Below are 230,686 nucleotides of genomic sequence, written 5' to 3' on the forward strand. Positions count from 1 at the left end.
CGCCCCCGGTTAATCCTAAACCCCGTTACTCAATGAGTGACGGGGTTTTTTTATGTGGATCGCCAGGCGGCGTGCGCGCCCCCGGTTAATCCTAAACCCCGTTACTCGATGAGTGACGGGGTTTTTTACGCACATCGCCAGGCGGCGTGCGCGACGTCTGTCGGTGGCTGGCGATTAGTCTGTGAGCAGTGTCTCAAATAAACGATAAAGCTCGGCAAGTAACGTAGGTGCAAGTGAAATACGCACCGTAATCGCCTACTATTGAGGCAACAATAACCGGCAGACCCTAAAATAATAGCTCTAATTATGATGATAACTTCAGCCGAAACCCGCGACCTTATAGGCGACATCCTCAATACCTGTCAGGATGCGGTTATCTGGATTGATACCAACAGTCACATAGTACAATGGAACAATAAGGCAGAAGCCTTATTCGGCTTCCGTCGTGAGTCGGTTTTGAAGCACAGCATAACCAGCACAATTATCCCCGATGAACACCGTGTTGGTCATCTCAAGGGGATGGCAAAGTATATGGATACGGGTCACGGTAACGTGTTCGGAGTGAAAACGACGATAAATGCAGTAACCTGGTCGGGCGAGGAGATAATGGTGACTCTGGCCATCGACAAAATAAGCGTAAGTGGAACGCAGTATTTCACCGCGCAAATCGCACCATTTGTCGAGCAGAATGAACGTTAAAGGCCCTCTAGTAAAAATCATCCCCTAGAGACTGGGAGCTAAGCGTCTGTTGGGCACTGTCGCATTAGCATATCCGCACTGCTCAATCGTGGTCGGCCGTCGAAGGGCGGGAAATCAAACTCAGGTAGAGCGCGTAGATAGCCATTGGTATAGCCACGCTTGCAAAAGCTAGTAAGCCTTCGGCCATGCTGACCCCTGCAAATAGCTCCGGTGTATAGCCGCAAAGATTGCGTACCTCGAACATGAACGGAAGCCACTGGTCTAAGGCGAACCAATCTGGAAAGCCCAGGAAGAACTGGCAACTGCCCGCGCCAATACCATTTTCTAATTGGTACAGGTACCAGGAACGCTCCCAGAGACCAAAGCCTGCGCCAATCAGCAATAAATGGCCCGTGATATATAGGTACCTGCGCTTGGGTAGGACGCACATGATGAGCGCAAGCAGTGTAAACGCCGCAACCCAGATACGTACGTGAATACATATCTGACAAGGCTCATCGCCTATTTGGTATTGGAAATAGAGCGCCACTGTTTCGAGAGCGATCCCCAATAATGCAACACTGACCCAATACCACTTAGTGGTTAGGAAGGTGTGTACAAACCCCATGCGCTAGCCTCCACTCATCAAGCGCTCAGTTTACCTGAGTTGCGTGGTGTCGACACCTGAACCAAGCCTCATTGCGGAGCATGGTTCCCTCGTCCATTTTATTGCGTAAGCCGTCGGCGATTATATTCTCCCAGTAGGGCCTGGATTGGTAGATCGCCGGTGTATTTTCGGAGGCTCCCTAAAGCTCAGCAAGCTATCAAACACACCGCTCAAATCTGGCATAATATACGCTCAACTTGTTGACCGCTGCGGCGTCACTGATAAGACAGGAAAGATTGTTATGACACAGATCGGTACCCCATTATCCAAAACTGCTACCAGGGTCTTACTGTGCGGCTCCGGTGAATTGGGCAAGGAAGTGGCTATTGAACTGCAACGCCTTGGGGTCGAGGTTATCGCCCTGGATCGTTACGACAATGCGCCCGCGATGCAGGTAGCACATCGTTCCTATACGGTCTCGATGACTGATGGTGAGGCTCTGCGTAAGATCATTGAAACCGAGAAGCCTCATTACATCGTCCCGGAAATTGAAGCCATCGCGACGGATACGTTGGTTGAACTGGAAGAAGAGGGCTACACCGTTATTCCTACAGCGCGTGCGGCCCAACTTACTATGAATCGTGAGGGTATTCGCCGCTTGGCAGCAGAGGAGCTTGGCGTTCCGACTTCACCGTTTCGCTTCGCGGACGATAAGCAAGCATACCTGGATGCCATTGATGAAATTGGGATGCCGTGCGTTGTAAAACCGATCATGAGCTCATCAGGTAAGGGGCAGAGTCTGGTCCGCAGTATGGACGATGTGGACCATGCCTGGGACTACTCTCAACAGGGGGGGCGTACCGGCGCCGGCCGCATCATTGTAGAGGGTTTTGTAGATTTCGATTATGAGATAACCCTGCTCACTATTCGCCATCGTGATGGCACGAGCTATTGCGAGCCTATTGGACATCGACAGGAGGAGGGCGACTACCGTGAGTCCTGGCAACCGCAGGCGATGTCTGATGCCGCGTTGAGTAAAAGCCGCGAGGTAGCCAATAAGATTACAGAAGCCCTGGGCGGTTGGGGCTTGTTTGGCGTCGAGCTATTTATCAAAGGCGATGAAGTTTATTTCAGCGAAGTGTCGCCGCGCCCCCACGATACTGGAATGGTCACTCTGATATCGCAGGACTTGTCCGAGTTTGCGCTGCATGCGCGTGCCATCCTGGGTCTGCCTATTCCCGCGATTCGTCAGCATGGAGCGGCGGCATCCAGTGTCGTATTGGTGAGCGGCGACTCCACGAGCATGGTATACAAAGGTTTGGACTCGGCGCTCACAGAGCCAGACACCGATCTCCGGTTGTTTGGCAAGCCAGAGGTATCGGGCCAACGCAGGCTGGGCGTGGGGTTGGCGCTGGGCGCTGATGTTGAGGACGCGAGAGCCAGAGCCGTGCGTGTCAGCAACAGTATTAGCGTAGAGCTTTAGTCGTTACGCGCAACTGCACGACACAGCCATAGGCTCTGCTCGGTACCATAATAGCGAGCGCGATGGCGGTTTTGGATCGGCGCTGATACCTTCTATATCCGCCAGATCTGACTATACTGCAGGTCACCATTTCACTCATACATGCACAGTTTGTATCGCCTCAGGAGTTACATCATGTCACAGGACTTTTTGGTCAATCGTAGCAATCTCGCAGAAGCGAAGATGGCTTCCGCCGTAACCCCGGTCGCCGCGTCTGGGGAAGCCGTTCTGCGGGTCGACAAGTTTGCACTGACTGCCAACAATATTACCTATGGTGTGGCAGGCGATATTATCGGCTATTGGAATTTCTTCCCTGCCGAAGCGGGTTGGGGGCGTATCCCGGTTTGGGGTATTGCCACTGTGCAGTCCAGCGAGCACCCGGGTATGAAGGTCGGTGATCGGTTTTACGGTTACTTTCCTATGTCTACAGAGCTGCTGGTTAAACCAGAGAGAGTAACCGAACGAGGTTTTTTTGATGCCGCGGAGCACCGCGCTGAACTACCTATCGTTTATAACCAGTACTCGAAGATGACAGTAGACAATGGTTTTGACCCGGCGCTGGATAATCACGCAATGCTGTATCGCCCGCTTTTCACAACCTCTTTTGTACTGGATGACTATCTGGCAGACAATGACTTCTTTGGTGCTGACTCAGTCATTCTTGGTAGTGCCTCCAGTAAAACCGCTTTTGGTCTGGCGTTTATGCTGCAGCGGCGCGGTGGTAAAAAAGTGATCGGTCTGACTTCGGCGGGTAATGTCGATTTCTGCAAAGGCCTGGGTTTGTATAATGAAGTACTGACCTACGCTGAAGTCGAAAGCCTGCCACAGGCCGCCAGTGCTTATGTAGATATGTCTGGTAATGGTGACGTGTTGCGGCGCTTGCATCATCATCTGGCGGATAATTTGCTATGTAGCTGTGGAGTGGGCGTAACCCACCATGAGTCGGGTCTTGGTCAGGGCAGCGATGATATGCCAGGAGCCAAGCCACAAATGTTTTTTGCTCCCAGCCAGATTGTTAAGCGTAACGAGGAGCTAGGCCCAGAGATTTACCAGCAGCAAATTGGCGAAGCCACACAGGCCTTTCTGGCCGAAGTCGATAATTGGGTCAGTATTGAGGAACACGCGTTCAGCGATGTAGATGCCGTATTCCATACGATTCTGGACGGCGCATCCCCAACCCGTGGTTACGTGATCACAGCCGGGTAGTCACCCGCTGGCTACAGAGACGCCTGGCGTGCGTGTCTGTAGCCAGTTGCATAGTCGCTTGATACCTTCCTCCATGTTGCTGTGGTACTGATTGCCATTAGCCAGTGCTTGGCTGCCGTCAAAATCAACATAAGCGAGTCTGGCGGTCAGACTGCTCTCAGGCATGCCAAAAGCTGAGCCGGGCAAGAGGGTGACACCGGTATCTTCAAGAATTGTTTGGGTTAGTTCCGCGCCACTGGTGATACCACAGGCAGCAAGTTTGTCACGATAGGCAGAGAAATCCGGGAACAGATAAAAGCCTCCCTCGGGATCATGTACCGCCACACCCGCTTGGCGCAGTGACTGGGCGCACGATTGGCCGGTGTCGGCCAGAATGGAGCGTTGCTGCTGCAGAAATTGGTGCAAGCGTTCATCTTCAGTGTAGGCCACGACCGCGGCATGTTGAATGGGCGCCGGCGCGCACGAAAAGGTTTCCGAGCACACCCCGATAACGCGCTGCATATAGTCAGCACCCAGTTGCACAGGGATATGCGCAATACCCAGCCGCCAGCCGCCAGCTCCGCACCACTTTGATAGCCCACTGGTAATCATCGTACCTTCTGGATAATAGTCGGCAATCGACACATGTTGGCCACGGTGGTGCAACAGTCCATAGATCTCGTCCGATATAACCATGACACCATGTTTGCGCAGGACGTTGGCTAATGCAGCAAGCTGTTCACCCGAGTAGGTCAGGCCATCGGGATTACCGGGATAGTTCAGTATTAGAAACAACGGACGTTCTAGATCACGGCGTTGACTGCAAAACTGCTCCAGCATTTCTGGCGTCACACGCCAGTGCTGCTCCAACTCGGTTTGCAAATGATACACACGATGACCTGCCAGGCGAGCCTGTGGTTCGTACGATACCCAGCCTGGCGCGACGAGGGCGACATCCGCGTTCTGCACAGCAGCCAGCAGGCAGAAAAGCAGGATCTTACTGCCAGCCCCGATTACAACCTGTTCGGAACTCCACTGCTGTGTCTGCCGCGCCGAATGGAATTTGGCGACGGTTGAGCGCAATTCCGGGAGGCCTTGTACATCAAGATACTCTTTGCGGTGAGCCGCCACCCGCAGAGCGGCTACCACGTGCTCGGGCACGGGGAAGGGGCTCTGACCAAAACCAAAGCGGAAAATGGGTTTATCCTCGGCGGCGCGCTGGTTGGCTATCTGATTCACCAACAAAGTTTCGGAGTGTTGGGTGTCGCGCAGATTCTGCTGCAGGCGCTGAAGCATTGGGTTCACTGGCGGTACTCCCCTAACGGGAAAAATCGAACTATGCGCTGCGGGCAGCCTTATTTCCACATAAACACTATAATGAAAATATATTTACATAAAAGCTGGTCGCGCACGTAGCTGAGCCTGCACCTGTGAACGCACCTAACTAAGGTAAAGCATTATGAAAACGCCTCACTATACTTTTCCACCCGAGTCCTTTGCGGCCTTGCGCCAACTACCGGTCCTGATTGGACGTGGCGATGTCGATCTGCCGATGGGGAAGCAGAGCTACCGTGCGCTGTGTCAGATGATGGATACCCCTGAAATAGTGGCCATGGGCAATATCTCTACACTGGCGGTTGATTTGGGTGTTAGTGCGCCAACGTTAAGTCGCTTGGCCAAGCTGTTGGGCTTCGCCGGATTTCCCGAGTTTCAGGTTTTGTTCAGGAATCATCTGATAGAGCCCGATCGGTTTTACAGCTCGCAGGTAGAGAGACTCGTCCAGGGAAAGAAGATGGTGGCGTTGGATCTGTTGCAGGAGCTTGCTGAAGAGTCAGGTAACAATATTACGCGGGCACTGGAGCAGGTCGCGCCGGCAGACCTGCAACAGATTGTCGAGTGGATGGCGACCAGTCCGCGGGTGTTTCTGTTTGGCTACCGCCAATCTGCTGCGCTGGCAACGTTAATGAGCTACGGGCTGAATATGATCCGTGCCCAGGTACAGCAATTGGGTGCCCAGGGGCAGGGCTTGTCGCTGGGACTCTCGCAATTACGAAAGAGTGATTTGATCATTTTGTTCAGTAGTTCCCCTTACAGTCGCGAGACCGTGCTGGCGGGGAGGCTAGCCCGTGAGCAGCAAGCACGTGTTGTTGCGATTACCGACTCACATCTGTCGCCGTTATCGCAATGGGCCGATCTCAGCTTGATGTTGCCTACGGAGTCGCAGTTCTATAGTAATAGCTTCGGTGCCACGGTCTTTATGATGGAAGCGTTGATGACTTTGGTCGCTAGAGTCCTGGGCCCAAAGGCTGTGACCAGCCTTGAGTCCAGAGAGCATATGATTAGTGCATTGAACGATCAGTACTGAGTTGCCCATGGTCGGCATAAACACTCATTGCGGTGTGACGGCTGGCCGGTATATTTTGGCTGTCAGCTTTTTTTACACATGAAATCAGCGCTGCAGGCTTATCTATCCAGCACCGGTGCTTGGTTTAGATTTTACGGTTTGGCGGTAAATTCGATAAGGCGGATCACTCATCGGATGAAATTTACACAATGACCCAATCTGGTGCGTTTCTTGGAACTTTATTACAAGTAATCCACACACCGGTGGCTCCAGCGGTGCAATCTGAGTGTTTTGGCCCAGCCTGAAAGCAGTATTTTGCGTCAGCTTAGTTTACAAAGGCCTACCACTGAAGGTTCTGGAATTAGCTAATAAAGCTATAAAATACAGTAGCTTAAAAACATTGGCATGAAGTGTGCAGAACAGACTGTGTAAAGTGCGAATTAAGTAACATTGGCAGATTAGAGTGGGTGTTCTGCATTCCGCGTTCGGTCTGGACTACGCGCTCTAATGCAGTTCTGCCTTCGGGTGGTTAACCTAAAGTAATCGTAAGAGAACAGGTGATACATGATGACAAATAAATATGGAACCAAGTTACTCGCGGCCGTAGGATTTTCATTGGCGGCGGGCGTAGCACAAGCGGCAATGCAGGATGTTGCAATTAATGGTGGGTTTGAAACCGGCGCCTTTAACGACGGCACTGAGAATGCCAGTTGGCAAGTATTCCCCAATAATGGCGTGGTAGAAATCACTACCGATAACCCGGCTTCCGGCACTTACGCTGCTAACCTTATCGTCCCTACCCGTGGAGTAGGTGATCCGGCTGTTGATGCCCTGATCAAGAACGCTAACCTGGGTGCTGGTTTTCTTACGCCTGGCGCACCCGTTACTATCACCTGGGACATGCGCGGTTCATTAGAAGGCGCCGGTGGCGTGATTTTTGTCGAGTTGTTTTCCGAGTTGGACGGCGGTGGCACATCCCAGGCAGAGATTTATACTGGTGGCCCAATTTTCCCGACTGCCGGTTGGTCCCCTTACAGCTGGACCACCACTCTTGGACCTGATGTCGACGGTGGCGTGACGCTGCAGTTGAAAGCCAGTTGTGGGCCTGTTGTAGGCTGTGGTGTAGATTCTTACTTCGACAACATAACGATTACCACCGATGTAGCTGCTGTTCCTCTTCCCGCAGCAGCTTGGCTGTTCGGTTCAGCGCTGATGGGCCTGGTTGGCATGTCACGTCGCCGCAAGAGCTAGGACGCAACAAGAAAAAGCTCGGATAGAGCCGGCCCTCGCTTAGAGCGGGGGCCGGTTTTTTTATGTCTAATGCATCCTTCGGGTAACCGCTAGCCTTCGACGAAACCGCCCCAGGTCGACATATAGTTGACGAAGGCCTCTCCCAAACCCTGCTCACGCAAGTAGTCAGCAGTGACCGGGTTACGGACCGGCTCGAAGCTGGCGTTGGCCGCCAACATGCTGGAGGGGTTGATGACATTAGTGGCCAAAGCGCTGGGACAGAAAGCTGTCGCGAGCCTTGAGTCCAGAGAGCATATGATCAGTGCGCTGAACGATCAGTACTGAGATAGTGCCCGCACGTGCATGCAGTCTCTGCTCCGCAAAGGCAGGAATATGCAATACGCGGGCAGATGTTGGCTGTCAGCTTTCTTTACACATAAATTTCTCCCTCCAGGCACCTTGGCGAGGGTGAAAAGTTTCCCTTAGTTCTGCGCTGTGACGCCGAATTCGATAAGGCGGACTTGATATCCGACGAAAATTACATGATGACCCATTCTGGTGCGTTTGGTGGAATTATCTTGCAACTAATTAAAGTTTCGAAGACTTTTAGAGTCACATCTGTTTGTTTTGAGTCAGGCTTGTAGGTAGATTGGCCGTCAGCTTTGTTTACAGAAGCGTAGTATTGATAATTAACGGACTAGCCGATAAAGCCTTTAATTTCAATAACATAGGAATACTGGCATGAAGTGTGCAACAGATCACATGCAAAATGTTATTCGGGCAACATTGTTTAACTCGAGCTTTTTTTTAAAAGCCCTCGCAGTCGGTTTGAACATGATGCCCCAATACAGTTCTGCCTTTGGGCGGTTAACCTACAGCAATATTAGACAGGTAAATAATTATGAAAAACATGTTTGGTAAAAAAATAGTTGCAGCATTTGGCTTTTCACTAGTTGCCGCTGCATCGCAAGCAGCGACTACGGTTAATATTGCTGCTGATGGTGGTTTTGAGTCCGGTAACTTTGATGGCTGGACCGTTTTTGAAATTAACGGTGGCGTAGCTGGCGTTAGCACCGACAACCCTTCATCAGGTACGTACTCCGGTGTTGCTACCTGTGATACAGGCGGCGTTCCTTGCGACGTACTGCTTAAGAATGCCAATCGTGGCATCGGTGTGGTTCAGGCAGGTAGCGAGATTGTAATCAAGTTTGATTATCGCGGTACTCAAGCGGATGGTGGTGTTATTTTTGCAGAGCTGTTTTCCGAGCTTGACGGTGGCGGTGTGTCGAAAGCTGAGATTCTGAGTGGCGGACCCCTGTTCGGCACGTCACAGTGGCAAACTGCAATGTTTACCACGACTCTCGGAACTGACGTTGCCGGCGGTGTAACTCTGCAGCTGAAGTCTGGTTGCGGCGGTGCTGCAACATGTCTGTCTGTAGCTTACTTTGACAATGTAGAAATGCTGGTACCGGCACCTGTACCCCTTCCTGCAGCGGCCTGGTTGTTCGGTTCTGCACTGATGGGTTTGGTTGGACTGTCACGTCGTCGCAACAGCTAAGACGTAACAAGAAAAAGCTCGGATAGAGCCGGCCCTCGCTTAGAGCGGGGGCCGGTTTTTTTATGTCTAATGCATCCTTCGGGTAACCGCTAGCCTTCGACGAAACCGCCCCAGGTCGACATATAGTTGACGAAGGCCTCTCCCAAACCCTGCTCACGCAAGTAGTCAGCAGTGACCGGGTTACGGACCGGCTCGAAGCTGGCGTTGGCCGCCAACTGGTTAGGAAAGTCGTGGTGCAGTATGGCGGCGCGTCCCAGCATCACAAAATCGGCCCCGGATTCAATGCAGCGAATCGCATCTGCCGGGTTGCGTATCTTACCTGCCGTACCCAGTCGAACATTGCCTCGCTCAAGCTCAGCGAAATAAGACCACAGCGAGCGCCCTTGAAATTCCTCTTCGGTGGGCTCCTTGAAGGAGTCCCATAGTGACATGTCGAGAAAGTCGATTTTGCCTTCGCTCATCAGCCTTTGTGACAGTTGCAGAATTTCACCTAGCTTGATATCAAAGCGCTCCGGTGACAGGCGCACACCCATTATAAAGTCAGGGCTACAGCGTTCACGAATAGCATCAATGATATCGAATAGGATGCGTGTCCTGTTCACCAGTGAGCCGCCGTAGCGATCATCACGCTGATTGATGGTGTCACTGAAGAACTGGCACAGCAGGTAGCCGTGGGCTCCATGCAGTTCCACACCGTCGAAACCTGCCTGCTCGCAGCGCACTGCGGCGGCTATAAAATCCTCGGCTACCTGCTCCACTTCAGGCAGAGTAAGGGCACGCGCTCCGGTTTCCTCGTTGTCGCTAGGGCAGACCGCCCGCTCGCCAATTTCCTCTTCAGGCGAGCGCATACCGGCATGGTGTAATTGCGCGATGGCGAGACTGCCGTTGGCCTTAATACCGTCAGCGAGGCGGGTGAGGCCGGGCAAGTGGTGGTCTGAGAAGCAGCCCAATTGGCCTGGAAAACCTTTGCCAATCGCCTGCACATGCGCCGCGCAGGTCATGGTCAGTCCAAAGCCGCCTTCGGCACGCATGGTCAACCAGCGGTATTCGTCATCCGACAATACGCCATCGGCATGGCTTTGCAGATTGGTCAGTGGCGCCAGCATAAAACGATTTTTCATAGACTTGCCGCTGGCGAAACTCAGCGCTTGGAAAAGGTCAGACATGGTGGGTCCTTGTGGTGTTGTGAGAGTCGTGTCGATGAGGGTGTAGTGGGTTTGTGTATAACGGGCGAGAGATTAGCACAATCAGGGTTGGCGCTACGAGTGCTTGATGATGACGCTGGAAGTGCTTGTGCTGCGCGAGTCTAGCGATTCGCAGAAGGACCGATAATTGTGCTGTGTCAGAGTGCTGTGATGCTGAGGCTAGCCAAACTGTAGGCAAAAAAAGACCGGCTTCTATTGCTAGAAAGCCGGCGCTTTATTTTACGTTGAAACGTGTTGCAGAAGCTTAGCTCTTGCGACGACGTGACATTCCAACCAGACCCATCAGTGCAGAACCGAACAACCATGCGGCTGCAGGAAGTGGTACTTCAGAAACGCTCACATCATCCCAGAACAAAGAACCGCCTGCACAGCAGGGCTCGCCAGTTTGAATGTGCAACAGAAATACTTCAAGTTGAGTGGTGCCTACCGGCGCAGTGCCTTGAACCAGCAACTGGGTCCAGTCGCTCACATCGGCTCCATCCTGAACGATGCTCAGATCTACATCCGCTGTACCAAACGGATCAACGGTAACCTGTGAACCACCAATGTTGTTGTTGCCTGCGTCAAGGAAGTTGAGTTGCAGGATACCGAGATTTTTAAACGAATCGCCGACCCAATTCATGACCCACGCTTCTAAAGCATAAGCCTGACCTGCATCAGCAGCCATGCTTTGGAATGCACCAGCTGCTGCCCCCGGACTGAACGGACCGTACATCTTCAGCGATTGAGTGCCCCCAACGTCGTGTGAAACCGGGCCAAAATTGGGGCCGTCGGTAGCGTTAGTGAATACGGTTTCGAAACTAGTCCAGCCGCTTGCTCCGCCTAAATCGCCGTTGGAAGCGTCGCCATCCTCAAATCCGCCATTTTGCAGAGCCGCACTACTGAGCGCTGAGAATGACATCCCTGCGGTCATGGCTACTACTGCCAGTCCTGTTTTAACAAATTTATTCTTCAACATATCCGTTACCTTTTATGTTTTCGCCACCCAACGGTGGAGTCTATATTCATACGCATCGTATGGCCAATTGCCAAGAATTCATTCTGGAACCCCTGAAGCCACTTGATAACGCTTCCAAACTTTCTAGTTACAAGTCTAACTAATGCATACTTTGTGCCAAAAAATATAAACTATTGATATATATAGCTTAATTATATTCTAGATTTTTTCCCCTCGCGCTACTGTCAACTTAATTGACAGCAATATAGTCGTTCACGTGTTACCGGCTTCGCTGTTATTCGTCGTTAGAGGCCCGAAAGTGACGATTTTCTACGTTTTGATGGCTTCAGTTAGTGAATTTCTCAAAACGTGTAATTTTCATCCGATCCACAGTCCGTTTCACCGTATCGTGGTTGCGAAAGACTACACGCCTGCTCAGGGATGTGCCGAAGAGTGCAAAACAGCCAAATGGAAAAGTGTAAAGAATCCTGACACTTGTTCTCAAAAGCCGAGACAAAGGGTTATTGGATAGCCATATGTCGCCTTGGAAGTAGGGCAATGGCAGAGACAAACAGCATACTCAGACAGGGCGCGGAAAAGCCGCCCCGGGTTACGGGTGCTAACTATTCGCCACCCGCCAGATGGATATCGTCAAAGTACAGCCTGCCAAATTGCAGCTGTCCGCCGGCAGAAATGGGGTTCCAGAAGCCGAGATAGATGATGCTGGTAAGCGACAGCAAAGCAGTCTGTCCCTCAAAATCCTGCAGCGGAATATCGTAATAGGCCCAGTTACCGCTGATGCTGACCGGTGTATAGTCTGCCAGTTGAATCCTGGGAGCAGGCTGGCCCCCGGCCGGACTCTCCAGCTGGACGCGCATGTCTGCAAAGGCTGGCATAGCAGACGTGTTGATCGCAAAGCGCAGGGACTGGTAGGCAGACATATCGCTGCCGGAGCCAAAGTTCAGTATGAAACCGCCATAGCTTCTGCCTGTGTTCACGTAGTCCGCAGCTAGCGCGACGTTGCCATCTGCCGGTGCCACAGCGGTGCTGTTTTCGCTAGTATTGGTAAGATTGCCACCGAAGTCGGCCCCGTTAATGATGTTAGCGTACCGCAGGACTCCATCGGTGTGCGTTTCTGAGTAGATGCCCAGCTCGGGAGTTGTAGGCCCGGCGCCAAGCGTATAGGTTCCCTCGCCATCATCGGCCTGATACACGCGCACGTAATCTACCAGCATGGTTTGGGGCCACTGGGTCGTTTCGTCAGGAGCGCCGCCCAGGGTTCCGCCCACCGCCACATTCAAAATGGTGAAGAACTCTTCCAGAAACTCGGTCATATAGCCGGGGTCTATCGCGCGATAGAAGTAGGTCTGTCCGTCTATCTTGCCGGTGATGCCGTTGGCGTCCCACTCGGCTGAAAAGATGTGGTAGTCATCGCCTAGAGAATAGGGAAAGCTTTTGAACTGCGAGTCGTATTGCCAGCCTGGGTCAAATTGGCAGGGTGCCGGACTGCGGCGGTCGTCGCAATAGTGCACCGTGAAATGTGTGGTCTTCTCATCGGAGTAGTTATTGTTCATCTCCACAATGTCTATTTCGCCCGTGCGGGGCCAGCCGACAGAGGGGAAATTCGAGCCTAACATCCAGAATGCCGGCCACATCCCTGTGCTGACCGGGGGTTTCAGTCGCGCCTCGATTTTCCCGTATTTAAAGGCGAACTTACCCAGCGTGTTGATACGTGCTGAGGTGATAGTGCCGTTGCGCTTGCCGCAGTTTGGCGGTTGCGCGCAGCGCGCCACGATGTTCAGATTGCCATCTTGCACAAACAGGTTGGCTGAAGAGTTGGTGTATAACTGCCATTCATCGTTGCCCCAGCCAAAACTTCCGTAGCCAGTTTCCGCAACCCAGTTGTCGCTGGATAAAGCGGTGCCGTCAAACTCGTCACTCCATATCAGTGAAAATATAGCTGGCTCGGGTTTTGTTTTGACTTGTGCGCTGCAGGCGTCAGGTTCGTTGCAGGCTTGGCTGACAAAAATATTGTCGAGATCGAAACTTGCATCGCCGCCGGTCACCTCGATCACAAAAGCGTTGCCAACGTCGCTCAGGTCGAGTCCTTCGCCGGGTCCCGGGTTCGCCAGCAGGTCGGCGAAGCTGACGGACACACGGCGCCACTCTCCCAGTTGATACTGACTGGGCGATAGCACTTTCTGGCCCAGCGCAGGGTAGCCGCTGTCCATTTTCACGGTTAGCGCTGCATTGGCTGACAAACTGTTGACCCTGATATCGAAAACCAGCTGGCCTTGCCCGTTGCCAGAAAAGTCGAAGCCGGTATCGAATAGCGGGTCGGTGGAGAGGTTGCCGGTATTCAGGTACACATTGGCAACGCCGCCGCTGACAGATACCTGCCAGACGATGTTGTCCGGGTCGTCAGAATCAATGGCATACGGGTTGTTCACGACAGTCGCGCCTGGTGCTTTAAAGCCCCCGTTTCTAAGCGTAACGCTAGCACTGCGATCAAGCGGGCTAGAGATTTCCGCCGGTCCGTCCAGAAAAAGGTCTATGGTCTTTACGAAAGCAAGCGCAGTCGAGCCCGAGAGCAGCTGGTTTTGCAGGTGTAATACGTCTTGGATATTAATCTTGCCGTCTGGCGCGGCTGGCGGGAACACATCTCCGTGGGCCAGTTGCAGAGGCGATGGCGTATCGGCGCTGAGGACAATGTCTTGGGCTATTTGATAGTCGCCCAGGTTAATGATTCCGTCTGGAGCCCCAGCAGGCGCCAGGTCACCGTCGGCATAAATGGGGCCGCTTGCCTGTACTCCGTTGGTGCTGAGTAAAACGGTCGCTAGCAGTGCCAGCGCGCGGGCGTGCGCGCCCAAACTTCCGCCTTTCCGGCCTTGGGGAAGGCCAGCGTGTATTAGATTCATGGGTCTTTAGCTCAGTGCCGCCGGAGTTTGGATAAAGTTACTATCACAAGTCGCTGGCGTGGGTGAGAACTGGTGTCAGCCCTTCGATGATTGCGCCGCTGGTATCTATGTAATAGCTGGCAGATGTATCCAGAGCGAACTGGGTTTTAGCGACAGCGGGAAGGGCGCTAGAGCCCAAAGCGAAGTAAACCAACGTCACCGCCAAATCATTCACTGAGGAGGAGTTATTGGTGCCCGTGTTAGCGGGGACGAAACCCTGAGGGTTGAGAATGATAATATTGATGACGCCAGTATTATTGCCATTATCAACTACGTTGTAGCTCAGCTGGACATAGGGGTTGTGGCTGGAAGGCAAAATTATCGGCTCTATGCCATTGTTGAAATAACTATCGTCGTAATATTCTACAGACAGAAAAGCACCACCGATGTTGGCAAAGTCCGCGGGAGTATCCGGGGCTAGTAAAAATCTGTTTTTGGTGGGCGCATAACTCGCAAACTGCTGGAGATACTGACCGTCCACGTTGGACTGACCTGGGAGGATCTCTAGTGGCAAGCTGGACAGATCCCCTTCACCCAGGAAAGCGGTATTTTCAAGTTTTGTGGATGAGACATTAACCGTCGCTGGACCCGTTGCCAGCGGCAGCGGTGTGCCGCTTCCCACTTCAGTGAGTAAGACGGCCGCGAACCAACCGCCATCAAACGGCACCAGCCCCAACGCGTTACCCTTAATAGCTTCAGCGTTCACGACTGCGGCGGGGTCGGGGTAGGACTTGAAGACCTGCAGTGCGTCCAACTCAAAAACCGAATTTTCTGAGTCGGTGATAGTAATATCGAGTTCGCTTGGGTTAAGCACCTTGGCCCCGTTGGAGTTTCGTTCAACTCCACCTAATCCAACAATAACGATGTCGCCTGCGCGGGCGTAACTCGGCACTGGTTTGGTTTGCACGCAGCCTACCACCAGTATCATGGCGCCCAGCGCAATCAGACTTCTAAAATATTTGGTCGACATAGTCACTCTCCGATAATTTTTCCCTGTTTTTTCCAGCACTTGTGAGCGGCGCTGAATTTGCGGCTCACATAAGTGCAGAGAAACTCGCTTTCATAACAGGGTGTGCTTGAGCAAAACTCTCTGTAGTCCTCTGTATACCGGACTGAAGTGATATTTACAACTTCGCTACGACAAAGTGGTAGTTGGTTAAGTCAAACTGTGAAGCAATTCCAGATTCATTCAGAGCTCACGCTGGCGCTGGAGTTTTGGGTCTCTGGTCATCAAGTTATTTCTGACCGAGACTTTCACCATACCCGGCGACGCTGTTTTTTTTGTCCGCTAGCGGGCGCCGGAAGATGAGAATCACTGTGCTATTCTGTGTTTCAACAAGCAAGAGGAGCGCGATATGTTGGGTTTGAAGCTGGCTTGGATAGTTGCCATTGGAGGCCTACTGGCCGCGCTAGGTGCGCGTGATGCCGGTGCCAGTGGACTGGTGTTGCCGGCGCCAGCAGCTCCCGCCGCGCAGGCGCGCGGGCTCACCGTGGGCGAAGTGCCGCGAGATGGATTTTCCAGCCGCAGTGCACCTGCAGGTGCTCCCAATGTGTTGGTGGTGCTGTTAGACGACGTCGGCTTTGCTGCCGCGTCCACCTTTGGCGGGTTGGTGCCCACACCCTATCTGACGCAACTCGCTGAAGGCGGGCTCAGCTATAATCGCTTTCACACCACCGCCATATGTTCACCAACCAGGGCCTCGCTGATGACTGGGCGTAATCCGCATGCGGTGGGGGTTGGTAGTGTCATTAATAGCGTCCAACCCTGGCGCGGAAGGTCGGGCCTGTTGCAGTCCGACACGGCTACGATAGCCGAAATCTTGCGCCTGAATGGCTATGCGACCGGGATGTTTGGTAAATGGCACCTGACGCCAGATCATGAGGCGTCACCTATGGGGCCGTTTGATCGCTGGCCTACCCAGCAGGGTTTCGAAACGTTCTACGGATTTTTGGGCGGTGAGACGCATCAGTTTGAACCCACGCTGTTTGCCGGTACTCAACTGGTACAACGCCCCGCGGGGGACAACTACCACGTCACCTCGGACCTGACTGAGCGGTCCATTGATTGGATCAAGTTACAGCAGAGTCTGCGTCCAGAGCAGCCTTTCTTTTTATACCTGGCTCCGGGTGCAACGCATGCACCCCTGCATGCGCCCAAGGCGTGGATCGATAAATTTGCCGGTCAATTTGACCGCGGCTGGGATGTTGCCCGTGAAAAAATCTTTGCGCGGCAGCTAGAGCTGGGTGTTATACCGCCGGGCACAGAGCTGACTCCGCGGCCGCCTGAATTGCGCGCCTGGGATACGCTCGATAGTGAAGAACAACAAGTGGCGGCCCGACTGATGGAGGTGTATGCAGGGTTTCTGGCCCATACCGACGCCGAGGTCGGGCGGGTGCTAGAGTCACTGCGGGAGCAGGGTTTGTTCGACAATACGCTGGTGTTTTACATTGTCGGGGACAACGGCGCGAGTGGTGAGGGCGGCGGCGACTACGGCACCTGGAATGAGATGGGGCGTATACAGGGAATAGTGCAGTCGCCTGCAGAACTGCTTAAGCGTTACGATGAAATAGGCGGTACCGATTCATATCCACACTATTCCGCGGGCTGGGCCTGGGCTACCAATACGCCTTTTCGCTGGGTTAAACAGGTGGCGTCTCACTTGGGCGGTACGCGCAATCCGCTGGTGGTTAGTTGGCCCGACGGGATCGCGGCGAAGGATGAGTTGCGCACACAATTCAGCCACGTCAACGATATTTTCCCAACCGTACTGGAAGCCGCCAAGCTGCCGGCGCCGGCGCTGGTTAACGGCATCGGCCAGAAGCCGCTGGATGGCTTTAGTCTGCTGTATAGCTTTGATGACGCGGTAGCTCCAGAAGTCCATGCCACACAGTATTTTGAAGTCCGTGCTAATCGTGCGCTCTATCACAAGGGTTGGATGGTTTCTTCGCGCAACGAAAACAGCGTTCCATGGCACGGATTAATCGCCACAGATGACCAGCTTCCAGAAGATAAATGGGAGCTTTACGATTTGCGCAGTGACTTTAGTCAGGCAAAAGATGTGGCGCGGGAGAACCCCCGTCAGCTGCAAAAGCTGGTGAATCTGTTCTGGGCTGAGGCCGGGCGTAACCAAGTGCTGCCATTGAGTGGTCGGCCCAGTGGGGAGCCGCCATTTGCGCCGCTGGGTGCGGGTAGGAGTGCGGTCAGCTATTACCCTGGCGCGGTTGGTTTACATGAGACAGCGATACCCAGCCTCAAGAATCGAAGTCACTCGATTACTGCCCGTATCGCTGTTCCTGAGATCGGTGCTTCCGGTGTTATAGCAACCCAGGGCGGCGTTGTGGCTGGTTGGGCGCTATATGTGAACGAGGAGGGGCACGCCTCTTACGTCTACAACCTGGCCGGCAAGTCAATCACCACGATCAGTGCCGATCAGCCATTGAAGCCTGGGCCGGCGCAGCTGGCGCTAGAGTTTGACTATGACGGGGGCGGTTATGGGCGCGGCGCAGATTTAGTGCTCAAGGTCGACGGCAAGCGGGTGGCACGCGGCCGTATCGAACGCAGTATTCCCGCCATATTTTCTATCGATGAAACCTTTGACGTCGGCACAGATACCGGCTCACCGGCCGGGCATTACCCAGCCAATTTTGCGTTTACCGGTACAATTGAGGAAGTACGTATTGCTGTCGATGGGTAGTAATCGACGGCGGACGACTACTTTTTCTGCCAACCGCTGCCGGTGTTGATGTACTGTCCTGACGGCGTCTTTTCAATAGCCTTGAGGCCAGCACGGGCCTCCACAGCCTGCAGACTGATGCGATTCTGTGTCGCTATCGCCTGATAGTGCTGTTTGCGTTTGGCGTTGATATCGCTGACCAGGCTGTTGACCTTGGCCGCAGGTTCGACGGCAGCGATGTAGCCGGTATGGGTTTCACCTACCATGCCTTGGGTTTTGGCCTCGCTGAGGTCGAGAGCCCAAGCGGGGTTAGATAGCAAAGTGAGCAGCGCAATAGCGCGCAAGACATGCTGCAGGTTGTGGCGAATCAGATTCATGGTGTTCTCCTAGAACAGGTCACTGTCTTCTGAAAAAATATCATCCAGTTCTTTGTCGACCTTAACGCGAATCTCATGTTCAATTTTTACATTGAGATTAATGGTAATAGGTTCTTCTGGCGCCCGGACTTGCACCGTCGGCGTGCACGCAACCACAGTCATTGCTAGTAGACACGACAAGATCAGTTTTGGCATGGTTGTCTCTCCAAAGGCGTTCTTCGACGAGGGTTATAGGCCTATACAAGCTTACCGCAAACCGTCTTCGAGCTTCTGCAGTAAACTATCACTTAGGCGCAGACTTTGTAACAGTGGATCGAGGTTTTGTTCCAGGTTGATATTGAAGTTAACTTGACGGCCATTCTCATAGGAGGGGTTGCTGCCTGTCAGCGAAAGCCCCAGGCGCAGTTGACCATTCTGATCCAGGTCGACGGTACTGGCCAACACCTGGTAGTGGAAATCATTCAGTAAATCCAGCGCCAGTCGCAGTTGCTCACTGGTCTCTGCCAAGGCCTTACTGGATTCATCCAGTGCGTAACGAATACTGCCACCGGGAGCCAGCGCCTGCAGGTAGCCGTTGCCTATCGTGAAACGCCCGGCACTGAACTGCAGTGGTATTTCGCCCTCCAGCACACCACCGGCGCTGATGTCTTGATTCTGTTGCAGCGCGACGATTTCTGATAGTTGTAAGTTTTCTGCTCGCAGGCGCAGCGCGTTGCGCTCGGCCCCCAGGTTCCACTCGCTGGGTTCCGGCATTATCACTCGTCCGCTAAAAACATCAGCGGAAAACGACTCTAGCCGGATCCGGGTCAGTGCCAGCTCTGGGTTGCCCGGTAGGGACAGCTGTGCGGTAACCTGGTTAAGTTCGATGCCCAGATTCAATCGGTCTATAGCAAGCCTGACCGGTGCGTTTGTTTTTGGATTTTCCCAACCCGACCATGCCGCGCTTAGTGTGCCGTTCTCAAAAAGATAGTCGTCCCAAGTGCCGGTGAGGTTGGCAATTTCAAGCGTAGACTGATGCTGCCACTGCGGCGCACTAAAGCCCTCGCTCAGTAAGTCACTGTGCAGTGACAGAGCACCTTCTGCCAGAACCAGGCGAGGGGCGCTGCCCATCAGTTCCCGCCATATTGGCAGCATCATTGAGGTCAGCCAGGGGAGGTCTGGACTGGTCACGTTCAACTGGTATTGTCCAACGCCCGTTTCAATCTCCAGCAGCCCAGCTAATTCCAGACGCAGGCTTTCAGTGATGTCGGCTATTCTCAGGTGAAACGCCTGACTTGAACGCTTGCTCTGTTGCGAAAGCTCAAGCGAGAGCAGTGGCAACTTTTGTTGTCGCAAGCTAAGCATCAGACCGGCGCGGAGTTCAGAATTTGCGGCTGTTGCATCAGCCACATTCAGCAGCGATTGCAGTTCAATGTTGTTCAGTCGCAACTCGCTGCTGCCAGTGCCAATGCGCAGGTTGCTCTCCGGGCTGCTGAGCTGCCAACGGTGAGTGCCAAGCTGGCTTAGACTAATAGCCTGCAGACTTTGCCAGCGCAGGGGAATCTCGCCACTCCATTGCAGCCACTCTAACTGTGCTGGTGACAGACCCAATTCAGCCACCGGCAGTGCAGCCTGGAAATCAAAGGCCGATAGCACTAGCTGCGAGATGTCGGCCGCATAGTTTAGCGACCAATCGAGTTCAGCTGTGGCGCCGCTGATCGTTTCCCCCAGCGTTATATGGCTAATGGCACTGTGTCCCTGTCCGGTTGCGACCACGCGTGATGTGCCTCCCTGAAGGGGAAAATCAGGGGACTGTAATAGGTCCGGGTGGCGGATATCAAATTCAAAACCACTGCTGCCACCAACCGCGAATTGTGATGTCGGGACCAGCTCAGGCGGCAGTAATTCTGCCTCTGTGAGTCGCGCTACCCAAGACAGCATCGCTGGGTGGTTGATTATGCCTTTTATATTCCACTGCCAAAGCTCAGACTGATCTGATGTTAGCTCCATTGTGGTTTCTGCAACTGTCAGATCCGCCGCTGTTATTGCCAATGTTGCGCTGAGCGGCAATCCACTGGGCGGCGCGCTCACTGCCAAAGATGTTGTGGCACCGTGTAAGCTTGTCTCAAGCTTGAATCGCAACTCCTCGGCGCTGAATAGCTGGCCAGTGAGGACCAGTGTTTGATCCTCGCTCAGTGGGTAGTTCAGTTGCCATGAGCCAACCTCAATCTTGTTCACCGGCAATTGTTGTAAAAGTGAAGAGGGGAGTAACTCACTGATGCGCAGTGCAGTCTCTTCGGTGCCATCTCCAGCCGTGGCAGGCGCCAGGCTTATCTGCGCCCGGTCGATAAAGGCACTATCCAGGCGCGCTTGCAGTAGTGATCGCCAGCTGAAGTCCAGACTAGTCGTCTCCAGCTCAAGACTGATTTTTTGGCCGTTGCGGTTCGCCGCAACTCGCAGGTCATAGAGCTCCAGGCGACTACCATTTCGTGTTATTTCTGCGACAGAGAAGCTTTGAACACCGTGCGGTGACAGCAGTGTACTGAGGTGGGTAGTGAGCAATGCGGGCAGCTGAAACCAGGCATAGACTCCTGCGCCAAGCAGGCTTAGCAACAGGAGCAGAATGACAGCGAGGAATATGCGCACGGGTTTCATGGTGCGCAGTGTAAATCACTGCCGGTCAAGCCGGTATAGGCAAGTCCGGCGGAATGGAACTAGTAACCGTCGGGCACCCAGTTGCCGTGAAAGCCTGCAGGGACCCTGACTGGCAGATGAATCGTCGCAACGGGCTCCTGATCAAAATGGCGTGAATCAACGATGACCACGTCACTTTGGTTGGTTTCAGGCCTATATACATAGCTCAATACCCAACCGTCGTCCTCAGAGCTGCCCGCTGGATCTTTGACAAAGACCGCTTCGCTTCCTTGGCCACCCTTGAGGTCGTGGTAGCTCGAACTACTACTGTCCAGATCGTACTTTATGAGGCCGGCCGCCACGGGCAGATTAGGCGCAAAGGCTGCGGCATAGCCATAGCGATTCTTGAGGCCAACCACGGTGTCGCAGACCCGCGGGAAATCCACCACGCGGTCGTCCAGTTGGGTCTCAGAGACCGTCCCTTTATCCTGATCAATGACCCAGCGATAGAGCATGGGCGGTGCTTCGGAACCGGGCTTCATAGCGTCCTCCATGCGGCACACATCGAGGATGATCTTGTTGCCGTCCTCGTAGGCATTGAGGGGGTGAAAGACATAACAGGGGTTGATTTCGTACCAGGTCACATCCTTGTCAGAGCCATTGCGCGGCATCACGCCCAGACGCGCGCCGTAGCTCTCGTCCCAGACAATGGGCAGGCCGCTGTCGGCTATGCCTTCCAGGTTCCAGAGTGCTGGCAGATCCATGAAAACAACGTTGTTACGGGTAATGTTAAAGTCGTGAATCATGGTGCCAGCGCCCACGGTTATGGGCTCTACCTGCAGCAGTTCGCCGCTGGCTGAAATGCGGTAGTAGGTCAGATAAGGCTCCATCATGCTGTAGGCAAAGGCCAGCATTTCACCGGTAGCAGCGCAGGTTTTGGGGTGCGCCGTCATGGGTCCTGTCAGCTTGCCGGCATAGTTATTGGGGCCGACGGTCTCCAGTTGGTCGTCAACGACGAAGGGCCAATGGCCTTCCTCCAATGCCATGATTTTCCCGGCATGGTGAATCACATTGGTGTTGGCGGTCGACATATTCATATCGCCCAAAGATTCCATAACATCCGCATCAGGCTTGAGGAAAAACGGGGTTTTGACGTAGCGGTTGCGATACCAGTTGGCCTTGCCGTCTCGTATCTCAACACCGTGCAACATACCGTTGCCCAGAAACCAGTGGTCAGACCAGCCGGACTGCGGATTGGCGCCGTTACGCAGTAATCTGCCGCTCAGCGCCGAGGGTATAGTGCCGGTGACCTTTAGATCGGTAGCGGTTACTTCCTCGTGCACCGGGGCGAAATTCTCTGTCAGCCAGAAGGGGGTGGCTTCAGCGGTTTGTTCGGTCATGTTGCGTACTCCTGATATTATTGTTTATGTCAGTAATCACGCTCCAGATAATAGCTGAGTTTTCGAAAAGTATGTTTACAGCTGTCAGCGCTCGCTAAAATAATGACGGCACAATAGCGTCGATCAGCCGTGGGCCGCGCTCCGACATAGCCTGCTCCAGCAGCGCGCAAAATGCCTCCGCGCTATCAGCGCGTTCTGCCGATACGCCCATGCCTGTTGCTAGCGCTACGAAATCCATGTCGGGTGAGCCGATACCTAATGTACTGGCAGCTTTTACACCGGGGCTACCACCGCGGGCGCCAGTTCGCGCGAACTCCATTTCCAGCACGCTGTATTTGCGATTGTTGAAAATAATCACCAATACATCCAAATCCTCCCGGGCCATAGTCCACAAGGCTTGAATGGTATACATGGCGCTGCCGTCACCCTCCAGGCAAATAACTTTACGCCGCGGGCAGGCTATTGCCGCGCCAACTGATGCGGGTAGGCCCCAGCCGATGCTGCCACCACTCAGATGCAGCCAATCATGCGCACGTGCCTTCATTGTTTGCGGGAATATGGCCATACCAGCGGTGATTGATTCATCGACCACTACCGCCTCTTCAGGTAAATAGTACGCTAGTGCTTGAGCAGCGCTGTTGACATCAAGAGCGCCCACCGGGGCCGGGGGTAATTGCAGTGGATACACCTCCGGTTCGATATCTATAGCGCCGACTCTGCGAGCTATTTCCGCCAGTAGTCTGTCAATATCGTTATCCGGCGTGGCTAACTGCAGTTGCTCACAGGCGTCCGGTGCAATAGCGCTGGGCACGCCTGGATAGGCAAAGAAGGACACTGGCGCCGCAGCGCCAATCAGAATCAGTTGCTGTATGTCCTTAAGGTGATCAATGGCGAGTTCGGCAAGATAGGGAAGCCGTTCGATGACTGCGGTACCAGCGCCGCGTGCCACCCTGGTTGGAAACACGTCACTGCAAACGCGGGCGCCGGTCGCTTTGGCAATCTGGTTGATCAGCAAACCGCGCGATTTGTCGATTTCGCGGCCACCTATCATCAACATGCAATTGGCGCCGCTTTGCAACCTGCTGACAGCGTCTTCGATCAGAGCCTCGGCAACCGCCGTAGGAGGTTCAATCGCGACCTTTGCTACCGCGCCATTGGGATTATCACCCCAGGAAACATCGGCCGGCAGGATCAGCGTGGCGACACTGCCGAAGCCGGCCTGGCGCACGGCCTCAGCGGCGTCACTGGCAATCTCTGCCGAACTGTTGGCAGTATGCGTCCAGTCAGATACGGCGCCGGCAATGGCGGTGATATCTGAGGTTAACGGGGCGTTATATTGCAAGTGATAGCTGGCATGATCGCCAACAATATTAACGACGGGCACGTGGCCTTTGCCGGCATTGTGCAGGTTGGCTAACGCGTTGCCCAAACCCGGGCCCAGGTGGAGCAGGGTAGAGGCCGGTTTGCGTGCCATACGGGCGTAGCCGTCGGCGGCGCCGCTGAGCACACCCTCGAACAGGCAGAGTACGCAGCGCATGCCATCTACCTCGTCTAAAGCCGCGACAAAATGCATCTCCGAGGTGCCGGGGTTGGTAAAACAAACTTCAATCTCGTTGTTGACCAATGTGCTGAGTAAGCTTTCGGCGCCGTTCATGGACTGTTACTCCTTTAGAAGGTGGACTGATTCTTTGATTCGCGAGTGTAACCGATTGCGCGAGCATTTTGCCCATCAGCCAACTCAGTGCACTATGCATTGCGGGCTATGCATTGCGGGCTATGCATGGCAGGCTATCCTTGGTTGGCAACATTTGCATATAATGGCAGTCTTTATGCTAATTCATGGGTGTCTTCGTCCACTCGCTGATTCATTTCTAACAGGAAAAAAACATGACTTCATCTGCGTTGCCTCCGCCTATTTCAAACCGCGTTACCGCTATGACCGGAACCGACTATCCTATTATCCAGGCGCCAATGGGCTGGATCGCTCGCGCGCAGTTAGCTTCCGCCGTGAGTAATGCCGGTGGCCTGGGTATTATTGAAACCTCCTCCGGAGAGTTTGAGAACATAAAACGTGAGGTCGCTTTAATGCGTGAGCTCACCGATAAACCGTTTGGTATGAACGTGGCCCTGTCCTATGTCAAAGGCACCAATGTGATCGATTTTGTGATCGAACAGGGCATTCGTTTTGTGACAACGTCCTCGGGCAGTCCCGCGGTGTGTACCCGGGATTTTCAAGAGGCGGGAATCAAAGTCTTTCACGTGGTGCCCACATTAGACATGGCGCTTAAGGCCATCGATGCGGGCGTGGATGGTCTGGTAGTAGAGGGCGGTGAAGGGGGTGGCTTCAAGAACCCCAGTCCAGTGTCGACTATGGTGCTGCTGCCGCTGATTCGATCGCGGGTTGAGGTGCCTATTATAGCCGCCGGGGGTATCTCTGACGGAGTGTCTATGGCCGGCGCATTTGCGATGGGCGCAGAAGGTGTGCAAATGGGTACGCGCATGCTGTCATGCGCAGAGTCACCCGTGCACGATAACTGGAAGCAGGCAGTAGTCGCTTCGCGCGAGACCGATACGGTGTTTCTCAATCAGGAGTCGCGACCTGCGCTCAGGGCCCTGCGCACCGAGCGCACGGCGAGTCTGGCGCCGTTGGGTAAGTTCAATATCGGCGAGCATATGGCCGATCTGCAGGAGCTGTATTTTGGCGGTAATATGGAAGCCGCGATTCCGCTGTCAGGTCAGGTGTGCGGTCGTATTGACGAGATCAAGAGTGCGAGTGAAGTAGTGCAAGGTACCATGCAGGAGTTCAATATTGTCATGGGAGATTTGTCAGAACGTTACGCATAGCTTTAGGAGTGCATTATGAGCGATACCGGAATACAGCCGCTGACGGTTTACGGATCCAATATTTCCTACTTTACCGGTAAGATGGAGAACTATCTGCGGGTGAAGGGCATCGCTTATACACTTGAGCCGATGACAATGCCTGAGGGTTTCAAGCAGATGCAGGAGAAGGTAGGCGTAAGCCAAATGCCTGGGGTACTGCTGGGTGATGGTCGCTGGATGACTGATACAACCGCCATGATTGAGTGGTTAGAGCCACATTATCCTGATAATCCGATATTGCCGTCAAACCCTGTGCAGGCACTCGTATGTCAGTTGCTGGAAGACTATGCCGATGAATGGTTGTGGCGGCCTGCCATGCACTATCGTTGGTTTTATCCGGAAGGCGCGCATTTGCAGAGTCGCCACCTGACGGATGAGTTAATGGCAGCTGTGCCTAGTCCCGGCTTTTTTAAACGCTGGTTAGTGCGCCGCCGGCAGCGCAGTGGCTATACCATGGGCGACGGTGTAACCCCGCAGAATGTAGCCGGAGTTGAGCAAATTTACCTTGATACACTGCAGCGTCTGCAGGCGATCTTTGAACAGCGCCCGTTCTTGCTGGGCTCGCGACCTAGTCTCGCTGATATTGGTTTTTCCGGCCCCTTCTTTCGCCATTTTGGGCTGGATCCAATTCCTCTGGAAATTATGCGTCAACGGGCACCGGCTGTGCTGGAATGGATGGCGCGGCTTTGGAATACACGTTTGAGCAGCAGCGGAGAATGGCTGGATGGCGTGCCTGGGGACCTGGAACCATTGTTGCAGGATATCGGCCGCAGCTATTTGCCGTACTTGTGTGCCAATGCTGAGGCCGTAGCGGCCGACCAGCGGCGCTTTGATGTAGAGGTAGCTGGCGTTTCCTATCGCCAGGCGCGCTATTCCCGCTACCGGGTATGGTGTTTGCAGGAATTGCGCAATCGTTTTGAAAAGCTGTCCGGCACGGATCAGGAGCAAGCGCGCGCCTTATTGGAGCGCACTGGCTGCTGGGAACCTCTGTGGCGCATCAAGGATTTACCACTGTTGCCTGGTCAAGAACAGGAATTGCCATTTCGTGGCAGCAGCAAGATGGTCGCTGCCAATGATTGATGGCTCTGGCTCGCCAACATTGTTCCGTTGTTTGTATCAGTGAAGCCGGGCTTGACGCCAGACACTAACCCGATCCGCACCGCAATATACCTGTCACTGCTGATGGTGTTGATTAGCAGTGTCTCGGTAGCGACGACCCGTTACGCCTCGGATTACACCAGTACTGCGGCCATCGTAACACTGCAATACCTGGTGTGTTGCGTGCTATGTATTCCGCGTACCGTGCGTCATGGCCTGGCTCCGCTGGCCACACAACGGCTGCCGCTACATCTGTTTCGGGGTGTGGTCGGCGTGCTGGGGTTTTATCTCTTTTATGCATCTGTTCAACACATCGCGTTGGTTGATGCCATGTTGTTGCGGCAAAGTGCGCCGCTGACGCTGCCATTGGTGATGTGGGCGTGGAATCGTGAGCGGGTTCCTTGGCGTAGCTTGATCCCGCTGGTGATTGGCTTTATGGGTATTGCGGTCATTCTCAGGCCCAGCCCCGAGGGTCTCAGTTGGTGGCATGCGGCTGGAGTGGCTTCTGCATTTACGCTGTCTATATCGATGGTCGCTACCGGTGAGCTGGCACGCACCGAGCCGGCTTCGCGCATTCTGTTTTACTATTTTTTCCTGTCACTGGTCTGTGTAGCGCCGTTCAGTCTGGGAGATTTTTCTGGACTACCCTGGCAGGTTTGGCTGGCGATGTTGTTCATCGGCGTCAGTATGTACTTTGCTTTGGGACTCTACACACGTGCTTACGCTCTAGCACCAGCCTGGGCGATAGCGCCGGTTAATTACCTGGCGGTAGTGCTAACCGGGGTCTGGGGCTGGCTGATATGGGGGCAGGTCCCTGATACCTGGACATTGTTGGGCAGCGCACTCGTCATCGGCGGCGGGCTATTCACTATAGCGCTAGGCCGGCGTATCGATCGGTCAAGTGGCTGAGGCCACGTTTTCAGGCATTGGAGTTCGATGCGCTAATGCCAGCATGGCGCAGCAGTGCTTCCGCACTCGGCTCGCGGCCGCGAAAACGCTTAAAGGCATCCAGCGGTTCGCGGGCTCCGCCCTGTTGCAATATTTCTTCCAGAAATCGCTGTCCGGTAGCGGGATTAAAAATGCCCTCTTCCTCGAAGCTGGAAAAAGCGTCGGCGGATAGCACCTCGGCCCACTTGTAGCTGTAGTATCCGGCGGCGTAGCCACCGGCAAAAATATGGCTGAATCCATGCTGAAAACGATTCCATGCCGGTACTGGACTGACCGCTACCCCGGCGCGTACCTCATCCAGAATCGACTGCACCGCGCTGGGCTGATCCGGTTGGTACTCGCTATGAATACGCAGATCAAAAAGTGCGAATTCCAACTGCCTTACAATTTGCATGCCAGATTGAAAATTGCGCGCCGCCAGCATTTTGTCGAGCAATGCTGTTGGCAAGGGTTCTCCGGTCTCATAGTGGGCGGAAATCAGCGGGATAACCTGCTTCTCCCAACACCAATTTTCCAGAAATTGGCTGGGTAGTTCGACAGCATCCCAGGGTACGCCGTTAATACCAGAAACAGCGGCGCAATCTATCTGCGTCAGCATATGGTGTAAGCCGTGACCAAATTCGTGAAATAGCGTGGTCACCTCATTGTGATTCAGCAGCGATGGCGTCGTCGCGGTGGGCGGTGTGAAATTGCAGACCAAAAAGGCTACCGGGAGCTGCAGGCTGCCGTCATCGCGGTTGCGGCGGACATGGCAATCTGCCATCCAGGCGCCGCCTCGTTTGTTCGCGCGCGCGAACAGGTCCAGATAAAAGCGCGCAATAACCTTGCCGTCACGGCTTATCTCATAGAAGCGCACATCTTCATGCCATACCTCGGCGCTGGAGGCGCTGACGTTGATACCGAACAGGCGCCCGGCCACTTCAAATAGACCTTTTATAACGGTTTCAATAGGGAAGTACGGCCGCAGCTGTTCCTGTGAAAGGTCAAACTGGGCCAGCCGCAGCTTCTCACTGTAGTAGGGTACATCCCAGGCCGACAGGGTCTCGCAGCCCTGTTCTGCAGCGAACTCCGCCAGTTGGCGAAAATCGTTCTGAGCTACGGCGCGACTGCGTGTCGCCATATCCATTAAGAAGTCGACAACGCTGGCAGGAGCCTCCGCCATTTTGGTTTCCAGACTGTACTGTGCGTAGTCTGCAAAGCCCAGTAGCTGTGCCAACTCGTGGCGCAAATCCAGGATTTCGTCAATCAGCTTCGAGTTATCCCACTTGCCAGCGTCGGGGCCTTGGTCCGACGCTCGGGTTGAATAGGCCTGGTACATCTCCTGGCGCAATTGAGCATCATCGCAGTATTGCATCAGTGGAAGATAAGCAGGTATATCCAGAGTGATAACGTAGCCCTCTAGCCCTTTTTCCTGTGCGGCTTCGCGATAGGAGTCCAATGTGTTGGCAGGCAACCCCGGCAGTTGCTCAGCGGTGGTTAAGTGCTTGTGCCAGCCCTGGGTGGCATCGAGTACGTGGTTGGAAAAGTTGGTAGTGACCTCTGCTAGCCTGGCTTTGATGGTGGCATAGCGCTGTTGCGCAGCAGTTTCCAGTGCGATGCCCGACAGCCGGAAATCGCGCAGCTGGTGCTCTATGGCCTTGCGCTGGGATGCTTTGAGCTCCGCAAACTCTGCGGAATCGGCGATCTCGCTGTAGCGCTGGTAGAGTCCGGCGTGTTGTCCCAGTTCGGTATAGTAAGCCGTTAACTTGGGAAGGCAGCTACTATAAGTCTCACGCATGGACTCTGAGTTCATAACGCCATGCAGATGGCTGGCCTGACTCCAAAGCCGGTTCAAATCGTCGTCCAGAGATTCCAGCTGTTGCAGAAAACTTGAGGCCGCAACGGGAGGTTGTTCCAGCAGCGCACTGATTTTATGGCGGTTCATGGCCAGTATTTCATCGAGAGCGGGTTCTACGTGTTCTGGCTTGATAGAGCAAAAACGCGGCAGTGAGGCGTCGCTGAGCAAAGGGTTAAGTGACACAATCGGTAACCTGAAAGTTGTGGGTGCCAGCGGGCTGGGTACCGTCTTGGCTGGAGCGCAGATTCTAGACTGAATTGTGTTGAATCCAAAGCCGCTTTTTGCCAACTGCAGCCACCAAAGTGCGGAAGAGGTGCGGATACCGGCAAGTTTGTTCGGCTAAGTCCAGCCAAGTCCAGCTAAAGGCTAAATGTTTCAGTGCCACTGAGCATTCGTTGGTGGAAACCTAGTTACCTGAAAGCACAGGCCGCTTAGCGGCTTTCATTGAGGCAGTTGCGGCCTAGCCGGAGACTGTTGCGGATGGTGAACTCTGCCAAGGAATGTGTGACACTACCCGCCGCGAATTAACCTGCTGCGGAGGTCATGGATTGTCCAGTACTGCCAACACCAGAAACTTGGTAGTTCTGGGTATGCGCCGTTCCGAAACCTCTATGGTGGCGGGCGCATTGGTACTGGTGCGAGCGTGTCGGCTTTGCAATTATTTGGCTGGACCGGATGACTAATTCGCTGAGGCAATCGGCTGATTCGGAGTCCGGTAACAACGGTCTGCAGCGACTGTCGGTCGCTATAGTCTGCTTTCACTCTGATCTGGTTATGCTTGCCAATACCATCGATAGTCTGGAACGCAGCCTGGCTGAGTTAGTTGCTAGTGCGGACATAGATGCCACGTTAACGGTGGTCGATAACTCCTGCAATAAGGACTACGGGCAAAGCCTTCAAGGCCTGTTGGAGTCGCGCAGCGGCCCAGAATTGTCCAGCTGCAGCTATATTGGAGCAACCGTAAACAGCGGTTTTGGGGTAGCTCACAATCAGGCGCTGGAACAGGTGGGCAGTGACTACCATTTGATCTTGAACCCGGACGTAGAGTTGGCAGCAGATGCTATAGGTGCCGCTGTCGCGCACTTGCGTGAGCATCCTGAAGTGGTGCTGGCGAGTCCCAGTGGTACCAATGATCAGGGCGATAATCAATATTTGTGCAAGCGCTATCCCAGTGTGCTGGTGTTGGCATTGCGAGCCTTTGCGCCGCAGTTTTTGCGGAAGTGGTTTGCGGGACGGATGTACGAATATGAGATGCGAGACATGGTGGCGGCCGACGTCGTCGCCCAAGTGCCGTTGGTCAGTGGCTGCTGCATGTTTGTCAAAACAGATGCTATGCGGCGTGCAGGAGGTTTCTGTGCAGACTATTTCATGTATTTTGAAGACTATGATCTGTCTTTGCGGCTGGCGACTCAGGGCCCGGTTCACTTTCTGCCGCAAGTCCATATTATTCATCACGGTGGCTACAGTGCCCGCAAGGGCTGGAAACATATCGTTATGTTTGCGCGCTCTGGCAGGCGTTTTTTCCAGACTCATGGCTGGCGTTGGATTTAACACTTGGCAGCCGTGCCGGTGCACCGTAACATTCGCAGCGTGAAAGAAAATTCCAGACTGACTTATCTCGACGCCATGGGCATCGACAACTGGGTGTCACGGGCAGCGTTGCCCGGGGCCGCTGCCAGTCGCCGCCGCCGTATGGTGCGTCGGGTTGTGCCGAAAACCGCTGCCGATCCAGTTATGATCAAGCAGACAGAGGCTCAGGCGCCTTTGGCGCAGCAGGTCAAGCAATCACCTGAGGGCCCGGAACTGTTGCGTTCTGCGATGGCACCGGCGTCTGCAGGTGCTTCGCGAAGTACTCCCGAGCCTGCCAGTGTGCATGGGATAGCGGAGATAACCCCCGCAACAAGTCCCGCAATGACCCCCGAAAAAATACCGTCGGCTGACAATGCAGCCAGCAGTGCCCCGGCGGTTATGTTTTCCGCAGCGGTGGTTTTTCTGGGTGGTTGGTATTGGATCGATGCAGTGCCCCGCGGCCGGGAAACCGGAGCTGACTACAGTCAACTGCTACAGGCCATAGGCACTGCACTTAATTTGCCGCTGGCGACGCCGACGGTGGAGCGCTTTGACTGGCCCTTGCCTGGTACCAATCGACTGGATCCAGGCCTCGAAACAGCACGCCACAGCTTTGAAGGTTTTATGCGCGGACGGCTGGAACGGCAACCGGTAGAGGGTGTTATTCTCCTGGGTAGCGCAGCCTGTGATTGGTTGAATCTGGATATGTTTGCCGGTCTGCGTCAGTTACAGACAGTGAGTGCCTGGTCCATGCTGCGGCAGCAGGCAAGTAAGGCGCAGGCCTGGCAGGACTTACGCGTGCTGCGGAGCAGTGCCTGAGTTCATGTCAATCAGAACGGCGCTGCCTACCGACGCGATGCACATGGTGGAGATAGAACGGGCTGTTGCGACCAGTCCGTGGAGCCTGGCGCAGTTTTTGTCCAGCTGCCATAGTGCCAGCGAAGACTGTTGGGTCAGTTACGAAGAGCACACAGGAGTGGTGGGGTTTGCTATTAGCCAACGCATTGTTGATGAAACTACCTTGCTGAATGTGGGCGTGGCACCGGATCAGCAGGGTCTTGGACGCGGGGGGCTATTGCTGGCAGCGGTGTTAGACAAAGCGCGTGCTGACGGTTCGCAGCGCTGTTTGTTAGAGGTGCGTGCCAGCAATAGTGCCGCCCGTCACTTATATGAGCGTGCCGGCTTTGTCCAAGATGGCGTGCGTAAAGCCTATTATCCTGCCGTTGCTGGCAGGGAAGATGCGATTCTGATGTCGCTGGATATGAAATTATGGAACTGAATGTACTGCAAACCGAATTCTGGTCAATTTTTGTGCCCCCTGAGTGGTGGGCTGAACGCGAAGAAGACAGCATTGTTATCGGCGATCGCGATGAAGTCGGTACCATCGAAATTAGTACGCTGGTGCGCGATGCCGGGGTATTTGAAGAGGCAGAAGTCGCTGGTATTGCAGCGGAGAACGCCGAGCAGGACTATCAGTTCAAGCCCGCAGCGGCCGGTCAGTTTAAGGGTGTTACTGCGCAGTGGCGAGATAGCGAGAGTGCGGTTCGCGAGTGGTATCTCGCCAGCGGCGGACTGCTGTTATTCGTTACTTACTGCTGCGATCTGGACAATGCTGGAATGGATGATGCCGCAGTGGATGAAATTCTCGACACGCTGGAACTTGAGCAGGCGCCGGTCGCGGAAGGCGCTAGCTAATATTGCCAGTGACCCGCACCCGTTTGGCACCTTTGACGGGCTTTTCCTTGAGTGCATCAGCACGCGCTTTTAAACCGCTGTCGATGCGGTTTTTCAGCGCGATAATGAGGCCGGTGAAGATAAAAGCCCCGGGCGGCAGGATAGCCAGCAAGAAGTTTTTGTAGTCATCCACGAGCACCAGCTCCCAGCTGGCTGCGCCAGGGCCGAACAGCAAATCCATGTTGGCAAACAGTGCACCAGTGCCGACGAGCTCGCGCAAGCCACCCAGTAGCACCAGAATGACCATAAAACCCAGGCCCATAATGAAGCCGTCGTAGAAAGACGGGAGTAGGGCATTTTTACTGGCAAAGGCATCGGCTCGGCCGAGTATCACGCAGTTGGTTGTGATCAGTGGCAGGAAAATACCCAATATCTGATATAACTCGTAGGTGTAGGCCTGCATCAGCAGTTCAATGCAGGTGACAGAGGCCGCGATGATCATAACAAAGGCGGGCAGGCGCACAGCGTCGGTAACCACATTGCGAATCAGGGATACCGCGGTATTGGAGCATATCAGTACCATGGTGGTGGCAAGACCGAGGCCAATGGCGTTAACGACAGATCCGGTGACCGCGAGTAATGGACACAGGCCCAGCAATTGGACAATAGCCGGGTTATTCTTCCACAGCCCGTTGATCGACAATTCTTTGTAGCTGGTTTCAGCCATCGCTGTTTTCCTCACCAATCGGTGTTGTCTGTAACGGCGCCAGCAGGCTTTGCTGGTTGGCCTGGAAGTACTCCAGGCTGCGTTTGATGGCAGCAGTCACCGCCCGTGGCGTGATCGTGGCACCCGTAAACTGGTCGAAGTAGCCTTTGTCTTTCTTGACCTTCCATTGCGCCGGCATTGGATTGCGCAGTGACGTGCCATTGAAGGAGAGGATCCAGTCTGACTTATTCAGGTCCACTTTGTCACCCAGTCCCGGCGTTTCTTTGTGCGTGAGTACGCGCACTCCGGCAATACTGCCATCACTGTTAATGCCGACGATCAGGTCTATCGCGCCGCTGTAACCATCAGGCGCGGTGACCGGCAGGATGACCGCCACGGCCTTTTCCTGCTGCCTGGCGATAAAGATCTGCTGTGATGATGACAGCCTGAGCCCATCAGCTTCCGGTCCGATGATCAGAGTGTCATCCAACATGGAGTTGTCGTGGCGCTCGCCAGGAATAATTTCCAGTAGCGCTTTTTCCTGCGCTTTGCGCTGGGCTTCCACAATCATGTCGCGTGTGCCCAAATAAGTACCTGCAATGAGCGCGGTGGTCATGATAGCGAACAGGCCCAGCATAATACTGTTGCGACTAATGGAACTTCCCATCATGAGCTGCGTCCTCCACCTTTACTGTGGCCGTAGGTTCGAGGCTGGGTGTAGTGATCGATGAATGGCGCAACAAAATTCATCAGCAGAACTGCAAAGGCCACGGCATCTGGATAATTACCCCAGACGCGAATGATATAAATCAGAGCGCCTATAGCGGCGCCGTAGATCAGTTTGCCGCGGTTGGAGACTGCAGAACTGACCGGGTCGGTGATAATAAAAAACGCCGCAAACATAGTGCCGCCGCTGAGCAGATGGAACGCCGGTGAGCCACCGCTGGCAGAGCTGCCGCTGTCATAGAATATGGCCGCTAGCAGCGTCAGGCTGGCCAGCATGGTGACAGGTGCGTGCCAGGTAAAAATGCGCTTGTAGAGCAGCCAGGCGCCACCCGCAAGAAAGCCGATATTGACCCATTCCCAGCCCAGCCCGGCCCAGCGTCCGAATACCGGTTGCTGAGTCCACAAGTTGGCGATCAGCAGACTATCGTTTTGCTTCAAAAGGTCCAGTGGTGTTGCCATTGTCGCGATATCGACGCTAGCGGGCATAAAGCACGCCTGCAAGGCGGTCAGTAACCCCGGCGCCCCGACTTGATTGATACCCAAGGGCGCGCCCCAAGTGGTCATCTCCAGAGGAAACGAGATCAGCAGTACGACATAGCCCAGCATCGCTGGATTAAAAGGGTTATAGCCCATGCCACCATAGAGGTGTTTGCCAATGATTATCGCAAAAGATACGCCCACGGCAATCAGCCACCAGGGTGCATAAGGGGGTAGTGCGATGCCGAGTAAAGTGGCGGTGACCAGAGCACTGGCGTCATTCAGGTAGAAACCCAGTGGTCGTTTGCGCAGTTTAAGCACCAATGCCTCGCAGCCAACCGCGACCAGGCAGGCCCAGAGGATATTGACCACTACACCAAAACCAAAGAAGTGCACCAGAGCAACGATGCCGGGCAAGGTCGCCAGCAATACGGTGCGCATAACCATGGCGGTACTTAGCGGGCCATGAGCGTGGGGTGAGGTGATGCGCATTAGTGCCATATCAGGTCAGTCTTCCAGTGCCGTCAGTTCAGCTTGAACCTGACTTTGCTTGGTGGTCAGTTTTTGCACGGATTGTTGTAACACTTCAACCTTGTCAGAGTTCTCCTGCTCGGCTTCGGCCAGCTTGGCAGTAGCTTTTTGCAGACTCTTTTCCACGGACTGCAGATTTTTCTGCAACTGTTCGCGAGGGCTGAGCGCTGGCGCTGCTGCCTGTGCTGCCCGTTTGGCAAGCGCACGCTCGATAGCGGCCTGAGCGGGGTCTGCCGGTGCCTGCTGTGGGTTTTCGCTCCAGCCCTGGTCTGCCATAGCAGCGACTGCCGTGGCGATTTTTTCATCGAGCTTTAATACCGATGCATCAAGCGCTTCAATCACTTTGTCCTGGGCCCCTGCCTCCCGACTCTCTGTGAGTCTGGCGCGTGATTTTTCGGCCCGCTCGCGCAGTTTCTGCAGGTCTTGCCGCGCCTTGTCCTCGGGAGCCAGATCCGCGCTCGCAGCACGGGTAGCCTTGGCTTTCTCAATCGCCGCCTGTGCAGGATCGGCGCTAGCTGCCGGCTCCGCCTGACCCGCTTTCTTGGCCTTGGCGCGAGCTATAGCTGCCTGGACTGGATCTTCCACGCCGTCACCGGCGGCCGCGTCACGAGCACGCTGTTCGGCCGCGGCTTTGCGGGTCGCGCGCTGCGCTTCCTTTTCGGCGGCCTCTCTGTCCAGTCGTTCCTGACGAGCCTCAAAGCGGGTGCGCGAATGCTCGGACTTGGCGTGGTCGTTGCGCATTTGCACAATCTCTGCCTTGGCCGCCCGATAGTATTGCACCAGCGGTATGTTGCTGGGGCAGACATAGGAGCAGGCGCCGCATTCGATACAGTCGAATAGATTGTGCGCCTCCAGTTTCTCGAACTCTTTACCCTGGGCGAACCAGTACATCTGTTGCGGTAGCAGCGAAGCCGGACAGGCTTCAGCGCACATGCCACAGCGGATGCAGGCCTGTGCCGGGTCCGGCGCGGGTAATTCTTCTACCGTGGGGGCCAGTAGGCAGTTGGTGGTTTTCACCACCGGCACGCTGGGGTCGGTGATAGTGAAGCCCATCATGGGACCACCCATCATCAGGCGTTGATTGCGCTTGGCATCGTAGCCAGCCAGGTCTAGTAGCCAGCTCATTGGTGTGCCCAGCAATACTTCGTAATTACGCGGATGCGCTGCTGCATTACCGGTAACGGTGGTCATGCGCGAAATCAGCGGTTCGCCATAAGTCACGGCGCGGTAGATCGCATAAATGGTACCCACGTTCTGGCAGACAATACCGATATCAGCCGGTAAGCCGCCGCTGGGGACTTGCTTGCCGGTCACAATCTCGATCAGCTGCTTCTCTCCGCCGGAGGGGTACTTGGTAGGAAATACCACTATATCAATAGCGGTGCCGGCTGCCGCCGCGCGCAAAGCCGCGATAGCTTCCGGCTTATTGTCTTCAATACCCAGCAGTATCTCAGTCGGTTCAACCAGGTGTGTGAGGATGTGAATGCCGGCAATGATCGCCTCGGCCTGCTCGCGCATCAATATGTCGTCGGCAGTGATATAGGGTTCGCACTCGGTGCCGTTGATTAGCAAGGTATTAATGCGGCCACGTTCGGGGTTTACGCCCAGCTTGACCGCGGCAGGAAAGCCAGCGCCGCCCATACCAGCAATACCCGAGTCACGGATCAATTGCAGCAGAGCGGAGCGTTCCAACTGCGTATAGTCCTCAACGCCAGAATGTTCAATCCAGGTATCCAGGCCATCGCTATCGAGCACAATGCAGGGCGCTGGCATAGCACTGGGGTGCGGCACGGGGCGTGGTTCAATGGCGGTAATGACGCCGCTGGTGGAGGCGTGTATTGGGACGCTGATGAAGCCGTCGGCGGCCGCGAGTAGCTCACCTTTGAGTACCTTCTGGCCAACGCTGACTACCGCTTTGGCGGGGGCGCCAATGTGTTGAGATAGCGGGTAAAACAGCTGTGGTGGTATGCCCGCGGGCGTGCTGGATACTTGCAGTGACTGATGTTTGTTTTCCAGCGGGTGGATGCCGCCGTGAATATCATAGATCTTTCTCACGCCGCTCGTTCCTTGTCACTGCTCATGTCATCGCGATCGCTGGCTATGATCAGCGGGTCGGTGGGCGAGGGCAGCTCCCAATGCCAGGTCTGTAGTGTGACTTCTTCGCTAATCATATCGATGCAATCAACCGGACAGGGTTCCACGCACAGGTCACAACCGGTGCACTCGCTGGCAATCACTGTATGCATCTGTTTGGCGGCCCCGAGTATGGCGTCTACCGGGCAGGCCTGAATGCATTTGGTGCAGCCGATGCACTCGTCTTCTCGAATGAAGGCGACGCTGGCTGCGGCCTTTTCTTCGCCATGCTCCGCATCCAGCGGTATCGCTTCGACATCTAACAGGTCAGCCAATTGCGCGATAGTGCCCTCACCACCCGGTGGGCAGCGGTTGATGGCTTCGCCGTCGGCAATAGCCTCGGCATAGGGTCTACAGCCCGGATATCCGCACTGCCCGCATTGGGTCTGCGGTAAAATAGCGTTGATCTGCTCGGAGATTGGGTTGCCTTCGGTGCGAAACTTGACGGCGGCATAGCCCAGCAGTGCTCCAAACACCAGGCCCAGGCCGACCAGTGCCAGCAGCGCTGCGATAAACGGGTTTTGAGCTACGAGTTCTAACATCGCTGTCATACCAGGCCGGCAAAGCCCATGAAGGCGAGAGACATTAGGCCAGCTGTAATCATGCCGATGGCCGGGCCCTGGAAGGGTTCCGGTACGTCTGCTACGGCCAGTCGTTCGCGCATTGCAGCAAACAGCACTAGCACCATGGAAAAGCCCACGGCGGCACCAAAACCGTAGAACAGGGACTGCAGAAAGTCATGTTCGCGGTTGATGTTGAGCAGTGCCACACCCAGCACCGCGCAGTTGGTGGTAATCAAAGGCAGGTAGACTCCCAGTACCCGGTGCAGCAGGGGGCTGGACTTGCGTACTACCATTTCAGTGAACTGCACCACGACCGCAATCACCAGAATAAAGGAGATCGTCTTCAGGTAATCCAGGCCCAGTGGTTGCAGCAGGTAAGTGTGCGTCAAATAGCTGCAAGCGGACGCCAGAGTCAAAACGAAGGTGGTGGCCATGGACATGCCCATGGCGGTCTCCAGTTTATTAGAGACACCCATGAAGGGACACAGGCCCAGAAACTGCACCAGCACGAAATTATTGACCAGGATCGCGCCGATCAGCAGGATCGAGTAGTCGGCTAACATATGAGCGTTCCTTGTCCCATAAAACTAATAGCTATTAGTCTACCGTTGTCGCCGACGACTCTCAATGTGGGAGCTTGCCTCAACATCACTTGACGAGCATTCCCGGGGTGGCGCCGGCATGGGGTTCCAGCAAGTAAATGTTCTCACCGCCGGGCCCGGCTGCCAGCACCATGCCCTCCGATACGCCAAAGCGCATCTTGCGCGCCGCGAGATTAGCAACGCAAACGGTCATTTTACCGACCAGAGTTTGTGGCTGCGGATAAGCCTGTCGAATACCGGCAAAGACCTGCCGCTGGCTGTCGCCCAGATTGAGCGTCAGGCACAGCAATTTGTCAGCCCCTTCGACAGTCTCAGCGGCCACTATTTCGGCGATCCGTAGTTCAACTTTGGCGAAATCGTCGTATGTAATGGTGTTGTCGGCGGCCTCTGTCTCAGTGGCGGTTTCTGTTGCTACTGGCACTGCTGCAGCCTGGCTGGCGGCGTTTTGCTGCTCCGCACTGGCAGCAACGACGGCTTCAACCTGTGCCGCTTCGATGCGGGTCATCAGCGGGATGAAATCATTGATCTGGTGGCCCACCAGTGGCTGCGGGTTGGTGTTCCAGTCCAATGAAACCTGCAGAAATGTTTCGCTGCGCTCGGCCATAGCGGGTAATACGGGTTTCAGATAAACCAACAACATTCTGAACAGATTAATGCCGACAGAACAAACTTCGTGAACTTCTGCCTCTTTGCCTTCTTCGCGCGCCAGCACCCAGGGTTTTTTCTCATCGATATATTGGTTGGCACGATCAGCCAGCGCGATAATCTCGCGGATAGCTTTATTGAACTCGCGCGCTTCGTAAAGCTGAGCAATATCATCTCCGGCGGCTATGAAGGATTGGACCATATCCGGTTCGGCGCAGTGTTCTGATAACTGGTTGTCAAATCGCTTGCGCAGAAAGCCGGCGCAGCGACTGGCGATATTGACTACTTTGCCGACCACATCCGAGTTAACCCGTTGCACGAAGTCTTCCAGATTCAGGTCTATGTCATCGACGGCACCGCTGAGCTTGGCAGCAAAGTAATAGCGCAGGTATTCGGGGTCAAGATGATCCAGGTAGGTACGTGCTTTGATGAAAGTGCCCCGCGATTTGGACATCTTGGTACCGTTCACGGTTAAAAAGCCGTGTACGAAAATGGCCGATGGTGTGCGGTAATCGGCGGACGTCAGCATCGCTGGCCAGAACAATCCATGAAAGTTGATGATGTCCTTACCAATGAAGTGGTACAGCTCAGCGCTGGAGTCTTTATTCCAGTAACTGTCAAAGTCATCCCCCGTGCGGTTGCACAAGTTCTGATGACTGGCCATGTAGCCAATAGGGGCATCAAGCCAGACATAAAAGTATTTCCCCGGAGCGTCGGGTATTTCAAAGCCGAAATAGGGGGCATCGCGACTGATATCCCATTCCTGTAGCCCGGCTTCTAGCCACTCTCCCAGTTTATTGGCAATCTGCGGCTGCAGCGTGCCACTCGCGGTCCATTCTTTCAGCATGTCGGCGAAGGCTGGCAAGGTGAAAAAATAGTGTTCGCTGTCTTTGTCAATCGGCGTTGCTCCGGACAGGGCTGAAACAGCATCAATAAGCTCTGCTGGACTGTAGGTGGCACCGCAGGATTCACAGTTGTCACCGTACTGATCGGCGGTTTTACAGCGCGGACAGGTACCCTTGATGTAGCGGTCGCTGAGGAACAGCTGTCGCTCGGGGTCGAAGGCCTGGGTGATTTCACGCACGGCGATGTGCCCGTTGTCACGTAATCGGGTATAGATTTGATTGCTGAACGCCCGATTTTCGTCGGAATGAGTGGTATAAAAGTTGTCAAAACCAATCAAAAAATCGGCGCTGTCGCGGGAGTGCTCGGCGTGCATGTTGTCGATCTGCTGTTGGGCGGTAATGCCCTGTTGCTCAGCCGTCAGCATAATGGCGGTACCATGCGCGTCATCGGCGCAGACATAGGTACACTGATGACCGCGTGACTTCTGGAAACGCACCCAGATATCGGTTTGCACTTGCTCCAGCAGGTGGCCCAAATGCAGCGATCCGTTGGCATAGGGCAGGGCGCTGGTAACCAGAATTTTGCGAGCCGAGGCTGCGGGCATTTGCCGGATACTCCAGTGAGTAAAAAAGGGGCGCTACTATAGCGGTTTTAGCTGTTGATTTCATCCCACCAGGATGTGGCCGCCGTCCGCGTCACGGCGCATAGTATTTGTGGCATTCGGGCGCAGTCCCTATACTAGCGCCCCCTGTCCCGCACTGAGATTTATCGATGGATAAGATCAAACATATTATTGCTGTCGCTTCCGGAAAAGGTGGAGTCGGCAAGTCGACAACAGCCGTCAACCTGGCACTGGCACTGCAGGCCAACGGCGCCAGCGTAGGACTGCTGGATGCCGATATCTATGGCCCTAGCCAGCAGATAATGCTGGGCGTGGCGGACGGCGTGCGTCCAGACCAAAAAGATGGCAAATGGTTGGTGCCCGTGGAGGCCCATGGTCTCAAAACGATGTCGATGGGCTATCTTGTGACCGACAAGACGCCGATGGTATGGCGCGGTCCCATGGCAGGTGGAGCGTTGCAGCAGATGCTGGAACAGACACTCTGGGAAGCATTGGACTACTTGATTATTGATATGCCACCTGGCACTGGTGATATCCAGTTAACCTTGTCGCAGAAAGCGGCGGTGGCCGGTGCGGTGATTGTCACCACGCCTCAGGACATCGCGTTGCTGGATGCACGCAAGGGCATAGAAATGTTTTCCAAAGTGGATATTCCGGTACTCGGCGTGGTGGAGAATATGGCGGTGCATGTGTGCAGTGAATGCGGGCATGCGGAGCATATTTTTGGTGCAGAGGGCGGCGAGCGACTGGCGGCGGAGTACGGGGTCGAGGTACTGGGATCGCTGCCGTTGGCACTGTCTATTCGTGAGCAGACCGATGCTGGCACCCCGGCCGTGGTGGCGGAGCCCGGTTCTGATGTTACTGCGGTTTATCTGCAGATAGCAGAGCGCGTAGCAGCGGCGCTGACGGGTACCGGTGAGCAGCGCAGTGGGCCAGAAATTGTAATCAGTAATGACTAGCTAGCGAGATAGCACTATGAGTATTAAATCCGACAAATGGATACGCCGCATGGCAGCGGATCACGGCATGATTGAACCATTCCAGCCAGACCAGGTGCGCTACTCCGGGGAGGAGCGGCTGATCTCTTATGGCACTTCAAGCTATGGCTACGATGTGCGCTGCTCTGACCAATTCAAAGTGTTTACCAATATTCATTCAGCGACGGTCGACCCCAAAAATTTCGATGAAAAGAGTTTCGTCGATATAACCGGCGACTACTGCATCATCCCGCCTAATTCCTTTGCGCTGGCATCAACGGTGGAGTACTTCCGAATTCCGCGCAGCGTGCTGACGATTTGTCTGGGTAAATCGACCTATGCCCGCTGTGGCATTATCGTTAACGTGACGCCGTTGGAACCAGAATGGGAGGGGCACGTGACGCTGGAATTTTCCAACACAACGACCTTGCCGGCCAAAATATACGCCAACGAGGGCGTAGCTCAGATGCTATTTTTTGAATCGGACGAAGTCTGCGAAACCAGCTACGCGGATCGCGGTGGCAAATATCAGGGCCAGACCGGAGTGACGCTGCCCAAAGCCTGATTTAGGGCTTGATGGGTGTGATTAGCCGCTGAAATCAATGCCACTGGCAGGCACTACCTGCTCATCCAATAGCGCTTGGTTGCCTACCAGGCGCAGCCTTCCCTGGACAAACCAACTAACCGCCAAAGGATAAATACTGTGTTCGCAGGCCAGTACTCTGGCCGCGAGGCTGGTTTCGTCATCTTCAGGCATTACCGGCACGCGTGCCTGTAATACTGGTGGCCCGCCATCCAGCTCCGGAGTGACAAAATGTACTGTAGAGCCGGCTTCCGCATCACCAGCGTCCAGGGCACGGGCATGGGTGTGCAGACCCGGATACAGCGGCAACAGCGACGGATGAATGTTGAGCAGTCGGCCGCGATAGCGATCCAGAAACACGGGGGTCAGGATGCGCATAAAGCCCGCCAGTACCACCAGTTCGACCGCTGCGGGTTGCAGTGCGGCGACCAGAGCAGCGTCAAAATCTTCACGCGATGCAAAGTCCTGGTGTTTGAGCGTTGCAGTAGCAATGCCGGCCTGCGCTGCTCGCTCCAGGCCATAGGCATCGTCGCGATTACTAATCACCATAACAATATTAGCCGCAAGTTGGCCGCTATTGCAGGCATCCATGAGCCCCTGCAGATTGGAGCCATTGCCTGAAATCAGTACCGCGATGTTCATGGGCGCGCGAGTCAGTCCTGCAATATGACGAGGGGTTCTGCCTGAGTGCCGGCACGCACGGTTCCTATGCGCCAGGCGGTTTCTCCGGTAGCACCGAGTTGCGCCAGGGCTGCTTCCGCATGCTCTTCAGCCACGCATATGACCATACCAACGCCGCAATTGAAGGTGCGATGCATCTCGTCACGTTCGACATTGCCCTGTTGCTGAAGCCAGTCGAAAACAGGGGGTCGCTGCCAGCTAGCCAGATCGATAACTGCCTCTGTATGCTCTGGCAGTACTCGCGGCAGATTTTCCAGCAATCCACCACCGGTGATGTGGCTGAGGGCTTTTACCGGCACCTGCTTAAACAGTTCCAGGAGTGATTTGACGTAGATTCTCGTGGGTGTGAGTAGTGCCTCACCCAAGCTGCAATCACCCATGCTTTGTGCCAGATCGGCTTGTGAGACTTCGAGAATCTTGCGGATCAGGGAGTAACCGTTGGAGTGTGGACCGCTGGAGGCCAGCCCAATCAGGCAGTCTCCTGTGGCGACCTGACTGCCATCGATAATCTCTGATTTCTCGACCACGCCGACGCAAAATCCGGCCAGATCGTAATCTTCCCCTTCATACATACCAGGCATTTCTGCGGTTTCGCCGCCTACCAGCGCGCAGCCGGCCAGCTCGCAGCCGGCGCCGATGCCTTCTACTACTTGCACGGCGGTATCAATCGACAGTGAGCCGGTGGCGTAATAATCGAGGAAAAACAAGGGTTCCGCGCCTGCAACTATCAGGTCGTTGACGCACATGGCAACCAGGTCGATGCCGATAGTGTCATGCTTGCCCATGGTCATAGCGAGGCTGAGTTTAGTGCCGACGCCGTCGGTACCCGATACCAGCACCGGCTGACGATAACCAGAGGGCAGCTCGCAGAGCGCGCCAAAACCGCCCAGTCCACCCAGAATCTCGGGACGTCGGGTGCGCTTGGCAACACCTTTGATGCGTTCCACCAGTTGATTACCGGCATCAATGTTGACCCCGGCATCCCGGTAGCTGAGCGACGGTTGATCAGGAGAAGTGGGCATGGTGGAATCCGCAGTCTGGAAAAGCGGCTATTCTATATGGTCCGTCGGCTAATTTCAGCAGTGTTCATTGGTGTTGAGGGTGGGTGCTGTTAAAATGTTGTTTGTTTCCGCTTTCTGGTTCCTTATTCAATGCGTTGTTTCTTGTTATCGCTAATGATTTATTTGTTCAGCTTGCCTGCACTGGCGGCTGAGGTTGTCAGCAATCTATATCAGGCAGAGGTTGTCGTCGAGAACCACGGCCGGCCGGCGCTGCAGTCTGGTATGCAAGAAGCTTTAGCGCTGGTATTGGTAAAAGTCTCAGGGCGGCGAGAAGTCCTCGAGGAAGAAGCCTTAGCGTCTATGTTGGCAGCGGCCCAAGACTACGTTCAACAATACCAATATGTGCGTGGGGACAATGACCAGCTGCGGCTGCAGGTGGAGTTTTCTGCCGCTCTGGTGAACGACAATTTGACTACCGCTCGACTGCCGTTGTGGAGCGCGACCAGGCCCGCAGTGCTGGTCTGGGTTGTGGTTAACGATAACGGTGGCCGTCGATTTGCCAGCGCCGAGACTGATTCAGAGCTGCTGGCACAGATTGATAAGGCCTTTGACCAGCGCGGTGTGCCGCTGGTTTTGCCGTTGCTGGATATTGAAGATGCGTTGGCGATAGCGGTAGATGACGTGTGGGAGTTTGACTCTGCGAAGATCAGCACAGCATCCGAGCGTTACTCCGTCAATAATATTCTGGTGGGGCAGCTGCACCAAATTCCTGGCGATCGCTGGATGGGGGAGTGGCAGTATCTGTGGCAAGAAAATAGTTATTCCAGTAGTGATTACGGGGTTTCGTTGACTACTATAGCCGGGGCCGGTGCGGCGCTCAGCGCAGAAAAAATGGCCCAGCGCTACGCGGTTGAGGCAACCAGCGAAAGCGCCGCTCAGGTTCGGGTGCAGGTGCAGGGGCTGGCAAATTATGCGGACTACCGTGGCGCCCTTAGTTATCTGGCGGCCATTGATCTAGTAGACGCGGCGCTGGTGGAGTTTGTGACTGAGGATGTGGTTGTTTTCAGCGTGCAGGCCCCTCTTCAATTGACGCAACTGAGTCGCCTTATCGAGCTGGGCGGTCGCATGCAGCCGCTGCTGATGGCGCAGTCACTGCCAGAAGACATAGCGCCCGCGACCCTGGTTTATCAATGGCAACCCTAACCTCTTGTGTCGCTCACAGTTGTCTGCTGTGACGATTCCTGCGCAGCTGACGTTGGGAGTGGGGTTGCGCGATGACGCGACCCTGAATAATTTTCTATTTCGCGAAGAATTATCCCCCCTAAGCGGTGTGTTGCGGGCGCTGAGTACTGCTGTTGGTGAGCCGCTGGTATACCTGCATGGTATGCCCGGAAGTGGCCGTAGTCATTTATTGCAAGCGGTATGCCGTGAATTCGCCGCTGGACAAGCGCTGTATCTCCCCCTCAATCAATTTGTGGAGGCTGATGCTGAGTCGATTCTTCAGGATGTAGAGCAGATGGCGCTATTGTGTCTTGACGACTTTGAGGCGATTGGTGGCGACAGCCAATGGGAGGAAGCGCTATTCCACGCGTTTAATCGAATGCGTGAGCAAAACTGCAGCCTGCTGATCAGTGCGCAGTGCCCGCCGCGAGGTTTGCCGCTGGTGTTGGAAGATTTGCGTTCACGACTGGGGTGGGGCGTCACCCTGCACCTGCCCCAGCCCGATGACGCCGAAAAACTGGCGATACTCCAATTTCGAGCCCAGCGCCGCGGGCTGCAACTGAGCGCTGACGTGGCCCAATATGTGATGGCTCGGGCGCCACGCTCATTGGATTCGTTGATTCAGGTGCTGGATCAGCTGGATCACGCTTCGCTGGCCCAACAGCGGGCGCTCTCGATTCCTTTCGTTAAGCAGACTTTGGGTTGGTAAGACGATGGCAGTAGCCCCCGCAGAACCATTGTCCAGCGCGCAGATGCAGTTGCTGGAGCAGACATTACGGCGCATCCACAGAGAATTAATGGAACAACTGCAGGGTACGGACGCCGCTGCAGCGCCCGTGTCGCTTGATCAGCAGTCGGTAGGGCGGCTGTCGCGCATGGACGCGATTGCACAGCAACAGATGGCATTGGCCAATCAGGGACATGTGCGAGCTCACTTGAGCCGTGTGGAGCGGGCGCTGGCGGCACTGGCTGAGGGTGAGTATGGCTATTGTGACGATTGTGACCAGCCGATTGCCTGGGCTCGACTGCAAATTCGCCCTGATTCGCCCCTCTGTGTAGCCTGTCAGGAGCGCAATGAAACCGGCAATAGTTCATAGAACTGATAGTGAACGGCTGGTATGCTTGCCGCGAAATATTAAAGCTCCGTGAAATAGGGAGCTATGACCATTCCATCAACGCACAAGGATAATGACATGAACGTAAGATTAATCGCTGTTCTGGCGGCTGTATTAGGGGTTTTCTCCGGTATGGCACAGGCGGCCAACGAAGCTCCACTGACGATCACTTTGGGCGGCACTCAGCACTATTTTGATAGCAACCGTGACGTGGATAATGAAATCCTCCCTTCAGGTGCTCTTGAGTGGCGCTTGAGCGACGACTGGGCAGCTGAGTTTACCTACTCTGGTGGGGATAGTGAGTCTGCAATTGATGGCAGTGATGTCAATATCGATCAGTGGCATCTGGGCGGTGTTTACTACACGGAGCCGCAGGGCAACCTTTATCCTTACTTGGCACTGGGCGCTGGTGAACTGAGCCGTGGCTTTAAGACAGGCAAGGAGTCGGATATCCAGGCCAACCTTGGCGCCGGATTACGCTACTACTTCACCGATCACTGGAGCTGGCGTGCAGATGCGCGTTGGTTGCACTCGTTTGACGATAGCGACAACGACCTTGCACTGACGTTTGGTATTGCTTATAGCTTTGCGCCGCCTAAGGGCAAGCGTGCGGCGCCTGTAGTGGCTGCGGCAGCGGTTGTAGCGGCCCCGATTGACAGCGACGGCGACGGCGTATTCGACGATGATGACCTTTGCCCCGGCACTCCAGCCGGTGCAGAAGTAGACAGCCGCGGCTGTGAAGTTGTTCAGGAAGTGGTAGAGACCGCTTCGGTTGAATTGCAGGTTAACTTCGGTTTCAACTCTGATGAAGTGACTGAGCAGTATATGCAAGATCTTGGCGGCTTGGCCGAATTCTTGGGTCAGTTTGAAGAACTACAGCTGGAAATTGAAGGCCATACCGACAGCGTCGGTGATGCTGGTTATAACCAGGTACTGTCAGAGCGCCGTGCTAATGCCGTTAAAGCGGTACTGGCTAACAAGTTTGGCATTGCAGAAAGTCGTATGACTGCGATTGGATATGGTGAGGCTGAGCCGGTAGAGACTAACGATACCGAAGAAGGCCGCGCGGAAAACCGTCGCGTTATGGCTACATTGAGCGATACAGCAGGTAACTAAACCTACTGCGCTCTGAAAGGGCCGGCTCCGCTGAATGCGGAGCCGGTTTTTTTTTGCTACAACGAAAAGTTGTCTGCGTCCTCGTGACAGGGAAACTTGCTACGATAACGTTGCAGAGCAGAAGCGCTTAAGCGACTACTGAATAGCCCTTCTGCGTCTGCACAATCTACTAGCATTTCACCGTCGGCCGCCAGTATCAGGCTGTCACCACTATAAGCGATGGCGTTACCATCAGTGCCTATTCGATTGACCCCAATACAGTACGCCTGATTTTCTATGGCGCGCGCGATCAGCAATTGCCGCCAATGGTACTGACGTTTGGCAGGCCAGTTAGCAACGTATAGCAGCAGATCATAGTCACCGGTATTGCGGCTCCACACTGGAAATCGCAGGTCGTAGCAAATCATCGGACAAATACGCCAGTCGCGCCACTGCACCACCAGACGTGAGTCGCCAGCTGCATAATGCAGGTGCTCTCCTGACATCCGGAACAAGTGTTTTTTGTCATAGTGCTGAACGCGGCCATCGGGGGTGACAAACAGTAGTCGGTTGTATACCTGATCGTCACTGGCGACCGCCAGCGAGCCGGTGATGGCCAGATCATAACGCTCTGCCAATTGTTGCAGCCATGGCAGGGTAGCCCCGGCACTGGTCTCAGCATTCTCTTTAGAGCGCATCGAAAAACCGGTGGTGAACATTTCCGGAAGAATGAGTAAATCGGTATCAGCACTTAGCTGAGAAATCATTTCCTCGACATAGGCTCGATTGGCTGCCGGGGCCTCCCAGTGCAGTGGGCACTGCAGCAAACTGACGTTCAGATCTCGCATAGCAATTTTGCCGCCTGTGTCAGTGTTCCCGCTTGCTTGGCGAAGCAAAAGCGCAGGTAATATGCAGGCAGTGACTGCTCACAAAAAACCGATATCGGTATCGAGGCAATGCCCACATCTCGTGTCAGTCGGACTGCAATCTCCGTATCCAATTCATCTGAGATAGCTGAATAATCCAGTAGTTGGAAGTAGGTGCCGGGGCTGGGCACCAGGCTAAACCGAGATGGCTCAAGTTCGCGACAGAACTGGTCGCGCTTGGCCTGATAAAAATTTGCCAGCGTGCTTGGGTAGTCTGGTTCTGCCGCCATAAAATCTGCCAGCGCTTGCTGCACCGGTGTTACAGCGACAAACGTGACGAACTGATGCACTTTACGCAGCTCTGCCATCAGCGCGGGAGGCGCCACACAATAGCCGGTTTTCCAACCGGTAATATGAAACGTCTTGCCGAATGAAAATACCGCGATGCTGCGTTCTCGTAGCGCCGGATATTGCAGTACCGAGCGATGTTGATTGCCGTCGAAGACCAGGTGCTCGTAGACCTCGTCACTGAGTACAATGAGGTCATGCTGACAGGCCAACTGCTGCAGGTTTAGCAGATCTGCTTCAGCTAGCAGGGCGCCGCTGGGGTTGTGCGGAGAGTTTATAATGATCATACGGGTGCGAGCAGAAATAGTGCTGGCAACCTGGTCCCAGTCGATAGCAAAGCCCGGCAACTGCAGCGGCAGGTGCCTGGTGACTCCGCCGGCCAGCGTAATCGCAGGCTCGTAACTGTCATAGCACGGATCGAAAACGATGACTTCGTCGCCGCTATTGATAAAAGCCTGGATCGCGCAGAACAAAGCTTCGGTGGCGCCGGGGGTGACCGTGATTTCAGATTCGCAGTCGCAGCTGACTTGGTAAAAACGCTGTAGTTTGAGCGCAATTTGCTCCCTGAGGCTACCCAGGCCGATCATAGGCGCATACTGGTTGTTGCCGGTCATCACGGCATTGGCCAGGGCTTTGCGCAGGTTTAGTGGTCCGTCAAAATCAGGGAAACCCTGCGATAGGTTAAGCGCGTCGTTGTCAGCTGCCAGTTGTGACATAACGGTAAAAATGGTGGTGCCGACGGCGGGTAATTTGCTTTGCACTAGAGAAACTTTAGCAACTGTTCAGGCGTGTTACTGAAATCCCTGACCGAATCAGGCAGTCTTACCGCGCCCTCTACCACCCCCTTGGAATAGCTGTAGCAAACGCCCAGGCGCGCTTCGTCATGCAGGGCTGGCTCGCCGTCGATCTTGCTCAGATCATACATCCGTGCCAAGGCTACAAAAACACCCTTGGAAAGTGCAAAAGCGGCTTCTTGTTGCAGGCCGCTAAAGGTCTTATTGGCCCAGGCGGCAAAGCCATTAAGTACGGGTCGACCCGCTAACTCTGCAGGCTCAGCGATATGTATCCACTCCAGTTCCCAGCGATGTAACTTATCCCCGTTCAGTGCTATCTCGGCGACACTATGGCCAGCTTCACGCGGCATGTCTGAGACGGTAATGTCATATTCACGCAACCGACTCTCATGTCCCGCGTGCGCCATGGTAAGCAGCGCCAGGTCGTAAAGATGGGTGCAGTTCTGACGTGGAGGCACCCGAACGACGATCTCCGATGTTGGTGTTGCCAACGTTATGCCAATTAATTGCTGCAGCGGTTCTATGGCTCCCGGGCAGCTGCTCAATGGAATACGCAAAGTATCGGCTTCAACGCCAGTGACGACCTTGTCGTCATGGGTAATGCGGACTCTAAAGCCATGACAATCGTCTTCTAGCGAACCGCTAAGGGCGCCGGGCTGTTGCTCAAGCTGTATGCGGCGTCGATAACAGCCGTCGCCGTAACGAGGATTAGTAATGCGTTCTGACATGGCGGTAGAGAGATCATTCATGTGCGCCATTATAGACAACTTTGGCTTCGCGTCACCGGTGGGGTGGTCCTATGCTGATGTTGTGAGCCAGTTAGTCTGTCCCGCCATACCAGCGTTTGGTTGCTCAGAGCTGCTAATAGGAGCTGTTACTCAGGTGTTTAGAGGCGTGGGAACCGCCAACTCACCCTCCTGCAGATGCATGTATTTGCGCAGTTGGTAAACAGCGAGATACAACGGACCGGTGTCCAGGGCCGCGATGATAAACTTAAAGGCGTAGTTACTAAACATAAGCACGATCAGCGCACGAACCGTAAAGTCGCCGGCTAGGAAGGCAGCACCAAAAGTCACCAGAACTACCATAAAGGAGTCCACCAGCTGACTGAGCATAGTGCTGAAATTGTTGCGAATCCACAGGTGTTTGCCCTTGGTGACCCGCTTCCAGAAGTGAAACAGCTGCACATCACAATACTGCGCCGCAATATACGCCATCATAGAGGCAAATACGGCTCCCGTAGTAGTGGCATAAATCAGCTCATAGAGCTCGACGCTGCCAGAGACCGAGCTGCCGTTGGGCAGGCTGACCGACTCAGCCAGCTGCAGTACCTGCCATGGTGGCATGGCATCTGGCGAGACCGCGGGTATGAGTTGTCCGAGATAAAGCACGCCGAGGATAAAGAAGTTAAGGCCCAGGCCAAGGGTAACCATGAAGTTGGCTCTGGCTTTACCGTAAAGTTCGCAGATTAGATCGGTACATAGAAACGTCAACGGGTAGGGCAGAACACCAATCGCTAAAGACAACGGTCCGAGCTGAATAAAGCGCGTGATGCCAAGTATATTGAGCATAGTCATGGCGCAGATAAAAATACCCGCGAGCACTAGAAATACACGCTCTCTGCGTTCTTGTATCTGTCCCGTACTGATCACTCTCAGGCCTCCTTCTGGCCCAAATTGGCGTGCAGTATGGCGCCATTGATAACCGGGTTGTGATGAGCGTAATCGATTAAGCCGGCAATTTCGGCAGGATCGATCAGGCGCTCAAAACTGTTCATGGCGCCGATAGTTTTGATCAGCTCGGCATCATTGCCCAGATGGGTGCGCAGCATTTCTGTGTCGGTAAAACCTGGGCAGATGCAGGCGGTATGAATGCCGCTACCCATCAGATCCTGACAAGTTGCGCGCATCATGCCAATTAGCGCATGTTTGGATATCACATAGCTAAATGACCCGGGCACTGCTTTTTCCGACAGCGTAGAGCCGATGTACAAAATACTGGAGCCTGCAGCCATCATCGGCAGTAAGCCCTGATTGAGGCTATTGGCTGCGATCAGATTGGTCTGCATGACTTCGCTGAGACTGTCACTGCTGCAATCGTCGGCGCTGTCCTTGCGCATCTGGCAGGCGTTGTGGATCAGAGCCAAATGAGTTGGCGTCACCAAAGCTTGCTTAATAGTGGCCACTGCCGTGGCTATGGACTCTTCACTGGCGAGGTCACAGTGGATATTTTCTACGCCCTCTATAGCGCAGCTGCGCCGCGAAAGATTGAATACATGGTAGCCCGCTGCAAGGAAGCTACTGGCGGTGGATTCACCGATGCCGACACTGGCGCCGGTAATGACTGCTGCTTTCATAGCCGTTAAGTCCCGAAAAATTTAGCGCAAACGATATCATGATTTTTGACCACAGTGCTTGTGCGCTGGACAGCAAAGTAAAACTTATCCACAATCGTTGCGCATTGATATACCGCCCATTTGCCTTATCAGGAGCCATTCGTTAATGGAAAAGCTGACCACTATTCTCATCGACAAGGAGAGTCACAAGTTTTCTGCAGCTCACTTCACCATATTTTCGGCTACCGACCGTGAGCGCCTGCACGGGCACAATTTCTCGGTTTCAGCGCGCATTGTGGCGCCGGTGGACGACAATGGCCTGACCGGTGATTATGCGGTTTACAAACGTAAATTGAAGCAAATTTGCGACGCTATTGATGAGTACACCTTGATTCCTTCACAGTCTCTGTATCTGCAGATCAGTGAGCAGGATGAATATTATCGTGTCACTCATGACACTGACACGATGCTGTTTCTAAAAAGCGATACTCAACTCTTGCCTGTGCGTAATACCACCGTTGAGGATCTGTCGTCCTATCTGCTGGACACACTCGTGGAAGACAAAGCGTTTCTGAACGATCAGGATATTAGAGAGCTGGAGGTCATGGTGGCTTCCGGACCGGGGCAAACCGGTGCCAGCCTTTGGCAGCGCTGATTGCAGGCTGCTTTCCGTTGACTTTCCCCCAGACATCCACTAAGTTCGCTGCCATTCAGGTGCCCGACAGCTATGACGTCAGTCTTGGCGGGTCGGGTTAAAAGGGAAGTGTGGTATGCCTCTGGCACATCCACCGCTGCCCCCGCAACGGTATTCAGCAACTGCTGAGAGCCCGATATCTGCCTGATAGTAAGCAACTGTGAAGCGGAGGGCTTCATTGAAGGTTGCCCAATATCTCAGCATATTGCGTTCCCTGATTACCCTCCCTTGGTTGCCATTTTTGGCTAACAAGGATTCAGTATGAAAAATTTTTATCAGTTGTCAGCACTTGGCTGGCCTGTGCTTCAGTTCCCGCCACTTACGCGAACGAAAAAATGGAAGAGATCCTAGCCACCTCTTCGCTTATCGAAATGCCACTGCGGCAGATTGGCACGTCAGTGTCGGTGATTAATCAGGAAACTATCCAGCATATGGCTTCAATTCACCATTCGAGGTATCGCGCATTGAGCTCTCGGTGGCTGTTGGAAGATCGTCTGGTCCTGGGATTAAGGGCTTACAGGTTTGTGGTCGGGTAGAGAATTTACTCGACGAGGACTATGAAGAGGTACCAACCTACAATACCACTGGTACCGCCGGCTATGCCGGAGTACGTTGGTCTTTCTAGACGTTGGTAAAGAGAATTGAGAGGGTTATATGAGCACCACAGACGACAAGCAAACCAGGAAGAACGCCAAACATAAGGCTTCGATGGAGAAGCAAAAGTCTAATGTAGATGCGCGCATAGAAGAGGCGAGTATTGAACGTGGTGTGGCCATACTGCTCACCGGCAACGGCAAAGGTAAGTCCAGCTCCGCGTTTGGAATGGTGATGCGGGCGCTGGGCTATGGCCAAAAAGTCGGTGTGGTGCAGTTCATCAAAGGCCAGCAGCTGTCCGGGGAAGAAATTTATGTGCGCGAGCAATGTCCGCAGGTGACTTTCTACCAGATGGGCACCGGCTTCACCTGGGACACCCAGGATCGCAGCGGTGATATTGAGGCCGCAGTGCGAACCTGGGCAGTTGCCCGACCCATGCTCGAGGACCCCAGTTTCGATCTGGTGGTGCTGGATGAGCTGACCTATATGCTGGCCTACAAGTATCTACCCGAAGACGAGGTCATTGCCGCGCTCGCTAATCGCCCACCCGAGCAAAGCGTGGTGGTGACCGGGCGTGGGGGTGGTGCAGCGCTGCAAGAAATCATGGATACGGTTTCTGAGGTCAAGGACGTGAAGCACGCGTTCAACGCGGGTATTAAGGCGCGTCAGGGTGTCGACTTTTAGCAGCGATGCTCCGCTCGCGCTGATGGTCCAGGGGACCACCTCGGACGCGGGCAAGAGCATACTGGTAACGGGCTTGTGTCGCGCGTTGGCCCGTAAGGGCGCAAAAGTCGCTCCTTTCAAACCGCAAAATATGGCGCTTAATAGCGCCGTTACTGCAGACGGTGGTGAAATTGGTCGTGCGCAGGCGCTGCAAGCGCTGGCTGCTAACGTCACTGCGCATACGGATATGAATCCGATTCTGCTAAAACCGTCCAGTGATACTGCAGCGCAGATCGTCATACAGGGACAGGTCGCCAGGCATATGGATGCGCGTGACTATCATCAGTATAAAACCACAGCGATGGCGGCGGTGATGGAATCATGGCAGCGTTTGCTAAAGCAGTATCAAGTACTGGTGGTGGAGGGTGCGGGCAGCCCCGCAGAGATTAATCTTCGCGACCGCGATATCGCCAATATGGGTTTTGCCGAGGCTGCCGATATCCCCGTGATTATTGTTGCCGATATTGATCGCGGCGGTGTGTTTGCGCACCTGATCGGTACGCTGGACCTGCTCTCCGCGAGCGAACAGGCTCGTGTGGTGGGGTTTGTCATCAACAAGTTTCGCGGTGATATCAGCCTGCTGGAGCCGGGGCTGGAGTGGCTGGAGCAACGCACTGGCAAGCCGGTGTTGGGTGTATTGCCATACCTGACCGACCTGCGGCTCGATGCCGAGGATGCGGTTGACATACAACAGGTGAGCGCGGGACCGGAGAGTCTGCGGGTAGCCGTACCGGTGTTTCCGCGACTGTCCAATCATACGGATTTTGACGCCTTGCGTGATCATCCCCAGGTAGACCTGACTTATGTCGGTCCGGGGCAGGCGCTCACTGGTGCCGATCTGATCGTGTTACCCGGCAGTAAAAATGTGCGCGCCGATCTGGATTTTACGCGGCAGCAGGGCTGGGACACCGATGTGTTGCGACATCTGCGTTACGGCGGCAAGGTACTGGGTATCTGCGGTGGTTTCCAGATGCTGGGTGAGCAACTGCATGATCCGCAGGCTGTTGAGGGGCCGCCCGGATCCAGCGTCGGGCTTGGCTTGTTGCCGGTGGTTACACAGCTACAGGCCGATAAGCAGTTACGTCAGACTAGCGGCACCTTGTGGTTGAATGGCGGGACCGTCAGCGGCTACGAAATACACTGCGGGATCAGCACCACACGGGGTGCTGGCGTCGCCTTTGCCCAGCTGGAAGGGGCCAGGTCAGATGGTTGGGTCGCGGCGGATGGCAACGTAGCCGGTACCTATTTGCACGCTGTCTTCGATACTCCGCAAGCTTGCGCTGCATTGCTGGAGTGGGCGGGGTTGACGTCAGTGCAGTCCTTTGACCGTAATGCTCGACGTGAACAGGACATGGAACGACTGGCTGATTGCTTTGAACAGCACCTGGATCTGGCAGCGCTGTTTCCGCGGTGGTTTGCCGCATGACGGATGTAACGAGTGATCGGCGCGCGCGACAGGTTATGCCAGTGTTGTTACTGGCGCTGCCAGTGGCTTTGTTGCTGGGCCTGGCCAATGGCGCGGCGCCACTGTCGACGCTAGAGGCTCTGCAAGGCCTGTGGCAGTTCGTTAATGGCGATGTAAGCAGTCAGGCCGCTGTCATAGTAGGGCAGATTCGCCTGCCACGAATACTGCTGGCAGCCGTCGTGGGTGCTATTTTGGCCTGCAGCGGCGCTGCCATGCAGGGGCTGTTTCGCAACCCGCTTGCGGATCCGTCATTGATTGGTGTGACCGCCGGTGCTTCTCTGGGGGCGAGCATTATGATTGTGCTGGGAGGCAGCGCCTTGGTGGGTTACGTCGGCCTGACGCTGGTGTCTTTTGGGGCCTTTATTGGAGGACTGTTAGCCGTGTTGCTGGTTTATCGATTGGCAACCTCGGTTCAGGGTACATCGGTAGCGACGATGCTGTTGGCCGGGATCGCCATTACCGCGCTGGCCGGCAGTGTAGGCAGTCTGCTCGAATTTTATGCTGACAACGATATGCTGCGGCGCATCAGCCTCTGGCGTATGGGTGGCCTGGATGGCGCCGACTATCCCCGGTTGCTGATCGGCTCTGTGGTGGGAATAGCTCTGCTGCTTGCCTTGCCGCGGTTTGCCGTGGCACTCAACGCCATGCTGCTGGGCGAGTCTGAGGCGAGGCATCTGGGCATCAATGTGGCGCGGGTCAAGCGGGTCTTGATAGTGACTGTCGCCATTAGTGTCGGCACGGCTGTGGCTCTGGCGGGGACTATTGCCTTCGTCGGTTTGATCGTACCTCATATAGTGAGGATGTTGACGGGTCCGGATCACCGGCGCTTGTTGCCGGCGTCGGCGCTAGCCGGAGCTCTTTTACTGGTGGTGGCTGACACTTTTTCACGTTTGGTTTTGGCGCCTACCGAGTTGCCGGTGGGTATTGTCACCGCGCTGATCGGGGTGCCCTTTTTTATCTCGCTACTTCGACGCCGTCATCAGTACGGGATGCTGTAATGACTATTCTCGAACTGGCCAAGGTTGATGCAAACCCCTGGGGCGATTTTCATTTACGTGGTGTTGATTTTTGCCTCAGCGCCGGCGCGGTGACGGGTATCATTGGTCCCAACGGTGCCGGCAAAACCAGCTTACTCCAGCTCCTGGCAGGCGATGTGGAACCGAGTCGAGGTGACTGCAGATTGCTGGGTACTCCCATGTCGCAATGGGATATGACTGAGCGCGCCAGAATGATGGCGGTGCTGCCACAGCTATCCCTGCTCAACTTCCCCTATAGCGTAGAGGAAGTCATTCTGCTGGGCCGCACGCCCCACGGTACTGGCGCTGCGATGGATCGTCGGATACTTCAGGAAGTGATGCAGGCCACGGATACGACGCGCCTGCGGCAACGCTTTTACACGCAACTTTCAGGCGGTGAAAAACAGCGCGTGCAGTTGGCGCGGGTGTTTGCGCAGATTTGGCAGAATGAAGGCACACCGCGAGTTCTGCTGCTGGATGAGCCGACAACGGCACTTGATTTGGCGCACCAGCAGTTGATCATGGCGTCGCTCAGCTTACTGGCAGCTAATGACTGCGCTGTTGTAATGGTAGCCCATGACTTCAATCTGGTAGCGGGTGTGGCGGACCAAGTAGTAGCGGTGGCGGAGGGGCAGGTGGTTGCTCAGGGCACCCCGGCAGAAGTGTTGACCGCTCAGCTGTTTGCCACGGTGTTCGGCGCGCAGGTTACTATTGGAGCGCATCCAGTATCGGGAGCGCCGCTGGTGATACAGCTATGAGAAGTCTTTTGCTGGGTGTACTGCTTCTGTCTGCGGCGGCTGCCGCCAGTGCGGAGGTGACGGTGATTGATTTTCATCAGCGCGAGGTGACGCTTGAACAGCCGGCTCAGCGCATTATAGCGCTGGCACCGCATATCGTAGAGAACGTTTTCAGCGCCGGCGCTGGCGCTAAGCTGGTGGGTGTTGCGAGCTATAGTAATTACCCGCAGGGCGCTGACCAGATACCGGTGGTGGGTGATTATCAGGCCTGGAGTCTGGAGGCGATTGTCGCACTGCGGCCCGATCTTATTCTCATGTGGGCGTCCGGCAATGGATTGCAAAAGCTGGAATCGCTGACGCGACTGGGTATACCGGTTTATGTCAGTGAGCTGCGCGAGTTGTCTGATATTCCGGCGAGCATACGCAGTATCGGTAAACTGGCAGGGACGATCCCTGTCAGTGCAGCTGAAGCTGACCGGTTGGAGCGCGAGATCGTCCGACTGGGCGAGCAGTATCGCCAGCGGCCTACTGTTGAAGTATTTTACCAGGTCTGGAATGCGCCGTTACAGACCATCAACGGCGAGCATATGATTAGCCGCGTGCTGGAGCTGTGCGGGGCGCATAACGCGTTTGCCGATGCTGTATCTTTGGCGCCGAAAATTAATGTGGAATCGGTTCTGCACCGCAACCCTGACGCCATTGTGGCCAGTGGTATGGGGGCTGCACGACCCGAATGGTTGGACGAATGGAGTGGATATCCTGCTTTGCGTGCGGTCCAGCGTGAATCATTGTTCTGGGTCGACCCGGACTATTTACAGCGACCCACGGCGCGTATGTTCATTGGTGCTGCGCGGCTGTGCCGACAGCTCGATAGCTCGCGTCAATAGCCGCTAAAGTGGTTTCTGGCGCAGCTCGCTTGAAAGCCTCAGGCCCAGAACCGCCCCGAAAGCAATGCCCAGGCAGTTCGCCAGCAGGTCAGCACCTGACATATGACGGCCATAGCTAAAATGCTGGAGCACTTCCAGCAGTCCGCTGTAACCGCCGATTAGCAGCAGCAGGTAACCATAGCCACGTTTGCTGCTGATGCAGGCACTAGCCAGCATGGCGAAGATGGCATAGATCGTGAAATGCATGGATTTGTCCCACAGCGGTATCCCTGGCCCTCCGCCCGGTGTGAGTGACAAAGCGGCAACCAACAGGCTATAGCCGCCCAGGACGATAAAGCTCAGTAATCTCATGTCGTGGTCCTGTCCGTCGCAGGCCAGGTGCCCGGCGTGCAAGTGTTAAAAAATTGATGCCGCACATTAAGCGAATTTGCCCAAGTCTGCCATACTTCTGGTTGATTCTGGCTTTCGTGGGGATGCGCAATGGATAACCGGCTCTACTTTGTACTGGGAGATTTATTTTCTATTATCGTGATCGGGGGATTTATCGGCCTCTTGTCGGTAGCCATTGTTGGCACTGACTGGAACATGTGGGTGGCAATGATTGTGATGATGGTAGTCGGCATGGCGCTGGCCTTGCCGGCGGCCTTTTTGTTTGGCTACTGGTTTGGGGCGATGGAAATTATGGTGCCGGCAATGCAGGCTGGTATGTGGAGCGGCATGGTGGTGGGTATGTGGCATCCTATGTCAGCACTGTCGCTGTCGCAGGGGGCGTTGCTGGGAGCGGTGGTGGGCCTGGTGGTACTGAATATTATCTGGGCGCTGAATGTGGCGCTGCGTGGCACTCGACACTTTGCAGGAGGTGCGTTATGACCGATCTGGTTACACAGGATAAGTGGGACAAACTGGCCGCTAATTTTGATGTTATGGCGGGCAACGGCGCTGAAAAACGCTGGCTGCCCAAAAAACGTGAGCTGTTTAGCCATATGCAGGGAAAGGTGCTTTTTTTGGCACTGGGTACCGGTTTGGATATTGTGGCATTCCCGCCGGGCCAGGACATTACCGCGATCGATATCAGTCCCAAAATGGTTGAACAGGCGGAGTCGCGAGTGGCAGCTTACGATGGCACTATTGATGCTCGGGTGATGGATGTGCATGAGCTGGATTTTCCCGACGGACATTTTGACCAGGTGTTTACCTCCTGTACATTTTGTTCGGTACCCGATCCGATAGCTGGCCTGCGCTCACTGCAGCGGGTGCTCAAGCCCGGTGGCGAGCTATATATGTTTGAGCATACCGGTAGTCGCGTTTTCCCATTCAACATGATGATGAAGCTGATGAGCCAGCTGACGGAGCGGGTTGGACCTTCTATGTCGCGTCAGACCGTTGCCAATGTGCATGAAGCCGGTTACGAGTTACTGGAGGTTGAGAACCTGTTTCTGGACGTGGTTAAAATCATTAAGGCGAGAGTGCCTGCCCACCACTGAAAGTGGTTTCAGTGACGGGCACTGCAGCTTGGCTAGCGGCTAATTACCGCCGAATTCAGGCCGGCGCTTTTCGACGAAGGCGCTGACACCTTCTTTGAAGTCATTTGATTTGAATAGATTGAGTACTGACATCAGTACGTGATGTGAGTGACTTTCAAAGTCCTGCGTTAACCCATGCCGGAACAGCCGCTTCATCTCGGAGATCGCCAAGGGGGCGTTGGAGGCAATTTTTGCCGCCCAGGCATCTACCGTTTCTTGCAATTTGTCCGCCGCTACGACTTTGTTGACCAGGCCAAATTCCAGTGACTGCTCTGAGCTTAGGACGTCGCCAAGCATGGTCACTTCGCAGGCCTTAGCCCAGCCTATCAGGCGTGGCAGATACCAAGTGCCGCCGCTCTCGGGCACCACGCCCATTTTGGCGAAGCCAGGCATGATCACGGCAGTATCAGCCATCACCCGCATGTCACAGCCCAGAGCAAGGTCCAGACCATAGCCTGCGGCGGGCCCGTTGAGGGCGGCTATGACCGGCGTATCCAAACGCTGCAGTGTGACTGTACACAGATCGCGGGTGGAAAAATGCGCTGCACCGTTGCCACCAGACAGGGCGCCCCCGATACCTTTGCCTGAAGCCGCTTGTTTCAGATCTAGTCCGGCACAAAAGGCACGGCCTTCACCGGTCAGTACGATGACCCTGATGTCGCCATCATCGTCTGCCTCGCGCAGCGCTTCGTTGAGCTCGGTGAGCATACGCGGAGTGATAGAGTTCATCGCGTCGGGGCGGTTAAGGATGATGCGGCGGGTGGTGCCGTCGGTTTCTGTACGTAAATCGCTCATGGCTGGGCTCCTGTGCTAGCCGGGTTATAGATTATTCTGTTGCACAGTGTACTTGGCATCTGCATAAAGTCACCCGTTGGCTATGCGTACAAGCTTTGCTTGGAGCGTGGTGCCGCCGTCTGTTACCCTGCGGCATCTTCAAACACTGGCGTAAGCCGCAGGCGCACCGATGCAATTTGAGCAGACCACGCTGAGCAAGCCACTATTGCGTGCCGTTGCGGCCCTGGATTATCACGAGTTGACGCCGGTGCAGGAACGCTGCATCCCCGAAATTCTGGCGGAACGTGACCTTCTCGTATCGGCGCGCACCGGCACTGGCAAGACCGCGGCATTTCTATTGCCGTTGCTGGAGCGGATGCTGGCGAAGCCCGCGCCCAAGAGTGGCACCCGCGGTTTGATTCTAGTGCCGACGCGGGAATTGGCGTTGCAGATCCAAAAAGTATTTGAAGGCTTGGCCAAATACACACCGCTTAAATGTGGACGTATCATCGGCGGTGAGGCCTTCAAGCATCAGGTGGCAAGCCTGCGACGTAATCCGGAGTTTTTGGTGGCGACGCCCGGTCGGTTGGTTGAGCATATTGAAAGAGGCACGCCGGATTTCCGTGACCTGGAATATCTGGTGTTGGACGAAGCAGATCGCATGCTCGACATGGGCTTTGCGATCGATATGCATACTATTGCCAGCAGCTGTAATAGCGAGCGACAGACGCTATTGTTTTCGGCAACACTCAAGCACCGTGGTCTGGCTGGCGTCAAAGACTTAATGCGTGAGCCCGTATCGATTCATATGGCGGCTAAAGAGGACAAGCTCAGTATCACCCAGCAGGCAGTGCTGGCTGATGACGTTAAGCATAAGCAGCAGTTGGTATTGGCGTTACTGGAAGAGCAGCAAGCACAGCGAGTGTTTGTGTTCTGTAACACCCGGGAGCAAACGCGGCAGCTGGGCAATGTGCTTAAGTATCACAAGTTAAACGTTGATGCGATTCACGGCGAGATACCGCAGAGCGAGCGCAAGCAGGTGATGAACCGTTTTCGGCAGGGCCAGCTGCAGGTGCTTGTTGCCACCGATGTTGCAGCGCGTGGATTGGACGTGGATAGCGTCGACCTGGTGATTAACTTCGATGTGGCGCAAAGTGGCGACGACCATTTGCATCGTATTGGGCGTACCGGGCGGGCGGGCCAAAGCGGTTTGGCGGTGACATTGGTGTCTGCTAGCGAATGGGACCGCATGTCCAGTATTGAGCGCTACCTGAAATTGCGGTTTGAGCGGAGAGTGCTGGAGGGGTTTAAGGCTACTTATAAAGGCCCGCGTAAACTGAAGAAATCAGGCAAAGCCGCCGGGCCCAAGAAGAAAAAGGCTGGCTCTGCCAAGCCACGCGGTAAATCCGCCAGCACCGCTTCCAAGCCGCCTGTGCCTGTAAAGCGTGGCGGCGACAAGGCTACTAAAGGTAATGATGGCTTTGGCGTGGTGAAGAAACGCAAATAGCCATTGCTTACAGTAACGCTTGATTAGCTCAAGATGCTTAGTGATGGTCCCGCAAATAGTGCGCTTTTGCCGCCGTTTAGACATTCAGGCAAGCGATGACCTCATCGATTTCTTCGGTGGTGTTGTAAACGTGCGGCGATAACCGCAGACCGGTAGGTCTTGCGTCAAACTGTATCTTTTCCTGTGCCAGTTTTTCCATCACTGAGGACTGCTGTCCGGCGAAGTTCAATACCAGGGTGCCGCCACGGTTCTGGGTATCCTGAGGGGTTATTACGACAGACTCAGGTAAATGGTTGATGATGCGCTGATTCAGTATCTGATTGTGGGCGTGGATGGCCTCAGGGCCGATTTCGTCAATGATCTTGATGCTGTTGGCAGCCACCAGGTAGGGCAAGACCGAAGGTGTGCCGCCCCAAAACCGCAGCACGCCGTCAGCGTAGCGAAAATGGTGAATATCGAACTCAAACGGGTCCTCATGCGAGAACCAACCCACGTCTACTGGTTGGCATTGTGTCACCAATGCCGGATTGGCCCAGAGAAAACCGGCACCAGGGCCTCCGCACAACCATTTCACGGCCGAGCCTAAAACAAAATCCGCTTGCCAGTCGTTGACGTCGATGGGTACGACGCCTGCAGACTGGGCGATATCTACTATGCTGACAATGTCTGACTGCCTGGCCAGTGCGCAAATACCGGCAACATCTACTCGCATACTGGTACTGGAGTGCACGTGGGTGATCAATGCACAAACACAATCGTTGCCCAGATGGTCCTGCCAGGTCTGCAGGTCCAGCGGGTCGTGGTCGGCCGTTATACAGCGCAGTTTAAAGCCGTCCCGCTGCGCCTTTTGCAGCACAAAGCCAATAGAGGGGAAATCCTGCTCGCTATACACGATGACATCGCGTCCAGGTGTTCGTGGTAGCGCAGGTAACAGCTTTGACAGGGCGCTTGACAGATTGGTCTGTGGGCAGACATCTTGCCAGTCAACTTTCAGCAAGCCGGCGATATTGCGGCGAAACTCTTCGACGTGGCTTAGCCATGTTGGCCAAAGTTCGGTACCCAGTTGCTGCCAGGGCGTTAGATAATGGTCCTGGATAATCTGTGCGGTATTTTTTGGGCAGCGTCCAACCGAGTGATTGAGCATGTAAATGCCTGCCTCGAATGGCTCGAATAAATCACTGGCAAGGGACTCAGGCAAGACTGTCTCGCAGTCGATCGTAGTCTGCATAACGACTGGGGATATCATCGCGTCGCTGGCAGTCAGCGCGAGCCGCAGTACGCAGGTCACGCAGCTTCTCCAGTGCGGAGATCAGTACCGGTAAGGGAGGACCGCTGGCAGTGATATTCTTGAGTCGCGAATCGGGCAATGCGTTGGAAGGTTGCTGGATAAATTTGCCTACCAGCTGATCATGGTGTTGGGACGCTGTTTCACCATGAGCCTCGCAGACTTGCAGAAACAAAGCTACATTGCGTTGATACCACTCAGAGGCGTGCTGGTCAGAGCTTATCTGCAAGATGTTGTCGAGCAGACTTCGTTGGCGCATGACCTCACGCAGGCGCTGCTGGTCTCCAGGCATCATATACAGCACTTTATCCACCAGCAACTGAGAGTAGGAGACATTATTTGCGTCGCACAGCCCCAGCAGCATATCCAGTTCATTGATGCCGGCGAAGTCTCCGGCGTTGGCGCCACGGTACTCGTTCAAGCCAACTCTATAAGGTTTATAGTAAGGTCTGACGCAGTAAAAGAAGCGTTCTGTATCCAGGTAGTCGAAGAGATCGGCGTTGATCTTTACCACATCTTCCAAAGCGATTTTGGCGTCCATCAACAGGTGGTAACTTACTGGGTGGGAGATACCCAGAGGTAGAATGCGTACCAGCGCGTCGGCAGCGCGTTTAAAAGCGAACACGCCGCGGGTGTTGTACTCGATAAACAACGACTCGTCCTGTAGCGAGGTAAACGATTTGTACTGTCCCTGTAGTGCCTGATTGTGAGTGGTTAGATGGCTGGTAGCAAAACGCGGCGTGACTCCCAGAGATGATCCCAAATGCATGGCGAGCGCTGAGGCTTCCAGCAGCGGTGAGCTGCGCTCGCGGGAGGGCTCAGTGATATCATGACGGCGGCAAGCAGCCATATACAGCCCGACGTTTCCTAGCAGATCAAATGCCTGATCAAAGCCTTCATCAGTATTACCTTCCGCCAACAGCGCGCTAATAAACGTGCGGCCTTGTTCCACTAATGGTGTTTTGAGATCTGCGCCGATGTTCTCCACAGCGCTCTTGTCTTCCTGTTGGAAGTATAGCTCTTCCAACTCCGTGTTCATCGCCACAAAGTCACTGCGAATCCAGCGGTCGAAGGCGGCGACCTGCGGGTTATGGTTGTTTAGTTCCGTCATGAGGAAACCTCTACTTGCGAACCCGCTAACAGCGCCTGCTGAAATTCTTTCAATAGGGTCAAAAACTGATCTCTTTTCTGCTTGCCCATGGCAGCAGTTACTTGCGTTTCCAGTTTCCGCGCGTCTTGCTCAAGCTTTTCTACCAGTTCGACGCCGCTGCTGGTCAAACAAATTGCGTGCGCCCGACGATCGCCTGGAAATGGCTGCCTTTGTACCCAGCCTTGACGCTCACAATGATCCATAATCGGCACCATAGTGGAGCGATCAAGCTGTACCGAGCGAGCCAAGCTGGCCTGCTTTTGTCCCGGGTTATTGCGTATCAGAGTCAGAATCATGAACAAACCCGGTGAGACTTGAGTGTGGCTGATAGTGCTGAAGGCCTTTTCGGCCAGAATCTGGCCCATACGTAATTCAATGGTCAGCATATCCGGTAGATTGCCCAGCTCCAGACCGAAAGCATCTGTCGTTCCCATGCTGCCTCACTATAGTTAATGGTGGATATCAAACAAGTGGGCATCCTACTATGTGCTGACGGAGCAGGCAATCTAATTTAGGCGAATTGACCATGGCCAGCCTGGCCTAGCTCCAGTAGCGCCAGCTACCGGTCGATTGCTCACCTAACTCAAGCGACAGAATCTGTGACACCGGCTAAGATAGAGGGCCTCAGCCAGGAATAGAGTATTCACGTATGAAAATTCTTAAGCGCATTGGCCTTTCACTGTTCATGATTGTTGCCATTTTGGCGCTACTTTTTTTCTTTAATCCGCAGTATGCGCCCAATCACGATACGCCATATCTGTCACTCCAAGCCGAAGCCACTGCCTCCGCGCCCGCGGAAGCTGAAGTGCTGCAGCGCTTATTGATCTTCGGTGACGCCGGACATTCCACGGTCGATCCCTGGCAGGCAAGTATGAAAAAAGTGGCGGAGCGCGCCTCCGTTAGCCCTGATAAAAGTCTGGTCTTAGCACTGGGCGATAATATCTATATGCGTGGCTACCCGATGAAAGCGCGGGGACAGCTAGACTGGGATGAGGGGCAGTTGAAGAGTATTTCGTTTCTCGATTCACAGCTCAGGGTTGCCCGAGAGTCTGGCGCAGCGATGTTTCTGGTGCCGGGTAACCATGATTGGTACGCCACTGAAATTGAGGGGCAGGCGAATCATATTGCTAACTACGCGCGTGAGCATAATGCTCAGGTGTCTTTGCGCCCGCACCAGGCCGGTCAGTCACCCCTGCCGGAGTCAGCAGATTTTCCAGGCATAAGTCTGGTGTTTGTCGATTCCGAGTGGTTGATTCAAAACGATGCCGAGACCACGGCACCAGCCTATGCCAGGCTAGATGAGGAGCTGGCGCGCATCCGCCGGGATCACCCTGACAACCTTATAGTAACTGCCCAGCATCATCCCATGGAGACGATGGGGCAGCACGGCGGTTACATGACGCATTTTGCCTACTGGTTCATCATCAATGCGATCGACTTGTTTATCGACATGAATCAGGATATTGGTCATCCAGACTACGATAACTATGTCTCCAAAATAAGTGCAATAACGTCCAAGTATGATCGTGTGATACACAGTGCCGGACATGACCACAGTCTTCAATTATTCAAGCCTGTTAGTGGTGTGGGTGCGACCTACAACCTGGTCAGTGGTGCTGGTAACAGTAATAAGGTCAGTGGTGTGTGGCATAACGACAATACCCGTTTCGCATTGTCACAGGAGGGTTTTGTCGAGCTGGAAGCGACGCCGCGCGGTGTATATCTAAAGGTATTTGATATCAATAATGTAGACCCGGTTGCAGGTTTCTGGCTGGATCTTTAGTGACATAAAATTCGATTGCCCGGCTGTGACGGTCTTCTAGCGGAGAGGTACCGGACGCGCAGGCAAACGCCAATTGGGGAGCTGACTGGTCTGGTTTGGCTGCAGCGCGCGCTGCACGTGGTCGCTGTAATGCTGGCGCACGAGTTTGGCTGGATACTGACTGTTGGAGGCGGGTTGGCCGATCAGATCCCAGCGTGGTTGATGATGATATTGAGGGTACTTATAGCGATGACTGCCTCGTTGTGGGCCGTAGTTGGGTTGCGAGACTTCGCTGTAAACAGGCGCCTGGGTTTTTTGCTCGAAGCGTGCGTTCTCTCGGACGATTCTGGACTCGGTAATTTTTGCCGTGACTTCGCGCATCGCGGCGAAGCGCGCGCTGTCTTCTGCCGAGCGCTTAACCGGCGTTTCGCGGTAGTGTAGGGTTTCCACCCGGTTGCTCTTGTCCAGTGGTGGCTGGTCGGAATAAGTGACCCTACCCGCGCTATCGATGGTTCGATAGACGGTGGACGCATGGCTCAGGCTGCTGGCCAATATCAGGCAGAGTAGAGTGCTCCGTAACATGGGTGCTTATCTCCATCAGTCGTTAGAAACATAGCATATTCGAGCTTTTTAGGACTAGCTCGTCCGCGTGTTGATGTGGCTTTCCGCATGCAGCAGCCGGCTTGAATCACGTTCACGGAGGCGGGTAACAGTCATAATGACGGTTTTTTGACCAGCGTTCTGTGATGGCTTTCACAATAGCATGCCTTGCTGCTTGTCGCCTGTGGCATGAGCTGCCTACACTGGAGTCCGATAAAGGCAAGTTCCAGCGAAAGCCGGAATACGCAAAGTCGACGATCTAAGGGACTATAAATCCTATGATAGCGTGACCGCCGCAGTAAGAGTCCTCTGGATTCAAGAGCATCCACCTATTTTTTTCAGAAATCGTCGACCTGCAACCATAGTTAATGGAGTAGGGAACGATGACAGCAATTGGTAAATCTAACTTTGTCCGGGTAGCAGTATGTCTGCTTACTGGTGCGCTATATTCCGGTCTCACATGGGCCGAAGACAGCCAGACACGTCCTGCCGCGCCAAGCGAATTGGCCATAGTTTCTGTTGAAGCGGATCAGGTGTACCTGCAGTGGCTGGATAATTCAAACGTTGAGCAAGGTTTCTATATACTGCGCTCTGATGATGGTGTGCATTGGGATAAGATTGATACGCTAAAGGCGGATAGCCGTGAGTACCTTGATGCTGGGCTGCACGCTGCTTCGCGCTATATCTACAAAGTCGCCGCCTTTAATGACGAGGGTGAGGTCGCAGCCTTTTCCAACCTCGAGTCAGTGATTACAGCTCCTGAGCAATTAGACCAGTTTGAAGTGCAAGTGGCAGATGTGTATACGCCGTACCTCTAGCCTGGTAGTTTCGTCGTAGTTTGAAAGGGCCCTGTCGCTTAACAGCCACAGGGCCTTTTGCGTTTCTGGCTAGATGGTTTGCGAAGGTTGTGGCCGGATGCTGCAAACTCCGCTGTGATGCCTCAGAGTAACTCTGGCTTGCACCGGTCTGCTGAGTGTCGTATAACCCAGTTTGTAGTCACTAGAAGCTAGAGTGGCAGTTTTGCTGTGCATCAGCCTGACGAGGTGAGGCAGCATAATCGGGGGAATCCAATGGGCAAAAACGGCGTGCCAGCCAGCATATTTACCCGCAATGGTGTGGCAGGGGCGATTTCTCTCGCGCTGACCACCACGGGCTATTCTGATGACAGCTTAATGCTGGAAGAAATACTGGTGACCGCCTCCAAACGTGAGACCAGTCTGCAGGATCTTCCGCAGGCGGTAACCGCGTTTACTACCGCCGATATAAAACGCCAGGGCATGCTCAACATGGACGACTACGTGTTGAAGATACCCAGCTTGTCGATGGCCAGGCGTGAGCCGGGCGGTACTTCCTTGTCGTTTCGCGGTGTCGCCGCGTCTGGCATCCAGTTCAATGCCAGCCCCTCGGCGGGTATGTATCTTGACGAGCAGCCTATTACGTCGGCAGGTTTTAATCCCGACCCCAGACTGATAGATATTGAGCGGGTGGAAGCACTGAGTGGTCCGCAGGGAACTCTGTTTGGCGAAGCGTCGCAGTCTGGCACCTTACGTATTATAACCAACAAGCCTGATACCGATGAGTTTTCGGGATGGGTAGAAGCTGAGACGGCATCGGTACAGGACAGTGATGACTATGATGCGGGCGTCAGCGCCATGGTTAATATGCCTCTGCTTGAAGGTAAGCTGGCACTGCGTCTGGTCGGATTCACCGGTAAGCAGGCCGGATATATCGACAATGTCTTAGGCGTCAGTCAGGAGGATAGTTATGGGCGGCCGGGCCAGTTTACTAATGCAGAGTTTGTTGAGGACGATGTAAACGCTGCTACGACCAGCGGCGGGCGCGCCGCCTTGCGCTGGAATATTAGTGATGACTGGACTTTAGATGCCGGGGCGATGTTTCAAAAAATGGAGCTGGATGGCTATGGTGATACCAGTCCGGATGCTGGTGTCGGTGATCGTGAGCAGTTGCGCTTTAAGGATGAATCTTCTACCGATGACTGGTACCAGTTAAGTCTAACGCTGGAAGGCAGCACCAGCTGGGCTGATATCGTGCTGAACGGCAGTTACTTCGAACGTGAGTTTGAGTACGCGGCCGACGCCACCGATTATCTGCATGATTTCGATCAGAAATATGATCCTAATTATTACACCATTTATGACTTTGGCGGGCACCCCAGAGCTGAGCGACTGAACGCAGATGATGGCAAGCGCTGGACTTTGGAAGGGCGCCTGGCAACGCCGTCGGACTCCTCCAGTCGTTGGCACGGACTGGTAGGTTTTTATTACGGCAAGTCTGAACGAACTACCAAGTTTACCTCCAACGTCCAAGACTTTGCAGATACACCGGCTTTCGCGTATCTCAACTATTATCAGGCAGACACCGACCCGTCATTGAATGGGTTGCAGGCCGGTGCCTGGACCGGGTCTGAAACAGATGGCTGGTATGGAAATATCTACGAGTCAGATATTGAGCAGAAGGCGGTCTTTGGTGAGGTCACCTTTGACATCACCGAGCGTTTTGCAGTGACGGCGGGTGGTCGCTGGTATGACATCGAACGTACCTGGGGTTCGCTGCAGACCGGGATCGTTGAAGGTGCCTGGTCCAGCTTCGCAGACGACTACGTGTTGATCGACGACACGGTAGATAGCTCAGAAAGTGATTTTGTGCCCAAGCTTAATACTACCTTCCGCATCACCGATGAAAATTTGATCTATGCCACCTATTCCGAAGGCTTTCGTGCCGGAGGCGGTAACGCGGTGCGCTCCGCCTCGGTGCTGCCGAGGCAGTATGACGGTGATACCGTCAAGAACTTCGAGATCGGTACAAAGAATACACTGCTGGACGGTGCGCTAAACCTGAATCTGGTGATCTACCACATGCAGTGGGATGACATTCAGATACAGGTAACAGATCCGACTATTTTCGCACTTGGCTTCGTTAATTTTCCTGAAGCTGTTATTGACGGCTTTGAGGCAGAGTTTGCCTGGATGATTGCGCCCGGTTTAACCTTCAGCGGCAGCTATACACACACCAAGGCAGAGATCTCCGAGGATGCCACCATCATCAATGAAGGTGAACTGGTGGCTGAAGTGTTCAAGGGGCAGCAACTGCCCATCACCCCCGAAAACAAAGCAGCACTGGCGTTGGACTACAGTTTTCAGTCCAGCTTTATGGGCATGGAACCCTATGTGCGCGCAGACTATGTGTATATCGGTGACTCTGTGAACTCATTGGGTATCGAGTCGATTGTGTTTCCAGTGCCACCGACTGAGCAATCCGCCTACAGTTTGGTCAACCTGCGTGGCGGCCTCAGTAGTGATAGCTGGAACTTCACCCTTTACGTGGACAATGTGACCGATGAAGTGGCCGAGCAGTTTTACAGCAACGCCTATGGATCCCAGCAGCGACTGACCATCAATCGGCCGCGCACGGTGGGCCTCAACGTACGCTTTAGTTTCTAGTCTCGGCACTAGATTGGCCCAGCCCTCCTGCGGGAGGGTTTTTGTAGGCGCACGGGTACCCGCGCGCTAACATAACGGTTGCCATAAACACGGAGACAGTATGGATATAGCGGAGCCACTTATTGATCTGGGCGAGTACCAAACCTCAGCCCTGAGCGAAGTGATTCTGACACTCCCGGCAGAGGCCTGGGGTGATCCGTTCCGGCAGCAAACCTATGACGTTCATCACAACACAGAGTCGGTCATGATGGTGTTCACCGACGGTTCCGGTTGGCCCGACATCGAGGTCAGAAAAGAGGCGGGTTGGGACCTGCTGGCAGCGACCGCGGTGCCACTTATGCATCAGATAATTGCAGATCATTACCCTGTGGGTGGCACCATTGTACGCGCCGTGGCGGCCAAACTGGTTGCCGGCGGTGTGATCAAATCGCATCGGGACACTCACCCCTCGTTTCATTTTGGCCATCGGATTCACGTACCGATTTCCACGAATCCACGCGTGCGATTTAATCTTGATGGGCGCCCCTACCGATTCGCGTTGGGGCGTGCTTACGAAATCAACAACCAATTGCAGCACAGTGTATCCAACAAGGGTGACTGCGATCGCATCACGTTTATTTTTGATTACGTACCGCCAGCCAAATTGCAGGAAATGGCAAAACTCGCGCAAACTCCAATCAGTAGCACCCGGGAATGACGAAACTGATCGCGACCTCAGTGGTCCGCGGCTCGCATCAGGGAGAAAGCCATGGCGGTGTTCATATCATCGACTTTGACGCCGAGAAATCTTTTACCGTTATCGACTGGAACAACACAGCTATCGATTTTCAGGGACGTGGCTGGGACCGTGGGCTGCGCGGTATTGCGATAGACGGGGAGAGAGTTTTCATAGCCGCCAGTGATGAACTTTTTGAGTACACGCCAGATTTTGAAATGGTGGCTTCCTGGCGTAACCCCTACTTGCGGCATTGTCATGAGATCAGCATTTTTCAGCGGCGACTGTATCTGAGCTCGACAGGCTTTGATGCTATTCTCGGCTTTGACTTGGACAACAACAGTTTCTGTTGGGGTATGCATGTGCTGCGCACAGGCAGTACGTATCAGTCTCACCTGTTTGATCCCGCGGTTAACAATGGGCCGCGGGGGGGGAATGAGCTGCACATCAATAATGTTTTCGCGCATGCCAGTGGTTTGCATCTCAGTGGTTTACGCACCGGTACTTTGCTGCGCTTCGATGGTGAAAAACTGCATGACTGGGTAACCCTGCCATTGGGTGTGCATAACGCCCAGCCCTATCGTGACGGGGTGCTGTTTAACGATACTCAGGCCGACTGCGTGCGGTTTGAAGCGCGTAGCGGTCGCGCCAGCTTTAATGTGCCCAGCTACGATGCGCAGCAGCTGACTCATAGCAAACTGGACGATTCACGCATAGCGCGGCAGGGCTTTGGTCGCGGCTTGTGTGTCATCGGCGAGGGTCTGATAGCGGCTGGCTCATCGCCGTCAACAATAGCCGTGCATGATTTGAACCGGCTTAAGACCACCCATCAAGTGACCTTGAGTATGGATATTCGTAACGCTATTCATGGGCTGGAGGTGTGGCCGTTTCAGACGGCTTGATCAGGTGCTGTTCCGGTTGATTGACTGGTGCTGCCTAGGAGCGGTCGTTACTGTCCCCAAATTACGGGCAATAAAAAGCCCACCGAAGTGGGCTTCTCGTGCAGGCCTTTAGGTTACGCTCTCTTGCGTTTGATGACACCTAGCCCCAGTAGAGCAGACCCAAATAGCCATGCAGCGGCAGGGATGGGTACATAACTGGTTACCTGATAGTCGAGTATGCCCCAGCGCTGAATACTTTCAGTTATCTCGAAATCTTCGCACTCGGCGGAGCGACAAATAAACTCCAATCCAAGCACTTCCCCGCCGAGCGGTGAAAAGCCAAAGTCATCAAAGACCAACACTAACACTGTTTCGTCAACGAAATTGCCCAAATTGGCAGAGTTGAACAGTGCTACATTGCTGCCGCCTTCCAATTGTATGCCGGTGTCGTATAGCCCCCCCAACGCAGGTGGGTTGGTAAAGTTCACTGGGTCATAGAACAACCCAGGCGTTGACGACGCCGCCGCGAAATCGTGAAACGTTAGCGGAGGTGAGTTGGTATTATAAGTCACCGTGCCGGATACCGCGCCGGTTGCCCCAGGGCCCAGCCCCGGCGAATTGTCAAAAAGCCCTGCAAAATTTAACGAAATTTGTGCGGCTGATGCCACCATCGGTACCAGACAGATAACCACCACCGCTACCATTTTCACGCTTAAACGTTTCATCAGGCATACTCCTTTTTTTTTGTGTGCTAAAAAAACAAGCATAATTTGTACCAATAATAAATGCCTTAGGAATCATAGACTTAAATTTTGGCGAGAAGTACTTTGTAAAGAAAGCTGACATTAATGACCTTTATTTATAAGATTTATTGGCGTGCTGCATGACCGCTGTGAGGAGAAAGCGGACAAAATCAGCTCAAAAGGCTCAAATCCGGTTATTAAGCGAAAAAACTGGCTTTTCCCAAGTGTAAAATTTGCTGACACTCGCTAATGTCGCAAAAGAGGTGGAAGCGCTCGTTAGCTCAGCGCAGGAATCCGATCAGCCCTAATGTCTCCTTTCGCCTAACAGCGGACATTTTTCATGTGGTATCGTTATCCACTACCTATTACCCTCAAAGTACACGCTCAGTTTCGGGTCAATGAAATTTATGAGTGCAACCACCGAGTGTCTACCTAAATATTGGAGCCCCATGTGATCATACGAACAACCATGTTCGCTCTTCTGGTGCTGATAATTGCAACCGGACCACAACTAGCTATGAGTAATGAGGCAAGCGGCTCTAGTCGCCCTAGCTTTGTGCTTGTCCACGGTACGTTTCAATGGGGTGGCCAATGGGACGCACTCTCCAGTTTGCTCGCGAAAGACGGATATGCCGTGCATTCTCCATCCATGACAGGTTTGGGAGAAAGAGAGCACCTACTATCCAAGCAGGTCGGACTCTCGACACATATCGAGGACATTTCAAACTATATAGAGTGGCTAGATATCGACAATGTGATACTGGTTTCACATAGCTATGGAGGAGCCGTCATCACCGGGGTCGCCGATAAGCTCGGTGATCGAATTGCCCATGTCGTCTATATTGATACGGTTCCATTGAACCATGGTGAAAATCTACTCGATGCCTTTGGCCCCGAAGTTTCTGCCATAGCCAAAAAGTCTGTAGAAGATAATGGAGATGGCTGGCTCATTGCCGCTGACGCATTGCGCGACCCCGCTCCAACGATGAGAAGCCACCCTTGGAAGACTTATACAGATCGCATTGATCTGGTTGGCCCTCCACCGGATTCAGGGACGATTATTGTTGCGACCGAATCCGCAGAAATTTTTAGTTATATGAGGCAACAGCAAGCTCCCAGCCGAGCAAAAACACGGGGCTGGAAACTCTACACAATTGAGGGCCCCCACCCGCTTCAGGAAAGTAGCCCTTCAAAGGAGGAAGTAGCAAAAATTCTGCTCAATCTGGCAAAACGATAAATGCTAGCCCCTAGATGGCCAAAATCAGCTCTCCGGAAGGGACCGCTGTGAGGTGTAAGGAGTCGTTACGTCACTGCTGGAATCCAAGCAGTACTAATGCCGGCTTTCGCCTAATAGCGGCCCAGTAGCGGCTGCAGAATGTCAGTCAGCTCATCCAGGTGCTCCGCATAGTGACGCCAGAAATTGATGGCGCCAGTGTAGATGGGTTGCCGCACTTGTTCTGAGCTAGCCGTGCGCACCGCACGCTCGGTGTCGTGGAAATGCAGGCAGGCTGATTCCCATGGCAGTTCGCAGAAGGTCAGCAGCTGCTGCACCTGCGTCTGCAGGTCCAACACTGTATCCTCGTATTGCACACGCAGTATTTTTCCCGGTAGCACCTTTTCCCAATGATCCATCAACCTATGATATTCCAGGCAATACTCTGCAATCTCAGTGATGTCGTAGGTGAAGTTTTGCCCGCGGGCATACAGTTGTTTGAAGTTTCCGAGGCAGGCATCCAATGGGTTGCGCCGTGCATCGATAATCTTGGCATTAGGAAGAATAAGGTGTATCAGGCCGATGTTGGGAAAGTTGTTAGGCATCTTGTCGACAAAGCGAGGCGCTCCCTGAATGCGATGCATTTGTGCCAGCTGAAGATACTCGTCACCCAGTTTTTGCAAGTAGCTGGCAGAGACTTCGCGAACGGCCTCTGGATAGTTGATACCGTTGCTGCGATTGCGGCTCAGTCCAGCGGAAAGCCGGCCGATGTAAGGTAGCTCACTAGTGCCTTCAACCTGACTGTGACTGGCCAGTATCTGCTCGGTAAGTGTTGAACCCGATCTGGGCATGCCCAGGATGAATATGGGGCTGGCGTCGAGGTTCCCAGAGCCTGCGTTGGCCTCCAGAAACTCCTCGCTAAACACCTCAATGATCGCGTCATTAAGCAGCTCTGTGCGCACCGGATCGTAGCTGACCAGCTGTCGTTGTCGATGATTACCGGTGACATAGTGCCCCCATGCTTGGCTGTATTGGTGGCGATTCTCGTAGGCTTTGGCCAGGGCGAAATAAAAATGTACTGCAGAAGACGGCTCAAGCTCCTGGTCGGCTATAGCGCTGTGCATGTCGACGATCTCTGCATCGCTAAACTCGTAAGTCTTGAGGTTCGCCATGCTGGACCAGGATTCACCATTTTCCGGACGCAGTACTGTACATTGGCGATAGGCGGTGATGGCCGCCTCCTGTTGCCCCACCGTCTTTAGGGCGTGACCTAGCCCCAGTAGGGCAGCAGCGTGTTCGGGTTGCAGCTCAATACAGCGCTGATAGGAGTCTATAGCGCGCTCGTTGAGCGCGGCCTGCGATAGCACGCCCGCCAGCAGAAAATGTGCCTGCGCATTGTCAGGGTCGTTATCGATAACTTTCTGGTAGCGGTGTATGGCTTCGCTATAGCGGTCCTGCTCGCGATAGATATTGCCCAAATCCAACTGCGCCAGGTTATAGTCCGGAGCCAGGCTGGTGACACGTTCCAGCAGTATTTCGGCGTCGTCGGTTTTGCCTGACTGGGCCGCAATCAGCGCCAGTAGTCGCATGGCATCCACATTGTTCTTTTCTCGCTGCAAAATACGCCGGCAGATACCTTCTGCTTCTTCTGGTCGACCTTGTTTAAGTGACTCTGCCGCGCGCGCAAGTTCCTGGCGTTGCGGGGCCAATTTGAAAGCTTCCTCATAAGCGAGGTCGGCCTCTTTGCCGTTACCGGTGCGGGCAAGCGCCTTGCCCAAATGGAACCAGGCTGACTCCAGTTCAGGGTCCAGGCGCACCGCTTTTTTCAGCAGCCCGATGGCTTCTTCTGAACGATTCAGCGCCACCAGCAACATTCCCAGGTCTTCATGTGGCTTGGCAAACGTCGGTGCGAGTTCGATGGTGCGGCGCAGTAATTTCTCGGCTTGTTTTGGCTGGCTGGCTTGAATCAGAATCGCTCCCATCAAGCCGAGCATGTTGACGTCGGAAGGGCTTCTCTGCAGTGCAGTCTGGCACTTTTCCAGGGCAGCATCCCGCTCACCCTGAGCCAGATGCTGCATGATTTTCTCGAAGGTAGCGCGTGACGCTTCTGCAGGCATAGCGGGTCCGTTTTAACGAGAGGGGCGTGCAGCCTTGACGCTAGCGGTAGTAGTCCACGCCCATGAGTTCGAGCATTTTTTCTGCGTAGGCTTCATTGTCCAGTCGTGCGATACGCCGCCATTCCTCATCGTCATTCATTGCACGGTAAGCTTTGAAGAAATCCTCAGCGTCTGGCCCCACTGGATAGCGAAATTGTGGCTGGTCTGATTCGATAGCGTCGGTGATAGCTTCGGCGCAATCGATGGTAGTGGCCGCACGGCCAAGACCGAAAGTGCCAAAGCCCATAATGCGCTCGTAGGCTCGTGTGTAGGGAGAGTCCTCTGCGGGTGGTTCGCCTTTAGTCCACATCGGTGTCATGACACAGCCCGGCTCAACCAACGACACTTCAATATTGAACTGCGCCAGTTCCTGGGACAGAGCAACGCACATAGATTCCATTGCAGCCTTGGAAGAAGAATACGTGCCGTGGCAGCCAAACACGTTAACCGCAGCCAGTGAGGTAACATTCACCAGACGGCCGCTGTTCTGCTTGCGCAAGTGAGGGATAACAGTTTGCATTACTGCCAGAGTGCCAAACACGTTGCTCTCATAAACCTCCTTGATTGTCTCCAGCGGTGTTTCTTCCAATGCTCCTCCGGCGCCAATACCCGCGTTGCTGACCAACACGTCTATGCGACCTGCCTTCTCGATAACACTGTCTATACAGCTTGTGATGGTTTTCTGGTCCAACAGGTCTAGCGGCAGCACTCCGATGTCGAGCCCAGTGCTGGCAATTCTGTCGTTGAGTTCGGTCGCCGTGGCAGGGTTGCGACAGGTGGCGAATACTGTGTGCCCACGCTGAGCTAAATGAATGACAGCTTCTTGTCCAATGCCTGTGCTGCTGCCGGTTACCAGAATGACGGCCATAGTAATTCCTTTGTGTACGTTGGTTGGATGACTAGCTAGCGATTGTAAAACATTATGTGTATGAGGTGCGCATATGTTTGCTGCGCAACAGGCCTATGGGTATCAGCGTGGCCAGAAATACCACCGTTAGAATCAGAAAACAGTCCTGGAAACCAAGCACGTAGGCTTGTCGCGCAATCATTTCACCCAGCATGCTATAGCTGACATGTTGTTGCTCCCAGAAGCTGAGGCCAGCACCGTTCAAAGATCTCTGTAACTCTGCGATCATCGCAAAAGTGTCGCTGTGATCGTAGCTCTGTGTGTTGAACATGACATCGCGATGAAAACTAGTGCGGTAATCCAGCGCCACCGCTACCAGGTTGACACCAAACGCACCGCCCATCTGGCGGATAAAATTGGCCGCGCCAGCGCCTTGCTGCAAATACTGCATGGGTAGGCCCTGGATCGCTGCGAGGTTAATTACCGGAGCCATCAAGCCAATGCCAATACGACTGATAACTACCCAGCCAGCAAATGTCCACCAACCCGTGTTGGGGTCGGCGCGTGCCATCAGCAGACAACTGTAGGCGACGACCATAAAGCCTGCTGAAATTAGCAGGCGCTGGTCGATGCGATCGGCTAGTCGTCCTGAAATCGGAAAACAGGCGCCCATAACAAATGCCGCTGGCAGCATCATCAGGCCGCTGTCGGTGGCACTCATGCCTTGCACAATCTGCAAAAACAGTGGCACCAGATAAGTGGTGGCGTAAAGTCCGGCGCCAAAAATAAAGGCTAGCAGGGTGACCATGGCGAAGCGGTAATAGGTGAACACTTTCAGCTCAAGTAGCGGGTGTGGTGTGTGTGCTTCGCGCCAGATAAAGCCGACGCTAGCGATTCCTGCGCTGGCAAACCAGCTTAGAATCGTATTGGAATCCCAGCCCTCACGCTGACCGTTACTCAGGGCTATCAGTAGCGAACTTATAGCAACGGAAACCAGAATCAATCCGGGCCAGTCAAAGGGAGGGGTAACCGTATCGGGCTCTCGGGCGGGCAAGAAAATCGAGGCGCAAGGGACTACGATCATTGATACGGGAATGCCGAGCAGGTAAATATAACGCCAGTTCAAAGTGTCAATCAGGTAACCGCCCAGCACCGGTCCGAAGGCGGGGGCCAGTACCACGCCGATGGAGGTGACGCCCATCACTGTGCCCTGGCGCCCTGGTGGGAACAGAGCGAACACCATGGACATGGACATAGGTGTGATAATACCGGTGGCGGCTCCCTGGAGGATACGTGCGGCGATAAGCATGTCTACCGAGGGGCTGATGCCGCCTAGAACAGAGCCGGCCATGAACGCGCTCATGGCCGCGATAACCGTCATGCGTACACCGATGGCCTGGATCATCCACGAATTCATCAGCATGGTGACGGTGGAGGCGGCCAGGAATGATGTTGCCAACCACTGGGCTTTGACCTGACCGATGCCAAACGCGCCCATGATATCGGGAATCGCCACATTGATGATGGTGCCGGTCATTAATGCAGCCACGTTAGCCAATACGATGGTAAACATAGCCATCCAGCCGTAGTTTATGCCCCAGCGGCGGTACAGGGTCTGAATGTTGGCGGTGGTTTTAAGCTCTTCCAGGAAGGTTTCGAGCTTAGCTTCAGCGGATGTCAATCGCGATCTCCACCATCATGCCGGGCTTGAGCATGCGCTCGCGCTGCTGCACCGCCACCTTGATCGGCAGACGCTGGGTAACCTTGGTGAAATTGCCGCTGGGATTGGTGCTTGGTAAGAGTGAGAATTGGCTGGTAGCGGCGTTACCAATGCGCACCAGTTCACCCTCAAAGGATTCGTCCGGCCAGGCGTCCACCGAAATTTTCACACGCTGTCCCAGCTGCAAATGCCGAACCTGAGTTTCCTTGACGTTAGCTTTGACCCATACCTGCTCCGGGTTGTGGACCAGCGCCAGTCGTTGCCCCGGCATTACATACTCTCCGGCATTGACGAAAGTTTTGTCGACAATGCCCTCGATAGGGGAGGTGATACGGCGTTCGTCGACGGCGACCATTTGACCACTGAGTTGATGTTGGGTGCGGTCGCGGTCAAAGCGCAGGCGCAATTGGTTTTGCTCTAGCACGGCCAGGCGCTCTCTGGCCGCCCTGGCCTCAACCAGGCCTGCCTCTGCCGAAGCGACTTGAGCGCCGGCACTGTTTTGTCCCTGTTGTGCTACCTGGAATGCGCTGCGAGCCTGCTCCCAACCCTGTTGTGACAGGATGCCGCGTTCGCGCAGTGACTGAGCGCGTTCCCACTCAGCCGTTTGAAGTTCCAGGTCAGATGCGTTGGAGGCAAGGTTGGCCCGAGCCGCAGTTAGCCGCGATTCGGCAGCCTGCAGGGCGCCACCAGTTTGGCGCCCGACCATTGCGATCTCGGCGTTGCCCTGGGCAATGCTGGCCTCGGTTGCCTGCAGCTGTGCCTTGAGCTCCTCAACTTTCAGGGCGGTCTCCCGCGCGTCAAGCTGGGCTACTAAATCGCCTTTTTGAAGTGAACTTCCCTCTTTGACGACCAATGCTTCAACGCGCCCGGAAACTTTGCTACTGATCACCACAAGGTCGGTAGAGATGCGCGCGTCGTCGGTATAAACATGGGTGCTTCGTTCCCACAACCAATAACCAATAGCCGCGAGGGCTAGCACCAGCAAGGGTAGCAGCAGTTGGCGGCGCCTGCGTGATTCAGGAAGTGTGTCACTGGTGGCTGTGTCTTCAGCTATCTGGTTCATGTCTTGATCTCCGGGAACAGTTGCTCTGGATCTTCGGCATAGGCGTTCAGCCGAGCGCGGATATTTTGGAGTGCGCGAGTGAAAAGGCGCTGTTTGGTGTTGCCAATATGGCTTAGCGAATATTGGTGCAGCGTTTCGAATTCCTGCGCCATGCTCTGCAGGTCGGCGCGACATGCAGGCGTCAGGAATAAACGTCGCGCGCGACGATCCTGGGGGTCAATCTGGCGCAGTAGCCAGTCTCCAGCTTCTAATTCGTCAATCAATACGCCCAGTGGGGCTTTACCCATATTGAGCTTGGCGGCTAGAGAGCTTTGACTCAGTCCTTCGTCTGCGTCCAGCGCAGACAACACTAGCCATTGTGAGCGGGTAAATCCCATCGCCTTCAATTTTATATCGAAGTGCCGGCTGTTTAGGCGGGTGACGGCGCTGATTAGCTGAATGATTGAGAGAGATTCGGTGCTGGGGAGAATTTGTCGATCCTGATTGTCGCCGGCAAGATTGGTGTAAACAGTGAGTAGAGTCTCCTCCAGCACTTGTCGTGTGGGTAGATCAAGCTCTGCCAGATAATATTCCTGAAACTGCAGATGGCGCCGACGCATAGTGTCAGTAATCGGTTGCGCTCTGGGCGTGAGTCGGAGCCGATTGGTGCGTCTATCATCGGGGTCGGGGTAGCGTTGCAGCAGGCCCTCGCTTTCCAGACGATCGACCAGCTTGCCCAGTGGTGCTTTGCCGATACCCAGTAGTGCGGCGAGTTGGGTCTGGTCCATACCAGATAATCGGTTGACGGTGCCCAACACACGCCACTGGGGTTCCGACAAACCCAGATCACGCAATTGGGTGCCGAAGGAATGGCGAAACAGCCGCGTGATATCGTGCAGCAGCAGGCCTGGATGTTGTTCGAGACGTGAAGGCATTAAGTGATATGTAAGGTATATAGTATTTAAAGCATACTATTATCTTTGATTATCAATTGAACCGCAAGTATCATCATTTACAAGTCGGCGTTGCGTGCTCGTACACCCGATAGTGCGCAAGAAAATCGAAGGAGGTATTCTTGAGTCAATCACAGCAAGTCAGCTCCGACAGCTCTGCTAACCCCGGTTCGGCCTATTACGCTCTGGGCATATTGCTGCTGGCTTACATACTCTCGTTTATCGATCGCAACGTTATGGCGGTGCTGATTGGCCCTATCCGCGAAAATTTTGCGATTAGTGATTTTCAATACAGCCTGCTGCATGGGTTTGCTTTTTCGATGTTCTATATCGTACTTGGCCTGCCGATAGCGCGGTTGGCTGATACCCACAATCGAACCTTTATTATCACGCTAGGCGTTTTTTTCTGGAGCGTTATGACCTGTCTGTGCGGGTTAGCCAAGAGCTTTACCACGCTGTTTATCATGCGCGCCGGTGTTGGTGTGGGTGAGGCAGCGCTGTCTCCGCCCGCATACTCATTACTGGCGGATTATTTCAGTGCTGAGAATTTACCGCGGGCGTTGGCGGTCTACACACTGGGTATCACCGTTGGCGGTGGATTGGCGTATATGATTGGTGGCGTCGCCTATGACTATTTTGCCACCTTGCAGGGCGTGGAGCTGCTCTGGATCGGTGAGTTGCAAGCCTGGCAGATGACCTTTATTGCGGTCGGGCTGCCCGGTCTTATCGTAGTGGCGCTGCTGACACTGGTACGGGAGCCCAAGCGCGCCGGCGTGTCTTCGATAGAGACAGAGGTAGTGCCAGATTTTGCCGAATGCCTGTCTTATCTGCGTGCTCGCTGGCAAGCCTACGGAGGTATCATACTTGGCGTTTCGTTTTTGTCGGTGTTGGGCTACGGGACCATGGCCTGGTATGTTGAGTTTCTGGTGCGTAGCTTCGGTCTTGAGCGCGCCGACGCCGGTTCCCAGTTTGGCCTTGTATTTATTGTGGCCGGCAGTCTGGGCGCCTTGTGCGGTGGTTGGAGCGTGAAACCCCTGGCTCAGCGCGGTTATGCGGATGCCAATCTACGCATTATTTTGTGGGTCGCTCTGCTGTGGATGGTGCCTGCCGCTGCAGGGCCAATGATGCCCACCGCATCCCTGGCAATCTTGATGGCGATTCCGATCGTGTTCTTCCTGAATAGTTACCTGGCTGTCTGTGTAGCGGCGCTGCAATTAATGACGCCCAATCGAATGCGCGCTCAAGTGGCGGCGCTGTTGCTGTTTATGACCAACTTACTGGGTCTCGCTTTGGGTCCCTCGATAGTGGCTGCGCTGACCGACTTTGTGTTTGGAGACGACCAGGCCCTGCGTTATTCCTTAACGGCGTTGCCGCTTATTGTCTGTCCACTGGCGGCGTTACTGATCGCTGGCGCGTTACCGCATTATCGTCGGGCACTGGCCGAAATGGAGCAAACTACGTGAGTTACCAAGTCATACCAACAAACCTTGAGGGGCAGCATGTGCGACTCGAGCCTTTGGCGCAGCAGCATGCTAATGGCTTGTTTAACCGCGGGATCAGTGCAGAAGATTGGGTGTATTTACCGCGCCCTTGTTTTGTTGACCTTGCGGATTGTCGCCAGTGGATTGATGAGGCCAACCGTACGCCCGGTCATGTCCCCTTTGCCGTTGTCGAAAAATCCCAGGGTCGCGCCGTGGGTAGCTCCCGCTACTTGAATATTCGCGCGCCACATCGTGGTCTGGAGATAGGCTACAGCTGGCTGGGCCGTGATTGGCAAGGCACAGCAGTTAACATTGAGGCGAAGCTGCTGCTTCTGCAATATGCGATGGAAGATTTAGACAGTGTGCGAGTGGAATTCAAAACCGATGCGCGCAACCAGCGGTCGCAGCGAGCACTGGCGGGAATAGGCGCAGTGCATGAAGGTACTTTGCGTGCGCACATGATTGTGCAGGATGGATTTGTACGTGACTCGGTGTATTTCAGTATTACGCGCGACGATTGGCCAGAGGTTAAGCTGGCACTGCAGGAAAAACTGTCTCAGCGGGCGGCGGGCTGAGGCTGTTCTGGAGGTAGGCTGTGGTATAGTGCCGCGCTATTATTCAGGAGATTATCCAATGTTGAATCGTTTGTTACTGGCCGCGGTGTTAGTGGTTTCCAGTTGGTCATTGCCGGCGCTGGCAGAGGAGAAAACCGTTTCTCTGATGGTCAATACCTGGTCTCCCTATGTTGACAAGGAACTGCCGGGCCAAGGCGTAGCGATGGAGCTGGTGACGGTACTATTTGATCGTGCCGGCTATCGGACCGAGATTAAGGTTGAAGCCTGGCGACGCGCCATGGAGGGCGTCCGGGTAGGGCTTTACGATGCGCTGGGTGCAACCTGGTACACCGAGTCACGCGAACAGGACTTTATATTCAGCGAACCCTACCTGCAAAATGATCTGATGATGTTGAAGCTACGGGCCTTTCCGGGAGACTATCTGGAGTTGTCACATCTGTCAGGCAGACGCCTGGGGCTGCTATCTGAATATGAATACGGCATCGATTTTGCGGCCATCCCCGGCCTCACACTGGTCCCGGAAAACCATGATATTCAATCGCTGCTCAACCTCATCAATCGTAAGGTAGACTTCGTCATTGGTGACCGGCGTGCGCTGGTAATGCAGCTCGACGAATTTCTCAGCGGACAAAAAGGTTTGTTAGTGGAAGTGCCTCTGGAGTTGCCCGCGCGCCCCTTGTACGTGGCTGCCAGCCGCAGCGGACCTCAAAGCCAGGAAATCATAGATGCCTTCAATCGCGCCCTGGCAGCTGCCCGCAGTGACGGTAGTTACGACAAGCTGTTGGCAGATTGGAGTGAAAAGTTCCAGATGCAGCGCTAAGTCTTAGCCAACTCCTCGTTAAACCGCGCGGACGCTAGCCTCCGCGCTATTGATATAAAAATCCTGGTTTATTTACCCCGGGGCTGGTCCGAATCCAAAGTGCTCGCGTAACTTATTATGAAAATGAGTGAGTGACTCAGTTGGAGGGTCGTAACATGTTGAATATCAAACAGAATTTATACCTTTCAGGCGCGTACTCAATAATTTTCGTGCTCCTGCAGCTGATTTAGGGAACTAACTCCAGAACAGTGGCTCAAAGTATTAATGGTTGAGCAGCGAAGGCCCCGGGACAGCAAAACCCAACCGCCATCACTGACCATCCAGGTCTCTATACCTACTTCTTGCCGGCCCATTGGGCCGGCTTTTTTACGCCTGTCGTTTGGGTAATATTGGCCCCCTAATACTTGAAGGTTAGCAAAACATACTGTATGTTCAAAAGCCTTTTTGGGGCAGGGAAGCTATCGCGCTCCCGCCCCAATTCACAACTGGAGAGGAACCTGAGTGTGAGTGAACTGGAACAGTTTCGACTGGAAACCCGTGAATGGCTTGAAGCCAATTGCCCTGCAGCTATGCGCGTCCCCGAGGCAGGCGATGACGATCAGTACTGGGGCGGTAGAAACCCCGAAATGAGTCACCCGGACCAAAAGGTCTGGTCCGACCGCATGGGAGAAAAAGGCTGGACCACGCCAGAGTGGCCCGCTGAATATGGCGGCGGCGGGCTTGATAAAGACGAAGTCAAGGTGCTGCGGCAGGAAATGTCGCGTATCGGTGCGCGCACGCCACTGCACAGTTTTGGTATTTCGATGCTAGGGCCGGCGTTGCTTCTCTACGGCACTGAGGCGCAGAAGCAGGAGCACATTCCTAAAATTGTGCGCGGTGAAATCCGCTGGTGTCAGGGTTATTCAGAACCCGGTGCTGGTTCTGATCTGGCCAGCCTGCAGACCCGTGCTGAAGATCAGGGCGATCACTATCTGGTCAACGGCTCTAAAGTCTGGACTTCCTACGCCGACAAAGCGGACTGGATATTCTGTTTGACCCGTACCGATAACACAGGGACCAAGCACGAAGGCATATCATTTCTATTGTTTGATATGGCCTCTGAAGGGGTTACCACCAAGCCCATTCTGTTGATCAGCGGCTATTCCCCGTTCTGTGAAACCTTCTTTGACGATGTCAAAGTGCCCAAGGCGAACCTCATGGGTGAAGAAGGTAAAGGCTGGACCATCGCCAAGTATCTGCTCACGCACGAGCGGGCTATGATCTCGGGCTTTGGCCACTCTTCGGGCAAGAAAACATTGAGCCAGAATGCGGTAGAGCTGATCGGTATGGATGCTGGGGGTAAGTTGGACGACCCTGTGTTGCGTCAGAATCTGGCACAGCTGGAGCTGGACGCCATGGTGTTTGGCCACACGATGTCGAGGGTGACGGATGAGGCCAAAGCGGGGCAGGGCCTCGGTGAAGCAGCGTCGATTTTCAAATACTACGGCACCGAGCTGAACAAGCGCCGCTTTGAATTGATGTTGTCAGTTTATGGCGAGCAGGGTTTGGCGTGGGAAGGTGACGCCTACGACAACGGCAAACTGCCGCGGGCGTGGTTGCGCACTAAAGCCAATTCGATTGAGGGTGGCACCTCTGAAATTCAGCTCAATATTATAGCAAAGCGGGTTCTGGGCCTGCCCAGTTAAGGAAACGAGAATATGGCACTGGTATTAAATGAAGAGCAGTTAATGCTCAAGGACGCCGCGGCGGGTTTTTTGCAGGAGAAGGCCTCGGTAGCCGCACTGCGGGCGTTGCGTGATAGCCGTGATGAAGCCGGCTATAGCAAAGAGTTGTGGCAGGAAATGGCTGATATGGGCTGGGCCGGCATCGCCATTCCTGAGGCTTACGGTGGCCTTGATTACGGCTACATCGGCTTGGGTATTGTGTTGGAACAGATGGGACGTAACCTCAGCGTCTCGCCGTTGCAGTCTTCGGTTCTGGTAGCTGCTACGGCCATTGCCCTGGGCGGTTCTGAAGCGCAGAAGCAAGCCTTACTGCCGGCGATTGCCAGTGGCGAGACTATTGTGACTCTGGCGCTGCAGGAAGGCCCGCATCATGCACCCCATAAAACCGCTGCCACGGCAATCGCCGACGGCGACGGTTATGTGATCAGCGGCCGTAAAGTCATGGTTGCCGACGCCCACGTGGCAGACAAACTGATTGTAGTTGCACGCACCGCGGGCGAGCCTGGCGATGCTGAAGGCCTGGGCCTGTTTCTGGTTGATCGAGAGGCTACAGGGGTAAGTACCGAACGGGTGATTATGGTCGATAGCCGTAACAGTGGAACAGTGACGCTGGACTCGGTGCAGGTTAGCGCTGATCAGGTGTTGGGTTCACTGGATACCGGCTCCGCATTGCTGCAGCAGGTTCTGGACATAGCCAATATAGGGCTGTCGGCAGAGCTGCTAGGGCTGTGCCTTGAATCATTCGAACGCACTATGGAGTATCTCAAGGATCGCAAGCAGTTCGGTGCGGCTATCGGTACGTTTCAGGGGCTACAGCACCGGGCAGCCGAGATGTACGCTGACCTGGAATTAGCCAAATCTGTGGTTATTCGGTCGCTGCAGGCTATCGATGCGGGAGACGACAATCTATCGTTGCTGGCCTCGGCCTGTAAAGCAAAGGTTAGTCAGGTCGCCGCGCGAGTTTCCAATGAGGCTATTCAAATGCACGGTGGTATTGGAATGACCGATGAGTTTGATATAGGCTTTTTTATCAAGCGAGCGCGGGTAGCTCAGCAGACCTTTGGTGATCATAGTTATCACCTTGATCGTTACGCGACTCTCAGCGCTTTTTGATTGATGGGCATCGAGGCGCTGCATAAATTGGAAGCCGTGGTCGCGGAACTGACTTCATCGGGTCAGCCGTTCGAGCTAGAAGATGTTGAAGTGCGTGGCGTGCATTATAGGCACTACAAAAAGCAGCCTGACAGTTTGGCCCAGTATTTCGCTGTGATGGCCAGGCACGACAACAAGGAATTTGTGGTCTGCCAGGATGAGCGCTATACCTATGGTGAGGCTTATCAGCAGGCTTCGCAGTTTGCTCATGTGTTGCTGCAAGACTATGGCGTCAAGCCGGGGGACAGGGTTGCGATTGCCATGCGCAATAATCCCCAGTGGATGTTTGCGTTTGTGGCTGCAGCCAGCATCGGCGCGATTGTCGTACCCATGAATGCCTGGTGGACGGGTGAAGAGCTTGAATACGGCTTGGAGGATTGCGGTGCCCATGTGGTGCTGGTCGATCCGGAGCGCGCTGGCCGCATGGAAACCTTTGTCGATCGCCTCAAACTACAGTTGGTAGGTGTGGGCGACTTCAGTGGATTGTCGCTGGCGGTGGAAGACTTTGCCGCGGCTTCGCAGCGGCACATTGATGCGACTATGCCCCAGGTAGAGATTGCCCCCGACGCTGATGCGACCATTATGTACACGTCCGGCTCGACCGGGCACCCCAAAGGGGCAGTGGCCACTCATCGCAGCATTATTGCCGCCATGTACAGTTGGCTGCTGCTGGGCAATGCCGGCAACATAGTCGCGGAACCTTCTTCGGAAGCTTCGCCAGAAGATAAGACAGATACCAAATTTCGCCCCTGTGCACTTATGACAGTGCCGCTGTTCCACGCAACCGGCAGCCACAGTCTGTTCATGCTGTCGGTCATTATTGGTCGTAAGATTGTGATGATGCACAAGTGGAATGTGCAGGAAGCTATGCGGCTGATTGAGGCGGAACGTGTAACCAACTTTAATGGTGTGCCGACGATGTCGGCCGAGCTGCAAACCGCAGCTCAACATTCACCTTATGACCTTTCCAGTCTGAAAGAGATATATTCAGGCGGTGCGGCGCGACCGCCCGATCAGGTCAAGAAAATTACCGACACCTTTAAACGCTCTAGTCCTGGCAGCGGCTACGGGCTAACCGAAACCAATGCGCTTGGAGCGGTTAACTCGGGAGCCTTCTACGCGGCTAACCCGCGCAGCACCGGGCGCACCGTACCAGCAGTGACAGACTTTCAGATTGTTGATGACAATGACCGGCCGCTGCCAATCGGAGAGCGTGGAGAGGTCTGCATTAAAAGCACGGCCAATGTTCGCGGTTATTGGAATAAGCCTGAGGCCACAGCACGCGCCTTCAAGGGAGAGTGGTTCCATAGCGGTGATGTAGGCTATATGGATGAGGATGGATTTCTCTATATAGTCGATCGGATCAAGGAAATAATTATCCGTGGCGGCGAGAATATCAGCTGTATTGAAGTTGAGGCCGCTATACATCTGCACGATGCAGTAGACGAAGTAGCTGTATTTGGATTGCCCGACGAGCGACTGGGTGAAGTGGTTGGCGCTGCAGTAGTAGTGCATGAAGGCATGCAGCTGACAGATATGGAGCTGCGCGAATACCTGGCCGGGCATTTGGCGGGTTTCAAGATTCCACAAAATATTTGGGTGTTGCGTGAAAAATTACCGCGCATCGCCTCAGGCAAGATTTTTAAGCGTCAGCTCAAGGCAGACTACACTGCACAGCTGCAGCAATAACAGGAGAGAGAGTATGGATCTGGGAGTAAGTGAACGGGTTAAACCCATATTGGCGCAGGTGGGTGAATTTATCGACAAGGAAATTATTCCGCTGGAACAGGAGTATCACGATGAGATAGGCACCGGTGATCGCTGGCAGTTCACTGATCGTCAGACTGAGATACTTGAGACCCTGAAAGACAAAGCCAAGGATGCCGGTCTGTGGAACTTTTTTCTCACTGAAGGGGCGCGCGGGTTTGGTCTGAATACAGTTGAGTACGCTTATCTGGCAGAAGAGATGGGCAAGTCGTATCTGGCTGCTGAAGTCTTTAACTGTGCGGCGCCAGACACAGGCAATATGGAAGTGTTGGAGAAGTACGGTAGTGAGGCACAAAAAGAGCAGTGGTTGGTGCCGTTGTTAGACGGGCGCATTCGTTCTTGCTTCGCGATGACTGAGCCTGATATCGCCTGTTCTGATGCGACCAATGTTAGCTCAAGTGCTGTATTAGATGGCGATGAGTGGGTTATCAACGGTGAGAAGCATTATGCTTCTGGTGCGGGAGACCCACGCTGCAAAATTTTGATTGTGATGGTCAAGACTGACCCGGATGCTGCAAAGCACGTCCAGCAATCGCAAATTTTGGTACCCATGGGTACGCCGGGCCTTGAAGTCTTGCGGCCGATGAACGTATTCTCAATGGATGACGCACCCCACGGTCACATGCATTTGAAATTTACCGATGTGCGTGTGCCCAAAGACAATATTATCCTCGGCGCTGGTCGTGGTTTTGAAATTTCTCAGGGTCGGCTTGGACCAGGTCGCATTCACCACTGTATGCGTGCTATTGGCGCTGCTGAGAAAGCGCTGGAATTACTGTGCAAGCGTTCACTGAGCCGTACGGCTTTCGGTAAGCCTTTGGCGCGTCTGGGCGGTAATATCGACATTATCGCTGATGCCCGTATGGACATAGAGCAAGCGCGTCTATTGACCTTGAAAACAGCCTGGATGATGGACAACGTCGATGCCAAGGAAGCACGTATCTGGATCTCTATGATCAAGACCGCTGTGCCTAATATCTCTATTCGAATCGTCGACGAAGCCATTCAGATGTTTGGTGCTCTTGGTGTGTCGCAGGATACACCACTGGCGGGTATGTATATGGCGCAGCGCACCTTGCGACTTGCTGACGGTCCCGATGCCGTGCATCGTATGGTCGTTGGACGGCATGAGCTCAAGCGCTACGGTGAGCAGAACGCGGTAAACGCGACGTTCCGTGATGGCTAAGACGCGCGCTGCAAAGCACGCGTTATCAGGGGGTCGGCTTTGCCGGCCCTTTTTTTTGCGCTAAATCGGGGTCGGCGTAACTATCTGTTCACAAATATACGCACCGATGGGAATCGCGGAAGTTGCAGCCGGGGAGGGCGCATTGCAAACATGCAGGCTGCGCGGCGTGCGCTCAAACAGGAAGTCGTGCACCAGGCTGCCGTCGCGCAGCACCGCCTGCGCCCTTACTCCTGCCGGATAAGGTTGTAGGTCCGCCAGCGTGAGCTGCGGGCAATACTTTCTCACTTGCTGTAAGTAACTGCGTTTGAACCAGGCGTTGCGCAGTTCTGCAATCCCTGGCCCTATATGTCCCGCCAGCAACTTCCAGAAGCCAGGAAACGCTAGCATAGCAGCGCTATCCTTGAGATTGAGATTGAATTTTCCGTAACCTTCACGCTTCCAGCCTAGCGCCGCATTGGGGCCCACGGTGATACTACCGTCTATCATGCGGGTCAAATGAATACCCAGAAACGGTAGCTGCGGATCTGGTACCGGATATATCAAGTGCTTCACAAGACCTTGCCGGTGCGGTGGTAGTCGATAGTATTCACCGCGGAACGGTATGATGCTGAACTTGGGCGTCAGACCCATTAATTCGCACAGTCGGTCTGCCATTAGACCGCCGCAGGAGATCAGAAAACGGGTTTGCAGTACGCGGCCGTTCCCTAGTTTTAGCATTACGTGATCCTTGGATTCCTCAATGGCAGTGACTTCTGAACTCAGTTGTAGGCTGCCGCTATAGCGTTCGAAGCGGCGCGCCATAGCGGCACAGATCTGGCGATAGTCAACAATCCCCGTCGCTGCAATGCGCAGTGCGCTTAGCCCGGAGAGCGTTGGCTCCAGCTGCTGCAACTGTTGCTGCTCTAACCATTCAACATTGAGTTGATTGTCCTTGGCACGCTGGAACAGCGCCCGCAAGCGCTCCAATTCGGTCAGATTGGTCGCCACCAGTAACTTTCCGCACTGTTCAAACGGAATGTTCTCTGACCTGCAAAATTCCACGGTAGCGTCGAGCCCACGGCGGCACAAGTCGGCCTTAAGACTGCCGGGTTCATAGTAGATGCCAGAATGAATGACGCCGCTATTGTGGCCGCTTTGGTGCTGGCCAATCTCGCGCTCCTTTTCCAGCAGCAAGATGCTGGCTTGTGGTTCGCGCTGTTGCAGCTGCCAAGCGGTGGAAAGGCCGACAATACCCGCACCAATCACGATGTAATCATGTTGTTCGGGATTGCCGTCAAGCGGCGGCATGCGGGTTAAACCGTCTCGTCGGCACTAGCCAGACGGGTGAGGACACCGTGGTCGGCATCCAGTCGAATCAAATCTCCGGTCTGGATAGCTTTGGTCGCCGTGCGCAAATTGACTATGGCAGGCAATCCGTATTCGCGGGCAATCACTGCGCCGTGAGAGACCGCGCTGCCGACGTCAGTCGCCAGCCCGGCGATTAAGCTGAAATACGGAGTCCAGCCAATATCGGTAATATGGGAAACCAGAATCTCGCCTGGTTGCAGTCCAGCAGCCTGCTCCAGGGTCAGAGCGACTCGCGCGCGTCCCTCGACCACGCCGCGGCTAACCGGGCGACCTACCAGCTGGTTAGCATCGGCAGTAGTCTGTTCTTGCAGTTCAATTGGCGAAGCGAAGCCAACGTGAATATCTTCGAATTCCAGGTGTTGTTGAAACTCTAGTGTCCGCCTTCGCAACACAGCACGCTCGGCTGCTTCAGGGTTAGGTGCGCGGCAGTAGTCGGCCAGTTCCTCTCGCGAAAAGAAATACACCAGGTCGGCGTCTTCCAGATGCCCCTCATTAACCAGCAGATCGCCTAGGTGGCGGTACCCTCGCTTAAGTCGATAAGTGGCTTCTACCAGCATTGATTTGGTTTCCTCTCGCTGGCGAATCGCTTTGTGGGCAGCAGGCAACAACTTTCGTAGCGCCAGGCTTAGCTGAGTCATATCTACGCTATTGGCTGCCTTGGGTCGGTAGGCACCGTTAAGGCGCGAGGCGATGGCTGCCTGCATGGTAGTAACAACTTGTTGTGGTTGTTCGCGCCAGGCTTTCTCGCGGACGCAGAGCTCCCGATAGCCACGATGTCCATGCTCGTCGAGGAATTTTCGAAAAGCGCTACCCGCAGCGGCGGCAGGCTCAGACTCTAACCATGCAAGACCCTCTTCGGTGCTGCATTTACGGAACCACTGTCCCTGTTCTGCATCAACGGCAATGAGGTCGACCACCTGATCGAGTTGCTGCAGCATGACTGCGCTTTCTACGTTCTCGGCGCCGGCCAGCAGGCGCGCAGCCTCACCTTGCAGAGCCGCGGCTTGCTCGGGGTTGGGGTTTTTTATCCCTCCCGAGACTATGCCCTGAATAACGCCCTCCATCAGGCCCGAATAGGCAGAGGAGCGCAGATGAACCTCGTCCGCCTCCAGCAGCCAGGGGAACTGGAGTTCCATCTCCTCCATCATTTGCAGGGAGCTGTCATGGAAAACGACGTTAAAGTTTTCAAAGCGGGTATAGAATTCCGCCAGCACTTTACTGGCGCGCAAGCAGTAGCGGAGGAATCTGACGCTACCCCACCAGCGTTGCGGCAGTGGTCTTTTGTCGAGGGGTTCTTGCAGCTCCGGTACGGGCCGGCCGCACAGAGTTTGTGCCATAACTTCGGCATTGGTCAGGGAGACATTGCGGGCGGCAGCCAAACCGCCGCTGAGATTGATAAACATGTGGCCATAAAACAGATTGATCTGAGTCCAATCCTGGGTAATGGCAGGGCGTCTGGCATAGCTCACGTGCATATGCTGCATCCCGTGTTCTATAGCCCGACCCTGAGTAGAAAAGGTCAGTGGACATACCGGCCCTGGCATCATTTCGCCGACATTGCAGCGGGTGATAACTGCGTCTGCTGCTATCGGTGTGTAATTGTCGTTCAGGTCAACGCCGAGTGTAGTGATAGGCCTGGCTTGCAGCCAGAACAGCTGGCCATCGGCGTCAAAGGCCCACTCCATATCCAGTGGCGCACCATGGCTAACGACCGCGGCACGAGCTTGCTCAGCCAGTGTCTTGATTTGAAGGGGAGAGAGTATGGGTTCTACGTCCACTAAATCGCTGAGAACCAGTTGATTGTCCCTGTCCAGCAAGTAGTGATCTGGGGTCTGCTCACCGCTCACCAGAGCCTCACCGAGCCCGGTTACTGCATCGATGACCATGCGATCATGGCGGCCTGTGACCGGGTCAGCGCTGAATAAAACCCCGGCGCTGGCTGCTGCCACCATCTGTTGCACCACCACGCACATCCGAACATCGCCCAGCTGCGCCTGATCTTCATTGTAAGCATCGGCGCGCTCGGAGTGCAGGGAGTCAACGCAGCGTGTAATTGCTTGTCGCAGATCGGCTTCGCCCTCTACGTCCAAAACGGTTTCATACTGCCCCGCGAAGGAGGCCTGATCGCCGTCTTCGCCAAGCGCCGACGAACGCACTGCGACACGGCCACCGCCAAGCTCAGCATAGGCGTGATCCAGATTCAGCGGAAAACGGGTGCCCTCGGCATTCACAATAACGAACGCTTGCGGTACTTGGAGGCCCATAGCAACAAGCTCAGCTAGCCCACGGGCCTTGCCGCCGACGGCTTCATCGGAGATGTTCTCGATACTGATTATGTGGGGTTGGTCGTGCGAGTTAGCGAGCAACTTATTCTACCGGTAGCTATGACAGGGGTAGTTTACCGAGATTCACCCTGACGCGGCAGTCCCATAATGGATCATGAATGAATTGGCGGACGTTAGTTTAAAAGTATATGGTAGCCGTTCTTTTGACCTCCGGCTGTGGTTGCACCACGCTGGACCAGCCGGGACCCCTAACGCTTATGAATGACGTGTGGTTGCGAGCCAGTTGTGAACTCTCATTTCATGTGACGGCGCCTACTGCGATGGTGTTTATGCTGCGTCCGCGCAGTGATGCTCGGCAGTGGGTAGCTTCAGAGAAGTACCAGCTGGAACCCGCCTTGCGGGTTGATGAGTACACGGACAGTTTCTCCAATTTGTGCCAGCGGTTGATTGCTCCGGTGGGCGATTTCTATATTTCTACCGAGGCGGAGGTTTTGGTTGCGCCGACGCCGCCAGGCGATACCACTGCGGGTTTTGATGACGTCTCCAACCTGCCACAGGACGTATACTCTTATCTGCTACCCAGCCGTTACTGTGAGTCTGATCGTTTTGGAGCAATGGCTCAGGAGCTGGTTATCGGCTGTGTACCCGGCTACGGTCAGGTGCAGGCAATTGTGGCCTGGGTACAGGAAAATATTGCCTATGTGCCGCTGAGCAGTACCTATCCCGTGTCCGCGGTTGAGGTAAATGCGCGTCGTGAAGGTGTGTGTCGAGATCTGGCCCAGGTCTGTATCGCCCTCTGTCGGGCCCTGTGTATTCCAGCGCGGCTGGTAGTGGGGTATTTACACCAACTGGAGCCCATGGATGTGCATGCCTGGTTCGAGGTTTATGTTGGGGGCCGCTGGCACACGTTTGATCCAACCTGTAATCCAGAGCTGGATGCGCGCATTGCTATAGCACAAGGCCGGGATGCGGCGGATGTGGCGCTGTACAATCAGTTTGGCCCGCTGCTGCTGCCACAGCGTATGGAGGTAACAGTGGAACGCGTGGAACACAAGTAAATGAGGTTTTTTTATCTGATTCCTTCCCGCTCGGAAACCTGCTAAGTTGTCCTCTTCCAGCTTAGGCTGAGCGAATCAAAGACTCTATATGACCTACTGCGTTGCTATTGCCACCGATGATGGCCTGGTATTTTGTTCCGACTCCCGCACCAATGCAGGACCAGATGTTCTGTCCTCTTACAGCAAGATGCATGTCTATAACCTGGACAAAGACCGCATGGTGGTGGTGCTGAGTGCCGGCAATTTGGCCACTACACAAGCGGTTATCAGCCATTTGGATAACGATCTGGAACTAGAGGACGGAGACTCTCTGCACAGCTGCAAAAAAATGACTGACGTTGCTAAATATGTGGCCCGCGTTAGCCGTGAACAGCAAGAGCAAGCCAAGGACTCCACCGGCAATGCTGAAATTAACACCTCCGCCACTTTTATCGTGGGTGGTCAGATCCGTGGCTGTGATCCTGCTATTTACCTGATTTACTCGGCAGGTAATTATATTTCGGTGTCAGATGAGACGTCGTATCTGCAGATTGGTGAAAGTAAGTACGGTAAACCGATTCTGGATCGCATTTTGGGTCCAGGTACCGGGCTGGAGGATGCAGCTCGTTGCGCCCTGGTATCAATGGACTCTACCATTGCTGCCAACGCCACGGTGGGCCCACCGATTGAGGTGTTGGTCTACGAAAACGATACTTTCGAAAGTGATCACTACATCAAGCTGGCCGCTGAGGACTCCTATCTGCTGAGTCTGCGCCGCAGTTGGAGTGAAGTGATTCAAAGCGCGTTCCGCGAGCTGCCGCAGTTTGAGTGGGAAAAGCGCTCGGCCCCAGTATTGCAAGCCATCACTGATTAACGCTAGCCGCAGTTCTTCCTGCGCTGATGGCGGCGTGCACATATTCCAGCTTCGCTGCCACATTCTCTGAAATCACAAACGGATAGGGGTCGCCGACGCCAAGACTTCGGTTGACCTCGTTCAGGCTCAGAATCAAAGTACCCCAGGCATCGAGCTGGTCGTTCAGTGTTAGCTGACGCACGTCGTTGTCTAGCAGGCCGTGGTGGTAGGCGGTTTCCAGTGTGTCTTGCAGGTGCAAGTAATGCGCAAAGCATTCGGCCCAGTCTTCCATGGCATGGCTGCTGGCATAGGCGCTGATATAGTTGTGTTGCCAGTTGTTAGGCGGGCCCGACTGGTAGTAGGCACCCATCGTCGTGTTGTAATCCAGATTGGGGTCGCCAAATAGCTGCTGAAATGCCCCGCTGTCCGTGACCAGCTGCAGAAAGAAATAGTGACCCGCCTCATGTCTGAAATGACCGAGCAGGGTGCGGTAGCGTTCACCGTTGAGTTCGCGCTGTTGGACTCTGCCCACTTCATCCGCTTCCATGATATTGATAGTGATGACGCCATTTTTATGGCCGGTGCTTACAAAATGTTCCAGCACATCAGGGTGACTGCGCTTATCCTCCATGAATTCAAAACGCATGGGCCCAGCGCGATTGGTTTCGGCGCGCTGCGGTTGCAGACCCAGCTCGGATAGCCCACTGATCATGCGCCGCTTCGCCGCTTCCAGGCGCTTCCAGGCAAGCAGATTTTGTGGTCGCTGCTCTACGATAGGTACAATCAGGTTGAGTCGACAGGTGGAGCATAGCGTATCTGCTGCTGCACTTGTCGAATGCGCAACTGCACCGTTGCATACTTGATGCTCGCTGCGGTTGCGACACAGCGAATAGACCGCGCCGCTGGCATCTACCCATTCACCCTTGGCGCCGCTTTGCAGAGACAGCATCTGCCGCTGCATGGGTTCGTAGGCGAGGGTGCGGCCACACTGGATGCAGTCGGTGTTATCGCAAAAAATAGTCTGTCCGCAGCTACAGGAGAATGGCTTCAAGGCTATTGGTCCGGGCTGAGCCAGGTTTCTGTAATAATGCCGCCGATCGCCTGCAGGTGCAGCTGCATGTCATCGATAAACTGATGTAAGTCGTCTCCGGCCAGCTCACTGCAGTCAGTAGCATCTAACTCGGCCAACACTGAGCGCAGCAATTTCAAAGCTCGACCGCTGCGCGGTAACAGCTTCATGCTGGATTCGACCTCTCGCAGGCAATAACCCAAAGCTCGTGGAAACTCGTTACTGGCCAGTAAAAACTCGACGACGTCTGGCGGATTAACGCGTGCCCGTACCCCGAGTCGATAGCTTTGGTAAGCACTGAGTGAACGCAATACGCTGATCCACAACATGTTTTGGTAGGGCAGGCCTTCATCGCTCATGCTAGTGAGGTCTGCCGATGCGACATCGATTATGCGAGTCGTCATATCGGCGCGTTCCAGTGCGCTACCCATGCGTACGAATTGATAGGCGGCGTCGTGATTCATGGTGCCAGACAGGTTGCCCGAAATCTGTTGGCAGGTGTTGATGACCCCGTTGAGTACCGCGTGCCGCGAGCCCTTGGCTAAGGGTTTGTTGGAGCGTCTGGCAACACTGAGATAGAGGCTGTTGACCTGTACCCAGGTTTCGCTGGGCATGATTTCCCGCGTGGTACGCATGTTTTCCCGGGCGGCGGTGAGGGCGCTGATGATGGACGAAGGATTACCGCGTTCGCTGAAGGCGAAGCTGACGATATTTTTCTCGTTGGCGACGCCCGGTGTTTGCGCAAAGGTGGACTGTGCCCCTAGCACTTCCAGTAACCGGTCCCAGCCGGGCTGGGCTTTGCGGGGCATATCCAATGAGGACTGGTGCCAGACCAGAATCAGGCGCGCGGTGTCCTCTGCGCGCTCCAGGTAACGTGCCAGCCAGTATAAACGCTCTGCGACTCTTGAAAGCATCAGTTGGCCTCCGTGTCGAGTATCCAGGTGTCTTTACTGCCGCCACCCTGTGATGAATTAACCACCAGAGAGCCCTTACGCAACGCGACCCGTGTCAGTCCGCCGGCAGTGACGTAATGGTTCTTGCCTTGCAGCACAAACGGTCTCAGGTCCAGATGTCGCGGTTGCAGGCTATTGCCACACAGTGTCGGTGCGGTGGACAGTGCCAGTGCAGGCTGGGCCATATAATTTCGCGGGTTCTTCTTGATGAGCGCGGTAAATTCCTGGCGTTCCTTTTTGGTGGATGCCGGACCTATCAACATACCGTAGCCGCCAGATTCATTGGCGGGCTTAACCACCATGTTTTCGAGATTTGCCAGTACATGCTGCTGATGTTGCTTGTTAACGCATAGATAGGAAGGCACGTTCGGGATCAAGGGGTCCTGATCGAGGTAGTATTTGATGATGGCGGGCACATAGGTATAGATGATCTTGTCATCGGCGACGCCAGAACCAGGCGCGTTTGCCAGCCCGACATTGCCCTTGCGCCAGGCGCGAAACAGGCCGGCGGTTCCCAGCATGGAGTCCGGGTTAAATACCTCGGGGTCGAGGAAGTCGTCGTTCACGCGCCGATAAATAACGTCGACCTGCTCCAGACCACGGATGGTGCGCATATGCACTTTATCGTGCTTATCGACCACAAGGTCGGGTCCTTCCACCAACTCTGCGCCCATGCGCTGCGCCAGGTAAGCGTGTTCGAAGTAGGCTGAATTGAACACGCCCGGTGTCATGACAACTATTTCAGGGCTGTCGCTTTTTCTGGGTGAGAGGGATGCCAACATTTCGAACAGTTGGGAGGGGTAGTCGTCGACGGGCTGGATGGCACTGTTTTCGAACAGCTGCGGCAGTATTCTTTTAGAAATGGCGCGGTTCTCCAACATATAGGAAACACCCGACGGCACGCGCAGGTTATCTTCCAGCACATACATGGTGCCGTCGCCGTCGCGCACCAGATCCGAGCCACATATATGGGACCAGACGCGGTGTGGAGGTTTGGCACCCATGCAAGCCTCGAGAAAATCTGGTGAGCTGAGGATGAGCTCTTTGGGGACTACGCCGTCTTTGAGAATTTGCTGTTTGTTGTAGATATCATCAATGAACATATTTAGCGCCGTTAAACGCTGGATGAGTCCAGCCTCCAGGCCCTTCCATTCGCGGAGTGCGATAATGCGTGGAATGATATCCATGGGCCAGGCGCGGTCGATATTTTCACCGTCGCTGTAAACGGTAAAGCTGATGCCCATTTCTTTAATCGCCAGATCAGCCGCCTGTTGACGTGAAATTAGCCGCTTGGCAGACATTTTTCGGATATAGGCAACCAAGCCCCGCGCCGCGGCACGGCCGTTGCCCGGTGAGCTGATGATTTCGTCGTAGAATTCACCCGGGTCGTAGTCACTCCAGTCATAGCCCGTGGTGGGGCGTTGGTAGGGGGTGGGAGCCTTGATCCGTGAGCCTGCCATGAATGCAGAGCCTCGTAGTAATGAAAGTCAAAGAAGTCTATCAGCTCTGGCGCTAAACCATAACCTGCGTGAGGCGGAGAAGCCCGCGTAAAACCTGACTCGCGCGCGAGCCCATCGCCCCTCCACAGTTGCTTCTGGGGGTTGGTTACGCAGGCTCAGCAGGCACTGGAAATACTTGAAAGTGCGGAATACATACTGTATGTTCAAATTCCTTTTTTTGGGCCAATCTGGACGTGTGCGTTTGCAGGGGCTCAATTCAGATCAATCAACTCTCACAGGAGATAAGCATGGGCTTTCAAATTGTGCCGCAAGAAGAATTCACTAATTACATTGGAACTGTTCTGGAGCCAGGTGATTGGTTTGAGATCGGCCAGGAGCGGATCAACGAGTTTGCCGAATGCACTGAGGATCGACAGTTCATTCACATAGACGAAGAGAAGGCTAAAGATACACCTTTTGGTGGCACTATCGCCCACGGTTTTCTGACGCTGTCGATGCTGTCTCACATCGCGACACAAAACGGTATTACGCCCGAAGGTGTGGTGATGGGTATTAACTATGGCTTTGATAAAGTGCGCTTTCTGGCTCCTGTGCGCGCGGGCAAGCGAGTGCGAGCGCATGTGACTATTCAGGATATTACGCTCAAGGACGGCGGACGCTATTTGGTCAAGCAGGCTATCAGTGTTGAAATCGAGGGAGAAGAAACTCCTGCGCTGGTTGCTGAGTGGTTGTCTATGGTAGCTACGGCCTGATTCAGGCGGACTACACTTACTAATTTTGACGGGAAAGGAAAGGTGGAACTATGAGTATTCGTTATGACGGCAAGGTAGCTATTGTTACTGGTTCTGGACAGGGTCTTGGACGTTGTCACGCCATTGAGTTGGCCAAGCGCGGCGCAAAAGTAGTGGTTAATGATTTGGGCGGCGCTGCCGATGGTACAGGTGGTTCTAGTGAAGCCGCCAAAGCCGTGGTTGCTGAGATTGAAGCGGCCGGTGGTGAAGCTATCGCCAATGGTGCAAACGTTGCCAAGTATGATGAAGTAGAAGCCATGGTCAAGGCTGCCATGGATCAGTGGGGCCGCGTCGATATTCTGGTTAACAACGCCGGTATTCTGCGTGATAAGAGTTTTGCCAAGGGCAGTCTTGATGATTTCCGCATGGTTCTGGACGTGCACCTGATGGGCAGTATCAATTGCACCAAGGCGGTGTGGGACATTATGCGTGATCAGGCCTACGGTCGTATTGTGATGACCACTTCTTCGTCCGGTTTGTACGGTAACTTTGGTCAGACGAACTATGGCTCGGCGAAGATGGGCGTGATAGGTGCGATGAATACACTGTCGCAGGAAGGCGCCAAGTACAATATTAAGGTCAATGCGCTGGCACCGACTGCCGGTACGCGGATGACTGAGGGCCTGATTCCGGAAGCAGCCTTCGATCTGCTGACGCCAGAAACTGTAACCCCGGCAGTGCTCTATATGGTGAGTGAAGACGCCCCCGCGCGGACCGTGATTGCGGCCGGTGCAGGCTGTTACTCAGTGGTCAAGATTCATGAGACGCAAGGTGCGTATCTCGCTCCCGAAGACCAATCGCCAGAAGGGATTGCTGCCAACTGGGATGCTATCTGCAACACCGAGGGTGAAGCGATACCGCAGGCGGGCTTTGAGCAAACCGTCAAGTTTACCGGTATGGCCGCCGCAGGCCTGGGTATTGAACTCAAATAACCTAGCACAGGAGAAATGATATGAGTGACGCAGTAATTGTAGCAACGGCCCGTACCCCGATCGCAAAAGCTTATCGGGGCGGTTTTAATAATCTCGGTGGTGCCAGCTTGGGTGCGGCATCCGTTGCCGAAGCGGTTAAGCGGGCCGGTATTGATCCGGGGCAAATCGACGATTGTATTATGGGTTGTGCCTTACAGCAGGGCGCCACGGGTGCCAACGTTGCACGCCAGATTGCTCTGCGTGCTGGCTTGCCAGTTACGGTCAGTGGTATGACCATTGATCGTCAGTGCTCCTCGGGCCTGATGGCAGTCGCAACCGCAGCCAAGCAGATCAAGGAAGACGGCATGAGCGCGATTGTTGCCGGTGGTCTGGAAGCGATTAGTCTGGTGCAGAATGAGCATATGAATTTGCACCGCATGGTGGACGCGGACCTGATGTCGATGCACCCCAATATTCATATGGCGATGCTGGATACAGCGGAGAATGTAGCCCAGCGCTATAACGTCTCACGTGACCAGCAGGATGAGTACGGGTTTCAATCTCAGCAGCGCACGGCAGCGGCTTATGAAGCTGGTCGCTACGCAGACGAGCTGGTTGACGTGACTTGCACGCGTACGGTTTGGAACAAAGAAACTGGCGAAGCCTCAGAGGTTGAAGCCACAGTTTCAGCGGACGAGGGTATTCGCGCGACTACCGCCGAAGGCCTTGCTGGTCTGAAGACGGTACGTGAGGGTGGCACCATAACAGCGGGTAACGCCTCTCAGTTGTCTGACGGGTCTTCTGCGCAAGTGGTTATGGACGCCAAGCTGGCAGAGCAGCAGGGCCTGGAGCCGCTGGGTATTTATCGAGGTTTGTCGGTAGCCGGCTGTGAACCTGACGAAATGGGTATTGGCCCAGTGTTTGCGGTTCCCAAATTGCTCAAGGCCAATGGCCTGTCGGTCGATGATATCGGTCTGTGGGAGCTGAACGAAGCTTTTGCCTGCCAGGTGATTCATTGTCGCGATGTGCTGGGTATCGACAATGACAAGCTGAATGTTAATGGCGGTGCCATCTCGATTGGTCACCCTTATGGCATGAGTGGTTCACGCATGATTGGTCACGCCTTGATTGAAGGTAAGCGCCGCGGCGTCAAGTATGTGGTAATCACCATGTGTGTTGGCGGTGGTATGGGTGCTGCGGGCTTGTTCGAGGTCTGCTAAACCGGTCTGTTTAGTTACGCTAGTTGACGGCGCCTGCGGGCGCCGTTTTTCTATAGGTACACCACGGCGCGATGCTAGCGGTCGTGTTAAAGATTTTATTGAAGGGTTCATCATTTACGCGAACATCAAATAAGGAGCAGCAGTAATGCGCGCATTGGTATGTAAAGAGTTGGGTCTGCCCGACAAGTTGAGTCTGGAGCAGGACTGGCCGCTACCCGAGCTGGGTGAGCACGACGTACAAATCGGAGTCAAGGCGGCGGGGCTCAACTTTCCCGATGTGTTGATCATTCAGGGTAAGTATCAGATTCAGCCTGAGCTGCCTTTTATTCCAGGCGGTGAGGCCGCGGGGGTGGTGACCGCGATCGGTTCAGCTGTAACTCGCTTTGCGGTGGGTGACGAAGTGCTGTCGATGGGTGCGGCTGGTGGCTTTTGCGAGTCGATGGTTACCAGTGAATTTGCCGTTTTCAAGAAGCCCAAGAGCTTGAGCTTTGAGCAGGCGGCGGGAATTTCGATTACCTATTTTACGTCTTACTACGCGCTCAAACAGCGCGCCAACTTGCAGGCGGGGGAAACCCTGTTAGTGCTGGGAGCGGCCGGCGGTGTTGGCACTACTGCAGTTGAAATTGGCAAGCTGATGGGGGCACGCGTTATCGCTGCGGCTAGCAGCGACGAGAAACTTGAGCTGTGCCGCCAACTAGGTGCTGACGAAGTGATCAACTATAGCACTGAGTCATTGAAGGACCGGGTCAAGGAGCTGACCGGTGGCAAGGGCGCGGACGTTGTTTACGATCCAGTGGGTGGCGACTTCAGTGAGCCCGCCTTGCGCGCAATCGCCTGGAATGGCCGTTTTCTAGTTATCGGTTTTGCGGCGGGCCCTATTCCGCAGATCCCGCTCAATCTGGCCCTGCTCAAAGGTTGTTCTATAGTCGGGGTTTTCTGGGGGCGATTCTCAGGCGAGGAGCCGGAGTGCAATGCCAGCAATATCGCTGAACTCTGGGAGCTTTTCGAAGCGGGTAAGCTAGCACCGGTGGTGACTGAAACTTACCCTATCGAGCGCTTTGAAGAGGCGTTTAACTGCATGCTTGAGCGGCGGGCCCGCGGTAAGGTTATTATGACCTTCTAATGGCTCGTCTGGCGGCGGATGCCGCATAGCCAAATGACTTTACTGGCTAGCGCGGCGTCCCAGCCACTTCCAAAGCCCCAGCAGGGAGGCGCTGATCCAGAAGATCTCAATCACAAAGCTGGCGAGGTTAAAGGTATAGGTGAGGCTGGTCAGTAGCAGACCAGCGCCAGCCAGGTTGATCAGGTTGTAGCTGAGCCCCTTGGGGTCAAGGCGCTCTAACTGCAGCAGGAAATAGGCCAGCACCACCAAGGCGGTGCCGGTTAAACCGATGATATCGCTGAACAGCGTTGCCATGTCTACTTACCCGACAAAGCTGGAAAAGTCGGGCCCGCGGCGCAGCCCGTGGCCACCGTCAACATTGATACATTGCCCGGTAATCCAGCGTGATTCCGGCCCGATCAAAAAACGTGCCAATTCACCCACATCTTCTGGGTGGCCGACGTCATTCATCGGCGTGTTTTCGATGTAGCTCTGGTACACCTCGCTGTCGCGGGGAATCCCGTCCATGATTTCAGTGGCAATGAAGCCTGGCCTAATGGCGTTGAAGCGCAGGTTGTCCTTACCGTATTCGTCGGCCGCATTGCGCATCATGGCCTCAATGCCGGCTTTGCCAGCGCAGTAGGCGTGAAAGTACGGATGGGTAATATGGCCAGCCAGCGATGACATGCCGACAAACGAGCCGCCGCCCTGTTCGATCATGGGCCCAATGCTGTGCTTCATGCACAGCATGGTGCCCAACACATTGAGGTTCAGCACGCGCATGAATTCATCAGTATCCAGTTTGCCGTAGGGCATGGGCATACCGCCGCCCCCAGCATTGGCGATCACGCCATTGCAACCGCCGGTGGCAGCGGACGTCGTGGTAATCATTTGTATAACGTCATCTTCATTGGTGACATCGCCAGCGTGATATTGAATCTTCCCCTCGCCCTGTAGATTGGCGTTAATCTCATCTGCGGCAGCTTGCAGGTTGGCCTCAGTGCGGCCGGTAATAGTGACCACGGCGCCGTCGGCTGCCAGTCTGGCTGCACAAGCTTTACCGATGCCAGTGCCGCCGCCGGTGACCAGATAAGCTTTGCCGCTCAAAATTTGATTGGACATGGGTTAACTCCGAAATTTGAGTGAGCGCACAGTTTACCGACCCTTAACAAGCATGCAATGCAGTCGGGCCAGCATATTGAACGCAGGCCCCGATAGTCTGCCTCGGCGACTACAATCTTTAGAGACGCTGACTGTGGCCTCCTGTCATACTTGTGGGCTTCACTCCAAAGGATCCACCTTATGCAACAGATTGAGGGCAGAGTAGCGGTGGTCACCGGCGCTGGCAGTGGTATCGGACGGGCAGTCAGTCTGGAGCTGGCCGCCTGTGGCGCCGATGTGGCGCTAGTGGATGTAAGTGAGTCACGCTTACAGGAGGTATTGAAGGATATTGAGGCACTGGGGCGGCATGCGACCTTGCATACCATAGACGTTTCGGATCGAGAGCAGATGCAGGCACTGCCGGAACAGGTGATTGCCCTGCACGGCGCAGTGCATATTCTGGTCAACAATGCCGGGGTGTCGGTGAACCTGCCGTTTGCAGAGCAGTCCCTGGAGGACCTTGAGTGGATCAGTGGTATCAATTACTGGGGGGTCATGTATGGCTGCAAGTACTTCCTGCCCTATCTGCAGCAGCAGGATGAGGCGCATATCGTCAATATGTCCAGTTCCGCCGGGCTGACCGGAATGGCAGGGCAGAGCTCATATGCGGCCACCAAATTTGCCGTGCGTGGACTGAGTGAATCGCTGTATGTGGAGTTAGCGGCCACCAATGTGGGTATTACCTGCGTGCATCCCGGTGCGGTAGCGACCAATATTGTGGCGGATGCGCGCATGGAGGCTGACCATAAGGCCAAGATGCTGAAGATGTTTCATTTGGCGATGCCGCCCGAAAAGGCTGCACGTCTGATTGTTAAAGCTATTCGGCGGCAGCGTTTCAAACTGGTGTTCTGTGTCGAGTCACGCGTGCTGGATTTTATGAAGCGGATATTGCCGGTGTCTACATTAAGGCTGATGCGATGGTTTAAGCGCCGGCAGCCTGCCGTTTCCGACCAGGTCCAAACTCAATAGAGCCGTGGCGAACAGGCCCTGACCGGGCCTATTCGGCGGAGCTGGTGGACTTACTTCAGTTCAGAAGAAGATTTGCCCAGAACCCGGCGCGCCACAATCAGCTGCTGGATTTGCTGGGTGCCTTCAAAGATATCCAGAATTTTTGAATCGCGAGCAAACTTTTCTAACAATTCGTTCTCTGAATAACCCAAACTGCTGCACAGTTCGACACACTTGAGAGTCACTGCGTTGCCCATACGACCGGCCTTGGCCTTACACATGGAGGCTTCTTTGGAGTTTGGTTGCTTGTTGTCGGCCATCCAGGCAGCGCGCTGCACCAGCAGTCGGGCTGCACTCCACTCGGCTTCCATACGGTACAGTTCGGCTTCAATTGCGGTGCTGTTGATCGGCATTTTGTCAAAGCGAAGTTCAATATTTTCCTTCCCCAGCAGTTCCCGGGTCAGGTCCAGTGCAGCCCGACCTACGCCTATGGCCATGGCAGCGACCGGCGGACGAGTGTTGTCGAAGGTCTGCATGACACCACCAAAGGCCTTTTTACGTTCTTCGGCATTCTTCGCGACTTCGGGGTTGCCCAGGATATTGCTCTTGGGAATGCGGCAGTCGCTGAAGGTGATCGCTGCGGTGTCTGAGGCGCGAATGCCCATTTTGTGCTCGAGTCGCGTTACCTCGCAGCCAGGCGTGCCTTTTTCTACCAGAAACGATTTGATGGCTGCTTTGCCCATTGACTTGTCCAAGGTGGCCCACACTACGACAACGTCACAGCGACCACCGTCAGTCACGTAAATCTTCTCGCCGTTAAGCACCCATTCATCGCCGTCCAGTACCGCGGTGGTGGAGATATTGGCGGAGTCTGAACCGGCGCCAGGTTCGGTGATGGCCATGGCGGCAAAGCGCCCGCCAAATTTTTCCAGCTGCTCGGGAGTGGCAACGGCACTGATAGCCGCGTTACCCAAACCGCGCCCAGGCATGGAGAGCATCAGCCCAACATCGCCCCAGCACATGGCTTCATAGGCGGTAACCGCCATCATATTGCCACCGTTCTTGATGCCAGTATCGGAGCCGCCACCCTTGGCAGCGGCCACTGGACGATCCTGAGCCAGCAGCTTGGCTACTTCTTCCATTTCTACCGGCGTGGTGTGTTCTTCAGTGTCGTATTTGCGAGAATAAGGCCGCATCATATGTTCAGCCATCATCTTCAGGTTGTTGTAGTTTTCCTGCTGCTTGCTGTTCAGTTCCAGATTAATCATCTCGGTATCCTCATGTTTCTATCTGTATCCGGGTTCTGTTTAGACGCTGGCTGCGCCTTCAAGAATGCCAATGGCGCGCAGGTTGCGATACCACATTTCTACCGGGTGCTCGCGGCAGAAACCGTGGCCTCCCAGCAGTTGCACACCGTCTGTACCAATCTTCATGCCGTGCTCTGCGCAAAAAACTTTTGCGAGGTAGGCTTGCTCATGAAAATCTTCACCACGTTCAGCGGTGGCTGCAGCGCGCCAGGTCATCAGCCGCATGGCGTCCAGCTCGATGGCAATATCAGCAATCATGAAAGCCACTGACTGGCGGTTGGTGATGGGCTCACCAAAGGCTTCGCGCTCATTACAGTATTCGACCACGTAATCCAGTACCGCCTGCCCGGTGCCAACGGCCAGTGCACAGATGCCGATGCGGGAAAGATCCACAAAACGTTGTAAATCGAAGCTCTCGCCGAGTCGAGCGTCGGCGTCCACGCGTACGTCGGTGAACGTCAGCGTGGCTAGCTCCAGTGTTCGTAAACCCATATTGCGCTCTGCGGTGCTGGCCAGACCGTTAGCATCGCCCGCAACAATAAAAGCGGCAGGGCCCTCGCCTTCCAATTCAGCGATAACCATAATCAGTTCAGCGCTGGCTCCCAGCGGTACCATGCTCTTGACGCCGTTAATAACGTAGCTGTCACCGTCCCGGCTCGCCGCAGTGTGCAATTGGGTGGGTTCGAACGTGGCGCGCGGCTCGGTAAAGGCAATGGTGGCCGCTGCGAAGGTTTCACCGCAGAATAGCGGGAGATATTTTTCCTGTTGGGCCTGGTTACCCTGATCTATCAGCGTGTTCACAAAAGCCAGCGGTGTAATGCTGCCCAGTGCCATTCCCATATCGCCGGTGGCGAGATCTTCTGCATTGAGGGCGTTGGAAATGGGGGAGCGCGCGACACCGGCGCCGCCCAGGGCTTCGGGAATTGGCATCAGAGCCAGTCCCAGTTCCAGGCTGCGCTCGAAAAAATCAGCCGGTGTTGCTGCGGCTTCATCTGAGTCACGGGCGACGGCGGTCATTTCTGCAGCGGCAAAGCGTTGCACCGACTCGCGGGTCATGCGCTGTTCGTCAGTTAGCGTTAGGTCAAACAATAGCTCACTCATATCTGTCTCCTGTGAGTGCCAATGTATTAGGGGTCAACATCGGAAGGTAGCATAGCTCCCGCATGAAATATACCTTAAAGAATTTAATTTGAACATCGAGTATGTTAACGGTTCGGCAGCAAAGCGACTTCTAATTGAAGTGTGCGTTGGCGCCTAATCTGGTTGCCTCTGCTGCGCCTATGGCGTAAAATCTCGCGCCAGAATTAATGAGTCTGGTGCGGTGCCGGGCTCCTGTTTCGGTGCTCAATTCAGTGTAGATATATTCGATAGAAAGCGGGGTGTAGATCACTTCGCTTTTTTTGCGCGCCAGCTCTGCTGGCGTGAGTATTATCGACACAGAGTGATGTAGCCGCAGGCAGTTTATCTGGCAGACGAGGAGGTGTGCTTGAGCAGTCCAGCCATATTGGCCCTTGAAGATGGCACGATTTTCAATGGTTTGGCGATAGGAACGGATGGCGTCTCTGTTGGCGAGGTGGTATTCAATACCGCCATGACCGGCTATCAGGAAATTTTAACTGATCCATCCTACGCCCGTCAGATCGTGACTCTGACATACCCCCACATCGGCAATACCGGCACCACGCCGGAGGACGCAGAGTCAAATGGGGTTCAGGCCGCGGGTTTGGTCATTCGTGACTTGCCGTTGATGGCCAGTAACTATCGCAACACGCAGTCGCTCAGTGATTATCTGAAAGCGAATGGTGTGGTTGCCATAGCGGATATTGATACCCGGCGTCTTACTCGCCTTCTGCGTGAGAAAGGTTCCCTCAGCGGCTGTGTAATGGCAGGGGCCGGTATTGATGCCGATGTCGCATTGGCCAAAGCGCGCGAGTTCGGTGGACTTGAAGGTCTGGATTTGGCGCGTGAAGTTTCCACCACGGAATCCTATGAGTGGCTGCAGGGTAGTTGGGTATTTGGTGAGGGGCATCCAGATTTCAGCGCTACTGAACTGCCGTTGCATGTGGTCGCTTACGACTTTGGCGTAAAGCGTAACATTCTGCGCATGCTGGTCGATCGTGGTTGCCGCCTGACCGTGGTGCCAGCGCAGACTCCAGCAGCTGAGGTATTGGCCCTGCAACCGGACGGTATCTTTTTGTCGAATGGTCCAGGTGACCCCGAGCCCTGTGATTATGCGATAGCGGCTATTACGGAAATATTGAAGACCGATATACCGGTCTTTGGTATCTGTCTGGGTCATCAGTTGCTGGCACTCGCGAGCGGCGCGACCACTATGAAAATGAAATTTGGACACCACGGTGCCAACCACCCGGTGCAGAATCTGGACGATGGTACGGTGCTGATTACCAGCCAGAACCACGGTTTTGCGGTTGACGATAGCGCGCTGCCGGCGACCTTGCGGGTGACCCATAAATCTCTGTTTGATGGAACTCTGCAGGGGATTCATCGAACCGATAAGCCCGCGTTCAGCTTTCAGGGTCACCCTGAAGCCAGCCCGGGGCCGCATGACGCAGCCCCCTTGTTTGATCATTTTCTGGAACTTATGCAGCATGCCTAAACGCACGGACCTGAAAAGTATTCTAATACTCGGCGCCGGCCCCATTGTGATAGGCCAGGCCTGCGAATTCGACTATTCCGGGGCACAGGCCTGTAAGGCACTGCGCGAAGAGGGGTACCGGGTAATCCTGGTCAACTCTAACCCGGCTACCATCATGACCGATCCAGTGATGGCAGATGCTACCTATATAGAACCGGTCGAATGGCGCACGGTTGCCAATATTATCCGAGAGGAGCGTCCCGATGCGCTACTGCCGACCATGGGTGGTCAGACCGCACTCAACTGTGCTCTCGACCTTGCGCGAGAAGGCGTCCTGGAAGAGTATGGGGTAGAACTGATCGGTGCCAGTAAAGACGCGATTGATAAGGCCGAAGACCGCCAACTGTTTGACCAGGCAATGAAGCGTATTGGTCTGGAGACGCCGAATTCAGCGCTGGCCCACAGCATGGAAGAAGCCACGCAGGTACTGGCGCAGCTCGGTTTTCCCTGCATTATCCGTCCGTCCTTCACGATGGGTGGCTCCGGCGGCGGTATTGCTTATAACCGCGATGAATTCGAAGAAATCTGCGCTCGCGGGCTCGATCTGTCTCCCACCAATGAATTATTGATCGACGAGTCCTTGATTGGGTGGAAGGAATTTGAGATGGAGGTCGTTCGGGACAAGAACGACAACTGCATCATCGTTTGTGCCATCGAGAACTTTGACGCCATGGGCGTGCACACGGGCGACTCGATTACTGTCGCACCGGCGCAAACCTTGACCGACAAGGAATACCAGATTATGCGCAACGCCTCGCTGGCGGTATTGCGTGAGATTGGTGTAGAGACTGGCGGTTCCAATGTGCAGTTTGGGCAGGATCCCAAAACAGGACGCATGGTGGTCATTGAAATGAACCCACGTGTATCGCGATCATCGGCGCTGGCGTCTAAGGCCACTGGTTTTCCGATAGCCCGAGTTGCAGCAAAGTTGGCCATCGGTTATACGCTGGATGAGCTGCAGAATGAAATCACTGGTGGTGCTACGCCTGCGTCCTTCGAGCCGAGTATCGACTACGTGGTCACCAAAATTCCCCGTTTCGCTTTTGAGAAGTTCCCTGGCGCGGATAATCGACTGACCACCCAGATGAAATCTGTGGGTGAGGTGATGGCGATTGGGCGTACCTTTCAGGAATCGTTGCAGAAGGCACTGCGTGGGCTCGAGGTCGATAGTTCCGGCTTTGAGCATATGATAGATGTTGAAGATGCTGACGCACGGGCTTTGCTGATCAAAGAACTGAGTAACCCGACGCCCGACCGTATCTGGTATCTGGGTGACGCCTTCCGCGCCGGCATGGACCTTGAGGAAATTTACCGTCACTCCGGGGTAGACCCCTGGTTCCTGGTGCAAATTCAGGACCTGATCAGTACCGAAGACAGTCTCAAGCGTATTGAGTTGGCAGAATTGGACCATGACGCTATGTATCGGCTCAAGCGCAAGGGTTTCGCCGACAAGCGCTTGGCGGTGCTGCTGGGTGTGAGTGAGAGTGAGGTGCGCAAGCAGCGACTGTCAGTGGGCGTTAAACCGGTCTTCAAACGGGTCGATACCTGCGCTGCTGAATTTGCCTCTGATACAGCTTATATGTATTCCACCTACGACGAAGAGTGCGAGGCGGCGCCCACAGATCGCGACAAGATACTGGTATTGGGTGGCGGCCCGAACCGTATCGGTCAGGGTATTGAGTTTGATTACTGCTGTGTGCATGCCGCTTTGGCTATGCGTGAGGATGGCTATGAGGCCATCATGGTCAACTGCAACCCGGAAACAGTATCTACCGATTACGACACCTCAGACCGCCTCTACTTTGAACCGGTCACCCTGGAAGACGTATTGGCAATTGTAGATCTGGAAAAGCCCAAGGGCGTTATCGTCCAGTTTGGCGGCCAGACCCCGCTCAAGTTGGCGCGAGCCTTGGAAGCTGAGGGTGTGCCCATCATTGGTACCACGCCGGATGCGATTGATCGCGCCGAAGATCGCGAGCGCTTCCAACATATGATTGAGAAGCTGGGCTTGAAGCAGCCTTCCAACACCACCGTGCGTAGTACGGAAGAGGCAGTGGCTGCAGCGGCAAAGATAGGCTATCCACTGGTGGTAAGGCCTTCCTATGTGCTGGGCGGACGCGCGATGGAAGTTGTCTACCGGGAAGAAGACCTGCTGCGTTATATGCGTGACGCGGTGCAGGCTTCCGACGACTCTCCCGTATTGCTGGATCGCTTTTTGAACGCCGCGATTGAGATCGATATCGATGCCGTTAGCGATGGCGAAACCGTCGTGATTGGCGCCATCATGCAGCACATTGAGCAAGCTGGAGTGCACTCCGGTGACTCAGCCTGTTCGCTGCCGCCCTACAGTCTCGCTGCCGAGGTGCAAGACGAGATGCGCGAGCAGGTCAAGCAAATGGCGCGGGAGCTTGGTGTCAAAGGCCTGATGAACGTGCAGCTGGCTTGGCAAGATGAAACTATCTACGTGATTGAAGTGAATCCACGCGCCTCGCGCACGGTGCCGTTTGTTTCTAAATGTATTGGTGTGTCGCTGGCCAAGATCGCTGCGCGTTGTATGGCGGATATATCACTGCAGGATCAGGGTTTCACTGAAGAAATTGTGCCGCCCTTCTTTAGCGTTAAGGAAGCCGTGTTACCTTTCAATAAATTCCCGGGTGTTGATCCGATTCTCGGACCAGAGATGAAGTCTACCGGTGAAGTCATGGGGACTGGGGAAACCTTTGAAACCGCTTTTGCCAAAGCGCAGCTGGCGGCGAATAATATAGCCCCGACCAAGGGAGTGGCGCTGTTAAGTGTGCGCGATGTCGACAAATTTGGCATTGTAGGAGTGGCACGCGACCTTATCACGCTCGGTTTTGAGCTTGTGGCAACCAGTGGTACTGCGAATGTCATTGCTGCCGCTGGAATGGAAGTTCGCACGGTCAATAAAGTGCAGGAAGGGCGCCCGCATATCGTCGATATTATTAAAAATGATGAAGTAGATCTGATTGTGAATACCACCGAAGGGCGGCGCGCGATTGAGGACTCCTCTGCGATTCGCAGCAATGCTGAGTCGCATCGGGTGTACTACACCACCACATTGGCGGCGGCTGAAGCACTTTGTGGGTCGCTGCTATCAGACGATGATTTGCAGGTAAGACGGCTGCAAGATTTACACAGGAGTATCGTCGCATGAATAAGGTTCCCATGACCGTTGCCGGCGAAGCCGCGTTGCGAGCAGAGCTTGAGCAACTCAAGAAAGTTGATCGACCGCGCATTTCCAAGGCCATCGCGGAGGCTAGAGAGCACGGCGACCTGAAGGAAAATGCGGAATATCACGCGGCCAGGGACCAACAGAGTTTTGCTGAAGGTCGGGTTATGGATATTGAATCTAAACTTGCCGAAGCTCAGGTGATTGATGTCACCAAAATACCCCCGACCGGGCGAGTCATTTTTGGCACTACCGTCGATCTGATTAACGTGGAGACCGAGGAAGCGGTGCGCTACCGGATCGTGGGAGAGGATGAAGCCGAAGTAAAAAGTAACCGGATATCAGTGACTTCGCCGATTGCCCGCGCCCTCATTGGCAAGGAGGAGGGCGACACCGTAATCGTGCGTGCCCCGGGTGGTGATGTTGAATTTGAAATTGATCAAGTGCAGCATATATAAGCGCGGCGTTTAAGCGTTTTGCAATTGGAACAGCTTCACCTCGGCGAGCGTCAGTTCCGCTATCAGCCGCACGATAATTGCATGATTAGCCTCCTGTATCACGGCGAGGTTGTTGTCTATTTGTACGTGTAGGTCCTCAGCATCCGATTCCGAGACAGACTCCGGCAGGTTCAGCGCGAAGTTATAGTTCTCGGCACTGACAACTCGCTGGTAGATTTCCATGACTGTGGCTGCGGCAAATTCCTGTAGGTCGGCGTCGGCGCCGTTCTGCTCCAGTAAATCCCTGATCTGATCTTGCAAAAACGTAAGGCCTTGTATCCGAGTACTGGGAAAATCGAGAATCTTGGCCATGCGAGGCACCTATCTTGGGTTAATGCGGGCTGCGGGTCTGCACCTACGGCTCATTCTAAATGTTGAGCGCGCTGGGATTGCTGAAACTGGCGCATAGCGCCGCGTGATCCGACAGACGGCGCCAGATGCCACCGCGCAGAGCACGGGCAGACTCCAGTTGCAGGCCGCGAAAGTAGATGCGGTCCATCCGCAGCACTGGCAAGGCAGCGGGAAAGCTCCTTACGGGGCGTCCTCTCAGTTCACTGAAAACTTCATTGAAACCCAGTTCCTGGCGCATCATGTTGTCACCACGAAGGCGCCAGTCATTGAAGTCGCCAGCGACGATGACCGGTTCGTGCGGCTTACAATTTTTTTCTATGACTTCCTGCAAACGCTTCATCTGATAGGCCCGCTCTGACCCTAGTAGCCCAAGGTGAACGCAAATCAGCGTCAGGCTATTGCCAAGGCGTCCGCACAGCAGTCCGCGTTGAGAGAATTGCCAGCGACTAATATTGTGGTTCTGGTATTCAGTAAAAGGGATTTTGCTGAGTATGGCGTTGCCATGATGGCCCTCGGCAACGATGGCGTTTTTACCATAGGCGTAGTGGGGCCAGGCACTATCGGCAAGAAACTCAAATTGCGTCGCGGTTTCCGCATCCTGCGCGCTGCCATAGCGGATTTGATGCCCCACCACCTCTTGTAAGAAGCAGATATCGGCACCAACGCTGCGGATAGCCTCGCGCATATCATGCAGTAAAAACTGGCGGTTGCCGGCGCTGAATCCCTTGTGGATGTTATAGGAACAGATGGTGAAGCTTGGGCTGCTTGGTTCAGACATTTTCACCGTACAAGTCTAGCCAAGCTGCGCTGTGATTTAAAGGCGGCGAGCAGATAAATGACGGCGGCCCGTGTGCCTACTATCGGCTGTCCCAATGACATGTGATGAGCCCCTTAAAAGACATGGCGGGCCAGCACGCTGAGGAGCGAGTTTAGCGGATAAGATTAGACAGGCGAGGATCGGGCTCACGGCTGCGGCGCAGCAATAAGATGACGCTGCCAATGCTTTGCACCAACTGCGCGCCGGTCTGCTTGCAGATTGCTTCGCTGAGCTGCTGTCGATCGGCTTTGCCTGGAACCGCGAGTTTGACCTTGATGATCTCGTGGTCAGTCAGCGCGCGTTCCAGCTCCGCCATCACGGTTTCACTTAAACCTTTGCCGGCCACGGTAACTACGGGTTTTAGCTTATGCCCAATGGCACGCAGCTGTTTGTTGTCTTTTTTCTTACTCATTGAGGTCTTATATGCCTGCGGTCGTATCGTCTAACGTGTGGGCGCGGTATTCTACCCAAGTCCCCAGTGATTAGATAGCAAGGCAGTGAGCAGCAAGCTTAGTCATGGTCAAGAAAAAGAGCAGTAAAACCAGCAAGAGCTGGTTGAAGGAGCATTTTGATGATCCTTATGTCCAGCGCGCGCAGCGCGAGGGTTATCGCTCGCGTGCCTGCTACAAATTGCTGGAACTGAACGAGCGCGACAGGCTGCTGCGCCCCGGAATGACGGTGGTGGACCTGGGCAGCGCCCCTGGCGGCTGGTCACAGGTGTCTGCGCCGCTGGTGGGGACAAAAGGGCGGGTTATTGCCTCAGATATCCTCGCCATGGATAGTTTGGCCGATGTAGAATTCATTCAGGGCGACTTTACGGAAGAAGTCGTTTTTGAGCAGATTTTGGCGGCGCTGGATAATCTTCAGGCAGACCTTGTAATTTCAGATATGGCCCCCAATATGAGTGGTATGAACGTGGTTGACCAGCCGCGCTCGATATACTTGGTGGAGCTGGCGTTGGATTTGGCTTGCCGGGTTCTAAAGCCAGGCGGCGTATTTGTCAGTAAAGTGTTCCATGGAGAGGGATTTGAAGATGTTATGCGTTCCTGTCGTGACAGCTTTACCAAAGTGCAGACGCGTAAGCCAGCGGCCTCACGCCCGCGTTCTCGTGAAGTCTATATGGTCGCCACGGGTTTCAAAGGATAGTGAGTTGGTTAGCATAGGCGGTCGCTGGCGTGGAGCTGATTCGCTATTTGTAGTACATTTGGGGTTCATCCTGAACCACTTGAACCGGATTTTCGTATGAATGGGTGGGAGCAAGAGGGGTTAAGGCCTTGAATGATATGGCGAAAAATTTATTGTTGTGGCTGGTTATAGCGGCGGTACTGCTGTCTGTATTCCAGAATTTTAATGTAAAGCAGGCCCCTGAGCAGCTCGGTTACTCGGCGTTTATCGAGCAAGTCCAGCGTGAGCAGGTGAAAAAGGTGGTTATTGATGGGCTCACCATTAACGGTGAGCGCTTTGACAACACCACCTTTGAGACCGTGCGTCCGATGGTTGAAGACCCCAAGCTGATGGATGATCTGCTGAAGCATCGGGTCGAGGTGGAAGGTCGCAAGCCAGAGCAGCAAAGCTTGTTGATGCAGCTGTTTGTAGCCTGCTTCCCGATTCTGATCATCATAGCTGTGTTCATGTTCTTCATGCGCCAGATGCAAGGTGGAGGCGGCGGCCGCGGTGGTCCGATGAGCTTTGGAAAGAGCAAGGCTCGTCTTTTGGGTGAAGATCAGATTAATACCACCTTTGCCGATGTGGCGGGGGTTGATGAGGCCAAGGAAGAAGTGCAAGAGCTGGTAGAGTTTCTGCGCGATCCTGGCAAATTTCAGCGCCTGGGCGGTCGCATTCCGCGCGGTGTTTTGATGGTAGGTCAGCCTGGTACGGGTAAAACGCTATTGGCGAAGGCCATTGCGGGCGAAGCCAAGGTGCCTTTTTTCACCATTTCTGGTTCCGACTTCGTCGAGATGTTTGTAGGTGTAGGTGCCTCGCGCGTCCGTGACATGTTTGAACAGGCGAAGAAGCAAGCTCCGTGTATCATTTTTATCGATGAGATTGATGCAGTGGGACGTCATCGTGGCGCTGGCTTGGGTGGTGGACACGACGAGCGTGAACAGACATTGAACCAATTGCTGGTAGAAATGGATGGGTTTGAGGGTAACGACGGCGTTATTGTGATTGCTGCCACGAACCGTCCCGACGTTCTTGATCCAGCGCTGCTGCGGCCAGGTCGATTCGATCGCCAGGTAGTTGTTGGTTTGCCCGATATTCGCGGGCGTGAGCAGATTCTTAAAGTACACATGCGCAAGGTTCCGCTTGACGACAACGTCAAGGCCGCGCTGATTGCGCGCGGTACGCCGGGCTTTTCGGGTGCCGATCTGGCTAATCTGGTGAACGAGGCAGCGCTATTTGCTGCGCGTGCCAACGCCAGGCTGGTGGCGATGGAGCAGTTTGAGCTGGCCAAAGACAAGATCATGATGGGCGCGGAGCGCAAGTCTATGGTCATGTCCGAGAAGGAAAAGCGCAACACGGCTTACCATGAGGCCGGGCATGCCATTGTCGGGCGCCTGATGCCAGAGCACGACCCCGTCTACAAAGTCAGCATTATTCCCCGCGGCCGCGCTCTGGGCGTGACCATGTTCCTGCCTGAGGAAGATCGTTATAGCCTCAGCAGGCGGCACATTATCAGCCAGATTTGTAGTTTGTTTGGCGGTCGTATAGCCGAGGAGATGACGTTGGGTAAAGACGGTGTGACCACAGGCGCGTCCAATGACATTCAGCGGGCGACTGAGATCGCCCGTAATATGGTGACCAAATGGGGCTTGTCCGAGAAAATGGGTCCGCTGTTGTATGACGAAGGTGGCGAGGAAGTATTCCTGGGGCGCAGTGCCGGGATGCCAAATAAGGCTATCTCCGGGCAGACCGCGCGCGATATCGATCAGGAAGTGCGCAGTATTGTTGATGAGTGCTACGCCACTTCACAGCAGATTCTGAAGGATAACTTCGATAAGTTGCACCTGATGGCAGACGCGTTAATGCAGTACGAAACGCTGGATGCCGGTCAGCTTGATGTCATCATGGATGAGGGCAAAATGCCTGGTCCGCCCAGCGATTGGGAGGATGGCGATGGCGGTAGCGATAGTGGTATAGACGGTGAAGCTGACGAGTCGGCAACGGCGAAGAGTGAATCCGACTCGGACGCAGACGTGTCTGGTCCTATTGGCGGTCCTGCGCAGGAACACTAATTAAACCTGCTCTTCAAGTGATGGGGGTGCTTAATACCACCCCCGATTCTTTCTCCGATGGCGGTACCCTCTACACGGGTGGCAGGCTTGACCTGGAGCTTACTCTCCAACGTGCACGACAGATGGTCGCCGATGGCGCGACTATTCTCGATGTGGGCGGGGAATCTACCCGACCGGGCGCGGCGCCAGTAAGTATCCAGCAAGAGCAGGACCGAGTATTCCCTGTTGTTGAGACGATCGCCGCCGAGCTTGATGTCACCATTTCTGTAGATACCAGTACGCCGCAAATCATGACCGGTGCTGTTGCTATAGGCGCCAGCGTGATTAACGACGTGCGGGCCTTACAGCGCCCCGGCGCTCTGGCTGCGGCGGCGGCCACCGACGCTACCATTTGCCTCATGCACATGCAGGGTGAGCCGGGCTCGATGCAACAGTCACCTGTTTATGTAGATGTGGTGGATGATGTTGTGGAATTTCTGCGCCAACGCGCTGCCGCCTGCATAGCGGCGGGGATCGCCGTAGAACGCCTGTGGCTGGATCCCGGCTTTGGATTTGGCAAAACTGTGATCCATAACCTGAAATTATTGGACAACCTGCTTACACTTTCGGAACTGGGTTTTCCGGTGCTGGTAGGTCTCTCGAGGAAGTCTCTGATCGGTAAGTTGTTAGGCAGAGAAGTCGACGAGCGACTACCGGCTAGTTTAGCTCTGGCGGTACTTGCCGTTGAGCGTGGCGCGACCATTGTGCGTACGCATGATGTGAGGGCCACAGCGGATGCGTTGGCGATGGTGGCCGCGCTGGAACAGCTCGACACCTAAGCCATTACAGGCGGCTTGGCTCAATAACATAGCTAGGAGCGGCGCATGCAGAAGCGTTATTTTGGAACAGATGGCATTCGCGGCAAAGTCGGCGAGGCACCCATTACACCGGATTTTATGTTGAAACTGGGGTGGGCGTGCGGCCGTGTATTTAGTCGCGGTCGGGATGTCAGTTGCCAGCACCGCCGCGTAGTTATCGGTAAAGACACACGTATATCGGGCTATATGTTCGAGTCAGCGCTGGAGGCCGGCCTGGTTGCTGCAGGTGTAGACGTGGCTCTACTGGGTCCGATGCCGACACCGGCCATCGCCCAAATGACTCGCAGTCAGCGCGCGGTGGCGGGTATTGTGATCAGTGCGTCGCACAACCCTTATTACGACAACGGTATCAAGTTCTTCAGCTCTGAGGGCACCAAGCTAGGTGATGAGCTGGAATTGCTAATAGAGGCCGAGATGGATCTGCCGTTGGTTACCGCAGAATCTTCGGAAATCGGTAAGGTGGTGCGCATGGAAGATGCGGCCGGGCGCTATATAGAGTATTGCAAATCCACAGTACCGCACAAATTTGACTTGCGTGGTCGCCGCATTGTGTTGGATTGCGCCAATGGCGCTACTTATCACGTTGCCCCGAGTGTGTTTCGGGAGCTGGGTGCCGAGGTTTATGTTATTGGTGCTGAGCCCGATGGCTTTAATATCAATCGAGAATGCGGATCCACTGATACCACTGCGCTGCGTGCGCAGGTGCTAATGAAGGGAGCTGATCTCGGTATTGCCTTCGATGGTGATGGCGATCGGGTACTGTTTGTCGATCACCGTGGTGAATTAGTCGATGGTGATGAGCTGGTTTATATCATTGCCTGTGAGCGTCAGAGCCATGGCGTGGTCGGCACCTTGATGTCCAATTTGGGTATGGAGCTGGCCCTGCGTGAGAAGGGTATTGACTTCGCTCGCGCCAATGTTGGCGACCGCTACGTCAACGAGATGATGGCTAGTAAGGGCTGGAATCTGGGTGGAGAGTCCTCGGGGCATATTATTTGTTCTGATATATCGACCACCGGTGATGGTGTAGTAGCTGCACTACAGGTTTTATTGGCTATGCAGCAGTCGGGAAACGATCTGGCGACACTCAAGTCAGGTATGACAAAGTTCCCCCAGCGTATGATCAATGTGGGTCTTGCAGACCGCGGCGGTTTTGATAACAAGCCTGGGGTGATTGACGCTGTTGCCGCTGTTGAAGCCGAGTTGGGTGAGCGTGGCCGAGTGCTGTTGCGTCCGTCCGGGACCGAGCCTGTGGTCCGAGTTATGGTCGAGGGTGAGGATTTTGAGCAGGTTGAAAATCTTTGCACCCGGTTGGCTGGTCAGGTAGAGCAAGCTCTGGCTTGATCTATTGTCGGCACGCCGCCTCATGGTGTGTTGTATGTTGAAACTTTCTTGGGTAACATTGCCGCCGCTTGGGGCTCTGGAGGATGTATGCGTCGTCGCCTTGTTGTCGCGAACTGGAAAATGCATGGCAGTCTGGATTCAGCACAGGCCCTGTTGGACGGATTAGTGTCCTGTATTGGCGATAGTGCAGTTGAAGTGGCGGTTTGTCCTCCTTTCGTGCATGTACCGCTGGCGGTATCCGTTACTACCGACTCAGCTATAGGAGTAGGTGGGCAGACCTGTAGTGAGTATGACAGCGGGGCCTATACTGGTGAGGTAGCGGCGGCGATGTTGGCTGACATAGGGTGCGACCGGGTTATTCTCGGACATTCTGAGCGGCGTCAGTATTTTGCCGAAACTAATGACCAGGTAGCATTAAAGGCGCAGGCAGTGCGACGCGCCGGGCTAGTGCCGGTGCTTTGTGTTGGTGAGACCCTGGAGCAACGCGAGCAGGGACGTGCTGAAGAAGTAGTAGCAGAACAGTTACAGGCGTTGTTGGCCGAGCCTTTGCAGGCCAGCGATGTCATTGCCTACGAGCCAGTGTGGGCGATTGGGACCGGTAAAACGGCCAGCCCTGAGCAAGCGCAGCAGATGCATGCGTTTATCAGGCAGTTTTTGCGGCAGCACAGCGCGGCAGAAGCAGAGGCGATACGCCTTCTGTACGGTGGCAGTGTCAAAGCTGCCAATGCGGCAGAGCTGTTTGCCCAACAGGACATAGATGGAGCGTTGGTGGGGGGTGCCTCGCTGGACGCCACCGAATTTGCCGCCATCATAGCGGCGGCACAATAGAGAAACGGATTATGGAACAGATTGTTTTGGTAGTGCACTTGTTGATTGCCTTGGGCATTATCGGGTTGATTATGCTGCAACAAGGTAAAGGCGCTGATATGGGTGCATCCTTTGGTGCGGGAGCCAGCCAGACTTTGTTTGGCAGCGATGGTAGCGGTAACGTGCTTACCAGGGCGACGGCCTTTTTGGCAGTGGCTTTTTTTGTCAGTAGCTTCGGCCTGGCGATGTTGGCGCAGGACAAAGCCGATGCTCTGAGCAGCGATGATCTCATCCTGCCGACCGTGGAGGCACAGATGCCGGCGGACCGTGATTTTGATATCCCGGCGCTGGATTCGGATATCCCGACCACGCTGTCGGCGCCTGCCGACGACATGCCAGGGATCGAGTAAGTTTTATAGAACAAGCCGAAGTGGTGGAATTGGTAGACACGCCATCTTGAGGGGGTGGTGAGCTATGCTCGTGCGGGTTCAAGTCCCGCCTTCGGCACCATATTAGAGAAAGGCGTTCCACTGCGGTGGAGCGCCTTTTTTGTATCCGTACCTTTTGCCCTGTGGCATCTACACCTGTTGTGCTGAAACCTTGTAGTGCCTCTGACTTTGTGGGGCCGCATTCATTCGGCCATACCTCAGCATCATTCAGACGTAGACGGTGCGGTAATCAGCTCATAGAAATTCATTCTCGACCCCACCAAAGCTGAACCTTCATAGGATAAGTGAACAGCATCCTGATAGATAAACTGGCCGTCTATCGACGTTCGACATTTTTCGCTAGTGCACAAGAAATCATCAATCCAAATCACACGATACTTTTTCTCAATCTTCTTCAGAAAAGCTATTACCTTCAGCATGTTCTGGTGATAGTCAGCCGCGGAAATATCGCACTTTTCCATCTCCTCGTTAAAGATCGCTGACCTGAATAGGCAGGCACCAATATTTTTGTCATGCCCAATCGAAGGTGGTGGAGCAAATACGACCGGCTGTATGCCTTGGGACACCAGAAAATCAAGCGTGGCAGAAAAATGCGTGTAGAGGATAGATTCATTGGAGCCCGTGACGTTGCCAGCGTATCTGAGTTGCGAGGCATTCTCTAAATAACGCTCGAATGGAGAGCTCAATACCGCATAGCGCAGGCTAGTGTTTTCTTTAATCCAGAGAGATACCGAATCGTTGAATTTCAGACATTCCTCAGACCATGCTTCGCCATGAATTCTGTCTCTTTCTGGCGCAAGTCCAATGACAGGCGCGCAAGCACTTTTGGTCAGCTGGATAATTGCTGCGTCACTATTTGAAGAGAGTATTCCCTGTATCAGGTGAATGGCAAAAGAGTCTCCCCAAACTAGAATGTCGGGTGGGTTGCCAGTGCGGCATTCATCTGAGAGTGTGAATTTGAAATCACAGGCTTTGTTTAGCCCTCTGTTGGGTCGGATTCTATGGTCCAGATTCAATTCTGCAAATGTGGCGCCAGCTGAGTTAGTTCGGGTTGGAAGCCCATTGCTCAAGTGTCCCCACAAGCCCAGCCCGATAAGTGCTGTAGACGCGATGGCTGCGGCATAGAAAATCTGCGGTCGAGAGAATCTTGACTTGTCTCTAAAGGGTTTTTCGACATACCTCCAAGTCATTGCTGCTAAGCCTAACGATAGCAACCCAATCAGTACCATGAAGGTGGGACTTGGCTCGCTGACACTCCTGATCCTGGTGAACGCGAAAAGAGGTTGATGCCACAGGTAGGCGCTATAGCTAATCAGGCCTATAGCAACGGGCAGCTTACTGCCCAATACCATGGCTGTGAGGGTTCCTTTTGAGGCGAACAGAATGACCAGTGCAGTACCAAGGGTGGGCACTAACGCATAAAAGCCGGGAAACGGGGTTTGGTCATCAAAAGCAAAAATCGAGTAGAGAATAAGAGCCAGGCCTATGCCACTGAATAGCTGATCGATATAGAGCGCGTTGCCAGTGCTTTGAGAGGGAACGGCCTTTTTGTTAAGTAGGTATAGCGCGATCAATGAACCGACCAGCAGCTCCCACAAGCGGGTGGGTAACAAATAGAAATTTGCACTGGGGTGATTAGCGCTGGCCCATTGTGACAGCAGAAGGCTGATGCCACTCAGTAGTAGAAGTGCGACAAAAATCGCTTTACCGCCTAAGCGCCAAGTCGCGAGAATGAATAATGGGAAAAATAGGTAGTACTGCTCCTCTATCGCTAGGCTCCAGGTGTGAAGAAGGGGCTTTAGCTCAGCAACTGGCGCAAAATACCCGCTTTCGCTCCAGAACAGAATGTTTGAAGAGAATAGCGCGACAGCAGCAAGGCTCTGGGCAAACTCCTGTAGCTGTGAGGGTGACATCCATGCCCAGGCGAACGGGATGCAAACAATAATAACGAAAAACAGCGCTGGCAATATTCGCCTTGCTCTGCGTTCGTAAAAGTTTCGGAGCGTAAACGCATTGTTAGCTCTTTCTGAGACGATGATGCTGGTTATCAAATAGCCACTGATAACAAAAAACACATCGACCCCGATATAGCCCCCGCTAAATACCGTGATGCCTGCATGAAAGAAAATAACAGGAAGCACGGCGACAGAGCGTAGCCCGTCTATTTCTCTTCTGTAGTTCATGGCTTTGGGTAATTGGGGCCTAAAAGCTCAGTCAGTAAGCGTGGGTTCACGGGCGGGGTAGGATTGGCAGGCTTATTCTAGCTTCGATGTTAGTGTGGCTGCAAAAACTACTGCTCTAATAGCCCCCAATTTATTCCGCTGCGTTCCAGTGAAATCTTGTCGGAATTTATTCGGCCATTTACCCACGCTAATCAGGTAGACTAAATTTCACCCTGTAGCATTTGGCATTCTATTCAGGGCATTTGGTACCCCACCTCACAGTGTTTGGCATCGCCTTTAGCTAAACTGAGAAAATCATCTGTAAATCAATGACTTTTAGCACCCCAAAGCGGTTGACCGATAGGGGTCTGCTACCTATAATGCGCTGCTTGAATTCAGGGCTGAGACGAGCCGGCTCTGGATAGCAAAGCACCAAGGGGCTTTGCAAGGTTAGGTTTTTGATGCGGGGTGGAGCAGCCTGGTAGCTCGTCGGGCTCATAACCCGAAGGTCGTCGGTTCAAATCCGGCCCCCGCTACCACTTTCCTAACATGGTGGGTACCTGTTATCAGGTAGTCGGTCCGATTCCGGCACCCGCCACCAATTCAGTGTCGTTTGTACAGACACTATTTTGAGAAGCCCCTCTTTAGGGGCTTTTTATTAGGTGCGAAAAATGCATCGACGTGACAGGAGCGGCTTTGGCAGCCAGGGACGAACAGATACAAGCGTTGCTTGAGCCCTCTATAGCGGCTCTGGGTTTTGAGTTGTGGGGCTTGGAGTATTTGTCGCAGGGTCGGCATACGACACTGCGAGTCTATATAGACGGCGAGAACGGTATTAATGTGGCGGACTGCGCAGAAGTCAGTCGCCAGGTCAGTAGTATTCTCGACGTAGAAGACCCTATCACCGGCGAGTACACGCTGGAGGTGTCTTCTCCCGGAGTAGACCGGTTGTTGTTTCAACTGGATCAGTACACGGGTTATATCGGCGAGTGGATTGAAATTCGCTTGCGCGCACCTTTCGAGGGGCGGCGCAAGTTTAAGGGTACGTTAAAGGGGATAGAGGGCGAGGAGATCGTGGTACAGGTTGATAACCACGAGTTTTTACTTCCGTTCACATCTATAGATAAAGCGCAGGTAAAACCGCGCGTCTGATCGATACAGGTTTACCGGTGGTACCGGTTACAACGAGCGAGACCAGGATGACCAAAGAAATATTGTTAGTAGCAGAAGCCGTATCTGCCGAGAAAGGTGTTTCGGAAGAAATTATCTTTGAGGCGATTGAATTGGCCTTGGCCAGTGCCGCCAAAAAGCGATATGACGAGGAAGCTGATATAGAAGTGACTATCGATCGCGAGACCGGTGATTACACTTCGGTGCGTCGCTGGTTGGTTGTAGCTGATGACGAGATGGCGTTGCTGGGCACTCAGTTCACCACAGAGGAAGCCGCTGAAGTCAGTGCCGACCTGAATATTGGTGATGTGCACGAAGAGCAGATAGAAAACGTAGAGTTTGGCCGCATCGCCGCGCAGACCGCCAAGCAGGTTATTGTGCAGCGAGTGCGTGAAGCAGAGCGCGCGCAAGTAGTCGAAGAGTATGAGAGCCGCGTTGGAGAATTGGTCGCTGGTAGTGTTAAGAAGGTCACCCGTGACAATGTGATTGTCGACCTTGGCAATAATGCAGAAGGCCTGTTGCCACGCGAGCAGCTGGTAGGGCGTGAGACGTTTCGTGTTAACGATCGGGTGCGGGCTATCTTGCAGGAAATAAGCGAGGAAACTCGTGGGCCACAGTTGATTCTGAGCCGAGCCTGTCCAGAGATGCTGATCGAACTGTTCAAAATTGAAGTGCCGGAGATCTCCGAGGAAGTTATTGAGATCCGTGCTGCCGCCCGGGACCCGGGTTCGCGCGCCAAGATTGCTGTAAAGACCAACGATGGGCGTATTGACCCTGTAGGCGCCTGCGTAGGTATGCGCGGTTCACGTGTGCAAGCGGTGTCGAATGAATTGGATAACGAGCGTGTAGATATCGTGCTGTGGGACGACAACCCCGCGCAGCTGGTTATTAACGCTATGTCTCCGGCTGAGGTTGAATCCATTGTAGTGGATGAAGACAGCGGAACCATGGACGTGGCAGTTAACAGTGAAAACCTGGCGCAGGCGATTGGCCGTAGTGGCCAGAACGTGCGTTTGGCCAGTGAGCTGAGTGGCTGGTCGATCAATGTGATGAGTCTTGAAGAGGCCGCCGACAAGCACGAGCAAGAAGCCGGCGCGGTTGTCAATGTTTTCATGGACAACCTCGACGTTGATGAAGACGTGGCTGAAATCCTGGTAGAAGAGGGGTTCACCACACTGGAAGAAGTCGCCTATGTGCCGTTGGAAGAGATGTCCAACATTGACGGCTTTGACGAAGATATTGCGGGCGAGTTACGCGCCCGTGCCAAGGACGCATTGCTGACAGCAGCAATTGCGACCGAGGAACAGCTGGGCGACAACGTGCCGGCAGAAGACCTTTTGACTATGGAAGGCATGGATCGTCAACTGGCTTATGTGCTGGCCAGTAAAGATATCGTCACCATGGAAGATCTGGCCGAGCAGGGTGTCGATGACCTGCTGGATATAGAAGGTATGACAGAAGAGCGAGCGGGCGAGTTGATTATGACTGCCCGCGCACCCTGGTTTGCGGAGGCGGAAGCCGAAACCGCAACAGAGTAGTAATAACGCTAATAACCAGGGTAGAAAGGAGAATATTGCATGGCGCAAGTCACAGTTCAGCAGCTTGCCGAGGTTGTCGGAGCGTCGGTTGATCGTCTGTTAACTCAGATGAAAGATGCCGGTCTGCCTCACCTCAAAGCGGAGCAGGTAGTGTCCGACGAAGACAAGCAGACATTGCTGGCCTATTTAAAGCGCAGTCATGGCGAAGACAATGAAAGTGATGCGCCCAAGCGTATCGTGCTCAAGCGCAAAACAGTAAGCACTCTGAAAGCATCAGGCTCCCAGAGTAAGAGAACGGTGAACGTGGAAGTGCGGAAAAAACGCACTTATATCAAACGCGATGCTGAAGACGCCACCGATGAAGAAGTACTGGAAGCGGTTGTAGAAGAGACGCCGGTTGTCGAGCCCGAGATTGTTGCAGAGGCTGAGCCCGTTGTTGAGGCGGAAGAGGTTGCCGAGGTAGAAGCAGAGCCAGAAGCGGCTAAAGCACCCGAACGTGACCTCGATGCACCGATAGATCGAGCAAATCTCGATCCTGAAGAGATTCGACAGCTTGCTGCACTGAAGCGCCAGCGCCGTGAGGCGGATGAAAAATTAGAGCGCGAGGCCTCAGCGGCGGCGCGCAAGGCTGAAAAAGCTGCTGAAGCCCGCAAACTGGCGGAAGTCGCAAAAGTTCCCGAGGAAACCGAGACCAAGAGCCGCGAGATTCGGCCCAAGCGTTTGCACGATGCACCCAAGGCAGCAGAGCCTGAGCGCAAGAAGAAAGCGGGTCGTGGTGAGCGACCTGGCTCACAGGGTCGCGGCAAGCAGCGCGGACATAATCTGTCTTTGAATCAGATAGAAGCTGCCGACGGCGGCACTATGCGGCGCCGTGGTGGACGCAAAAAGAACATCTCCAAGACTCACGAAGAACATGGGCGGCATGGTTTTGAAATGCCTACAGAGCAGAAGAAAGCAGAAGTTGCACTGGGCGATGCGATATCTGTAGGTGATCTGGCTGTGCAAATGTCGGTTAAGGCCGGTGAAATCATCAAGGAATTGATGAAGCTGGGCGTCATGGCAAACATCAACCAGATGATTGATCAGGACACAGCTATCTTAGTTGTGGAAGAGCTTGGACACGGCTATCGCACGGTCAGTGATGACGCGCTGGAAGACGAGTTGGTAGAAACTCTGGCACTGCACGAAGGTAGCGGGGAGCCGCGCGCGCCGGTGGTTACTGTGATGGGTCACGTCGACCACGGTAAGACATCGTTGCTGGACTATATTCGCAAGGCTCAGGTTGCCGAAGGCGAGGCCGGAGGTATAACCCAGCATATTGGTGCCTACCACGTAGAAACCGACCACGGCATGATTTCCTTTTTGGATACACCGGGGCACGCGGCGTTTACTGCCATGCGTGCTCGTGGCGCCAAGAGTACTGATATTGTGATTTTGGTGGTGGCTGCCGATGACGGCGTAATGCCGCAGACTGAAGAGGCCGTGCTCCATGCGCGTGCAGCACAGGTTCCTTTGATTGTAGCCGTCAACAAGATGGACAAAGAAGGTGCAGATCCGGATCGGGTACGTAACGAACTGGCTGCCAAAGACGTTATTCCTGAAGAGTGGGGCGGCGAAACGCAGTTTGTAAACGTCTCCGCGCAAACCGGTGATGGTGTTACAGAATTACTGGATGCGGTTCTCCTGCAGTCAGAGTTACTGGAGCTGCAAGCTCCACGCGATGTCCCGGCTCAAGGTATTGTGATCGAGTCGCGTCTGGATAAAGGCCGCGGAGCCGTAGCATCATTGTTGGTTCAAAGCGGTACCTTACGCCAAGGTGATATCGTATTGGCAGGTCTGCAGGCTGGCCGTGTACGGGCGATGCTCGACGAAAACGGTAAGCCGATAGCAGAAGCAGGGCCCTCTATTCCCGTTGAGATACTCGGTCTGGATGGCACTCCCGATGCCGGCGACCCGTTCGCTGTAGTTGAGAGTGAAAAGCGGGCACGCGAGATTGCAGAAGCGCGTCAGCTGAAACTCAGAGATAGCAAGTTGCAGCGCCAGCAAGCGGCCAAGCTCGACAATATGTTCGAGAGTATGACCGCAGGTGATAAGCAATCGCTTAACGTGGTGGTGAAGGCGGACGTACGTGGCTCGCTGGAAGCTATTCAATCTGCGTTGCTTGATCTGGGTAACGATGAGGTCAAGGTGAATATTGTCAGTGGTGGTGTTGGCGGTATAGCCGAGACCGACGTAACACTGGCACTGACCACCGAAGCAGTTATCTTTGGCTTTAATGTGCGAGCCGACAATGCGGCGCGCAAGTTGGTCGAAGACGAAGGCTTGGATATGCGTTACTACAACGTTATCTATAACCTGATTGATGACGTCAAGGCGGCACTGGTGGGCATGTTGGCACCGGAGCTACGCGAAGAAATTGTTGGCATCGCGGAAGTGCGCGACGTGTTCAGCTCGCCCAAGTTTGGCCAAATTGCAGGTTGCATGGTCACCGAGGGCACTGTGTATCGCAGCAAGCCGATTCGGGTGTTGCGCGAGAACGTGGTTATCTACGAAGGTGAATTGGAATCACTGCGTCGTTTCAAAGATGACGCCAGTGAAGTTCGCAGCGGTACCGAGTGTGGTATTGGCGTTAAGAACTACACTGACGTGAAGGCCGGTGACTTGATCGAAGTGTATGAAGTCAAGGAGATCGCCCGTACCCTTTAAGGGGCGGTTGCCATGGCCAGGGAATTTCAACGATCTGATAGGGTATCCGACTTCTTGCGCAAGGAGTTGGCAAGCCTGTTGCAATTGGAATTACGTGACCCGCGGGTCGGCATGGTGAGTATTACAAGTGTGGACGTCAGTCGAGACTTGGCTTATGCACGCGTGTATTGCACCGTGCTGGGTAAGGATGATGTCGAGGCGGCTGAAGAATCTTTGGCTGCGCTGAACAAGGCAGCGGGTTTTTTGCGAACGCGACTATCCAAGGGCAGTAAAATGCGCACCGTGCCGCAGTTGCGTTTTCTGTTTGATAGCAGTGTAGGCCGCGGTGCCTATATGGAAGAACTGATCGGTAAGGCCGTTGCTGCAGACTCAGATATGGACGAAGACACCGACAGCCAGACACCGGAAGGCGAGGTCTAGTGGGCCGTCGCAATAAGGGTAGGCCTGTTAACGGTATTCTAGTGCTGGACAAACCACTGGGCGTTAGCTCGAACCGTGCGCTGCAAACTGCCAAACACCTCTATTTTGCGGCTAAGGCCGGACATACCGGTAGTCTTGATCCGCTGGCCACCGGGGTTTTACCGCTGTGTTTTGGTGAGGCGACCAAGTTTTCCCAGTACCTGTTAGATGCCGATAAGACCTATCTGAGCACGTTTCAGTTGGGTGCGACCACAGCCACCGGCGACAGCGAAGGTGAGGTGGTTGCAGAGCAGGATGCCAGCTTTGTTACCGAGGCCATGGTGGCTGAGGCAATAGGGCCATTTCGTGGGCCGATAGAGCAAATTCCGCCCATGTACTCGGCACTGAAGCACCAAGGGCAGCCATTGTACAAATTGGCTAGAGCGGGGCAGGAAGTCGAACGCAAAGCTCGTGCTGTTACTATTTATGAATATGAGTTATTAGCCTTCAGACCCGGGCCACGGCCTCAGGTAGATGTTAAAATTGCCTGCAGCAAAGGCACCTATATTCGCTCTCTGGCAGAAGACCTTGGAGCGGCATTGGCGTGCGGTGGGCATGTGAGTGCGCTGCGCAGGATTCAGGCAGGGCCGTTTGGCATTGAAGATGCCTATACCATGACTGCTCTGGAACAGCTCAAAGAAGAAGATGCGTATACCAATATGGATGCGCTGTTGCTGCCCTCGGATGCAGCGCTGGGTGCATTACCCATGGTCAGATTGACCGAATCCGGAGGATTTTATATACGCCAGGGACAACCGGTCCAGGTGCCGCTAGCCCCCGTTAGTGGGTTGGTAAGAGTAGGTTTGGAGACCGGTGAATTTTTAGGTGTAGGAGAAATATTAGACGATGGGCGCGTGGCGCCGCGTCGACTGATAGTCAGCCAGTAGGGCTGACGCGAACCTGTCTGTAAATATGCACGGGCAGGCTCTTTTGACGTAACGGCGGTGATAACCGTCAAAGGCATATTAGCTAGGAGATTAACATGGCACTTAGTGCAACTGTAAAAGCAGAAATCGTAAAAGACTACCAACTTGCCGAGGGAGACACTGGTTCTCCTGAAGTTCAGGTCGCTTTATTGACAGCGAATATCAATGAGCTGCAAGGACACTTTTCATCTCACAAGCATGACCATCACTCGCGTCGCGGGCTGATTCGTATGGTCAACCAGCGTCGTAAATTGCTGGATTATCTGAAGCGCAAAGACGCTGCACGCTACGGTGAGCTGATCAAGAGACTTGGCTTACGTCGCTAAAAATTGGCCGGGCGGCCGCCAACTGCGGTAGCCCGGTTTTACTGTCTGAAATTGGAGAAAAATTGTGAATCCCGTAACAAAAACTTTCAAGTACGGTGACCAAACGGTCACACTAGAAACGGGGCGTATCGCACGGCAGGCAACTGGTTCTGTGCTGGTCACGGTAGAAAACACTTCGGTACTGGTTACTGTTGTTGCCGAAAGATCTTCTAAGCCCGGTCAGCCCTTCTTCCCACTGGGTGTGCACTACATTGAGAAAGCCTATGCCGTTGGTAAGATACCCGGTGGCTTTTTCAAGCGTGAAGCACGTCCTTCTGAGAAAGAAACACTGACGTCGCGTTTGATTGATCGCCCGATCCGTCCACTGTTCCCTAATGACTTCATGAACGAAGTGCAGGTTGTTTGTACCGTGATGTCAGCGGACAAGCACATTGATCCTGATATCGTCGCCATGATTGGAACCTCTGCCGCGTTGGCAATTTCTGGTGTTCCGTTCAATGGTCCTATCGGTGGCGCTCGTGTCGGTTATACCGAAGCACAGGGCTACATGCTGAACCCAACCTATGCGCAGCTGGCTGAAAGCAAGCTGGATATGATCGTTGCCGGTACCAAGGACGCGGTACTGATGGTTGAGTCGCAGGCGCAGGAGCTGAGCGAAGATCAAATGCTGGGCGCTGTGCTGTTTGCTCACCAAGAGATGCAGACCGTTATTCAGGCCATTACTGAGCTCGCTGCTGAAGCCGGCAAGCCCGCATGGGAATGGGAAGCACCTGTTGTGGATGCTGAGCTGTTGGCTAAAGTAGAAGCCAGCATCAAGGCGCCTTTAGGTGAGGCTTATCGCATCACCGAGAAGGCTGAGCGTTACGCTAACGTCAGTGCCCTGAAAAAGCAGGTTGTTGCGGAGTTGTGTGTCGGCGACGATGCGCCTGATGCAGATGATGTTAAAGACCTGTTCAAGAAAGTTGAAAAAGATCTGGTCCGCAAGCGCATTCTCGCTGGCGAGCCGCGTATCGACGGTCGTGATACCCGCACTGTGCGTGCTATCGCCTGTGAAGTTGATATCCTGTCAAAAGCACACGGTTCTGCGTTGTTCACCCGTGGTGAGACTCAGGCTATTGGCGCTGTGACATTGGGTTCTACCCGTGATTCACAGATCATTGACGCACTGGAAGGCGAGCGTCGTGATCCGTTTATGCTGCACTACAACTTCCCTCCCTACTCAGTAGGTGAGGCCGGTCGTATTGGCTTCACCAACCGTCGTGAGATTGGTCACGGTCGTTTGGCGCGTCGCGGTCTGGCGGCAGTGCTGCCTAACTCTGATGACTGGCCTTATACAACACGTGTTGTATCAGAAATTACTGAGTCTAACGGTTCCAGCTCTATGGCCAGCGTCTGTGTTGGTTCCATGGCAATGATGGCAGCGGGCGTACCTCTGTCAGCGCCGGTAGCTGGAATAGCCATGGGTCTGGTTAAGGACGGCAACCAGTTTGCAGTTCTGACTGATATCCTCGGTGATGAAGATCACTTGGGTGACATGGACTTTAAAGTCGCTGGTACTGCTGAAGGTGTTACCGCACTGCAAATGGATATCAAGATTGAAGGTATCAATGAGCAGATCATGGATATTGCTCTGGAACAGGCACTGCAGGCTCGCTTGCACATTCTGGGTCAGATGAATGAAGTGATTTCAACGCACCGCGTTGAAGTGAACGCCAATGCGCCTAGCATGATGACTCTGAAGGTCGATTCCGACAAGATCCGCGACATCATCGGCAAGGGCGGCGCAACTATCCGTTCTATCACCGAAGAGACTGGCGCTACTATCGATATTGATGATGACGGCACAGTGCGTATCTTTGGCCAGAATCAGGCAGATCGTGATGCAGCCGTTGCCAAGGTTGAAGAAATCACCGCTGAAGCTGAAGTGGGTGCTGTCTACACCGGCACCGTGGCTCGCATCGTTGATTTTGGCGCCTTCATCAATATTCTGCCCGGCAAAGATGGTCTGGTGCACATCTCGCAGATTGCCGCAGAACGTGTTGAGAACGTAACCGACTACTTGAGCGAAGGCCAGGAAATACAGGTTAAAGTCCTCGACGTCGATCAGCGTGGTCGTATCAAGCTGAGTATCAAAGAGCTGCTGGAAGATCAGGCAGCAGAAGCCAAGGAAGCTGCTCCGGCAGCCGCTGAGGAAGCTGCGCAGGACTAATTCTTTAGTCTGCATAGTGACCGGTGTTTTGGTACCGGTCACACCTTTAAAGGGGCCTTCGGGCCTCTTTTTTGTGCGCGATTGGGCGTGCGGGCAGTGTTCTGTCGCCTATTTTTTGCCTTATTTGCGGGACCGGTGTATTCAAGGCTTTGTTGGTGGCGCTAGTTATGGCACTCTTTCGGGCCAAGGAGTTTTACATGATGTTTTTTGCCCGCAATACAACCCTGTTTCTTATCGCTATCACGCTCATCGGCTGCGATAGCGACAATGACAACAATTTTATTGATGGAGGCTCTGAGCCGCCAGAACTGATGCAGGAAACGCTGACCCTGCCCAGCGCCGCGCAGCCGGCATTTACGCCAGGTAGTCCGGGTGTAGTGGTCACCAATCCTGCATTGCTGGAGCAGTTTGGCTCCAATAATTTCAGCCTGAACAATGCCGTCTATACCCGCTATTCACTGTCTGACCAGGACACCTCACAACCCGATGCCATTTTGGTGCTAGTGCCCGGATTTGAAGGTGGCGCTGCCAATTTTTCCAAGTTGGCAGAGAATCTTATGCTTCGGGCCCAAGCCGATACTGGCCAGGTGTTTGAAGTATGGGCGGTGGACCGGCGCAGTAATCAGCTGGAGGACCTGGCGGGTTTCAACATTGCTGAGCGTGAACAAGACGCGTCCATCGGCTTGAACTTCCTGTTTGGGGAGGAACTGGGTATGCCGCTGGAAGGACCACTGCAGGATGAGCTTGGACGCCGTGCGATTATCTATAACAGTAGTGATGACCTCGCCTTTTTTGCACAGTGGACTGAGCTGACGCATTCGCAGGATATCGATGCGGTGGTAGAGGCGGCCCGTGACCGCGCGGCTAATAACAACGTGTTTCTGGGCGGACATTCTGCGGGTACTGGTTATGCGGCGCGCTATGCAGCAACTGATCTTGATCTAACGCCAGCTGCTGTGGTCCCAGGCTACGCTAAACTGCGCGGACTGGTCATGTTTGATGGTGGTGGCGGCCGACTCGGTGAGGTCCCCAGTGAAGCTCTGTTAGACAGTATTGAGGCTCGCTTTGATGGTGGTCTCTATGGCGCCGTGCGCGATCAGGCACCGCGCTGTATTGATGGCTTAACCGCCTGCACGGTCGACACTGAGTCCACTGATTGTGGGGCGTTTGCTAACACCAGCTGCACTGAGAGCACCACCGCTTACACCGTATTGTCGAGCCTGCTACCGACCGAGGTGTTTGCCGCTTCGTCAGTCTCTGCCCTGGATGCCGCGATTAACGGCGACGGTGTGATATCCATTCTACAGGCGGACCAGGGCGGTATCCCTGGCAATAACGCTATCGAACAAATTTCGGCGTTGGCTGGTTTGCAATTGCTGCTGGGTTCAGAGCCAGCCAGTTCAACATCCCTAATGGGAAACTTTCTGGATGATGACGGCTTGCCGGCGGGTATTTTCCCTTTCCTGGCAGTCTCTGTGGGCGCCCCTGGCCCCGCGGATAACGGTGTGAACACCTGGCTTGGTATAGATCAGGAGCTGCCAGCCGAATCCACTCCGGACAACGGTCCCGCGCCTACCGACCTTGCGGCCAGTGCGGTGTGGGGTGTAGAGGCGGAGGTCACCGATCTTGTTAATGACATACTACCGCAGTTCTATGCTGGCGATACCAATTTTACCGACTGGTATTACCCCGCATCTGGATTATCGGTAACCTCCGGACTGGGGCTGGACAGCAGCGCTCTGTCGGCACCGCCGCCGGTCGGAAGAGGGCGTAGTGATATTGCTAACCGGACCCAGGCCAGCAATGTGGATATCCCGGTCATCAGCTTTGGCGGCAGCAACGGTTTGTTGCCGGTATCCGGCGGCATGTTGGGCTACGCTGAAACGCTGGCTGCTTGCGCAGCGCCTGCCTGTGACAGCCTGACACCCAGGGTCATCGATACCGAGCAGCCCAGCACTGCGTTTCCGACATTCGGTGATGCCAGTGGTGGTTTTGAAGTTGTGATCGCCGAGGGCTATTCCCATTTGGATGTCATTACCGCCGTAGACGATGAAACCAACCCCATTATTGAGGCGTTGCTAGTCTTTATGCAGCGGCATTTGCAGTAGTTATGGCAGCAGACGCCGACAACCCGCAACGGCGAGTGCCGTCGGTGGATGCCATGCTGAAGCCATTGGCAGGCGCAGTCAGTCGCTGGGGGCATGGGCAAGTGGCTGAGCAGGTGCGCAGCGTACTGTCCCAGCTGCGGGCAGAGATTAGCGGCGGTGCTTCTCCTGGCGTTGATCTGCCGAGCCTCTGTGCACAGGTTGAAGCCGCTCTGGAAGCGCGTGAGGTAGCCTCGCTGAGGCCCGTGCTGAATCTAACCGGTACCGTGTTACACACCAATCTTGGGCGCGCCAGCCTGCCAGCGCAGGCAATTGCGGCAGTTGCCAAGGTAGCGGGTACGCCCAGTAATCTGGAATTTGATCTGGACAGCGGCCAGCGCGGTAAGCGTGACTCGCATGTTGAAGGGTTAATTTGTGAGTTGACCGGGGCAGAAGCCGCGACGGTGGTGAACAATAATGCCGCGGCGGTATTACTGGTGCTTAACACTTTGGCGATGAATCGCGAGGTGCCGGTTTCACGTGGGGAACTGGTTGAGATTGGCGGCTCGTTTCGTATTCCCGAGGTTATGCAGCGCTCTAATTGCACGCTGGTCGAAGTGGGTGCCACCAACCGCACCCACCTGAAAGACTTTCGGCAGGCGATATCAGAACACACCGCGCTGCTAATGAAAGTACACACCAGTAATTTTCGGGTGGAAGGTTTTACTAGTGTCGTGGACGAGAGCGAACTGGCCCAGTTGGCGCACGAGCATGATTTGCCGCTGGTGGTAGATTTGGGTAGCGGCAGTCTGGTTGATTTTGCGGCGCTCGGCTTGCCAGATGAACCCACCGCAGCGCAATCAATCGCCAATGGGGTGGATATCATTACCTTCAGCGGCGACAAATTGCTGGGTGGCCCACAAAGTGGCCTGATTGCTGGCCGCCGTGATCTGATTGAGCAGATTAATGCCAACCCGTTAAAGCGTGCGCTGCGATTGGACAAAATGACGTTAGCGGCGCTGGCAGAAGTGCTAAAACTGTATCGCAATCCGCAGACACTGCTGCAAGAGCTGCCGACGCTGCGTCAGTTGACGCGACCACTGGCGGATATTCAGGAGCAGGCACGGCGATTACAGTCTGCCGTAGCAGCACTGATGGGTCCTGTGTTTGAAGTGAGTGTGACCGATTGTGCCAGCCAGATTGGCAGCGGCGCCTTGCCCGTGGAGAATATTCCCAGCGCCGCGTTGCGGATAACCCCTTGTGACGCCGAGGAAGCTCGCCTGCGCGAACTCAGTAGCAGCTTACGTCATCTCCCGCTTCCTATTGTTGGCCGCCTGCACAAGGGCAGCCTATGGCTGGACCTGCGTTGTTTATCGGCAGATGCGGATTTGCTCGATGCATTGCAGCCACTGGCGGAGCCTTCGGCTTGATCGTCGCCACTGCCGGGCATGTAGACCATGGCAAAACCTCACTGATTAAACACCTGACCGGAGTCGATACCGACCGTCTGGAAGAAGAGAAACGTCGCGGCCTGTCGATTAACCTGGGCTATGCCTATCGCAAAGTGGCAGGGTGCAGTCCCATTGGTTTTGTTGATGTGCCGGGCCACACGCGCTTTATCAATACTATGATAGCCGGCGTTAACGGTATTGATCTTGGGCTGTTGGTTGTAGCGGCGGATGACGGCATTATGCCGCAAACGCGCGAGCACCTGGATGTGCTGCGATTGCTTGGGGTTGATGACTACGTATTGGTAATCACTAAAATTGACCGGGTCGAGCCACAGCGGGTAGCGGAAGTCAGCAAGGCCGCGCGAGCTTTGCTACATAGTGAGAATCTCAGCGTTTTCCCCGTGAGTAATACCGCGGGCACTGGTATCAGTGAGTTACTGGAACATCTCGAAAAGCGAGCTCAAGCCTGTGTACAACGTAGTCGCGAAGGCCTGTTCAGACTCTCTGTAGATCGTGTGTTTACCCTGAAGGGGACCGGTCTGGTGGTAACCGGGACTGCGACAGCGGGTTCCGTTGCGGTAGGAGAAACGTTGCGCTTGTTGCCTGCCGATAAGCTACTGCGGGTGCGCAGTTTGCATGTGCAGGATGAAGTTGCTGAGATTGCGGGCGCCGGTGAGCGCTGCGCCCTCAACCTGGTTGGTGATGTCGATAAAAACGATATAGAACGTGGCGACTGGTTAGTAGCGCCATCGGCGGCGCCACCCACCCAGCGCTTTGATGCCCGTGTAGAACTATTAGTTAGCGCCCCTTTTGCTCTACGGCACCTGCTGCCGGTTAAATTGCACCTGGGTGCCAAACGTATCGCGGCAAGAATATACCTGTTGGAGGAGGGCGTTAGTCGACTGCAGCCGGGGCAATCACAGCGGGTACAGTTAATTCTGGATCAGCCTGCTTGTTGCAGCCATGGTGACCGCTTTCTGCTGCGCGACGACAGTGAAAGTATCACCCTGGGTGGCGGCACGGTACTTGACCCGCATGCGCCACAGCGTGGCAAATCGGCTCCAGAGCGGCAGCGTTGGTTGCAGGCGTTGGAGGCAGAGTCGGCAGCACAGGCACTGCATAGTCTGGTACTGGAACAGAATCGCTTGGTCGATCTTGGTCAGTTTGCACAGAGCTGGAATCTGGGTCCGGCGGAGCAGGCGGCGCTGACCACAGAGATGATGCAGTCGTTGTCGGTAGAGCGCACTGATTATGTCGTATCGCGCTCACGCTGGCAGGCCGCTGAGCAGCGTTTACAAGCGTTCCTGGAAACCTGGCACCAACAACAGCCAGGGCAGGGTGGTATTCCGGCACGCCAGTTAGAGGCGACACTGGCAACAGAAATTGAGCCCGCCTTATTACAAGCATTGCTTGCGGCCGGTTTGGCGGCCAGCAGCCTCCAACTGCGCGATGGGTTGATTGGCCTGTCGGCGCTGCAGTCTACACAAGCGTCTGCCGCAGATGAGCGCTGGCAGCAATATCAGCAACTATTGCAGCAGCGCGGCAAAGATATTCCGCTACTGTCAGAGGTGATGACCGCTACCGGCTGGGATAAAAAACGCGCTGAGACGGTGGCGCGTAATGCTACCCGCGCGGGCCAGCTGCACCAACTCACTGAGAGCCGCTTTGCCGAGCCGGCTTTGCTCACGAAATTAGCCGCCATGATCACCGCCATCAGTGAAAGTGGTGAGGCTATTACAGTGGTCGCTTTCAAAACCCGTATGGGTACTGGTCGCAAGATAGCGATTGAAGTGCTGGAGTACTTTGATCGAGTGGGTTTTACGGCGCGCAGAGACAATGAACGTGTTGTGGTAGACACAGACCTTCCTGCGAGGCTGTTTAAAGGCTAAACTTTTACTTCGGAAGAGCGATGTCCCTGGTGGGGCGCCTGGTCTTCAAAACCAGTGAGGTGCCGAATGTGTGCCTGGTGGGTTCGACTCCTACCTCTTCCGCCATTTTCCAATGCAGCCATCTGCTCAAGAGACAGGCATAAAAAAAGGCGGGTAAAACCCGCCTTTTTCGTATTACAACTAAAGCTTAGAAACGAGCCGTGAGGCCAATGCTCCAGATGCTGTTGTCGTCACCCTTGTCAGGTGCGCTAACAGTGTAGCCAGCGTTTACAGCGATCATGCTGCTGAAGAAGTACTCACCACGAACGCCGTAGACCCAAGCCTTGGCAAAATCGTCGTCAGACGATACGTAGCCCAGAACGCCGCCAATGCTGGCGTTTTCGTTCAAGTAGTAATCAGCTGCGCCGGTCAGGCCGTAAGCTTTCTTGCCACCTTTAGGATCGCTGTAGTCAAAGTCAGCTTCCAGGTTGATGCTGTCATTGAGCAGAGTCTTGTAGCCGACAGACCAGATATCATCTTCAAAGTCGATTTTGTCGTCTTCAGTGCTCACATAGCCCAAAGAGATGGTAGAAGTATCGTTCAGGTAGTAACCAATGCCCAGGCCAAATACCTCGGTATCGGAAACATTGTCGATATCACTAGCGGCGTAGTCAGCTTCCAGGATGATGCCGTTACCAGTTACAAAACGACCGCCGAGGGTCCAGATGTCGCCATCTTCGTCAATGATGCCGGCGTCGAGGTTGGTGCGACCGTAACCGAGGTGGATATCGGAAGACTTGTTCAGGAAGGCTGCTTCAGCTTTGGGGCCCATGCTGTCATCAACTGGGGCAAGGTAAAACGTGCCGCCGATGGCATAGGTTTCTAGGTCAGCATTTTTGTTGACTTCATTTGCCAGAAAATCAGCGTCGACTTCAAAACGATAGTCATTGGCCACAGCAGTTGTGGATACAGCGGCAACAGTAGCCGCAAGCAATAATTTCTTCATTGTTAACTCCTAAGGTATGGGTAGCCGGTTACTATGGATAACCGAGCGCGCATAATACTCACCATGTGGTAAAAACATAGTAAGAATTACCCTTTAGAAGGCGTTGACAGGGTGGTCACAATATGGATATGTGTTCGGTGAGTATATCGCCCTAAACTGGTGCTTTTGCATGACTGTGGGGCGGATTGGCTGAATAATGACCAATTCAGGCTCTAATACTGGCGCGCTGTCCTGGCCAAGATTGTTAGCCCCGGCCGTTGTTTAGCCGCTGTAGTTGGTATATTCACTGTAGCCGTCCGTAGTATTGGTATACAGGGTGGCCTGATCTGGTTCAGCCATGGGCAGGTCGTCGTGCAAGCGCTTTACCAGGTCCGGGTTGGCAATATAAAGAGTGGCAAAGGAGACTGCCGCCGCGCCGCGTTCTGCAATAGCCTTATCGCCGCTGATACGATTATAGCCGCCATTGATGATAAACGGACCACTGAAAAACTCCTGCACCATGGCATACACGTCGAGTGGGCTGGCGCGCATCAGATGCAGGTAGGCCAGTTGCATCGGATCAATCGCGCTGAGCAGGCCTTCGAAGGTTTCCTTGGGGTCAGGGTCCTTGACGTCATTGAACGGGAACCCGGGACAGATGCGAATGCCCACGCGGTCAGCACCGTCCACACTGGCCATTGCTTGCAGAGTTTCTACCACAAAGCGCAGCCGGTTCTCTAATGACCCACCATAGTGATCACTGCGCTGGTTGCTGCCGGGTGACATAAACTGGGCCGGCAGGTAACCACTGGTTGCGTGTAGTTCCACACCGTCGAAGCCGGCCGCATAGGCGTTGTGAGTAGCCTGTCGGTATTCTTCTATCACCTGCGGAATCTCATCGCTGTGCAGCGCCCGTGGAGCACTGAATGGTTTCATGCCGGCTTCGGTAAACACTTCTCCCTCTGCGCCAATAGCTGACGGCGCCACGGTTTCCGCTGTTGTGCTTTTGTTGTCTGCGTGAGAACAGCGACCGCAGTGCATAATCTGCAAAACCATTTTGCCACCTTCAGCGCGCACCGCAGCGGTAATTTCGCCCCAGGCGTCTATTTGCTGCTGATTGACGATACCAGGCGTGCGGCAGTAACCCTTGCCGTTTTCAGAAGGATAGGTGCCTTCAGCAATAATGAGTCCGGCGCTGGCCCGTTGACGATAATAGTCGAGCATCATCGGCGTGGGGTTACCAGCTGCGTCAGCGCGGCTGCGAGTCATGGGGGCCATGATGATGCGGTTGTTGACTTTGATACGTCCCAGCTGCCCGCTGCTAAACAAATTACTCATGGTCTCTCCTTGAGCGCCAATCTCTTCTGGCGCGTAACTCAGTGTTATTAAGGGTCGTCAGGCTACGTCGCTGATAATCCGCAAAATCAGGCTGCGCGCGTCGGTGTGACCAGTCGCAGTGGAATCATAATCAGTGCAGCGGCTATTGTCATACCGGCAAACACCAGCATGGCCGTCTGATAGTCACCGCTGCTGTCGTAAAGACGGCCGATGATGGTGAACCCAGGCATCACTGATAGTGTTATCAGCGGCCCCATCAAGCCCATGGCCTTGCCGTAGCTGAGTAATCCGAAGCACTGCGCCATCATCGAGCCCCATACCGGTAGCATGCCACCGGTGGCCAACCCCATGAGCACCACGGCAAACAAGATTGTGTTGTACCCCGGTAGCGCCGACAGTATCAGCAACGCCGCTGTGACAAGAGCCATGGCACTCCATAATCCAATTTTCAACGGTACACGATCAGCCATAAAACCAAAGGCCAATTTCCCCGCAAAGCTGGCGATCGCCAATGCCATGATGAGTGAAGAACCCTGCGCGGCGCTATGCTCGAGGCTGGTTGCATAAGGGGTAAGATTAGCCAGTACAGCACTGTAGGCACAAAACAGAATTCCCAGAGGTAATCCAATCAGCCAATAACCCTGATGGCGCAAAATGTCCTTTAGGCCCAATACTTGATCTACTCGGGCCTCAGCGTCGCCTGCGGGTGCGCCACCTTCTGGTTCCAGTCCAACGTCTGACGGGCGGCCTCGAACGGTGAAGAAAATGAAGGGCAGTACCAGAAACAGCGCCAGCAATGACATATTCTCCATTGTGATACGCCAGCCGGAACGCGCCAGCCAATAGGTCATTAGAGCGGGAATGATAATGCCTCCCAGTGAGGTTCCAATGGCGGATATTCCCAGCGCTCTGCCGCGGCTGGCGGTGAACCAGCGTGAAATAATCGTTGAAGCCGCCATCGAGCCTGACAGCGCGTTGGCCAGTGCCATGGTCACGCCAAAGATAATGACGAACTGGGTGATGCTAGTGGTTTGTCCCAGGCTCCAGAGCCCGCCCGCAAACAGTAGGACTCCACCGCACATCATCCACCGCACCGGATAGCGATCCAGCATAGCCCCAGCGATAGGAGCGACCAGCATGCCAGCGAAGGTGCCAATGGTCAGGCTGTACATGACCTGTTCCAGACTGACGCTGAACTCGGCCCGCACGGGCCCAACCAGCAGGCTGACTGAATAGGTAAAGAAGCCGACTACCAGCAGTTGTGCCATCAGCGAGCCAGCGACTACGTACCAGCCAAAAAACATAGAATTCTCCCAGATTGTTCACGTTAGCCGGGTAGTATTATCCGGGCGCCGCGAAGAGCGCACTAACTTGCCCTTTCTCAGCTAATTTCACAACGCTTTTTGATCCGGTTGCCGTGGCTAGCCGGCAATGGTTAACTATCTGCACCATTGGGGGCAGCCTGGCTTTGTGGTTGCCTGTGCCATGGCAATTCTTTGCGCCGTCTTAAATACGGTTCGACATCGCCGGCGGTGTGCGCTTTGGCCTATAATCGCGTCTGACTTTGCAGGAAACAAGAAAAATGGCATCAATCAAGCAATTGCTAAAGGCAGTTGAAGACTCACCCTCAGGACCTTCCACAGCAGCGATCTTCGATTTTGATGGCACGCTGATTGCCGGGTATTCGGCCGTTGCATTGATACGTGAGCAATTGCGTCGGGGCGACCTGACCACACGAGATTTTGCTGAAGTGGTCACCGCGATGACCAATTTCGGACTGGGTAATATGGGCTTTTCTGGAATGATGGTAGCCAGCTCCCAGTTTATGCGCGGTATTAACGAAGAGACCTATAGGGAAGTGGGTGAAGAACTTTACCTTAAGGAAATTGCACGGCTGATCTACCCTGAATCACGTGCGCTGGTTGAAGCACACCTGGCGAAGGGGCATACACTGGCTGTTATTTCTTCTGCTACGCCTTATCAGATAGAGCCCGCTGCTCGTGACCTGGGTATCGACCATGTGTTGTGCACTAACCTGGAAATTGAAGACGGGGCATTTACTGGAGAAGTGTTACGACCTACATGTTTTGGTCAGGGCAAGGTGGTGGCGGCGGAAAAACTTGCGGATGAGAACGGGGCTGATTTAGACCAGAGTTTTTTCTACTCCGACAGTAGCGACGATATTGAGCTGCTGGAACGGGTGAGTTGGCCCGTAGTGTTAAACCCCAATGGGAAGCTGAATAAAATCGCTCGGCAACGCAATTGGCCGCTAGCCCGCTTTGGCAGTCGCGGCCGTCCTACGGTCACGCAATTTGTGCGTTCAGTTGCGGCCACAGCAAGTCTGGTGACCTCGTTTGCCGCAGGGTTACCTATTTACGCTCTTACCGGGTCGCGGCGCGATGCCATTAATTTTTCCTTTTCAGTGTTTGCAGACACGGCTGGCGCCTTAATCGGTCTGGATCTGAATGTTAAAGGTGAGGACAACCTGTGGGCTCAGCGCCCCTGCGTATTTGTATTTAATCACCAGAGCAAAGCCGACGTGGTTATCATGGCGAAGCTTATTCGGCGCGATATAGCTGGAGTCGGCAAAAAGGAAATACGTAAGATTCCGGTGATAGGTCGGGTTATGGAAATGGGCGGTGTGGTGCTGATAGATCGCGAAAACTCTGGCAGTGCGATCGACGCGATGGCGCCTCTGGTCGACGCTATTCGCGATGATGGTAAGTGTGTTGTGTTAGCGCCCGAAGGCACGCGCACAGTTTCGCCGCGCCTGGGGCCGTTTAAAAAAGGCGCTTTTCATCTGGCGATGCAGGCCGGTGTGCCGATAGTGCCGATAGTGATTCGCAATGCGCTGGATGTGGCACCCAAAGGCGACTTTGTGTTTCGCGCCGCAACGGTAGATGTTGAAGTGTTGCCGCCGGTGGAGACCAGCAGCTGGTCGACCGACACTATTGATGAGCATGTCGCCGAAGTGCGGGGGCTATTTTTGCAGGCGCTGGGGCAGCAGCCTGCATCCCGCGGTCGGGCGGAAGGCAAGACCAAGTCGGCGGTAAAGCGTAAGGCTGAGACCGCGACTAAAACCAAAGCTGCAGCAAAATCAAAAGCCAAGCCGAAGTCCCAAGACACGCCTAAAAGTAAAGCCAAGCCAGCGACGAAAACAAAAGCCAAGCCGCTAGCCAAGGGTGAGGCTAAGGTTAAACCTAAAGCGAAGCCCAAAGCGAAGCCCAAAGCAGCGGCAAAGCCCAAGCCCAAGGCAAAGCCTGCGGCAGCTAAGGCTCGACCCAAGCAAGGGCAACGATGAACCAGCAACCGCAGCTGTTTGCCAGCGATCCCTGGCCAGAGCTGGCTGATAAGGGGGTTGTGTTCCTGCTGGATACGCGCAGCCGCTTTGAGCGACAGCAGCTGGAAGCCTGGATAGCTGCGCATCAGGACGGCCGTGAATGCACAGTGCTGGCCTTGTCGCTGGCCGGTGGAGAGAAAGAGATTAAGGTAGCGGCGCTCAAGGGGCTGGTCGACAAGCACAACGCAGCTGCCTTGGTAGTGCCGCTCAGAATTGCCTGGACGCCTCCCAGTGATGCGTTGGAATCGGGACCGCAGGTGCGCGACTTTCTGTTTGGTGATCTGCGCCGGCCGGGTAGTTGGAAAGCGCGTCGTATCCTCAAAAATGATCCACAGCGTGTCCACTGCATTGCGGCACAACCAGCAACGGTGGCAGAACTGCAACAACGGTTTGCGACCCTGCGGTATAGCGAAGCTACTGGAACCAGTCTTCAACTCGCCGGCTTTGTCGCGCGGCAGGCGGGTATTGCGCTGGATATTGCTGAACGCAGTCTGCGCGGTGGGCGTTATAAAGTTCCGCGCTACGTGCGCGACAGCCTGCTCGCCAGTCCGGCCTACCTGAAGGAGCTGGAGTCGCTCGCAATCGAAGAAGGCAAAAGTCTTGAGCAAATGCTTAAGGAATGCCGCGTATACATGAAGGAAATGATTAGCATACCTCGCACTTTCTGGATTGATGTGTTTGCCCGCTTTAACGATTTCGTATTGGGTTTGGGCTATCAGGACCAGATTGTCTACGACAAGGAAGCGGCGGCGCGGGCACGTCAGATGGTGCGCGACAATCCATCGATGCTGCTGTGGACACACAAGACTTACCTCGATGGGCTGGTGGTACCTAAAGTCTTGTTTGAGAACGATTATCCGTTGCCGCATATGTTCGGCGGTGCCAATCTTAGTTTTGCCGGACTTGGCTTTTTATTACGCCGCTCTGGTGCCATTTTTATCCGTCGTAGCTTTCAGGACAATCCTGGCTATAAGCTAACCCTGCGCCATTACATTGGCTATTTGATGGAGAAGCGCTTCCCGATGAATTGGTCATTCGAGGGCACGCGCTCACGTATCGGAAAGTTGATGCCGGTGCGCTATGGATTGCTGAAGTACGTATTGGAGGCTTGCTATGAGAATGATGCGCGCAACATTCACATCATTCCCATTTCGGTCAGCTACGATCTGATTCGTGACGTGCAGGAATATGCTACTGAGCAAACCGGGCGTGGTAAGGGCGCCGAATCTCTGCGCTGGTTTATTGGTTATATACGAAGTCTGGCCAAGCCCATGGGCAAGATTTACCTGGATTTTGGCGAGCCGGTCATATTGGAGCGTTGTCCTGATCCGGACGACAAGCTGGCGCTCTCTAAAATTGGTTTCGAAGTCGCTGTGCAAGCTAATAATGTGACGCCTATTACCTATCCCTCGATGATCACCATGAGTTTGTTGGGTGCGGCCCCACAGGCGCTTACCAATGGCGAGCTGGTGGAGGAAGTACAGGCGCTGCTGGATTGGTCGCGGCAGCGGGGCATCAGAGTATCCAGTGATTTTGAACCGCAAAATGCGCAGGCAATGCGTGGTTTGCTAGAGCTGATGATTAATGAAAATGTGATCACCCGCTATGATGAAGGACCAGAAGTCGTCTACGCTATTGCGCTTGAGCAGCATCCCGTAGCGAGCTTTTATCGCAATACCGTCATTCACTTTTTTGTTAACAAGGCGTTGATAGAAATGTCGCTGTTGCGCGCTGCCGAGGCCGGCGATGCGGCGGCCGAAGTGTTCTGGCAAGAGGTCGAGAATCTGCGCGATTTGTTCAAGTTTGAGTTTTTTTACGCGCCGACAGACGAGTTTCGACGTCAGATTGCGGAGGAGATGGAGCGGGTCACGCCGCAGTGGGCAGCCTATCTGGAACGCGGCGCCAGCGGTGTTTCTGGCTTGCTTGAAAAGTTACACCCGCTGGTATCTCATGCGACGCTATTGACCTATGTTGAGGCGTACACCGTAGTGGCAGACTTTATTGCCCGCACCGATCCAGAGGTGCAGCTGGAAGAAAAGGCCAGCATCGAGGCCGCGCTCAAGTTTGGTCGTCAGGCGTATTTACAAAGACGCATTAGTTCTGAGGCGTCTATCGGTCGCATATTGTTCCAGAATGCCTTCAAGTATCTGGACAATCGTGGCTTGATAAATCCGGGTCGTGACATACGCGCCAAACGTATAGCGGAGGCTCAGGCCTTGCGGGTCATACTGCGCCGATTGGAGCTGGTGCGCGGTTTGGTCATGGACCGGCGTGGTAGTGACTGGTATCGACAAGAGGAAAAAATATGATGCTAAAAGTTGGACTACTCGGAGGCGGCTCCTGGGGTACCACCGTGGCGGCACTGGTCGCCCGCAACGCGCCTATTACACTGTGGGCAAGAGATGCAGATACGGTGAACGAGATTAACGCCAGACATACCAATGAGAAGTATTTGCCGGGTGCCAAATTACCCGAAAAGCTGCGGGCGACCAATGATCTGGCCGAGGCAGTGGCGGATGTCGATGTGCTGGTGGTAGGTATTCCGTCGCAGTCTTTCCGAGCGGTACTGGAACAGGTCAAGCCGCACCTGCGTGCCTGGGTGCCAGTGATCTCGCTGACCAAAGGTTTGGAGTTGAGCACCTCAATGCGCATGACCGAGATCATTAATGAGATCCTGCCCGGTCACCCCAGTGGCGTCCTAACCGGACCCAACCTGGCGCGCGAGATTGCTGCTGGTCAGGCTGCAGCCAGTGTTATTGCAATGGAAGACCAGACTATTGTGCGCGAGCTACAGGCGGTATTTCGCAGCGGGCTGTTTCGGGTCTATACCAACGACGATGTGATTGGCTGCGAGTTGGGCGGTGTATTGAAAAACATTATCGCTATCGCGGTGGGCATGGGTGACGGTCAAGGGGCCGGTGACAACACGCGCTCGGCTCTAATTACTCGTGGATTGGCTGAAGCGACGCGCCTTGGCGTGGCGATGGGAGGGCGCGAGGAGACCTTCGCAGGTCTGGCGGGCATGGGTGATATGATCGCCACGTGTATAAGCCCCCAGAGCCGGAATCATCACGTTGGGGTAGAACTGGGCAAGGGGCGGGCCATGCAAGATATTATCGATGAGATGGTCATGGTTGCCGAAGGGGCTAAAAGTGCACCGGCCATCATGGCTCTGGCAGAACGCCATGGCGTCGAAATGCCGATCGCCTCTGAGGTGTATCAGGTCGTGAGTGGCGAGGCTTCGGCAAAACATGCGTTCCGCGGATTGTTGCGGTTCAGTGCCGGAGCGGAGTCGGAGCCAGGATGACAGCAGAAACAGGCTATTTCCCCGTCCCGGAATGGGGCAGCATTTTTTACAGCCATTGGAGCCCCGAAGGCGACGCGCGCGCGCTCGTGCTGATTGTTCACGGTCTCGCAGAACATTGTCTGCGCTACGAGCGGCTGGCTGAGTATCTCAACGGACAAGGCTATGCCGTCTGTGCTCTTGACTTACCTGGTCATGGTCAGTCCGACGGGACGCGGTGTTTTGTGAATAGCTTTGATGACAATTTGAACGCGGTGCTGGGCTTACGTGACAAGATAGCAGCACAATACCCGCACCGGCCGGTGATTTTGCTCGGTCATAGTATGGGTGGTCTAGTGAGTACGCGCTTGGTGCAGCGCAGTCAGGAGGGCTTTGCTGCTCTGGTGTTATCGGCGCCAGCACTGGCGACTCCGCAGGAGCCGTCTGCACTGCTCAAATATGTGGTGCGGCTGCTGTCCAAGCTGATGCCAAAGCTGGGGGTGTTGCAATTGGACTCCAAGGGTGTGAGCCGTGATACGGCAGTCGTTGAAGACTATGTGGCAGATCCGCTGAACCATAACGGCAAGGTGCCCGCGCGTACCGTGGCAGAAATGTTCGCCGCTATGGCCGCGTCCATAGCGGCCGCGAGTGAAGTGAAGTTGCCACTGCTGCTGATGCACGGTGAGGCTGACAGTATGACTTCTGTGAGCGGTTCGCAGTCCCTGTATGACGCGGCCGCTGCACCGGATAAGTCTTTGCGGGTATATCCCGAACTCTACCATGAAATTTTTAATGAGCCGGAGTGGGAGCAGGTGTATTCAGATCTGCTGGCGTGGCTCAATCAACGATTCTAACGGACGTTGCATCTAAAGAAGCTGCGCTGCGCGGACCAATAGATGCGGGCGCCTTGGAGTTATCTTATTTGGAGGAAGGTGTGTGAGTAGATTAGAAGGCAAGGTTGCGATCGTTACCGGTGGTGCCAATGGCATGGGACAGGCGACGGTGCGTCTGTTTATAGAACATGGCGCCAAGGTAGTGATAGGCGATGTGCAGGAAGAGGCGGGGCAGGCTCTGGCAGATAAGCTGGGTGACAACGCGGTGTTTGCGCGGCAGGACGTTAGCAGCGAGTCTGACTGGCAGCAAGTGGTGGCCAAGGCGCAGGAACTTGGACCCTTGAATGTACTGGTGAATAACGCCGCCATCGTGATGATGAAGTCGATCGTCGATACCACGCCGGAAGATTATCTGCGGGTGGTCAATATTAATCAGCTGGGTACCTTCATGGGTATTCGTTCTGTTATTGAACCCATGAAGGCCGCAGGCGTTGGTTCGATTATTAATGTTTCGTCGATCGATGGTTTGCACTCCTCGGCTGGGCTGGCAGCCTATTCCTCGAGTAAGTGGGCGGTGCGTGGTTTGACTAAAAGCGCCGCCATTGAGTTGGGGCAGTACGGAATTCGCGTGAATAGTGTTCACCCTGGCGGTATCTATACCAGTATGGGTGGTGCCGACTTCAGCTCTGCTGAAGACTTGAACAAGAGCATGTATGCGGACTTTCCTATTCCGCGCGTAGGCCAACCAGAGGAAGTGGCCTATGTGTCGTTGTTTCTGGCCAGCGATGAAGCCAGTTATAGCACCGGCTCAGAGTTTGTTGCAGATGGTGGCTGGTTTGCGGGCATGCGTCGTCCAGGCATGCCCTGTTCCTGATCGGTTCTAGTCTGCTGTGGGACTAAACAAATCGCGGTACTGCTCGCGCAACAGATTCTTCTGTACTTTACCCATCGTGTTGCGCGGCAGTTCACTGACCGCCAGTAGCTGCTTCGGCTGCTTGAAACGCGCCAAGTGATCGGCCATCGATGCCTGTAAAGTGCTTTGGGCAGGCAGCTGCTTGCCCTTCTCAGTGACGCACACGGCTACCACGGCTTCACCAAAATCCGGGTGTGGTACGCCGATGACGGCTGACTCAGCGATGCCGGGTACTTCATCGAGTACCAGCTCTACTTCCTTGGGGTAGACATTGTAGCCGCCGCTGATAATAAGATCCTTTTCGCGCCCCACCAGACTGAGTCTGCCATCGCTGTCCAGTACGCCCATATCACCGCTGATAAACCAGCCATCTTCACGAAATTCAGCCGCCGTTTTATCTGGCATGCGCCAATAGCCCTGAAAAATATTGGGACCACGCGCTTCCACTATGCCGACCTCGCCTGACGCCAAGGATGTGCCCGAATCATCGCATACACGCACTTCAACTCCAGGCAGAGCAAAACCCACGGTACCCGCCAGCCGCTCACCATGGAGCGGATTTGAGGTGATCATCCCAGCTTCCGACATACCATAGCGTTCCAGTATACGTTGACCTGTGCGTTGCTCGAACTCAGCGAACGTGGGCTCGGTGAGCGGTGCAGAGCCGCAGATAAAAACTCGCATGTGCGCGTAATGCGCTGGGCCAAAGTCGGGGCTGGCCAGCAGTCGGGTATAAAACGTCGGTACACCCATCATTACTGTTGCTGCGCTCATAACGTCGAGTACATGTGCGGTATCAAACTTTTCCAGAAACAGAATGCGGGAGCCGTTCAAGAACGCCGTATTCAGAGCGATAAACAGGCCATGCACATGAAAGATGGGCAGTGCGTGTAGCAGCACATCACCGGCTTCAAACCCCCATAATGAATGCAGAGTTTTAGCGTTGGATGCCAGATTGCCGTGGCTTAGCATAGCGCCTTTGGAACGACCAGTAGTGCCGGACGTATAGACAATAGCCGCAAGATCGTCAGCGTTACGGGGCACGATTTTTTCGGCTTCAGTGGCAGTAAGCGCTGCTGAGTGAAATTCCTCCAACGTAAACACAGTGCAACTGGACTGCTCGCTAATACGAGCCCCGTCACCAGCGCGACAGATAATCAGGCTGGGTTCGGCGTCATCGATAAAGTAGTCAAGCTCTCTCGCCGTGTAAGCTGTGTTGAGCGGCACCATCACAACACCTGCGCGCAGGCAAGCGAGGTAGAGCGCAACCGCTGGCGGACATTTGTCCACCTGCACCAGTACTCGATCCCCCACGTTGGTTTGTGTCGCCAGCAAGTGGCTCATGCGCGCTGAATGCTGGTGGAGGTCGGCGTAGCTCCAGTCGTCAGCCGTTGGTAACTGCAAGGCGATATCCGTCAAATGTTCGCGAAAGCCATCGTATAACATTTGGTAAAGGTTACATTGCATGAGGTGATGGGCCTTGTTGTTGCGACACCGGCAGTGTACTACTTCGGTTGGTGCCATGCCGAGTGGGCCTTGCACATAAGCACTAGCCCGCCTATTCTCGGCGTTCTTTCTTTAGCTTCGTTGTAGCCAATGCCTGACACTGATCATCCCGTAAGCCGTGCCATCATAACCGCCGCGGCATTTGTTGTTGTTGCCGCGGGATTGAAAGCGGCGCAGGCCATTGTGGTTCCTTTTCTCATCTCGTTGACGCTGGCGCTAATATTTTCTCCGCTGCTGACGTGGTTGATGCGCCGCCGCTTTCCCTCCTGGCTCGCCATCTTGACAATATTGCTGGTCATTATGTTGCTAGGCACCATACTGGGCGCGATTCTGGGTAACTCGATTAATGACTTTATCTCGGATCTCCCCAAATATCAGGAGCGACTACAGCAGCTCGTCAATAACTCCGTTCAGTGGCTCAATAGCAGCGGACTGGAGGGGCCGGCGCAACAGGCCGTTGCCAGTTTCGATCCCGGCGCTGCATTAAGGTTCGCAGGTTCTGCGTTGAAGTCGCTCACGGGTTTTATGACCAACGCCTTTTTGATTATGTTAACAACTGCTTTCCTGTTGGGTGAAAGCCTGGTGCTGAATAAAAAGATTGATGCCGCTATGGGACAACACAGTGGCGGTATGCCTGCCTTCGAGCAGATTGCGGTGAGTATTCAGAACTATATGGGACTGAAGACGCTCATTAGCTTGGGTACGGGTCTGGTGATTACCGTGTGGCTGGCCGTGCTAGGGGTCGACTATCCAGTGATGTGGGGACTGTTGGCCTTTTTGCTCAACTACATTCCGAACGTGGGTTCCCTGATTGCCGCGATACCGGCGGTTTTGTTCACGGTGTTGCAGCTGGGACCTTTCACGGCTCTGTTTGTCGGCTTGGGTTACTTTGTGGTGAACACACTATTAGGCAGTGTGATCGAACCCAGAGTGATGGGGCGCGGGCTCAATCTGTCGCCCTTGGTGGTATTTATTTCATTAATATTCTGGGGTTTTCTGTTCGGGCCGACCGGCATGCTGTTGTCTGTGCCGCTGACCGTTATTATCAAACTGATACTGGAGAATGTGCCTAGCGGACGCCGCTTTGCGATCTTTTTGGGTGGTGCTCCGGCTGAATAAAACCTCGGCGGCACCAGGTGCTTGCCGCCGGGTTGTTAGCGTCTAGCGTGGATCTAATCCGCGCTTGGCGCGTTCCGCGTTCATGCGATCGGTGTCCCCGCCCAGGCGTTCACCCAGCTCTGACTCATCGACGCCTTCGCTGAAATGGCGATTCGCCAGACCCGCGTTGTACATAATCTTCTTAACCGGAGTTACCGCTATAATAGTCCGCAGCGGCGAGTCCAATAAGGAGTAAAAAGCGTCCTCACCGGCTTGGTTGCCGGGATTAAGTTTGCGTGAAAGCGCGGTGTAAAACCACTTTTTGGTTTCATCATCATCAAAGAACTCGCTGGTTCCCTTCAGAGTAATTGCGCCAGTGGCCAAACCTTCTCCAGCACCTTCCGGATAGCCAGCGCTGCTGACGTTAACGGATACGCGAGGTTCGCGACGAATGGCAGCGGCCCGATGGCGGTGCGCGGCAAAGGTTATCCAGATTTTTCCGTCGTGCCAAACAAAGGCATGGGTAACACCTACGGGCCAGCCGTCTTTGGTGCTCCACATCAGTACACATTCAACTGATGTGTTGAGCATGCCGTCAACTTCTTCGTCCGTGAAGGGGTAAATGGAGACGATTTCATGGTCGTGCGTCTTGGACATAGCGATTTCCTTTTTATTTGGAATTTATAGAAAGTTACTCAAGAAGGTTACCGCATATCTAGTTGAAATGCCCGAAATGCGGCAGGCAGCTTCGCATATCTTGATAGAGCTGTTAATCTTGCAGTTTTCCGGCGTTGGCCATAAGGAAGTTAGGTGATGGGAAAATTACTTGGCAAGGTACTGTTATTTGTATGTTCAGGCTTAATTTTACAGGCCTGTGGCGCAAAGCAGGAAGAAGCGGGGCCTGCACCTGTTCGTCCAGTGAAAATATTCGAAGTTGAAGGCGGCAGCTCTGAAGCGTTGCGCAATTTCCCAGGTACGGTGGATGCCTCGCAACGGGCCGAGGTTGGGTTTCGTGTCGGCGGTGTGCTGCAGGAGCTGCAAGTCCGGGAGGGTGATCTGGTCGAATCAGGCCAGGTGTTAGCGCGGCTTGACCCCACCGACTTCAAAATCATATTGGAGGATCGGACAGCTACTTTTGAGAATGCTGAGCGTAATTTTGAGCGCGCAAAAGAGCTGATTGTCGATGGCAATATCTCGAAGTTTGATTACGACAGAATGGAAGCCAATTACAAAACCTCGGCCGCCTCGCTGTCGCAGGCCGAACAGGACCTGGCTTATACCGAGCTGAAGGCACCTTTTGCCGGCCGCATAGCACGTCGCGACGTCGAGAATTTTGAAGAAGTGATTGCGAAGCAGACGGTAGTTTTGATTCAGAATGTCGGTCAACTGGATGTGCGCATCAACTTGCCCGAGTCGCTGGTGCGCAGCTTCAGCGGCGAGGAGCAGCGTCGTGCGACCGCAGACTCGATTGAGCGTCGCGGCATTAAGGCCTATGCAGATTTCGAGGGTCGTTCCGGGAACCGCTTTGAGCTGCATTTGAAAGAGGTTGCCACCAAAGCCGATTCGCAGACACAGACCTTCCAGGTGACGTTCACCATGCCTTCACCTGAGAAGTTTGCGGTGCTGCCGGGTATGACGGCCAATGTTCTCGTCGACTTTGCCAACATCATGGACTCCAGTGAGTCGAAGTGGGTTCCGCTAACCGCCGTCCAGGCCGACAGTGGGCTGCAAGCGCGGGTGTGGGTGCTGGATACTGTGAGCATGACTGTCAGCAGCCGTGCTGTGGTTATTGGGCGTATGGCGGGCAGTAATATCGAAGTGCGTAGTGGTCTCAGTGGGGGCGAGAAAATTGTCGCGGTCGGTGCAGCCTATCTGGCGGAGGGGATGCCGGTTACGCTCATGGAAACCTCTGAACAGGCAATACCCCGCGACGACGAGTCAGCCTGATCTGGCACTGGATAACAGTTTTCTACAAGGATAAGACCCTATGAATCTCGGGGAATACTCGGTCAATAGTAAGGTAATCTCGTGGCTGCTCGTGGTCATCATGGTGGGCGGTGGCGTTTCCGCCTTCGAGAGCATGGGAAAGCTGGAGGATCCGGCGTTCACTATTAAGTCTGCCAAGATCATTACCCAGTATCCGGGAGCCTCTGCCACTGAAGTTCAGGAAGAACTCACCTACCATATCGAAGACGCCTTGCAGCGTATGGAACAGATCAAGTGGATCAAGATGTCGGTGTCGAGGCCTGGGCTCTCTGACATTCTGGTGGATTTCAAAGACCAATATAAAGCCGATGACCTGCCGAATATTTTCGATGAATTACGCCGCAAAATGGCTGATGTCGCGCCCAATCTCCCACCTGGGGCCATGGCGCCAATGGTCATAGATGACTTTGGTGATGTCTATGGCGTTTATACCGTGCTCACGGGCGAAGGCTATAGCTGGCGCGACCTTTATGACACAGCGGATCGGATTAAGCGGCAGCTAATTCTGGTTCCGGGCGTGCGCAAAGTGGTTATCGATGGTGAACAGAAAGAGGTGGTCTACGTCGATATTTCGCGCAGTCGCATGGCTGAATTGGGTATCGATATACAGGCTATTAATCGCGTGCTGGCCTCGCAGAACGAGGTGGTGGTGGCCGGTAATGTCCGGGTCAATGATGATTATCTGCGGATTAGTCCGACCGGTGCTTTTAAATCGGTACAGGCGATAGGCGATGTGTTGATCAGCTCGCAGGATAAACGGCTGATTTACCTGCGTGATATTGCCACAATCACTCGCGCCTACGATGAGGTGCCGTCTAAGATTTTCTACGTTAACGGTAAGCCCGGGCTGAGTATGGGCATCTCCATGCTGTCGGGTGAGAACGTAGTAGAGGTTGGGCGTCGGTTGGATCAAAAAGTGGCTGAGCTGCTGCCAGTGATCCCCGTTGGTATGAAGATGGAAGTGGTCTATGACCAGCCCAAGGCAGTAGACAGTTCGGTCAGTGGCTTTATAACCAGCGTCGGTCAGGCAGTGGCTATTGTGATAGCCGTGCTGTTGCTATTTATGGGTCTGAGGGTCGGTATTATCATCGGTGCGGTGCTGCTGATCACGGTGGCCGGTACGCTGTTTGTTATGAATTTCTTTGGTATTGAGCTACAGAGAATCTCGTTGGGAGCGCTGGTCATAGCGTTGGGTATGTTAGTCGATAATGCGATTGTGGTCGCTGAGGGCATGCTGGTGCGCATGAACAAGGGCATGAGCGCCGCGCGTGCAGCCGGAGAAGCAGTCGGTAAAACCCAGTGGGCACTGTTGGGCGGCACGCTGATCGGGATACTGGCTTTCTCTGCCATCGGACTGTCCCCGGATAACACCGGTGAATTTGCGAGCTCGTTGTTCTACGTGATAATGATTTCTCTGAGTCTCAGCTGGATCACAGCGGTCAGTACTACGCCACTACTATGCGCATTGCTGCTGAAGCCGGGTGCCAGCGGCGATGAGGGCAGTGACCCCTATGGTGGCGGTCTGTTTCAGGCATATCGGGGCGTGGTGGCTAGCGCGGTTAATCATCGCTGGGTGACCATGGCCGGGGTAGTGGTGTTGTTTGTGATGGCTGTTATTGGTTTTGGCTCGGTCAAAAGCGGTTTCTTTCCCGATTCCAGTACGCCCATGTTTTTTGTCGATGTGTGGGAACCCGAAGGTACTGATATTCGGGTGACTCGCGATGACAGCCTGCGGGTTAGTGAATACATTCGGACCTTACCCGGTGTAGTCCAGACAAGCGCGGTAATCGGCGGTCCGCACCAGCGCTTTACTCTGGTTTATGATGCCAAGGAGCCCTCCCGTGCCTACGGGCAGATTATTGTTGAAACCGAGAGTCGCGACCAGATTCCAGCCATGTGGACGCAGGTCAATAATTTCATGCGCGAGGAAATGCCTTGGCTGGATCCCATTGTTAAACCACTGCGCATTGGGCCGGGCCGTGACGCTAAGATAGAGGCACGATTCTCGGGCCCCGATCCGCAGGTGTTGCGTCGCCTGGCCGACGAGGCCATGGCCATTATGCGCGCTGATTCAGAATCCAGGGACGTGCGTGAAGATTGGCGCAGTCCGGTGAAGGTGGTTACTCCGGTGTTCAACGAACAGGTGGGCCGCCAGCTCGGTGTCACCCGTGATGACCTCGGCTCGGCCCTGCAATACGCGGTGGAGGGTACCCCCGTGGGTACCTATCGCGATGGCATTCGTGTGTTGCCAATACGGGTGCGGGCACCTGAGGATGAGCGCGGTGACATAAATAACCTGCGTGATATTCAGGTATGGAGCCCGGTATTGGGGCGCGCGGTACCTGCCTCGCAGGTTGTGTCCAGTTATGAAACCAGCTGGGAAAACGCGGTGATTCGAGGACGTGACCGCATGCAGACAATCATTGCCTCCTGCAACCCTTCTGGCGAACTGGCAACACCACTGTTTACCCGGCTGCGCGCGCAAATTGATGAAATGCCGCTGCCGCCCGGTTATAAACTTGCCTGGGGTGGTGAGTACGAGGATTCCAACAACGCTCAGAAAGGCCTGGGTGGCGCGCTGCCGGTGGGGTTCATGTTGATGATTTTGACCAGCGTGTTCCTGTTCGGCAAATTGCGCCAGCCGGCGATTATCTGGCTGACCGTGCCGCTGGCGATTATCGGTATCACCGCCGGCCTGCTTACCACCGGTGGCGCCTTTGATTTTATGTCGCTGTTGGGGGCCCTGTCATTGGTCGGCCTGTTGATCAAGAACGCCATTGTGCTGATCGAGGAAATCGACCAACAGATAGAAGAGGGCAAAGATGCCTATGAAGCGGTGCTTGACTCGGCAGTAAGCAGAATGCGCCCCGTGATGCTGGCCGCTTCAACCACCATACTGGGTTTGATACCGCTGCTCTCGGACGTCTTTTTTGTCAACATGTCGGTGACGATAATGGCGGGTCTCGGCTTCGCTTCCATTCTCACGCTGATCGTCGTGCCCACGCTGTACGCTATATTCTTCCGTATCCATCGTCAGCCCGGGCATTGACCCGGCAGTGCGGTTACTGCTGGCCGTCTGCCAGCTGAGCGTACTCTTGCAGTCTGGCGTCTGCGTCTTTTCCAAAGAGTAGGCCGCAGGCGTCATGCAGGCCTGGCGCGGCCAGAATTTCTGAGCGGCGCAGCACTTGCTCTATTTTGGAACGGCGGCGCAGAAAATCTTCGAGCTTTACGATCATTTCCTGACGCGCGGCCAGCTCTATTTCGCAGCGCGTGTACTCCGCGTTTTCGATCAACAATTGCGCGCATGAGGTATCTTCGCGAATACGCTCCAGTAGCTCAAATGCACTGTCGCCGTAGCGGCGCCAGAAACGTTCTGACAGAGGTTCTGAAGAGCTGGGGTCGGTAAGCTCGTCCAGACCGATTAAGTGTGCCTGATGCATAAATTCGCGGCGCCGCGCAGCGGGGGGCTCGCCGTACCAGTGATGGTCAAACCAGGGTAGATTAACGCCGAGGTCGCGAACCATATCTGCGATCTCGTCGCCGACATTCAGGCAATCGGTAAGCTTGCCACCGAATACGGTGAGATGAGCTCGGGCCTGGTCAACCTCTATAACGTGCTTGCGTGATAACTGTACCCAGTCGGCCTCCTGGTTATCACCGCTGACGGCCAGGGGTCTGACACCGCAGCGTTCGGCTATGATATCTTCCAATACCAGCGGCCGTTCCAGGTCCAGTACAGCATTGGCGTTGGCGAGGATAAACTCACGATCTTCCGGAGTCACCTCTACGTGAGGGCTATCGACCTGTGTATCGGTAGTGCCGATACAGGTTTTTGGTCCCATCGGAATCAGGAAAAACAGGCGTCCATCACTGGCAAAGAATGTCAGTACTCGGCGGTTGTCGGTAATCTGGTCCACGATCAGATGCACGCCCTTGGACAATAGATGGCGGTGCTCGGTAGTGTCGCCAGTGGTTTGGTTGTGGTCATCGGCCCAGGGGCCACAGGTATTGATTAACACTTTAGAACGAATCGTAAACTCACGGCCGCTGATATGGTCCAAAGCGCTGGTGTGCCAGACTCCGTTACTGAAGTGGGCGCCGGTAGACTCAACATAGTTCGCAGCGATGCTGCCGTAATCAAGGCTGCGGCGAATGAAATTGAAAATAAAGCGCGCGTCGTTGTCGTAAAGATAGCAGTCAGAATACTCAATGCCACCGGCAGCATTAGTGGTATTGATAATGGGCTCGCCAGATTCCAGGGCAGAGGCTGAACGGTAAACCGGCGGCTTGGTAAAACAGCGGCCGATAAACCAGTAGAGCAGCGAACCCATATAGACGATCGGCGGCCAGACCCGAAAACCTTTAGCTATAGTGGTAAAAAAGCGTATTTCCTTAACCGTAGAAGGATAGGCGCGCATCAGCTTGTTACGGGCTGCACAGAGCTTATTGACCAGCAGGAACTCGTAGGACTCCAGATACTTGATGCCGCCCCAGGCGAGGTTGGACGAGTTGGAGCTGGTGGCGGCGGCAAAGTCACCGCGGTCAATCAGTGCCACGTTGGCGCCCCGTGCGGCCAGCGAAGCGGCGGCCACCGCGCCATTTATCCCGCCTCCGATGATGAGCACATCAAAAGTTTCGACGTCCAGTTTGGCTATGTTGGTGTTGCGCAGGTTCATGTTGCTCACCATACCTTTTTTTGGGTCTGGACGTTAATCTAAGTTGTCGCTTAATGGGGGTTATTGACCAGTCTCCAAGCAGGTTTTTACTGCCAGGACGCACTCGCTCTGGCAGTGACGGCTGCGCTGCGCGTGGAGACCCAGCCGTCGGCAGGCGGCTCATGGCGGCAGCTTTGTCAGCCTTGCGGCCAATAACCGGCCGAGCGTACAAATTGTTGTGCTGAAGCTGCGCTCAGCGGGTTGTTTAGCCTGCGCAAACTGGCTTTAATGTCCCGCCGTCACAAGGAGAAATGCAGCCATGCCAGCAACAACGACACCCACGCAAGCACGCAAGGTCAGCGAAGTGGATCAATGGCACATGGAAACCGAGGTTGCCATCGTAGGTTTTGGCGGCGCCGGCGGGTGTGCGGCGATTCAAGTAGCGGATTCAGGTGGCAAGGCGATTATCTTTGAGGTGGCCAGCGCCAGTGGGGGTTCAACCGCGATGTCCAGCGCGGAGATTTACATGGGCGGCAGTGGCGGTACGCGGGTACAGCGTGCTTGCGGTTTTGAAGATACGACGGAAGCCATGTTCACCTACATGATGATGAGTGCTGGTCCCCAGGCCGATGAGGACAAGATTCGCGGCTATTGCGAGAACAGCACGGCACATTTTGAGTGGCTGTGTGAATTGGGAGTTCCGTTCAAGGACAGCTTCCATGAGAGCCGCGCCATTATGTGCCTGACCGATGATGGACTGCTCTACACCGGCAGCGAAAAAGCCTGGCCCTTCGCCGAACACGCCGCACCGGCGGCACGCGGACATAACCTGTATGTGGAAGGTGACAACGGCGGCCCGTTGTTTATGAAGATAGTGACAGAGAATGTAGAACAACGTCCCGCGATAACCGTTGAGTATGAAGTGCGGGCTTTGACCCTGATCTGCGATGACAACAACGAAGTGGTTGGCCTTGTGGTTCGCAAAGACCAGCAGGAGCTTAATGTGCGGGCCACCAAGGGCGTCATTCTGTGTGCTGGTGGCTTTGTCATGAACGATGAAATGTTGCGTAAGCATGCCCCCAAATTAACCCGTGGCAATCAGGCCATCGGCAACCCCGGCGATACCGGTGCTGGTATCCAGATGGGAATGAGCGCGGGTGGCGCTGCGATTAATATGCATGAAGGCTTTATTAGCTTGCCATATTACCCGCCGGCTTCGATCACCGGGGGCATACTGGTCAACGATAAGGGCCAGCGTATTATCAATGAAGATGTTTATCACGCGCGGCTTGGCAATGCGATTCTGAAGGACGAGGGCGAGCGTTTTTACTTCATTGTCACGGTCGAGCAGTATGGTGATTATGAGAAGATGAATTTTATGGCCGCCGAGGTCTGCGGGACCGGTGAAACAGTCGCTGAATTGGAAGCAGAGCTGCAGTTACCCGGCGGCAGCCTACAGCATACCGTTAGCTTCTATAATGATAACGTTGCTCACGGTAGCGATCCTATGTTCCACAAGGCCAGCGAGTGGTTGCAGACACTGGAAGTACCGCTGGTAGCACTGGACGTGACACCTGGTCGCGGTTCGTTCTGGCCCTATTTCACTCTGGGTGGACTCGATACTCTGCCCAGCGGTGAAGTGGTGCGCGAAGATCGCAGCGTGATTCCGGGCCTCTATGCCGCAGGACGTACCGCCTGCGGCGTGGTGCGACGTGCAGAGGGTTACTCCAGTGGTATGTCCGTTGGTGATGCAACGTACTCAGGGCGTCTGGCTGGCAAGGCCGCCGCCGCCCGTTAAGCCTGCAGCACCCGGTCGCAGCTTGGCGATCTTGATAACTGCCCCGTTGTTGTTAAGACAGGGGTAGCTTACCCCGCAATCGCTAATAATTCGGCAACCGTACTTACAGTTGTGCCTCGCTAGCACAGCGATGCGGTTGCACTTGATGCGTGTCAATAACATCAGCGCCTAAAACCGGTACAAATGCACCTAGAATAATCATACTGGCGAAACGAGGCCTTCATGTACCTGAGCAAACCGGCGTCCGCAGTGCTGCGACGTTTGAGCCTAGCTGCGCTAATGGCGGCGGTGTTGTCGCCCTGGCAGAGTGCACCGGTATTGGCCCGGGAGTTGCCGTTGCGCGCGACCGAAGCGCTGGCGTTGGATGTGGCAACTATCGCTAAGCGGTTGCTGGTGTGCGGTGATTACGGTCAGATACTCTATCTGGACGATCCTTCGCATAGTCTGCGCGTTAGCGCGGATTGGAAACTGGCCAATGTACCCACTCGCACATTACTTACCGCCATCTACTTTGTAGATGACCAGCGCGGCTGGGCAGTGGGTCATGACGGTAATGTGCTGGCGAGCGTAGATGGTGGCCGCAACTGGGTTTTGCAACGAGACGGCCTGCAACAGCAGAAGCAGTTGAATACGGTGGCACTGGATGAGGCGCGGCGGCGTTACGCGACGGCCAGCGCAGCGCTACTGGCAGAGGACGAGCCCGCGCAACGACAGCAATTAGCGCAGCAGCTGGAGGAGATCGATCTCGATCTTGAAGACGCCGAGTTCCTGATAGCAGAGCCAGTGCACGCGCCGCCATTGCTTGACGTATTCTTTGCTGATCCGCTGCGTGGCGTTGCGGTTGGCGCATTCAATACGCTGCTAATCACCGTCGATGGTGGCGTCAATTGGCGGGAGCATGGCGCCGCGCTGGACAATCCCGATGGTTATCATATTAATGCGATAACCGGCGATGAGAGTGGCCGTATGTGGTTGGCAGCAGAGGGCGGTCTACTCTACCGTAGCAGTGATTTCGGTCGCAGCTGGGAGTCTCTGGAGAGCCCTTACCCGGGGTCCTGGTTTGGCATTATGCGGCAGCCCGAAACCGATTCACTGTTGGTCTTTGGCTTGCGCGGGAATGTCTATCGCAGCGATGACCTTGGTAGCACCTGGTCACCGGTGGAAGGGGCCCGCGGGCGGACTATTGCTGGCGGCATCTATGCCGGGTCCAATCATGCGCTGTTGGTGGGGGCCGTTGGAACGCTGTTGCTGAGCAACGATGGTGGCAAGAGTTTTACCGGCACAGCAGTACCGCAGCGAGTGGGTTTCAGCGGCGTCGCCGTCGTCGGGAGTCGTGTGGTGCTGGTAGGGCAGGGGGGTATCCATAGCATGGACTCACCGCTGGGTACGCAACATGAATGAGTCAGCGCGCAGGCAACCGCAGGATGGCGCCGTTCCAGTGCTGGAGCAGCTGGTGTTCGGGCAGCGGGCCTTATTACTGGTAGGTTTTTTCCTCTGCACCTTGTTTTTGGGCTGGCACGCCACTCGGCTGCAGCCGGATGCCAGTTTCGAAAAAATGATTCCTATGGAGCACCCCTATATTCAGGCAATGATGCGCCATATAGCGGACCTGGGGGCGGCTGGTACCACCATTGCCATCGTGGTGGAGCCGGTGACCGGAGACATCTTCAATGCTGAGTATATGGAGGTGGTTCGGCTGGTCACCGACGAACTGTTTTACCTGCCCGGTGTCGACCGTAACCGTATGCGTTCCATGTGGACGCCCAATGTGCGTTGGACCGAGGTCACCGAGCAAGGGTTCGAGGGCGATAAGGTGATTGATGCCCGTTACGACGGCAGCGCGCAGGCTATGGAGCGTCTGCGTGCTAACTTGTTGCGCTCCGGTGAGTTGGGGCGTCTGGTTGCCACAGACTATCGCTCCTCGATTGTTGAGGCCCCCCTGTTTGATCGCGATCCGCGTACCGGAGAGGCGATGGATTATGCGGCGTTCTCCGCGCAGCTGGAAACCGATATTCGCCAGAAGTACCAGTCCGATACGGTGCGCATCCGCATTGTCGGTTTTGCCAAGATGGTGGGTGACTTGCTCGACGGCATTCGTTATATCGTTTTGTTTGCGGCTATTACCCTGGTGGTAACAGCGGCCTTGTTATTCTTATACAGCCGCAGCGCTGTGGCGACTTTAGTGATTCTGGGCTGTTCGTTAATAGCGGTGGTATGGCAACTGGGTCTGTTGCAACTACTCGGCTTTGGTCTCAATGCTTACTCGATTCTGGTGCCGTTTCTGGTATTTGCCATCGGCGTGAGCCACGGCGTGCAGATGATCAACGCAGTGGCTGTTAACAGCGTCAATGACGCCAGCGCGATGCAAAGTTCACGGCTGGCTTTTCGCGGTCTCTATGTTCCCGGTATGACCGCGTTGGTGTCCGATGCAGCCGGATTCATCACCATGTTGCTGATACCGATTGCGGTTATCCGGGATCTGGGCGTGGCGGCCAGCGTAGGCGTTGCGGTCATTATCCTGACCAATCTGGTCTTGCTCCCGATCATTATGTCCTGGCTGAAGCTCGGGGCTGGCAGTGTCTCCAGGCTGCGCGCTGGACCGGAACAGCAGCGTCCCCACTGGGAAATCCTGTCACAAGCGGCGCAGCGTCGCGGCGCCAAGCTGTTGCTGGGGCTGGCGCTGGGTCTGGCGGTATTGGGACTGTACCAGTCGCAGTATCTGCAAATTGGTGACCTCGACGCCGGGGCACCTGAGTTACGGCCTGACTCGCGTTATAACCTCGATAGCAATTACGTCAATGAACACTACTCCACCAGTTCAGATGTGCTGGTGGTGATGGTGGAAACTGAGGCGGAGCAATGCGCCGAGTACGACAATATGGCGCTCATCGAGGAATTCTCCTGGGCGCTGGAAAACGTGCCAGGGGTCGAATCTGTCATGGCCTCTTCCCGAGTATCACGCATGGTACTGAGTGGTTACAACGAGGGCAGCCTGAAATGGTCAACGGTCACTCGCAATCAGGCCGCCCTGAACTCAACCTTTAATCGCATGCCGGAACAGTTGATGAACGCCGATTGCAGTCTATCGCCGGTTGTTGCCTTTTTAGCAGACCACAAGGCTGCCACGCTGGAGCGCGTACTGGCGCAAGTAGAGGATTTTGCCCTCAGCAACAACACAGACAGTATTCGCTTTGTGCCCGCCTCCGGCAGCGCGGGCATTGAAGCTGCGACCAATCAGGAGATTGAGCGTTCCCAGCTGCGTATGATCTATCTGGTCTATGGCGTGGTCGCGTTACTGGTATTTCTGAGTTTTCGTTCCTGGCGCGCGGTGGTCATTATCTTGCTGCCTCTAGCCCTGACATCCATTCTCTGCCAGGCGCTGATGGCCCAACTGGGAATCGGGGTCAAGGTGGCAACCCTGCCGGTGATTGCCCTGGGTGTGGGGGTGGGTGTTGATTACGGCATCTATGTTTATGCACGTTTGATGCACTTTATGAACAGTGGCCTGAGCTTGGCCGAAGCCTATCGGTGCACCCTTTACTCGACCGGTAAAGCGGTCGCCTTCACCGGCATTACTCTGGCCATAGGGGTGGCCACCTGGATCTGGTCGCCCATCAAGTTCCAGGCCGATATGGGTATGCTGCTGACCTTTATGTTTTTGCTGAACATGGTGGGTGCCCTGACGCTCCTGCCAGCTCTGGCTACTTATCTGCTGCCAAACAAGGAGATGTCATGATGCTACGCAAGGTTTTGCCCTGGCTGGTACTGGGGCTAAGTTGTCCCGTTAGCGCGCTGGATTTTACTTTTGACAATGGTGTTTCCGTGGCGCTGGATTCAACCCTGACCTGGGGCGCGCAATGGCGTACTGAAGGCCGTGATGACAGCATTACTGGCAGCGAGTTTGTTAATCGTCTGCAGGATGAACCCTTCCTGCCCTTGACTGATCCCGAATACAGTCAGGCGCAAACCGTCTTGCTCAATAGTAACGACGGTAATAATAACTTTGATAAAGGGCTGGTCTCGCATCGGGTGACGTTGCTGGCAGATCTGGATATCAATTGGGAGAACTATGGCCTGTTCGTGCGCGGCAAGGCGTTCTATGACCAGGTCTATCAAGACAACGATACCAATCTCAGCGGCGATGATTTTCGCAGCTATAACAGCGGCACTCTCTACGGTGGCGACGCCCAACCTGGCGAATTTCCTGAGCAGACCCAAAGGCGTCACGGCAGGCAGATTGAGATACTGGATATTTTTGGCTACGCCACCTGGGAATTGCCCGGTGACCGCCTGTTCGACCTGCGCGTGGGACGGCAGGTTATCAATTGGGGTGAGTCGACCTTCTATCAGGGTATCAATAGCATCCAGAACCGTGCCGACCAGTTCGCTGCCAACACCCCGGGTGTGGAGATCAGAGAAATATTTCTCCCCACCGGTTCTGTTTATGCCCAGATAGACGTGATACCCAGCCTGACGCTGGAAGCCTATTACCAGTACGAATGGCTGGAAAACGATCTCAACGGGGTTGGCAGCTACTTTGCGACCAATGACCAGGTCGGTCCCGGGTCCCATGCGTTCCTTATCCCAACTCCGAACAGTGTGTTGGTGCCAGAGGAAATTCGGGGTAATGAGTTTAATTTACGCGGCGTTCTGCGCACTCCCGATGATAACGCCAGTGACTCCGGCCAGTGGGGAATGGCACTGCACTATGTCACCGAGGGCGGCTGGGATTGGGGGCTTTACCACGCGGTGGGCCACGATAAAAAGCCCTCGTTTGTACTCGAATATATTGATGTTCCCGGCTCACCGCAGCCCGTGCCGTTGACCTACAACCTGCGCTATTACGAAGATATACGTGGCAATGCGGTGAGTTTCACCACCGTGGTTGGAAATACCAATGTGCAAGGTGAAATTTCGTTGCTGGACGGAACACCGATGGTTAATGCTGCGGGTGATCCGGAACGTGAAAAACTGGCCAAGCTGCAAGTGGGTGGCACCCACCTGTACGGTCCCAGTTTTCTGGCTGACTCGGTGACGCTTACTTTTGAAGGGTTTTATGCCACCGTCACCAGTGCTGACAGTGACGAATTGATAGGTGATGACAGCGCGCTGGGCTACTCTCTGCTGGCAGATGTGGCGTACAACAATGTTGCCCAGGGTTGGGACCTGAGCATACCGATTTACTTCAAACACGATGTTAAGGGGCTGATTCAGGAAATTCAGAGCTTTGAAAAAAGTAAAGTACTCAGCCTGGGACTGAAGGGCACTTACCTGAACAACCTGACCGTTAATATGGCCTATTCATTCTACTTTGGTGGTGGTGACAATAACCTGCTGCAAGACAGGGATAACGTGGCACTGAACATCAAGTACGGTTTCTGAACGAGGACAAACGTATGCAACAAAAATTAATGCAAACAGCAGCACTGGTGTGCCTGCCGCTGCTACTGGCGAGTATGCCGGCAGCGGCAAAGGTGGGTGCGGAAGAGGCGGCAAAATTGGGCGTCAGCCTGACCCACCTGGGGGCGAATCCGTCTGCCAATGACGATGGTTCGATTCCCGCATTCAACGGTTCTATGTTGGGCTTGCCCGAGGGTCTGAGCTATGAGGGAGCCAAAACGCCTTACCCTGATCCCTATGCTGATGATCCGATTCTGCTGACAATTACAGCGGCCAATCGGCAGCAGCATGCGCAGTTTTTGAGCCCGGGACTGGAGGCCATGTTTGCTACTTATCCAGACACCTTTGAGGTGCAGGTTTATCCCACACACCGTGATGGACGCTACTCCGACCAGTTTCGTGAAAAGGTTAAACACAATGCGTTAAATGCCGAGCTTTCTAACGGAGAAGATGGCATCCGCGGCTTCACCGGAGCGGTGGCGTTTCCAGTTCCTACTACCGGCGCCGAGGTTATCTGGAATTCGCGTACCAGTGGACCCAACTATACTCTCGCCGGTACCTACTCTGATATTGCGGTGTTCAGCAACGGCTCGCGTTCAGAGCGGCGCTCTACCATTATGTCAGAGTACCCCTATGCCAATCCTGACAACACAGTAGGTGCTGGTGAGGCGGAACTTGGCATATGGGCAGCTTATGTGATGACCGAGGTGCACTTGCCGAAGCGTGACAAGGGGACTATCACTTCGATATTTGAACCCTACGATTACGTCACCCACGCCCGTGAAGCCTGGCGCTATATCCCCGGGTCGCGACGCGTGCGGCGCGCACCCACGGTGGGCTACGACACGCCGGACGGCCCCGGTGGGTTTATAACAGTAGACGATACGCTCGGGTTTAACGGCGCCATGGACCGCTTTACCTGGACTCTGGTGGGCAAGCAGGAACTCTACGTGCCGTTCCATACCTATAAGTTTGATGAGTCTGAGCTGGACTATGACACCTTGCTGACGCCCTATCATGCCAACCCCGATTATCTGCGTTATGAGAAGCGGAGAATGTGGGTAGTAGAAGCTAACTTGCGTGAGGGTAGTCGCCATATTTACGCCAAGCGTCGCTTCTATATTGATGAAGATAGCTGGAATATTGTGATGACCGAGAACTACGACGGTCGCGGTGAATTGTGGAAGGTGGTACTCATTAACAATATCTATGAGTATAACGTTCAGGGTTACGTCAATCGCGCCATGATGTTTCATGAACTGCGAGCCGGTGGCTACATAACTATTCGTCTGGTGAACGATAGTAAGCCGCTAGACTATACGGTCGAGCCCCAAGGGCCGGCGTATTATTCGCCAACTAATGTACGCAAGCTGGGACGGCGTTAAGCAAAGCGCTGCGTCCTCATTCAGGAGAATATCAAGATGTCTTATAGTTCCGTGGCAGCCGCTGCTGAAGAGATTGTTCGCAGCACCGGCGGCAATATTGTATTGGGTATGCCGCTCGGTATGGGTAAACCCAATCCGCTGGTTAACGCGCTGTATCGTATGGCCTGCGCAGACAGCAGTATATCGCTGACCATACTGACCGCACTATCTCTGACCCGGCCGCGTGCCAGCGGCGAGTTGCAACAACGTTTTCTGGCGCCTTTTATCGAGCGTGTCTATGCTGATTACGAGGAGCTGGATTACCTGCATGCCGCACGCGCACATACCTTGCCGGATAACATCTGCGTCAATGAGTTTTTTGTGCAGCCTGCCAGTGAGTTAAGTAACCCCTATACGCAGCAAAACTATATCAACTCCAACTATACTCACGCGGCGCGCGACATGAACAACCGCGGCGTCAATGTGATTGCCCAGACTATAGCCTCGCGCAACGTTAATGGTGAGCAGCAGTTTAGCCTCAGTTGTAATCCGGAGGTATTGTTGGACGCGCTGCCGCGCCTCTTGCAGCGGCGTGAAAGTGGTGAGACTGTGCTGGTGGTTGCTCAGATTCACCCCGATATGCCGTTTATGGAAAATACCGCCGAGGTTCCAGCGGCGTTGTTTGACATGATTATTGATGATCCTGCCTATAGCAGTCGACTGATTTCTACGCCCAATATGCCGGTGAGCATGACGGAGCATTTTATTGGTCTGGGTGCCAGCGCCTTGCTCAAGGATGGCGGTACCCTGCAGATAGGTATCGGAGCCCTGGGTGATGCCGTCGCAAGCGCCACGCTATTGCGTCATACCGACAATAGTAGCTATCGCGGTTTGCTGGATGAGACCGGTCTGACCCCGGACAGCTTTTCGGTACTGGCTGCAGACGGCGGCGCCGATACTTTTGAACAGGGGTTGTATGGCTGTAGTGAGATGTTCACCTATGGTCTGTTCAGACTGATGGAGGGTGGCGTGATCAAGCGCCACGTGACCGATGCGCAAGGTCGTTCTATTTGCATGCACGGTGGCTTTTTCCTCGGTCCAAATGCGTTCTACGAATCGTTGCGGCAGATGTCTCCCGAGCAGCATTCAAGTATCGATATGACTCACATCAGCTTCGTTAACTCGCTCTATGGTCAGGAGGAGCTCAAACGTCAGCATCGGGTCGAGGCGCGCTTTGTGAACACCGCGTTTACAGTCACGTTGATGGGAGCCGGCGTGGCGGATCAGCTGGACGACGGGCGCATACTGAGCGGAGTAGGTGGTCAGTACAATTTTGTGGCGCAGGCGCACGAGTTAGAGGGCGCGCGTTCTGTGCTATTGGTCAGGGCAACGCGTGAAAAAGACGGTAAAGTCAGCTCAAATATTGTCTGGAATTACGCGCACACGACCATACCGCGTCACTTGCGGGATATTGTCGTCACCGAGTACGGGGTGGCAGATCTGCGTAGCAAGACCGACGCTGAAGTTATTGCGGCGATGCTGAATATATGTGACTCGCGCTTTCAGCAGGAGCTCATGGAGACCGCAAAAGAGCATGGCAAGCTGGCACAAGATCATCAGATCCCCGAGCGATTTCAAAACAATAATCCGCAAAAGCTGCGCGAGATCTATCTGCAGCACCACCGCGCTGGGCACTTTCCTGACTTTCCGCTGGGCAGCGACTTCACCTATGTTGAGGAAATGCTGTTGCCCGCGCTGAGCTGGTTGGGTGCTCACATGAAAACCTCGGCGATAGCGGAGCTCGCCAGGGTGAGCGTTATCAGTGATGCCACCGCAGAGCACTACCAGCCGCATTTAGCCCGCATGGGATGTGACAAGCCGACGACTATTCGTGACCGGCTGTACCGACAATTGCTGTTAATGGCGCTATGCGCAGTTGATAAAACAGAGCAATAGCTTAATATCTTGATATGCCACAAGTTGTGGCGCATAACAGTTGCCTAGAATAGCCCTATAAATTCAATAAAGGGGTCGCAGATGATTGACGCTAGAGTACTAAGAGGATTCGCTGTAGCTGTACCGCTGCTAGCCGCAGCACAGGGCGCTCATGCTTTGAAGTTCGATTGGGGGGAATTCGAGGGTACTTTCAACTCGACATTTTCAGTTGGCGCCAGCTGGCGGACGGAAAAACCCGATTTGGATTACCTGAGCCCGGGCAATACCGACGATCTTGGTAAGGCCTCGGTGAGCGTCACCGATGACGGTAACCTGAACTACGATAAGGGCGACATGTACTCCATGCTGCTCAAAGGTGTGCATGATTTTGATCTTAACAATGGCCAGTTTGGCGTGTTTACCCGCTTTAAGTACTGGTACGACTACGCGCTGGCTGACCGCAATGTCAATCACGGGCATGTAGCTAATGGCTATGAACCTAATAGCGAACTCAACATGGGTGATTTCGAAGACTTGGCTCAGGAGAGTGGGTTCGAGTTTCTCGATTACTACGTCTACGCAGACTTTGATGTAGGCAATATGCCGCTGGATCTGCGCGCCGGTAATATGGTGCTGAGCTGGGGCGAGAGTACTTTCATACAAAATAGTGTCAATGTCATCAACCCCATTGACGTTACCGCCTTGCGCAAGCCCGGTGCAGAGATTAAGGAAGCTTTGCTCCCCACGGGACTGGTTTACGGTAACCTCGGGCTTACCGGGAACCTGAGCCTGGAGATGTTTTACCAGTATAAGTGGGACCGCTACGTACTGGACGAGTGTGGCACGTATTGGTCCACTGCTGATGTCTATGGCGGTGGTTGCGATAAACTCACCGCCAGCACCTCTATGACTGATCGCGATCAAATCAATCCTGACAATCCGTTCTTCGTACCGCGCGCCCCCGATGATGAGCCTTCAGATAAAGGACAGTGGGGCGCCGCCTTCCGTTATTACGCCGAGGCCCTCAATGCCACGGAATTTGGTGCCTACTACATCAATTACCACAGCCGCACGCCCATCTTGAGCGCCAACAATCCGACCGAGAATTTTGGAAGCCCGTTTATCTTCGGCTCCAATCCGTCATACTTTTTTGAGTTCCCCGAGGATATTCAGATTTATGCGCTTACTTTCGCTACCAATGTAGGCGACTGGGCAGTGTCGGGTGAGTTTAGCTACCGTCCCGAGTTTCCGTTGCAGATCAGTACATCCGAGGTCAATCAATCAGCCGCCTTGGGATCTTGGGCTGAATGGTCACGTATGCTGCCCAGAGCAGAGGCGGCAGGGCCGGGTGGCGTAGTCAACGGCTACGACGAAGTTGAATACACTCAGGCACAGGTTACCTTTATCAAATTTTTTGAACAGGTATTAGGGTCCAATCGCTTGTCGTTTGCCGCTGAGTTTGGTGCCACCTGGCTGGATGATCTGGATGATGAGCAGAACTATGGTCGCCCGGCCACTTTCGGTGTTGGAGACTTTGAGCCATTTCCCAGTGAATTGTTCCCTTCCGAGGAAGATGTCAGATGCGATAATCATCCTACCCTGGGGGGGCTTGGTGTACAGCCCAACTCGCAGACGCAAAACTGTACTAATCAAGGCTTTACGGATGACTTTAGCTGGGGCTATCGCATGCGTGCTTCACTGGATTACTCTGACGTTTTCATGGGAGTGAATATGACTCCCAATGTCGCTTGGTCGCATGATGTGCAGGGTTATTCGCCAGCGCCCAACTTTGTCAAAGGTCGCAAGGCGTTGAGCCTGGGTGTCAAAGCAGACTACCTGAACCGTTACAGTGCGGACCTTTCCTACACCAGTTTTTTTGGTTCTGATTACGACGACCTTGATGACAGGGACTTTTTGTCCTTGAGCTTCTCGGTCGCATTCTGATTTTTGGCGGGAGTTTACAATGAATAATAAACTGACATCACTGATGCTGACGGCACTGCTGGGCGTGGCGCCACTGAGCCATGCCAAGGTGACCGCAGAGCAGGCGGCGCAACTTGGCGGTGATACGCTGACTCCCATCGGCGCCGAGCGCGCGGGTAATGCGGATGGCTCTATCCCGGCCTGGACCGGAGGCATTCAAGAAATGCCCGCAGGTTATGTAGAAGGCGAACGGCTGGTAAACCCTTTCGCTGATGATGAAGTGCAATATACGATCAATGCCTCCAATTATCAGGACTATGAACAGTTCCTTTCGCCAGGCCAAATCGCGCTGTTAAAGCGCTATCCCGATACCTTCAGTATGCCGGTATACCCGACTCGGCGCAGTGCGCGTATTCCTGAGGCTGAATATGAAGGCATTAAGGCCGGAGCGACCGAGACCGAGATGGTCCAGGGCGGCAGTGGCCTGACTAAATTCAAGGCCAGCGTACCGTTTCCTATTCCGCAGCACGGGCTCGAGGTCATCTGGAACCATATCACCCGTTACCGCACTCCCTATGGTGCACAGTGGCGCTTCACCAAAATACCAGTACAAGCTAATGGTAATTTTAGCCCGGTGCTGTTTGAGCAGCTGACACTGTTCGCCAACCGGGTGCCGGATAATCCTAATCCGAACCGCCTGTTCGTATTCCTGCAGCGTATTCTGGCGCCGGCCCGACTTGAGGGTGACGTATTGCTGGTGCATGAAAATATTGACCAGATTGCAGAACCACGTTCGGCCTGGGTTTATAACGCCGGTCAGCGCCGCGTGCGACGCGCCCCTAATATTGCCTATGATGGACCCGGTACAGCTTCTGATGGCCTTAGTACCTCGGATGATCTGGATATGTACAACGGCTCGCCGGATCGTTACGACTGGGAACTGGTGGGCAAGCAAGAGCTGATGATTCCCTACAACTCCTATGGACTGCGTCGGGGTGATCTTAACTATGACGATATTATCAAGGCCGGCCACCCTAACCCGGAACACCTGCGCTATGAAAAACACCGGGTCTGGGTGATTGACTCCAAACTCAAAGATGGCGCGCGTCATATTTATGCGCGGCGCACATACTATGTTGACGAGGACACCTGGCAGATCGCTATCATTGACCACTACGACGGTCGCGGTGAACTGTGGAAGGTCAAGGAAGGGCATGAGGTTTCTCACTATCAGGTCGAAGTCCCATGGCTAGCCGCAGACTTTCTTTACGACCTGGTGTCAGGTCGGTATCTGGCGACAGGGCTCGATAACGAAGAAAAAGGCTATCCCTACAACTTTGAGTGGCAGGGCGATTTTGATGACTTCACCCCTGCGGCTCTGCGTCGAGCCGGACGGCGCTAGTTCAATGCTGATGACATTTGTGAAAGATATTATCGCGTGACGCGTATTGGAGCCCTGCTGGCGGGCATACTAATACCGGCGCTAATGGTTTGGCCTTCAGCACAGGCCCAGGAAGTGGACTATAGCTTCTTGCCTGCGCTGCCAGTCGGCACGCCCGCAACGGCACCCCTAACATCGATTGCTCGCTGCGATAGCAGGTTGCTAGCGGTAGGTGAGCGCGGTTTAGTGATCTGGTCTGATGATGGTGGCGAGAAGTGGCAGCAGTCTCCGGTCTCAGTGAGTCAAGGGCTGACGTCAGTATTTTGCCTACCGGGAGGCCAGGCATGGGCTACCGGGCACGGTGGTGTCATCTTGTCCAGCGCTGACCATGGCAGCTCATGGGAACTTGTGTTTGATGGGCATGCAGCAAATCAGCAGTGGTTGGCTTTCACCGAGCGGCGGGTGCAGGAATTGGAGGCCGAACTCAACGGCGCCGAGGATGTGGACTACGCGGTGGAAGACGCAACCTATGCAGTGGAGGATGCGCAGGCCGCGGTTGAAGTGGGGCCCGCTGATCCGCTGTTGGATATCCATTTTAGTGATGCCGATCAGGGTGTTGCTGTCGGAGCCTACGGCATGCTTTACAGAAGCTCTGATGGCGGCGGCACTTGGCAGTTGGCGGCTGACCATATTGAAAACCCGGAGCGTTTTCACTACTACGCGATCACCCCGGGACGCAGTGGCAGCCTGTTTCTCAGCGGTGAAGCGGGTCTGTTGTTCCGTTCCCGCGACGGGGGAAAAAACTGGGATACTCTGGACTCGGGCTATGACGGGAGTCTTTTCGGCCTACTCGCCTTAAGTGACGGCGGAGTGTTGGCCTTTGGATTACGCGGTAACGTTTTACGCAGCGACGATGATGGCGATAGCTGGCAAACGCTGAGCGTGGCCGACAGTAGTGGGCTCAGTCTCTACAGCGGTGTGCAGCTGGACTCTGGCCTGGTGGTATTGGTGGGTAGTGCAGGCGCCGTTGTGCGCGGGACAGGTACTACCTTTAATGCCTCGCTGTTGGCTCCACGGCGCTCGACCATGAGCAGCCTCACCCGGCTTGCCGGAGAATTAGTGATTGCCGCGGGCATGGATGGCGTGGTTCGTTTGCAAGGAGGCCGGCCATGACAGAAGTCGCTAGTATTGAACAACAGGACGACGGGCGGTTTCGGCCGGCGGTAGCTACACTGATTTTTGGGCACCGTAAGTTACTGCTCATTCTATTTATAGGCGTTAGTATTTTCTTTAGCATGCAGGCGCTGCAGCTGCGGCCCGATGCCAGTTTCGAGAAAATGATACCGGTGTCGCACCCCTATATCGCCAATTTTTTGCGCAACCGCGATGACTTGTCAGGTTTAGGTAACTCGGTACGTATCATTATCGAGACGACCGAGGGTGATATCTTCACCGCCGAGTTCCAGCAATTATTACGCGAGGTCACCGACGAGCTTTTTTACACGCGCGGAGTTGATCGGGCCGGACTGCAGTCATTGTGGACCCCGAACGTGCGCTGGCAGGAAGTCACCGAAGAAGGTTTTGTAGGCGGCTCGGTAATTCCCGATGATTACGACGGCAGTCAGCGCAGTCTTGATGACTTGCGCAGTAATACCCGCAAGTCAGGCCAGATCGGCCGCATAGTCGCCAACAATTTCCAGTCCGCCATTATTCTGGCACCGCTGCTGGAGAAAGATCCTGAGACCGGCGCCAAACTGGATTACACGGAGTTATCTCGGCATCTAGAGAAAAATGTTCGCGAGAAGTATCAGAGTGACACCATTCAAGTACACATCACTGGCTTTGCCAAGTTGTTGGGTGACCTGATTGAGGGCGCGACGTTAGTCGGTCTGTTCTTTGGGATTGCTTTCGTTATTACCGCATTGATGCTCTACCTGTACAGCCGCTGCCACTGGTTGACCATGGCGTCGTTGCTATGTTCCACCATTGCTGTGATTTGGTTGTTGGGCTTATTGCATACGCTGGGTTTGGGCCTGGACCCCTACAGCATGCTGGTGCCATTTCTGGTGTTCGCGGTGGGTATCAGTCACTCGGTACAGATGATTAATCGCTTTGGTTACAACTGTCACGCTGGTCTGGACAAGAAACGAGCTGCCTGGTTGACCTTTACGCGGCTTAGTAAGCCGGGCTTCACCGCGCTGGTCAGTGATGGGGTCGGTTTCTCCACGCTGGCCATCATTGATATACCGGTGATCCGCGAGCTGGCTTTGGTGGCCAGTAGTGGTATTGCGGTACTGATTTTTACTAACCTGATTCTGTTACCGGTGGTGTTGTCTTTTACTGGCATCAGCGGCACATGTTTCCGCTACCGCGAGCGCAAGCGCCATAGTGGTTTCGCGCATTGGTTCGTAGTCTCAGGGACTGCTCGCCCGCGGCAGGCACGCTATGTCTTGATGGTGGCGGTGGCGTTACTCATATTTGGCCTATGGCGTGGCCAGGACCTCAAAATTGGGGATTTGGATCCAGGCGCACCGGAGCTGCGTCCTGACGCACGCTATAATCTCGATGATGCGTTTCTACGCGCTAACTATGCCACCAGTACCGACGTGTTTGTGGTGATGGTAGAGACCGCGCCACAGCAGTGTGGTGCCTATGCTGCTATTGCCTCTATTGACTACTTTCAGGGCGTGATGGAAACCGTACCCGGCGTGCAGTCTGCTATGTCATTGGTGGACGTTTCCAAGCTGGTCATTATGGGGATGAACGAGGGTAATCCTAAATGGCATGGGATTAGTCGCAATCAGTTTATTTTGAATAACTCGCTCAGCCGCGTGCCGGGTAGTTTACTCAATACCGACTGCTCAATGGTGCCGGTGATTCTGTTTTTGGAAGATCATAAGGCAGATACCTTGGCCGGCGTGGTGGCCGCGGTGGAAGCCTTTAGCGCGGAGCACAACAGTGAGTCTATTCGCTATGTGCTGGCGGCGGGTAATGCCGGTGTTGAGGCGGCGACCAATATCGTGATCAGCCAGGCTCAGTACGAGATGCTGGCGTGGGTCTATGGTGTGGTGATTTTACTGTGCGTATTGACGTTTCGCTCCATACGCGTCGCAGCGTGCATTATATTGCCACTGGTGCTGACCTCGATTCTGGGTCAGGCGTTGATGGCGTCACTGGGTATTGGCGTCAAGGTAGCGACGCTACCGGTGATTGCGCTGGGCGTTGGTATCGGCGTTGACTACGGCATCTATATTTATAATGCCCTGCAATTCTATACCGGTCAGGGTACTTCCTTGCAGCAGGCGTATTTTGAGGCACTCAAGGCCAGCGGTACCGCGGTAGCCTTTACCGGTTTGACCCTGGCAATCGGGGTGGCGACGTGGATTTATTCACCGATCAAGTTTCAGGCGGATATGGGACTGCTGCTCACGTTTATGTTCTTCTGGAATATGCTGGGAGCACTGTTGTTACTGCCAGCCTTGGCCAGTGTATTACGTCTGGGCGAACAAAATGCCGAGCCGATAACTCCCGAGTCGCTTTAGGGTGCTACGTCAAACATAACTTTGATGGCGCCGCTGGCACGATCTGCGGCGGTGTCGAAAGCTTCACGGGCTGCTTCCAGTGGATAGCGATGGCTGATAAGCGCATCGGCAATATGCGGTGACTGCAGCAGTACTTGCGCCGCTTCGTTGAATTCACCGTGCTTGTGGCCGGCCCGGTAAGTCGTTGCCGCTATCAGTTCTAGTTCACGTGCACAAAAGGCAATATCAAGGCTGGCCGGGTTCCACAGTGAACCTACGAGAGCTACGCGGCCCATAGGCCGGCAGCGGGCAATAGCCTCAGCGATACTGTCAGTCGTACCCACTGCATCTACCACCACATCGTAACCATCACTGGCCTTTAAGTGACCTCCCAGTTTGGCTGCGGCGGCCTGCTGGTGGGGATAGCGTGCGGTGATATCAAAGCCCATGTCCCGGCCCTGCAGGATGGCGGCGGTGGCCAGGCCAATAGGGCCGGCACCAATGACCAGAATTTTGTCTTTGGTGGTTACCCGGGCTCGATTGAGGCCGTGAGCAGCTACTGCAAGCGGCTCAATCAGGCAGGCAGAGTTGACGTCCAGACCGCTGGGCAGTCGAAAAATGGCTGCCTCGGGTACCAGCACATATTCGGCCATGCCGCCGTCGACGTTAATGCCTACGTAGCTTGCGCCCTCATCGCAGTGTGACCGGTGTCCTTCAATACAGGCCCAACAATCTCCGCAGCCCAGATTGGGTTCTACGGTTACAGCGCTGCCGTCATCGGTGTAGCCGGCAAATTCATGCCCCATCACCATGCCTTCGGCCCAGCCATTGTTGATCATGTGCAGGTCTGAACCACAGATAGAGGCGGTTGCTACCCGCACGCGGACACCGTCTGCGGTAGGCAGCTCAGATTCTTCGAGGCTGGGTTTGCCATCAATGATGCGAACAACTTTCATGGACTGTATCCCGAGCTCAGCGATTGGCGCGGTTGGCAACCAATTGTTCGACCACCGAAGGGTCGGCCAGGGTAGAGGTGTCGCCCAGGCTGTCCACTTCGTTCTCCGCTATCTTACGCAGGATTCGGCGCATAATTTTGCCCGAGCGGGTCTTGGGAAGCCCCGGGGCCCACTGGATGATGTCGGGTTTGGCAATCGGTCCGATTTCCTGCACGCACAGAGCAATCAGCTGTTTGCGCAACTCTTCGGTTGGCTCCACGCCCGCCATGGGCGTCACATAGCAGTAGATACCCTGGCCTTTGATATCATGGGGATAACCTACCACCGCGGCTTCAGCGATGGACTCATGCAGTACCAGTGCGCTTTCTACTTCTGCGGTGCCCATGCGGTGTCCCGACACGTTCAACACGTCATCAACACGACCGGTAATCCAGTAATAGCCGTCCTCATCGCGGGAGGCGCCGTCGCCGGTAAAGTAGTAGCCCGGATGGCTAGAGAAGTAGGTGTCGATCATGCGCTGATGGTCGCCGTAAATGCTGCGGATCTGGCTGGGCCAGGAGGCAGTGACAACCAGATAGCCAGAACCAGCGCCTTGAATTTCCTGGCCGCTTTCGTCCAACAGTGCGAGCTGGACGCCGAAGAAAGGAAATGTGGCGGAGCCGGGTTTAAGATCGGTGGCACCGGGTAGGGGGGTAATCATGTGCGCGCCGGTTTCAGTTTGCCACCAGGTGTCGACAATGGGGCAGCGACTGTCGCCAACGGTCTGGTAATACCATTCCCAGGCTTCAGGGTTGATAGGTTCGCCAACACTACCCAGCAGTCGCAGACTGCTGCGTGAGGTACTTTTGACTGGCGCATCACCCACTGCGTGCAGCGCGCGAATAGCGGTGGGCGCGGTGTAGAAAATATTGACCTGATGTTTGTCACATATTTGCCAGCAGCGCGAGGCATCTGGATAGGTGGGGATGCCTTCGAACATCAGGCTGATAGCGCCATTGGCGAGTGGGCCGTAAAGGATATAACTGTGGCCGGTTACCCAGCCGACATCGGCGGTGCACCAGAATACTTCGCCTTCCTGATAGTCGAACACATACTTGAAGGTCATGCTGGTTTGTAGCAGATAGCCGCCTGTGGTGTGTAGCACGCCCTTGGGCTTGCCGGTCGAGCCAGAGGTGTACAAGATGAATAAGGGGTCTTCTGCGTCCATAGAGGCCGGTTCACAGTGTTCAGAGGCTGTGACAGTCGCCTCGTGATACCAGGTGTCGCGTCCTTCCTGCCAGTTTATATCGGCACCGGTACGTTTGACGACCAGATTGGTGTGTACATTGGGGCACTGTGCCAGCGCTTTATCGACGTTAGCCTTAAGCGGTATTGCCTTGCCGCCGCGCACCCCTTCGTCAGCGGTAATGACCGTCTGGCAATCGGAGTCGAGGATGCGGTCCTTTAAAGCCTCCGGTGAAAAGCCGCCGAATACCACAGAATGCACTGCACCGATGCGGGTGCAGGCAAGCATGGCGTAAGCAGCTTCGGGAATCATTGGCATGTAGATACAGACGCGGTCGCCTTTAGCGACGCCTCGCTCGCGTAGAACATTAGCCAGCTTGCACACTTCGCGGTGTAATTCCGCATAAGTGATAGCGCTGGAATCGTCCGGGTCATCACCCTCCCAGAGGAGCGCAGTTTGATCGGCGCGGGTCGGCAAATGGCGGTCGATGCAGTTGACGCTGACATTGAGCTTGCCGCCGCTAAACCAGCTGGCCTCACCCTTACGGAAATCGTACTGGCAGACGCTAGTCCAGCGTTTATCCCATACCAGGAACTCATCTGCCATTTCGGCCCAGAAGCCGTCGGGGTCGCTGATAGAGCGTTGGTACATGGCCTGATAAGTGGCCTGATCGATATGTGTATTGGCCTTGATGTTTTCGGGTACCGGGTGCAGGGCGAACTCTGACATAACGCTTCCGTTAGCTATGGCTGGGAGTTCAGGATAATACCCCCTTACAGGGGATTGGCAAGCATTGGCGGCACGCCATAAACCGTAGGGTGGAATTTATTTTACCGGGGGTGGGTGCGGGATGGGGATTGCCAGAATGAATTCTGTGCGCCCGGCCCGGCCCCAGGTTATTGGGAGGAGAGCATGCCCCAATCGGACACCGGATTCAGGGCCAGGCGAACATTGTCGATGAGGCGCGGCTGGCCCAATTTGGCAGCGGCCAGAATGGCGACTTCTTCGGTGGACTCTGTGACTTCGTGCAGTGTGCGGGCGTCGCGAATTTCGAAATAGTCGGGCTCAAAGCCGGCTCGAATCAGCTTCAGCTGCGCGTGAGCCTGTAACTCGCGAAAATTATCAAAACCACAGGCAATAGCTTCGCGACACTCCATGAGTATCTCGTTGAGACGTGGTGCTACAGCCCGTTCAGAGCGTGTCAGGAAACCGTTTCGTGAGCTCAACGCCAGGCCATCTTTCTCGCGTGCGGTAGCAACGCCGATGATTTCTATCGGCAGACACAGATCGAGAACCATCTTGCGAATAATCGATAACTGTTGAAAATCTTTCTCACCAAATACTGCAAAATCCGGTCGTACAATATTGAACAGTTTGCTAACGACTGTGGCCACACCGGTGAAGTGGCCAGGGCGGCTGGCGCCGCACAGCGTGTCTGCCAGTTCAGGCACCATGACCTGAGTTTGCGTGCTAAGCCCTTCCGGATAAATTTCGCCCGGCCCGGGAGCGAACAAAATAGGTACACCCTCGGCGAACAACTTTTCTTTATCGGAGATCAGGGTACGTGGGTAAGCATCGAGATCTTCGCCAGCACCGAACTGCATGGGATTGACAAAAATACTCACCACCACAATATCGGCCAGCTCACTGGCTTTGCGCACCAGCTCAAGGTGACCTTCATGCAGGTTGCCCATGGTAGGTACAAAAGCGATGGTACTTCCAGCCCGCCGAGTCTCTGACAAGGCTTTTAGTAAGGCTGCGTTAGCTGTGTAAGTTCGCATGCATTATTGCTCCGAAGAAATCTAACAACGACCCCGTACGAATTGCCTGATTTGGTAATTTTGCACAAACCAGCGGCCGCAAGTATGCCCCAAGAAGTCAGGGCGTACAACGCAAATAAACCGTTTTTGCTGGCGATTTTGTTACTTAAAGAAGCGCTTTTATACCCAAAACGACTGACGGTGTTACTAATGTTCCAAAAAGATGCAGAAATGGCTGACGGCATCAGGAAACAGAGCCCTATCGTTGTGAGCGTTAGTGCGGTCAGGAAGTCACCCGCCCTCCAGGGCGCGTGCTTAGGAGTAAGCTTGTTCGGGTCGCGGATAAGCTCCGGATTTTACTGCCGCCACAAAGGCCGCCAGGGCTTCCTGAATGCTATCGGCTCCCGCCATAAAATTCTCAACGAAGCGGGCATTGTGCTCGGCTAGTCCCAACATGTCATGCATCACCAGTACCTGGGCATCGGTGCCGGGACCGGCGCCAATACCAATGACCGGTATAGTCAGTTTTTCGCTGATATCGGTAGCCAGTTCGCTAGGAACACACTCCAATACCAGGAGAGATGCGCCGGCGTCTTGTATCTCTACCGCGTCAGCGAGAATACTCTTGGCTCCCTTGGGGGTGCGCCCCTGGACCCGGTAGCCGCCGAAGACATTGACGGACTGAGGGGTCAAGCCGAGGTGGGCACACACTGGAATGCCCCTCTCTACCAGTTTCTCAATAGTGCCGCTGAGCCAGGTGCCGCCTTCCATTTTGACCATCTGTGCACCTGCCTGCATCAGCGAGGTGGCGTTAACCATAGCCTGTTCTGCAGTGGCGTAGGACATGAACGGCATGTCGGCCATAATCATCGCCCCGCGATTGCCTCGGGCAACGCTTGCCGTGTGATAAGCCATATCATCTATAGTGACGGGAACGGTGCTCTCGTGCCCCTGTAGAACCATACCCAGAGAATCACCTACCAGCATGGTTTCTGCTCCCGCTTCGCTGATCAGTCGCGAAAACGTCGCATCATAAGCGGTGATACAACAGAACTTCTCACCTTGTTCTTTCAGGTCCTGCAGGGTTTTGACGGAGACATTAGCCATGTTTCAGGTCATCCAAAAAACGTTGGATTGAAATAGTGACGGCCACTGCGAATATCAAGCATGTAGTCCACCAACTGCTGATAATCCCTATCGCCTCCCACCAGGTCAATGTCGCTGGCGTTTACGATAAGGAGAGGGGCGCCATCGTAATACAGAAAAAATTCACTGTACACTTCGTTAAGTGACTCCAGGTACTCGCGTGATATGCGTTTTTCATAGCCAATACCACGATTCTGTATGCGGCTTAGCAATACGTCCGTAGAGGCCTGCAGATAGATGACCAGGTCTGGGCGCGGTGCATCTATCGTAAGTTGATTATAAATCTTCTCGTAGAGCTGAAATTCGTCACTGTCCAAGGTAATGCGAGCGAAGAGCGGGTCTTTTTCGATAAGAAAGTCGGCAACGCGCACCGGCTCAAAAATATCGCTTTGACGCAGATCTTGAATTTGCTGAGCGCGTTGGAACAGGAAGAATAGCTGCGTGGCCAGGGCTGATTGCTTCTGATTCTGATAGAAGCGCTCCAAAAATGGATTGTCTTCTGCTTGCTCCAGCAGGGTCTGGTAATTGAAGCTCTCTGCCAGACGTTTGGTGAGCGTGGTCTTTCCCACGCCAATCGGTCCTTCCACGGCGATGTAAGCCGGTAAGCTGCGGCCGCGTAAATCGATACCAGGTATTCCGTTCTCAGGCAGCACCCGTTCCTCCCGTTAGTAGTCGCAAACTGTCGCGCGGACAGCGTGCTAATAATGACGCAATCGGTGTGCCGCAGGGAAGGGTCAATGTCGGAGAAATATCGTGTAGTGGATACAGGACGAAGTTTCTGTCTTGCAACCGGGGGTGGGGGATCTCCAGCTGCGCAGTTTGTAAAGTAATAGCGTCATACAGCAGCAGGTCCAGATCCAGGGTGCGAGCTCCCCAGCGCACTTCACGCCGCCGTCCGTGGCTGTCCTCAATGGCTTGCAATGAGGACAGCAGTGCGTGAGGAGCGAGCGTAGTGTCGATCTGGGTAACTGCGTTAACGTAGTCTGGTTGTGCTCCTGGACCAACCGCGGCGCTGGTGTATAGGGGGGAGGTGTCTTGAACACTACACCCCGGCAAAGCATCAAGGTCCTGCAGAGCCTGCAGGACCTGCTGCTGCGGTTTATCCAGATTGCTGCCTAGTGCGATATAGGCACAGCTCATTGTGGCTTGCGTGGCCTGCGACGGCGCCGGCGTTTTTTCCGCGGCGCTGCTTCTGAACCGTTGCTATTGGCGTTGCCACCGTTACCGTTACCGCCATTGCCACTATTTCCGCCGTTACTAGTGTTGCCGCTGCGGTTCCCGGTGTTGCCGCTATTGCCGTTGCCGATGTTCTCATTATCGTCGAGATCATCGAGATCACCATCTTCCCCGTCCCCGGTGTCGATTGGCATAGCTGGCATGTTTTCCTGAAGCTCGGTCCAAAACTTGCCGAGTCCATCGAGGTCTTCCCCCGACTCTTCACGCAACAACAGGAAGTCATAGGCAGCGCGAAAGCGGCGGTGTGCGACCAACTTGTTGACGTTTTTCCCGCGCCGTTTTTGCAGACGAATCTGGAACTCCCAGATTTCACGCATAGGTTGGGTGAACCGTTTAGGAATGGCGATATGATGCATCTGTTCGCCAATAATGGTCTGCGCTGCTTCGTCCAGTGCGCCTAGCGATGAATCACCACCGTCTTCAATCTGTGATTTGAGCTGCACGGTAGGCGGCCATAGCAGCGCCGCCAAGATAAACGCGGGCGTAACAGGTTTGTCCTCAGCAATGCGCGCATCGGTGCTGCGCATGGCGGCTTCAATGAGTCTGCCCGCATTTTCTGTCTCTTCCAGTGCGGTGGCAGTGGCGGGGAACAGGTGTTCTAACAGGTTGTACTCGCACAGTAGTCTGAACGTGGGTAGCGCGTAACCGGCCATAAACAGCTTGAGCATTTCGTCAAATAGACGCGCGGCGGGAATGGCTTCGAGCATGTAGCCCAGATCCGCAATCGGTTCTTCCGTTGTGCTCTCAATGGTGAAACCCATTTTGGCGGCAAAGCGAATTGCACGCAGCATCCGCACGGGGTCTTCCCGGTAGCGCTTTTCAGGATTGCCGATAATGCGTATTTGGCGGTTTTTCAGGTCTTCTAATCCATCTACATAATCGAATACGCAAAAATCGTCGCTGCTGTAATACAGCGCATTGATGGTGAAATCGCGGCGGATGGCGTCTTCTTCCAAACTGCCGTAGACGTTGTCGCGCAGCAGCATACCGCTGGAGTCCTGCTTCGAGTGCTTCTCAGGTCTGTCGCTGGGCGCATCGCTATCGGGGTCATCATGGGCGCCGCGAAAGGTGGTGACTTCAATGATCTCGCGACCAAAGCGCACGTGCACAATTTTAAAACGACGGCCAATGATGCGCGAGTTGCGAAACGCAGCGTGCACCTGTTCTGGCGTTGCGTTGGTAGCCACGTCAAAGTCTTTAGGGCGCCCGCCCAGCATTAGGTCGCGCACGGCGCCACCGACAAGATAAGCCTCAAAGTCCTGGCTACGTAGCCTGGACATGACTTTCAAAGCGCTCTCGGAAATATTCTTCCTGGAAACAGGGTGGCCGTCCCGGGGAATTCGGGTCACGTCCTCAGTTACTGATGTCATGTTTAGCTTAGTCGGCTCCTTCGAGGGGAACGCAGTCTACCATAAGGAAATGATGACAGGGAAAACTAGGTTTTCCCCATCCAGGTCTCTATATACAGAGTCTTATTTTTATTTCTAGGTTAGTTATTATTATTGTTCCACTTATGAAAGCACGTTGTCGTTGCATTTGGAAACTTATTTTTAAATCATATGGTCAAAAAACGTGAATCATATGAATCTGTAGCAATATCTCGAACTCGTTATCGCACGCACTACGTTTACGGGCAGCGTGTGCAGTGTTAACACACTGGAAAAGGTATCGGGCAAGGCCCAAAGGCGTGACGGTAAGTTCTTGGCACTAAAAGGAAGAATGGAACGAGGGGAAAACAGTGTCTTCCCCATCCAGGTCCATAGTTAGATTTCTTATTATTATTGCGGCAGATTCTTATTTTTATTGTTGTAGCCGACTAGGGTATAGCATAAGTCGTGCCAACTATAACAATATTGTTAAAAATCAGACACTTATGAATTTTGTCGTGCCGGCCAACACTGCTACAAAGGGGGTAACGTTACCGATTTACCCCACTTTTTGTAACTTTGCCCCGCTTGGGTAACGTTACTTTTGCACTGTTTTTTGCATCGGTAGTATCGTTCTCAGACCAGTTCTTGCTGTTGCCGCGCTGTCGCGGCATACCGAAGCGCTGGCGTCTTTCCCATAGGCACTTGCGACTGACCCCGAGCTTTTGCGCCAGCTCGGTTTCGCTCATAGAGTCTTGGTGCTCAAGTACAAAGCGTTGAAAGTAATCTTCCAGTGAGAGATCTTCCGGCGGATCGTAGCTGGTGACGCGGCTCTGCTTCTCTGTCCCGGCATTGCCGCGACCACGGATCTGGGAGACTTGCACCAGCTCAAGATCAATGCCCAGTAGCTCATTGTCTATTTCATCGCCGTCACAGAGGATCACTGCACGTTCTACTGCATTTTCCATTTCACGAATGTTGCCGGGCCAGGTATAGGTGGTAATAGCCTGGATAGCTTTGGGCGAAAAACGAAAGCTCTTGCGGTTCAGTTTACGGGCCGTTCGCTCCAGCAGGTATTCAGCCAGCTCCAGTATATCCTTGCCGCGCTCGCGCAAGGCCGGCAGGCGCAAGCGCATTACGTTGATGCGGTAGTATAAATCCTGTCGAAAACGGCCGTCGTTTGCCAATTGCTGTAGGTCGCGGTGGGTAGCACAGATCAGGCGCACATTGACCTTGCGTGAATCCACCGAACCAATCCTTCGGATCTCACCTTCCTGAATAAAACGCAGTAGGCGGGCCTGAGCCTCGACGGGCAGCTCTCCAATTTCATCCAGGAAGAGCGTGCCGCCATCAGCGGCTTCAATAAGACCAGTGCGGTTGGCGTGGGCACCGGTAAAGGCGCCGCGCTCGTAGCCGAACAGCTCTGATTCTATAAGTGTTTCAGGTATGGCGGCGCAGTTCACTGAGATTAATGGCTCATTGCGACGCTTGCTCTGCAGATGCACGGTGCGAGCGACCAGCTCTTTACCGGTGCCAGTCTCACCCAGCACTAGTGCGGTAGAGTCAGTCGGTGCCACTTTGCGAATATGTTCGTACAGCGTCACCATTTCCGCACAACTACCGACAAACCCTTCCGCCTGGGCGGCATTAACGACAGCCATATTTCTTTTTTCGCTGGCACTATCGATGGCTGCGGGGCGCTCGGCAATGATGCGCTGTACTGCAGTCACCATGTCACCGTGGTCGAAGGGTTTGGCAATGTAATCAACGGCGCCCATGCGCATTGAGTCGACTGCCGATCGCAGGCTGGCATAGCTGGTCATGATCAAAACTGGAGTAGTCCCGGCTTTCTTTATCAGGTCGGTTCCGGGCGCGCCAGGCAGGCGCAGGTCACTGATGATCAGGTCGAAGTCGCTGAGCGTGAAATTGGACTCTGCCTCTTGTACCGAGGCGGCTTCGGCTATTTCGTAGTGGCTGCGTTCGAGCAAACGGCGCAGTGCCGTGCGAATGACTGACTCATCTTCTACCACCAGTATTTGTTGCATAGAATTACCTGAAAAGACGCTTAGTGTTACCCAAGGCCCCAAAATAGCCTTTTCACACCGGTTTTTCCAGTGTAATAAGGTTACAAATACTCCTCTTGGTACTCAGCAATCGATAAATTCAGAGTCACGCAGGTGCCGCTGTAGCCGTCTTCCAGGGGGCTATCCAGTTGGATGTGGCCGTTGAGGTCTTCCATGATGCTATAAACCAGTGACAGCCCCAGACCGGTTCCTTGGCCTGGATCCTTGGTGGTGAAGAACGGTTCAAACACTTGCTTTAGATCCTGCTCGCTAATGCCGCTGCCATGGTCAGTTACCGTGCAGGTGACCTGTTGCTCACGGCTGGTACTATCAATGACCACCAAGCCTTTTTCAGAGCTGGCATCGCGGGCGTTGCCAAGTAGATTCACAAAAACCTGCAGCAGTTTCTGGCTGTCTCCTAGTACTAACTGCTCGCGATCTACAAGATTGCTGAACTGCACCGGCTTGGCGCTCAAGTCCAATTCCAGCAGGTGAACTGCCTCATCCACGCAATCGGCAAGGTTTAACGGCAGCATGCGGGTGGGGGCGTTGCCGCGGGAGCCGGATCCGACATGAGAAAAGTTGACCAGAGACTCGACAATGCGCGTCACGCGGTCGGTTTGAGTGAGTATTTCTGCCGCTGTTTCCTGCACAGCATTCACATCTTCTTCATACTCAAGGTTCTGTGCCAGACAGGCAATGGCGGTGATCGGGTTCCCCACTTCGTGGGCGATGCCAGCGGCCAGGCGCCCAATGGAGGCTAGCCGCTCACTGTGGAGCAGTTCCTGCTCCAGAATGCGGTTGTCAGTGGTATCTTCCACCACTATCACACGGTCTTCACTGGCGCGTGATGAGGAATCGACATTGGCTTTGTGCAGGCTGATCCAGCGACTGCCAGGAAATTGTATATTTTCAGCCGTATTTTCTACCGCAATACTGTGGGTGGTCTCCCGGTCCGAGCTGACAAAATGTCCCAACACCTCGCTCCACTGAGGATTCAGTGCTGACAGATATGAGCCTACCACCCCGTCGGCACTGCTGTCGGTTATGCGCTCCATAAACTCGTTCCACATCAGAACTTCACCATCGTGGCCGAGCGAGAAAACGCCCACAGGCAGGTCCTGAAGCAGGTCACGATGATAGCGGCGCAGGTTATCCAGGTCTGCTGCCAGCCCACCCATGGGCACCCGCGATGTATCCAGGAATCGTTCGATCAGATTTATGTCTTCGCTATCGGCGGGGGAGTCCGACTCAAACGGGATGCAACGCTGAATAATCTGGTGGGCGACATTAGGGCCGAGCATGCCTGACAGATTGGCGCCTAGTCGCGAGCGCAGTTGTCGTAACGCATAGGGCCGCGATTCCAATTCGCTCAGCTGCAGTTCCCGCAGCGCCTGCAATACTTCCTGACGCGCGCTGTCTGCGCCCAGTTCTTTCGCCAGCGAGTTGGCAAATTGCTCAGGGGTGTTCAACGTCAGGGTGCGCCGCGCGGGTCGGTTAAGGTCGTCGGTAGAACACATTTCGGCGGCTTCGCGCTCCCCTGCGCTAGTGTGGGTGAATAGTGATACCAGCAGAAATAGCGTGGTATTAACGACCAACGAAAACACGGTGGCTGCGCTACGAGCACTATCATCCACGCCTAGCCAGTGCAGATGCAGATAACGAAAAAAATCTGTTTCAGCGGGGCTAATCAGCGGCAACAGGAGGGCGAAAAACCAAATCAGATAGCCGCCAATCAGACCCATCAAAAGACCTTTGCGGTTAGCACCGGGCCAGTAAATGGTAGCGAGAATTCCGGGCAGCAATTGCAGGGTGCCGATGAACGCGACCATGCCCAAATCGACCAGCGATCCGCGGTTGGCCAATGCCCAGTAGAATAGATAACCGCCCATTATAATGAGGCAAATGAGCAATCTGCGGAGCCAGTTCAGTTGCGCATGCATTCCATGGCCGGCGTCAAGGTGATGACCACGGGTCAGCATTTGCAGCGGCAGCACGAGGTGATTGAGGCACATATTAGCCAGCGCCAGAGTGCTGACGATGATGACGCCACTGGCCGCGGCTAGGCCGCTCACGAAAGCAATCAGGCTTAGTGGCACAGAGCCTGTGCCCAGCCCAACTTGCAGCGCACTGTAAGCCACCGGAGCATCGCTGCCGAGTTTTAGCGCTGCCCAGGTGATGGGTAGTATCGGCAGGCTTAACAGAAGCAGATACAGTGGTACCCCCCAGCTGGCGGCTTTAAGAGCGCCGCGCGGGGGCGAGCCTGCAAACAGCAGATGAAACATATGCGGCATGGCAACAGCGCCAGCGAAGAAAGTTAGTAGCAGGGCGCGTGAAGAATCTTGCCGTGGAGGTACATTCAATAGCTGGCCTATCTGAGGGTTTTCTGCGAGCCACGTCTCAAGTCCCCCGAAACCCCCGAACACGACAAAGAGCGCCCCGGCCCCCACACACAGCAGTGCCGCAAGTTTCACCAGTCCCTCGAAGGCGAGTGCGCCCACCAGACCGTCTCCTCGTGAGTTCGACTGTTGCAGTCGCGTACCAAAGTACAACGTAAATCCCAGGAGTCCGACACAGAACATGATGGCTAGTGGGCTCTGCTGCAATGTGGTCGGCGTCAATGTCTGTCCGCGCAGCAGCTGGGCGCTATCGGCCACGGCTTGAATTTGCAATGCCAGCAGCGGTAGCAGCGAAAACAGTAGGGCCACAGTGACCGCCGTGCCGACCCAGGGGTGGCGGAAGCGGAAGCTGAGCAGGTCAGCCAATGAGTTGAGCTGGTAAAGCGTGCAGATTCGCTTCAACGGCGCTAATAACAGCGGCGAAAAGGCGAACATAACCACCACGCCAACATAGTAGGCGAAGAAGCTATAGCCGAAGTTGAAGGCCAGTTCGCTGGCACCGTATACGCCCAGTACGCCACTGAAAACGCCCAGTGAGAGTACATAAACCAGAGGGTGATTGATGATCCAGTCGGGCACCATGCGCCGTTCTATGCTCAGACCGACCCCGAACAGAATAATCAGGTAGGACAGCACCAAGGTCCATAGCGGTGCGCCGGCCAGTGTCATTGACGACCCTGCCACCAGCGCTGGTTAAGATACGCCAGCAGTATGACCAGGGCCCACATTAGATAGGGCCTGTACCAGGCCTCGGGACCTTGAATAATCCAACCCTGCGCGGCGGGAAAGAACACCAGCGCGATCCCGAGAATCATGAGCATTGAGCGATTGATATACATGGGGCGATAGTATCAGTCTGTGTAAGTATCCGGTATGGCTGTGCTGCCCGGTATCGCGGCCAGGTCCCAGTGACGGGCGGCGTGGGCCACAATAGCCGATGGGCTATTTAGCCCGGGCGGAGGAGTCGGCTGGCGCAGAAATTCCAGGGCGCGGCGTAAATTCTGTGTTGCGGCGCTGGATTGGAGTGCCGGGGCATGAGTTTGCTTGCTGAGTTTCTGTCCCTGCCGGTTAGTGATTACGGGAATATGCGCGAAGATGGGAGTGGGCAGTCCAAGTTCGCCCTGCAGCAGTACCTGACGTGGAGTCGATGGATACAGGTCGCTGCCTCTAACCACGTGCGTTATACCTTGCCATGCATCATCAACCACTACCGCTATTTGATAGGCGTAAAGCTGGTCCTTGCGCAGGATGACAAAGTCGCCAACTGCGCTGCTGACATTCTGTTCCAGCATTGGCTGTAGCAGGTCGTGAATCTGTATGGTATCAGCGGCATCAGTGCGCAGGCGAATAGAATGTCCTGCTTGCAACGGTAGACCGCGCTCGCGACAGTGTCCCAGATAGATGCCGCCTTCGCGGGCCAATTGCTGGCGAGTGCAATCACAGGCAAAAGCGCGCCGGCGTTGCATCAGGTCTTGTACGGCTGCGGCGTAGGCCGTGTGGCGCTGGCTTTGCCACACCACATCGCCGTCCCAATAGAGACCGTGATCACGCAAGCCCTGCAGGATACTAGTGGCAGCACCCGGTGGTTCGCGTGGTGGGTCAAGATCTTCCATGCGCAGCAGCCAGCGACCGCCCGCATGACGGGCATCGAGAAAACTGGCGAGGGCACAGATAAGCGAGCCCTGATGCAGTGGGCCCGTAGGTGAGGGCGCAAAGCGCCCTACATAAGGTGGATCAGCGGCAGCTATCGCGCTAGCCCTGTTCCTGTCTTTCCTTGATCTCGTCGAGTGTCTTGCAATCGATGCAGAGTGTGGCTGTGGGCCGGGCCTCTAATCGCTTGATACCGATGTCGACGCCGCAGGCATCGCAGAAACCATAGTCGTCGGCATCAATGTGATCGATAGTTTTATCGATCTTCTTGATCAACTTTCGCTCGCGGTCGCGGGTGCGCAGTTCCAGACTGAATTCTTCTTCCTGGGTGGCACGGTCAGCGGGGTCAGGAAAGTTGGCTGCCTCGTCTTTCATATGGCTAACCGTACGGTCAACCTCTTCCATCAGCTCGGACTTCCAGCGTAGCAAGATGTTCTTGAAGTGCTCACGCTGCTTCTCGTTCATATACTCTTCGCCGCGTTTTGGCTTATACGGCTCGAAATTTTTGAACTCGGAAGTGGTAGGCTTTTTTGCAGATTTTCGGGGCATGATTCGTTCCCGCAGGTGGGTTGTGAGTGGAGTCTTTCGGGAAGCGCCTATGGGCGTTTTTCCGAGGGGGCGAAACCTAACAGATATCGGACTTCCATTCCAGCCCAAAATCATCCTACTGGACAATCAAAAGTGGCCCTGCGCAGGGTGTTGCGCAACAGAGTAGAATACCCGCCTTACTTGCTGAGGAAGTTGTTATGCCGCTAGCCCCTTTGTTTGCCGATCGTATGGCGGATATAGAACCCTTCCGGGTGGTGGAAGTTTTGGCCCGAGCCACAGAATTACAGGCTCAGGGCCGCGATATTGTGCACCTGGCGGCCGGAGAGCCCGACTTTGCCACGGCACAGCCGATTATTCGGGCCGGGCAGCAGGCATTGGCTGACGGTCATACCTATTATTCGCAGGCGGCCGGTTTACCAGCGCTGCGCGAAGCGCTGTCGCGATGGTATGAGCAGGAGTACGGGCTTGATATAGACCCTCGACGCATCATGATTACGCCGGGAGCTTCGGGCGCGCTGTTATTGCTGGCAGCGCTGCTATTGAACCCCGGGGAGCACATGTTGCTGCCGGATCCGGGTTACCCCTGTAACCGCCATTTTCTGCGCCTGGTGGAAGGGCGGGGACGCTTGCTGCCGGTAGGTCCTGAAACCGGTTTTCAGCTAAATGCAGAGCTGGTGGCGAAACATTGGGATAGTGCCACCGTGGGAGCGATGGTCGCTTCACCGGCCAACCCTACTGGTGGTGTGCTCACTCGTCAGCAGTTGGCAGAATTGGCTACTACTGTGCGTGAGCGCCGCGGCTGGTTAGTAGTGGATGAAATTTATCATGGGCTGGGTTACGGGGTAGAGACGCCCTCGGTGCTGGAAGTCGATCCGGATGCCTTTGTGATAAACAGTTTCTCGAAGTACTTTGGTATGACCGGCTGGAGACTGGGTTGGCTGGTGGCCCCGGAGGCGGCGGTGCCAGAGTTGGAGAAGTTGGCCCAGAATTTGTTTATTTCAATGTCGACCATGGCTCAGTACGCCGCGCTGGCAGGGTTTGAGCCGGCCACCCGAGAAATTCTCGATCAGCGCCGGGATATTTTCGCGCAGCGTCGCGATTATCTGCTGCCGGAGCTGGAAAAGATCGGCTTTGTGGTGCCGCAGCCGCCCGAGGGCGCCTTTTACATCTATGCTGACATGAGCAAGTTTGGCGACGATAGTCAGGCGTTTTGCCTGGAGATGCTGGAGCAACATGGTGTGGCACTGACCCCGGGTGCTGACTTTGGTCGCAATAAGGCCAGCAGCTACGTGCGCTTTTCTTACACCACCGGCTTGGAGCGTATCGAAGAAGCGGTTCAGCGTCTGGCCCGGGTGTTGGGCTAGATTATGGATTTTGAACCGACCTTGCAGCCTGCGACACTGGTGCGTCGTTACAAACGTTTCTTGGCTGACGTAGTGCTGGATGATGGCAGTGAACTGACCGTGCACTGCCCGAATACGGGAGCCATGACCGGATGTGCAGAGCCCGGCTGGCGAGTCTGGTTGTCGCGTAGTGATTCCAAAACGCGCAAGTATCCGCACACCTGGGAGCTGGTAGAGACGGATAACGGTATCGCCTGCGTGCACTCTGCGCGAGCCAATAAGGTCGTGGCTGAGGCCATCGCAGACGCCCGGGTGCCAGCGTTGGCGGGCTATGAAAAATTGCAAACAGAGGTCAAATACGGAGCTGGCAGCCGTGCTGACTTGTGGCTTAGCAGTGGCGATCGGCACTGCGTGGTGGAAGTGAAATCAGTAACTCTTTGCCGTGATGCAGGTGCCGGTGTGTTTCCCGACGCCGTGAGTACTCGCGCGACCAAACATCTGCAAGAGTTGCAGGCGGTGGTGGAAAGTGGGCAACGTGCAGTGATATTTTATTGTGTCTTTCATGAGGGCATCAAGACAGTGAGTGCCGCCACCGATATTGATCCTGTTTATGCAGCCACTCTGCAAGCAGCCATGACTGCAGGTGTTGAGGCGATGGCATGGTCGTGTCGGGTTTCTGCGCAGGGCATTAGCCTGCATGAGCCGTTGCCGGTGCTGCCGCCCAAACCTGACGATGCTATGCTGGCCTCTTGATCTTTCGCGGCAACGATATTTATCATTCACGTTATGAATCTGCAAACAATCCAACTTACCGGTCAGACAGACACCCATCTGCAGCGCGATAACGCCGGCACCGGTTTGCAGCCCGCGTGCTGGCAGGCATTTTATCAATTGCAGGCCGCTGCGGCCGAAGCCGGCTATGACTTACAGGTGGCTAGTGGTTTTCGCAGTTTTGACCGGCAACTAAAAATCTGGAACGACAAGGCCAGCGGCGTGCGTCCGGTTAGTGATGATGACGGGGCTGTGCTGGCACGTGAAGTTTTTTCTGAGCTGGAGTGGATGCATGCGATTTTGCGTTTTTCAGCTTTGCCAGGAGGATCGCGTCATCATTGGGGTACTGACCTGGATGTATTTGATGCGGCGGCGGTACCTCCTGATTATCGTTTGCAGTTGAGTCCTGCCGAGGTTGCTGATGATGGTCCTTTTGGACCAATGCACCGCTGGATAGACCAGCGCCTGCAGAAGAGTGATTGCTTTGGTTTCAGTCGTCCCTACGCGGTTGATCATGGTGGCGTCGCTTGTGAGCGTTGGCACCTTAGCTATTTGCCGTTAGCGCAGGGCTGCGAGGCACAACTCACTGAGTCGTTATTACGTGAAGTTTTGGATGCCGCTGAGCTGCAATTGGGTGCGTTGGTCGCGCAAAATTTGCCAGAAATCTACCGGCGCTACCTACAAACTGGAGGCAGATAGACTCTTGAAAGCTTAACTAAGTAGTGGTAAGACTAGAAGTCCCATAATAATAAAATAAGGGAACAACATGTCTCAGTACCTGTTTATACCTCCAATGTTGGGAGTAGCCGGCCTGGTGCTAGCTTTCATCATTTATCAAATCATGCTGCGCTATAACACCGGCGAAGCTTCTGTCACAAAAATTTCAGATCAGATACATCTTGGTGCCATGGTATTCATGCACCGGGAATACAAGATGTTGTTTATGTTTTCGTCGGTGTTGGTGGTCGGCATCTTTTTCTCGCCGCTGGGTCTTAATACGGCAATTTCATTTGTAGTAGGGGCCGTTTCATCGGCCACCGCAGGTTATCTCGGCATGTTTTCTGCTACCCGGGCCAATGTGCGCACAGCGGTTGCCGCGCACGAGGAAGGGCAGGCAACGGCTTTGTCGGTAGCGTTCTATGGAGGTTCGGTGATGGGGCTATGTGTCGCCTCGCTGGGTCTTATAGGGCTGGGAGGGCTGTACTTTTATTTTGGTGGTGATTCGCATCAGGCTCACGCCATCCACGGCTTTGGGATGGGCGCGTCTACCGTGGCACTGTTCTCGCGCGTGGGCGGAGGTATCTTCACCAAGAGCGCAGACGTTGGCGCCGATCTGGTAGGCAAGATCGAAGCCGGTATTCCCGAGGATGATCCACGCAACCCCGGTGTTATTGCAGATAACGTCGGTGACAACGTGGGCGATATTGCGGGTATGGGCTCTGATATTTTTGAGTCTTACTGTGGCTCGATGATTGCGTGTATCGCCATCGCTTCTACGATGACCGCCGCGACTGCGCCAGCCATGATGTTTTTGCCGCTGGCCTTGGCCTCGGTTGGTCTGCTTGCTTCGGTGGTTGGTATATTTCTAGTGCGGGCTCGCTCCGGGGCGGCGCCTGAAGCTGCGCTGCGCACCGGCACTTTGATGGCGCCGGTTATATTTGCCGCTATCGCCTGGTTCATGATGGAGAGTATGGGGCTGGAGCGAAACGTCTGGTGGGCTGTAGTCTGCGGTGCCGTCGGTGGCGTTGCGATTGGACTCATAACAGAATATTACACCGGCGGAGCGCCGGTCATCAAAATTGCCAACGCCGGGGAAACAGGTGCAGCGACGGTGATGATCACGGGGCTTGCGGTAGGCATGCAGTCGGTCGTATTGCCTATCCTGTTCCTGGCGGGCATCATTTATGTCTCGACTGAACTTGCGGGTCTCTATGGAGTTGGTATTGCCGCAGTGGGCATGCTGTCCACGGTAGGTATTACCATGGCTATAGATGCGTATGGTCCGGTGGCAGATAACGCTGGCGGTATCGCCGAGATGGCCGGTATGGGCGAAGAGACGCGTAAAATCACCGACGGGCTGGATGAGGTGGGCAACACCACTGCAGCTATTGGTAAGGGTTTTGCAATTGGTGCAGCTGCATTGGCTGCGCTCGCGATCATTGCGGCTTTCGCCGAAGTGGTGCAGGTGAAGCATCCGGACTTTAGTTTAGATATTACTGAACCGGTGGTACTGGTGGGCATGTTCATTGGGGGCACCATACCGTTTCTGATCGCTTCGATCACGATGACGGCGGTAGGTGACGCGGCGTTTGAAATGATTAATGAAATTCGCCGCCAGTTCCGTGAAATTCCGGGTCTGCTGGAAGGTACTGGAGAGCCTGACACCGCTCGCTGCGTTGATATTGCGACTACAGCGGCATTGCGGCGCATGATTTTACCCGGCGCTATCGCGGTTGGTGCGCCTGTTGTGGTGGGGTTTGCGTTGGGCGCAGAGTCGCTGGGCGGTATGCTCGGTGGTGCGTTGCTGGCCTGTGTGCTGATGGCCCTGATGATGGCGAATGCCGGTGGTGCCTGGGACAACGCAAAAAAATACGTTGAAAAAGGCAACCTTGGCGGCAAGGGTTCTGATACCCACGCAGCTGTAGTTGTTGGTGATACTGTAGGCGATCCCTTCAAGGATACTTCAGGTCCGTCGATGAACATTCTCATCAACGTTATGGCGATTGTCAGCTTGGTGATTGCACCGCTGCTGTAAGCTCATACTATAGGGCGCTGGCCGAGCGCACCGAATTTATTCTGCCGGGTCTTGATGTAATTCTTGGGAGAATAAATGCTGTGCGGCCTGCCAGGCGCTGCATTACCCGGCCTATGAGTTTGGGTATGCTGCTGGATCTTGGCGCAATACTCGGTCGACTGAATTTGACCCCACAGAGTGCCGGACATAAATACTGCAAAGCGGTGATTTACATAACTCTGGTACAGGTATTATCGCCACCATTGTGCTGAATGAATTGGTCTCAGGCCAGCTTGATGTCAGAATGCGCCATTCAGATAGACAAGCCGGAGTGAGCAAAGATGACAGATTGGGACCACAGTGTAGACGTCATAATCGTAGGTTCGGGCGCGGGAGCCATGACCGCGGCCTGCCGGGCGGCGGATGCTGGTGCCGAGGTCTTGGTAGTAGAGAAGACAGATCAGTTTGGCGGTAATTCAGCCATGTCCGGGGGCGTATTGTGGCTACCCAACAGCCCTCTGTGCACACCGGCCGGTGGTGATGAATCGCTTGAAAAAGCGCGGGAATACATGCAAACCGTGGTCGACGAGCCAGCTTTGAACGAACGCATAGAAGCTTATCTGACTGCTATACCTGAATTTATCGATTACCTTCACAGCAGCACCCACCTGCGGCTTGACGTACTGGCTAACTTCCCCGATATGTACCCGGACGTGCCCGGCGCACAAATGCACCGTTGCCATGAAGCGCGGCCGTTTAGTGGCAAGTTGCTGGCAGATGATCTGGACAAGATGCGCCCGCAACACCCGCAAACTACCCTGTTCGGGCTGATCGGATGGACTGCATCCGAGTCTCTGGCACTGCAGGCGCGTGGCGATGGCTGGTGGAAAGTGGCTGCCAGTATGGTGCTGCGATATGTCTTGGATGTTCCCCAGCGCATACGCTCACTGCGCGACCGGAGGCAGGTGCTGGGTGGCGCGCTGACCGGCAGTTTGTGGCGCTCGGCACGTGACCGCCGCGTTAAGCTCTGGCTCAACAGCGGGGTGCAGGAGCTATTGGACGACAATGGCCGTGTAACGGGTGTAAAAATGCGCCGTGAAGGACGTGAAATAAATGTCGAAGCGCGCAAAGCGGTGATTCTGTCCAGCGGTGGTTTTGAAAAGAACAATGCCATGCGCGAGGAATACCTTGCGGGTCCTACCGATGCAGCCTGGACCGCAGGCTCACCGGGCAATACAGGTGAGATGATAGAAGAGGGCAAACGTCTGGGCGCGGGTTTGGCTCACATGGATGAAGCCTGGTGGGGTCCGACGATTGTTTTACCGGGAGAAGCGCAGGCGCGCATGCTGGTTATCGAAAAGAACCTGCCCTACAGCATGATGGTGAACAAAGCGGGAGAGCGTTTTGTTAATGAGAGTTCCTCCTACACCAAAGTTATCCGCGGCATGATCGCGGCCAACGAACCGGGTCGTGAATCCGTGCCCGCTTATCTGGTATTTGACTCTGTGTATCGCAGTCGCTATCCGTTTGGCCCCATGCTGCCGAGTCAGTTTCACCCGGATTGGGCCGTGCCTCGCAATGCCTGGAACGCGATTGCCAAAGCTGACAACTTGAGCGACCTGGCTCGGCAACTGGAAATTGATGGTACGGGGCTGGAAAACACCGTACGTCAATTTAATGACTATGCGCGTGATGGTGTGGACCCCGATTTCAACCGCGGCGGAACAACCTACGACCAGTACTACGGTGACCATGAAGTGGGCCCGAATACGTGCCTGGGGCCTTTGCTGAAACCACCGTTTTATGGCGTGAAGGTTTACCCCGGTGAGTTGGGTACCAAGGGCGGGTTGTCGACAGATAACCGGGCTCGCGTGCTGAAGGAATCAGGCGAAGTGATCGAAGGTCTTTATGCTATTGGCAACTGCAGCGCGCCGGTGACCGGTGCAACTTATCCTGCATCAGGAGCTACTCTGGGTCCCGCCATGGTGTTTGGTTATATCGCGGGCGCCGACGCCGCCCTGTAGGGCAGAATTTATTCTGCCTGCGATTGTTGTGGGCCAATGGTCGAATGAAATCGACCCCACAGAAGTTGAGTTATATTTTAAAGCGCTTTTTCAGCTTACGTGGTACAGCCACATTTTTCAGGCGGACGTACTGCGGCATGCCGTTCTTATAGGGCGGATAATCTTCGCCAGCGATAAGCGGGGCCATATACTCACGAGCAGCTTCGGTAATATTGAAACCATCGCGGGTGATGAAGTGGCGTGGCATCATTTTTTCAACATTGGCGATTTTGTTGAGATCGGCTTCACCAACGCTCCAGCGGTAGCGTTTGCCTTTACCACGCTCGATGGTAGCCATGACAGCGTTCTTGCCTGCTAGCGCCATATCTACTGCGGCGGCACCTACAGCGTAGGCTTGTTCAACGTCGGTAGAGGAGGCGATGTGTCTTGCTGAGCGCTGCAGGTAGTCGGCCACGGCCCAGTGGTACTTGTAACCGAATTCGGACTTAATCATTTCGGCCAGTGAGGGTGCTACGCCACCCAGCTGAGCGTGGCCAAAGGCATCGCGCACGCCCGAGTCGGCCAGGAATGTGCCGTCGGCGTACTGGGCGCCTTCAGAGGCAACAATTACGCAGTAGCCGTAGCGCTTGACGCAGCGTTGCACACGTTTGAGAAACTTTTCGCGATTAAACGCGATTTCGGGGAACAGAATGATGTGGGGCGCATCGCCTTCCTGTTCCGAAGCTAGCCCACCGGCGGCGGCAATCCAGCCTGCGTGGCGACCCATGGCCTCGAGAATAAATACTTTGGTTGAAGTCTCACACATGCTGGCAACGTCCAGCGCTGCCTCGCGAGTGGATACTGCAATGTATTTGGCCACTGAACCAAAGCCAGGACAGTTGTCGGTCAGCGGCAGGTCGTTATCGATGGTCTTGGGAATATGAATTGCCTGTACCGGGTAGCCCAGTGTCGCGCTCAGCTGAGAGACTTTGAGACAGGTGTCAGCGGAGTCGCCGCCGCCGTTGTAAAAGAAGTAGCCAATATTGTGGGCGCGGAAGACGTCGATGAGACGTTCGTACTCGGCACGATTCTCCTCAATGCTTTGCAATTTGTGGCGGCAGGAGCCAAAGGCGCCGGACGGCGTGTGCCTGAGCGCGCTAATGGCTTTGGCAGATTCCTTGCTGGTATCAATCAGGTCTTCGCGCAGGGCACCAATAATGCCATTGCGTCCAGCCAAGACTTTGCCTATCTTGCCACGGTGCTGGCGGGCGGTTTCAATGACGCCACAGGCGCTGGCGTTTATTACTGAGGTTACGCCACCGGACTGGGCGTAAAAAGCATTTTTAACTGTCATCAAGCGGTCTCGGGCTATGCACGTTTATAGTTCAACATAATACGGTAAACAGCGATAACACGCAGCATTTGGCCACAGTCATCGTGGTACTATTGCCGCTCGAAACAGGGGGTAGTTTGAGCAAGCACATTCATATTTTGGGTATCTGCGGTACCTTTATGGGCGGCATAGCCCTGTTAGCTCGCGAGCTTGGCTATACGGTCAGCGGCTCCGACGCCAATGTTTATCCGCCCATGAGCACCCAGTTGGAAAACGCGGGTATAACTTTAATGGAGGGCTATGAACCGGCGCACTTGCAACCGGCGCCCGATGTAGTGGTAGTGGGTAACGCACTCTCACGCGGTAACCCCGCAGTAGAGTATGTGCTTAACCGCGGTCTACCCTATACCTCCGGACCCCAATGGCTGGCGGAAAATGTGCTGCGCCAGCGCTGGGTGCTGGCCGTTGCCGGTACCCACGGTAAGACCAGTACTAGTAGCCTTTTAGCGTGGCTGTTGGAACAGGCAGATATGTCGCCGGGTTTTCTGATCGGTGGCGTGCCAGCTAACTTTGGTGTGTCGGCGAGACTGGGTGAGTCGGACTTCTTCGTAGTAGAAGCCGATGAATACGACACGGCTTTTTTCGACAAACGCTCAAAATTTGTTCACTACCACCCGCGCACGGTGTGCCTTAACAATCTGGAATTTGACCACGCCGATATTTTCGCGGATCTGGATGCCATCAAGACTCAATTTCACCACCTGTTGCGCACGGTGCCCGGAGAAGGATTGGTTGTCTATCGAGGCGGCGATGCTGCTCTGGCCGACGTTCTGGAGCTTGGCTGCTGGTCTGGTCAGGCGAGCTTTGCGGTCGATCAAGAAGCAGACTGGCGGGCGCAGCCGATTGCAGCCGATGCCACTGAGTTCAGCCTGCATCATGGGCCTGAGCAAGTTACTGCGCGTTGGAGTCAGACCGGGCAACACAGTATGGAAAACGCGCTGGCAGCAGTAGCCGCTGCTCATCATGTGGGCGTACCGCTGGGAGTATCTGTTGAAGGCCTGGCAAGCTTTACCGGTGTCAAACGCCGCATGGAGTTGCTGGCGGAAGTCAGCGGTATTGCCGTATACGATGACTTCGCGCATCATCCCACCGCCATCGCTACGACTCTGGCCGGAATGCGGGCGCGAGTTGGTGATGGCCGCATTTTGGTGTTGCTGGAGCCGCGCTCAAATACTATGCGTCTGGGGCAGCACCGCGCGCAGCTGGCGGCATCAACCGAACAAGCTGATGAAGTGTTTTGGTATCAGCCCCCCGGCCTCGACTGGGATCTACAAACAGTGGTTGACGGATCAGCGGTTACTTCCCATTTGTGCTCGGACACACAGACGATGGTTGATCAAGTTGTGGCTGCAAGTCGAGCCGGAGACCAGATCGTTATCATGAGTAATGGCGGCTTTGACGGTGTCCACCAGAAGTTGATTGCGGCGTTGCGCCGCGCAGAAAATATCGCCCACAAGGAGTAAGTCTGGAATGTCTTCCACGGTAGCTGCACTCTACGAGCGCCTCGTTCTGCGTCACCCGCTGATTAGTCTGGTGCTGTGCGCGCTGGTCATTGGCGCTCTGGCATCGCAACTGGGTAATTTGAAGTTGGATGCCTCCTCGGACTCGCTGGTACTGGAGGGTGATGCTGACCTGCAGTTTTTTCGTGATGTCGCCAAAGAATATGAATCCGAAGAGTTTCTGGTTATTACCTATCGCCCGGGCGGCGACCTGCTGGGTGATGAGTCGCTGGCTACGATTGGCGGCCTACGTGATGAACTGGTGCAACTGGATGGCGTGTCCTCGGTACTGACCATTCTCGATGTACCGTTGCTGCAAAGCCCGCCTGTGTCGTTATCAGATGTCACCGGTAGTGACGGCATGCCAACCCTGGAAGACCCTGGCATCGATCGCGAATTGGTGCGCGAAGAATTTCGTACCAGTCCCATTTATCACCAACTGTTGGTGAGCCCTGACGGCACCACAGCCGCTATTCAGGTCAATCTGGAACCCGATGAAAAGTATCGGGAACTGTTGCAGCGGCGTGAAGACCTGCGCAGCAAACGCGCCGACGCCGGGCTTGATCAGTCTGAGCAGGAGGAATTGAGCCGGGTCGAAAAGGAGTTTAAGGCCTATTCGTCACTGGTCAGTGAGCGCCAGAGCCAGCTCGTAGAAACCGTGCGCCAAGTAGTTGCACCGTACCGCGCCGGTGCTGATTTGTTCGTCGGCGGCGTGCCCATGATTGCCGCAGATATGGTCAGCTTTGTGCGTAGCGATCTGGTCACCTTTGGTAGCGGTATTCTGTTGTTTGTGGTGGTAGTGCTGGCCATAATCTTCCGCCAGCCGCGCTTTGTACTTATACCGATGATTACCTGTATTGCGACCGCCACCTTCATGTTGGGTCTGCTGGCTACGCTGGACTGGCGCATGACTGTGATTTCCTCCAACTTTGTAGCGCTGCTGCTGATCACCACACTTGCCATTACTATTCACCTGATGGTGCGCTATCGCGAGTTGCAACTGGATAATCCGGATACCAGCCAGTTTCAGCTGGTTATGGATACGGTGCGTTTGATGGCCATTCCGTGTCTATATACATCACTCACAACCGCTGTAGCATTTGTGTCGCTGGTCGTTAGTGGACTGCGCCCGGTAATGGACTTTGGCTGGATGATGACAGTGGGACTTGGCGTAGCCTTGGTGCTGACCTTTATTATTCTGCCGTGCCTGATGGTACTGCTGCCCAAGGGTCGCCCGGCCAACAGTGATTCACGCCACAGCGGCCTCACGGTTTACTTTGCGGGCGTCACCGAAAAGCGCGGCGGCGCCATTATTGCAGTGGCTTTGTTAATGTTGTGTGTCAGCGTGGCTGGCATCAGCCAGCTTAAAGTTGAGAATCGATTTATTGATTATTTTTCCGATACCACCGAGATATATCAGGGCATGGAGCTGCTGGACGCCCAGCTCGGCGGCACCATTCCGCTGGATATTATTATTGATTTGGAGGAGGAAGAAGACTTTGTGCCGCCGCCCATGGTGATCGAAGAACGCACTGCCAGTGCCGCGGATACTGCTGCTGATGCAGCGTTTGAAGACGAGTTTGAAGACGAGTGGGCCGACGACTGGGAAGACGACAGCGGTTTTGATGAGTCGCCCGGCGGCGAGTCTTTTCAGCAGAGCTATTGGTTTACCGTGCGCGGTATGGAAAAGCTGGAAGCCATTCATAACTACATTGATTCTCTGCCAGAGACCGGCAAAGTGTTGTCACTGGCGACCACATACGCGGTGGTGAAAAATCTGTTGGGTGAAGATGTAGGTGATGTAGAACTGGCGCTGGTGCAAAAGAGTTTGCCTGCCGACATTGCTGAGATTGTGGTTGACCCTTACTACTCGGAGAGTCTAGACCAGGCGCGTATTTCGTTGCGAGTTAAGGAAACCAGTCAGGAGTTGCGTCGCAATCAGTTTCTTATAGATCTGCGTCAGCACTTGGTTGAAGACATGGGCTTGCAGCCGGATAAGGTTCGCTTTACCGGTATGTTGGTGTTGTATAACAACGTTCTGCAGAGCCTGTTCAAGTCGCAGATTCTGACCTTGGGCGCTGTTTTTATTGCCATTTTGATCATGTTTCTGGTGCTGTTCCGGTCACTGTGGCTGGCGCTGATTGCGATTGGTCCCAACTTGTTGGCAGCAGGCATAGTGCTTGGCGGCATGGGCATTGCGGGAATTCCGCTTGATATTATGACGATCACCATTGCCGCTATTGTGGTGGGTATTGGCGTCGATCATGCTATTCACTACGTGCATCGTTTCAAACGTGAGTTTCCGCTCGACCGCAATTACGTGGCCACTATGTATCGCTGCCACGAGAGTATTGGTCGAGCCATGTACTACACCTCGATCACAGTGATTGTCGGCTTTTCGATTCTGGCGCTATCCAATTTCACGCCCAGTATCTACTTCGGCTTGCTAACCGGGCTGGCTATGTTTGCCTCGGTGTTAGGCTCACTAATGTTGCTGCCTAAGCTGATTATTCTGTTCAAGCCATTGGGCCCGCAGTCCTAAATGCAGAGCTTATCGCTATTTCCGCTGGGCTCGGTGTTGTTTCCGGGTGGTCGCATGCCGCTGCGTATTTTCGAGCAGCGCTACCTCGACCTGGTGCGTCAATGCCTGAAGCAGGATGAGGACTTCGGCATGGTCTGGATTACCAGCGGTTCAGAGATTTCTCAGCCAGAGGGTATGGCACCTGAGTTGGCGGCGGTGGGTACCACGGCGCGGATTGTCGATTGGGACGCGCTGCCTAACGGTCTCTTGGGGGTTACGGTCGAGGGCGGCGAGCGCTTTCGCCTGCGGGCATCGCAACCTCGGGCAGACAAACTGGTCATCGGCGAGGTAGAACTGCTGCCAGCACCGATAGCGCAGCCGTTGCCAGATTCAGCCGACTCGCTATTGGAAGTGCTGGTTAACCTGGAACATCATCCACACGTGCAGAGATTGGGTATTACGACGGATCATGCCAACGCCTGGGAGGTGTGCTGGACGTTGGCGCAGCTGCTGCCAGTTGAAGAGGATATCAAGTACCGGATACTTGCATGCCCCACGTTGGAAGACACTATTGAGCTGCTCGACGCCGCGTTGAACGAACTGGGCGGCGACTGATACCAGTCTGCGCAGTGCACTACTAGTCGATCGCAGGCATCCAACCGCCGAGATCCTTCCAGCGGTTTACGATCGTGCAGAACAACTCGGCGGTTTTGTTGGCATCGTATTCCGCGGCGTGAGCTTCGTTATTATCAAACTCAATGTGGGCTTGCTCACAGGCCTTGGCGAGTACCGTTTGACCGAAAGCCAGGCCGGCTAAGGTCGCCGTGTCAAAGAATGAAAACGGATGAAACGGGTTGCGCTTGATGCTGCAGCGCTCTACTGCAGCATTGATAAAGCCAGCGTCAAAATGCGCGTTATGGCCAACCAGAATAGCGCGGGTGCATTCCTGCTCTTTGAGTTCTCTGCGAATCACACTAAACAATTCTGCAAGGGCGTCCTTTTCATGCATGGCTTCTCGAAAAGGGTGATAGGGGTCAATGCCGGTGAAGTCGAGCGCAGACTGTTCGATATTAGCGCCTTCAAAAGGCGCCACGTTGTAGCTATGGCTGGAATGAATGTCCATTTGGCCGCTGGAGTCCATGCGCATCACCGTGCCGGCGATTTCCAGAACGGCGTCTGTGCTGGCGTTAAAACCGCCGGTTTCAACATCAATAACGATGGGCAGAAAACCGCGAAAGCGGTCGCGTATACGACTCATGAGTTTACCTGCCATTGAAGTTGTTCGCCGGCGCGCAGTGGCGTCAGCGAGCTGTTTCCCAGCACCAGAGAGGCTGGTGCCAGCCAGTTACTGCGTTGCAGCGTGATCGTGTCAGTGTTGCGGGGCAGACCGTAGAAGTCCGCCCCATAAAAAGCCGCAAAGGCCTCTAGCTTGTCGAGTGCGCCGGCCTGTTCAAATACCTCTGCATAAAGTTCCAGAGCCGCATAAGCGGTATAACAGCCAGCGCAGCCGCAGGCAGTTTCTTTGGCGTCGGTGGTGTGTGGCGCCGAGTCGGTACCCAGAAAGAACTTGGAGTTGCCACTGGTGGCAGCGGTAATCAGCGCCTGTTGATGGCTATTGCGCTTGAGTATAGGCAGGCAGTAATAGTGCGGTCGAATACCGCCAGCTAGCATGTGGTTGCGATTATAGAGCAGGTGATGAGCTGTAATAGTGGCTGCCACCGTCGCTGGGGCGGATTCTACAAAGGCTACCGCGTCAGCAGTGGTAATGTGTTCCAGCACCATTTTCAGGGCCGGGAACTGCCTGACAATCGGTCGCAGGTGACGCTCAATAAATACCGCTTCGCGGTCAAAAATGTCAATGTCGCCGTCTGTTACCTCGCCATGTACCAGCAGCGGCAGGCCGGTAGCTTCCATGGCAGCCAGGGTCGGGTACAGGGCTTCCAGCTCTGCCACACCGGCATCGGAGTTTGTGGTGGCGCCTGCCGGATACAGTTTGACGGCGTGCACGAAGTCGCTGGCGGCGGCACGTTCTATTTCCGCTGGAGTGGTCTGGTCGGTTAAATACAAGACCATTAGCGGCTCTACCTGGCGTGGCAGATCGCTCATGGCCGCCAAAATGCGTGCTCGATAGGCTTCTGCCTCGGCAACTGTTGTCACTGGGGGGGTTAAGTTGGGCATGACAATCATGCGCCCAAAGTAACGAGCCATGTCGGCGCAAGTATGGGGCAGGGCGTCGCCGTCTCGCAGGTGAACATGCCAGTCGTCGGGGCGGGTCAGGGAAATCTCGGTCACAGGGGGCCTTAACAACAAGATAATGCAGCATGCTACCCGAATCGGGGCGTTGATTGAAGCAAAGCGGCAGCACTATAGACTTGATCTCGGGCCGCCTTGTAAAATGCGCCCCCTAATTTGCAGCATCTGGAGCTCAACATGTCTGATATCAAAAAAGTCGTACTCGCCTATTCCGGCGGCCTGGATACGTCGGTGATTGTGCGTTGGTTGCAGGATAACTATGGCTGCGAGGTAGTTACCTTTACTGCAGACATTGGTCAGGGAGAGGAAGTGGAGCCTGCGCGGGCCAAGGCCGAAGCTCTGGGAATCAAGGAAATCTATATTGACGACCTGCGCGAAGAGTTTGTGCGTGACTTTGTTTTCCCCATGTTTCGGGCCAACGCCATTTATGAGGGGGAATACCTGCTGGGTACCTCTATTGCCCGTCCGCTGATTGCCAAGCGCCTGATTGAAATTGCCAATGAGACCAATGCCGACGCCATCTCCCACGGCGCTACCGGCAAGGGTAATGACCAAGTGCGCTTTGAGCTGGGTGCCTATGCACTAAAGCCCGGTATTCAAGTGATTGCACCTTGGCGCGAATGGGACCTGACCTCGCGCGAGTCACTGATGGCTTACTGTAAAGAGCGGGATATTCCGGTGGACTTTGACGGCGGCAAGAAAAAGTCCCCGTATTCCATGGATGCCAACCTGTTACACATCTCCTACGAAGGCGACATTTTGGAAGACCCTTGGTCAGAGCCAGAAGAAGACATGTGGCGTTGGAGTGTGAGTCCTGAAGCGGCGCCCGATGAACCCACTTTCCTGGAGCTGGAATACCGCAACGGTGACATCGTGGGTATAGACGGGGAGGCCATGAGTGCGGCAACCGTACTTGAGACACTTAACAAGGTAGGCGGTGCCAATGGCGTGGGCCGTGCGGATATCGTCGAGAACCGTTATGTAGGTATGAAAGCCCGGGGCTGCTACGAAACCCCCGGCGGTACCATTATGCTGCGTGCGCACCGGGCCATTGAGTCGATTACGCTAGACCGCGAAGCCGCGCACTTGAAAGATGAGCTGATGCCGCGCTATGCCTCGCTGATTTACAACGGCTACTGGTGGTCACCCGAGCGCCGCATGCTGCAGGCCGCTATTGACGACACTCAGGGTGTGGTTAATGGGGTAGTACGGGTTAAGTTATACAAGGGCAATGTGATTGTGGCGGGACGCAAGTCGCAAGACAGCCTGTTTGATGAAAGCATCGCCACCTTTGAAGACGATGCCGGTGCATACGACCAGAAAGACGCAGAGGGCTTTATCAAGCTTAATGCCCTGCGACTGCGCATAGCCGCCAGCAAGGGTCGCAACCCGCTGGACGGCCAGTAGCTTGCAAACCGTCAGCGTTTTTTGCGGGTCCAGCTTTGGCACCAACTCCGAATATCGCAGCGCGGCTACTGTGCTGGGTAGGGAGATTGCCAGTCGCGGCATGACGCTGGTTTACGGCGGGGGTCATGTTGGCCTGATGGGCGCTATTGCCGATGCGGCGTTGGCAGCGGGCGGTAAAGTGATTGGCGTGATTCCGACGGATATTGCGGAGCATGAAGTGCAGCACGATACATTGACCGAACTGCATGTTGTGGACTCTATGCACGAACGCAAGATGCGTATGGCCAAGCTGTCTGACGGTATGATTGCCATGCCCGGTGGTCTGGGTACATTGGAAGAGATATTTGAGGTCTGGACCTGGGCCCAGTTGGGTTTTCATGGCAAGCCCTGTGCCATGCTCAATGTGGCGGGCTATTACGATGGGCTGTTGGCCTTTTTGGATCGCTCGGTGAGCGAGGGTTTTGTGAAGCAGGTGCACCGCGATATGCTGTACACCGGCATTGAGCCTGCAGCCATGCTGGACTGGATGAACGAGTATCAGCCCGAACCAGACCACCTGTGGCGTGACCTGGACCGCAGCTGAATACGCTGTGAACGACAACAGCGCTCTACAAATGCGCCCGACAACAGCAACCGCGGAGAATGAGCGATGGAAGAGTTTTTGGCCAAGCAAGCCATAGCCGAACTGGTGTTGACCTATTGTCGGGCCATTGATCGCCGTGATTTTGAGTTGTTGGGTAGCCTGTATACGGCGGATTCAACTGATGACCACGGTGCTCTGTTCAGTGGCACCGGCGCCGGCTACGTGGCCTGGGTGCCAAGTATCCTTGAGCACATGTTGGTGACCTCGCACCAGGTGTCTAATCACCTGATAGTGGTGGACGGTGATTATGCGGAAGGTGAGGTCTATATTCAGGCTTACCACCTGACCCGCGATTCTGGCGGGCAACTGGTAAAAATTATTGGTGGCGGGCGTTACCTGGACCACTACGCCTGTGAGCAGGGCCGCTGGTTGTTTGCGCATCGTAAAATAGTCGCCGACTATGACCTGCGACTGCCAGCCGGGCCGCAGGATGACGAATTGATGGCCGGTACCAATCGCGGCGGTCACGGCGACGCTGACCCCTCTGCCAGCTTCTTCAAACTGCTGGGTAAGGCGTAGGCTTTTACGGTAGTAAATCACTGGCTTCCTGCCGCCACTGCCGTAGAATTACGGCGATAGTTACCCGGTTCCGCAGGAGATACCCACATGCACTTTAGCGCTTTTTTGAACTCATTCGCACGTCTGTTGGTGCTTTGCACTCTGATGCTAGGCAGCGCGATAGCACTGGCCGCGAAACCCCTGATAGTGGGGCATACCTCTGATTATGAGCCGCTGAACTTTGTACGTGACGGCAAGCTGGTAGGTATCGAGATAGACAACGCGCGCGAGATTGGCAAGATTCTGGACCGTCCGGTCAAGGCCGTGATTATGCCGTTTGAGGACCTGCTCAAGGCGCTGGACAGTGGTGACATAGATGTAGTGATGGCAGGCGTGAGTGTGACCCCCGAGCGGCAGCAGCGTGTCACGTTTGTGGAGCCGTTTATGACTGTTGGCCAGATGGCCATTATTCTGGCGGACAAAGCGGGCCGTTTCGCGCAACCCCGAGCTATCTATCAGGAGGGTATCCGGATTGGCGTAGAGCCCTTCACGACCGGCGAGCGTTATGTGCAAGATACTCTGAACGGTGCCAAGGTGAGCCATTTTCCGACCTCAGAGGCAGCCTTTGCTGCGCTGCGCAGTAACCAGATTGATATGTACATACACGATGCTCCTACTTCCTGGCTGCTGGCAGTGGGCACCGCGAATTCAGACCTGTTAAGCCTGTTTCGCTACCTGAGCTCGGAAGATCTGGCCTGGGCTGTGCGCAAAGACAACACCCGCTTGGCGGCCGAGTTGAATATGGCCATACAGGTACTGAAAGATAATGGCCGCTTGCGTGCGATTCAAAACCGCTGGATACCGATTCAGGTTAACGTTCGCTAGCGCGCTGTAATGAGTCGCGGCGGTTAGTGAAAGTCACGCGACTTCAGCTGTAGCTCCTTAAGTTCGTCGCTGTAGTCGTGCAGCGCCCCGGCAATAATATGAATGACCCCGTCGCGCGCCTCTAGCGTGCCCTTGACCAGCAATAACTGCGAGGTCATCAATGGCTGCCGAAAACGCTCCTGTACCCGCGGCCATACCACAATATTACTACTGCCAGTCTCGTCCTCCAGAGTCAGAAACAATACTCCTGAGGCGGTACCCGGCCGCTGCCTGCCCGTTACCAGCCCGGCAATACGCACAAATCGGTTATTACTGACCGTGGGTAAGTCTTGATGCCGCTGGCAGCGGTTAAACGGATACTGCGCGCGTAGCAGCTGCATGGGGTGGGCGCGCAGGGTGACGCCGGTACTGCGGTAATCGGCCATGACTTCTTCGGCCACGCCCGGAGCACGCAACTTTACATCATCATCAAAGTCACTGGCGGGGCGTTCACTATCGTTATTCAGAAGCGGCCGGTTGGCTTCCAGCGCCATAATTTGCCACTGGGCCTGATGGCGGTGCCCGCCCAGGGCGGCCAGTGCGTCGGCGTCGGCCAGCGCTTCCATATCGCGCTTGTCTAATTGCGCGCGCTGGCGCAGGTCACTGACATGGCGGTAAGGCCCACGGCGCCGTTGTTGGGCAACCCGTTTTGCCCCTTCTTTGCTCATGCCTTTGACCAGTCGCAGACCCAGCCGCATTGAATGGTCGCGGTCTGCCAGCAGGGTGTGGTCCCAGGCACTGGTGTTCACATCAATGGGCAGCACCCGGACCCGGTGCCGACGGGCGTCCTGAATCAGTTGTGACGGCGAGTAAAAACCCATGGGCTGGCTATTCAGTAACCCACAGAAAAAGGCCGCAGGATGGTGGCATTTGATCCACGCTGAGACATACGCCAGCAGGGCAAAGCTAGCCGAGTGTGACTCGGGAAACCCGTAGCCGCCAAAGCCCTTGATCTGCTCAAACAGGCGCTGGGCAAAGTCTTCGTCATAGCCGCGCGCCAGCATGCCCTTGACCAGTTTGGTTTCAAATTTGATGAGGTTACCGTTTTTGCCCCAACTGGCCATAGCCCGGCGCAGCTGGTCGGCTTCGCCGCCACTAAAACCCGCCGCTACCATCGCCAGTTTAATGGCCTGTTCCTGAAATATAGGTACCCCGAGGGTACGCTCCAGTACGCTTTGGATATCCGGGCTGGGGTAGGTCACCGGTTCCAGCCCCTGCCGCCGGCGCAGGTAGGGGTGCACCATATCGCCCTGTATTGGCCCGGGGCGCACAATGGCCACCTGAATGACCAGGTCGTAAAAGGTTTTGGGTTTGAGGCGCGGTAGCATCGACATTTGCGCCCGTGACTCAATCTGAAAGACCCCCACACTGTCGGCCGCCTGCAACATACGATAGGTGCTGGCATCTTCACGAGGTATATCCTGAATGCAGGTAAGGCGCGGCTGGTAGCGATTGATCAGCTGCAGGCTTTTACGAATGGCCGACAGCATGCCCAGTGCCAATATATCGACTTTGAGCAGGCCGAGTGCCTCAATGTCTTCCTTGTCCCACTGGATGATAGTGCGGTCGGCCATGCTGGCGTTCTCTACCGGTACCAGGGTAGATATAGGACTGCGGGTAATCACAAAGCCACCCACGTGCTGGGACAGGTGACGGGGGAACCCCAGTATCTGCTGCACCAGATCATAAAACAGGGTGGCGCTGCGGCTGTGCCCGGCAATGCCCTGTTCTTCAAAACGCCGTTCCAGGTCCTTACTGCGGTCCCACCAGGCCAGCGACTTGGCCAGGTCGTCAACAAAGATAGGGTCTAAACCCAGCGCCCGGCCCACATCGCGCACGGCGCTGCGGCTGCGGTAGGTAATAACCGTGGCGGCCAGTGCGGCACGCTTGCGGCTGTATTTTTGGTAGATGTATTGAATGACTTCTTCGCGGCGCTCGTGCTCAAAGTCGACGTCGATATCCGGTGGCTCGTCGCGCTCGCGGGAGATAAAACGCTCAAACAGCAGCGACACTTCCTCGGGCGACACCTCGGTAATATGCAGGCAATAACACACCACCGAGTTAGCTGCCGAACCGCGCCCCTGACACAAAATGTCGCGACTGCGTGCAAAACGCACGATGTCGTACACCGTCAAAAAATAGTATTCGTAGTGGAGCTCTGCAATCAGTGCCAGTTCGATCTCTATGCGCTCTAAGGTTTGCGGCAGCGGCCCATTGGGCCAACGCAGCTTGCAGCCCTCGGTCACCAGTTGCCGCAGGTAGGTGCCGGCGTCCATGCCAGTCGGCACTACCTCCTCGGGGTATTCATAGCGCAGCTCATCCAGGCTGAAGTCACAATAGTCGGCAATCACCAGCGTTTGCTGTAGCAGGGCGGCTGGATATAACTTGCACAGTTTGTCGATGGGCCGCAGGTGTTGCTGACTGTTGCTGTGGCGCAGGCGGCCCAGCTGATCAACACTGGTGTTGTGGGCGATGGCGGTGATGACGTCGTGCAGTGGCTTGCAGCGCGGGTGATGCATCTGCACATTGCCACAGGCCAGCATGGGTATATCAAGACTGGTGGCCAGCTCCAGAAACTGTAAATAGCGCTGTGTCTCGTTACCGTGACGCAAGTGGCTAACACCCAGCCACAGCCGTTCCTTGCACAGGCGCCGCAGCTGCTGGCCATAGGCGCGGCTGGTATCACTGTTATCAACGGGCAGCCATATGAGCAGGCAACGCTTGAGATGAAAGATCACGTCACGCAGGCTGACCCGGTACTCGCCCTTGGGGCTGCGCCTGCGGGCCATACTGATTAACCCCGACAGTTCGCTATAGGCGGCGCGATTGGGCGCCAGCGCCAACAGCTTGATGCCTTCTTCCAGGTTCAGCTCACTGCCAATAATCAGCTTGATGTCGTATTCCTGCGCCGCCACATGAGCCTTGACCACCCCGGCTAGCGAGCACTCATCAGTAATGGCGAGCGCGGTATAGCCCAGCTCTGCCGCGCGCTGCACCAGGTCTCGGGGGTGCGAGGCACCGCGCTGGAAGCTGAAGTTGCTCAGGCAATGGAGTTCGGCATACATGGTGGTGAGTTAATCCGGCGGTGACAGTGGGTCTACAATATACTGTATATATATACAGTATCAGGTTGCCTGTCAAACATCACAAGTCTGACAGTGGGCTGCGTACCGCGCGGCCGCCACGGTTCAGTACGTGGGTGTAAATCTCTGTAGTACGGATATCGCTATGGCCCAGTTGCTCTTGCACCGTACGAATATCAGCGCCGCGTTCCAGCAGGTGAGTAGCAAAGCTGTGGCGCAAGGTATGGCAGGTCGCGAGCTTGTTGATATTGGCCCCGCGCACCGCCGCCTTGACGGCACGTTGCAGGCTTTGCTCGCCCATATGATGCCGGCGCACCTTGCCACTGCGTTGGTCCAGCGAGCGCTGAGCGGAGGGGAAGTAATACTGCCAAGCGAGTTCAAACGGCGCCCGGGGGTATTTTCTTGCCAGTGCGAAGGGCAGGTAAACCCCCTCCCAGCGCTCAGCGCCTTGGTCTTCTTGCCAGAATAATTCCACCTGCCGAGCTTGACGCTGTAGCAAAGGCACACAGCTCTGTGCCAGCGTGGTGATACGTTGCTTGCGGCCTTTACCATCGCGCACCAAGATGGCCAGACGATCAAAATCGATGTCCTTGATGCGCAGTCGACATACTTCCATCAGCCGCAATCCGGAGCCGTACATCAACTCAGCGCAAAGGCGGTGCATACCCTGCAGCTGATTTAGCAGCGAGCGTACTTCATCGCGAGACAGCACCACTGGCAGCTTTTGTACTTTGCTGGCACGACTGAACTCTCCCAGTTTCATGTCGGCGCGGCCCAGTACATTACGGTACAGGTACATAAGCGCATTGAGCGCTGTTTTCTGGGTGGATGGCGCTACCTTACGCGTCAGCGCCAGGTATTCCAGGTAGGCGACAATATCCGCTTCATTAAGGTCTTGCGGATGGCGGTTGTTATGAAAGCGGATATAGTTGCGAATCCAATACAGGTAACCCTGTTCGGTACGCTTACTGTAATGTCTGGCGCGCAGGTGATCGCGCACCGAAGCTAAAAACGGCGATTTCATGGCACATCCTTGTGCTGTGATCACTGCAGTTTAGTGGGCTCCTGGCCCAACAGCCAGTTGAGCCGCCAATCTGAAGCGGGTATTGTTGTTAGCGAAGCTTAATTTTGTAGACTGACATAAGCGAAGAGGGCGTGAATTGGGACATGCGAGGCAGTGGTCAACCAAAACCCACATCAGAGGATGACAAGTTATGTGTCACTCTGACGTGTTTTATTACGTCACACCGACGTCTAATACGCTGTTATGCGCCCCTGAGGGGAACAACGTAGGATGAAAAAAGCAGCAGTTGTAATCGGTTGTCTGATCATGTTGCTAGCTGCTTTTTTTGGTGGGCGTTTTTCAGTCAGTACGCTTGGAGAAATTGAAGCCCCGAAAAACGTCACGACTTCTACTAGCGCCACGCCGACCAAAATGTGGGAGAAATTTGGCACAGACCTACAAGTGGCTGGGGTGAGTATGATTCGTGAACTGCCTGTAGATTACCCCATTGACCAGGCCGAGGGTGTTCGATTCATGCTTCGGCAGCTTAGATCTTCGATTGATATGGTCCTTGCTCGAGAGCAGGGTATGCCGTCCGTATTTCGACTTGGCACGAACACTTCGGCTAAATGGGGTTTGGATGGCGCGGATGGAAAGTACACGAATGCCGCCATAACCGGTCAAGGCACATATCGATTGCATGGCAATATAGGGTCTGCACGACTCTTTGCAGTGCAAAGTGCAACGCAGACAGGAGAGTTTGATGGCTCCTACGATCAATACGAGTCATTTAAAGAGCTGACCGGTGATCAATTGCAAATCGATGCAGAAGGTAATTTCGAAGTGCTTATTTCGGGTTATAAGCCAGATAATTGGTCGGGAAACTGGTTGGAGTTAGATCCAAAAGCCACTGAATTGCTTGTGCGGGAATATTTCAGGGAGTGGGAGAGCGAAGTCCCGGGCACATATTATCTAGAACGGCTGGATGATAGTGCGCCCAGCGAGCCACTCGATCTGCTACAAGCGGCCGACTTACTCGATTCGACCATCAACGAGTTTTATATTCGTGTCCCCGAATGGAGAAACGAGGCCGACCAGATTCGCAAGTTGTTTACCAACAAGATTTTTGTACAAAAAGGTGCCAGGGGAACGCTTGCAGCCAATTTTTATGGCGCGGGGTGGTTTAAGGTCGCCGACAATGAAGCTCTCATTATCGAGATGGATGCGCCCGATGCGCTGTTGTGGAGCATCCAGCTTGGCACAATTTGGTGGGAATCTATTGATTATCTAAACCATACCGCTAGTTACAATGACAGCCAGGCGGTCGCGAGTAGTGACGGTAAATACAGGTTTGTTATCTCACAGAAAGACCCCGGAGTAGTGAACTGGTTGAACCCTGTTGGGCACACCGAAGGTATGATTTTCCTTCGCCAGCAACAATCAAAAAACCTGGTTAAGCCTGAAGCAGCGTTGGTACCTTTTGAGGATTTGCGGTCACATTTTCCAGCGGATGTAGAAAAGGTCGGCCCTGAAGATCGAAAGCGTAATCGGGCCTATCGTTTGAAGCATGGTGTGCAGCGATATTCGCCGTGAACCCCAATTATGGCCTATATTTATGGAGTGTCAGCGCATAACAAGAAAAGCAAGCGGGACGCCGTAGACGGCGCCCCTTCTTAAAGCGTTATGTGACCAAGAGACGATATTATCAACATGACTGAATTTGAATTGCATTACCTGATAGTTGAAAGGCGCACTGAGTTAGTCTCGATTTTGCAATGGTGGGTAGCACTATCGATTGGTCTTGTTACAGCGACTCACTTGATAAAACACTCATTGAATCTGCTCGTTGCCATACTTTTTACAGTCCCCTATATAGTTTTTAGTATGATTATGTTGAGTATGCTTGCGAGTTTAGCTGGGCAATTGGGTGCGGCTTTTGATGACCTTCTAACCTACAGTGAGGCGAATAAATTGGCCTCTCTCCAGACAAAGGAATTATTAGGAGTTTGGAGTAATGGAACCATTAGGGGGGCGTACGGATTTATCCGCCTATTAGCGGTCGGGTTTGCGCTGGCTATTGGCCTTTATCCGTTGTGGCGTTGGTGGGAGGTTCGTGGTGACCATGAAAAAAACACATAACAAGGCAAGCCACATGGACGTCAAAACCGCTGCGCGGTTTCGCCGCCAGTGCTTGAAGCGTTACGAGGCCTTTTCATGATCGTCGATGTGTCAACGTTCCTTCCGGTCGAGCCAGCAGAGGTTGAGTCACACCTTAGGACCTCGCGTTTGCTCATTTATGTCGCTTCTCCTCTTGTTAAGTTCATTCCCTGTGGCGCTAAGCAATTGCCAGAAAGATGGGAAGAAGGGACGTACTGGGTGTCTTTGCGATTATTTGGGTTTGTCCCTTTCGGAAAGCAGGCTGTAGTAATCTCATATCCCGAATCACGAAGCAGCTTCAGTGTTCGGGATAACGGTCACAGCATGTTGGTAAAGAAGTGGGACCACCGAATTACTATTGATCCATCAGGAACCGGTACCCTTTATCGAGACCATGTGACCATCGAAGCTGGAGTATTCACTGTTTTTATCTGGGCATTTGCCCAACTATTCTACCGTCATCGCCAACGTCGCTGGCGGCAACTAGTGGCGAGTGGATTTAACTATGCGGCCACCTAACAATAACCGGCAGTGCGGCCCTTCGGGCCCGGACGCCAAAACCGCTGCGCGGTTTCGCCGCCGCTGCGGTGAGCGTTATGTGCAAAAACTAAACGATCACAGATCGATGAATGAGGCTTCCTTTCCATGAAAAATGTTCTGCTTGCCCTGATCATAGTTCTGACCACCAATCATGCTCTCGCTGCCGAAATAGAATCAAAGGCAGATGCAGACGCTTTTCTGGCGAAATATTGTGTTGCGCTGATCAACGAAATCGCAGAAGCGGTAAAGCGTCAGGAAGATCATTCGAAAAAGAATGAGTGGCAACAGGTTGGAGAACAAGGGGCATACATTGCTGGTGTTGCGGACGTTTACAGTAAGCTTTGTGTCGCTAATGCAAAGAGCACATAACAAGGTGCCCAAGGTTACTCCGGCCCTACGGGCCTCCGCGGGACGGCCTGACGGCCGCCCCTTGGCTTGGCGTTAACTGTCCGACCAATCATCCCAACTCGAGGAGAATTCGTGAACATACCGACTAGAGATGAAAGATTGAAGCACGCGAAGCATCATTGCGAGTTATGGAATGCGGGGAAAAAGGAGGAGTGGATCGCCTCATGGCGCTCCATCGTGAAGACCGACAACGTAGTAATGTACGATCCAGTCGGTACCGAAGCAAAGAAAGGATTTGACCATTTCACGAGTCATGCCTGGGACTTATTTCAAAGTCTCTTAAAAATGTATTTGTTCAAAGTGCACGTCAATGGCAATGAGATGGCATGGGTCATAGAGTGTCACTTCGGCGAAGGCGACAATGTGGTAGTGACTCATAGTATCGAAACATTTCAGTGGTGTGATGATGGATCGTTTCAGATCAAAACATACTACGAAATGCCCGAAGCATTAGGAGAAAAAGACGACCCCTATCAGTACCTCCTAGATCAAAATGGATAGAAAGAGGTCGCACGCGAAACAGTTAACAAGTCGGGGCTTGGGACGCGCTAACGCGCGCCCAAGCCCGAAGCGTTATGTGACCTCGGAGGTATCGAAATGACGAATACAAGTAGCACGATGTCACCTCGTGGATCAGTAATTGCACGATACAAATCACGAGCGAACGCAGAGGGCGCGTCTGCCTGGGCCGATGTGCGCTGTGCACCGAATATTCGAATGCATATACCCAAGTTCGAGGTTTGCGCCGAAGGTGCAGAAGAGATCGATTCAAAAGTGTTTGGCTTGATCGCATCGGCTGGAATACAGCAGGAGCTTGTAGGGATTCATGAACATGGACTCTATGTAACATGCTTTTTGCGCCTTTCAGACGGGAGCAGCGAGTGGGATTCTGTCGAAGTGTTTCTTTTCGATGAGGATGCCGTGGTTACTGAGATCTGGGCTCTTTAAGGTGCGCTCACATAACAAGGCCAGGCAGTCTAACAGCAAAACCGCCGCTCCTTCGTCGCTCTGGTTTTCCCGCAGCTGCTGGCGGCGTTAGGTGTCTAAATCGAGATGAACTCAACCGACTTCCTACTAACCATATCTGAGCTGTCAATTGCTGTTGCCGGATTTAGCGCTATCGTAGTAATGCTCAATACCAAGCCTATCAAGGATTGGGCGGATGCAGACAGGTTGAATCTCCGCCTATTGCTCCAGGTTGCCGCTCTGACAATTGTGTTTTCACTCCTTCCTTCTATACTAAGTGTTCCTCTAATCCCAGATAATGCTTGGCGTTACTCTCTGGCTATCTACGGAGTGGTGCACATAGCCGATGTTAGTAGCTTCCTTTTCAAAATGACCAGCGGTACTCAAACGGCATTCAAGATCTGCGGTTCAATTGGCGTCTTAGTCGCTATTATGCAAATGCTAGTCGCTTGGCAGGGTACTCCCATCGCATGGGAGACTATGTATCTGGTATCTCTTGTGTGGCATCTGTGCGTCACTTTTACTGCCTTCGCTCTATTGCTATATGGTATGAGGGCGCACCAATGACACCTAACAAGTTGCGGCACAATCGCCGCTACGCGGCTGGACAGTCAAACCTGCGGTTTGCCTGCCTGTGCGCAAGGCGTTAGGCGTCATGGAGCGATCGACATGAACTGGGAGGCCATTGGTGCAGTTGCAGAGTCGTTGGGCGCTATTGGTGTCATTGCATCCTTGGCATACCTGGCTTTACAAATCCGTGCCAGCAATAAACTAGGAAGATCTGAGGCAAAGATAGCAGCAACAACACAGATGAGCAGCTTGCTCGACAGCTTTATTTCCGAGCCAGCATCCAGCGACATCTGGGCGAGAGGCCGCCGAAATTTAAGAGATCTGACGCCCGAGGACAGGGCCAGGTTCGATAATATTGCAATGAAGGGGTTTATGGGCTACTCCGCTCAGTACTTTCAATTCCGAATACGTACGATTGAACAAGACGACTGGGCTGAATCTTATAGAGCAATGGTGTGGTGGCTTGAAGGTCGAGGCATGCGTGAATGGTGGCGTGTCTTCGGACGAAAGATTCAATCCGATACCTTTCAGGAGTTCGTTGATGCCGAAATCCGACTTATTGAAGAAGATCTTGACCAGGAGACGAAGAGGTAAAGATGACACCTAACAAGTCAAGGCAGCAAGGGCGCTTCGCGCCGGGGCGCCGTAACCGGCGCCCCTGCTTGAAGCGTTATGTATTTAATGACTGATTACGAGATCGCGGACCTAATTGCATCCCATGTCGAGAACATCTTGGCATTCCTTATGGCGTTTGTGTCCTTAACGTCGGCCTTTCTCGTTGCAGTATTCTTCGGTAAAGGGAAATTATCGAAGTTGCTCTCGCGATTGGTAGCAACTCTGTATTCTTTGGGATCACTTTTCCTCATATTTGTTACGTTGAAAATTGGCCACATTACTCTGGGTGTTCAGTCATTGATGGGGGAGAGTATGATTTGGCATCCCGCATATACAGAACCAGTCTGGGTTATGCCCATAGCGATCAATTTCATAGTATTTTCCATGTTAGCGACCTACTTATGTTCGATGTGGTATTTGTTCAAATCCGACCATGAAGGCGATACATAACATGCAGTTGAAGTCGTTCCCTTCGGTCACTGCGACGTGGCAACCTGTCACTTGGCTTGCTTGCGCAACCCCAGCGCCAGAACGTTCACGCGCCTTAACTGGGCGTTATGCGCTAGGAGATAGCATCGAATGACTCTTGCAGAACTTGGAAATCTTGGAGAGGCTCTCAGTGGAGTCGCAGTTCTTGTCTCCCTCATCTACTTAATTGTGGAGCTCCGAAGAAATACTCGCACGGCGCGCAGCAATTCTGCATGGAACTCCACTGTAGCGCTCGCCGAGCTTTGTGAAGTTATTGCCGATAATCCACACCTTTCAGAACTAGTGATGAAATGTCACAGCCCGGATACGAAGCTGGAAGACTTCACGACCGCAGAATTTGCGCAATGGTTCTTCGTTTGTCGCAGCGTGCTCTATAAATATGAGGCACAGTGGTTTCTCTGGTCTGAAGGCAGTTTGTCGGACGAAATGTGGCAGAATCGACGTCGATGGGCAAAGGCATTTATATCGCTTCCAATCCCGGTCGCGTATGGGAACTAGAGATGCAACAACATCAGTACACGGCGGAGTTTATAACTTCCATTGAGACAATGACTCTCTCTGGCAACCTGGACTACAGGCCATGACCATCAAACTGAGTGCAGGCTATGAAAACGGATAACAAGACGCGGCAAAACGGACGGTTTCACCGCCGTTGCGCTTGGCTTTAGGAGTCTATGCAATGAGCATCCAAGAATTGGGATCACTAGGAGAATTGATTGCTGCAATTGCGACACTTGCTACCCTAATCTACTTAGCACTCCAAATACGGCAGAACACAAATAGTGTAGCGGGCGCAACAGAACTGGAGATAAACAAAGAAATCACTGCATGGCATGCCCGGATAACGGCAGACCCTGAACTGATGCTGCTCTATGAAAAGGGCGCTCAGAATGAAGCCATGAACGAATCTGAAGCATTACGCTATCGTTGGCTAGTCGCAGAGCTCATCTGGTTCTACGAAGGTGTCTATCGGCAGCACAACCGCGGATTGATATCCGAGACACAATGGGAGACAGTGGTGACTAGTATATTGGGGCTTCTTGGCGCTGATGTGTTGAGAACCTGGTGGGAGGCAAAGACCGCTGCACTTTCTGAGGATTTCGTCTCATACATCGACGAACGACGAAGTGACGGCACTGTACAACGCTGGACACAGCGATCTGTTTCAACAGAGCCAACAGAGGAATGACGACACCTAACAAGGCAGGGCACGATCGCACGGCTCTGCCGCGCTGTACTCGTGGCTACGCCACTCGCCCGTGCCTGCGGCGTTAGACGTCAAGGAGATCCAATGACACTCGAAGATCTTGGAAATATCGGTGACTTTTTGGGTGGTATCGGTGTTGTGCTCACTCTGTTGTATCTGGCTCTGCAAATTCGCCAAAACACTAAGCAATTGAAAGCCGATACATTGGCGGCTGAGACTATTGCAATTGAGGGAACTACATCTGATATCGCCAGGTGGATTGGGGAAATTGTTGAGAATCGGGACCTTGCGGAACTATGGTCCCGAGGCCTACTTGATATTGATCAATTAGATGAAACCGATCGACTCAGATTTGATTATCTGGGGGTTCAATTACTACAGGCGTGGCAGACTGTATTTCGAAGATGCAAGCAGGTAGACGATCCGGATCTTTGGGTGATGACACTTAGATATTTTAAAATGTACTTCAGAAATCCGGGGTTTCAAAGTTTATGGGCAAGTAGCAGAATGTTGTTGGTGCCGGATTTCGTTGCCGCGATCGAGGAGGCTGTCGTAAAGCCCAAAAGTCGCCTAACAAGTCAAGGCAGTGAGGACGCCGTTACCGGCGCCCCTGCTTGAAGCGTTAGGCGGCGATGCGAGGAAAGTCATGACATTATCAGATCTCGGCGACCTCGGAGACTTTCTCGGCGGCATTGGTGTTATCGTCACATTGATTTACTTGGCAATCCAGATTCGTCGGAATACATATGCAGTACGCTCCGCATCTCTAGATTCCGCCTATGCAGCTCACATGGAGTTCCAGCGAACGGTTTGGTCCGACTCAGAGCTCAATAAGCTTTGGTTTGATGGCCTGCTGGAAAAGAGAGAGCTCTCGGATACAGAGCGAGAGCGTTTCCTCTTTATGCTGATTTCATGTGCTCGTCTATGGGAAGGCGCATATTTCAAAGTGAATGAAGGGTCGCTTGAATCAAAGGCATGGGTTGGTTTGAATGAGGAGCTCGCAGGAGTTTTTTCGTTTCCTGGTGTTCAGCCTTACTGGACAGGCTTTGTTCGTGGAATGTGTGCGAAAGAGTTTGTCGAATTTGTTGAAAGTGAAGTCATGGAAAGGGAATCGTCCGGCAATGTCGCCGCCTAACAAGTACCGGCTGTGCGCCCCTGCGGGGCCGGACGCAGAAATCGCTGCGCGGTTTCCGCGCCGCAGCGGTAGGCGTTATGGTGCAACCGGGGATCGGGTTTCTACCCACAGCGGATACTCAGTCATCCGTAAAGACCTATACTTCACAGGACAGAAGTCACAACACAGCATCGAAAATTTAGGGAGAATCCACTATTAACTGGGAAGCAATAGGGGCCGTGGGAGAGGTTGCAGGGGCATTGGGTGTAATAATTACGCTCGTGTATCTCTCTTTGCAAATAAGGGCAAGCACTTTAGCCTCACGAGTTGAATCTAAGCTTGCAGCTTCGGGTATGTATACGGATTTCTTGAGAACATTGATCGAGTCTCCTGAGATAAACGATATCTTTCTACGAGGGCGGGAAAGTATTGAATCGCTTACTGCAGAGGAGTTTCATCGGTTTTCAAATATGGCGTTTCAGGCATTTTCATTTTTCTCCGCTTCAAAATTTCAGCACTCAAGCGGCGCTCTTAGTGAATCTGATTGGTATGAGCATTTGGCAATCGTAAAATTCTGGCTCCGTGGTCGAGGTTGCCAAACGTGGTGGAATAAATATGGCGTACATATGTACGGTTCTGATTTCGTGGATTTCGTAGAGTCTGAGCTTCGAAAAATTGAAGCAACAAAACCAATACCAACGACAGATGCGAACTGACAGCCATTCAATGCCGGGTGAGCGGCCGATTGCCGGCGCAAAGTGGGCTCAGGAGTCATAGTATTGCGCCATAACAAGTCAAGGCAGCAAGGGCGCTTCGCGCCGGGACCGCTTAAGAGCGGCCCCTGTTTGAAGCGTTAGGCGACTCGGCGAGGACATCACTATGACGACTCTTGATCATGTTATCCTTAAAGTGAACGACATGGATGCCAGTATCATTTTCTATACGGAGATCATGGGGTTCTTGAATCAGGGTACGGCTGGGCCATTTACGATCATTAGAATAGCAGAAGATTTTCAGATCCAGCTCGCACCGTGGGGGACACCGGGCTTCGAACATTACGCTTTTGCGGTCTCAAAGACCGATTTCGATAGTATATTTTGGCGCGTAAAATCCGCAGGGATTGAACACGGGCCATCATTCGACTCCGTGGGTTCCAATTCGGGACCTGGTATCGAAGCCGGCGCTAGAGGAGATGCCCCCACGCTCTACTTCAATGACCCAAACCAACATCTCATAGAAATTCGACATTATGATTCTATCGTCGCCTAACAAGTCTGGGCAAAAAAGCGCTTCGGGCTGGACGGCGCTTACGCGCCGCCATTGCCAGAAGCGTTATGTTTGCATTTACTTACCAAAACGGTTTGACGGCCGCGGTGTCAGTTGGTTTCCAACAACAGGATACATATGAGTAATTCAATCTTTAGAAAAGATGGCACAGCTCAGGGTGTAGCCAAGCAGCGTTTGATCGAAACGCTTGCCAAACCTGGTAGACGTGTCATAAGCGATCCTTATGCCGATAGGTTTGTCGTGGGAGCAGGCTTGCTTAAGTTATTGGGTCACAACTTAAGCGTCTGGGTAACCAAGAAATTCGCGCCTGGTTTTCACGAGCATCTGATTTCCCGTACGCGGTTTATTGATGATCTGATCAAGGACAGTGCGGCTGCTGGGATGGGGCAATACGTGATTCTAGGGGCGGGGTACGATACGCGGGCTCACCGACTCGAACTCCCATCATCTATAAGAATCTTTGAAGTTGATCAGCCTGAAGTTCAGGCAAAAAAGCGTTCTAAGCTTCCCAAAGAACCACCGAATTCACAAAACGTCACGTATGTAAGCATAGATTTCAATCACCAGTCGCTAGCTGAACAACTGTTGGCTGCTGGTTTTGATCAAAGCAAATCCACGATATTTACCCTTGAAGGCGTCTCGCAGTACATCTCCAAAGAGGCTCTATCTTCAACGATCAAAGAATTGGCTACGCTTAGTCAAAAAACAGGTTCAACCTTTTTTATGTCTTACGTCGACAAGCTTTTAGATGAAGACCCTGAGGCCTGCTTTGGTAAGGGCTACCCCAAAGCTGTAAAGCGAGCCGAAACGATAAAATACCTAGCCTCTAAAGTGGGGGAGCCGTGGATATCGCTCTATACAGAGGAAGAACTGGAACACCTGCTTTCTCAAAACGGACTAGTAATAAAGGAGAATAAGTCCTTGGCAGATCTCAATTCTGTGTATTTCACTTCTGTAGGCAGGACTCTTCCTGAAGATCAGATCTTTAACCTCGAACATTTTTTGGTAGCGAGGTCCTAGACACTAATGGCGATGGAAGCGAAACATAACAAGCGTGGGCAATATGCTCACTACGTTCGCCGGCCTGGCCTAACGGCCAGCCGCTACCACGGGCGTTAGCTGCCTGCACCGCACTGCGACGCACCACTTCTATGATGACAAAAGGCACACATCTGTGCTAGCCTCGGGTTCATGAAAGTTTTTAACTGGAACTCCGAAAAGAATCAGCAGCTTATTGAAGAGAGAGGCAGATCCTTTGAAGAGACCATCTTTCATATAGAGAACGGGGGGCTTCTAGATGATATTTGCCACCCCAACGCAGTGGCCTATCCCCACCAGAAGATATTTCTTGTGGCGATAGACCAATACGCTTACTTGGTGCCGTATGTCGAAACTGAAGATGAAATTTTTCTAAAGACCGTGATACCTAGTCGAAAATTCACCAAACTATATCTTAGAGGTGGCTCATGGGTAAGGTAACACTCTCAAAAGAGGAGAAAGAACTCCTGGACTCTGTGGAGTCTGGAGATTTCGAATCTACACTGACGGAAGCCCGGAGGAAAGAACTGGAGGCAGCTGCCGCCAACACCTTTAAGAAAGATAAACGGATTAATATTCGTATATCTAATCGTGATCTTATTGCGGTTCAATCAAGAGCATCTGAAGAAGGCATTCCCTATCAAACGTTGGTTTCAAGCATTATCCATAAGTATGTATCTGGTTCCTTGCGAGATATCGCAGCTAACAAGAAAAGGCAAAGCGACGCGTAACCGCGCGCTTGCTTTCGGCCTTATGTGCTCTATCTGACCGCAGAGAAAATAACTCCACAATATCTGCAAAGAAATAGGAAAAAAATGAACAAAATTAGTATAGCTATTGGCCAATTTCTCCTCGGCTTCTATTTTCTTGTTCCTGGAATACGCAAATTCACTGAGTCAGACGACCTGACGGTTTATATGCAATCTCATGACATTATGTTCGCTCCCCAACTCTTGTGGTTTGCCGGAGGTGTGAGCATTATTGGTGGGATTTTTTTGATGTGCGGTCGGCACGTTAAACTTGTAGCCTATGGATTTGTAGTCTACGTGCTGCTTGTCAATTTTATGTTGCACGACTTTTGGACTATGAGCGAAGGTATAGCCGCTCGTGAGATGCAGAATTTTATCAAAAATCTGGCAATAGTGGCAGGGTTACTGGTCTTCGCTGGATATTCCCCATCACGTCGACTCTCGCTGGACGGTTGGTGGCGAAGTGACAAATCTATTAGCGGATAGGTTACTTATTTAGATAGATGTTCTGGAAATTCTTAATAAGTTAATGCAGGGCTTCATGCGAAGAACACCTAACAAGCGGATGTTGTCGGACTGGTTTTCCGCTGTACTCCAAACCAGCCGAAAATGCGGGCGTTATGTGTCTATCTGGATCGATTAATCCAAAATTGATAGTGTGTTTCCGAGTGACTCTATGTCTGATAATTGGAGAATTGTATGAGCAGTTCATTAGTTGGTGCAGTGGTAGTCGTTTTTATAGTTATACTAGTTGCTGTCTTGTCGTCGAAACGCAAGAAAAAAAATGATAATGAATCCATCAATTAGTCACCTACAAAACTGAGCAAGGAGTCGCAATAGGAAAAAGTATGGCGGGCAACTCTATTGACCAAGCTGCTACCGTAGTGGCACATAACAATACGTGCCAGACGCGACAGTCTACTGTCGTGGCCTGCCGCTGCACTTAACGTTAGGCAGCCTCAGATGAGTCATTTCGAGTATATAGTCGGATTCCTGTCGATCTTGATGGGACTTGCTATCGCGGAACTTCTCTCAGGCATTGGCCGGATTTTCCGAGAGCGTCGAACTACGACGATCTACTGGGTCCATGTGACTTGGATGGTACTGCTAATCGGCATTTGCATCATAAGTTGGTGGAATATCTGGACGCTCCATGACAAGGAAATTCAGACGATTTCTGAGTTCGTAATGATTCTCGCCCCGCGTTTGCTGTATGTGGTCTTAGCCTTCGTGCTATCCCCCCCGATTTCTCACGGACAGTACTTCAATCTCCGCGACTACTACTACAACCAATTCAGACTCGCCGCAATCTTGCTGGCAGCCGCATTCATGCTCACGACTTTCTATCGCAGCGTATTCGGAAACGAAGGGTTATATCATCCACAAAGTTTGGTGCGCTTTATTGGCGCCGTGCTGGTTACCGCCTTGAGCTTTACAAACAATTCCCGAGTTCATGAAATCACAGCGGCTCTTTTGTGCGTCTTGCTTGCCATTGGTTTCACGGTTACGCTTCGATGAGTCGGCCGCAGCCTAACAAGTTTGGGCACATTCGCGCTACGCGCTGGACAAACTGCTTCGCAGTTCGCCTGCGCCAAAGGCGTTAGGAGTCATAGGAGATAAATGTGGACTGGAATGCTCTAGGTGCGATAGCAGAATTGTTGGGATCTATTGCGGTTATAGTGACTCTGCTCTTTCTCTTAAAACAACTCAAAACTAATTCTGTGATGATCCAAAACTCTACGGCGCAAGGCGCTGCAGATGCAATAGCGGCTTGGGCGCGCCAGCTGACTGAGAATCCAGAATTGTATAGAATTTATCGGATTGGCTTAAAGGACGATTCAGAATTAAGCAGGGAAGAACGAGGCTTGTTTGATCTTACACTTTTTCAGGCTTTCAATAGTATTTCCAGCATCTACGTTCAGTACAAAAATGGAGGATGTGGGGAAGATCGGTGGGAATCAGAAATAAGGGTATTCGCTGCCAATTTCCATACGCCCGGTGGTAGAGCTTCCTGGGAGCGCCAAAAACACATGTTAGATATCAACTTTCAGAGAGAAATTGAGGCGAAGTTTGGTTCCCATAACGTCAACTCCTAACAAGGCCATCAAAGCGGCCTTTGAAAAGCATGGCCAATGAATTAAGTTGCCAGAACCAGTTCCCCTGCAGATATACCTTAGGCACTGACGAGTAAACTCCTGCAAAGATGAAAAACTCGACTATTCGATTCGCATTTCTTGACTTTGGATCCCTCTGACACTACGGTGCGCGCTCTGTTACAGGTATCCACAGTGTGGAAATAAATGGGAAGTCCGGTTCAAGTCCGGCGCTGCCCCCGCAACGGTAACTGCAGGCATATGGCCTGTGGAAGCCCGATACCAGCCTTTAACAGCGAGCTGATACAGCTCAACCGATGATGCGGAGGGCGTCGTCGGGTGCCATTCATTTGGCGCCTGCATTCTCTCCCTCGCTCTTATATTACTCAAAGAATGAGGATGTTATGTCTTTTATAAAATCAGTTTCCAGCCCATTGGCTGGCTGCCTAACACTTGTCAGTAGCCTGGCTCTTTCCGAAGCATCCACGAATCTGGAACATGTGATTGTCAGTGGCACGCGCTCGGAGCAGGCTTCCGTGGCGATACCTGCGAGTATCCAAGTACTAACCTCTGAACAAATCCGGCTCAGTGGCGCGCCCAACCTGGTGCAGGTTCTAAACGCGCAGGCCGGCATTCAGATCAAGGATTCCATCGGCAATCAGGGCCGGGGCGCTACGATTGCCATGCGCGGTTTTGGCTCCAACAGCAGCAACAATGTCCTGGTAATGGTCGATGGGCGAAAGCTAAATAACCCTTCACTGGCAGGGCCCGATCTGGCGAGCATTGCGCTTAAGGACATAGACCGGATAGAGATTACTCAAGGCAGTGCGGGCACCCTTTACGGTGATCAGGCTACCGGAGGTGTGATCAATGTTATCACCCGGAAATCCAAGGATCTGGCCGCCCACCTCGAAGCTGCAGCAGGTACTGATGGCTATGTTTCGTATGAAGGCGCGGTTAGCCAGACTTATGACAGCGGTCTCTCATTTCGTCTGTCCGGTGAGCAAACTGAGGCCGATAACTTCCGCGACAACAACCAATCTGAATACACAAATATTCTGGCTAATGGCGCTTATGAAAACACACGGTTTAGTGTGTTTTTGGAAGCCCAGCAAATTGCGGATGACTTACGCTTACCTGGCAGCCTGTCCAGTGGGCAAATTCGCGATGACAGAAAACAGACATTTACCCCCGATGATTTCAGTGATCGGGATACCGACGTGTATCGGTTGGGCGGTTCTGTAAACCTGTTCGCCAACTGGGCTCTTCTGGGCGAGTATAATCATCGTGAGGAAGATTCTAAAGGTTGGTTAGGTAGCAGTTTTACGGGGAAAACTCAGGTAGAAACTTTCGATCCCCGTGTGACCGGCGAAATCGATACAGCCAATGGCCCCATATTGATCACCGCAGGTATTGACCTGGAAGACTCAGGTTATGACAGTCAGACAGCCTTTGGTGGCACCGATGTCAGCCAGGAAATGCAGGATGTCTATGTACAGATTATCACCCCACTGACCGAAAGCCTGAAGCTTACTCTGGGCGCGCGTAATAGCGATTTCGAAGCCAAAAATAACATCGACGCGGATAAGTTTACGGGAGATATAACTGTCTACCAGATAGGTCTCGCCTGGCAAGTCGATAACCGGTCACGTTTGTTCCTGCGCAGGGATGAGAGCTTTCGCTGGGCTAACGCTGATGAAAATGGATTTGTTATACCGACTGTCGATTTCCTGGATGCTCAGGAAAGCACGTCATGGGAGCTGGGTGGCGAGACACGTTTCAATGACGTCTTTCTGTCCGCAGTCTTTTATTATCTTAAAACCGATAACGAAATTGCCTACGATCCGTCCGCAGATGGGCCTTTTGGTCCAGGTACGGGTGCAAATATTAATCTCGATGAGTCAGAGCGAACCGGTGTAGTGCTTACCAGCATCTGGCAGGCTACAGAGAGCCTCACCGTGCAGTTAAACTATAGCTATGTTGATGCTGAAATCAGCTCGGGTACTTTCGAAGGGAATACGCTCCCGGAGGCTGCAAAGTCGACGGCTAACCTGGTAGTCAGCTATCAGTTTGATGAGAGCTGGTCTTTTTACACGGATGCACAGTACACCGGGAAGCTTTATGCCTCAGGGGATGAAGCCAACCAGGGCAATGAAATAAGCGATTACACGGTACTTAATGCCAATGTCCGTTGGGATTACCAAAAATTCTATGCAAACTTGCGCGCGAGCAATATCACCGGCAAGAAATACAATGGATTCAATGGTGGAGTGCCTCCGTACGATTACAATTATCCAGCCCCTGAAGAGACCTTCCAGTTCACCGTTGGTTATAACTTCTGATACGAAGTCAAAGTTAGTTTTCAGGTCGATCTTCGATCGACCTTCTCTATGAGGCACGTCTTGAATTTGGGCAATGTTGGAATAGATCAAGCGAGATTAGAACTGCAATCGCATGCAATGTATCTTTTATTTTAGTAGTGTTGTCTTTAAGGCAATAGAATGCGAGAAAAGCATAGGCTAACAAGTACAGTCATCGGACGGCTAAAAGCCGCGCCGGTGCTGCAGGCGTTATGTGTCTCTGAGAGGTGCTCCATGAATTGGGATGCAATTGGATCGGTAGCTGAACTGCTGGGTGCCGCGGGTGTAATCGTATCGCTTCTATATCTTTCGTACCAGATTCGGACAAATACTAAAACTGTTAGAGCTGAGGCCACACAAACGACATACACGGGATGGTCAGAATTCAACTATGAACTCTCCAAGCATCCGAACGCTATTGAAATAGATCGAATGTGGAAGCCCGATTCACGGTGGGACGATTTCAGCGAGGAGGAGAAGGTGAAACTTGGCTGGGTGTGCAGAAGCATCGTTGAGAGATTTGAGGCTGAGTTTTCTCTTTATGAGGCCGGAATACTAAAACCTGAGGTCTGGGACAAGCATCGAATGTATTGCGGTAGCTTCGTAAGTCTGCCAGCGGTCTCCACGTGGTGGAAATCAGAAAAGCAGCAACCGATTTGCTCTGAGTCCTTTATAAAAGAAATCGATAGTGCCCCGAAGCATGGATCATTAACCGCTGGATCTATTCATGATTAGTTTCTGCACTCGTACACATAACAAGTCAAGGCACCCGGACGTCAAAACCGCTGCGCGGTTTCTCCACCGGTGATTGAAGCGTTAGGTGAAATATCCCGGTCTCGATTTATGAGGAATAGAACATGAGAATGCTACTAATTTTAGTTCTTTTCCTTCTTCCGCCTCTATCGCTTGCTAACACCGAGGAAGAGTTACGAAATATCGAAACATTGAATCTCTGGGGGGACATATGGATAAACAAACAATATGGACTCATCGAGGAGCTGGTTAATCCAGTCTATATTCGCCACGAGCCTAGCGGCACTGTTCATGTTAAACGTGAAGATTATTTGAAGCGTTTGAAAACGATGCAGGCCGCAAACAGAAAATTTACGACGCAGACATTATCTGCTGATGGCGACCTTATTTGGGTGCGTTGGTCAATGACTCGAGAGAACCCTGAAACGAAAGAAATTTCCCATAGCAGAGGTTTGCAAGTCTATCGGTTTGAGGATGGCAAACTGGCGGAAACATGGTGGTCTCACAACGAAGGCCAAGGCGCGTGGCTGGATCTGTGAATCACCTAACAAGGCCAGGCACAATTGACACTTCGGGGCTGGACTTCCGCACTGCCTGCTCCAGCCTGTGCTGGCGGCGTTACGTGGCTGACATTTACTCTTCGAGAATACTATTTGATGACTGAACTTGTACTCTTAGAATTAGCGGCCGAAAGAGCTGATATTAATTGGGAAATCTTTCAGTTCTGGTCGGGAGTCACATTTGCGTATATGGCTGTCGGACATTTTGCAGCAAAAAGTATCAACTGGTTCGTTGTGGTTGTTCTAAGCATTTTGTACGTGTCACTTTCGGTAGTTGTCTATCATATGTCTGATAACAATCTGGCAGTCATGGAGGGCTTAACGCTGGAACTCGGGATTCTTGCCAAAAGTAACGAGGTAACAGCAGCTTCTCAGGCCTGGCTAGCAGAATCAAAGCCCACAGCACCCTTTCTCATTGCCTTATCCATTGCCACCCTGGGTACTTTTCTGAGCGCTTTACTCTACTTACCCTATAATCACTATCGTGCTATTCGAAATGCAACGTAACAAGTACGTCAACGCCCGCACTGCTTCGCAGTGCTCGGACCTCTAAACCGCTACGCGGTTTATCGGCCCGTGCTGGCAGCGTTAGGAGTCCTATGAGCTGGGAAACCGCAGGGTCGATAGGAGAAGTCATTGGCGCTATTGTTCTGATAGTTACCATAGTCTATATGGCATTGCAGACACGACATGCCAAGCAGGCGACTATTGATCAGAATATACTTGCTAGAGCAAAAAGTGTGCAGGATCAGATGCTGGTGATCGCAGAGAATGAAGAGTTGCGTATGGCGCTGATAAGAAACTACGGAGTCGTCGACTTCTATGAGCAGCTTGCATTAGAGCAAGGCGTCACGATCGAGGAGGCATCTCAAGTTGATTGGGCAAATGCCTACTGGTTTTGGGTGCATTGGGGGCAGTGGGCCTCCACCCATAGCGCAAAAGAACTGAGAGAGTTAGAGAATATTATTGGAGCTTTCTATGGTGTGGGGGGTATGCGCAACACTTGGAACAGTAGTCCCTGGGGAAAACCTATTCTTGACCCAGAGTTCGTCTCGTTCGTTGAAAATGTTCTTTCGAAGCATGTTGAACCGAACTCCTAACAACTCAAGGCAGCAATGGCGCTTTGCGCCTGGACCGCTTAACAGCGCCGATGCCTGAAGCGTTAGACGTCAAACCGATGCGAGGTTCTAGATTTCTTTTGGCGGTTGCAGCGTTCGTGTTGTGCTCTCTAGTTGCGTCACTTGTAGTGATAGCCAGTCTAGGGTCTCCTCATGGAGATATGGCTTGGCCTGCCTACCTGGGCTCGGTCTTTGTTTTTTGCATGATTGGTCCACTAGTCTTCGCTTGGGCGTGGGGCCCCGGGGCAATGAGCCTTATGACGATTATTGTCGCCTTCCTGCTGCCAGCGCTTTCCCTAGCAATATTGTACTTTGGTTTCTTGAGGGCGCGTTCGTTGCGGTGGCTGGGCACCTCGGCGGTGATCTGGGCTGGTTTCGGCGGCTATTCGGCCTGGCTCGCAATTACGGGTAGCGTATGAAAGAATCATGTGGAACCCACCGACTCTTGGGAAATCTACGCTTGAGCATGCCGCCTAACAAGTGCTGCTGGTTGCACATCAAATCCATCTTTCCCTGGGCAGGAAATTCAGGAATTCGTTGCAAGCAACCCCTCAACACCTTCTTTCTTAGATCTCAACCCACATCGTGTTGTCGTCTAGTATCCTGCTATGATTGAGCCTGAGCATGTGGCTGGATCAAAGGGTATAGCAAGGTCAACAATTCGACCACTGCAAACGTGGCCCGGGACGCGCTTATAGCGCGCGTCCTGCATGGCGACGTTACGCCATAAACAGGAGATCGAACATTGATAATTGTTTTAGGCAGCGTCATCGTTGATGAAGCGAAGATATCTGAAGCACTGGAGCAGAGTAAAATTCACGTTGCTAGATCTAGGGCAGAACCAGGCTGCATTTCTCATTCGGTTTATCAAGACCCCGAGGTGAAAGGTAAATTAGTCTTTGTAGAGGAATGGCAAGATCAAGAATCACTAGCTGATCACTTTCAGGTTCCCGCATCAAGTGAGTTTGTAAAGGCTGTTAGCGAGTTTGCCGTTGAGCCTCCATCTATGTCGGTCTTTAGCGCAGAGCGGGTATAGATTTGAATTTTCTTCAGCCTAACAAGGCTTGTCAGTTCGCTCTCATCGTCTGCAGGATGCGGCCGCAGCCTGAAGCGTTAAATTTCATCGGAGGACGATTATGAAAATAGCTAGCTGCCGATGTGGGCAGTTGACTGCGAAATGACCTGATGAGCATGTGTTACCTGTTCAATGTAGTTGTGAGGATTGCCGAAGGCGTACTGGGACACCTACGAGCTTTCACCATTATCCAGCGCGGAGACTCAGCAGGAGAAACAGGTCGATTCTATCGAGGAAATGTAGGAAGGGCTGCGTGCGATGGGGAAAATTTAGCAAGCGCATCATGCTTCCGCTACGTGACTGGGACGGCTTACATTCCGCTCGTACCTCGTTGTATTCTAGCCGCCCATATGCGGGCGTTAAGCTGTCCGCTCACAATTACCTAAACTATGAAAATATTTCAGTCGCGTATAAGTTATTCTCTCCAGTGTAAGCGAATATTAGCTTATCCTGTTTTTTGCTTGCTACTTATCTCTCTGGGCATCGTATCTTGCGGTCGCGCTAAGGATGTAGGTGTTCTCCAAGGATCACCGCTAGATGACTTGCCCACATGGATTACGCCATTACTTGCATCGGGTGTTCGTCCTGACTGGTCGGCTGACGGAAGTCATCTAGTCTACCTTGATTCTTTGGTAGGTAATGTTCTGGAGTTAAATCTGGAAACTGGTGTGAGCCTAAGCCTGACTAAGCACTTTGATCATAATGGTTTTACTCGCGCACGATACCTGGCCAACGGCGATTTATTACTGTGCGGACCCGTAGGCAAAGAGCACAATGAAGAGGAAAAAGGGCGTTGGCATACGGGTCTATGGTACTTGCCACGTGATGGAAATCAGCCAGCACAAGATCTAAAAGAGCCTTGTTTTGAAGGGCCGGCAGTATCAAGGCTCGATATGCTCATTGCCTGGACCAAATCGGATTACCCTAACGAAGTCCTTTTTGCACGCTCGGAGATATGGGCTGGTCGAATCGTAGTGAATGCTGGCCAGGCGAAAATAATTGACCAGCGGAAACTGATGGATCGTAAAGACTTCATGTACCTGGCGTTTCTCGAAACTCAAGACTTTCGTCCACCAGACGAAGTCGAGCTTATCTTCACTGCTTATGCATACAAAGGTGGCGAGGTGATGGGCTTTAATATGCGGTCCGGCGAAATTACTAATTATTCTCAGGATTGGGCCTACGATGAAGCCGAAGGTGTTTTTCCAGACGGGAATTCAGTTGCGATCGAACGAGAGGTCGATACTTACACAGCTATGCCAGTTGGCGATATTGATATCTGGCAATTAGCACTTGATGCTCAAGGCAAGTCGCGAAGGCTCACCCACTTTAGCCAGTACTCGGGCTTTGGTGCCAATAATCCAGTAATAAGCCCCAACGGCCGTAAAATGGCGTTCGGATTACGCATAAAGGGAGGTGAACATGGAAACGCTCATGGAATTTTGCTCTACCACTTCGACAAGGCTCCGAAATAGCGAAGCAAGTTAATCAGGTGTGACGGCTGTCAGAAATGCAGAGCATTAACGCGGAAAACTCCCGCGTATTTATTATAGTTTCGTTCATGCGACGAATTATTACTAAGGAATCTTATGCTGAAGTACCCCCATATCATCTCTGCGATAATGTTTTTGGCGATGGCTGTGATACAACTGAACGACTCAGATCCGTTGTATTGGGTCTCAGTCTACCTGACTATAGCGGTCGTCGCTGGAGCAAGCTATTTTGGTAGTCACCTGGAGGTACTTTCGAAGGTTGCAATTGGCATGGTGGTAGCTGGTCTCCTCATTTCGGCACCTGGTGTAATGGACTACTTTGCGGCAGAAGACTACGCTTCCATCTTTGGGCGGATGACCGTTGAAAAGCGGTACATTGAATCAGCTCGTGAATTTGGAGGATTGCTCATTTCAGCAGTTTACTTAACGTACTTCGAGGTATCGGCAAGCGCTAGTAATTAGACTATCGCGTTCTAGTAAAAAACAAGATGGAAGAAGCGACGAAATCCTATGACTAAAGTAATCCACTTGCAATCCAGTGACCCA

The 230,686-nt window shown here is 54.1% G+C and carries 201 protein-coding genes, 3 tRNA genes and 3 riboswitches (1 of these 207 cut by a window edge); of the genes, 129 read left to right on the top strand and 75 right to left on the bottom strand.

Annotation, left to right across the window (positions count from 1 at the left end; genetic code table 11):
* The first annotated feature begins 306 nt into the window (after window positions 1-306).
* Complete coding sequence (locus tag EYC98_RS18945) at window positions 307-699, top strand: PAS domain S-box protein (RefSeq protein ID WP_279246970.1); 393 nt, start codon at window positions 307-309, stop codon at window positions 697-699.
* 82 nt (window positions 700-781) lie between these two features.
* On the opposite strand, the gene EYC98_RS18950 is transcribed toward EYC98_RS18945, so the two are convergent.
* On the bottom strand, window positions 782-1,306 hold the full coding sequence (locus EYC98_RS18950) for a disulfide bond formation protein B (RefSeq protein WP_279246971.1): 525 nt from the start codon (window positions 1,304-1,306) through the stop codon (window positions 782-784).
* 280 nt (window positions 1,307-1,586) lie between these two features.
* Between EYC98_RS18950 and purT the strand changes: the two genes are divergently transcribed.
* A complete protein-coding gene (gene purT, locus EYC98_RS18955; RefSeq protein WP_279246972.1) occupies window positions 1,587-2,768 on the top strand; it encodes a formate-dependent phosphoribosylglycinamide formyltransferase in 1,182 nt (393 codons plus the stop codon).
* A 174-nt stretch (window positions 2,769-2,942) separates the two neighbouring features.
* A complete protein-coding gene (locus EYC98_RS18960; protein ID WP_279246973.1) occupies window positions 2,943-4,013 on the top strand; it encodes a DUF2855 family protein in 1,071 nt (356 codons plus the stop codon).
* Here EYC98_RS18960 and EYC98_RS18965 read toward each other — a convergent pair whose 3' ends face one another.
* A complete protein-coding gene (locus tag EYC98_RS18965) occupies window positions 4,014-5,288 on the bottom strand; it encodes a pyridoxal phosphate-dependent aminotransferase (RefSeq protein ID WP_279247218.1) in 1,275 nt (424 codons plus the stop codon). It lies immediately after the preceding gene.
* Window positions 5,289-5,451: 163 nt separating this feature from the next.
* Between EYC98_RS18965 and EYC98_RS18970 the strand changes: the two genes are divergently transcribed.
* Both EYC98_RS18970 and EYC98_RS18975 read left to right on the top strand, forming a co-directional pair.
* Complete coding sequence (locus tag EYC98_RS18970; RefSeq protein ID WP_279246974.1) at window positions 5,452-6,357, top strand: MurR/RpiR family transcriptional regulator; 906 nt, start codon at window positions 5,452-5,454, stop codon at window positions 6,355-6,357.
* A gap of 543 nt (window positions 6,358-6,900) precedes the next feature.
* Complete coding sequence (locus tag EYC98_RS18975; RefSeq protein ID WP_279246975.1) at window positions 6,901-7,587, top strand: VPLPA-CTERM sorting domain-containing protein; 687 nt, start codon at window positions 6,901-6,903, stop codon at window positions 7,585-7,587.
* An 89-nt stretch (window positions 7,588-7,676) separates the two neighbouring features.
* Here the strand turns inward: EYC98_RS18975 and EYC98_RS18980 are convergent, their stop codons facing one another.
* Complete coding sequence (locus tag EYC98_RS18980) at window positions 7,677-7,835, bottom strand: hypothetical protein (protein WP_279246976.1); 159 nt, start codon at window positions 7,833-7,835, stop codon at window positions 7,677-7,679.
* Window positions 7,836-8,467: 632 nt separating this feature from the next.
* Here EYC98_RS18980 and EYC98_RS18985 point away from each other — a divergent pair.
* Window positions 8,468-9,124, top strand: coding sequence for a hypothetical protein (locus EYC98_RS18985; RefSeq protein ID WP_279246977.1), 657 nt, complete (start codon window positions 8,468-8,470; stop codon window positions 9,122-9,124).
* An 89-nt stretch (window positions 9,125-9,213) separates the two neighbouring features.
* On the opposite strand, the gene EYC98_RS18990 is transcribed toward EYC98_RS18985, so the two are convergent.
* The 4 genes from EYC98_RS18990 to EYC98_RS19005 form a co-directional block, all read right to left on the bottom strand.
* A complete protein-coding gene (locus EYC98_RS18990) occupies window positions 9,214-10,290 on the bottom strand; it encodes an NADH:flavin oxidoreductase (RefSeq protein ID WP_279246978.1) in 1,077 nt (358 codons plus the stop codon).
* Window positions 10,291-10,573: 283 nt separating this feature from the next.
* A complete protein-coding gene (locus EYC98_RS18995; protein WP_279246979.1) occupies window positions 10,574-11,287 on the bottom strand; it encodes a VPLPA-CTERM sorting domain-containing protein in 714 nt (237 codons plus the stop codon).
* Window positions 11,288-11,889: 602 nt separating this feature from the next.
* The gene (locus EYC98_RS19000) at window positions 11,890-14,136 is read right to left on the bottom strand and encodes a family 16 glycosylhydrolase (protein WP_279246980.1); all 2,247 of its coding nucleotides are present in this window, start codon (window positions 14,134-14,136) and stop codon (window positions 11,890-11,892) included.
* Between the two features lie 91 nt (window positions 14,137-14,227).
* A complete protein-coding gene (locus EYC98_RS19005; protein ID WP_279246981.1) occupies window positions 14,228-15,193 on the bottom strand; it encodes a hypothetical protein in 966 nt (321 codons plus the stop codon).
* A 385-nt stretch (window positions 15,194-15,578) separates the two neighbouring features.
* Here EYC98_RS19005 and EYC98_RS19010 point away from each other — a divergent pair, with 385 nt between their 5' ends.
* Window positions 15,579-17,918 carry an arylsulfatase gene (locus EYC98_RS19010; protein WP_279246982.1) on the top strand — a complete coding sequence of 780 codons (2,340 nt, stop codon included), beginning with the start codon at window positions 15,579-15,581 and terminating at the stop codon, window positions 17,916-17,918.
* A 17-nt stretch (window positions 17,919-17,935) separates the two neighbouring features.
* Here EYC98_RS19010 and EYC98_RS19015 read toward each other — a convergent pair whose 3' ends face one another.
* The 5 genes from EYC98_RS19015 to EYC98_RS19035 all read right to left on the bottom strand — a co-directional run bounded on the left by EYC98_RS19015 (window position 17,936) and on the right by EYC98_RS19035 (window position 23,941).
* The gene (locus EYC98_RS19015) at window positions 17,936-18,274 is read right to left on the bottom strand and encodes a YdbL family probable chaperone protein (RefSeq protein WP_279246983.1); all 339 of its coding nucleotides are present in this window, start codon (window positions 18,272-18,274) and stop codon (window positions 17,936-17,938) included.
* Between the two features lie 9 nt (window positions 18,275-18,283).
* Window positions 18,284-18,469, bottom strand: coding sequence for a YnbE family lipoprotein (locus EYC98_RS19020; protein WP_279246984.1), 186 nt, complete (start codon window positions 18,467-18,469; stop codon window positions 18,284-18,286).
* 51 nt (window positions 18,470-18,520) lie between these two features.
* A complete protein-coding gene (locus EYC98_RS19025; RefSeq protein WP_279246985.1) occupies window positions 18,521-20,908 on the bottom strand; it encodes an intermembrane phospholipid transport YdbH family protein in 2,388 nt (795 codons plus the stop codon).
* A 59-nt stretch (window positions 20,909-20,967) separates the two neighbouring features.
* Window positions 20,968-22,287: a carotenoid oxygenase family protein gene (locus EYC98_RS19030; protein WP_279246986.1), complete on the bottom strand. Its 1,320-nt coding sequence runs from the start codon at window positions 22,285-22,287 to the stop codon at window positions 20,968-20,970.
* 94 nt (window positions 22,288-22,381) lie between these two features.
* Window positions 22,382-23,941 carry an acetolactate synthase large subunit gene (locus tag EYC98_RS19035; protein ID WP_279246987.1) on the bottom strand — a complete coding sequence of 520 codons (1,560 nt, stop codon included), beginning with the start codon at window positions 23,939-23,941 and terminating at the stop codon, window positions 22,382-22,384.
* Window positions 23,942-24,174: 233 nt separating this feature from the next.
* Between EYC98_RS19035 and EYC98_RS19040 the strand changes: the two genes are divergently transcribed.
* From EYC98_RS19040 to EYC98_RS19050, 3 genes are read left to right on the top strand one after another with little or no spacing between them, the layout of a single operon-like run.
* Window positions 24,175-25,131 (top strand): NAD(P)H-dependent flavin oxidoreductase, encoded by a 957-nt coding sequence (locus EYC98_RS19040; protein ID WP_279246988.1) that lies wholly within the window; start codon window positions 24,175-24,177, stop codon window positions 25,129-25,131.
* Between the two features lie 15 nt (window positions 25,132-25,146).
* Window positions 25,147-26,250, top strand: coding sequence for a glutathione S-transferase family protein (locus tag EYC98_RS19045; RefSeq protein WP_279246989.1), 1,104 nt, complete (start codon window positions 25,147-25,149; stop codon window positions 26,248-26,250).
* A gap of 51 nt (window positions 26,251-26,301) precedes the next feature.
* The gene (locus EYC98_RS19050; protein ID WP_279246990.1) at window positions 26,302-27,177 is read left to right on the top strand and encodes a DMT family transporter; all 876 of its coding nucleotides are present in this window, start codon (window positions 26,302-26,304) and stop codon (window positions 27,175-27,177) included.
* A gap of 10 nt (window positions 27,178-27,187) precedes the next feature.
* Here EYC98_RS19050 and prlC read toward each other — a convergent pair whose 3' ends face one another.
* The gene (gene prlC, locus EYC98_RS19055) at window positions 27,188-29,236 is read right to left on the bottom strand and encodes an oligopeptidase A (RefSeq protein WP_279246991.1); all 2,049 of its coding nucleotides are present in this window, start codon (window positions 29,234-29,236) and stop codon (window positions 27,188-27,190) included.
* 492 nt (window positions 29,237-29,728) lie between these two features.
* On the opposite strand from prlC, the gene EYC98_RS19060 reads away from it, so the two are divergent.
* From EYC98_RS19060 to EYC98_RS19075, 4 genes are read left to right on the top strand one after another with little or no spacing between them, the layout of a single operon-like run.
* On the top strand, window positions 29,729-30,604 hold the full coding sequence (locus EYC98_RS19060) for a glycosyltransferase (protein WP_279246992.1): 876 nt from the start codon (window positions 29,729-29,731) through the stop codon (window positions 30,602-30,604).
* Between the two features lie 3 nt (window positions 30,605-30,607).
* Entirely contained in the window at window positions 30,608-31,441 is an 834-nt protein-coding gene (locus EYC98_RS19065) for a hypothetical protein (RefSeq protein ID WP_279246993.1), read from the top strand.
* Between the two features lie 4 nt (window positions 31,442-31,445).
* Window positions 31,446-31,901: a ribosomal protein S18-alanine N-acetyltransferase gene (gene rimI, locus EYC98_RS19070; protein ID WP_279246994.1), complete on the top strand. Its 456-nt coding sequence runs from the start codon at window positions 31,446-31,448 to the stop codon at window positions 31,899-31,901.
* The gene (locus EYC98_RS19075) at window positions 31,892-32,317 is read left to right on the top strand and encodes a hypothetical protein (protein ID WP_279246995.1); all 426 of its coding nucleotides are present in this window, start codon (window positions 31,892-31,894) and stop codon (window positions 32,315-32,317) included. Before rimI ends, EYC98_RS19075 begins: the two co-directional genes overlap by 10 nt.
* Here EYC98_RS19075 and EYC98_RS19080 read toward each other — a convergent pair.
* From EYC98_RS19080 to metG, 7 genes are all read right to left on the bottom strand, one after another.
* Complete coding sequence (locus EYC98_RS19080; RefSeq protein ID WP_279246996.1) at window positions 32,310-33,023, bottom strand: electron transport complex subunit E; 714 nt, start codon at window positions 33,021-33,023, stop codon at window positions 32,310-32,312. The genes EYC98_RS19075 and EYC98_RS19080 overlap by 8 nt on opposite strands.
* Complete coding sequence (gene rsxG, locus EYC98_RS19085; protein ID WP_279246997.1) at window positions 33,016-33,672, bottom strand: electron transport complex subunit RsxG; 657 nt, start codon at window positions 33,670-33,672, stop codon at window positions 33,016-33,018. The genes EYC98_RS19080 and rsxG overlap by 8 nt, the downstream gene beginning before the upstream one ends.
* Window positions 33,669-34,706, bottom strand: coding sequence for an electron transport complex subunit RsxD (rsxD, locus tag EYC98_RS19090; RefSeq protein ID WP_279246998.1), 1,038 nt, complete (start codon window positions 34,704-34,706; stop codon window positions 33,669-33,671). The genes rsxG and rsxD overlap by 4 nt, the downstream gene beginning before the upstream one ends.
* Before the next feature lie 6 nt (window positions 34,707-34,712).
* The gene (rsxC, locus tag EYC98_RS19095) at window positions 34,713-36,791 is read right to left on the bottom strand and encodes an electron transport complex subunit RsxC (protein WP_279246999.1); all 2,079 of its coding nucleotides are present in this window, start codon (window positions 36,789-36,791) and stop codon (window positions 34,713-34,715) included.
* The gene (gene rsxB, locus EYC98_RS19100; RefSeq protein ID WP_279247000.1) at window positions 36,788-37,411 is read right to left on the bottom strand and encodes an electron transport complex subunit RsxB; all 624 of its coding nucleotides are present in this window, start codon (window positions 37,409-37,411) and stop codon (window positions 36,788-36,790) included. Before rsxB ends, rsxC begins: the two co-directional genes overlap by 4 nt.
* 5 nt (window positions 37,412-37,416) lie before the next feature.
* Entirely contained in the window at window positions 37,417-37,995 is a 579-nt protein-coding gene (gene rsxA, locus EYC98_RS19105) for an electron transport complex subunit RsxA (RefSeq protein ID WP_279247001.1), read from the bottom strand.
* 85 nt (window positions 37,996-38,080) lie between these two features.
* The gene (metG, locus tag EYC98_RS19110; RefSeq protein WP_279247002.1) at window positions 38,081-40,129 is read right to left on the bottom strand and encodes a methionine--tRNA ligase; all 2,049 of its coding nucleotides are present in this window, start codon (window positions 40,127-40,129) and stop codon (window positions 38,081-38,083) included.
* Between the two features lie 167 nt (window positions 40,130-40,296).
* Here metG and apbC point away from each other — a divergent pair, with 167 nt between their 5' ends.
* Together apbC and dcd are read left to right on the top strand one after the other, a co-directional pair.
* Window positions 40,297-41,106 (top strand): iron-sulfur cluster carrier protein ApbC, encoded by an 810-nt coding sequence (gene apbC / locus EYC98_RS19115; RefSeq protein ID WP_279247003.1) that lies wholly within the window; start codon window positions 40,297-40,299, stop codon window positions 41,104-41,106.
* 16 nt (window positions 41,107-41,122) lie between these two features.
* A complete protein-coding gene (dcd, locus tag EYC98_RS19120) occupies window positions 41,123-41,689 on the top strand; it encodes a dCTP deaminase (protein ID WP_279247004.1) in 567 nt (188 codons plus the stop codon).
* Window positions 41,690-41,710: 21 nt separating this feature from the next.
* On the opposite strand, the gene purN is transcribed toward dcd, so the two are convergent.
* Window positions 41,711-42,349 (bottom strand): phosphoribosylglycinamide formyltransferase, encoded by a 639-nt coding sequence (gene purN, locus EYC98_RS19125; protein ID WP_279247005.1) that lies wholly within the window; start codon window positions 42,347-42,349, stop codon window positions 41,711-41,713.
* Between the two features lie 11 nt (window positions 42,350-42,360).
* Window positions 42,361-43,410, bottom strand: coding sequence for a phosphoribosylformylglycinamidine cyclo-ligase (gene purM / locus EYC98_RS19130; protein WP_279247006.1), 1,050 nt, complete (start codon window positions 43,408-43,410; stop codon window positions 42,361-42,363).
* A gap of 153 nt (window positions 43,411-43,563) precedes the next feature.
* On the opposite strand from purM, the gene EYC98_RS19135 reads away from it, so the two are divergent.
* From EYC98_RS19135 to EYC98_RS19150, 4 genes are all read left to right on the top strand, one after another.
* The gene (locus EYC98_RS19135) at window positions 43,564-44,592 is read left to right on the top strand and encodes a DUF2066 domain-containing protein (protein ID WP_279247007.1); all 1,029 of its coding nucleotides are present in this window, start codon (window positions 43,564-43,566) and stop codon (window positions 44,590-44,592) included.
* A 28-nt stretch (window positions 44,593-44,620) separates the two neighbouring features.
* A complete protein-coding gene (gene hda / locus EYC98_RS19140) occupies window positions 44,621-45,319 on the top strand; it encodes a DnaA regulatory inactivator Hda (RefSeq protein ID WP_279247008.1) in 699 nt (232 codons plus the stop codon).
* 4 nt (window positions 45,320-45,323) lie between these two features.
* Window positions 45,324-45,707 carry a TraR/DksA family transcriptional regulator gene (locus tag EYC98_RS19145; protein ID WP_279247009.1) on the top strand — a complete coding sequence of 128 codons (384 nt, stop codon included), beginning with the start codon at window positions 45,324-45,326 and terminating at the stop codon, window positions 45,705-45,707.
* Between the two features lie 96 nt (window positions 45,708-45,803).
* Window positions 45,804-46,841, top strand: coding sequence for an OmpA family protein (locus EYC98_RS19150; protein WP_279247010.1), 1,038 nt, complete (start codon window positions 45,804-45,806; stop codon window positions 46,839-46,841).
* A 56-nt stretch (window positions 46,842-46,897) separates the two neighbouring features.
* Here the strand turns inward: EYC98_RS19150 and EYC98_RS19155 are convergent, their stop codons facing one another.
* From EYC98_RS19155 to EYC98_RS19175, 5 genes are all read right to left on the bottom strand, one after another.
* On the bottom strand, window positions 46,898-47,668 hold the full coding sequence (locus EYC98_RS19155) for an amidohydrolase (RefSeq protein WP_279247011.1): 771 nt from the start codon (window positions 47,666-47,668) through the stop codon (window positions 46,898-46,900).
* Window positions 47,656-48,795, bottom strand: coding sequence for a methionine aminotransferase (locus tag EYC98_RS19160; RefSeq protein WP_279247012.1), 1,140 nt, complete (start codon window positions 48,793-48,795; stop codon window positions 47,656-47,658). The genes EYC98_RS19155 and EYC98_RS19160 overlap by 13 nt, the downstream gene beginning before the upstream one ends.
* Window positions 48,795-49,577 (bottom strand): DUF2889 domain-containing protein, encoded by a 783-nt coding sequence (locus EYC98_RS19165; RefSeq protein ID WP_279247013.1) that lies wholly within the window; start codon window positions 49,575-49,577, stop codon window positions 48,795-48,797. The genes EYC98_RS19160 and EYC98_RS19165 overlap by 1 nt, the downstream gene beginning before the upstream one ends.
* Window positions 49,578-49,706: 129 nt before the next feature.
* Window positions 49,707-50,480, bottom strand: a complete 774-nt coding sequence (locus EYC98_RS19170; RefSeq protein ID WP_320415566.1) for a queuosine precursor transporter — start codon at window positions 50,478-50,480, stop codon at window positions 49,707-49,709.
* 2 nt (window positions 50,481-50,482) lie between these two features.
* Window positions 50,483-51,184 (bottom strand): SDR family NAD(P)-dependent oxidoreductase, encoded by a 702-nt coding sequence (locus tag EYC98_RS19175; RefSeq protein ID WP_279247014.1) that lies wholly within the window; start codon window positions 51,182-51,184, stop codon window positions 50,483-50,485.
* Window positions 51,185-51,329: 145 nt separating this feature from the next.
* Here EYC98_RS19175 and EYC98_RS19180 point away from each other — a divergent pair, with 145 nt between their 5' ends.
* The 7 genes from EYC98_RS19180 (at window position 51,330) to EYC98_RS19210 (ending at window position 57,279) form a co-directional block, all read left to right on the top strand.
* A complete protein-coding gene (locus tag EYC98_RS19180; RefSeq protein ID WP_279247015.1) occupies window positions 51,330-51,818 on the top strand; it encodes a 6-pyruvoyl trahydropterin synthase family protein in 489 nt (162 codons plus the stop codon).
* A gap of 40 nt (window positions 51,819-51,858) precedes the next feature.
* Window positions 51,859-52,019, top strand: a riboswitch (cobalamin riboswitch).
* A 313-nt stretch (window positions 52,020-52,332) separates the two neighbouring features.
* A complete protein-coding gene (locus EYC98_RS19185; RefSeq protein WP_279247016.1) occupies window positions 52,333-52,482 on the top strand; it encodes a hypothetical protein in 150 nt (49 codons plus the stop codon).
* Between the two features lie 29 nt (window positions 52,483-52,511).
* The gene (cobO, locus tag EYC98_RS19190) at window positions 52,512-53,135 is read left to right on the top strand and encodes a cob(I)yrinic acid a,c-diamide adenosyltransferase (protein WP_279247017.1); all 624 of its coding nucleotides are present in this window, start codon (window positions 52,512-52,514) and stop codon (window positions 53,133-53,135) included.
* A 22-nt stretch (window positions 53,136-53,157) separates the two neighbouring features.
* Window positions 53,158-54,600, top strand: coding sequence for a cobyric acid synthase (locus tag EYC98_RS19195; RefSeq protein WP_279247220.1), 1,443 nt, complete (start codon window positions 53,158-53,160; stop codon window positions 54,598-54,600).
* Window positions 54,597-55,637 carry a FecCD family ABC transporter permease gene (locus EYC98_RS19200; protein ID WP_279247018.1) on the top strand — a complete coding sequence of 347 codons (1,041 nt, stop codon included), beginning with the start codon at window positions 54,597-54,599 and terminating at the stop codon, window positions 55,635-55,637. The genes EYC98_RS19195 and EYC98_RS19200 overlap by 4 nt, the downstream gene beginning before the upstream one ends.
* A complete protein-coding gene (locus EYC98_RS19205) occupies window positions 55,637-56,413 on the top strand; it encodes a heme ABC transporter ATP-binding protein (protein ID WP_279247019.1) in 777 nt (258 codons plus the stop codon). The genes EYC98_RS19200 and EYC98_RS19205 overlap by 1 nt, the downstream gene beginning before the upstream one ends.
* Entirely contained in the window at window positions 56,410-57,279 is an 870-nt protein-coding gene (locus EYC98_RS19210) for a cobalamin-binding protein (protein WP_279247020.1), read from the top strand. Before EYC98_RS19205 ends, EYC98_RS19210 begins: the two co-directional genes overlap by 4 nt.
* A 3-nt stretch (window positions 57,280-57,282) precedes the next feature.
* Here the strand turns inward: EYC98_RS19210 and EYC98_RS19215 are convergent, their stop codons facing one another.
* Window positions 57,283-57,630 (bottom strand): VanZ family protein, encoded by a 348-nt coding sequence (locus EYC98_RS19215; RefSeq protein WP_279247021.1) that lies wholly within the window; start codon window positions 57,628-57,630, stop codon window positions 57,283-57,285.
* Between the two features lie 129 nt (window positions 57,631-57,759).
* On the opposite strand from EYC98_RS19215, the gene EYC98_RS19220 reads away from it, so the two are divergent.
* Both EYC98_RS19220 and EYC98_RS19225 read left to right on the top strand, forming a co-directional pair.
* Window positions 57,760-58,149: a hypothetical protein gene (locus EYC98_RS19220; RefSeq protein ID WP_279247022.1), complete on the top strand. Its 390-nt coding sequence runs from the start codon at window positions 57,760-57,762 to the stop codon at window positions 58,147-58,149.
* Window positions 58,146-58,763: a class I SAM-dependent methyltransferase gene (locus EYC98_RS19225; RefSeq protein ID WP_279247023.1), complete on the top strand. Its 618-nt coding sequence runs from the start codon at window positions 58,146-58,148 to the stop codon at window positions 58,761-58,763. The genes EYC98_RS19220 and EYC98_RS19225 overlap by 4 nt, the downstream gene beginning before the upstream one ends.
* A 39-nt stretch (window positions 58,764-58,802) precedes the next feature.
* On the opposite strand, the gene EYC98_RS19230 is transcribed toward EYC98_RS19225, so the two are convergent.
* Complete coding sequence (locus EYC98_RS19230) at window positions 58,803-59,597, bottom strand: enoyl-CoA hydratase/isomerase family protein (RefSeq protein ID WP_279247024.1); 795 nt, start codon at window positions 59,595-59,597, stop codon at window positions 58,803-58,805.
* A gap of 169 nt (window positions 59,598-59,766) precedes the next feature.
* Here EYC98_RS19230 and EYC98_RS19235 point away from each other — a divergent pair, with 169 nt between their 5' ends.
* Window positions 59,767-61,083: a DEAD/DEAH box helicase gene (locus EYC98_RS19235; protein WP_279247025.1), complete on the top strand. Its 1,317-nt coding sequence runs from the start codon at window positions 59,767-59,769 to the stop codon at window positions 61,081-61,083.
* A 76-nt stretch (window positions 61,084-61,159) separates the two neighbouring features.
* Here the strand turns inward: EYC98_RS19235 and EYC98_RS19240 are convergent, their stop codons facing one another.
* Genes EYC98_RS19240 through EYC98_RS19250 form a run of 3 tightly spaced genes read right to left on the bottom strand, consistent with a single transcriptional unit; the run spans window position 61,160 to window position 63,952 of the window.
* A complete protein-coding gene (locus EYC98_RS19240; protein ID WP_279247026.1) occupies window positions 61,160-62,371 on the bottom strand; it encodes an aminotransferase class V-fold PLP-dependent enzyme in 1,212 nt (403 codons plus the stop codon).
* Window positions 62,274-63,479 carry a PrnB family protein gene (locus EYC98_RS19245; protein ID WP_279247027.1) on the bottom strand — a complete coding sequence of 402 codons (1,206 nt, stop codon included), beginning with the start codon at window positions 63,477-63,479 and terminating at the stop codon, window positions 62,274-62,276. The genes EYC98_RS19240 and EYC98_RS19245 overlap by 98 nt, the downstream gene beginning before the upstream one ends.
* The gene (locus EYC98_RS19250) at window positions 63,476-63,952 is read right to left on the bottom strand and encodes a MarR family winged helix-turn-helix transcriptional regulator (RefSeq protein ID WP_279247028.1); all 477 of its coding nucleotides are present in this window, start codon (window positions 63,950-63,952) and stop codon (window positions 63,476-63,478) included. The genes EYC98_RS19245 and EYC98_RS19250 overlap by 4 nt, the downstream gene beginning before the upstream one ends.
* Before the next feature lie 215 nt (window positions 63,953-64,167).
* Between EYC98_RS19250 and EYC98_RS19255 the strand changes: the two genes are divergently transcribed.
* Window positions 64,168-65,301 (top strand): metallophosphoesterase, encoded by a 1,134-nt coding sequence (locus EYC98_RS19255; protein ID WP_279247029.1) that lies wholly within the window; start codon window positions 64,168-64,170, stop codon window positions 65,299-65,301.
* Window positions 65,302-65,337: 36 nt separating this feature from the next.
* Here EYC98_RS19255 and EYC98_RS19260 read toward each other — a convergent pair whose 3' ends face one another.
* Window positions 65,338-65,862, bottom strand: coding sequence for a DUF4124 domain-containing protein (locus EYC98_RS19260; protein WP_279247030.1), 525 nt, complete (start codon window positions 65,860-65,862; stop codon window positions 65,338-65,340).
* A 226-nt stretch (window positions 65,863-66,088) separates the two neighbouring features.
* Window positions 66,089-66,178: riboswitch (cyclic di-GMP riboswitch) on the top strand.
* 85 nt (window positions 66,179-66,263) lie between these two features.
* Between EYC98_RS19260 and EYC98_RS19265 the strand changes: the two genes are divergently transcribed.
* The 4 genes from EYC98_RS19265 to EYC98_RS19280 all read left to right on the top strand — a co-directional run bounded on the left by EYC98_RS19265 (window position 66,264) and on the right by EYC98_RS19280 (window position 70,958).
* Window positions 66,264-66,698 (top strand): fibronectin type III domain-containing protein, encoded by a 435-nt coding sequence (locus EYC98_RS19265; protein ID WP_279247031.1) that lies wholly within the window; start codon window positions 66,264-66,266, stop codon window positions 66,696-66,698.
* Between the two features lie 252 nt (window positions 66,699-66,950).
* Window positions 66,951-69,341, top strand: coding sequence for a TonB-dependent receptor (locus EYC98_RS19270; RefSeq protein ID WP_279247032.1), 2,391 nt, complete (start codon window positions 66,951-66,953; stop codon window positions 69,339-69,341).
* 100 nt (window positions 69,342-69,441) lie between these two features.
* Window positions 69,442-70,038 (top strand): aspartyl/asparaginyl beta-hydroxylase domain-containing protein, encoded by a 597-nt coding sequence (locus tag EYC98_RS19275; RefSeq protein ID WP_279247033.1) that lies wholly within the window; start codon window positions 69,442-69,444, stop codon window positions 70,036-70,038.
* Window positions 70,035-70,958 carry a hypothetical protein gene (locus EYC98_RS19280; protein ID WP_279247034.1) on the top strand — a complete coding sequence of 308 codons (924 nt, stop codon included), beginning with the start codon at window positions 70,035-70,037 and terminating at the stop codon, window positions 70,956-70,958. The genes EYC98_RS19275 and EYC98_RS19280 overlap by 4 nt, the downstream gene beginning before the upstream one ends.
* A 113-nt stretch (window positions 70,959-71,071) precedes the next feature.
* Here EYC98_RS19280 and EYC98_RS19285 read toward each other — a convergent pair whose 3' ends face one another.
* A complete protein-coding gene (locus tag EYC98_RS19285; protein ID WP_279247035.1) occupies window positions 71,072-71,662 on the bottom strand; it encodes a VPLPA-CTERM sorting domain-containing protein in 591 nt (196 codons plus the stop codon).
* Window positions 71,663-72,131: 469 nt separating this feature from the next.
* On the opposite strand from EYC98_RS19285, the gene EYC98_RS19290 reads away from it, so the two are divergent.
* Entirely contained in the window at window positions 72,132-72,917 is a 786-nt protein-coding gene (locus EYC98_RS19290; protein ID WP_279247036.1) for an alpha/beta fold hydrolase, read from the top strand.
* Between the two features lie 110 nt (window positions 72,918-73,027).
* On the opposite strand, the gene EYC98_RS19295 is transcribed toward EYC98_RS19290, so the two are convergent.
* The 5 genes from EYC98_RS19295 to EYC98_RS19315 are packed head-to-tail and all read right to left on the bottom strand — an operon-like array spanning window position 73,028 to window position 79,593.
* Window positions 73,028-75,010: a tetratricopeptide repeat-containing sulfotransferase family protein gene (locus EYC98_RS19295; RefSeq protein ID WP_279247037.1), complete on the bottom strand. Its 1,983-nt coding sequence runs from the start codon at window positions 75,008-75,010 to the stop codon at window positions 73,028-73,030.
* Window positions 75,011-75,050: 40 nt separating this feature from the next.
* The gene (locus tag EYC98_RS19300; RefSeq protein ID WP_279247038.1) at window positions 75,051-75,917 is read right to left on the bottom strand and encodes an SDR family oxidoreductase; all 867 of its coding nucleotides are present in this window, start codon (window positions 75,915-75,917) and stop codon (window positions 75,051-75,053) included.
* Between the two features lie 52 nt (window positions 75,918-75,969).
* Window positions 75,970-77,577 carry a DHA2 family efflux MFS transporter permease subunit gene (locus EYC98_RS19305; RefSeq protein ID WP_279247039.1) on the bottom strand — a complete coding sequence of 536 codons (1,608 nt, stop codon included), beginning with the start codon at window positions 77,575-77,577 and terminating at the stop codon, window positions 75,970-75,972.
* Window positions 77,564-78,679, bottom strand: a complete 1,116-nt coding sequence (locus EYC98_RS19310) for an HlyD family secretion protein (RefSeq protein WP_279247040.1) — start codon at window positions 78,677-78,679, stop codon at window positions 77,564-77,566. Before EYC98_RS19310 ends, EYC98_RS19305 begins: the two co-directional genes overlap by 14 nt.
* Window positions 78,676-79,593, bottom strand: coding sequence for a MarR family winged helix-turn-helix transcriptional regulator (locus EYC98_RS19315; protein WP_279247041.1), 918 nt, complete (start codon window positions 79,591-79,593; stop codon window positions 78,676-78,678). The genes EYC98_RS19310 and EYC98_RS19315 overlap by 4 nt, the downstream gene beginning before the upstream one ends.
* A gap of 140 nt (window positions 79,594-79,733) precedes the next feature.
* Between EYC98_RS19315 and EYC98_RS19320 the strand changes: the two genes are divergently transcribed.
* The 7 genes from EYC98_RS19320 to EYC98_RS19350 all read left to right on the top strand — a co-directional run bounded on the left by EYC98_RS19320 (window position 79,734) and on the right by EYC98_RS19350 (window position 88,316).
* Entirely contained in the window at window positions 79,734-81,074 is a 1,341-nt protein-coding gene (locus EYC98_RS19320) for a spinster family MFS transporter (protein ID WP_279247042.1), read from the top strand.
* Window positions 81,071-81,667: a GNAT family N-acetyltransferase gene (locus EYC98_RS19325; protein ID WP_279247043.1), complete on the top strand. Its 597-nt coding sequence runs from the start codon at window positions 81,071-81,073 to the stop codon at window positions 81,665-81,667. Before EYC98_RS19320 ends, EYC98_RS19325 begins: the two co-directional genes overlap by 4 nt.
* Before the next feature lie 58 nt (window positions 81,668-81,725).
* On the top strand, window positions 81,726-82,487 hold the full coding sequence (locus EYC98_RS19330) for a substrate-binding periplasmic protein (RefSeq protein WP_279247044.1): 762 nt from the start codon (window positions 81,726-81,728) through the stop codon (window positions 82,485-82,487).
* Window positions 82,488-82,990: 503 nt separating this feature from the next.
* Window positions 82,991-84,172 (top strand): acyl-CoA dehydrogenase family protein, encoded by a 1,182-nt coding sequence (locus EYC98_RS19335; RefSeq protein ID WP_279247045.1) that lies wholly within the window; start codon window positions 82,991-82,993, stop codon window positions 84,170-84,172.
* A gap of 12 nt (window positions 84,173-84,184) precedes the next feature.
* Entirely contained in the window at window positions 84,185-85,324 is a 1,140-nt protein-coding gene (locus EYC98_RS19340) for an acyl-CoA dehydrogenase family protein (RefSeq protein ID WP_279247046.1), read from the top strand.
* 3 nt (window positions 85,325-85,327) lie between these two features.
* Window positions 85,328-87,052, top strand: a complete 1,725-nt coding sequence (locus EYC98_RS19345) for a class I adenylate-forming enzyme family protein (protein WP_279247221.1) — start codon at window positions 85,328-85,330, stop codon at window positions 87,050-87,052.
* Window positions 87,053-87,065: 13 nt separating this feature from the next.
* On the top strand, window positions 87,066-88,316 hold the full coding sequence (locus tag EYC98_RS19350; RefSeq protein WP_279247047.1) for an acyl-CoA dehydrogenase family protein: 1,251 nt from the start codon (window positions 87,066-87,068) through the stop codon (window positions 88,314-88,316).
* Between the two features lie 60 nt (window positions 88,317-88,376).
* Here the strand turns inward: EYC98_RS19350 and lhgO are convergent, their stop codons facing one another.
* Both lhgO and EYC98_RS19360 read right to left on the bottom strand, forming a co-directional pair.
* A complete protein-coding gene (gene lhgO, locus EYC98_RS19355; RefSeq protein WP_279247048.1) occupies window positions 88,377-89,603 on the bottom strand; it encodes an L-2-hydroxyglutarate oxidase in 1,227 nt (408 codons plus the stop codon).
* A 5-nt stretch (window positions 89,604-89,608) separates the two neighbouring features.
* Window positions 89,609-92,029: a PEP/pyruvate-binding domain-containing protein gene (locus EYC98_RS19360; RefSeq protein WP_279247049.1), complete on the bottom strand. Its 2,421-nt coding sequence runs from the start codon at window positions 92,027-92,029 to the stop codon at window positions 89,609-89,611.
* Window positions 92,030-92,205: 176 nt separating this feature from the next.
* On the opposite strand from EYC98_RS19360, the gene EYC98_RS19365 reads away from it, so the two are divergent.
* On the top strand, window positions 92,206-93,006 hold the full coding sequence (locus EYC98_RS19365; protein ID WP_279247050.1) for a transglutaminase domain-containing protein: 801 nt from the start codon (window positions 92,206-92,208) through the stop codon (window positions 93,004-93,006).
* Window positions 93,007-93,094: 88 nt separating this feature from the next.
* Complete coding sequence (locus EYC98_RS19370; RefSeq protein WP_279247051.1) at window positions 93,095-93,859, top strand: proteasome-type protease; 765 nt, start codon at window positions 93,095-93,097, stop codon at window positions 93,857-93,859.
* Here EYC98_RS19370 and EYC98_RS19375 read toward each other — a convergent pair.
* Genes EYC98_RS19375 through EYC98_RS19385 form a run of 3 tightly spaced genes read right to left on the bottom strand, consistent with a single transcriptional unit; the run spans window position 93,849 to window position 97,320 of the window.
* Window positions 93,849-94,889, bottom strand: a complete 1,041-nt coding sequence (locus EYC98_RS19375) for a zinc-binding metallopeptidase family protein (RefSeq protein ID WP_279247052.1) — start codon at window positions 94,887-94,889, stop codon at window positions 93,849-93,851. The genes EYC98_RS19370 and EYC98_RS19375 overlap by 11 nt on opposite strands.
* A 2-nt stretch (window positions 94,890-94,891) precedes the next feature.
* The gene (locus EYC98_RS19380; protein WP_279247053.1) at window positions 94,892-95,821 is read right to left on the bottom strand and encodes an alpha-E domain-containing protein; all 930 of its coding nucleotides are present in this window, start codon (window positions 95,819-95,821) and stop codon (window positions 94,892-94,894) included.
* Window positions 95,821-97,320 carry a circularly permuted type 2 ATP-grasp protein gene (locus EYC98_RS19385; RefSeq protein WP_279247054.1) on the bottom strand — a complete coding sequence of 500 codons (1,500 nt, stop codon included), beginning with the start codon at window positions 97,318-97,320 and terminating at the stop codon, window positions 95,821-95,823. The genes EYC98_RS19380 and EYC98_RS19385 overlap by 1 nt, the downstream gene beginning before the upstream one ends.
* A 287-nt stretch (window positions 97,321-97,607) precedes the next feature.
* On the opposite strand from EYC98_RS19385, the gene EYC98_RS19390 reads away from it, so the two are divergent.
* The 4 genes from EYC98_RS19390 to EYC98_RS19405 all read left to right on the top strand — a co-directional run bounded on the left by EYC98_RS19390 (window position 97,608) and on the right by EYC98_RS19405 (window position 101,365).
* On the top strand, window positions 97,608-98,072 hold the full coding sequence (locus tag EYC98_RS19390; protein ID WP_279247055.1) for a MaoC family dehydratase: 465 nt from the start codon (window positions 97,608-97,610) through the stop codon (window positions 98,070-98,072).
* A gap of 50 nt (window positions 98,073-98,122) precedes the next feature.
* Window positions 98,123-99,043, top strand: coding sequence for an SDR family NAD(P)-dependent oxidoreductase (locus EYC98_RS19395; protein WP_279247056.1), 921 nt, complete (start codon window positions 98,123-98,125; stop codon window positions 99,041-99,043).
* A 20-nt stretch (window positions 99,044-99,063) separates the two neighbouring features.
* Window positions 99,064-100,242 carry an acetyl-CoA C-acyltransferase gene (locus tag EYC98_RS19400; protein ID WP_279247057.1) on the top strand — a complete coding sequence of 393 codons (1,179 nt, stop codon included), beginning with the start codon at window positions 99,064-99,066 and terminating at the stop codon, window positions 100,240-100,242.
* A gap of 145 nt (window positions 100,243-100,387) precedes the next feature.
* Window positions 100,388-101,365: an NADPH:quinone oxidoreductase family protein gene (locus EYC98_RS19405; protein WP_279247058.1), complete on the top strand. Its 978-nt coding sequence runs from the start codon at window positions 100,388-100,390 to the stop codon at window positions 101,363-101,365.
* 39 nt (window positions 101,366-101,404) lie between these two features.
* Here EYC98_RS19405 and EYC98_RS19410 read toward each other — a convergent pair whose 3' ends face one another.
* Both EYC98_RS19410 and EYC98_RS19415 read right to left on the bottom strand, forming a co-directional pair.
* A complete protein-coding gene (locus EYC98_RS19410) occupies window positions 101,405-101,659 on the bottom strand; it encodes a CBU_0592 family membrane protein (RefSeq protein ID WP_279247059.1) in 255 nt (84 codons plus the stop codon).
* Window positions 101,660-101,665: 6 nt separating this feature from the next.
* Entirely contained in the window at window positions 101,666-102,466 is an 801-nt protein-coding gene (locus tag EYC98_RS19415) for an SDR family oxidoreductase (RefSeq protein ID WP_279247060.1), read from the bottom strand.
* Between the two features lie 180 nt (window positions 102,467-102,646).
* On the opposite strand from EYC98_RS19415, the gene EYC98_RS19420 reads away from it, so the two are divergent.
* A complete protein-coding gene (locus EYC98_RS19420; RefSeq protein ID WP_279247061.1) occupies window positions 102,647-103,474 on the top strand; it encodes an SDR family NAD(P)-dependent oxidoreductase in 828 nt (275 codons plus the stop codon).
* Window positions 103,475-103,524: 50 nt separating this feature from the next.
* Here the strand turns inward: EYC98_RS19420 and EYC98_RS19425 are convergent, their stop codons facing one another.
* Both EYC98_RS19425 and EYC98_RS19430 read right to left on the bottom strand, forming a co-directional pair.
* Complete coding sequence (locus EYC98_RS19425; protein WP_279247062.1) at window positions 103,525-104,721, bottom strand: acyl-CoA dehydrogenase family protein; 1,197 nt, start codon at window positions 104,719-104,721, stop codon at window positions 103,525-103,527.
* Between the two features lie 39 nt (window positions 104,722-104,760).
* Entirely contained in the window at window positions 104,761-105,861 is a 1,101-nt protein-coding gene (locus EYC98_RS19430) for an acyl-CoA dehydrogenase family protein (protein WP_279247063.1), read from the bottom strand.
* A gap of 385 nt (window positions 105,862-106,246) precedes the next feature.
* On the opposite strand from EYC98_RS19430, the gene carA reads away from it, so the two are divergent.
* Genes carA through greA form a run of 3 tightly spaced genes read left to right on the top strand, consistent with a single transcriptional unit; the run spans window position 106,247 to window position 111,064 of the window.
* Entirely contained in the window at window positions 106,247-107,377 is a 1,131-nt protein-coding gene (gene carA, locus EYC98_RS19435) for a glutamine-hydrolyzing carbamoyl-phosphate synthase small subunit (RefSeq protein ID WP_279247064.1), read from the top strand.
* Entirely contained in the window at window positions 107,370-110,591 is a 3,222-nt protein-coding gene (carB, locus tag EYC98_RS19440) for a carbamoyl-phosphate synthase large subunit (RefSeq protein WP_279247065.1), read from the top strand. Before carA ends, carB begins: the two co-directional genes overlap by 8 nt.
* Window positions 110,588-111,064 carry a transcription elongation factor GreA gene (gene greA, locus EYC98_RS19445; RefSeq protein WP_279247066.1) on the top strand — a complete coding sequence of 159 codons (477 nt, stop codon included), beginning with the start codon at window positions 110,588-110,590 and terminating at the stop codon, window positions 111,062-111,064. The genes carB and greA overlap by 4 nt, the downstream gene beginning before the upstream one ends.
* A gap of 9 nt (window positions 111,065-111,073) precedes the next feature.
* On the opposite strand, the gene EYC98_RS19450 is transcribed toward greA, so the two are convergent.
* The 3 genes from EYC98_RS19450 to yhbY form a co-directional block, all read right to left on the bottom strand.
* Complete coding sequence (locus EYC98_RS19450) at window positions 111,074-111,415, bottom strand: hypothetical protein (protein ID WP_279247067.1); 342 nt, start codon at window positions 111,413-111,415, stop codon at window positions 111,074-111,076.
* A gap of 55 nt (window positions 111,416-111,470) precedes the next feature.
* Window positions 111,471-112,232, bottom strand: a complete 762-nt coding sequence (locus tag EYC98_RS19455; RefSeq protein ID WP_279247068.1) for an endonuclease/exonuclease/phosphatase family protein — start codon at window positions 112,230-112,232, stop codon at window positions 111,471-111,473.
* Window positions 112,233-112,383: 151 nt separating this feature from the next.
* Entirely contained in the window at window positions 112,384-112,683 is a 300-nt protein-coding gene (gene yhbY / locus EYC98_RS19460; RefSeq protein ID WP_279247069.1) for a ribosome assembly RNA-binding protein YhbY, read from the bottom strand.
* 104 nt (window positions 112,684-112,787) lie between these two features.
* Here yhbY and rlmE point away from each other — a divergent pair, with 104 nt between their 5' ends.
* The 7 genes from rlmE (at window position 112,788) to EYC98_RS19495 (ending at window position 119,025) form a co-directional block, all read left to right on the top strand.
* The gene (rlmE, locus tag EYC98_RS19465; protein ID WP_279247070.1) at window positions 112,788-113,417 is read left to right on the top strand and encodes a 23S rRNA (uridine(2552)-2'-O)-methyltransferase RlmE; all 630 of its coding nucleotides are present in this window, start codon (window positions 112,788-112,790) and stop codon (window positions 113,415-113,417) included.
* A gap of 137 nt (window positions 113,418-113,554) precedes the next feature.
* Window positions 113,555-115,507 (top strand): ATP-dependent zinc metalloprotease FtsH, encoded by a 1,953-nt coding sequence (ftsH, locus tag EYC98_RS19470; protein WP_279247071.1) that lies wholly within the window; start codon window positions 113,555-113,557, stop codon window positions 115,505-115,507.
* Window positions 115,508-115,527: 20 nt separating this feature from the next.
* Window positions 115,528-116,325: a dihydropteroate synthase gene (folP, locus tag EYC98_RS19475; RefSeq protein WP_279247072.1), complete on the top strand. Its 798-nt coding sequence runs from the start codon at window positions 115,528-115,530 to the stop codon at window positions 116,323-116,325.
* Between the two features lie 45 nt (window positions 116,326-116,370).
* Window positions 116,371-117,708 carry a phosphoglucosamine mutase gene (glmM, locus tag EYC98_RS19480; RefSeq protein WP_279247073.1) on the top strand — a complete coding sequence of 446 codons (1,338 nt, stop codon included), beginning with the start codon at window positions 116,371-116,373 and terminating at the stop codon, window positions 117,706-117,708.
* 87 nt (window positions 117,709-117,795) lie between these two features.
* Window positions 117,796-118,536 (top strand): triose-phosphate isomerase, encoded by a 741-nt coding sequence (tpiA, locus tag EYC98_RS19485; RefSeq protein ID WP_279247074.1) that lies wholly within the window; start codon window positions 117,796-117,798, stop codon window positions 118,534-118,536.
* 11 nt (window positions 118,537-118,547) lie between these two features.
* The gene (gene secG, locus EYC98_RS19490) at window positions 118,548-118,925 is read left to right on the top strand and encodes a preprotein translocase subunit SecG (protein WP_279247075.1); all 378 of its coding nucleotides are present in this window, start codon (window positions 118,548-118,550) and stop codon (window positions 118,923-118,925) included.
* Window positions 118,926-118,939: 14 nt separating this feature from the next.
* A tRNA-Leu gene (locus EYC98_RS19495) sits at window positions 118,940-119,025 on the top strand.
* A gap of 142 nt (window positions 119,026-119,167) precedes the next feature.
* Here EYC98_RS19495 and EYC98_RS19500 read toward each other — a convergent pair.
* Window positions 119,168-121,147: an acyltransferase family protein gene (locus tag EYC98_RS19500; RefSeq protein WP_279247076.1), complete on the bottom strand. Its 1,980-nt coding sequence runs from the start codon at window positions 121,145-121,147 to the stop codon at window positions 119,168-119,170.
* Window positions 121,148-121,588: 441 nt separating this feature from the next.
* Here EYC98_RS19500 and EYC98_RS19505 point away from each other — a divergent pair.
* The 12 genes from EYC98_RS19505 (at window position 121,589) to EYC98_RS19560 (ending at window position 135,989) form a co-directional block, all read left to right on the top strand.
* Window positions 121,589-121,665: transfer RNA gene (locus EYC98_RS19505), tRNA-Met, on the top strand.
* A gap of 157 nt (window positions 121,666-121,822) precedes the next feature.
* Complete coding sequence (rimP, locus tag EYC98_RS19510) at window positions 121,823-122,278, top strand: ribosome maturation factor RimP (RefSeq protein WP_279247077.1); 456 nt, start codon at window positions 121,823-121,825, stop codon at window positions 122,276-122,278.
* 47 nt (window positions 122,279-122,325) lie between these two features.
* On the top strand, window positions 122,326-123,834 hold the full coding sequence (gene nusA / locus EYC98_RS19515) for a transcription termination factor NusA (protein ID WP_279247078.1): 1,509 nt from the start codon (window positions 122,326-122,328) through the stop codon (window positions 123,832-123,834).
* A 39-nt stretch (window positions 123,835-123,873) separates the two neighbouring features.
* Window positions 123,874-126,540 carry a translation initiation factor IF-2 gene (gene infB, locus EYC98_RS19520; protein ID WP_279247079.1) on the top strand — a complete coding sequence of 889 codons (2,667 nt, stop codon included), beginning with the start codon at window positions 123,874-123,876 and terminating at the stop codon, window positions 126,538-126,540.
* Between the two features lie 12 nt (window positions 126,541-126,552).
* The gene (gene rbfA / locus EYC98_RS19525; protein ID WP_279247080.1) at window positions 126,553-126,960 is read left to right on the top strand and encodes a 30S ribosome-binding factor RbfA; all 408 of its coding nucleotides are present in this window, start codon (window positions 126,553-126,555) and stop codon (window positions 126,958-126,960) included.
* Window positions 126,960-127,886: a tRNA pseudouridine(55) synthase TruB gene (truB, locus tag EYC98_RS19530; RefSeq protein ID WP_279247081.1), complete on the top strand. Its 927-nt coding sequence runs from the start codon at window positions 126,960-126,962 to the stop codon at window positions 127,884-127,886. Before rbfA ends, truB begins: the two co-directional genes overlap by 1 nt.
* 95 nt (window positions 127,887-127,981) lie before the next feature.
* Window positions 127,982-128,251, top strand: a complete 270-nt coding sequence (gene rpsO, locus EYC98_RS19535) for a 30S ribosomal protein S15 (protein WP_279247082.1) — start codon at window positions 127,982-127,984, stop codon at window positions 128,249-128,251.
* 64 nt (window positions 128,252-128,315) lie between these two features.
* The gene (pnp, locus tag EYC98_RS19540; protein ID WP_279247083.1) at window positions 128,316-130,460 is read left to right on the top strand and encodes a polyribonucleotide nucleotidyltransferase; all 2,145 of its coding nucleotides are present in this window, start codon (window positions 128,316-128,318) and stop codon (window positions 130,458-130,460) included.
* A gap of 167 nt (window positions 130,461-130,627) precedes the next feature.
* Window positions 130,628-132,568: a hypothetical protein gene (locus EYC98_RS19545; RefSeq protein ID WP_279247084.1), complete on the top strand. Its 1,941-nt coding sequence runs from the start codon at window positions 130,628-130,630 to the stop codon at window positions 132,566-132,568.
* A gap of 2 nt (window positions 132,569-132,570) precedes the next feature.
* Window positions 132,571-133,974: an L-seryl-tRNA(Sec) selenium transferase gene (gene selA, locus EYC98_RS19550; protein ID WP_279247085.1), complete on the top strand. Its 1,404-nt coding sequence runs from the start codon at window positions 132,571-132,573 to the stop codon at window positions 133,972-133,974.
* On the top strand, window positions 133,971-135,884 hold the full coding sequence (gene selB, locus EYC98_RS19555; RefSeq protein WP_279247086.1) for a selenocysteine-specific translation elongation factor: 1,914 nt from the start codon (window positions 133,971-133,973) through the stop codon (window positions 135,882-135,884). Before selA ends, selB begins: the two co-directional genes overlap by 4 nt.
* A gap of 11 nt (window positions 135,885-135,895) precedes the next feature.
* Window positions 135,896-135,989: transfer RNA gene (locus tag EYC98_RS19560), tRNA-Sec, on the top strand.
* A gap of 82 nt (window positions 135,990-136,071) precedes the next feature.
* Here the strand turns inward: EYC98_RS19560 and EYC98_RS19565 are convergent.
* The 3 genes from EYC98_RS19565 to EYC98_RS19575 form a co-directional block, all read right to left on the bottom strand.
* Entirely contained in the window at window positions 136,072-136,869 is a 798-nt protein-coding gene (locus EYC98_RS19565) for a putative porin (protein WP_279247087.1), read from the bottom strand.
* A gap of 261 nt (window positions 136,870-137,130) precedes the next feature.
* The gene (locus tag EYC98_RS19570) at window positions 137,131-138,186 is read right to left on the bottom strand and encodes an alkene reductase (RefSeq protein WP_279247088.1); all 1,056 of its coding nucleotides are present in this window, start codon (window positions 138,184-138,186) and stop codon (window positions 137,131-137,133) included.
* Between the two features lie 86 nt (window positions 138,187-138,272).
* Window positions 138,273-139,490 (bottom strand): MFS transporter, encoded by a 1,218-nt coding sequence (locus tag EYC98_RS19575; RefSeq protein WP_279247089.1) that lies wholly within the window; start codon window positions 139,488-139,490, stop codon window positions 138,273-138,275.
* Between the two features lie 278 nt (window positions 139,491-139,768).
* Between EYC98_RS19575 and EYC98_RS19580 the strand changes: the two genes are divergently transcribed.
* From EYC98_RS19580 to EYC98_RS19600, 5 genes are all read left to right on the top strand, one after another.
* Window positions 139,769-141,487 carry an HAD-IB family hydrolase gene (locus EYC98_RS19580; protein ID WP_279247090.1) on the top strand — a complete coding sequence of 573 codons (1,719 nt, stop codon included), beginning with the start codon at window positions 139,769-139,771 and terminating at the stop codon, window positions 141,485-141,487.
* Complete coding sequence (locus EYC98_RS19585) at window positions 141,484-143,835, top strand: glycerol-3-phosphate 1-O-acyltransferase (RefSeq protein WP_279247091.1); 2,352 nt, start codon at window positions 141,484-141,486, stop codon at window positions 143,833-143,835. Before EYC98_RS19580 ends, EYC98_RS19585 begins: the two co-directional genes overlap by 4 nt.
* Window positions 143,832-144,833 (top strand): NAD(P)H-dependent glycerol-3-phosphate dehydrogenase, encoded by a 1,002-nt coding sequence (locus EYC98_RS19590; protein ID WP_279247092.1) that lies wholly within the window; start codon window positions 143,832-143,834, stop codon window positions 144,831-144,833. Before EYC98_RS19585 ends, EYC98_RS19590 begins: the two co-directional genes overlap by 4 nt.
* The gene (locus EYC98_RS19595) at window positions 144,830-145,663 is read left to right on the top strand and encodes an alpha/beta hydrolase (RefSeq protein WP_279247093.1); all 834 of its coding nucleotides are present in this window, start codon (window positions 144,830-144,832) and stop codon (window positions 145,661-145,663) included. Before EYC98_RS19590 ends, EYC98_RS19595 begins: the two co-directional genes overlap by 4 nt.
* An 82-nt stretch (window positions 145,664-145,745) precedes the next feature.
* Window positions 145,746-146,516, top strand: a complete 771-nt coding sequence (locus EYC98_RS19600) for a glucose 1-dehydrogenase (RefSeq protein ID WP_279247094.1) — start codon at window positions 145,746-145,748, stop codon at window positions 146,514-146,516.
* Window positions 146,517-146,522: 6 nt separating this feature from the next.
* Here EYC98_RS19600 and EYC98_RS19605 read toward each other — a convergent pair whose 3' ends face one another.
* Window positions 146,523-148,022 carry an AMP-binding protein gene (locus EYC98_RS19605; protein WP_279247095.1) on the bottom strand — a complete coding sequence of 500 codons (1,500 nt, stop codon included), beginning with the start codon at window positions 148,020-148,022 and terminating at the stop codon, window positions 146,523-146,525.
* 129 nt (window positions 148,023-148,151) lie between these two features.
* On the opposite strand from EYC98_RS19605, the gene EYC98_RS19610 reads away from it, so the two are divergent.
* The gene (locus EYC98_RS19610; protein ID WP_279247096.1) at window positions 148,152-149,180 is read left to right on the top strand and encodes an AI-2E family transporter; all 1,029 of its coding nucleotides are present in this window, start codon (window positions 148,152-148,154) and stop codon (window positions 149,178-149,180) included.
* 42 nt (window positions 149,181-149,222) lie between these two features.
* Here the strand turns inward: EYC98_RS19610 and EYC98_RS19615 are convergent, their stop codons facing one another.
* The gene (locus EYC98_RS19615) at window positions 149,223-149,816 is read right to left on the bottom strand and encodes a pyridoxamine 5'-phosphate oxidase family protein (protein ID WP_279247097.1); all 594 of its coding nucleotides are present in this window, start codon (window positions 149,814-149,816) and stop codon (window positions 149,223-149,225) included.
* Between the two features lie 156 nt (window positions 149,817-149,972).
* Here EYC98_RS19615 and EYC98_RS19620 point away from each other — a divergent pair, with 156 nt between their 5' ends.
* Window positions 149,973-151,106, top strand: a complete 1,134-nt coding sequence (locus EYC98_RS19620; protein WP_279247098.1) for an efflux RND transporter periplasmic adaptor subunit — start codon at window positions 149,973-149,975, stop codon at window positions 151,104-151,106.
* 40 nt (window positions 151,107-151,146) lie between these two features.
* The gene (locus EYC98_RS19625) at window positions 151,147-154,194 is read left to right on the top strand and encodes an efflux RND transporter permease subunit (RefSeq protein ID WP_279247099.1); all 3,048 of its coding nucleotides are present in this window, start codon (window positions 151,147-151,149) and stop codon (window positions 154,192-154,194) included.
* Window positions 154,195-154,207: 13 nt separating this feature from the next.
* Here EYC98_RS19625 and EYC98_RS19630 read toward each other — a convergent pair whose 3' ends face one another.
* Complete coding sequence (locus tag EYC98_RS19630) at window positions 154,208-155,821, bottom strand: glycerol-3-phosphate dehydrogenase/oxidase (protein WP_279247100.1); 1,614 nt, start codon at window positions 155,819-155,821, stop codon at window positions 154,208-154,210.
* Window positions 155,822-156,119: 298 nt separating this feature from the next.
* Here EYC98_RS19630 and EYC98_RS19635 point away from each other — a divergent pair, with 298 nt between their 5' ends.
* The 10 genes from EYC98_RS19635 (at window position 156,120) to EYC98_RS19680 (ending at window position 173,143) form a co-directional block, all read left to right on the top strand.
* Window positions 156,120-157,598, top strand: coding sequence for an FAD-dependent oxidoreductase (locus tag EYC98_RS19635; protein ID WP_279247101.1), 1,479 nt, complete (start codon window positions 156,120-156,122; stop codon window positions 157,596-157,598).
* A 222-nt stretch (window positions 157,599-157,820) separates the two neighbouring features.
* On the top strand, window positions 157,821-158,999 hold the full coding sequence (locus EYC98_RS19640; RefSeq protein WP_279247102.1) for a YCF48-related protein: 1,179 nt from the start codon (window positions 157,821-157,823) through the stop codon (window positions 158,997-158,999).
* Complete coding sequence (locus tag EYC98_RS19645) at window positions 158,992-161,334, top strand: efflux RND transporter permease subunit (protein WP_279247103.1); 2,343 nt, start codon at window positions 158,992-158,994, stop codon at window positions 161,332-161,334. The genes EYC98_RS19640 and EYC98_RS19645 overlap by 8 nt, the downstream gene beginning before the upstream one ends.
* Window positions 161,331-162,980, top strand: coding sequence for a DUF1302 domain-containing protein (locus tag EYC98_RS19650; RefSeq protein ID WP_279247104.1), 1,650 nt, complete (start codon window positions 161,331-161,333; stop codon window positions 162,978-162,980). Before EYC98_RS19645 ends, EYC98_RS19650 begins: the two co-directional genes overlap by 4 nt.
* A gap of 14 nt (window positions 162,981-162,994) precedes the next feature.
* Window positions 162,995-164,383 (top strand): DUF1329 domain-containing protein, encoded by a 1,389-nt coding sequence (locus tag EYC98_RS19655; protein WP_279247105.1) that lies wholly within the window; start codon window positions 162,995-162,997, stop codon window positions 164,381-164,383.
* Window positions 164,384-164,419: 36 nt separating this feature from the next.
* Window positions 164,420-166,318, top strand: coding sequence for an acetyl-CoA hydrolase/transferase C-terminal domain-containing protein (locus EYC98_RS19660; protein WP_279247106.1), 1,899 nt, complete (start codon window positions 164,420-164,422; stop codon window positions 166,316-166,318).
* Between the two features lie 81 nt (window positions 166,319-166,399).
* Window positions 166,400-168,241 (top strand): DUF1302 domain-containing protein, encoded by a 1,842-nt coding sequence (locus EYC98_RS19665; RefSeq protein WP_279247107.1) that lies wholly within the window; start codon window positions 166,400-166,402, stop codon window positions 168,239-168,241.
* 19 nt (window positions 168,242-168,260) lie between these two features.
* Entirely contained in the window at window positions 168,261-169,622 is a 1,362-nt protein-coding gene (locus tag EYC98_RS19670; RefSeq protein ID WP_279247108.1) for a DUF1329 domain-containing protein, read from the top strand.
* 36 nt (window positions 169,623-169,658) lie between these two features.
* Complete coding sequence (locus EYC98_RS19675) at window positions 169,659-170,774, top strand: WD40/YVTN/BNR-like repeat-containing protein (protein ID WP_279247109.1); 1,116 nt, start codon at window positions 169,659-169,661, stop codon at window positions 170,772-170,774.
* On the top strand, window positions 170,771-173,143 hold the full coding sequence (locus tag EYC98_RS19680) for an efflux RND transporter permease subunit (protein WP_279247110.1): 2,373 nt from the start codon (window positions 170,771-170,773) through the stop codon (window positions 173,141-173,143). The genes EYC98_RS19675 and EYC98_RS19680 overlap by 4 nt, the downstream gene beginning before the upstream one ends.
* Here EYC98_RS19680 and EYC98_RS19685 read toward each other — a convergent pair.
* From EYC98_RS19685 to dksA, 12 genes are all read right to left on the bottom strand, one after another.
* Window positions 173,140-174,078 carry a zinc-dependent alcohol dehydrogenase gene (locus EYC98_RS19685; RefSeq protein ID WP_279247111.1) on the bottom strand — a complete coding sequence of 313 codons (939 nt, stop codon included), beginning with the start codon at window positions 174,076-174,078 and terminating at the stop codon, window positions 173,140-173,142. The two genes, EYC98_RS19680 and EYC98_RS19685, sit on opposite strands and share 4 nt — an antisense overlap.
* 16 nt (window positions 174,079-174,094) lie before the next feature.
* Window positions 174,095-176,032, bottom strand: coding sequence for an acetate--CoA ligase (acs, locus tag EYC98_RS19690; RefSeq protein ID WP_279247112.1), 1,938 nt, complete (start codon window positions 176,030-176,032; stop codon window positions 174,095-174,097).
* A 167-nt stretch (window positions 176,033-176,199) separates the two neighbouring features.
* Entirely contained in the window at window positions 176,200-177,084 is an 885-nt protein-coding gene (gene panC, locus EYC98_RS19695; protein ID WP_279247113.1) for a pantoate--beta-alanine ligase, read from the bottom strand.
* 294 nt (window positions 177,085-177,378) lie between these two features.
* A complete protein-coding gene (gene panB / locus EYC98_RS19700) occupies window positions 177,379-178,170 on the bottom strand; it encodes a 3-methyl-2-oxobutanoate hydroxymethyltransferase (RefSeq protein WP_279247114.1) in 792 nt (263 codons plus the stop codon).
* Between the two features lie 8 nt (window positions 178,171-178,178).
* A complete protein-coding gene (locus tag EYC98_RS19705) occupies window positions 178,179-178,859 on the bottom strand; it encodes a deoxynucleoside kinase (protein WP_279247222.1) in 681 nt (226 codons plus the stop codon).
* On the bottom strand, window positions 178,852-179,349 hold the full coding sequence (folK, locus tag EYC98_RS19710) for a 2-amino-4-hydroxy-6-hydroxymethyldihydropteridine diphosphokinase (RefSeq protein WP_279247115.1): 498 nt from the start codon (window positions 179,347-179,349) through the stop codon (window positions 178,852-178,854). Before folK ends, EYC98_RS19705 begins: the two co-directional genes overlap by 8 nt.
* Window positions 179,346-180,815 (bottom strand): polynucleotide adenylyltransferase PcnB, encoded by a 1,470-nt coding sequence (pcnB, locus tag EYC98_RS19715; RefSeq protein ID WP_279247116.1) that lies wholly within the window; start codon window positions 180,813-180,815, stop codon window positions 179,346-179,348. Before pcnB ends, folK begins: the two co-directional genes overlap by 4 nt.
* A 548-nt stretch (window positions 180,816-181,363) precedes the next feature.
* Window positions 181,364-182,857, bottom strand: a complete 1,494-nt coding sequence (locus EYC98_RS19720; RefSeq protein WP_279247117.1) for a sigma-54-dependent transcriptional regulator — start codon at window positions 182,855-182,857, stop codon at window positions 181,364-181,366.
* An 80-nt stretch (window positions 182,858-182,937) separates the two neighbouring features.
* On the bottom strand, window positions 182,938-185,943 hold the full coding sequence (locus EYC98_RS19725) for an ATP-binding protein (protein ID WP_279247118.1): 3,006 nt from the start codon (window positions 185,941-185,943) through the stop codon (window positions 182,938-182,940).
* Window positions 185,940-186,113, bottom strand: coding sequence for a hypothetical protein (locus tag EYC98_RS19730; protein ID WP_279247119.1), 174 nt, complete (start codon window positions 186,111-186,113; stop codon window positions 185,940-185,942). Before EYC98_RS19730 ends, EYC98_RS19725 begins: the two co-directional genes overlap by 4 nt.
* 12 nt (window positions 186,114-186,125) lie before the next feature.
* Window positions 186,126-187,073: a tRNA glutamyl-Q(34) synthetase GluQRS gene (gene gluQRS, locus EYC98_RS19735; protein WP_420887204.1), complete on the bottom strand. Its 948-nt coding sequence runs from the start codon at window positions 187,071-187,073 to the stop codon at window positions 186,126-186,128.
* Window positions 187,027-187,473 carry an RNA polymerase-binding protein DksA gene (gene dksA, locus EYC98_RS19740; RefSeq protein ID WP_279247120.1) on the bottom strand — a complete coding sequence of 149 codons (447 nt, stop codon included), beginning with the start codon at window positions 187,471-187,473 and terminating at the stop codon, window positions 187,027-187,029. The genes gluQRS and dksA overlap by 47 nt, the downstream gene beginning before the upstream one ends.
* Window positions 187,474-187,670: 197 nt before the next feature.
* Here dksA and EYC98_RS19745 point away from each other — a divergent pair, with 197 nt between their 5' ends.
* From EYC98_RS19745 to EYC98_RS19765, 5 genes are all read left to right on the top strand, one after another.
* Window positions 187,671-188,837 carry a pyridoxal phosphate-dependent aminotransferase gene (locus EYC98_RS19745; RefSeq protein ID WP_279247121.1) on the top strand — a complete coding sequence of 389 codons (1,167 nt, stop codon included), beginning with the start codon at window positions 187,671-187,673 and terminating at the stop codon, window positions 188,835-188,837.
* Window positions 188,838-188,840: 3 nt separating this feature from the next.
* A complete protein-coding gene (gene sfsA / locus EYC98_RS19750) occupies window positions 188,841-189,569 on the top strand; it encodes a DNA/RNA nuclease SfsA (RefSeq protein ID WP_279247122.1) in 729 nt (242 codons plus the stop codon).
* Window positions 189,570-189,602: 33 nt separating this feature from the next.
* Entirely contained in the window at window positions 189,603-190,286 is a 684-nt protein-coding gene (locus EYC98_RS19755; RefSeq protein ID WP_279247123.1) for a M15 family metallopeptidase, read from the top strand.
* Window positions 190,287-190,353: 67 nt separating this feature from the next.
* A complete protein-coding gene (locus EYC98_RS19760) occupies window positions 190,354-192,342 on the top strand; it encodes a sodium-translocating pyrophosphatase (RefSeq protein WP_279247124.1) in 1,989 nt (662 codons plus the stop codon).
* 320 nt (window positions 192,343-192,662) lie between these two features.
* Window positions 192,663-194,345 carry an FAD-dependent oxidoreductase gene (locus EYC98_RS19765; RefSeq protein WP_279247125.1) on the top strand — a complete coding sequence of 561 codons (1,683 nt, stop codon included), beginning with the start codon at window positions 192,663-192,665 and terminating at the stop codon, window positions 194,343-194,345.
* Between the two features lie 70 nt (window positions 194,346-194,415).
* Here the strand turns inward: EYC98_RS19765 and EYC98_RS19770 are convergent, their stop codons facing one another.
* A complete protein-coding gene (locus EYC98_RS19770) occupies window positions 194,416-195,678 on the bottom strand; it encodes a 6-phosphofructokinase (RefSeq protein WP_279247126.1) in 1,263 nt (420 codons plus the stop codon).
* 116 nt (window positions 195,679-195,794) lie between these two features.
* Here EYC98_RS19770 and mpl point away from each other — a divergent pair, with 116 nt between their 5' ends.
* From mpl to EYC98_RS19785, 3 genes are read left to right on the top strand one after another with little or no spacing between them, the layout of a single operon-like run.
* A complete protein-coding gene (mpl, locus tag EYC98_RS19775) occupies window positions 195,795-197,180 on the top strand; it encodes a UDP-N-acetylmuramate:L-alanyl-gamma-D-glutamyl-meso-diaminopimelate ligase (protein ID WP_279247127.1) in 1,386 nt (461 codons plus the stop codon).
* A 7-nt stretch (window positions 197,181-197,187) separates the two neighbouring features.
* Window positions 197,188-199,758: an efflux RND transporter permease subunit gene (locus tag EYC98_RS19780; protein WP_279247128.1), complete on the top strand. Its 2,571-nt coding sequence runs from the start codon at window positions 197,188-197,190 to the stop codon at window positions 199,756-199,758.
* Complete coding sequence (locus EYC98_RS19785; protein ID WP_279247129.1) at window positions 199,759-200,352, top strand: LON peptidase substrate-binding domain-containing protein; 594 nt, start codon at window positions 199,759-199,761, stop codon at window positions 200,350-200,352.
* 22 nt (window positions 200,353-200,374) lie between these two features.
* Here EYC98_RS19785 and rnt read toward each other — a convergent pair whose 3' ends face one another.
* A complete protein-coding gene (gene rnt / locus EYC98_RS19790) occupies window positions 200,375-200,995 on the bottom strand; it encodes a ribonuclease T (RefSeq protein ID WP_279247130.1) in 621 nt (206 codons plus the stop codon).
* A complete protein-coding gene (pyrC, locus tag EYC98_RS19795) occupies window positions 200,992-202,029 on the bottom strand; it encodes a dihydroorotase (protein WP_279247131.1) in 1,038 nt (345 codons plus the stop codon). Before pyrC ends, rnt begins: the two co-directional genes overlap by 4 nt.
* Window positions 202,030-202,167: 138 nt before the next feature.
* Here pyrC and EYC98_RS19800 point away from each other — a divergent pair, with 138 nt between their 5' ends.
* From EYC98_RS19800 to EYC98_RS19815, 4 genes are all read left to right on the top strand, one after another.
* The gene (locus tag EYC98_RS19800) at window positions 202,168-203,397 is read left to right on the top strand and encodes an argininosuccinate synthase (RefSeq protein ID WP_279247132.1); all 1,230 of its coding nucleotides are present in this window, start codon (window positions 202,168-202,170) and stop codon (window positions 203,395-203,397) included.
* 1 nt (window position 203,398) lies between these two features.
* Entirely contained in the window at window positions 203,399-203,980 is a 582-nt protein-coding gene (locus tag EYC98_RS19805) for an LOG family protein (protein ID WP_279247133.1), read from the top strand.
* A gap of 66 nt (window positions 203,981-204,046) precedes the next feature.
* Window positions 204,047-204,559, top strand: coding sequence for a nuclear transport factor 2 family protein (locus tag EYC98_RS19810; protein WP_279247134.1), 513 nt, complete (start codon window positions 204,047-204,049; stop codon window positions 204,557-204,559).
* An 87-nt stretch (window positions 204,560-204,646) separates the two neighbouring features.
* Window positions 204,647-205,423 (top strand): ABC transporter substrate-binding protein, encoded by a 777-nt coding sequence (locus EYC98_RS19815; protein ID WP_279247135.1) that lies wholly within the window; start codon window positions 204,647-204,649, stop codon window positions 205,421-205,423.
* A gap of 23 nt (window positions 205,424-205,446) precedes the next feature.
* On the opposite strand, the gene EYC98_RS19820 is transcribed toward EYC98_RS19815, so the two are convergent.
* Together EYC98_RS19820 and EYC98_RS19825 are read right to left on the bottom strand one after the other, a co-directional pair.
* Window positions 205,447-208,527, bottom strand: coding sequence for an error-prone DNA polymerase (locus EYC98_RS19820; RefSeq protein ID WP_279247136.1), 3,081 nt, complete (start codon window positions 208,525-208,527; stop codon window positions 205,447-205,449).
* A gap of 79 nt (window positions 208,528-208,606) precedes the next feature.
* Window positions 208,607-209,569 (bottom strand): integron integrase, encoded by a 963-nt coding sequence (locus EYC98_RS19825; protein ID WP_279247137.1) that lies wholly within the window; start codon window positions 209,567-209,569, stop codon window positions 208,607-208,609.
* A gap of 270 nt (window positions 209,570-209,839) precedes the next feature.
* Between EYC98_RS19825 and EYC98_RS19830 the strand changes: the two genes are divergently transcribed.
* From EYC98_RS19830 to EYC98_RS19960, 27 genes are all read left to right on the top strand, one after another.
* Window positions 209,840-211,141, top strand: a complete 1,302-nt coding sequence (locus EYC98_RS19830; RefSeq protein WP_279247138.1) for a DUF1214 domain-containing protein — start codon at window positions 209,840-209,842, stop codon at window positions 211,139-211,141.
* A 117-nt stretch (window positions 211,142-211,258) separates the two neighbouring features.
* Window positions 211,259-211,687, top strand: coding sequence for a hypothetical protein (locus tag EYC98_RS19835; RefSeq protein WP_279247139.1), 429 nt, complete (start codon window positions 211,259-211,261; stop codon window positions 211,685-211,687).
* Between the two features lie 342 nt (window positions 211,688-212,029).
* Window positions 212,030-212,224 (top strand): hypothetical protein, encoded by a 195-nt coding sequence (locus EYC98_RS19840; RefSeq protein WP_279247140.1) that lies wholly within the window; start codon window positions 212,030-212,032, stop codon window positions 212,222-212,224.
* 126 nt (window positions 212,225-212,350) lie between these two features.
* Window positions 212,351-212,614 (top strand): hypothetical protein, encoded by a 264-nt coding sequence (locus tag EYC98_RS19845; RefSeq protein WP_279247141.1) that lies wholly within the window; start codon window positions 212,351-212,353, stop codon window positions 212,612-212,614.
* Between the two features lie 111 nt (window positions 212,615-212,725).
* On the top strand, window positions 212,726-213,154 hold the full coding sequence (locus tag EYC98_RS19850; protein ID WP_279247142.1) for a hypothetical protein: 429 nt from the start codon (window positions 212,726-212,728) through the stop codon (window positions 213,152-213,154).
* Between the two features lie 96 nt (window positions 213,155-213,250).
* Window positions 213,251-213,601 carry a hypothetical protein gene (locus tag EYC98_RS19855; RefSeq protein WP_279247143.1) on the top strand — a complete coding sequence of 117 codons (351 nt, stop codon included), beginning with the start codon at window positions 213,251-213,253 and terminating at the stop codon, window positions 213,599-213,601.
* A 687-nt stretch (window positions 213,602-214,288) separates the two neighbouring features.
* Window positions 214,289-214,783 (top strand): nitrogenase component 1 family protein, encoded by a 495-nt coding sequence (locus EYC98_RS19860; RefSeq protein WP_279247144.1) that lies wholly within the window; start codon window positions 214,289-214,291, stop codon window positions 214,781-214,783.
* Between the two features lie 600 nt (window positions 214,784-215,383).
* On the top strand, window positions 215,384-215,791 hold the full coding sequence (locus EYC98_RS19865; protein WP_279247145.1) for a hypothetical protein: 408 nt from the start codon (window positions 215,384-215,386) through the stop codon (window positions 215,789-215,791).
* A 181-nt stretch (window positions 215,792-215,972) separates the two neighbouring features.
* Complete coding sequence (locus tag EYC98_RS19870; protein WP_279247146.1) at window positions 215,973-216,482, top strand: hypothetical protein; 510 nt, start codon at window positions 215,973-215,975, stop codon at window positions 216,480-216,482.
* 102 nt (window positions 216,483-216,584) lie between these two features.
* A complete protein-coding gene (locus EYC98_RS19875; RefSeq protein ID WP_279247147.1) occupies window positions 216,585-217,118 on the top strand; it encodes a hypothetical protein in 534 nt (177 codons plus the stop codon).
* A 28-nt stretch (window positions 217,119-217,146) separates the two neighbouring features.
* Window positions 217,147-217,635 (top strand): hypothetical protein, encoded by a 489-nt coding sequence (locus EYC98_RS19880; protein ID WP_279247148.1) that lies wholly within the window; start codon window positions 217,147-217,149, stop codon window positions 217,633-217,635.
* Window positions 217,636-217,853: 218 nt separating this feature from the next.
* On the top strand, window positions 217,854-218,330 hold the full coding sequence (locus tag EYC98_RS19885) for a hypothetical protein (RefSeq protein ID WP_279247149.1): 477 nt from the start codon (window positions 217,854-217,856) through the stop codon (window positions 218,328-218,330).
* A gap of 163 nt (window positions 218,331-218,493) precedes the next feature.
* A complete protein-coding gene (locus EYC98_RS19890; protein WP_279247150.1) occupies window positions 218,494-218,883 on the top strand; it encodes a VOC family protein in 390 nt (129 codons plus the stop codon).
* Window positions 218,884-219,018: 135 nt separating this feature from the next.
* A complete protein-coding gene (locus EYC98_RS19895; RefSeq protein ID WP_279247151.1) occupies window positions 219,019-219,921 on the top strand; it encodes a class I SAM-dependent methyltransferase in 903 nt (300 codons plus the stop codon).
* Between the two features lie 446 nt (window positions 219,922-220,367).
* A complete protein-coding gene (locus EYC98_RS19900) occupies window positions 220,368-220,670 on the top strand; it encodes a CopG family antitoxin (protein ID WP_279247152.1) in 303 nt (100 codons plus the stop codon).
* Between the two features lie 84 nt (window positions 220,671-220,754).
* The gene (locus EYC98_RS19905; RefSeq protein ID WP_279247153.1) at window positions 220,755-221,174 is read left to right on the top strand and encodes a DoxX family protein; all 420 of its coding nucleotides are present in this window, start codon (window positions 220,755-220,757) and stop codon (window positions 221,172-221,174) included.
* 477 nt (window positions 221,175-221,651) lie between these two features.
* Window positions 221,652-222,206: a hypothetical protein gene (locus tag EYC98_RS19910; protein WP_279247154.1), complete on the top strand. Its 555-nt coding sequence runs from the start codon at window positions 221,652-221,654 to the stop codon at window positions 222,204-222,206.
* Window positions 222,207-222,310: 104 nt separating this feature from the next.
* Entirely contained in the window at window positions 222,311-222,784 is a 474-nt protein-coding gene (locus EYC98_RS19915; protein ID WP_279247155.1) for a hypothetical protein, read from the top strand.
* A gap of 164 nt (window positions 222,785-222,948) precedes the next feature.
* Window positions 222,949-223,086, top strand: a riboswitch (cobalamin riboswitch).
* A 99-nt stretch (window positions 223,087-223,185) separates the two neighbouring features.
* Window positions 223,186-225,123, top strand: a complete 1,938-nt coding sequence (locus EYC98_RS19920) for a TonB-dependent receptor (RefSeq protein ID WP_279247156.1) — start codon at window positions 223,186-223,188, stop codon at window positions 225,121-225,123.
* A 252-nt stretch (window positions 225,124-225,375) separates the two neighbouring features.
* Window positions 225,376-225,876: a hypothetical protein gene (locus tag EYC98_RS19925; protein WP_279247157.1), complete on the top strand. Its 501-nt coding sequence runs from the start codon at window positions 225,376-225,378 to the stop codon at window positions 225,874-225,876.
* A gap of 122 nt (window positions 225,877-225,998) precedes the next feature.
* A complete protein-coding gene (locus EYC98_RS19930) occupies window positions 225,999-226,433 on the top strand; it encodes a nuclear transport factor 2 family protein (protein ID WP_279247158.1) in 435 nt (144 codons plus the stop codon).
* A gap of 117 nt (window positions 226,434-226,550) precedes the next feature.
* A complete protein-coding gene (locus EYC98_RS19935; protein ID WP_279247159.1) occupies window positions 226,551-226,961 on the top strand; it encodes a hypothetical protein in 411 nt (136 codons plus the stop codon).
* A 92-nt stretch (window positions 226,962-227,053) separates the two neighbouring features.
* Entirely contained in the window at window positions 227,054-227,554 is a 501-nt protein-coding gene (locus EYC98_RS19940) for a hypothetical protein (RefSeq protein ID WP_279247160.1), read from the top strand.
* Window positions 227,555-228,317: 763 nt separating this feature from the next.
* Window positions 228,318-228,608: a putative quinol monooxygenase gene (locus EYC98_RS19945; protein WP_279247161.1), complete on the top strand. Its 291-nt coding sequence runs from the start codon at window positions 228,318-228,320 to the stop codon at window positions 228,606-228,608.
* A 707-nt stretch (window positions 228,609-229,315) separates the two neighbouring features.
* Window positions 229,316-230,122, top strand: a complete 807-nt coding sequence (locus tag EYC98_RS19950; protein WP_279247162.1) for a TolB family protein — start codon at window positions 229,316-229,318, stop codon at window positions 230,120-230,122.
* A gap of 114 nt (window positions 230,123-230,236) precedes the next feature.
* Window positions 230,237-230,602, top strand: coding sequence for a transmembrane 220 family protein (locus EYC98_RS19955; protein ID WP_279247163.1), 366 nt, complete (start codon window positions 230,237-230,239; stop codon window positions 230,600-230,602).
* 48 nt (window positions 230,603-230,650) lie between these two features.
* Window positions 230,651-230,686 carry the 5' end (the start) of a hypothetical protein gene (locus EYC98_RS19960; RefSeq protein WP_279247164.1) on the top strand. 279 nt of this gene lie beyond the right edge of the window, so only the first 36 of its 315 coding nucleotides appear in the window; it begins with the start codon at window positions 230,651-230,653; the stop codon falls past the right edge of the window.

This window comes from Candidatus Litorirhabdus singularis, from assembly GCF_026262625.1.
Classification (GTDB): Bacteria; Pseudomonadota; Gammaproteobacteria; order Pseudomonadales; family Halieaceae; genus Litorirhabdus; species Litorirhabdus singularis.

Coding starts and splice junctions, on each gene's coding strand:
- rnt (WP_279247130.1), bottom strand. CDS start 200,995: ATGAGTCGTATACGCGACCGCTTTCGCGGTTTTCTGCCCATCGTTATT.
- EYC98_RS19780 (WP_279247128.1), top strand. CDS start 197,188: ATGTCTTCCACGGTAGCTGCACTCTACGAGCGCCTCGTTCTGCGTCAC.
- EYC98_RS18975 (WP_279246975.1), top strand. CDS start 6,901: ATGATGACAAATAAATATGGAACCAAGTTACTCGCGGCCGTAGGATTT.
- EYC98_RS19545 (WP_279247084.1), top strand. CDS start 130,628: ATGGCACTCTTTCGGGCCAAGGAGTTTTACATGATGTTTTTTGCCCGC.
- rsxA (WP_279247001.1), bottom strand. CDS start 37,995: ATGTTAGCCGACTACTCGATCCTGCTGATCGGCGCGATCCTGGTCAAT.
- EYC98_RS19175 (WP_279247014.1), bottom strand. CDS start 51,184: ATGAAAGCAGCAGTCATTACCGGCGCCAGTGTCGGCATCGGTGAATCC.
- EYC98_RS19155 (WP_279247011.1), bottom strand. CDS start 47,668: ATGCGAGATCTGAACGTCAGTTTGCTGCAGTGCCCACTGCACTGGGAG.
- carB (WP_279247065.1), top strand. CDS start 107,370: ATGCCTAAACGCACGGACCTGAAAAGTATTCTAATACTCGGCGCCGGC.
- EYC98_RS19245 (WP_279247027.1), bottom strand. CDS start 63,479: ATGACGGAACTAAACAACCATAACCCGCAGGTCGCCGCCTTCGACCGC.
- panC (WP_279247113.1), bottom strand. CDS start 177,084: ATGCGAACTTACACAGCTAACGCAGCCTTACTAAAAGCCTTGTCAGAG.
- EYC98_RS18985 (WP_279246977.1), top strand. CDS start 8,468: ATGAAAAACATGTTTGGTAAAAAAATAGTTGCAGCATTTGGCTTTTCA.
- EYC98_RS19180 (WP_279247015.1), top strand. CDS start 51,330: ATGGAAAAGCTGACCACTATTCTCATCGACAAGGAGAGTCACAAGTTT.
- selA (WP_279247085.1), top strand. CDS start 132,571: ATGGCAGCAGACGCCGACAACCCGCAACGGCGAGTGCCGTCGGTGGAT.
- EYC98_RS19815 (WP_279247135.1), top strand. CDS start 204,647: ATGCACTTTAGCGCTTTTTTGAACTCATTCGCACGTCTGTTGGTGCTT.
- ftsH (WP_279247071.1), top strand. CDS start 113,555: ATGGCGAAAAATTTATTGTTGTGGCTGGTTATAGCGGCGGTACTGCTG.
- EYC98_RS19835 (WP_279247139.1), top strand. CDS start 211,259: ATGACTGAATTTGAATTGCATTACCTGATAGTTGAAAGGCGCACTGAG.
- EYC98_RS19010 (WP_279246982.1), top strand. CDS start 15,579: ATGTTGGGTTTGAAGCTGGCTTGGATAGTTGCCATTGGAGGCCTACTG.
- EYC98_RS19385 (WP_279247054.1), bottom strand. CDS start 97,320: ATGGCAGGCTCACGGATCAAGGCTCCCACCCCCTACCAACGCCCCACC.
- EYC98_RS19940 (WP_279247160.1), top strand. CDS start 227,054: ATGAGCTGGGAAACCGCAGGGTCGATAGGAGAAGTCATTGGCGCTATT.
- EYC98_RS19410 (WP_279247059.1), bottom strand. CDS start 101,659: ATGGCAACGCTGTTCAGCGATATCATCGGTTTAACCGGCACCGCCTTG.
- EYC98_RS19670 (WP_279247108.1), top strand. CDS start 168,261: ATGAATAATAAACTGACATCACTGATGCTGACGGCACTGCTGGGCGTG.
- EYC98_RS19665 (WP_279247107.1), top strand. CDS start 166,400: ATGATTGACGCTAGAGTACTAAGAGGATTCGCTGTAGCTGTACCGCTG.
- secG (WP_279247075.1), top strand. CDS start 118,548: ATGGAACAGATTGTTTTGGTAGTGCACTTGTTGATTGCCTTGGGCATT.
- EYC98_RS19755 (WP_279247123.1), top strand. CDS start 189,603: ATGAATCTGCAAACAATCCAACTTACCGGTCAGACAGACACCCATCTG.
- EYC98_RS19270 (WP_279247032.1), top strand. CDS start 66,951: ATGGGCAAAAACGGCGTGCCAGCCAGCATATTTACCCGCAATGGTGTG.
- greA (WP_279247066.1), top strand. CDS start 110,588: ATGAATAAGGTTCCCATGACCGTTGCCGGCGAAGCCGCGTTGCGAGCA.
- EYC98_RS19590 (WP_279247092.1), top strand. CDS start 143,832: ATGATGCTAAAAGTTGGACTACTCGGAGGCGGCTCCTGGGGTACCACC.
- EYC98_RS19220 (WP_279247022.1), top strand. CDS start 57,760: ATGGATAACCGGCTCTACTTTGTACTGGGAGATTTATTTTCTATTATC.
- EYC98_RS19645 (WP_279247103.1), top strand. CDS start 158,992: ATGAATGAGTCAGCGCGCAGGCAACCGCAGGATGGCGCCGTTCCAGTG.
- EYC98_RS19500 (WP_279247076.1), bottom strand. CDS start 121,147: ATGAACTACAGAAGAGAAATAGACGGGCTACGCTCTGTCGCCGTGCTT.
- EYC98_RS19615 (WP_279247097.1), bottom strand. CDS start 149,816: ATGTCCAAGACGCACGACCATGAAATCGTCTCCATTTACCCCTTCACG.
- EYC98_RS19195 (WP_279247220.1), top strand. CDS start 53,158: ATGGTCCAGGGGACCACCTCGGACGCGGGCAAGAGCATACTGGTAACG.
- EYC98_RS19045 (WP_279246989.1), top strand. CDS start 25,147: ATGAGCGATACCGGAATACAGCCGCTGACGGTTTACGGATCCAATATT.
- EYC98_RS19025 (WP_279246985.1), bottom strand. CDS start 20,908: ATGAAACCCGTGCGCATATTCCTCGCTGTCATTCTGCTCCTGTTGCTA.
- EYC98_RS19785 (WP_279247129.1), top strand. CDS start 199,759: ATGCAGAGCTTATCGCTATTTCCGCTGGGCTCGGTGTTGTTTCCGGGT.
- EYC98_RS19455 (WP_279247068.1), bottom strand. CDS start 112,232: ATGTCTGAACCAAGCAGCCCAAGCTTCACCATCTGTTCCTATAACATC.
- yhbY (WP_279247069.1), bottom strand. CDS start 112,683: ATGAGTAAGAAAAAAGACAACAAACAGCTGCGTGCCATTGGGCATAAG.
- EYC98_RS19625 (WP_279247099.1), top strand. CDS start 151,147: ATGAATCTCGGGGAATACTCGGTCAATAGTAAGGTAATCTCGTGGCTG.
- EYC98_RS18995 (WP_279246979.1), bottom strand. CDS start 11,287: ATGTTGAAGAATAAATTTGTTAAAACAGGACTGGCAGTAGTAGCCATG.
- EYC98_RS19810 (WP_279247134.1), top strand. CDS start 204,047: ATGGAAGAGTTTTTGGCCAAGCAAGCCATAGCCGAACTGGTGTTGACC.
- metG (WP_279247002.1), bottom strand. CDS start 40,129: ATGCCCGCAGCCTCGGCTCGCAAAATTCTGGTTACCAGCGCCCTGCCC.
- EYC98_RS19585 (WP_279247091.1), top strand. CDS start 141,484: ATGAACCAGCAACCGCAGCTGTTTGCCAGCGATCCCTGGCCAGAGCTG.
- EYC98_RS19825 (WP_279247137.1), bottom strand. CDS start 209,569: ATGAAATCGCCGTTTTTAGCTTCGGTGCGCGATCACCTGCGCGCCAGA.
- EYC98_RS19365 (WP_279247050.1), top strand. CDS start 92,206: ATGAATGACGTGTGGTTGCGAGCCAGTTGTGAACTCTCATTTCATGTG.
- EYC98_RS19680 (WP_279247110.1), top strand. CDS start 170,771: ATGACAGAAGTCGCTAGTATTGAACAACAGGACGACGGGCGGTTTCGG.
- EYC98_RS19635 (WP_279247101.1), top strand. CDS start 156,120: ATGCCAGCAACAACGACACCCACGCAAGCACGCAAGGTCAGCGAAGTG.
- EYC98_RS19925 (WP_279247157.1), top strand. CDS start 225,376: ATGAATTGGGATGCAATTGGATCGGTAGCTGAACTGCTGGGTGCCGCG.
- EYC98_RS19145 (WP_279247009.1), top strand. CDS start 45,324: ATGGCAGTAGCCCCCGCAGAACCATTGTCCAGCGCGCAGATGCAGTTG.
- EYC98_RS19725 (WP_279247118.1), bottom strand. CDS start 185,943: ATGACACTGGCCGGCGCACCGCTATGGACCTTGGTGCTGTCCTACCTG.
- EYC98_RS19580 (WP_279247090.1), top strand. CDS start 139,769: ATGGCATCAATCAAGCAATTGCTAAAGGCAGTTGAAGACTCACCCTCA.
- panB (WP_279247114.1), bottom strand. CDS start 178,170: ATGGCTAATGTCTCCGTCAAAACCCTGCAGGACCTGAAAGAACAAGGT.
- purM (WP_279247006.1), bottom strand. CDS start 43,410: ATGCCCACTTCTCCTGATCAACCGTCGCTCAGCTACCGGGATGCCGGG.
- EYC98_RS19075 (WP_279246995.1), top strand. CDS start 31,892: ATGGAACTGAATGTACTGCAAACCGAATTCTGGTCAATTTTTGTGCCC.
- EYC98_RS19300 (WP_279247038.1), bottom strand. CDS start 75,917: ATGGCCGTCATTCTGGTAACCGGCAGCAGCACAGGCATTGGACAAGAA.
- EYC98_RS19920 (WP_279247156.1), top strand. CDS start 223,186: ATGTCTTTTATAAAATCAGTTTCCAGCCCATTGGCTGGCTGCCTAACA.
- EYC98_RS19165 (WP_279247013.1), bottom strand. CDS start 49,577: ATGAATGATCTCTCTACCGCCATGTCAGAACGCATTACTAATCCTCGT.
- EYC98_RS19910 (WP_279247154.1), top strand. CDS start 221,652: ATGAGTCATTTCGAGTATATAGTCGGATTCCTGTCGATCTTGATGGGA.
- EYC98_RS19430 (WP_279247063.1), bottom strand. CDS start 105,861: ATGAGTGAGCTATTGTTTGACCTAACGCTAACTGACGAACAGCGCATG.
- glmM (WP_279247073.1), top strand. CDS start 116,371: ATGCAGAAGCGTTATTTTGGAACAGATGGCATTCGCGGCAAAGTCGGC.
- EYC98_RS19660 (WP_279247106.1), top strand. CDS start 164,420: ATGTCTTATAGTTCCGTGGCAGCCGCTGCTGAAGAGATTGTTCGCAGC.
- EYC98_RS19855 (WP_279247143.1), top strand. CDS start 213,251: ATGACGAATACAAGTAGCACGATGTCACCTCGTGGATCAGTAATTGCA.
- rpsO (WP_279247082.1), top strand. CDS start 127,982: ATGGCACTTAGTGCAACTGTAAAAGCAGAAATCGTAAAAGACTACCAA.
- EYC98_RS19575 (WP_279247089.1), bottom strand. CDS start 139,490: ATGTTTTTTGGCTGGTACGTAGTCGCTGGCTCGCTGATGGCACAACTG.
- EYC98_RS19230 (WP_279247024.1), bottom strand. CDS start 59,597: ATGAGCGATTTACGTACAGAAACCGACGGCACCACCCGCCGCATCATC.
- EYC98_RS19005 (WP_279246981.1), bottom strand. CDS start 15,193: ATGTCGACCAAATATTTTAGAAGTCTGATTGCGCTGGGCGCCATGATA.
- EYC98_RS19380 (WP_279247053.1), bottom strand. CDS start 95,821: ATGCTTTCAAGAGTCGCAGAGCGTTTATACTGGCTGGCACGTTACCTG.
- apbC (WP_279247003.1), top strand. CDS start 40,297: ATGGATAAGATCAAACATATTATTGCTGTCGCTTCCGGAAAAGGTGGA.
- EYC98_RS19860 (WP_279247144.1), top strand. CDS start 214,289: ATGAACTGGGAGGCCATTGGTGCAGTTGCAGAGTCGTTGGGCGCTATT.
- EYC98_RS19275 (WP_279247033.1), top strand. CDS start 69,442: ATGGATATAGCGGAGCCACTTATTGATCTGGGCGAGTACCAAACCTCA.
- tpiA (WP_279247074.1), top strand. CDS start 117,796: ATGCGTCGTCGCCTTGTTGTCGCGAACTGGAAAATGCATGGCAGTCTG.
- EYC98_RS19630 (WP_279247100.1), bottom strand. CDS start 155,821: ATGAACCTGCGCAACACCAACATAGCCAAACTGGACGTCGAAACTTTT.
- EYC98_RS19685 (WP_279247111.1), bottom strand. CDS start 174,078: ATGAAAGTTGTTCGCATCATTGATGGCAAACCCAGCCTCGAAGAATCT.
- EYC98_RS18970 (WP_279246974.1), top strand. CDS start 5,452: ATGAAAACGCCTCACTATACTTTTCCACCCGAGTCCTTTGCGGCCTTG.
- EYC98_RS19400 (WP_279247057.1), top strand. CDS start 99,064: ATGAGTGACGCAGTAATTGTAGCAACGGCCCGTACCCCGATCGCAAAA.
- EYC98_RS19770 (WP_279247126.1), bottom strand. CDS start 195,678: ATGACAGTTAAAAATGCTTTTTACGCCCAGTCCGGTGGCGTAACCTCA.
- purT (WP_279246972.1), top strand. CDS start 1,587: ATGACACAGATCGGTACCCCATTATCCAAAACTGCTACCAGGGTCTTA.
- rlmE (WP_279247070.1), top strand. CDS start 112,788: ATGGTCAAGAAAAAGAGCAGTAAAACCAGCAAGAGCTGGTTGAAGGAG.
- acs (WP_279247112.1), bottom strand. CDS start 176,032: ATGTCAGAGTTCGCCCTGCACCCGGTACCCGAAAACATCAAGGCCAAT.
- EYC98_RS19570 (WP_279247088.1), bottom strand. CDS start 138,186: ATGAGTAATTTGTTTAGCAGCGGGCAGCTGGGACGTATCAAAGTCAAC.
- EYC98_RS19395 (WP_279247056.1), top strand. CDS start 98,123: ATGAGTATTCGTTATGACGGCAAGGTAGCTATTGTTACTGGTTCTGGA.
- EYC98_RS19370 (WP_279247051.1), top strand. CDS start 93,095: ATGACCTACTGCGTTGCTATTGCCACCGATGATGGCCTGGTATTTTGT.
- EYC98_RS19765 (WP_279247125.1), top strand. CDS start 192,663: ATGACAGATTGGGACCACAGTGTAGACGTCATAATCGTAGGTTCGGGC.
- EYC98_RS18945 (WP_279246970.1), top strand. CDS start 307: ATGATGATAACTTCAGCCGAAACCCGCGACCTTATAGGCGACATCCTC.
- EYC98_RS19605 (WP_279247095.1), bottom strand. CDS start 148,022: ATGCAATGTAACCTTTACCAAATGTTATACGATGGCTTTCGCGAACAT.
- EYC98_RS19280 (WP_279247034.1), top strand. CDS start 70,035: ATGACGAAACTGATCGCGACCTCAGTGGTCCGCGGCTCGCATCAGGGA.
- rbfA (WP_279247080.1), top strand. CDS start 126,553: ATGGCCAGGGAATTTCAACGATCTGATAGGGTATCCGACTTCTTGCGC.
- nusA (WP_279247078.1), top strand. CDS start 122,326: ATGACCAAAGAAATATTGTTAGTAGCAGAAGCCGTATCTGCCGAGAAA.
- EYC98_RS19310 (WP_279247040.1), bottom strand. CDS start 78,679: ATGAACCAGATAGCTGAAGACACAGCCACCAGTGACACACTTCCTGAA.
- EYC98_RS19260 (WP_279247030.1), bottom strand. CDS start 65,862: ATGTTACGGAGCACTCTACTCTGCCTGATATTGGCCAGCAGCCTGAGC.
- EYC98_RS19820 (WP_279247136.1), bottom strand. CDS start 208,527: ATGTATGCCGAACTCCATTGCCTGAGCAACTTCAGCTTCCAGCGCGGT.
- EYC98_RS19650 (WP_279247104.1), top strand. CDS start 161,331: ATGATGCTACGCAAGGTTTTGCCCTGGCTGGTACTGGGGCTAAGTTGT.
- EYC98_RS19935 (WP_279247159.1), top strand. CDS start 226,551: ATGACTGAACTTGTACTCTTAGAATTAGCGGCCGAAAGAGCTGATATT.
- EYC98_RS19210 (WP_279247020.1), top strand. CDS start 56,410: ATGAGAAGTCTTTTGCTGGGTGTACTGCTTCTGTCTGCGGCGGCTGCC.
- EYC98_RS19760 (WP_279247124.1), top strand. CDS start 190,354: ATGTCTCAGTACCTGTTTATACCTCCAATGTTGGGAGTAGCCGGCCTG.
- EYC98_RS19620 (WP_279247098.1), top strand. CDS start 149,973: ATGGGAAAATTACTTGGCAAGGTACTGTTATTTGTATGTTCAGGCTTA.
- EYC98_RS19720 (WP_279247117.1), bottom strand. CDS start 182,857: ATGCAACAAATACTGGTGGTAGAAGATGAGTCAGTCATTCGCACGGCA.
- EYC98_RS19015 (WP_279246983.1), bottom strand. CDS start 18,274: ATGAATCTGATTCGCCACAACCTGCAGCATGTCTTGCGCGCTATTGCG.
- sfsA (WP_279247122.1), top strand. CDS start 188,841: ATGGATTTTGAACCGACCTTGCAGCCTGCGACACTGGTGCGTCGTTAC.
- EYC98_RS19865 (WP_279247145.1), top strand. CDS start 215,384: ATGACTCTTGCAGAACTTGGAAATCTTGGAGAGGCTCTCAGTGGAGTC.
- rsxD (WP_279246998.1), bottom strand. CDS start 34,706: ATGGCACTAATGCGCATCACCTCACCCCACGCTCATGGCCCGCTAAGT.
- EYC98_RS19060 (WP_279246992.1), top strand. CDS start 29,729: ATGACTAATTCGCTGAGGCAATCGGCTGATTCGGAGTCCGGTAACAAC.
- dcd (WP_279247004.1), top strand. CDS start 41,123: ATGAGTATTAAATCCGACAAATGGATACGCCGCATGGCAGCGGATCAC.
- EYC98_RS19640 (WP_279247102.1), top strand. CDS start 157,821: ATGTACCTGAGCAAACCGGCGTCCGCAGTGCTGCGACGTTTGAGCCTA.
- EYC98_RS19265 (WP_279247031.1), top strand. CDS start 66,264: ATGACAGCAATTGGTAAATCTAACTTTGTCCGGGTAGCAGTATGTCTG.
- EYC98_RS19900 (WP_279247152.1), top strand. CDS start 220,368: ATGGGTAAGGTAACACTCTCAAAAGAGGAGAAAGAACTCCTGGACTCT.
- EYC98_RS19205 (WP_279247019.1), top strand. CDS start 55,637: ATGACTATTCTCGAACTGGCCAAGGTTGATGCAAACCCCTGGGGCGAT.
- EYC98_RS19080 (WP_279246996.1), bottom strand. CDS start 33,023: ATGGCTGAAACCAGCTACAAAGAATTGTCGATCAACGGGCTGTGGAAG.
- EYC98_RS19955 (WP_279247163.1), top strand. CDS start 230,237: ATGCTGAAGTACCCCCATATCATCTCTGCGATAATGTTTTTGGCGATG.
- EYC98_RS19285 (WP_279247035.1), bottom strand. CDS start 71,662: ATGAAACGTTTAAGCGTGAAAATGGTAGCGGTGGTGGTTATCTGTCTG.
- EYC98_RS19730 (WP_279247119.1), bottom strand. CDS start 186,113: ATGTATATCAATCGCTCAATGCTCATGATTCTCGGGATCGCGCTGGTG.
- EYC98_RS19250 (WP_279247028.1), bottom strand. CDS start 63,952: ATGGGAACGACAGATGCTTTCGGTCTGGAGCTGGGCAATCTACCGGAT.
- purN (WP_279247005.1), bottom strand. CDS start 42,349: ATGAACATCGCGGTACTGATTTCAGGCAATGGCTCCAATCTGCAGGGG.
- EYC98_RS19255 (WP_279247029.1), top strand. CDS start 64,168: ATGAAAATTCTTAAGCGCATTGGCCTTTCACTGTTCATGATTGTTGCC.
- folK (WP_279247115.1), bottom strand. CDS start 179,349: ATGAGCTGTGCCTATATCGCACTAGGCAGCAATCTGGATAAACCGCAG.
- EYC98_RS19595 (WP_279247093.1), top strand. CDS start 144,830: ATGACAGCAGAAACAGGCTATTTCCCCGTCCCGGAATGGGGCAGCATT.
- EYC98_RS19340 (WP_279247046.1), top strand. CDS start 84,185: ATGGCACTGGTATTAAATGAAGAGCAGTTAATGCTCAAGGACGCCGCG.
- EYC98_RS19415 (WP_279247060.1), bottom strand. CDS start 102,466: ATGTCCAATCAAATTTTGAGCGGCAAAGCTTATCTGGTCACCGGCGGC.
- EYC98_RS19040 (WP_279246988.1), top strand. CDS start 24,175: ATGACTTCATCTGCGTTGCCTCCGCCTATTTCAAACCGCGTTACCGCT.
- rsxB (WP_279247000.1), bottom strand. CDS start 37,411: ATGTTAGAACTCGTAGCTCAAAACCCGTTTATCGCAGCGCTGCTGGCA.
- dksA (WP_279247120.1), bottom strand. CDS start 187,473: ATGCCCCGAAAATCTGCAAAAAAGCCTACCACTTCCGAGTTCAAAAAT.
- EYC98_RS19880 (WP_279247148.1), top strand. CDS start 217,147: ATGACATTATCAGATCTCGGCGACCTCGGAGACTTTCTCGGCGGCATT.
- EYC98_RS19905 (WP_279247153.1), top strand. CDS start 220,755: ATGAACAAAATTAGTATAGCTATTGGCCAATTTCTCCTCGGCTTCTAT.
- EYC98_RS19405 (WP_279247058.1), top strand. CDS start 100,388: ATGCGCGCATTGGTATGTAAAGAGTTGGGTCTGCCCGACAAGTTGAGT.
- EYC98_RS19565 (WP_279247087.1), bottom strand. CDS start 136,869: ATGAAGAAATTATTGCTTGCGGCTACTGTTGCCGCTGTATCCACAACT.
- EYC98_RS18950 (WP_279246971.1), bottom strand. CDS start 1,306: ATGGGGTTTGTACACACCTTCCTAACCACTAAGTGGTATTGGGTCAGT.
- lhgO (WP_279247048.1), bottom strand. CDS start 89,603: ATGCCGCCGCTTGACGGCAATCCCGAACAACATGATTACATCGTGATT.
- EYC98_RS19655 (WP_279247105.1), top strand. CDS start 162,995: ATGCAACAAAAATTAATGCAAACAGCAGCACTGGTGTGCCTGCCGCTG.
- EYC98_RS19830 (WP_279247138.1), top strand. CDS start 209,840: ATGAAAAAAGCAGCAGTTGTAATCGGTTGTCTGATCATGTTGCTAGCT.
- pcnB (WP_279247116.1), bottom strand. CDS start 180,815: ATGACATCAGTAACTGAGGACGTGACCCGAATTCCCCGGGACGGCCAC.
- EYC98_RS19215 (WP_279247021.1), bottom strand. CDS start 57,630: ATGAGATTACTGAGCTTTATCGTCCTGGGCGGCTATAGCCTGTTGGTT.
- EYC98_RS18990 (WP_279246978.1), bottom strand. CDS start 10,290: ATGTCTGACCTTTTCCAAGCGCTGAGTTTCGCCAGCGGCAAGTCTATG.
- EYC98_RS19315 (WP_279247041.1), bottom strand. CDS start 79,593: ATGCCTTCACGTCTCGAACAACATCCAGGCCTGCTGCTGCACGATATC.
- EYC98_RS19845 (WP_279247141.1), top strand. CDS start 212,351: ATGAAAAATGTTCTGCTTGCCCTGATCATAGTTCTGACCACCAATCAT.
- EYC98_RS19150 (WP_279247010.1), top strand. CDS start 45,804: ATGAACGTAAGATTAATCGCTGTTCTGGCGGCTGTATTAGGGGTTTTC.
- EYC98_RS19225 (WP_279247023.1), top strand. CDS start 58,146: ATGACCGATCTGGTTACACAGGATAAGTGGGACAAACTGGCCGCTAAT.
- folP (WP_279247072.1), top strand. CDS start 115,528: ATGGGGGTGCTTAATACCACCCCCGATTCTTTCTCCGATGGCGGTACC.
- EYC98_RS19350 (WP_279247047.1), top strand. CDS start 87,066: ATGGATCTGGGAGTAAGTGAACGGGTTAAACCCATATTGGCGCAGGTG.
- EYC98_RS19345 (WP_279247221.1), top strand. CDS start 85,328: ATGGGCATCGAGGCGCTGCATAAATTGGAAGCCGTGGTCGCGGAACTG.
- EYC98_RS19425 (WP_279247062.1), bottom strand. CDS start 104,721: ATGATTAATCTGGAACTGAACAGCAAGCAGCAGGAAAACTACAACAAC.
- rsxG (WP_279246997.1), bottom strand. CDS start 33,672: ATGATGGGAAGTTCCATTAGTCGCAACAGTATTATGCTGGGCCTGTTC.
- EYC98_RS19450 (WP_279247067.1), bottom strand. CDS start 111,415: ATGGCCAAGATTCTCGATTTTCCCAGTACTCGGATACAAGGCCTTACG.
- EYC98_RS19020 (WP_279246984.1), bottom strand. CDS start 18,469: ATGCCAAAACTGATCTTGTCGTGTCTACTAGCAATGACTGTGGTTGCG.
- EYC98_RS19870 (WP_279247146.1), top strand. CDS start 215,973: ATGAGCATCCAAGAATTGGGATCACTAGGAGAATTGATTGCTGCAATT.
- infB (WP_279247079.1), top strand. CDS start 123,874: ATGGCGCAAGTCACAGTTCAGCAGCTTGCCGAGGTTGTCGGAGCGTCG.
- EYC98_RS19035 (WP_279246987.1), bottom strand. CDS start 23,941: ATGAACGGCGCCGAAAGCTTACTCAGCACATTGGTCAACAACGAGATT.
- EYC98_RS19295 (WP_279247037.1), bottom strand. CDS start 75,010: ATGCCTGCAGAAGCGTCACGCGCTACCTTCGAGAAAATCATGCAGCAT.
- EYC98_RS19235 (WP_279247025.1), top strand. CDS start 59,767: ATGCAATTTGAGCAGACCACGCTGAGCAAGCCACTATTGCGTGCCGTT.
- EYC98_RS19800 (WP_279247132.1), top strand. CDS start 202,168: ATGTCTGATATCAAAAAAGTCGTACTCGCCTATTCCGGCGGCCTGGAT.
- EYC98_RS19330 (WP_279247044.1), top strand. CDS start 81,726: ATGTTGAATCGTTTGTTACTGGCCGCGGTGTTAGTGGTTTCCAGTTGG.
- EYC98_RS19745 (WP_279247121.1), top strand. CDS start 187,671: ATGCCGCTAGCCCCTTTGTTTGCCGATCGTATGGCGGATATAGAACCC.
- EYC98_RS19610 (WP_279247096.1), top strand. CDS start 148,152: ATGCCTGACACTGATCATCCCGTAAGCCGTGCCATCATAACCGCCGCG.
- EYC98_RS19875 (WP_279247147.1), top strand. CDS start 216,585: ATGACACTCGAAGATCTTGGAAATATCGGTGACTTTTTGGGTGGTATC.
- EYC98_RS19200 (WP_279247018.1), top strand. CDS start 54,597: ATGACGGATGTAACGAGTGATCGGCGCGCGCGACAGGTTATGCCAGTG.
- EYC98_RS19840 (WP_279247140.1), top strand. CDS start 212,030: ATGTTGGTAAAGAAGTGGGACCACCGAATTACTATTGATCCATCAGGA.
- EYC98_RS19390 (WP_279247055.1), top strand. CDS start 97,608: ATGGGCTTTCAAATTGTGCCGCAAGAAGAATTCACTAATTACATTGGA.
- EYC98_RS19930 (WP_279247158.1), top strand. CDS start 225,999: ATGAGAATGCTACTAATTTTAGTTCTTTTCCTTCTTCCGCCTCTATCG.
- cobO (WP_279247017.1), top strand. CDS start 52,512: ATGAGCACCACAGACGACAAGCAAACCAGGAAGAACGCCAAACATAAG.
- EYC98_RS19895 (WP_279247151.1), top strand. CDS start 219,019: ATGAGTAATTCAATCTTTAGAAAAGATGGCACAGCTCAGGGTGTAGCC.
- EYC98_RS19420 (WP_279247061.1), top strand. CDS start 102,647: ATGCAACAGATTGAGGGCAGAGTAGCGGTGGTCACCGGCGCTGGCAGT.
- EYC98_RS18960 (WP_279246973.1), top strand. CDS start 2,943: ATGTCACAGGACTTTTTGGTCAATCGTAGCAATCTCGCAGAAGCGAAG.
- EYC98_RS18965 (WP_279247218.1), bottom strand. CDS start 5,288: ATGCTTCAGCGCCTGCAGCAGAATCTGCGCGACACCCAACACTCCGAA.
- rimI (WP_279246994.1), top strand. CDS start 31,446: ATGTCAATCAGAACGGCGCTGCCTACCGACGCGATGCACATGGTGGAG.
- EYC98_RS19135 (WP_279247007.1), top strand. CDS start 43,564: ATGATTTATTTGTTCAGCTTGCCTGCACTGGCGGCTGAGGTTGTCAGC.
- EYC98_RS19890 (WP_279247150.1), top strand. CDS start 218,494: ATGACGACTCTTGATCATGTTATCCTTAAAGTGAACGACATGGATGCC.
- EYC98_RS19030 (WP_279246986.1), bottom strand. CDS start 22,287: ATGACCGAACAAACCGCTGAAGCCACCCCCTTCTGGCTGACAGAGAAT.